The following is a 230,686-nucleotide window of genomic DNA, read 5'->3' as shown; positions in this document are numbered from 1 at the left end:
TCAAATCTACCTATTTGCCTTTTTAGGGGCTGTTGCAGCCGGCACATTAATAGGTGGTCCATTAGGTGATAGATTTGGCCGTAAGTACATTATCTGGATTTCAATTCTTGGTGCAGCGCCCTTTACACTATTGCTCCCATATGTTTCTTTGTTCTGGACAGGAGCCTTGTCTGTTCTTATCGGATTAATTATTTCTTCAGCATTTTCGGCAATACTTGTTTATGCTACTGAACTGGTACCGGGGAAGGTTGGTATGATAGCCGGATTATTTTTTGGCTTTGCCTTTGGTATGGGAGGGTTAGGCTCTGCTATTTTAGGCAAATTAGCTGATCAGACCAGTATTGAATATGTGTTTAAAATTTGTGCTTTTCTTCCTTTAATTGGGATTTTTACCGGATTTCTTCCAAATATAGAAGGTAGTAAAAAAAGATAATCTGTTTATTTATCCCACCATACCCTTGATGTTAAGGCATCGCCACCATTTAATCTTGCAACTGCTGCTTTATAGTTTTCAGGATTATTTAAAGCCTCGGAGGATAAATAAATTATTCTTCGGGGGATGGTTCCGTTAGTTACATTTCCAGTATAATTAACTGGTATAAGTTTAGGGTAATCGGATCTTTTCCAGTTTAGCCAGGACTCAATAAAGTTGAAATTAGTGCCAGTTGCTACCCAGTACTGAGTGTTAATTTGATTTAGAGCTATTTCCTGGTCAGATTGGTTTAGTGGGTGTTCAGCTACATATGTACTAATGATTTCAGGAGCTATCCTGGCTTGGATGTCCTGTTGTTCCATTGATTGTAAGGCACCTCTAAGGCCATTTGAATAATGCTGAGCTGCGGTGCCTGGAACAGACCATCCTTTCAGTTTTGCCTCAGAGAGCAAAAATTCTGTTTCGGCATATGTCAAAACAAATATAGGACCACCAAGTTTTAAATACACAGAAGTCCTTGGTCTGGAATATTTACCCAGAGGGGCAAAATCAGCACCTGAACCAGTTCCTCCGGGATATGACGGGTGTTTACTGATATCGCTTTTTCCTCCTAGCAGATCATATCCGTTAGGCAGTCCGATTTGAACCGAAGGGTCTGTATTTCCTGAAAGTGTTTGATTTATGTTTTTTGCAAGACCATCCTGAGGAATTTCACCTATTACAGCTAACCTTGGATCTCCTGTATCTCTTAGATAATCAATTAAGGTTTTACTCCATTTTACTTCAATATAGTCTGAAAATACACGTAGTGCAACTGAAGAGCTATTTTGAGTACCTGGAATAGAGGCATCCGTTATTAAAATGGCATTGTCACTTACGTCAGAAAAACCATTGGTTGAAGCTTTTTCAACCCATGTGCGAGCTATGTCTGGTCTAATTTTGCTTAGCCTCATTGCTACCCTTATCATTAATGAATAGCCAAATTTTCTCCATTTATTAATATCCCCTTTATAAAATAAGTCAGCAGTTGGTAATGGTTTGTCAGGATTCAGATTTGCAATGGCTTTTTCAAGATCAGACAACATGGAATTATATATGTCTTCCTGCTTATCATAAATCGGGTACTTTATTCCTTGCCTGGCCTTGGCTGCCTCACTATATGGTACATCGCCATAAGTATCTGTTATCCTTTGTAAAATTAGGACGAACATAATATCTCCTATACTGATCAGATTAGAATACTTAGCAGCATCCTTTTCAGTTGCAAGTCTCTGCATTTCCCTTATTGTAGAAGCTTCCGCATACCCTTCTTCAAAAATCCTCCCTTGATAATCTGTAAAGCTTCCTACATTTATATATTTGTCGCCATTATTGTAGTAATAATAGGTAGATGCAAGCAGCTGTATCATGGTGCTTTGATAAAGTAACTGATAGTAGCCTTTATTGGAGAATTTTAACTGTGCTGTCGAAAGCAGGTTATTGGGGTCGAAGTTTGAAGCATTGGATTTTGTAGGATCAGTATTTATATCATCCAGCTGTTTTTTGCTGCAGCTAAACAAAATTATCATTGCTAAAATTGAAAGAAGAATTGCTTTTTTCATGGCTTACTTTTACTTAAACTTCAGATTTAGATTTATACCAAATGTTCTGGTTGCAGGTAAGGATGCACCTTCTATTCCCGCATAAGCAAGACTGGGTGAAAACTGAGATTCGGGATCTATATTTTTAGTATACTTTAAAATAGTTAGTAAATTTCTGCTAATTAAATCAATTGAGATATTCCTAAATGGCGTTTTGTTTAATGCTTTAGACGAGAATGTGTAACCAAGCACAACCTGTCGCAATTTTATAAAACTGCCATTTAAAACGGAAAGTGCTGAAATATTAGTTGCCAATGCGGGATAGTAGTTATAAGCAGCAACATTTGTGGTATTTGTTTCTCCATTTTCATATACACCTTTTGCAACTATGCCTGTTTCTCGACCGTTGAGTGTTGCCTTATTAAGGCCAAGAGTGTAGGAGAAGTTTTCTGTGGCCGAGAGGATTTTGTTTCCAAATTTATAATCTATAAGAAAACTCAAATTGAAGTTTTTATAGTGAAAGTTATTACTAAACCCTCCGTAATATGACGGAAGTACACTACCCATTGGTTTCAACTCACCACGTTTTGGAACCCCATCTGAACCAATAATAATGTTCCCGTTCTTATCATACTGATAATCATAAGCCATAATCTGGGTTATCGACTTGCCAACAACAAGGGCTGTATTTGCATTTAACGGGCGGTAAGTACCTCCAAATGCATAACTACTGATGCCATCTATTGATATCAATAAATTATTTATGTGGCTGGCATTAATTCCGGCTTTCCAACTGAAATTCTCATTGGTAATTAAATTGGTTTGAATGGAAGTTTCAATACCTGTATTACGGGTTTTGCCTAAATTTACATAAGCAGATGTAAAGCCTGTAGTTACAGACTGGCCGGCATTAATAATTTCCTTATTGGTGATTCTGTAGAAGTATGTAAAGTCAAAATCTACTTTGTTTCCGAAAAGCCTTAAATTAATTCCTGTTTCAAACTCATTTAATGTAAATGGCTTTAAATTGTAGTTGGGTAAATCTCTTGAAAAATTCCCTAAGGGAACTCCGTTTATAGACCTATCAGAAGAATAATAAACTTGGGTAGTATAGGGTACCGCAGGCTCTCCACTTGTTTGAGCAAAACTCGTTCTGATTTTACCAAAATCAAGGCCTTTTAATTTTAAAAAATTAGAAAAGATAAAACTCCCTGAAACACTTGGCACAAAAATTCCCCGGTTATTGCGGGGAAGCGTAGAGTATACATCGTATCGTCCGGTAGATGATATGGTAAGGAATTTTTTGAAATCAAGGTCAACTGTATAATATGCAGACTGGGTAACAATTCTTGACAGTGTATTTCTTCTGTTAACTGCCGACAGATTATCAACCGTATAGAGATATGGTATGATAAATTGAGTTCCGGTTAATTCATGTAATTGTGTCCTTCCATTTCGAAAACTTGCACCGGCGGATACATCTATATTAAGATCTTTGGTAATATCTCTGTTCCCGGAAAAAAGAATATCAGTATTTAACTCAGAAGTTTTTGATTGATTTAACGCATTTATGCCACCCTGGCCATTGATGGAAAAGGCAGTTCCTGTTGGTATTATGCTTAGAATGTGGTCATTACTAATGTCATATCCAATCCTTCCTTGTAAGAATAACCAACTTTTCAAATTATATTTGATAAGCGCTGACGATATAAATCTGTCGCGTGTGGCATTATCTTCTTTCTTATTAATGGTGAAGTATGGATTGGTTTTATATTCATCAGCATTCCACCTGGTTTCAGCCCCTGTAATTGCATCATATCCAGGTGCTAACGAAGCCTGATCTGCGCTTGTTGCTATTGCATTGATACCATAATTCGCATTAATCGGACCATCACTAAGATATGATCTGTTTTTGCCCCGTTCATAAATGTAATTGCCATTTAAAGTAAGCGTGAGCTTTTTAGTGAGATCGTAGGAAGCAAATATGTTTGAAGTTTTTCTATTCAGGTAGCTGTTTTTTAAAATTGACTGATAGTCAAGAATCGAAGCAGAGGCATGATAAGTGCTTTTCCCCGATCCACCATTTACTGAAATGGTATTAGTAAATGCAGGTGCTGTTCTATAGAATTTTTTTATATTGTCTTTTACCGGCTGGTAAGGATGGCTTTCTCCATTAATTTGTACGCTAGGTTGTCCATCCATCTTTTCTCCCCAGCTAAGAATCCCTGTTGCAATTGCTCCTGCAATATTTTGCGGTCTTAAGTTTTGGTTGCCCTGACCATATATGTATTGATAATCTGTATTGTTAACAGGACTATCAAATGAGAAATTGGAATTGTATTCAATAGAGTTGCCTGATCTTTTTTTGCCACTCTTAATGGTAATTATGATTACACCGTTTGCTGCTCGCGCACCATATAAAGCAGAAGCAGAAGATCCTTTCAGTACTGTAATTGTCTCTACATCGTCAGGATTGATGTTACTAATTCCATCCCCATAATCTACACCTCCGTATTCATTTGCACTTCCACGCTGGGTATTATCAATAGGGATTCCATTAATTATAAAAAGAGGAGGCCCTGCATCCTTACTTGCTGCACCTCTTAGCAGAATTCTGGCCGATGAGCCCGGACCGCCATTTACACCACTAACATTTAGCCCTGCCACTAATCCTTCTAATGCCATAGCAAGATTCGATTCCCTTGCTTTTGTTAATAAGGGCCCATCAATAGTTGATACCGAATAACCAATTTTCCTGTTCTCTTTTTTAATATTCAAGGCAGTAACTATTACCTCATTTAAGGTCATAATTGAATCAATATCATCATCTTCTGTTAGCCTCGATTTTATAACAATCAGGTTATTTGAAAGTAATTTATAGTTGTAGTCAGTGTTCATGAAAATCTGATCAAGTACCTTAAAGGTCTCCTCATTTTTTACGTTGATGGTAATTTTCTTGCTGGGAATTTTACGTTCACTAAATACAAATCTATAAGAGGTCTGATTTTGTATTTCGTTAATAACCCGATCAAAACTTACTGATTCGAGTTTTAATGTCACTTTCGTTTGCGAATGCACATTAGTTGCTATCATAAGGAAGCAGAAAATCAATACGTATCGCATCGTCTTCATCATAAGCTTCGAACTCGGGTCTTGATGGTGATTTAGTTAGAGGGATTTTAATAAATATATATAATATTTCCCTCTTTTTTATAGTGGAAATTTTCAATATATCTTAAAGCATTTAATAATTCATCAATGCTTTCTTTCTCAAACTTTCCCGTAAAAGTATAGTTTTTCTTTTGCTCATCTCTAAACCTTATTTCAACTCCATACTTTCTTTCAGCATTTCGGGCAATAGAAGCGAACGTTTGATTTTTGAACACTAACTTATCATTTAGCCACGAAGTTTCCATTAAGTTATTGTTAGTGCTATCCAATGAATTATAGTAAGTTATTGGAGTTATTGTATAATTAACGTTGTTTTTGTCAGCAAGCGTAAACTTCTCTTTGGGTTTTAATATGATCTTTTCAGCAGGTTTATTATTCATTGTAATCTGAATAAGTCCCCTTACCAAAGTTGTCTCTATAAATGAATCATTTTCGTAAACCTTCACATCAAAAGCAGTTCCCAATACCTTTATACTCATATGTCGTGTATGGATGATAAAAGGATGTTCAGGATCTTTCTTAACGTCAAAAAAGGCTTCACCGGTCAAATACACTTCCCTGTTTTTTCCTTTAAAAGATGCCGGATATTTTAATTGAGTATTAGAGTTTAAGCTAATCTGAGTACCATCTTCAAGAAAGATCTTTGATTTATCCTTGCCTGGAGTTTGCAAAACTTTCCAGTCGCCAACGTGCTTGTTGTCAGCGTTGTTGTCTGAAAGAAAAAACTGATAAGCAGCAAAAGAGCAGATACAAAAAGCAATAACAGCCGCAATTCGGTACCAAATAGTAAAATTTCTTTTTATCGGTTCTTCAATATTTTGAACTGGCTTAGGTCCCGGTATAGTTATGCTACCTTTTATTTTTTCAAAAACTGAGTGGATATTATTAGATGTTGGGTTTTCGTCGTTAAAATAACTGGTTAGATTTTCGTACTCATTCCTATGATCTGCACTTTTTGAAAGTAGTTCTTTAAGCTCAATCAGCTCTTTAGGTGAAATTTCACCTGCTAATCTTTTGCCCAATAACTCCGTAAATCTTTGATCAGTCATTTGTGTTTTTTGTTGTGTTATTATATATAGTACTGTTTTTGTTTAAAAATGCCTACAAAGCTCTAAAAAATAGTTTGTTATACTTATTAAAAAAATAAGGCTTATAATTTTACCGCTCATATTTTGTTTATCATTATTGCCAGATTGATCCTTGCCTTCTTTGTATGTAAGCAGGGTAGCCCTAAGTTTATCAATAGCTCTAAAAAGCTGCGTTTGTACGGTTCTTGGAGATATGTTTAGTATTTCAGCGACCTCTTTGTATCTCAATCCATTTTCTTTTATCAATCTAAAAACCATTTTTGCCTGCAATGGGAGCTTTTCAATTGCGTTATCCAGTTTAATATGCAGCTCTTTACGTTCCAATTCTTTCTGAGGGTTATTATTGTCAGAGAATGGGTATTCGCCAGACATTTCTAATTCAGTGATATGTATTTCAGAAGATTTTTTGAGATACTTTAATGATTGATTTCTAACAGCAACAAACAGATATGTTTCAGGATTAATTACGTGCAGGTTTACTTTTCTGTTTTCCCAACACTTTACAAAAATTTCTGAAATGATATCTTCCGCAATCTCCTTCTGAGTTACATAGTAACAACAAAATTTAAAAAGCTTATTGAATAATGCATAATACAAAGCCTCGAAGGATTTAACATCATCTTCAATAGACATCCTGGTCCATAGACTAGATAAGTCGGGCTTTACTGTTTTCAATTGCTAAATAGATTGGTTTTTTTCCAATGCAATGTAGCGAATAAAAATAATTTCAGAAAAAATGAATTCGTTGTAGGCAATTTCGTTCAAAAACAGATCTCTTTTCTAAATACTGATCATTATGTGCTATCAATAGTAAACCGATTGACTGTACTAATGAATATTATTAACCTAAACTAAACTAATGTATGAAAATGAGGAAAGTTCATTCCACAACCAGTGCCCTAGAAATCACATTTTCTAGCACAAACAGAGGCTTGCGGAAGCTAGCGCTCCTAGCCGTTGCTGCGCTTGGTTTACAGAATACCGCTAATGCTGAAGGTATTGTACCAAACAAAAGCCTATTACCAAATCTCTCCAAGGTGGTAAAACATCCGATCAATGTAAAAACTGTTGCTAAGACAGTAACCGGATTGGTTATCGATGATAGCGGATTACCACTTCCTGGTGCAACTGTTGCCGCAAAAGGGACCAATGCAAAAACAGTTACTAACAGCGAAGGAAAGTTTACGTTAAATGTTCCTGACAATGCCACCACATTGGTAGTTTCCTATATTGGTATGGAATCTCAGGAAGTAAATATCAGCAATTTAACCAATGTAACTATTACGTTAAAAGCTTCCGGTAATGCAAATTTAACAGAGGTGGTTGTTACAGCCTTAGGTGTAAAACGCGAGAAAAGGGCACTGACCTTTGCTGCACAGCAACTTGTTGGTGCAGAACTTACAAAAGCCGGGAGTCCCAATTTTATGGAGGCTTTAAGTGGTAAAGCTGCCGGTATTGATATCGGTATCAGTAACTCTGGTGTTGGAGGTTCAACAAAAACGGTATTAAGGGGTTCAAAATCAATTGCAGGAAATAGTGAAGCACTTTTTGTAATTGATGGGGTACCTGTAGTAAATAACAAAGGCGGACAGCCTGGATCTTATGGTGGAACAGATGGCGGTGATGGTCTTTCTGCACTAAATCAGGATGATTTTGAGTCAGTAACTATTTTAAGGGGTGCCAATGGAGCTATCCTATATGGTAGCCAAGGTGCCAACGGTGTAATTTTAATCAACACCAAGAAAGGTCAGGCTGGCAAAGTTGCTATCGCCTTAAATTCTACGATAAATTTTAGCAATGCAGCAACATTACCTGAGTTTCAGTTTGATTATGGTGCAATAGGTGGCAGCGATTACAGTTGGTCAAAAACAAAGGGAGATTATCAACGTAACTATATTGATGATTTTTTTCAAACCGGCGTAAATACCATTAATTCACTATCAATATCAGGTGGCAATGAAAGAACAACTACTTATTTTTCTTATGGAAATAATCACGCATCGGGTATTGTGCCAACCAGCAGTTACAATAAGCATAATGTTACATTTAGTCAGGAAACAAAAATATTTGATGATAAACTTACTTTGAGTGGAAATGTGAGGTTCTCTAACGAAAAATCAAAAAATCGTTCTGGAGCCGGTTATTACAATAATCCGTTAACTGGGTTATATTTATTTGCCCGTGAAAGAGATTTTAATGAGTATAAAACCAATTATCAAGTTTTTAGTACTGAACGAAATCTGTATAAACAAAACTGGTATTCTACTGAAGAAAAACAAAACAACCCATTTTGGGAATTGTATAATGACCCAAAACTTTCTACCAGTAACAGGGTAATTGCTTCAGCAAAAGCGTCATACTCATTTTTACCACATTTTAAATTTGATGTACGTGGAAACATTGATTATAACGACAGATTATTAGACTACCGCTATGCTGCAGGAGGTAACTCGGTAAGTGTAAGTTCTAACGGAACATGGAATTACACCAAGTATAATGATAAGGCCCTATATGGCGATGCGATTTTAAGCTATGACAATACTTTTGGCAAATTCAGTTTGAATGGTGTATTGGGAGGAAGTATCCAGGATTATACCTTTAATGATGGGATGACTTTTGCCAATGGTACAACACCGCTTCAGTATCCGAACTTTTTCAGTTTCGCAAATCTACCTTATAACCTGGTTATAAATCAAACCTACAGCAGAGTTCAGAAACAAGGCTTATTTGCCAATGCCTCAGTAGGGTTCAAAGATATGCTTTATGTAGATCTGGCAGGACGTAACGACTACGCATCTACCTTGGCAACAACCGGAAACGATTCTTATTTTTATTATTCGGCAGGGGTGTCGGCTATAATCAGCCAGATGATAACCATGCCTAGAGAAATCAATTTCTTAAAACTTAGGGCATCTACTTCGCAAGTTGGAAATGAGGTGCCATATAATATCGTAAACCCAGGTAATGTTATCGGTGGTGCCGGTGGCCCGAACGGCATAGGGGGAATTACCAGAAATACACAGACACCTTTTGCGACATTGGTGCCTGAAAAAATAACTAGTAATGAGATTGGTTTGGAAAGTCGTTTTCTAGATGATAGATTAAGTCTTGATTTTACCTATTATAAAAACACCAGTACTAATCAATTTTTATCGTTACCAGCTCCTTCAGGTTCTGGTTATACTTTTTACTACGTGAATGCAGGTAAGGTATCTAACCAGGGTTTTGAGTTGACGTTAGGTGGAGACCCAATAAAAACAGATAATTTTAAGTGGAACACCTCAGTTAACCTATCGCGAAACACAAACAAGATTGTAGAATTGATTGCCGATAATCCAGGTTATCAGGTAGGTAGCGATAGCGAAGGTTTTAATTCAATAATCAAAGCTGGGGGGTCTTTTAACGACTTATATATTTTCAAATTTGCGCGCAATGCTTCAGGTCAGATTATATTGGACGATGCAGGAAAACCTAGTAAGGCTGCAACACAGGAATATGTTGGAAATTTAAATCCAAATTTAATAACCGGCTGGAATAACACATTTACCTATAAAAACTTAAGTTTAAGTACACTGGTAACAGCTAAGTTCGGTGGTGTTGCTTTCTCTAAAACCGAGGCTTTTCTTGATTCATATGGAGTAAGTAAAAGAACTGGCGAAGCACGAGATGCAGGAAGTATTCCAATTAATGCCATTAAGGGTACTACGCCTCAAACAACAATTGATCCGGCATTGTACTATTCAACAATCGGTGATAGAAATGGAATTATGGAACCTTATGTATTCTCCAGGACAAATGTTCGTTTGGCACAAGTATCACTAGCTTATAATTTACCAATTAAGGGTACTGCAATTAAATCAGCTTCTATTTCGCTAATCGGGCGTAACCTGTTTTTCTTCTATAAAAAAGCACCTTTCGATCCGGAGCAGGCAATGAGTACCAACAATAGTATGCAGGCCAATGATATTTTTGCTGTACCTGGTACACGTTCTTACGGGCTAAATCTTAAGTTAAATTTTTAATGTCTTAAAATAATGAAAAAAATATGTTTAATGGTGCTTGCTTTGATCGTACTCAACTCCTGCACCAAGAATTTCGAAGAGATAAATACAAATCCAAATCAGATCACAGATAAAATGTTAGAGCAAGACTTTAATCTGGTTGGATCTTCCTTCTCGGTTATGTTATTTAACCTGATGGGCCACCAAATTGAAGAAGATTTGTGTTATGATAACTGGATGGGATATATGGGCTCTCCAACCCCTTATGTTGCAGGTGTAAATAATACCACTTATTACCTGCGTTGGATCGATGCCTATTGGAACCGTATATATGGTAGTGTAATGTCTCCTTCAAAACAGGTAATACAGCTTGCAGAAGAAAAAAACTTACCATTATTTGGCGATTGGGCAAAATTGGTTAGAATATTAGCCATATCGAAATTAACGGCCATCTATGGTCCTGTGATCTATTCGAACTATGGTACTGCTGGTTTAGGTTCTATAAAATACGACAAGGAGTCGGATCTTTATAACAACCTGTTCACACAGTTAGATGAGATTGAAACAAATTTCAAAGCCAACACATCATACACCGGATTTACCAAATTCGACCCGAGCTATAAAGGCAACATCGCTTCATGGTTAAAACTACTTAATTCGGTACGTTTCCGTTTAGCTATGCGTTTGGTTAAGGTTAGCCCTACAGTTGCTAAAACACAAGGAGAAAAAGCCCTGGCTGACCCGGTTGGATTAATTACTACCAATGCCGAGAATTTCCTGATTTCGTTAAATGGAGAGGTTATGCCTGTTTCAATGATCTGTTTTGATTGGAACGATACTCGTATGGGTGCAACCATGGAATCTTTTATGGTAGGTTTAAAAGATGGACGTATGAACAAATATTTTGCTGAAGTAAGCGATGCCAGTTTAGTTACTGACCATCCTGCATACAAATTTAAAGGTATTCGTAGCGGAGCTTTCATCAATGCTAAAGATGACAGGGTTTCATATTCTACAATTAGTACAGATTTCAAATCAGTGCAAAATAGAAGAGGGTTTACTGCATCTGAAATAGCTTTTTTGAAAGCTGAAGCGGCATTAAGAGGATGGGCAAACGCAGGAGATGCTAAAACAAACTATGAAAATGGAGTACGCCTTTCTTTTGCAGATTGGGGAGCAGCAGGTGTTGATACCTATTTGGCTGATGCAACGAGTAAACCAATCAACTATATTGATCCAAAAGACAGTAAAAATAATTTTACAGCTCTTTCGGCTATTACCGTAGCCTGGAATGAAGGAGATGCTAATGAACTGAAACTGGAAAAAATTATCACACAAAAATACTTAGCTACTTTTACCAATACTTTAGAAGCATGGGTAGATTTTAGAAGGACAGGATATCCTAAAATACCGCATGTTGCTAAAAATGACAGTAGCCCTGATTGGGGAGTAATAACAGCCGATCAATGGATAAAAAGACTCGTATTTGTACCTGCAGAAAGAACCGGTAATGCTGCTGCCGTTTCAGAAGCTGCGACTTTTTTAACTTCTGGTAAAGACGATATCGCATCGCGCTTATGGTGGGATACAGGCACTCCAGGTAATTTCTAAACCAATTATAATTATGCTCTCAAATGGCTGCCTTAGGGCGGCCATTTTTGTAATAGCTCATAGCAACAATAACCAATTATCTAAAGCTCTTTACATAATGCTGACAGGTAAAATCCCTTAAAAAGGAGTTATCTGTTGATTTTATCTTACTTTTGTTCATTATACGTTATAAATGGATACTACTTCAAAACTAACTTTGATTTTAAACGATCCAGATCTGTCTGAGGCACTTAAAGCAATTGCACAAAAGGTACAAAATCAGGAAAGAATTACTTTTGACGAGGGTGTTTACCTTTATGAGCATGCTGAACTTGGTTATCTTGGTACTTTAGCTAATCACATAAGAGAACGAAAACATGGTGATAACACCTATTTTAATCGTAATTTTCATTTAGAACCAACTAACCTTTGTGTTTACGATTGTAAGTTCTGTTCATATTCCCGTTTGATAAAGCAGAAGGAAGAAGGTTGGGCACTAACAATGGAAGAAATGCTTGACGTTGTAAAAAAATACGACAATGAGCCGGTCACCGAAGTTCATATAGTTGGTGGGGTATTGCCACAATACGATGTTGCTTTTTATTCAGCACTGTTCAGTGCAATAAAAAAGCACCGCCCTGAGCTTCATGTTAAAGCATTAACGCCTGTAGAATATCATTATATTTTTAAAAAAGCTAAAATTGACTATGCCACAGGCATGAAGTTAATGAAGGAGGCAGGGCTCGAATCAATACCCGGAGGAGGAGCAGAGATCTTCCATCCCGAGGTAAGAGATCTTATTTCCAAAGATAAATGTACAGGCGAGCAGTGGCTTGCAATACACGAAGAATGGCATAAACTTGGAATGCGTTCTAATGCAACAATGTTATATGGTCATATTGAAAAATACGAACACCGTGTAGATCATATGGAGCAATTACGTCAGCTGCAAGATAAAACAGGTGGATTCCAAACTTTTATTCCGCTTAAATTTAGGAACCAGCATAATCAGATGAGTCATGTTCCGGAAGTATCCGTGATCGAAGACCTTCGGAACTACGCTATTGCCCGTATTTATATGGATAACTTTGATCATATCAAAGCTTACTGGGCAATGATTAGCAGGCAAACTGCCCAGCTTTCGTTGAACTTTGGGGTTGATGATATTGATGGTACACTTGATGATACCACAAAAATTTACTCTATGGCCGGTGCCGAAGAGCAAAATCCAGCAATGAGTACTCAGGATCTTGTAAATCTCATTAAACAGGTAAAACGCAAACCTATAGAAAGAGACACTTTATACAATGTTGTAACAGATTACACGGATTTCGTTTTTGAGGATGAAGTGAAACCTCAATACTACAAATTACCAGTAATTAACTAATGGATAAGGAAATATACATCATCAGGCACGGTGAAACAGAATTAAATAAACTAGGAATTGTACAGGGCAGGGGGATAAACAGTGATCTTAATGATACCGGACGAAACCAGGCTGCTTCGTTTTATGCCATGTATAAAGATGTGCCATTTGAAAAGGTCTATACCTCAACATTAAAACGAACCCATCAAACAGTTCAGGGATTTATTGATGCCGGAATTTCATGGGAACAGGTTGCAGGATTAGATGAGCTTGCCTGGGGTAAATGGGAAGGAAAGCCAAATGATGATAATGCAATTGCTGCATTTAAAGCAATAGTTAAAGCCTGGGATGAAGGAGATTATGATGCGCATTTTGAAGGCGGGGAAAGTCCTAATCAGGTTCTGGCCAGACTTAAAGAAGCAGTAGAGCTTATCAAGTCCAAAAAAGATGAAAAGCTAATCCTGGTTTGTATGCATGGTCGCGCAATGCGCTTGCTGCTTTGTTTGCTCATGAATAAACCATTATCTGAAATGGGAGATTTCCCTCACCAAAATACCACTCTCTATAAAGTTGAACTTAGTGGTGATGAATTTAGCATCATTGAGTTTAATAATACCGACCATTTAAAATAATTCCTTTGAGTAATATTAAAATATCTGCAGTTTCCTACACAAATACTAAGCCTTTCATTTACGGAATTGAACATTCGGGAATTTTAAATAAGATAGATCTAAGTTTAGATATCCCTTCAGATTGTGCGGCTAAATTAATTAATAATCAAGTTGATATCGGATTGATTCCTGTAGCAGCAATACCACATGTACCTAATGCCAATATAGTTGCAAATTACTGCATAGGATCTGTTGGGGCAGTAAATTCCGTGTTTATTTTTAGTGATGTAGAAGTCTCGAAAATAAAAACGGTAAGATTAGATAGCCACTCACGAACCTCAAATAACCTGGCAAGGGTACTATTGAAATTTTATTGGAAACTTGATGTAGAATTTACTACTGATACAGATGCAAAGACTGATGCTATTGTTTTAATAGGAGACAGGACCTTTGGTAAAAAGACAGATTATGCTTTTGCGTACGATATGGGGCAGGAGTGGATGAGCTTTACTGGTCTGCCATTTGTTTATGCTGCCTGGGTTGCCAATAAAACCATTCCTCAAAGCTTTATAGATGAATTTAATGATGCGCTGGCCTTTGGCCTGGGTCATAGGGCTGAGCTATTAAAAGACTTGCCTGTGCGCCATGACTTTGATTTGGACGATTATCTTTTCCATAAACTGGATTTCAATCTTACCGAAGCAAAAAGAGAAGCATTGGATTTGTTCCTTTCCTATATTGCAAGGCTTTAAACCTATAAACATTTTTTAAATTTTCAACAAATCATAAAGCCTACACCTCAAGATAGTATCTTTACGATTTTGTAAACAGAATCATTTTGGCTAAAGATAATACTAAAGAGACCCCATTAATGCAACAATACAATGCTATAAAGGCAAAGTATCCGGGAGCATTGTTATTATTTAGGGTTGGCGATTTCTATGAAACATTTGGCGAGGACGCTGTCAAAACTGCACAGATATTAGGTATTGTACTTACCAGAAGAGGTACCGGGCCAAATGGTGCATTAGAGTTAGCCGGATTTCCTCATCATTCATTAGATAATTATCTGTCAAAGTTGGTTAGGGCAGGCCAGAGGGTAGCTATTTGCGACCAACTGGAGGATCCGAAGACAACAAAAACAATTGTAAAAAGAGGTGTTACAGAACTGGTTACACCAGGGGTAGCCTATAATGACAATATATTAAGCCAAAAATCTAATAATTATCTGGCTGCGGTTTATTTCGATAAAAATTCGATAGGCGTATCGTTTGCTGATATTTCAACCGGCGAATTTCTTGTAGCTCAAGGCGATGCAGAATATGTTGATAAGCTTTTGCAGGGTTTTAAACCAAATGAGGTAGTTTTTCAGAAAAGTAAAAGGAAGGAGTTCCTGGAGAACTTTGGTGATAGGTTCTATACTTTTCATTTAGATGATTGGGCATTTACAAGCGATTATTCTAATGAGATTTTAACCAAGCACTTTGAAGTAACTTCCTTAAAAGGATTTGGAGTTGATAAACTACAAACAGGTACTGTTGCGGCAGGGGTAGTACTTCATTATTTAAATGAAACAGAACATCGCAACTTAAAGCACATTTCGTCAATATCCCGCTTAGAAGAAAGTAAGTATGTGTGGTTGGATCGTTTTACGATCAGAAATCTGGAGCTGGTAAGTTCTGCCAATGATAATGCCATTACGTTATTCGAAGTGCTTGATCAGACATCAACCCCAATGGGTGCACGTTTGCTGCATAAATGGATTATAATGCCATTAAAGGAGCTTAAGCCTATTGAAGAACGATTAGGTGTGGTAGAATTTCTGATTAAAAAGGAATCTCTTTTAGAGGAGTTTTTAACTCATATTAAGCAAATTGGTGATTTAGAAAGACTAATTTCTAAGGTAGGACTGCAAAAAGTGGGACCCAGAGAACTTTGCCAGCTAAAGAAAGCCTTACATCATATAGAATCTGTTAAAAAGATAGCCGAGGAGGTAAAGAATCCCTTCCTTTCAGTTCTTGCAGATCAATTGAATCCATGTTTAACCATTAGAGAAAAGTTGGAAAGGGAATTGCATCCCGATCCGCCTGCATTATTGATTAAAGGCAGTGTTATAGCCGATGGTATTGATGAGGATCTGGACAGACTTAGAAAAATAGCTTTTGGAGGTAAAGATTATCTGGTCGAAATACAGAAAAGGGAGGCTGCTGCTACTGGCATTCCATCTTTAAAAGTAGCCTTTAACAATGTTTTTGGTTATTATTTAGAGGTTACCCATACGCATAAAGATAAAGTACCTGCAGATTGGATTAGAAAACAAACACTCGTAAGTGCAGAGAGGTACATTACACCTGAATTAAAAGAATACGAAGAACAAATACTTGGTGCTGAAGAAAAAATACAGCAGATAGAGATTCGTTTATACAATGAGCTGGTATACCAGGTAGCAGCATATATTAAACAGATTCAGTTAAATGCTTTTCAAATAGCTCAATTAGATGTGTTGCTATGCTTTGCACAACTGGCTATTAAAAATCACTATGTAAAGCCTGAAGTGACTACAGGAAAGGCATTGGATATTAAAGGAGGAAGGCATCCTGTAATTGAAAAAAGGCTTCCTGTAGGCGAAGAATACATTACCAATGATGTGTTTTTGGACAACGATACGCAACAGATCATTATCATTACTGGTCCCAATATGTCGGGTAAATCGGCAATATTGAGGCAAACCGGCCTGATTGTATTAATGGCCCAAATGGGTTGTTTTGTGCCTGCAAAAGCTGCAAGCATAGGGTTGATAGATAAGATATTTACTCGTGTAGGTGCATCTGATAACCTTTCTTCGGGCGAAAGTACATTCATGGTAGAAATGAATGAAACCGCGAGTATCCTGAACAATATTTCTGATAACAGTCTTATCTTGCTGGATGAAATTGGCAGAGGAACAAGTACTTATGATGGTATTTCTATTGCATGGGCAATTGCAGAGTTTTTGCATACGCACCCAACCGCACGACCAAAAACATTATTTGCAACCCATTACCATGAATTAAATGAGCTTGCAAATACCATGAGCCGCATTAAAAACTTTAATGTATCTATCAAAGAGGCTTCAAATAAAGTTATTTTCCTCCGTAAATTAGTACCGGGTGGCAGCGAACATAGTTTTGGTATTCATGTGGCTAAAATGGCAGGTATGCCTCTTAAACTGATCAATAGAGCAAATGAGATTCTTAAAAAGCTTGAAATAGACAGAACCGAAGGGCAGAGTATTAAAGATAGCATTAAGAAGGTTCAAAATCAGGCTTATCAGTTACAGATGTTTGCCATTGATGATCCGGTTTTAGTTAAGATCAGAGATACCTTGAATAATTTGGATGTGAATATACTAACTCCGGTCGAAGCACTGTTAAAGCTAGATGAAATACAACGCATAATAAAACAATAAAAGCTATGATTTTGAATACGCAGAAAGGAAATATTAAGGCCCTACTATTTGTACTCATGATAATTGTATTGTCTTCCTGCGGTTCTAGAAAACCTACTGTAAAACCAAACCCAAATTCGGCATCTAAAATAGCTTATGCCATGTCTCATTTAAAAAGCAAGCAATTGTATCGCTTTATTAATGAATGGTCAGGTGTAAGGTACCGTTTAGGTGGCCTGGATAAAGGAGGAATTGATTGTTCCGGCTTTGCTTTTCTATTACAAAAGGATATATATGGTAATAGCTTGCCAAGGAGGTCCCGCGATCAGGCCGAAACAATTAAAGAAAAAAGCATAAGTCAATTAAAAGAAGGAGACCTTATCTTTTTTTCTTTTGGGGGCGGAGCTGTAGATCATGTTGGTATATATCTTAACGACACTTATTTTGTTCATGCATCTACAACCCGCGGGGTAGTGGTTGATGATTTAACTCTTCCCGCTTACCAAAAGGCAATGGTTAAAGCAGGTTCTTTTAAAAACTAAAATTATGCCATATCAAAAACAAGACTCTTTTTGGAATAAGTATAAACGCTTTGCAACTACCGAAATCCTTATGTATTTGATTATGGTAATTGGAATAGCATTAGGAATTATATTTCTAAGTTAATCTGCTTTAAAAATAACCTTACTGTTATCTGAACTACTTACATCGCTAAAAAACTGCATCAGGTTTTCGTATTTATCAGCGGCATAAGTTCCGTTATTTAAAACAAACTTTCTGTTATATATCAGCTTTTTACCATCCATTTTAACGCTTACCGTGTAACTGCCAAAAGGCGATTTAATTTCCCGGTCACTAGGCTTAGCCTCAATATTATATCCTTCAGGAAGGTTATAGACTATCTCATCCTCGTCTGTAAAACCTCTGTTTATATATACCGGTAATGTTCTGTTTCGAACTTCAGGAATAGAGTTGGTTTTGTTAAATGCATTAAGTACCATATAGATCCTATTGTTTGTTCTAGGCGCATATTTTTGAATAGTCAAATCCAGCGATTCAGAAGTTACAGGGTTACTATCTTTCCTCTGTACAAGTTTAAGATTGCTAAAATCAATGTTATCAATATCATATTCTTCTTTTAACAATTTCAATTGCTCAGTAGAAGGCTTGCTAATAATACGATGATAATTGTCGTATTGCGAACCACTAAAATCTGTGTGCAATTTGCCATTTATATTACCCTCCTTATCCAGATTTAGCTCCGCTTTCCGTTTAAGTAAGCTTGCAGCAGTTGTTAATGCCGGCGTTTTTAGTAGTTTGCCACCCTCTTCTGTGCAGGCAAGTACAACACGATCATCAGTAAAACTACCTAAATATCCAAAAGGGCTATCCTGACTAGTGCATTCCAGCCAGGTGGTATCACTTTTAAGTGGTACGCATAAAATGATATGATTTCCCTGATCCATACTGGCAAAATCAGGATCCATACTCTTTTTATTATTGTCGCCATAAACCACACAATATAGACTGTTAATACCAACGGCCTTTAATAAACTCTGAGTATAATTAACAAGAGCTTTACAATCGCCATAAGAAACACGATGTACTTCTGCCGCCTCAAACGGCTGAAAACCACCAATGCCAACCTGTACACTGATGTATCTTGTTTTCTTTTGAACATACTCGTAAATCTTTTTTGCCTTTTCTTTATCGCTGTCTAGTCCTTTTACCAGGTTATTCATTTCCTGTATAATATCCGGAGAAAGGGTTTGTCTTGTTTTTACAAGATCATCGTAAACCCATTTTCCCAGTTCCTGCCAATTGCTATAACTTCCTTTGTGGCCATAATAGGTAAACTGTTCAGGCGCTATTTTCACATAAGTAAGGTAATTGTCGGGATCAGGAGCATAAGGTTCACGCTTAATTGCACTTAGGTTAGTAACCTTCCATGTTCTGCTGGTAGCTTTATCAGATTTTACTATATCTGCAGTTCCTTTATAATTATACTCCTTAATACGTATTTTATCATCGGGTTTCGAAATAAAAGTATAGCTTGTTTTTTCAACAGATACGTCAGAATATGGTGTTGCATACCAATCCGGAATAATCAGGTTTTGTTTAAACCTGATTTCATATTCGTACGATATGGTATAGGGATAAGTTAAAACATTTGGACTATACCTTTTAATTCGGGCATCTTCAAATAAAGAAAAATCACTTACAGCACTTTCATCAAGAAAATTGCTTAATGAAAACTTTCCTGTTGGTTTTCCAAAAGAATCCATTATAATCCCCTTTACCCCCTTAATAGAAGTAGCTTTGTTATAAAAAAGGAAAAGGGCTGCTGCCTGCTCTCCATTTTTATTAAGCACTGTGATCACTTTTTTAATGTTTAGGATAACATTCTCGGGAGCACGCATATCAACAGTAGTCTCCATATTTCTGATTACAGCGCTGGCACGACTTTTTAATCCGGCTGAAATATTTTCTACGTTGTAATCTGGCTGTTCCTGGGCAAACCCTTTAAAGGAAACTACTATTAAAATAAGGAATAATAACCTTTTAGACATTATTTAGTTTTTTTAAATACGATATCAGTTTTTTGCGATTGTATAATCCGGCTGTAAAACTCTTTTAACGACAAATAATCATCAGAGCTATAAATAGGTTTATTAAACTGAAGCATCTGATTGAAAATAAATGAATTATCTTGCATACCTGTTGAAGCCAGATATTTACCCCCATTATCTGAAAGCCCCATCGACATATCCTTGGGTTTATCAACCACAGAAATATTTGCAGGTAGTTTAATCATCATAGTAATCCTTTCTTCACTTGCAGCTCCCATATCAACAGGATAGGTTCTTTCATTTAAATTGAATGGATTTTTACTTATTCGGTCAATAAAAAATGGATTAAAGTAAGATTGATCAGCATTTAAATTATCAAAAACCTTCATCTCAATCTCATACTTCTCAATCAGAGGATAATCCAGACTGTCAATGTTTTCAATTGAATGTTTTAAAATGCTTATTCCGGGCATTTGTTCATCTAATTTTTCTACATATTCATCTGCAGAATTAGCGGCTACAATACGCTGACGTTTTTTTAGTGCCGAATATCCTAATGAATAGGTGGTTAGCTTACCTTTTAGCTTTCCCTCTGTGGTCAATTCGGCGTCTAAAATATACTTTGTAGACTCTTTCTGACTCGCTTTTAAGTCATACCAATACGATGGTTTTTTTAGATTGATAACCCTGCCATTTCCATTTATACAATGCAACGGTAATAAACCGAATGGTAATAATGGTTGGGTTGCGTCTAATAAATAGCTATTATCACCAATGTTTACCTTCGCAACAACATAATTAAAATCACTGATCACAGGGTAGAGGTTATTTACCACTCCATTTGCCCTTGTAGATAAAATAACGGCTTCTGCATCCAGATTTGCGGCACTTAATGCTGCTATTAGTGCCAAATTTATGTCGCCCGTATTTCCAGAATGTTTTTCGAGAGCTGTTTTTATGTTGTTTTCACTATAAAACCCAATAAAACCATTCATTTTTATATTCTTGCCGATGTAAGTATAAATAGCTTTTGCTTTATTTAAATCGTCGGTTTCTTTGCCTAATATTTCAGGCATTATGTCTTTAAATACATCTTTTCGCTTCATTTGAGCACCAAAAGATTTATCGGAAGTTAATTCATAATCAACATCTTTCCAGGTTTTGGTGATGCTCTTTCTGCCGCCGTTGAGCATAACGTAATCAGAAAGTTCATAATAAATTGCCGACCTGAAATTTGTTGGGGCAGTCATATAGTCCTCTTCAATCAATGCCGGTACATTAGTCATTATGTAAGTCATTTTTGAACAATCAATCTTAGTTCCAGCAATGCTAAGGCAATCTTTGTTTATTTTTGCATCCTGCTTAGTTAGTTTTTGAGCTCCTCTTAATGAAGTATTGTAATTATATATTGCAGGAATATAGGCTATGTATTCACTATGTAGTTTTGGTATGTCCGACTGAAATTCCCATGTTTTAAAGTTGAAAATACTTGGCAGGTTTACTTTGTAACTATATTCAATAATACTCCCTTCCATAAGGTTAGGCATAGTGAATTTGGTAAGTGAAACATATTTGTTCTTTTTTTCGGTAAATACTTTTTTCTTATCCAGTTCAGTTTTAATTAATTGGCCATTTACAAAGTTTATTGTGGTAGCTTTTAGCTCTTTAAGTTCGTCTTCGCCATCGCGATATATATTTAGAGGTATTACGATATTGCCATGATCAAATCCTTGTTTATTGAATAATTTGATACGGGCATGATAATCAAAAACAATAAAAGTTTTGCCTGTAGCATTATCGAATTGTACAGATGCAGTACCAAATTCTCTGATAACCATAGCATTCGCATTGCTGTCCAGACTGGTGTTTTTTAAGTCAACATCATTTCCTGTAATTCTTCCATATTCAAAATCCTGAGCACGTGTAGAGACAATAGAAAAAATAGATAATAAAAGAGTAATGAAAAGAAGTTTCATATTAGAGCGGAATAATGTTTAAGATTGATACAACAAAGAAAATAAAAAAATAAGTTAAAACCATTTGTTTCTGAATTTAATGGATTGTCAAATAATTTAAGGTTTAATGGATGATTTTTACGACTTTTGGACAGCTACAAAATGTTAGAAATGAAATTAAATTTAAATCGTCCGCTTGCTTTTTTTGATTTGGAAACCACCGGGGTTAATGTTGGTGCCGATCGTATAGTAGAAATTGCCATATTAAAAGCTATGCCAGATGGCTCTGAACAGATTAAAACACTTCGCATAAACCCTGAAATGCCTATTCCATTACAATCATCATTGATTCATGGAATTTATGATAAGGATATTGCCAACGAGCCAACATTTAAAGGTGTAGCACAAGAGCTTTCTGATTTTATTGGAGATGCTGATTTAGCTGGATATAACTCAAATAGATTTGATATTCCGGTTTTACTTGAAGAATTTTTAAGGGCAGGAGTAGATTTTGATATGTCTGACAGGAAATTTGTAGATGTTCAGAATATATTTCATCAAATGGAGCAGCGTACTTTGCGTGCTGCATATAAATTTTACTGCGATAAAGATATTGTAAACGCACACTCTGCAGAAGCTGATATTACTGCAACTTACCACGTTTTATTAGCCCAGATTGAGCGTTACAAGGATACTGATTTTGAAGATAAACAAGGTAATTTATCAAAACCGGTACAGAACAATGTAGATGCACTACATACCTTTACAAACCTGAATAAGCCTGTTGATTTTGCTGGCCGCATGGTTTTTAATGAAAATGACGAAGAGACTTTTAACTTTGGAAAACATAAAGGTAAAACTGTTGAACAGGTTTTTGATACTGAGCCAAGTTATTATGCCTGGATGAAACAAGGCGATTTTCCATTATACACCAAGAAAAAGTTAAGCGAAATATGGGACAGATGGAACAAAAAGAAAGCAGCAAATAAGCCTGCCAATCCAAATAAACCCACCAATCCAAATCAGCCAAGACCTGTATTTAATAAACCCCAGCCTAAGAAAGAAAAACCTGCAGTTGAGGTTACCAACGATATGCTGGAACAGCTAAAAATGAAGTTCGGAAAATAAAAAAGAAACTGCCTCGATTAATTATCAGGCAGTTTTTTTATAAAGTCTATATTCCTCGTTAGACCTTTGAATTTGGTTCTTTTAACAGCTGAATTTTTAAATATACTTTTAAATACATCTTCAGTAATATCAAGCCAGTCTTCTCTTTTCATATTTAAGAGTTTTTCATTAGGCTGAAACTGTGGCTCAGAATGAGGTGCCGAAAATCTGTTCCACGGGCACACGTCCTGGCAAATATCACAACCGAACATCCAGTTGTCCATTTTATCATTAAAAGTGCTAGGTATTTCTTCTCTTAACTCAATAGTTAAATAAGAAATACACTTCTTGGCATCAATAATAAATGGTGATAGTATGGCTTCAGTAGGGCAGGCGTCAATACATTTGGTACAGGTTCCACAATGGTCAGTCTCAAAAGCATTATCATATTGCAGATCCAGGTCTACAATAAGTTCAGCCAAAAAAAAGAAGGAACCACTTTTCTTGCTAATCAGGTTACTGTTTTTCCCAATCCACCCAATACCCGCACGTTTAGCCCAGGCACGGTCCAGAACAGGAGCTGAATCTACAAAAGCCCTACCGCTCACTTCACCAATCTCCTCTGAAATAAAATTGAGTAACTGAAAAAGCTTGTCTTTAATTACCAGATGGTAATCTGTACCATAAGCATATTTAGATATTTTTGGAGCATCCGGGTCGGTCTGTTGTTCTTCAGGGAAGTAATTTAGTGTTAATGATATTACTGACTTTGAATCATCAACAAGTAATCTCGGGTCAAGGCGTTTATCAAAATGATTTTCCATGTAAGCCATCTCACCATGGTAATTATTGTTAAGCCATTTTTCCAGCCTGGGTGCTTCATCTTCAAGGAATTCAGCTTTAGCAATACCGCATTGCATGAAGCCTAACCTGATGGCTTCATCTTTAATCATTTTGCTATATTTTGCTGAATTGCTATTCATAAAATGCAAAGATAATCTTTGCTTATCAAACCTTTAAGTCCTTTAATTGTTTATTAGAAAACTAAAACTTACTGTTATGGATGATTTAGAAATTAAACACTCAGAGGATCCACACAAACCTCATAAGCCAATAGAGACGAATTATTCAAAACACCAGGATGATCCGGGACCATCACGTCAGGCTGTAGATGAATACGATAAAAATGGAGCTGCTCCGGTATTGAAATGGATAATTCCCATTTTGGTAGTCGCTTTACTAATCTATTGGCTGTTTTTTAAAGGCTAATGAGGCACAATGATCAGAATAACTTACCTGTTTGGCCAGGGAAATTTCTATTCAAATGCCTGTATGCTGCTTCGGTTGCTTCACGGCCACGTGAGGTACGCATTAAAAAGCCTTCTTGTATTAAAAAAGGCTCATAAACCTCCTCAATGGTTCCCTCATCATCTCCAACTGCGGTAGCAATCGTTTTTAAGCCAACAGGGCCACCTTTAAACTTATCTATAATGGTGGTAAGGATTTTATTGTCCATCTCGTCCAAGCCATGTTCATCAACATTTAAAGCATTAAGTGCATAGCGGGCAATCTCTGTATCAATTTTACCGTCGCCTTTAATCTGGGCAAAATCCCTTGTTCTTCTTAATAGTGCATTGGCAATACGTGGTGTACCACGGCTTCTGCGCGCTATTTCATAGGCACCCTCTTCAGTAATGGGTGTTTTTAAAATATGTGATGACCTTAAAACTATGGTTGTAAGTAGTTTGGCGTCGTAGTATGCCAGTCTTGAGTTAATTCCAAATCTTGCCCTTAAAGGAGCAGTTAGCAAACCAGAACGGGTAGTTGCACCAACCAAAGTAAATGGATTGAGGCTAATTTGTACAGAACGGGCATTAGGGCCACTTTCCAACATGATGTCAATCTTATAATCCTCCATTGCAGAATATAAATATTCTTCAACAAGAGGACTTAACCTATGAATTTCATCTATAAATAAAATGTCGCCAGTATCCAGATTTGTAAGTAAGCCTGCAAGGTCACCCGGTTTATCTAAAACAGGTCCCGAAGTTATTTTAATTCCCACTCCCATTTCATTGGCAATGATGTGAGAAAGTGTAGTTTTACCTAATCCCGGTGGGCCATGTAATAAAACATGGTCTAATGGTTCCCCTCTTAACTTTGCAGCTTTTACAAAGATTTTAAGGTTTTCCATAATTTTATCCTGACCTGTAAAATCTTCAAAAGCCTGCGGACGCAGCACTTTCTCTATATCACGTTCAATAGGAGATAAGTTTTCAGAAGAAGGATCAAGATTTTCGTTCATTTATTTTTAATATAGTATTTAGTACTTAGTATTTAGTACTTAGACATGGTGTTAAACATCCAAAAATACATTTAAAATCAGATATATTAAATTCTATTCTGTAGCTTTCCTTTAATCTAAATACTAAGTACTACCTACTAAATACTAACTATATACTAAACTTTGCTGCAACTTTTGCCTCTTTAACACCTCCGGCATAATTATAAAAACCTTCGCCAGATTTAATTCCTTTATTACCTGCCGCAACCATGTTTACCAGCAAAGGGCAGGGGGCATATTTAGGATTTCCAAATCCATCGTGCAGTACACGTAATATAGCCAAACAAACATCCAAACCTATAAAATCCGCAAGCTGCAATGGCCCCATCGGATGAGCCATTCCTAACTTCATTACTGTATCAATTTCTTCAACACCAGCAACATGCTCATAAAGCGTATAAATGGCCTCATTTATCATGGGCATTAATATTCTATTGGCAACAAAACCCGGGTAGTCATTTACTTCAACAGGTGCCTTTTCAAGCTTTTTGGAAAGTTCCATTACTGTGGTAGTGGTTTCATCACTGGTTGCATAACCACGAATTACCTCAACAAGTTTCATCACAGGTACCGGATTCATAAAATGCATTCCAATAACTTTATCGCCTCTATTAGTAACAGATGCTATTTTGGTGATAGAGATAGAAGATGTGTTGCTAGCTAAAATAGCTTCAGGATTAGCAAATGAATCCAGATCTCTAAATATTTTTAGTTTTAAATCAAGGTTCTCAGTGGCAGCTTCAACAACAAGCTCTGCATTAGCAACGCCCGATTGCATATCAGTAAATACAGTAATGTTTTTAAGCGTATCGGTCTTTTGTGTTTCAGTGATTGTACCCTTTGAAACCTGGCGGCCAAGGTTTTTTTCAATTGTATTAATAGCCCTTTCAAGCGCTTCATTGTTAATGTCAATCAGGTTTACCTGATAACCGAATTGTGCGAAAGTATGCGCAATTCCATTGCCCATAGTGCCAGAGCCAATTACTGAGATCCTTTTCATTTAAGTTTTTTTACGGCGCTAATCTATTTATAATCCATGAACCTTCCACAAAATCATAAATAATTCTGTCATGAAGCCTGCTAGGTCTGCCTTGCCAGAATTCTACGTGGGTAGGCTCAACCAAATAGCCACCCCAATGCAGTGGACGGGGAATTTCCTGTCCGGCATATTGGGTAGTAAGTTGCTCAACTTTACGCTCTAACAATTCCCTACCGATAATTACTTCACTTTGAGGAGAAGCCATAGCCCCAATTTGACTACCTACAGGGCGAGAATGAAAATATTCAGACGAGACCTCTTCACTAACTTTACTTACCATACCCTCAATCCTAACTTGTCGCTCTAGCTCAGGCCAAAAGAAAACAAGTGCAGCCTGTGGGTTTTCTACTATATCATGTCCTTTTTTGCTTTCGTAATTGGTGTAAAATACAAAACCATCCTCATCTATTCCTTTAAGCAACACTATCCTTGCGGTAGGTTTTCCAAATCTGTCAGAAGTAGCAAGCGTCATCACATTTGGTTCATACAGCTGTGAATTCACTGCGTCCTGAAACCATTTTTTAAATTGAAGAATCGGATTGCTGTCTACATCATTTTCAGAAAGGCTTGCCGAGCGATAATCTTGGCGTAGGTTTTGTATATTTTCTTTAGTAAGGTCCATACACAAAAATAGGGTTAGTTTAGTTAATTTTGTTTTAAATTTCTAAAATGTTAAGTCGCTTAGAACCATCTGCAGGTAAATTATTGATTTCCGAACCATTTTTAATGGATCCTAATTTTAAACGCTCTGTAGTATTAATTACCGAGCACGAGAATGAGGGAACTATTGGTTTTATATTGAACCAAAGAAGCGCCCTTGTATTAAGTGATTTAATTCCTGAACTCGAAAATGCCGACTATCCTGTATATATTGGCGGACCAGTAGGTACAGATACTGTTCATTTTTTGCATCGCTGTTATAATAAACTCAATGATGGAGAAGAAATAGCGAAAGGTATTTATTGGGGAGGTAATTTCGAGGCGTTAAAAATACTTGTCAATAATAAGTTAATTGATCCAAGCGAGATTAAGTTTTTTATAGGCTATTCTGGCTGGGGTGTAGAGCAGCTTAAAGATGAACTGAACGGGAATACCTGGATTGTATCAGATACTTACAATGCCGATGTGGTTTTCTCTGATGATGAAGAGGATTTATGGCGGGAGGTGATCATTAACTTAGGCCCAAAGTTTGCCCACGTTAGTAATTTTCCAAGCAATCCTAATTTGAATTAGTATATAGTCTTAGTACTTAGTATTTAGACATGTTGCGTGACTCGACTAATGTCTAAATACTAAGTACCAACTACTAAATACTTCTAAAGCTCCAAAGCACTTTCTTCTACCTTCTTTCTAAGCTCATCTTTATAAGCCTGCATTTTAACTGCAAGACTTGCATCAGCAGTAGAAAGTATTTGAACAGCAAGTAAGCCAGCATTTTTTGCGGCATTAAGTGCTACAGTTGCAACAGGGATACCGTTAGGCATTTGTAAAATGGAAAGGATAGAATCCCATCCATCAATAGAATTTGAAGATTTTACAGGAACTCCAATTACCGGTAACACGGTAATAGAAGCTACCATTCCAGGTAAGTGTGCTGCACCACCTGCACCGGCAATAATTACTTTTAAGCCACGTTCAGCAGCATTTTTTGCATAATCAAACATCCTTTCAGGAGTGCGGTGAGCAGAAACAACTGTCATTTCGAATTCAACACCGAATTCTTTAAAAACATCAGCAGCATCCTTCATAATATGAAGATCAGATTTGCTGCCCATTATAATGCCAACTTGTACGCTCATCAGGAAATAACTTTTAATGTATTTTTAATATAATTTGCTTTTTCTATTGCACTTTCACGGTTTTGATCAACAACAGTAATATGACCCATTTTACGGAAAGGCTTGGTATATTTTTTTCCATACAAATGTACATATACACCATCAATTGCCATGATTTTTTCTAATCCATGGTATTTTGCTACCCCATTGTGGTTCTTTTCGCCAAGCAGGTTAATCATCACCGCATTGTTTATTGCGCGGGTATCACCCAAAGGTAAGTTAAATATTGCCCTTAAATGTTGCTCAAACTGAGATACATAGTTGCCTTCTATGGTGTGGTGACCACTATTATGAGGACGAGGGGCAAGTTCATTTACTAAAATATTGCCATCTCTGGTAATGAACATTTCAACAGCCAGTAATCCGGTAATATTTAATGACGAAGCTATGTTTTTTGCAATAACTTCAGCTCGCTCCTGTATTGCTTCGGGGTATGTAGATGGCGAGATCAGAAACTCAACAAGGTTCGCTTCTGCATTGAATTCCATTTCAACCATAGGAAAAGTTTTTACATCTCCGTTAGGGTTTCTGGCTACAATAACTGCAATTTCTTTTTCAAAATCTACAAGTTCCTCAATTAAACAAGGCCCTTCAAACGCATTTTCAACATCTGCGGCATTATTTATTTTCATTACCCCTTTGCCATCGTATCCATCTTTACGCTGTTTAAGTATGTAAGGAAAAGGAATACTGCTGTTTAACATATCCTCCTGACTGTTTACCAATTGAAACGGTGCAGTAGGAATATCATTCTCTTTAAAAAACTGTTTTTGAACACCTTTATCCTGAATTAAACGAATTACCCTCGATTGAGGATAAACATGTTTACCTTCTTTTTCTAATTGCTCAAGTGCCTCAATATTTACTTTTTCTATTTCAATAGTAATGATGTCGGCTTTTTTACCAAAATTATAAACGGTATCGAAATCAGTAATTGAGCCGCATTCAAAATAGTTTGCTATATGTTTACAAGGAGCTTCGTTATCGGGATCTAAAATTAAAGTGGTTAAGTTATAATTGATAGCCTCTTGTATCAGCATTCTACCTAATTGTCCGCCTCCAAGTATGCCCAATTTTAAATCACTTATCTGTTTTGCCATATCTATATGAAAAAGTTATGCTTATTTTGCACAAAAATAACAATATAAACGGATTGATGGATGCAGATGCTATAATTATTGGAGCCGGAGCGTGTGGTTTGATGTGCGCTGTACAGGCAGGATACCTTGGTAAAAAGGTTATCTTGCTGGAAAAAAGCGATAAAGCAGGGGCTAAAATCCTGATATCGGGAGGCGGAAGGTGTAACTATACCAACCTGTTTGCTACCGATGAACAGTTTATATCTGATAATAAACACTTCAGCAAATCAGCATTTACGCAGTGGACTGTTAGTGATACCATCAGTTTCTTTGAAACTTATGGCATCACAGGAAAAGAAAAAACATTAGGTCAGCTTTTCCCCGATGGTAAAAATGCTAAAGATATTGTAGAGGTATTTACTACAGTATGTGCTGATTTTGACCAACAGATTATCTGCAATGCGCAGGTAGCTGATATAGAATTTATAAATGATTCTTCTTTTACCGTTAAATATGAAAAAGGGGGAAAGCAGCGGATATTAAAAGCCCCTAAACTTGTAATAACTACCGGTGGCTTGCCAATACCTAAAATGGGGGCAACAGATTTTGCACTTCGTTTTGCCAGAAAACATGCCTTAAACATTATAAAAACTGCACCTGCGCTGGTACCTTTAACCATAACGGGTAAGGATGAAGACTGGTATGCCCAACTATCAGGCAACAGTGTATTTTGCGAAGTAAGTAACCATCGCATCTCTTTTGAAGAGAATATTTTGTTTACACATTGGGGGCTTAGTGGCCCTGCCATTTTGCAGATCTCTTCGTATTGGAGAAGTGGCGAAGAGATAAATATAAACCTCTTACCTGGCGAAAATATTACCAACCTAATTGATCAGGAAAGAAAACAGAATGGTAAATCTTTGCTTTCGACCTTATTTAACCGCTTTTATCCTAAAAAACTGACAGATGCGATGAGTAAATTTTTGCCTATAGAAAAGCAGGTAGCATCGCTAACTAAAGCAGAAATTGAGCTTATCCATGCCACAATCCATTTATTTAAGGTAAAACCGGCAGGAGATAAGGGATACGACAAAGCCGAAGTAATGAGGGGCGGCATTGATACCAATGAACTTTCTTCTAAAACGCTTGAATGTAAGAATATACCAGGGCTTTACTTTGGTGGCGAATGCATAGACGTAACCGGATGGCTGGGTGGCTATAATTTTCAGTGGGCCTGGGCAAATGGTTATGTAATTGCCCAGAATTTGTAAAAATTGTTTAATATTTGTTAAAATGTTAACTCAGGCACTGTTCCTGAAAACTTAGTTGGGGTGGCTATTGCCTTCATTAAGCTAACTCTGAATTCATCTTTTTGAACATTAACCAATCCGTACTGAGTTAGCCACGAATTGGCGGCCCCGGTAAGGTGCAACACAAAGCCATCATTTTTAAGTTTAACCAGTAAATAATAGAAAGCAATTTTGCTGGCATTATCAACCGTATGAAACGAACTTAAACTAATAAAATACCCATTTATAGCGAACCCAATTACGCCACCAACAAGAATCCCGTTTTGATAGGCTTCTACACTATGTGCTATACCCATTTCATGAAGCTCTAATGCCGATTTAATAAAGTCGGGAGTTAACCATACTCTATTTTTCTTGCCATTAGTGCGAGAACATGCAGCTATGGTATCTTTAAAGTTGGTATTTATCTTTATCTCTAACTTTTGGGTAACATCAAGATTCTTTTCTTTTTTTAAGTAGCGTAATAAATTGCCTCGCAGCTCAAAACCATCAATTGGAATAATTCCTCTTAATTCAGGATCAACCCAAATAGAAAGATTGCCTCCGTTTAAATTAGGCAAAAGGTTGCTTCCGCTTAAAAAACCCTGAAAAATGATAAAAGGCGTAAGTTCAAAGTGGCCATAAGACAGGAGTAGCGCATTGCTTTTACCTCCGGATACCTTAGCTAATCCGAATTGAAAAAATGCCTGTAAAGATCGTTTAATGGCCTGTCTGATATTATCAGAAATAATAGTGGCTTTGCTTCTTGATTGTACCTCCATCACCTTTTTTATTATTAAATCTAATAAATAGATTCGATATAATAATATTGGGATTTGCAGTGATTTTACTTTCCGGTTGATAATATGTGCTAGGGTTCTGACAGGGCTTTGCTAGGGCCTTTAGCCCTACCAAGGCCCTAGCAAAGCTCTCTGAACGCCCTCTCAACGCCCCCGAACCAAAAGCTCTTGTAGCATCAATCTAAAAGTCCTGATAAACCAAAAATGTAAGCTGACTGTAGCGGAATAATAAATTTGTACGTATAGGGAAGTAAACCAAATCATTAGCCAAATGAAAAAGAAATACACATTATTTTTAATCATTGCTGCTTTCATTATCACAGCCACATCTTGCAAAAAGGATAACAAAACCTTAGACCAGGGAAAAGATTTAATATTAACTGCAAGGGAGCAGCAAAAGGTAGAAGCCGATAATGCTTTTACTTTTAAACTGTTTAAGGAAACCTTATCTAGCCCTATAGCCGGTAAAAACCTAATGTTATCGCCTTTAAGTGTAAGCATTGCATTGGGTATGACAAGTAACGGAAGTAATGGATCTACCCTGGAGGCCATAAGAAATACTATGGAATTTAAAGATTTTACAGAAGCTGAAGTAAATAGTTACTACCATAAAATAGTAACTGAACTGCCTCAGTTAGATCCAAAGGCGACATTAGAAATTGCCAATTCAATCTGGTATACAAACAACTTTACCGCATTACCTGCCTTTCTTAAAGTAAATACAGATAATTATAATGCCGAAGTTGCAGGACTGGATTTTAGCAGCCCGACAGCAAAAGATAAAATTAACAACTGGGTAAATAATAGAACACATGGAAAGATTCCAAGCATAATTGATCATATAAGTAGTGATATAGTAATGTTTCTGATTAATGCGGTTTACTTTAAAAGCGACTGGAAATATAAATTCGATAAGAGTAAAACTGCTAAATCAGATTTTAACCTGGATGCCAATAATAAGGTTCAAGCAGATTTTATGGTTGCAAAAGCTTCGGTTAATTACCAGAGTTTGCAAGAGGCAAGTATTTATGAACTTCCTTATGGAAATGAAAAATATAGTATGGTAATTGTATTACCAGGATCGGCTACTGCCAATATCAATGAATTTGCCGGATCCATCACTCCTGCAAAATGGAAAGGATGGATGACAGGTTTAATAAAAACCGGTATGGAAATAAAAATGCCTAAGTTTAAATTTAGCTATGAAATTAAGCTGAATGATCAATTAGAGCATCTGGGTATGGGGATTGCTTTTGGTAAAAATGGCTTTGCTGATTTTACAAGAATAAATGCCGCAGGTAAGTTGCAAATAGACGAGGTGAAACACAAAACTTTTATTGAAGTAAATGAAAGTGGTACCGAGGCTGCCGCTGTTACCTCTGTAGGAATTCAACTTACATCGGTGCAGCAACCATCTGCTGTTCTTATCAATCGTCCGTTTGTATATGCTATCCGCGAAATGAAAACCGGATTGATTTTGTTTACCGGTATTTTAAGTAACCCGCTACTAGATAAGTAACGGGTTATTTTTATTAATCACAATTAGGTGTGGTAAAGGTCCAGGTTTCGGCATTTCCTGTTGGAAAACTGTAAACCATACCTTTACCCATCTCAAACCATAGTTTGCCACGTAGTTTTTCGCGGCCACCAATTTCATTCATAGATAAACTGTCGTAAATACGGCCATTTACCATTACGTATTTAATTTTTTCTGAGTTTCTGATGTCGTCCAATGGGTTGGCATCCATAATTACCAGATCGGCAAGTTTTCCATTTTCCAATGAACCTATTTCTTTTTCCATGCCTAAATAGGAGGCACCATTTAATGTTGCCGACCTGATGGCTTGTATAGGTGTCATACCGCCCTGTACCAGCATCCATAGCTCCCAGTGGGCTCCAAGCCCCTGGATTTGTCCGTGTGCACCTAAGTTTACCTTGGTGCCACCGTCAGCAATTTGCTTAACTGCTTTTGAAACTTCAATATGGCCATAATCTCCATATTCAGAGGTTGTTCTTCTTCTTGAACGTGAATCGATGATTGGGCGGGGTGTAAATGCCATTAGCCTTTCATTTTCCCATACATTGGTTCTGTCGTACCAGTAATTCTCGCCCCATTGGCTGCCGTAACTAACAATTAGGGTAGGTGTGTAGGCCACTTTAGTATTGTTCCAAAATGAAACTACATCTTTATAAACCGGGGCAACCGGGATGCTGTGTTCAATGCCGGTATGACCATCAGAAATCATGTTCATGTTGGTAAAGAAGGTAGAACCGCCTTCTGGAACTACTTCCATTTTTAATTGGCGTGCGGCCTCTAAAATCTGCTGGCGCTGATCGCGGCGTGGCTGGTTGTACGATTTAACAGAGAAGGCGCCTACAGCTTTTAATCTTCTGAGATGAGATAAGGCATCGTCCAGACTGTTAATGACTACCTTGAAATCGCCATCGGCCCCGTATAATATCGAGCCGGTTGAGTATAGTCGAGGGCCTACCATACGGCCTGATCTGATCATTTCTGATTGGCTAAATACCATTTCAGTATTGCTCGATGGGTCGTGCGAGGTAGTTACCCCAAAGGCAAGGTTGGCAAGGTATGACCAATCTTGCTGCGGACTAATACCATCCGGACTGGTCCGTAAATGTGCATGTACATCTATAATGCCCGGCATTATTGTTTTGCCGGTTACATCAATTACTTTGGCGCCTTGCGGTATGCTTACCTCGGTTGCTTTGCCTACGGCAACAACCTTGTTGTGATCTACTATTATGGTTCCTTCTTCAATAACTTCGTCGCCTTTCATGGTAATTATCCTGGCACCTTTTAAGGCCGTTATGCCATCTGGTACGTCGGTTTTAAGGCGTAGCCCTATAGAAATACCTGTAGAATCTGGTGGCGGGATTGTTTGCGGGGCACCATCTACAAAATTAAAGCTGTTTTTAATTTCACGGCTAAAATATTGCTCTCCTAATGTCCACTGTAATTTGCTGCCATCGTTGCTCCAATGCAAATAAGTTCCTGCATCTTTAGTAACCCTGGTTAGCGGAATAGTTTTGTTTGCTGACGAAAGATCTAATGGTGAACCGGTAATTACCATTGGGGTAATGTATACATTAAACAATTCTGTAAATGCCATCCATTTGCCATCTGGACTTGGGCAAAATTGGGTAACATAGGTAGAGGTATAGTGCGTGCGGGGGTTGCCGCCGTTTAGGTCTACACTTTTAAAGGCCTTTTTACCATCTTCATTTCCCTGAAAAAAGATTCTGGTATCATCTTTATTGAATTGTGGTTTTATGCCATTTTCGGATATTAAGGTTTTTCCGGATCCATCTGCTGCCATGGTAAATATGCCTGTTCCACGGCCGTAAGCATAGCCTAATACATCATTTCCGACACCTTTGCGGTAAACGATTTTATCGCCTTTGGTAGAATATGAAGGTGAGTAATAAAGGCCCTTTTCCTCTGTAAGTGGTATTGTTTTACCAGATTTCAGATCAGCTTTTTTAATGGCGCCTTTAAACTCATCACTCCAGGTAGTGAAGATCACAGATTTTCCATCCGGACTAATGTCTGGCTCAAATTCAAAATCAATACCATTAGTCACTCTTTCAGGTGTGCCATTTGGCAGTTCCTTTTTATATAAAAAGCCTGCGGCATTAAATACTACAAACTTACCATCGGGAGAGGTAGTTAGTTGTCTGATCATTTTTGAACTAAACTCGGCACTAAATACCTGTTTAGGAAAATGAAGGGACTCTTGTACGGTTTGTGTGCTGGTAACTTTAAAGGGGATGTCGGAAATAACCAGCGAACTAAGCTCTATTTTTTTGATTTTGCCTTTAGAGTAAAAGATGATGTTTTTGGAATCTGGTGTCCATGCAAAATTAGGATAAACACCAAATATTGCCCATGTTTCCTGCTGGTCGTGAGTAAGATCTTCTGTTAGTGTCCATTCTTCGCCCGATTTGATATTCTGTACAATAAGCACCGATTTTAGCCTTACACGTTTTACGTATGCCATCATTTTGCCATCAGGAGAGATTTGAGGACGTGCAGAACCGCCAGGTTGTTCTATCAGATCTGTTAGTTTGCCCGTAACCATATCAAGCTGTCTGATAGCATAGATTACACCATTTGGATCTTTACTGTATTCGAAATTTGGACCTGGCGATACATCTTCGCTAAAATATAAATATCGGCCATCGGGCGATACATTTGGCTCGCCGGCATCTTGCTGGTCGTTTTTTCTTTTGGTTAATTGTACGCCTTCGCCACCATATATGCTGTACATCCACATTTCTCCGGCACCTAAAGAACGATAGCCTGTAAAGTGTTTGCGGGCAATCAGGTAATCGCTGTTTGGCATCCAGGTAGCATTGTTCAGCAGTCTGAATGTTTCTTTGGTAACTTGTCTTTTATTGGAACCATCGCGGTTCATAATCCAGATGTTATCTGCTCCGCTTTTATCACTTGTATAGGAAATGTATTTTCCGTTTGGGCTAAAACGAGGCTGAACTTCCCAGGCAATGCCTCCGCTTAACAATGTAGCAGTACCACCTGTAACGGGGATGGTGTAAATATCGCCTAAAAGATCAAACACTATATCTTTGCCGTCGGAACTTACGTCCAGGTTCATCCAGGTACCCTCATCTGTGCTGATATTAAACGTTTTAGTTGGACCCTGATATTTTTCGATATCCCATTTTTTTTCCTGCGCGTAGCTGAAATGAAGTCCGGTAAGGAAACATAATAATAGTAGTGGTGTTTTCATAAGCAGCGGGTGTTAATTAGCACGCAATTTAGTAATATCAGTTCATTTTTATAGTTTTGGACTTAACCTTTTTATGAGTGAAGCAGAGATATTAAAACGATACTGGGGATTTGATAGTTTCAGGCCATCGCAGGATGAAATTATTGCATCGGTTTTAAACGGAAATGACACCTTGGCATTATTACCAACAGGAGGGGGCAAATCGCTTTGCTTTCAGGTTCCTGCAATGGTTATGGATGGGATATGTATTGTTATTTCGCCCCTGGTGGCACTTATGAAAGATCAGGTTGAAGGGCTAAAAGAAAAGGGCATAAATGCGGTGGCTATTTATGCAGGCATGGGGAAAAGAGAAATAGATATCCTTTTAGATAATTGCATTTATGGTAATATTAAGTTTCTTTACCTTTCTCCGGAGCGTTTACTTTCGGAATTGGTTAGAGAAAGAATCTCTTACATGAATGTAAACCTTATTGCTGTTGATGAAGCGCATTGTGTTTCGCAGTGGGGCTACGATTTCAGGCCGCCATATCTGCTGGTTAGTGCAATCAGAGAGATTCATCCGGAGGTTCCTGTTCTGGCTTTAACGGCTACGGCTACCCAGTTCGTAAGGAATGATATTGCTGAGAAATTAGCGTTTAAAAATGCGAAGGTTTTTGTGCAGAGTTTTGCACGTAAAAATTTGAGTTACGTAGTTTTAAATGACGAGGATAAACACAGAAAACTGATAGATATTGTTAAAAATGTAAAGGGCAGTGGATTGGTATATGTGAGGAACCGGCGTGAAACTTCGGAAATAGCATTGTTTTTAAAAAGAAATGGCATTGCTGCAGATTTTTATCATGCCGGGGTTGAAAAGGATGACCGCTTTAAAAGGCAGGAAGACTGGAAGCGTAATGTTACCCGGGTAATGGTGGCAACCAATGCTTTTGGAATGGGGATAGATAAGCCAGATGTTCGTTTTGTGGTTCATTTGGATTTGCCAGAAAGTTTGGAAGCTTATTATCAGGAAGCGGGCAGGGCTGGCAGGGATGGTAAAAGATCATATGGTGTTTTGCTGTCAAATAAATCAGATCAAATGGCTTTGGAAGTTAAATATGCCAATAGTTTCCCTACGTTAGATGAGATTAAAAAGATCTATCATTATCTGGGTAATTACTTTCAATTGGCATTTGGCGCAGGCGAAGGGTTAAGCTTTAACTTTGATATTGCTGATTTTTGTAAACGGTTTAATATAGGTGTGATTAAGACAATAGCCGGCCTGAAGTTTTTGGAACGCGATGGGTATATTGTGTTATCCGAAAATATATTTTTACCGTCGAGGGTGTTATTTACAGTAGGAAATGAAGATGTTTATCGCTTTCAGATAGAAAATGCGGGTTACGATCCGCTTATTAAAGCTATTTTAAGGTCATACGGTGGTGCCTTTGACCAGTATGTGAAAATTCAGGAATCAGAGATTGCAAAGAAGGTAAGGATGTCGTTTAATGATGTGGTCAGGTTGCTAAACAATTTGCAGGATCAGGGCATATTGTCGTATTTACCTCAAACGGATCAGCCACAGCTGCAATATATACGTGCCCGGGTTGATTTGCTGCATATTGATATTGATGTTAAATATATTGAACTGAGAAAGAAGATTCAAACAGATCAGATCAATGCGGTACTTGCTTATGCTACTAAGGCTGAATGCCGGAGTATTCAATTGCTGAGGTATTTTGATGAGCCTGATGGTGAAAAATGCGGGGTTTGTGATGTCTGCCTTGCTGAGAAAAAAGCGGAAGATCTGGATCAGTTATCTGACAAAATAGACTTTGAGATTATTACATTATTACAGAGTCAGGGCCATACTTTAGATAACCTGGTAAACGCTATAAAGGTGGGCAATGAAAATGAAAAATTGGATAGGATAAGGGAGTTGCTTGACGCCGGTAAAATTAAAACAGATGGGAAAAATTATTACCTTTAATATTATGAGAAAAATTATCGCTATTGTTTGTGCTATTCCTGTTTTTTTGGCAGGGTGTTCATCTGAATGTATACAGGATTCGGGTAAACGCGTATTTAAAGGTACCGTTGAAAAGAATTTTGACCAGATAAAAGTTACCGGAGCTATTAAACTTGTTCTTAAACAGGATAGTTCTTATGCCATAAAAATTGGTGCGGATTCGAATGTTGTTAATTTGGTAAGAACCGATGTGAGCAGTGGGGAACTTAGGGTGAAACTGGATGATGGAATATATTGTGGTACAGACTCTGTAGTTGTTTCTGTAGGTATTGGTGAATTGAAAAAGCTGAATACAGTAGGGGCTGTTAAAGTTGTTGGGGATGGACGTATTTATGCAACTGATGTTGATTTGAAACTTGAAGGTGCATCGGATGTTTCTCTAGATCTGAGTGCTTCGAAATTGGTTACCAGGATTGATGGTGTAGGGAAACTTGCTTTGACAGGACAAACCGGTGTACACAATTTAACTGCTAAGGGAACATCGACTATTAATGCATTTGATTTTGTAGCAGGTATTTATGATATAAATATTGATGGAACCGGAAAGGCCAATATAAATGTATTGAATGATCTGAAAATTAGGACTTCGGGATCGAGTGAAGTATATTATAAGGGGAATCCAAAAAAAGTTGATGAGAAAAAATCGGGAGCAACCAAATTGGAAAAAGTAAATTAATACTGAATGCTGTTTTTTAGCTATTTTAGGCGTCTCATTTAATACATGGAAAAAAACGACAAAAAAGTCATTCGCTCCTGGGCGTTTTTTGACTGGGCCAATTCTTCATACAATTTAGTAATCACCTCTACCATTTTTCCTGCTTATTATACCATAATAACCACCACTCAGGAACATGGGGATAAGGTTTCTTTTTTTGGAAGAACTTTTACCAATACTGCATTATCAAATTATGCGCTTTCTGTGGCATACCTGATAATGGCCTTGTTGTTACCCATCCTTTCATCTATTGCTGATTACAGGGGTAACAAAAAGATTTTCATGAAAATCTTTACTTATTTAGGCAGTGTGGCCTGTATGGGTTTGTACTTTTTTAAGCTTGATACACTGGAGCTGGGTATTATCTGCTTTGCAATAGCAGCAATGGGATATATAGGTGGGGTGTTGTTTAATAACTCCTATTTGCCAGAAATAGCTACCATAGATCAGCAGGATAGGGTAAGCGCTAAGGGGTTTGCTTATGGTTATGTAGGTAGTGTTTTGCTACAGATCATTTGTTTTGTTTTTGTGCTGAAACACGAGCTATTTGGTATTACAGATTTATCATTTCCTCCAAGGCTATCATTTTTGCTTGTAGGTATCTGGTGGATAGCCTTTGCGCAGATTCCGTTTAAAAAACTTCCGGCTGGTAGCCCTAATTATTCATCAATTAATAAAAGTGTAGTACGTAGTGGTTTTCAGGAACTGTCTAAAGTATGGTCCCAATTGAGCCATATGAAAGTGCTTAAAATGTTTTTACTGGCATTTTTCTTTTATTCGATGGGTGTACAAACTATTATGCTGGCAGCTGCAGGTTTTGGAGAAAAGACTTTAAAACTTGGGACTTCTAAATTGATCATAACCATTTTAATTATACAATTGGTAGCCATATTGGGTGCCATGATGATGTCTCATTTTGCAAAGAAAATAGGAAATGTTCGCGTATTGATCTGTGTTGTACTCATCTGGATTGTATTTTGCATTTGTGCCTATTTTATTACAACTGAATATCAATTTTATGGTCTTGCTGCTGTAGCGGGTCTGATTATGGGTGGAATTCAGTCTTTGTCGCGATCAACATATTCAAAATATTTACCTGCAAATACTCCCGATACGGCCTCATTCTTTAGCTTTTACGATGTAACGGAGAAGATAGCAATTGTGATTGGTTTGTTTAGTTTTGCTTACATTGAGGAAGTAACAGGAAGTATGCGAAACTCCATAATAGCTTTGGCATCATTTTTTGTGATAGGTTTGGTATTTTTGGTGGTGTTAAGAAGTGTTGAAAGGAAGCACGTTTTATAAAATGATGACCTTTTAACTTAAATAATAGAGAAGATAATATTGATGAGAATAGAATTATTTGTACCCTGTTTTGTAGACCAACTGTATCCTGAAACTGCATTTAATACGATCAAGCTTCTGGAAAAGGCTGGCTGTGAGGTATTCTATAATTCTAGCCAGACCTGCTGCGGACAGCCTGCATATAATGCCGGTTATTGGGAGCAGGCTAAAGAGACAGGTAATAAGTTCCTTAGTGATTTTTCGGAAACAGATTATATTGTGGCTCCATCTGCATCGTGTGTAGGTATGGTTAAAAGTGGATATAGCGATCTGTTTACCAATACCATAGTGCACAATAAGTGTAGAAATATACAATCCAATATTTTTGAACTTTCAGATTTTCTGGTAAATGTTTTGAAAAGAGATTACTTTGGAGCAGAACTGGACGGCAAAGCTGTTTATCATGATTCGTGCAGTGGACTTAGAGAATGTAAAATAAAGGAAGAGCCAAGGTTACTTTTATCTAAGGTACATGGTTTGGAAATGGTAGAAATGAAGGATACTGATATGTGCTGCGGGTTTGGTGGTACTTTTGCCGTTAAATTTGATGCCATTTCATCGGCAATGGCTGAGCAGAAGGTGAACAATGCTTTGGAGCAAGGTGCTGAGTATGTTATTTCAACCGACTTGTCATGCCTTATGCATTTACAGGGTTACATAGATAAAAATAATATTCCACTTAAAACGATGCATTTAGCTGATGTATTGGCAAATGGATGGTTAGAAAGTACGGAATATTAATTAACTTTGTAATTCAGAATCACATTGTAGGTGATTTATAACACAAATTTTATTAATTTTTTAAATCATAGTTGTAGATGATTAACATTACACTGCCTGATGGCTCTAGCCGTCAGTACGAAAAGGGCACAACTGCCCATCAAATCGCATTATCAATTTCTGAGGGTTTAGCCCGCAATGTTTTAGCTGCCGAAGTAAACGGCGAAGTTTGGGATTCATCGAGACCAATAGAGTCTGATGCTTCTTTAAAACTTTTAACATGGAATGATACTGCAGGAAAAGCTACTTTCTGGCATTCATCGGCCCACCTTATGGCTGAGGCATTGGAAGCACTGTATCCGGGTACAAAGTTTGGTATTGGTCCGGCAATTGAAACAGGATTTTACTACGATGTAGATTTTGGCGACAGAGAGTTTTCATCAGATGATTTTAAGGCTATTGAAGCAAAAATTATTGAACTGGCTAAACAGAAAGAAGTTTTTGTTAGAGAGTCTGTTTCAAAATCTGATGCGGTTAAGTATTTTACTGAAAAAGGTGATGAATATAAGTTAGATCTTATTGATGGCCTTGAAGATGGTAAAATTACTTTTTATACTCAGGGGCAATTTACCGATCTGTGTCGTGGTCCGCATATTCCTAATACAGGATTTATCAAAGCTGTAAAGTTAATGAACGTTGCCGGTGCATACTGGCGTGGTGATGAGACTAAAAAACAGCTTACACGTATATATGGTGTTACTTTTCCTAAAGCTAGTGAGCTTACTGAATACCTTCATATGATTGAAGAGGCTAAGAAAAGAGATCACAGAAAGTTAGGTAAAGAACTTGAATTGTTTGCTTTTTCTGAAAAAGTAGGCATGGGGTTGCCATTGTGGTTACCTAAAGGTGCAGCATTACGCGAGCGTTTGGTACAGTTTTTAACCAAAGCGCAGGGTAAAGCAGGGTATGAACAGGTTGTAACCCCACATATTGGCCATAAGAATTTATACATTACTTCGGGCCACTACGAAAAATATGGTAAAGATGCATTTCAGCCAATAAAGACACCACAGGAGGGAGAGGAGTTTTTCCTTAAACCTATGAACTGTCCGCATCATTGCGAGATTTATAAGACCAAACCACGCTCATATAAGGATCTTCCTTTGCGTTTTGCTGAGTTTGGTACTGTATATCGTTATGAGCAAAGCGGAGAGTTGCACGGCTTAACAAGGGTGCGTGGGTTTACTCAGGATGATGCGCATTTGTTTTGTCGCCCTGATCAGGTGAAGGATGAGTTTAAAAAGGTAATTGATCTTGTACTATATGTCTTTAAATCATTGGGTTTCAATGATTATATTGCTCAGGTTTCTTTAAGGGATCCTGAAAATAAGACAAAATATATTGGTAGTGACGAGAACTGGCACCTGGCCGAAACTGCTATTATTGAAGCGGCTGCTGAAAAAGGATTACCAACAGTTGTGGAGTATGGTGAAGCTGCATTTTATGGCCCGAAATTAGATTTTATGGTTAAGGATGCTTTGGGTAGAAAATGGCAGCTTGGAACTATTCAGGTTGATTATAATTTGCCAGAGCGTTTTGAATTGGAATATACTGGCAGCGATAATCAAAAGCACAGACCAGTGATGATCCATAGGGCTCCATTTGGTTCCCTTGAGCGTTTTATTGCAGTTTTGATTGAACATTGCGCTGGTAATTTCCCATTATGGCTTTCTCCTGAACAATTTATTATCCTTCCTATCTCAGAAAAGTATGAAGAATATGCAAAAAAAGTTTCAGATGAATTAAATAATTCCGATATTCGCGGGCTGATTGACTTTCGTGATGAGAAGATTGGAAGGAAAATCAGAGACGCAGAGGTTAAAAAAATACCTTATATGTTGATTATTGGTGAGAAGGAAATGGCTGAAGGAAAGGTTTCTGTAAGGAAACATGGCGAAGGCGATTTAGGCGAAATGACCCTGCAAGAGTTTAGTGAATTATTAATTAAAGAAATAACAGTTTAAATAAGATACAAATTTGGCATTAGGCAGACCAGGATTTAATAGGGGACCACGTCCTCCTTTTAAGAAAAAAGAAGCAGAACATAATATTAATCAGTTTATCAGGGCACAAGAGGTAAGATTAGCTGGAGATAATGTTGAACCGGGGATCTATCCTTTGGCAAAAGCTTTGGCCCTTGCCGATGAGTTAGAATTGGATTTAGTGGAGATTTCTCCAAATGCAGTTCCACCAGTATGTAGAATAATCGATTACAGCAAGTTCGTTTACGAGCAAAAGAAAAAGCAGAAAGAGATTAAGGCTAACGCTAAACAAACTGTTATTAAGGAGATTAGATTCGGACCTAACACTAACGATCATGATTTTCAATTTAAACTAAAGCATGCTATTAGTTTCCTTGAAAATGGTGAGAAAGTAAGAGCTTATGTTCACTTTAAAGGTAGAGCAATTGTTTATAAAGAACAGGGAGAAATTCTTCTTCTTAAGTTTGCTCAGGCTCTTGAAGATATAGGTAAGGTAGAGTTACTACCTAAATTAGAGGGCAAGCGTATGTTTTTAACACTTGCTCCAAAAGTTGCTAAGAAATAAATAAATTACATAAATAAAAACAGGTTATGCCAAAAATGAAAACCAATTCCAGTGCTAAAAAGCGTTTTTCGCTTACTGGAACAGGTAAAATCGCAAGAAAGAACGCATACAAAAGTCACATCTTAACAAAGATGTCTACAAAACGTAAGCGTAACTTAGGTCAAACATCAATGGTGTCTGATGCTGATATGGGCAACGTTAAACGTATGCTTGCAATCGGTAAATAATTAAATTTTTAACCAGGTAACCGGTAGTAAGTTTGCTGTAATACGCAACACCGTTTATCAAAAACAACAAAAACATGCCACGTTCGGTAAACGCAGTAGCTTCGAGAAGAAGAAGGAAAAAAGTCCTAAATTTAGCCAAAGGCTATTGGGGATCAAGAAGCAAGGTTTTCACCATTGCTAAAAATACGGTAGAAAAAGGTTTGCAATATGCATACCGTGACCGTAAAGTTAAGAAAAGAGAATTTCGTGGATTGTGGATTCAACGTATCAACGCTGGAGCTCGTCAACACGGTATATCTTACTCTCAGTTAATTGGTAAATTAGCTGCTAAAAACATCGGTTTAAACCGTAAAGTTTTAGCTGACTTAGCTATGAACCATCCAGAAGCTTTTAAAGCTGTAATTGATGCAGTAAAATAGATATAACTTCAGGTTATAAAAAAAGGGAGCTATTTAGCTCCCTTTTTTTATGCGGTTTATTTTATAAATCAATATGCTGACCTGCGCTAACAATATGTTCCTTGTCTATTCTACTCATAAAAGGAACTTTGCCAATTATCCTTGCACCGCTATATTTCTGAATATAATCTTCTGTTTCGGGGTTTGCATGGCCATTGAATATGAGCCCTTCTACAGAGACTTTGTTTGCTTTAAGTACTTCAAGAGTAAGTAAGGTATGGTTAATGCTCCCAAGGTAATTCTGAGAAACAACAATGACCTTTGCTTCAAGAGATTTGATCAGGTCAAGTATCAGTTCCTTATCATTCAAAGGCACCATTAAGCCGCCAGCTCCTTCAATAATCAGGTTATTATCCGTTATTGGTTTTTTTATAGAATCTGTGGTAATATGAACCCCATCAATCTTAGCAGATAAATGCGGAGAAAGTGGCTGACCTAGCCTGTATCTTTCAGGATGTATAATTGTTTTGGTATTGCTGATCATGTTTCCAACAAATAAACTGTCGCTTATTTCCAGATCACCTGATTGGATGGGTTTCCAGTAATCGGCCTGGAGTTTTTCTGTTAATATTGAGCTTACAATTGTTTTGCCAATACCGGTTCCTATTCCGGTAACGAAATATGTATTATTCATGTTTTTTTAATAATGTGAGTTGGTTTACCAGCATTTCAATTTCTTCATCGGTATTAAACAGATGCAGACATATCCTTAACCGCTCTTTGCCTTCAGCAACTGTTGGGCTTAATATAGCGCGAACATCTATACCTTTGCTTTGTAATGTATGGGCAGCAAATTTAGCTTTTTGGTTGCTGTTATATATAATAGTTTGTATTGTACTTGGGCTTGGCTGAACGCCTTGAATACCTGAACTGTTTAATAAGCTTGAATACAAGCTGATTTTCTCTGCTATTAAAGAGGGATAATCTATTTTGGTGAGCATTTGATAAGCACTTCTGATTGCTGCAATAGCATGAATAGGAGCTGCTGTAGAGTAGATGAAAGAACGTGCAAAATTTATCAGATAGTTGCGCAATGCTGTACTTCCTAATACAATTGCCCCATGGCAGCCTAATGCTTTGCCAAAGGTTACAATGCGCGCAAATACTTTATGTTCCAGGCCTGCTTGCTGTACTAATCCTTGTCCGTAATTTCCAAAAACACCCAATGCATGAGCTTCATCAATAATCAGATTCGCTTCATACATTTCACAAAGGTTATTTATTTCATGTAAGGGTGCAAGGTCACCATCCATAGAATAAACACTTTCTATTGCTACGTAAACGGTTCCTTTAGCCACTTTTAGTTTGGCTTCAAGATCAGTAAGGTTATTATGTTTAAAGGAATAGCGATTGGCATGAGTTAATCGGGCGCCATCTATAAGACTTGCATGGATCAATTCATCAGAGATAATGGTGTCACCTCTCTGGGCTAAACTTGAAATAAGGCCTACATTTGCATCATAGCCTGAGTTAAAGATAAGGCCACTTTCTGCATGATGGAAGTCGGCAATTAATGCTTCAGTCTCTTCAGTAAATAGATGGTTGCCGCTAAGTAAGCGTGAGCCTGCAGAGCCATTCGCGTACCGGTGTACACCCAGTAAGGTCTCATTGATGGCATCTTTTAGTTGAGGTGACCTTGCAAAGCCCAGGTAATCATTAGAGCAAAAATCAATAGGGAAAGTCTTTACAGATAATTTCCTTAGTGAACCTTTTTCCGTTCTGTTGAGTAACCTGCTGTTTATGAATTGCTCAGCTTTGTTCATTTAATGCTGTTCTGTAGCTTATTAGTTTTTGTTTAACTGCGATATAGATTTCTGCATCTGAGACATCATATTTGTTAATGTTTCAATAGTAGGTTCAGGTGTAGGGTCGGGCAGGGTAGATGAGATATAAGCCTTTGCTTTCCAGATTTCGAGAATGTCTTCTGCGGCTATAGTGTAAGGATCGTACACTTTATTATCTGAAATTAACTTTAGTTCTTTATTTTCCTTGAAGCGATTGCCGGCCCTTTTATATACTACGCCTTCATTTTTGCTAATAATAACATATGTTTCGCCTGTTTTTACATCGTTCCAGTTATCGAGATATTCTCCTAGTATTACACTTCCAGACTGGATTGGCAGCATAGAGTCGCCAACAATTTCAAATGCTCTGAACGTTCCTTGTTTTAAAAAAGGTAATGGCAATTGAAACTTTGGAAGGTCTTTAATGTATTGAGGATCTGCAAAGCCATTTAAATATCCTGCACTTGCTTTTACAGGGACCATTTCAATATTCTCATTGTCGTCCTTGTCGACAGATATGCTTAATATCCTAAGATTTGATCCCTGACTTTTCGGTTTAGGTTTCCAGCTGTCATTAATATTTTCATTGATGAATTCATCGATGGTCAGTTCAAAATATTCTGCTATTTTTTTTAGTAAGTCATATTTTGGTTCAGCTCTGTCCTCTTCGTAAGCGCCAATTAATGATCTTTTAATTTCCATTGCATCAGCGAATTGCTGCTGTGTATGGCCCTTTTTCTTTCTTAGGTACTTAAGGTTGGATGAAATATTTGACATAAAATAAAAATTTAAAATTTATTTGTTTTTACTAAAATAGTTAGTATTATTGTGCCAATAAAGTTAGTATTATTTATTTGAATATCCAAAGAGAGTACTAATTAATTTAGTTAATAATAATTTAAGCTTAAGGCCATGAAAAAGTTCGTATACATTGTAACAGACAGAAACCGTACTAGTTTACACGTTGGAATGAGTTCTGATTTAATTAAAACTTTGGATTTCTACAAGCAAATGCCTTGCTTGTTTTTTGATAGCAGTCAACAACTTACCAGATTGGTGTACTTTGAAGAATTTAAAACAGAGGCACAGGCTTTAAGCAGATTTAAGATAATGAGTAGATTTACCAGAATGCAGAAGGAGCGGGTAGTTAGGTCATGTAATCCTGATTGGGTTGATTTAACTATAGGATTAGATTTTGAACATATCATTTCCAGCAAGAAGCTGATCAATCAGGTGAACCTGCCATTTAATATGTATTCCTGAAATTAAAAGGCCACATTGAAGATTCTCAATGTGGCCTTTTGTAATACTATCAGGTAACTTTTACCAACCAGGAGCAAATGTTAACCCAAATACGCCTGCTTTAACATCTTTACGTTGGAATGGAAAAGCATAGTAAGGTTCAAGTACAAAGTAACCAAATACGTTTACCCTAACAGATACACCCGCACTTAAGGCTGGTACTCTTTCAGCAGGTTTTCCATTTGGCAATAAAACGCCATTAGGCTGGCTTTTGAAAGATACTTTTGAATCCTCATCCCAAGCCAGGCCGGCATCAAAGAATACGTTTAGATCGGTAAATAAGAATTTAGAAGGTATCTGCGCCAGCTTTTTAGGGCCGGTAAATGGCAAGCGAATTTCGAAGTTCATTACTGCAATCTTACTTCCAGAAAGCTGATTAATATCGAAGTTGCCTCCTAAGTTATTGCTCTTATACATTGAATTTGCTTCGTAACCTCTTATTAAATATGGATATCCTGCATATAACGGATATAGATTTTCTCCATCTCTTCCGATTCTAATGTAGTTGTAAGTTCTGGCCGCAAATGTGAATGGTTTAACACGCACATACTTCCTTAAATCGACTGTTATGGCAGAGAAACTATAGTCGCCAAAATATTGTTCAGCCCCAACTCTATATCTAAAACCATCAAGAGGAGAGGTAACCCCCATAATGGAATTGTCACCAACAAAAGATGCATTAGCCTGGAAAATGGTAAAAGCATTAAATGGTATTCCTAATTCCTGAGAAGCCTGGGCCGTTGGTATTTTTTTCTTTTCAGAACCAAGATAATAGGATCCTGTTTCATCATAGTAGTTACTTATTCTATCAATGCGGTAGCTGTAACGTGAAAATGCACCACCTAGTTCGAATCTATGGACTTTATTAAACGGATAGGCTCCAAATAATTGCATCTGATCTTCAAATGTCCTTATCAGATTGGTTCTATCATTTATAACATTTAGTTTGCTACCATCATTCTGATCAATTTGTTCGGCTGCAATGTCTCTAAATCCTGTAATGTATGGGATGTGAGATAATGCGAAACCCCAGTTAATTCGGCTTTGCTGGTTAATATATCCTACCAGACCACCAAAATCATAGATTTCGCCATTTACAGATAAGTTAGCTACGATTTGGTTTTTGCCTAAAATATCACTGAACATACCCACAATACCGCCTTGAACACCTGTGCCAAACCTGCTGGTTGAAACACCCACGCCACTGTTAGCAAGATAGTCAAGCTTGAACTTTGGTTTGTAAGGGATCAGCCTCATAGAATCAGCCACTGTTTTTTCGAATTTTTCGAAGTTCCCAAGATTAGAGTTTACGATGTCGACACCTGTGTTTTCCATTGGAGGCAGGATCGCCGCATCGAAGTTAACCTCATTAACGTCAACCGGTTTTGATTTGAAATTGCTAACCGGGGAATTGTATAAAGTATACCTTTGATAACGGTAGTAGCTGTAAACAATATCGTCGTTTCTTGAAACTGAAATGGCTGGCGAAAACTCTGTAACCCCACTAATACCTGTAAAGTAGTCAGTAAGTTGTTTTGCGGTGTTTTCAGCAAGGTTGTATTCATATAGATTTCTGAAACCATCTCTGTTTGATAAGAAGAATAACCTTTTGCTATCGCCAGAAAACTGTGCGTTTAAATTGTTAGCTCCCGGGAAAACAGGAATGTCAGTTAATGATTTACTTTCAATATCATATATGGTAAGGTTAATAGGATGAACCGCATTGCTGCTGTTTTTTATCATAGAAGCCCTGTCTGATGAAAAAACAAGTTTCTTTCCATCGGGAGAATAGCTAGGAGCATAATCCGAATAAGAATCATTGGTAATTGCGGTAACAGCTTTTGTTTTGATATTGTATGTGAAAATATCACTCTGTCCTTCAACCATTCCGGAGAAAGCAATTTCGTCGCCACTTGGTGACCAGGTAAGGTTTCCAAATTGTTCAACGTTTGACATGTTTGCCCTTAAAGCAACGCTTCCGTTGTCCACATTAATGACCATCAACTGGTTTCGGCCTTTGCTGAAGATGCTAAAAGCAAACTGTTTACTGTCTGGGGACCATGCACCAGCAGATTCCAGGAAGTTAAAGTCGTCAATGTGTGAATTAGCTACCTGGCTACTTAGCTTTCTCATTATTTTTCCTGTCTTGGCATCGGCTAAAAAGAGATCAATGCCAAATAAATCCTTTTCTGAAAGGAAGCACAGGTATTTTCCATCAGGACTGATTGCAGGGGCTACATTCATATTTCCTGCATTCTTGTTGTCAATAATTTTTGTTCCGCTTATCTTAATTTGGGAACTATCAGATTTAAGCATTGGGCGGTAATGAGTCTCAATCGCATTTTTCCATAGTCCAGATAACGTATTGTCATCGTATCCAAAAGTATATTTTAAGCCATTCTCGTATCCAAATCTTGCGGTAGCTTTAAATAAAGGTACAATAGTAGTATCACCATAAACTGAGCCTACGAAAGTCCAGAACGCTTGTCCGTAGCGATAAGGGAAGTATTTATTAGAATTGGTAAGATCCTTTAAAGAAGGTATATCTCTGTTCAATAATGCATCTCTCATCCACATTGAAGTAAAAGCATCAGTTTTGCCTACAGAAAGATATTCGGCCATACCCTCAATCATCCACAGGGGAATCTGGCTAATGTTTTCCAAGCCAACAGAATCTTTTTCGAGCAGGATATGATACTGAAAGGCATGGACCAGCTCGTGACCGAGAACGTGTCTGGTTTGGTTATTCAGCTCCATTACCGGCATAATTACCCTATTTTTAAGTGCCTCGGTAACACCCCCCGTACCTACACCAATTTCACCTTGTAAGGCTGTAGTTTGTTGGAAGTCTGGATGGTTGTTATAAAGAATAATAGGGTTTTTATTAAGGAATGTATCTCTAAAAATCTCCTGATGCATTTTATACCAGGTCTCTGCATCCTGAGCAAATTTCTGAATCATCTTTTCATTTTTAAGATAATAATAGAGCTCGAAATGAGGAGTTTGAAGCACCTTAAACTTCTCATTTTTATACCGGACCTTATTCTGACCAAAGTATTGGGCCTGAACTGAAACAGCAGATATCATTATTAAGACTAGCAGTGGAATTAATCTTCTCAAAAATGTAGAGTTCATGATCATTGTATGGCTATTTTGTTATAATTTATTAAATATATGGGGCTACTGTTGTTCGTTTTTCTTTCTTTCTTTTTCCCTTTCCTTTTCTTCCTGACGTTGTTTTCTCTTTAACTGACGTTCTTCTTTTTTTGTTAGAGGGGCTTCAGCAGCTGGCTGAGGTTTAGCCGGCTCCGGCGTTTTATTTTCCTCAGGTTTAGGAACCACAATTTCTGGTTGAACAGGCTGTGTTTCTTCAACAGGAGGTACATCGAAGTTAGTTGAATCCACAGCCATACTATCTGTGCTGGTCGTGTCAACCGAATATCTTGGCGTAGGGCAGTCTATATCTCTTGTAATTTTGACTTTTGATTTAGGGAAGGGGCCCATTGTATATCCAGTACTTGGGTCTTTGTATACCTTTTCCATGAATTTTGCAAAGATAGGCAGGGCGGTTCTAGATCCCTCACCAGTTTCTCCATTCTTGAAGTGTGCGGTACGTTCATCACAACCAACCCAAACCCCGGTAACAAGGTCTTTTGTAACCCCCATGTACCATGCATCAACATAGTCAGATGAAGTTCCGGTTTTACCGCCAATCTGATTGTTGTTTTTCCAAAGATCCCATTCCCAAAGTGCTTGCGAAGTTCCTCCCGGTTCTTCCATACCACCTCTAAGCATGTACAGCATTAGCCATGCTATTTCTTCGGTAAGTGTTCTTTTTGTTTTTGGTTTAAATTCCTCAATGATATTGTCGTCCTGATCAGTAACCTTTTCTACAAGGATAGGCTCAGTTCTGATTCCTCCGTTTAAAAAGGTGCTGTATGCTTTAACCATTTCATATACAGTTACGTCATTCGGGCCAAGACTCACAGAAGGTACAGAAGCAAGATGGCTATCAATACCGCATTCATGAGCCCATTTTACCACATTTTCTGCACCTACTTTTTCAGTAACCTGAGCGGTAATTGTATTTACTGATTTAGCCATTGCCCAACGCAGAGACATTTCGCGATAGCTATTGCTCCAGTCTGCATTTCTAGGTTCCCAATATTCTGTTTTCCCATTTTCCTGGTAGGAGATGCGAACAGGTTTGTCGGTGAATTTATCGCAAGGACTCATTCCTGATTCTAAAGCAGCTAAATAAGCGAATGGCTTAAAGGTTGAGCCAGCCTGTCTCTTGGCTTGGTTTACGTGGTCGTACTTAAAAAACTTGTGGTCAATACCACCCACCCAAACTTTAATCTTTCCATTAAATGGATCCATGGTCATCATTCCGGTATTCATTATCTTACCATAATACCTAATAGAGTCCATGGTTGAAAAGAGAGTATCCCTGTCGCCCTTCCATGTAAAGATCTTCATCTTCTTTTTCTTATTGAAATAGGCTTCTATAGAATCGGGTGAATTGCTGAATTTCTTTTGAAGAAGCGCATATATAGGTAGGTTTTTCTTTGCGCGTTCTGGATAATCAACCTTTTTCTTTTCTGAATCTTCCCATGGATCTTCATTTCCCCAAACATTATAAAATCTTTTCTGAATGGTTTTCATTTGCTCTGAAACCGCTTCTTCGGCATATTTTTGAAGTTTGGAGTCTATTGTGGTATAAATTTTTAAACCGTCTTCGTAAAGGTCATATCCATTTTCTTCACACCATTTTTCAAGGTATTTATCAACTGCAGTTCTCAGGTAAGAATCACCATCGCTACCTTCATCAACACGGCCCTCTTTAAGCTTTATTGGTTTGTTTTTAAAACTGTCTAATTGCGCAGTATTGATATAGTTGTATTTATTCATCTGAGCAAGCGCAACATTACGTCTCTCTAATGCTCTTTCAGGGTTTTTTATAGGGTTATATAAACTAGTGCCTTTTAACATACCAATTAGCAAAGCTGATTCGGGTATATCAAGTTCATTTGCTTGCTTATCAAAGTATACACGTGCAGCTGTTTTAATTCCATAAGCATTATTACCAAAAGAAACCGTGTTCAGGTACATTGTAATAATGTCGTTTTTGGAGTAATTAGACTCCAGTTTTACAGCAGTAAGCCATTCTTTAAGTTTTGGTATAATTGTTCGCAATAGCGGGATATGACTTAAAAGTCCTTGTGATTTATTGTATCGTGTGCGATAAAGATTTTTTGCTAATTGCTGAGTAATTGTGCTGGCACCTCTTTTATCACCTGTTGCGGTGGAAATTCCGCTTGACAATAAGGAACGGAAATCGATACCCATATGGCTGTAAAAGCGTACGTCTTCAGTAGCTACAAGAGCGTTTATTACACTAGGTGCTATTTCGTTAAAGTTTACCGGGGTCCGGTTTTCTTTATAATAGCGGCCAATTAACTTGCCGTCGGCCGTGTATAGTTCAGAACCTACGCGAAGAGTAGGGGCTTTTATATCTTTATTAGAAGGAGAATAACCAAATAACCATAAAAAGTTAAGCTGCAGTGCACAAAAGAAGATAATGATACAAAAAAGAACTATGCTCGAATAACGAATATACTTATTGCGAATTTCTTTAAACATGTGATAAAGATGAAAAAAAACGTAAAACTGTTAATGTTAAATAGTGTTAAAACTTGCAGTGCAAATAAACACAATTAATTAATAAACTGGTTGATTTGATACTTGAAGTTGCTTTATTCTATTTAAAGTATAATTAAGTGTGTTAAAAGATTTATAAAACAATTGTTAATCAGGAAAATAAGAACATAAAAACAGTACTGGAAATGTATCGTTACTATGAATTTAGGCTTTATACGTCAAAAAACATAAACAAAGATAATAAATTGGAAATCCAAATTAATCATGACAATTCAGATTACCAGGTATAATTAAAGGTCAAATTATTTTATATTTAACAAAAACATGCGGCATTATGAAAGACGAAATAGAACAGTATTTTGCTACACCGGGAGTAAAAATTTCTCTTAAAAACTTTGATACCCGTTATAAGGGGAACCTTCAGAAAGAAGAGGGGAAGGAGAGACTGGAGGAAATTAAATTGAAACTGAGTGCTGCCCAGGAGACATTGTATGCAGAAAATACCCGCTCTGTGTTAATTATTTTTCAGGCGATGGATGCTGCCGGAAAAGATAGTGCCATACAGCATGTGATGTCTGGCTTAAATCCTCAGGGATGCCAGGTTTATAGTTTTAAGGCTCCAAACTCAGAGGAATATGATCACGATTTTTTATGGCGCCATTATAAGGCTTTGCCGGAAAAGGGAAGGGTAGGGATTCATAACCGGTCACATTATGAAAATGTATTGGTTTGTAAGGTGCATCCTGAATATGTACTTAACGAGAATATTCCAGGATATCAGGATGTGAAAAATATGAATGCTTCCTTCTGGAAAAAGCGTTATGAAAGCATCAGGAATTTTGAAAAACACTTAAATGAAAATGGAACTGCAATCATAAAAATTTTCCTGTATGTTTCTAAAGAAGAGCAAAAACAACGGTTTCTGGATAGAATAAATGATCCCGCTAAAAATTGGAAATTTTCTTCAGGTGATATTGAAGAGCGCAAATTATGGAAGCAATACATGACTGCTTATGAGGAAGCAATAACTGCTACTTCAACACAAGATGCTCCGTGGTATATTATTCCGGCAGATCAAAAGTGGTACGCCAGATTAGCAATTAGCCATATATTATCAGAAACATTTAAAAAGCTTAATCTTAAGTTCCCGGTTCTGGAAAAAGATGAAATGGAGAAACTGGACGAAATAAAAACGCAGCTGCTTAACGAAGCATAACTAATTATACTTCATCCTGAATTTTTTAAGATCGGGTGGCGTTTTATGTTTCTGTTCCAGTTCGTATTTATAGATGGTTTGGCCAAGGTTTTTCATAAATGGATAGCAAACGGAGTCGTATTCGTAATTGTTGTCGTTAAAAATACCATCATCATTAGATTGAACTACGGCTGTAAGAAAGAATTCGATATTGTTCTTAAAATCGACGAAATATGAGTTATCAATAATGAAACCATAAGAGTCGCCATATTTATTAAATATGCGGATGTTAGGATCAATTTGAGCGTTTTTGTCGCGGCCGTAATAGAGCATTTTTGAATAAGTTGGCCAAAATTCGTTAGCCTTATAGGCAGGATAATCACTTTCAGTGGGTAATTTACTCATATAAGTATAGATCAGCTTATAATTGTCTGCTGTTAAATTAAATCTTTCTTTTGCAGGGAAAGCTTCGGGATATATCAACTTTCGCATCATAGCCTGTTGATCGGAAATGCTAAAGGCATTTTTATTCTCCAAATTAAAAGGCTTATTCACCAGTTTATCTGTGCTGTCCAGGTAACCAACACCCATAAGGGTATTTGTTAATGATAAAGGATACTCTTTCGGATCATATTGTTCGGTCTGGCTGTATATTAATTTATCCTGATTGTAAAATTTAATAGGATTAGTATGTTTTGCAGTCTCACCTGCATCACCAATAGCCAGGCGGTTTAATATACGGCTATTGAAGAAACCGTATTTTTTTAGTTTGCTATTGATTTCAGCGCGACCAATAAATTCAAACAAACGGTTAAATGCATCGTTGTCGCTGGTAAGCAATATCTTTTTAATATAATGTTCAATAGAAGGTAGTCTATTTTTAGCTGTACTATCTGTTAGTACCTTTGTTTGCTTAACATAAGAGCTATCAGTAATCATCGCACTTTTAGCTGTTAACCCAGTTATTTTAAGCTCATTTATCTTTTCAAGTGCAAAAATTACCGCTGCCAGTTTAACCGTACTTGCAGGGTAAAAGTATCTATGGTCATCTAAGTTATAGCTATACGTTTTGAAAATGGGCTTATTCTTTGTGTTTCTGTTAATCTGAGTATAAAGGATCTGGATTTGATTTTTTTGAGGATGGTTTAATACTCCGGTAAAAAGTTCAGGGTTTTTATGCATCAATTGTGCTAATAGCATAGTGTCTGTTTTCTGGGCCATTGTATTCAGGCTAATCATTACTAGAAAAATAGAGGCAAACTTCATCATCTTAATAAGAATTGTAATGATAAATATAAGGATAAAAGAGGATTGAGAACGGTTTTTATCCAGAGTTAAATTTTATGCAAAATGATCTTAAAAAAACAATAAAAACAATACCTGTTTTTGGGTATTTTATTACCTTTATTATATTAATATGGCTTATATTTAACTTATAATTACAATCCCTATTATCGCTTTCGAAATATGAATCAAAACGCTCTTCTCCAAAATAAAATTAATGATGCTATAGCTAAAATTTCAGTAATATCAGATGAACTGCCGGGGGTTGTTATTGTGCACGACCTCAGAGACTGGTCGGTCGCCTGGATGTCTAAACGAGGATTGCAGCAACTGGGAGTTTCTCTTGAACACATTACCAGTATAACTGCAGAAGAATATTATGTTAGGTATTTTAATGGCGATGATGCTCAGGATTATGTGCCTAAGATACTTGGATTGATAGCACAAAATAACGATGAAGATTTATGTACTTTTTTTCAGCAGGTTCGTTTTTCTGATTCTAGTGACTGGCACTGGCATATGTCGAGCGTAAAGGTCTACTTAAGAGACGACGAAAATAAACCATTACTGGTAATAACGATAGCTTTGCCAATTGACTCGATGCATCATATGACTGTTAAGGCCTCGCGGTTACTCGATGAGAATAACTTTCTGCGTAATAACTATCATAATTTTACAAAATTAAGCTCCAGAGAGCGCGAAATACTTAGCTTAATGGCATTAGGGAAAACCTCTGCAGAAACTGCAGAGCAGCTTTTTATTTCCCCAAGTACTGTAGAAACCCACAGAAAAAACATCAAACAAAAATTAGATACAAACTCGTATTACGAAATCTGTCAGTATGCAAGGGCATTTGATTTAATATAGAAAAGCATTTAAGCTTGCTGAAAGCTATTTATTTAAGTACATTTGCATCGCTTTTGGTTCCCGATGCATTTTATTCGGGATTAAAAGGGAATACGGTGTAAATCCGTAACTGTCCCGCAGCTGTAAGCTTCATAACGGTGTTCAAATCAAGGCCACTTTTTCTGATCCTTTAAAAAAGGGGATTAAGGATTGGGAAGGCAGAATTACCGGAAGTAAGTCAGAAGACCTGCCATAAGTGGTAATATTTCATAGCTTTCGGGGATTGAAGCTTGGAGTGAGTGCTTATTTATTGTATTTCATTTCCTTGATCTAACTGTTTGCTGTGGGTAATAAACTCACAACAAAATGAGAAGAAGTAAAAACGCTGTTTTTGGCGTAAACTCTATTTTTTTTACTTTTCTAGCTATTATATGGCTGGGCATGTGTACTATGTCTCTTCAGTCGTTTGCCCAAACAGGCTCAACAAAACCAAATGAATCAGATTCTTTAAATCAGATTAATCAGCTTAGAGAGGTACAGATCAAGAAAATAAAGATCAGCAAAAGGCAAACTTCTTCAACTCCATTACAAATACTATCAGGAGCGGAGCTCGAAAAATTAAACAGCCTTTCTGTAGCAGATGCTGTTCGTTTTTTTTCAGGAGTACAGCTTAAAGACTATGGTGGCATTGGTGGTTTAAAAACAATTAATGTACGCAGCATGGGTACCAATCATACTGCCGTATTCTATGATGGTGTACAGTTGGGAAATGCACAAAACGGACAGGTAGACCTGGGTAAATTTTCATTAGATAATATTGAAGAGATAGAACTATACAACGGACAAAAGAGCTCTATTTTCCAATCTGCCAAAGGCTTCGCGTCAGCGAACTCATTGTATCTTAAATCGAAACAACCTGATTTTTCAGATGGAACTACCCAAAAAGTTCGTGCATCATTAAAAGGAGGGTCATTTGGCCTTATTGATCCATCGCTTTTATGGCAAAGTAAAATAAGTAATAATGTTTACAGCTCTTTAAGTGCAGAGTATAAAAATGCCAATGGCAAATATAAGTTCCGATCTACTAATGGCGTATATGATACTACTGCTGTAAGGAAGGATGGTGATATTGAAGCCATGCGATTAGAGTTGGGATTAAATGGAATGCTGTCTGACAGCAGTACATGGAAAGTAAAACTATATGGTTATAAAGACAATCAGGGGTTGCCTGGTGCAGTTGTGAACAATGTATTTTCATTTTCACAACGGATGTGGAATAAGAACTTTTTCGCACAATCTTCTTATGAAAAGAATGTAGGCAAATACAGTTTGCTGGCAACAGCCAAATACGCAAGTGATAACCTACGTTATCTAGATCCGGATAGGGTAACTGTTAATGGATTGCTTGAAAACAATTTTCATCTGCAAGAAATATATGTATCATTAGCCAATAAGTTAAAAATCACCAATTATTGGGATGTCGTATTGTCTACAGATTATCAGCGGAACGACTTAAACGCAGACCTTTATCGCTTTTCATATCCGGTAAGAAACACCATATTAACTGCTTTGGCTACCCAGTTTCATTTTGCAAAATTTGATATTCAGGCCAATTTATTAAGTACACTAAAATACGATAAAACGCAAAGCGGCCCTGCCGACGTAGATAGAAATGAGCTAACGCCTACAGTTATGGTATCGTGGCAACCCTTTGATCAGAAAGAGTTTAGGTTGCGATCATTCTATAAAAGCATTTTCAGGATGCCAACCTTCAACGATCTTTATTACACTTATTACGGGTTTATAGTTTTAAAACCAGAGTATACAAAACAATATGATTTGGGCTTTACCTATATAAAAGGATATGACAATAAAGTTTTAAGTCAGTTCTCTATACAAGCAGATGCATATTATAACAATGTGAAAAATAAGATAGTTGCAGTGCCTGGTAACAATCAGGCAAGGTGGAGTATGCAAAACCTTGGGCAGGTCGAAATCAAAGGTATAGATGTAAACATACAATCTGTATGGCAAATTACTAATACTATAAGTTTTACTTCAGGGCTTACTTACACCTACCAAAAAGCAATTGATTCCGATCATGCTTCACCAAGCTATAAGGATCTGATTCCGTATACGCCTATACATAGTGGATCATTTCTTGCGAGTGCAACCTACAAAAACCTTTCTATGAATTACAGTTTCATTTATATAGGAGAGCGTTACAATCAAAGTACAAATAGTATATATAACTACGTTCAACCTTGGTATACACACGATATGGCCTTGCATTATAATGTAAAAGTAAACAGAAAGGAAGTTCGTTTTACTGCCGAGGTTAACAATTTGCTGAACCAGGATTACGAAGTAATCACGAATTTCCCGATGCCTGGTCGCTATTATCGTTTTGGATTAAACTACAACTATTAGGCAGATGAAAACGAACAAATTGCTCAATATAATTAGTTTAGGAATACTAGTTGCTTTTTTAGGACTTACAGTATCGTGCCGGAAAGACCTTAAACCGGTTCCTGAACAGCGGGAGACCCTTTTACCTCCTGATCCGTCTGCACAGGTTAAAGGTTTTTATATTGTAAATGAGGGCAATATGAATATGAATAAGGCCTCTTTGGATTATTTGGACTATACTACCGGAATTTATAGGCGAAACATTTATAATGAAGTAAATCCGGAAATTGTAAAGGGATTAGGTGATGTTGGAAACGATATTGCCATTTATGGTTCTAAACTTTATGTGGTGGTAAATGTATCCAATAAAGTTGAAGTTCTGGATGTTAAAACCGGCAAGCGCATTAAGCAAGTTAACATTACCAATTGCCGGTACATTACATTTAGTAATGGCAAGGCTTACGTGAGCGCATACCTGGGTACAGTAGGGGATCCTAATGCGCCACAGGGAATTGTAGCTCAGATTGACACTGCAACATTAACAGAGGTAAAAAGAGTGGATGTAGGCCGACAACCTGAAGAAATGGCTGTAGTTGGCCAAAAGCTTTATGTTGCAAATTCAGGCGGGTATAGCCCGCAGAAATACGAAAGAACTGTTTCTGTTATAGATCTGAACTCATTTACTGTAACAAAACAAATTGACGTGGCTATTAACCTGCATAGGTTAAAGGCTGATAAATATGGTGATCTATACGTAACCTCAAGAGGGAATTATTACGATATACCTTCAAAAATGTTTGTAATAGATACTAAAACAGATCAGGTTAAAAAGACTTTTAACATTGCTGTAAATAACCTTGCTATTGATGGGGATATTGCTTATTACTATGGCTCTGAATGGAACTATAACGAAGCCAAATACACAATAACTTATGGGATGCTTAACGTTAAAGACGAGGTGTTGTTAGATAAGCAATTCATAACCGATGGTACAGATAAAGCAATAACCATTCCTTATGGTATAGCAGTTCATCCTATAACTAAAGATGTTTTAGTTACCGATGCCCGAAATTATGTATCGCCGGGTACACTTTACTGTTTTGATCCGGCGGGGAAAAAGAAATGGTCGGTTACTACCGGAGATATTCCGGCTCACTTTGCATTCGTATATAAATAACCATATTAAAAATGAGATTCAATCAAAAAAATGTTCTTGGTCTTTCATCGATTATCCTTTTTCAGCTTTGTTTAAGTTCATGTTCAAAGGAAAAAGCAGTTGATGAAGACATTTATATTCCGCGTCCCGTAACAAGTACCAGCAGTAAATTCATTAATAAAATATATGAATATCAGCCAGCTCCCGGTCAATTTATTAATGAGTCATTAGGAAGTCCGGATGGTGCACAGAAAATTATAGGTGATGTTAAAAATACCAGCCTTGTATCTTTAGGGGCTTTTGGAGGCTTCATTGTTTTTGGTTTTGATCATTCTATTCTTAATAATGAAGGCAATGACCTTGCTATTTACGGAAATCCTTTAGGACCAATACAACAATGGTCTGAACCAGGAATTGTTCAGGTTAGTCAGGATAAAAATGGAAATGGTTTGCCTGATGACGAATGGTATGAGCTTGCCGGAAGTGAGCATAGCTCTGTAAGTACTATTAAGAACTATGAAATCACTTATTATAACCCAAAGGCGACTGCAAATGTTACCTGGAAAGATAACCAAGGAAAGACAGGAAGTGTTGATGTGAACAGATTCCATAATCATAACTACTATCCGCTATTTGCTGAAAATCAGGATAGTGTCAAATTCAAAGGTACCTTACTGAAATCTACATGGGGTACCATAGGAAGCATTTTTGTAAACAGTGCATTTGAATGGGGTTATACAGATAGCTATTCAACTGGCGACGATTATGCCACTAAACGTTATAACTCGTTCGACTTGTCGAATGCAATTGATAAAAACGGTAAAGCAATAAGCCTTAATGCTGTTGATTTTATAAAAGTTTATACCGGTCAAAATGAAAAAGGCAATACTTTACTAGGCGAAATATCTACAGAAGTAGGGGGAGCAGCAGATTTAAATATAAAATAACCAACATATCAGAATAAAAAACTAATAATAACATAAAACACAATAAAAATCATGAATCAATCATTACTTAACTATAGAAAGCCAGCTTTTTTTGCAATTCTTGGCTGTGTATTAGGATTAGCATCCTGTAAAAAAGATAAACTTCCGGCAATAGATCCGCGACCAGTTTCTACAAATGGTTTGTATGTATTATGCGAGGGATCTTTTGGTCAGGCAAATAACAGCTCTATTACTTACTATGATATTGCCACAAAAGCTGTAACTCAGAATTATTTTGAACAGAAAAATGGAATTCCATTAGGTACTGATGCCAGCGATTTAAAACAATACGGTAGCAAAATGTATTGTGTTGTTACCGGAGCTAAGGATACAAATAAGGATTCTTATATAGAGGTTATTAATATTGCAACAGGAAAATCAATTAAAAGAATTCCTTTCTTTGATGATAGCAAAGATTTTATGCCACGTTATGTAGGGTTCTACAAAAACAAAGCATATGTTTCTGGTTATGATGGTTATATCAGTAAAATTGATACTGCAAGTTTAACTATTGAATCGAGAATTTCGGTTGGTGGCGCATTGGAAGGTTTAGCTATTGTAAACGGTAAGCTATACGTAACAAATTCTAATCATTTCTACTATCCTAGTCCTAACAATACATCAGTTTCTGTAGTAGATTTAAATACATTTACTAAGAAATTGGATATAAACGTTGGTTTTAATCCTACTAAAATTGGCGCAACTGAAAATGGCGATCTGTTTACTATTGTAAAAGGAAATTATTCAGATGTTCCAGCTCAGCTTGTTAAGTTAAGTAGCGTAACAGATACAAAAGTTAGTTCTAATGAAGTGAGTTTAGAATATTTAAATGTTACCGGAACAAAAGGCTTTGTAATTGGCGATTATCTGGATCCATATTTTAAAACATTTAACATATCTAATGGTACAATTAATGGGAATTTTGTTACAGATCAGACAGTGATTAAAACACCTTATGGTGTTACCGTTAATACACTAAACAATGATGTTTATGTTGGAGATGCAAATGGTTATGCCGCTACAGGTAAGTTCTTTTGCTTTGGTGCCGATGGTAAAATAAAGTTTGAGTTTGCTACAGGTGGTTCGCCTCAAAGTGCAGTATTTAATTATAGCTATAAATAACGATATTGTATTGCTTAAATAACCTTGTTATGAACATTAAATATTACTTGCTTTTCATTTTATTGAGCATTAGTGTTCTATCTGCATGTACAAAAGACGAGGATGCAGAGCAGGCACCAGTTGTTAAAATGAAAATAGAAGATAGCCCCATAAATGGGAGGGTTAACGAAAAGATTGCATTTTTAGCATTTAATGTAAATAACAAGGTTTATGATGAGGAGTGGAAATTAGATGGGGAAGTTACCAGTACTGGCTCATCGTACGATTTTACACCACTAAAAGCAGGTATATATAACGTAGAGTACACTGCTACCAATAGCAGTGGCTCTTTTAACTATAAGTATGTGGTTAATGTAGGCATACCAACTGTACCTTCAAATCCGGGAAGCAATAATTACGTAACCAAAGTATTTGAATATTTACCTGCTCCAGGACAGTTTACCAACAAATCTATAGGAACACTTGAAGGTGCAAAAAGCCTTGAAGGTAAAGAAGGTATAGTGTCGCTTGGTGCCTGGGGAGGCTATATTGTGCTAGGTTTTGACCACACTGTAATTAATGAAAATCAGAAAGACGATATCGTTATTTATGGTAATGCACAGGCTAACTGGGCAGAGCCGGGTGTGGTGTGGGTAATGCAGGATGAGAATGGAAATGGTAAACCGGATGATACCTGGTATGAACTAAAAGGAAGTGAGTTTGGTAATGAAGGATATATCCGCGATTATGAAGTAACTTATACAAAACCAGCCACAGGCGGTAATGTATTATGGAAAGACAATAAAGGAAAAACAGGGGTAGTTACTATTGCAGGTACTTCTCAGGCTTTTCCGTCATGGATAACAGGAAACGAATACACACTTAAAGGAGCATTGCTGCCTTCATCACATATAAATCCACAAACACCAACATATATTACAAGTAAACCTTTTGAATTTGGATATGCCGACAATAAAGTAGGCGGCGATAATATAGATATTGCCAATGCCATTGATAAAGATGGAAAAGTGGTACACCTTGCAGGTATAGATTTCATCAAAATTCAAACAGGTATCCAGGCAGATCTTGGTTGGTTAGGTGAGCTGTCAACAGAAATAATAGGTGTTGCTGATTTAAATCTGGCCAAATAAATCCCCCCAATTAATAATTTAATCAATTTTATAATAAGCCGCTCTCAAAAATCAAAACTCTTAAATGAATAACATTATTTTAAAAAAAACGCTTTTACTTACAGTATTAGCCGGAACACTATTTTCTTGTAAAAAGGATAACAAAGAAATTCAAGAACCAGAACAAGGAAAATTTGAAAATGGATTTTTTGTGATTAACGAAGGCTGGTATGGCCATGGTACAGGTTCAGTAAGCTTTTTTGACGCTGCTTCAGGCTCATTAAAAGACAGTGTTTTTCAGAAAGAAAACCCAGGAAAAGACTTTGAACCTAAAAGCTCAACTATGCAATTTGCAACCATATTTAACAAAAACCTATATGTTGTAAGTAAAATAGGTGGCCCCGTTGTAGTGGCTGATGCTAAGACACTTAAAGAAGTTGGTAGAATTCCTGCATCTCCTCAGAGTGATTGGCGTGCTTTTGTGGGGCTTGATGAAAATAATGGACTTTTAAGCAGCAGTAAAGGTATTTTTAAAGTTAACCTTAAAACTTACGATGCACCTACACAACTTGCTGGAACCAGCGGCCAGACAGGTGATATGTTAAAAGCCGGAAAATATGTTTATACACTTTCTCAATCAGAGGGAGCGGTAATTTACAATGCCGCAGACCTCACAGTAGCCAAAAAGATAAAGAATGTTTCACTGGGCTTTGCTCAAACTCCAAACAATAAGGTATGGTATACAAAAGGAAAATTCCTTTATAACTCCGATCCTTTAACCTTGGCTACCGATAGTGTAGAATTGCCTTTTACGCCTGCAAGCACATGGTTTGCCTGGTTTTCATCGCCAATAATAGCATCTACTAAAGAAAATACAGTTTTCCTTCTAAAGTCGCCTTCTTTTGGCGGTGGTAAAATGTTGTATAGGTATATAGAAGGAAATAAAGCTTCATTAGATCAGCCTTTTATAACTACTCCGGATAAGCAATCTTTTTATAAAAAGAACCTGGGTTATTACGCTAAAACAAATCAGATTGTTACAACAACTGTTCAGGACGGATATGGAGCTAACTACGCAGTAAACAATATTTATTTTTATGATGCTACTTCGGGTAAGTTGGCTAAACAGATTCCTTACGAAGGATATTATTTTCCGGCAATGTTTGTGTTTCATTAAAATATAAGGGAAATAATATAACTTTGCGTTATAATCTTAAAAATATGTCGGAATTTAAATTCAATCCACGTACTGCTATTCTTTTGTTAATTATTGTTGCGATCAGCCTGATTCGTGTTGCTGCCCCGCTTTCTGATAATTTCAAGGAAATTGCAAATTTCTCTGCCGTGGGGGCGATAGCCTTATTTGGAGGAGCATATTTTAATAACAATTACAAAGCATTTGGATTTCCATTGGTGCTTTTATTGTTAAGCGATATTTTTATTGCAAAAACATCTGGTTACGGCTTCTTTTATGCTGGCTGGTACTGGACATATATTGCGTTTGTGCTAATGGTTTTGGTTGCTAAACTTATCATTAAAAAAGTAACTGTATTAAGTTTTCTTGGTGCAGCTGTACTGGCAGTTCTTGTACACTGGATAGTTGCCGATATTGGAGTTATGTATTTCCCGGGATTGTACGAACCTACATTTGCCGGATATATTAAATGTTTAGGTGCGGCAATACCTTATGAAAGGCTATTTCTTTATGGAACTTTGGCATACGGTGCGATCATGTTTGGAGCATTTGAAGTTTTAAGGGCAAAGTATCCTAGTTTAAGCTTGTCAGCAAATACAGCAGTATAATTAATTGTCAGTAAAGTATTTATTATATTGAAGGCTGTTCTTTTGGAACAGCCTTCTTACGTTAATGAAGAATTAGAATATTTATGAAAAGGAAACTTGTGGTGCTAACAGGGGCAGGCATTAGCGCAGAAAGCGGTTTAAAAACCTTTAGAGATACCGATGGACTATGGGAAGGGTACAACGTGTATGATGTGGCCACCCCAGAGGCCTGGAAACGTAATCCTGCAATGGTACAGGACTTCTATAATCAAAGAAGAAAGCAAGTGCTGGAAGCCGAACCAAATGCGGCTCACAGGGCCCTTGCAGACCTAGAAGCATTTTTTGATGTACAGATTATTACCCAAAACATTGATGATTTGCATGAACGAGCAGGCTCGTCAAATGTTACCCATTTACACGGTGTAATTACCCGATCTCAATCAGACATAAATCCTGAACTAACCTATCCCATAAATGGATGGGAACTTAAAACAGGAACGTACTGTGAACTAGGTTCGCAATTAAGACCTCATGTTGTTTGGTTTGGAGAAGATGTACCTATGATAGGTCCCGCTACTAAAATTTGTTCAAAAGCACATGTTTTTATGTTGATTGGAACTTCTTTGGCTGTTTATCCGGCAGCAGGATTAATAAACTTTGTTCCCCGAACTACAGTTAAATATATAATTGATCCTAAAATACCTGAGGTAGACCGATATAAGAATATTGTTAAGATAGAAAAAGCAGCAACAGCAGGAGTTGCAGAAGTTGTAAAAATGTTAACTGCTACATAATTGTAATACCTACATTCCAACCAATCCAGCCTTTGGCTCTTTTGCTAATGTAATCATGCTTTGCGGGGGCAATATTTTGCTTGTAGCCTTTGCCGCTTGAACCTTCAGGTGCTTCTGAACGATAAATGGAATATATCGGTCCGCCAAATAATGCTATTCCTTTAACCAGCTGAATTTGGAGATTGGTTTGGAACCTGTGCAGGAAGTTTGAATAATCCCAATTACCCAGGTATAAATACTGAGAAGTTATCTCGGCAGCTACAGAGAACCTGTTGCTGATAATAAAATCATGGCCAAAGCCCAGGCCTGCAGTTTCGATGTTAGCAGAATCGGCAAAGTTTTTTCCAACCAATATGATATTGTACAATTTCGCATTGCCCATTTTAAATGATGCATTTGCATTAATAGTTTCGTTGGTAGAAAAACTAAGCTTATGATAGCCATGATGAACATAGTTGACCAGGCCTATGCTATAACCATCAGACTTTCCGGAAATATTTACAATACTAATCTGTAAACCATCCATTTCCTTTGCGTAATTAAAGAAACCCGCTATCTGAGTTCCTTTCATTCGTTGAGAGGTCATATTGCCAAAGCCGGCTATTTGCATTCCATTAAGGTTTTTAGAAGTAAGGTTTCCAAAACCGGCAATTTGTATACCCTTCATCTCTTTGGATACTACATTACCAAAACCTGCTATCTGAAAACCCTCGACCTTCTCTTTTACATGATTTAAGAATCCTGCCACCTGCACACCTTTAACATTTGTTCTTACATCATTAAGCAGACCGGCCACCTGCACACCATCTACAGAGCCACCAACACCATTAAATAACCCGGCTATCTGTAACTTTTTAACATTTCCTTTGGTTAAGTTAAACAGGCCAGCCACTTCAACACCGTCTGTTCCCGCAGTATAACCACCTAAAACATTCAGCGATACTTTATTTATCACCTGCGAACTCATTATGCCGTGTGTGCTTAAACCAGGGGTAAGGGAAGCCTGAAAGGGCGTATTTGCAAAGAAATCAGGTATGTTTAAACTCTGCATCCTTTGTTTTGAAGAAATAAAGAATCTGCTGATTCCTGAATTCTCAATGGAATTGAAAACTTCGCCACCTTGTTCAGAATCTTCATCTTTATAACCCTCCGGTTTAACTGTGATATCTGCTAAAAAAACTAGCGAAGTATCCCTATATGTGTCTTTACTGGCTGTAAGGGTTACATCAGTATGTTCGCCCTTAAAACGAAGCCTAAAATACCCCTCATTGTCTGTAAGTGTAGATTGCAGTAGTCGCTTTTCGTAAACACTTGCCTGTTTTATTTTTTTACCTGTTTCCGTATCAATAACATAACCGCTAATAATATATAATTTATCGGCGCTAGTAATATTTTCAGGCTCTATAGTAAGGTGATTGGCAGCGTAACGAAGAATAATGTATTTTCCGGTTTCCTTATAATCTACTTTTCCATTAAACAGGCGGTCAAGTATATCTCTAACCTGCATGTTTTTCACCTTCATGTTTACTATGCTGTCCTGTTTAAACAAAGACCCAGTGTAAGAGAAATAGAAGTCGCCTACCTTACTCATTTTATTGAGCACCTCAGAGATCGGTTGTTGCTTTATATCCAGATCAACCCTTCTATCCAAATTACGCATATAGTTGGATACAGAAAACTGGGCATTACAATATCCGGTTATAAATAATAGGGCTATGATTATTTTTAATCTCATTATTTAATTTTAGATAGTATTATCTGCCCTTCGTTACGATCTATTCTTAAATTTTGCATTGTTTGCAGGATTATATCAAGGTTATCATCTAATGATGCACTTGCTTTAAGTGTGGTGTTAAAGGTTTCATTGGCAATACTGGCATCTTTTACAACAACATTTACATTGTAGGCTTCATTTAAAACCTCTGCTACCTTCCAAAGCGGTGTTTTATAAAATACAAAGTTTCCGCTGCGGTAATAATCATATAACCGATCCGTATTTTCTTCTTTAATCAATTTGGGAGATGCCTCTTTGATCAAAACTTTTTCTCCTTTATGCAGTTCTATCACTTCATTGCCATTGCTCACTTTTACAATACCCGTTTCTACAATAACTTCAGTTTCACCTTTTATATGTTTCACATTAAATGAAGTGCCAACAACAGTTACGGATACTTTATTAATTTTTATTACAAACGGTTTTGATTTGTCGTGCGCTACATTAAAAAATACATCACCATTTTTTAGTTTAACACTGCGGTCGTCTTTAAAATCTGTAGCATAGCTGATTTCCGAATTTTTATTTAAGGTTACTTCCGATCCATCAGGTAAATGCTCAATAACTACCTTGTTACTTGCTATCAGGTCTGTATAATTTGCAGGGCCAAAAACATTGTACGTCATCCATGCTCCGGCAACCAAAACCAATACTGCGGCAATTTTTAACCACCAGTAGTTTTGCTTTATTGGCCTCACAATAGCCTCATTTGATCTGGAAGTTGTCTTCGCTTTAAATTTTATCCATGCCTGTTCTTCATCAACATTACTTGTGCTATTTAAACTTTTACTTGCAGTCCAGATTCTTTCAAGCCGGGCAAATTCGGCCCTGTTAGAGGTAGCTTCATCCAGCCATTTTTGCACAGCAATACTTTCTTCTTCACTTGTTTCTTTTAAAAGAAACTTTATCAATATTTCCTCGTTCATCTGTTCCTCTTAATTAAAAAAATCCTTGTAAAACATTATTATGCCTGGTAAAATTAGTGTAATGAAATCGGCTAGTTTCAAACGTAATATTTTTAAAGCTTTCCCCATCTGGTTCTCAACTGTTTTAATTGAAAGGTCCAGCTGTTCAGCTATCTCTCTATATTTTAATTCCTCAAACCTGCTCATCTGAAAAATAGTTCTGCAATGTTCAGGTAATTCATTTAATGCTTCTTGCAGCTTAAATTCAAGCTCATTAAGCTCTACTCTTGATGATGCTGCCTCATGATGATTGTTCATGGTGTGAATTGTAAAATCCTGATATTTTGTTTTAACTTTTTGATGCTTAAGGTAATTTAAGCTATCGTTATAAACACATTTGTAGAGATATGCTTTTATTGAAGTTTGTACGTTTAACAATTCTCTCTTTTCCCAGAATTTAAGAAACATAGATTGAACAATTTCTTCTGCAATGTCTTGATCTCTAAGCATTATATTAGCGTAGGAGTGAAGCTCTTTATAATGAGCTTTGAACATTTGTTCAAATGCCTTGTCATCATATTGATGCAGTGTGTCGGGTTGATTTATCACTGGTTTGTTTCTTAATCAAATATATTAGTTTTTCTTAGCCTGCCTAAATCTCTATTCGTTTTAAAAACTCTATGCCCGAAGCACTATTTACTGTTATCAAATCAATATACTCCACTTTCGGGAACCAGAATGAGCCGCCATTAACCCTAACAAAAACCCTTTTTAGCAATAAATCCTTTCCCTCATCTTTTATGTAAATCTTATATTTATTGTCTGTTTCAGATCTTTTAAGGTACAAGGGCAGCTTTTTGTAAGCAACCAATCTTATCTCAAATTCATCATTTTGTAATGCTTTACATTTAACTCCGTAAGCAAATCTGCGTTCAATGCCAGTTAGCTCCTTGTATTTACCTTGTTCTGTATATCTTATCCACGATCCTTTTACAGGGTTTTCAGGGTCAAGGACCCCAGTACTTTTAAAATTGAGTTCATAAATTACCGTATTTGCATCTGGGTTTCTCTGAAGAAAAAACAAGAGGTTCTCTCCTTTAGGGGTAGGCAGGGCCAGGGGTTCAGACTCATCAACCTTTTTTGAAGGCTGACTTAACGTATTTAACGACTGGCTTAACAATAAAATAATTACCAATAGCATGCCGGCAAACTTTAAAGCTTTTATTTTCTTGTTTTTAATGTGCGTTTTTTTATCTACAACAGGAGTTCCATTTGCCTTTTCAATATTGGTAAGTTTGTGTCTGTAAATTTTACCAGGACTTGCAAAAATGAAGAAAAGTATTTCTTTAATTCCATCACTTTGCCTAACATCCTTAATCATATCCCTGTACTCATGAAAATTTAAAATAAAGGGATTAGTTTTACTATCAACCGGGGTTGTAAGACCATAAACAGGCTTTTCTTCTTCGTATTGAAAAGTACCGAACAAATGGTCCCAGATCATAAAGGTAGCACCGAAGTTCTTGTCAAGATATTTATCCTGACTACCGTGATGAACCCTGTGGTTAGATGGAGTACCAAAGTACTTTTCAATAAAAGGATGTAATTTTCCAATGGCTTCGGTATGTACCCAAAATTGATATAATGTGCTCAATTGGCTGGCTACAAATAATATAACCGGATTAAATCCCATTGAAGCTACAGGTATAAAAAAGACGATTTTAAAATGCTGTACCCAGCTTTGTCTAAAAGCTACTGTTAAATTGTAATGCTCGGCAGAGTGGTGTACAACATGTGTTGCCCAAAAGAACCTGTTAAAGTGTGAAATGCGGTGCGACCAATAACTGCAGCAATCATAAACTATAAAACAAGGAATCAAAGTCCACCAGTTCAGACTCATACGCCATGGCAAAGCATTATATATCCAAATGGCTCCATAAAGCAATACTGCTTTCATTAATAGGTTTACAGCCAAATTGCCGAGGCCAATAAAAACTGATCCTATAGTTTCCTTCTTTTCATAGCTTTTATGCTCAGCGAAATGAGAAAATCCATATTCAAGAGCCGTACAGAAGAATACCACAGGCAAGGCATATACCATTAAATCAGGAGCACTTTTCTGTAACTGATTAAGATCATTAATTGGAAGTGGTGCTGCCCCGAACACAGAGATTAAATCTTGCCAAAATGATTGAAGCGATGCAATGACTGTTGTTCTCATAGTAGTTTGGTTTTTGTGTGTTATAAATTATGATTGTTAATTTCAATTAAAGGTTGCATGCCGTTAAAAGATTACCTGAATGCCACCCATATAGCCTACATATAGCCCCTGGAAATTCCTGCCCGATTTGTTGCCCCACTTAGATAGGTAGTGTTTATTTAAATCTTTACCTTCAACTGTATTGGTGTTTACATAGTTAAGAGATGGGCCGGCATAGATTTCCAGAAATCTGGCAATCTTTAAAGCAGGGAGGATACGAAATGAGGAGCTAAAGTATTCTCCATGTTTAAAGCTCTCCAGGCTCATTGATGTTAATTCTGTGTTTAACCTGAAGCTGTTTGAAGAAAAGAAATGAGCCCCTAAGCCAGCCTCAATGGCATACACCTCCTTATCGTTTTTAAAGTTGTATCCGACCCCTAAAATCCCATAAAGTACTTTGCCGCCCGATCTTAAAGTTAGCATTGTAGTTAGGTTATCATTGGTGCTTATCCCAATACTTTTCTCGCCGTTTTTTATAATATTTACAATACCTATTGGGAAGTCGCTGCTCTCGGCAATGTTAATGAACCCTGCAATTTGTGCACCTTTAACTCTTTTAGCGATGTTTATAAAGCCTGCAATCTGAGATCCCTTAACATCTTTAGCCGTATTAATAAAACCAGCTATCTGTGTTGCCGATACATCTTTGGCAATATTGGCAAAACCGGCAAACTGAGCACCGTTCATATCCTTAGTAATGTTTGCGAAACCGGCAAATTGCGCCCCTTTTACATTTCCTGATGATATATTGGCAAAGCCTGCAAACGAAACTCCCTCGCCGCCGCCATAAGTATTAAGGAAGCCTGCAAATTGTCCGCCGTCTGCATTTTTAACTACATGATTAGAAAATCCTGCAAACAGAAATCCTTTGGTATCTTTTAGTACTACATTTGAAAGTCCGGCAAATGCCAAACCACGTTCGGCTGCAGATACACCACCAAGTAAGTTAAATGAAAGATTATTAGTATCTAAAGGAGCGCGTGTTCCATTGGTACTTAAAGGGTATACAATGCCAATATGCATTTTACCCGGCATTTGATTTTGGGCATTGGCGCCCATGTAGGTAGCTAGTAATACTAAAGCTGTTATAGAAGATTTAATGTTCATTATTGTCTTGTTTTAGAGTAAGACAACATGATCAGCATATACCCCTACGCAGGGCCGCAAAAAAAATTAAGCCTCTTTTATATTTCTTCTTCCAATAACTAAAACAGCGAAAGCAATTACAGAAGTCACAGTCATAATTAATACCATTGGCACAGCCGATGTTTGTTCAAAAAAGCCAATACAAGCAGATGCAAGAGCTCCAAGTCCCATTTGCAGTGCACCCATTAAAGCAGATGCACTACCTGCGTTTTTAGAAAAAGGTGCTAGCGATAGGGCTAAAGCATTTGGATTTGCCACCCCTAAGCAGCATAAGAATAAGAACAGAAAACCAATGGTCTCGGCAAGGCCAAACCAACCGTTAATGCTGCCAATCAAAAACACAATAACTGTAACTACCTGCCCAATTAACGCAACAAATATCAATTGTTCACTTTTATATTTTCTTAACATAAGGGTATTAACCTGACTGGCCCCAATAAAGCCGACAGAAAGAAAGGCAAAGATCCACCCGTAAGTTTCTTCTTTTACTTTAAATAGCGACATGAAAAGGATAGGGGAACTGGTGATGTATACAAATAAGCCTGCAAATGCCATAGCTCCGGTAAACGCATAAGTATAAAATTTAGGTTCACGTAACACCGTTATAAAGTTGGTTATTATTGGTTTAGGCTTTAAAGACATGGTAGTGTCTGCCTTATAACTTTCGGGCAACCAAAGCCAGCTGGCGATTAAATTAAATAAGCCTAAACCCAGTAAAATGAAAAAAACCGTATGCCAACCAAAAGCAACAGTAACATAACCACCTACAGTAGGTGCAACCATTGGCGAAACACTAAGTACCAACATCAATAAGGCAAATACCTTGGCATTTTCGCTAACAGGAAACAAATCGCGAACCATAGCTACTGATGCTACAGTAGCAGCACAGCTTCCAATTGCCTGGATAAATCTCAATACAATAAACGAGTCAATATCTTTAATAAATGCGCATCCGGCAGATGCCAGAATGTATATAAGTAAGCCAATAAATAAAGGCTTTTTCCTGCCAAAACGATCTAACAGGGGGCCGTAAAGTAACTGACCAGCCGAGATACCTATAAAATAGCTTGATAATGACCATGCTACCCTGGCTTCGCTGGTATTCAGGTCTTTAGCTATTGCTTTAAAACCTGGCAGGTACATGTCGATAGAAAAGGGGCCGAGAGCGGTTAATGAACCAAGTATTAAAATTAAGAACAGGTATCTTTTTTGCGTCATGCAACAAAAGTAGTTATTTGATAACCGGTTTTTCGTCACGCCAATTCCAAATTATACAAATAAGCATATTAAATGCCGATACCGATACCTGCATTGGCAATACCATAATTTCCGGAAATACCATAAGAGGCATAAAGCCTTATCACAGGAAACTTAACCTGAAAACCCGCATCAACACGGAAATCTTTTAAGTAGGTTCTCTCAATCCTTACAGGATTAGAAAATGTTTTATAAGTAATCTGATCGCCGTTATAACCGTTTATTATCGGGTAGTTTCCGCTCAGTCCCATATCGGCGCTTGATACATTGTAACCTAAAGACAGATAGGGGGTAAGCACCGAAAACTGTTTGGATATCAATGCCTGGAACAAATAGTTGTTAAAGTTCCCAAAAATCTCTTGTCCGGAAAAGTCTGTAGACTGTTGGTTGTCTTGCGGCACCGAGTTTTCAATTGGCTGAAGGCTGAGTGCTTTCTTATATTTCAGATTATTGTAGCTAAAGGCCAATGCGAGATCAAACGGTACATATTTAGATAAATCGCGCATAAAATTATGTTTAATTCCAAAACCAATTAGAGAAACCGAACCTATTTTGCGGCCAATCTTGAACCTTGGTGCTGCCCGAATAGTTATATCGGTATTTGCCAACAGACCTACTGTTAACTGAACCTGCGGTGTAGGTACATAATTCTCCAGCATTCCACTGGGCAATTCAAAAGAAACCAATTTGTTGTTGTTCTCGTCATAAACATCCATTAACGGGCCGTTAGATCGGGTGTTGCCACTAAATGAAGGAGTAATAACATCATTAGGGTTGGCCGGACGCAAGTTGCTCGACAAACCGATCCTGGTAACGTTGAAGGACTTAGCCGAAGAAGGTACTATTACAGCAGTTCCAGTAACCCGTAGATCAAGATGGTACAGTCCAAGGGTCTGAGCACTGTTTGTCCACCCACTGTTCATACCTAATCCAAAGCCTTTAAAAAGAGACTTCGAATAAGCATCTACCAGTTTTGTGGCATCAGCAGGCCCTGCGTTTATCAGCTGTTCGAAACCGGTCTGGGCAAATAATGTATAGGAGCTAGAAATGGACAATAGTGTTATAATACCAAACAGTTTCTTCATAATAATTCAATAATACTATACTAGTAACGTCAGTAAATTGAATTTATCATGAATAAACTTTGTAAAGGGTAATATTAATCCTAAAAAACAATATCCCCAATTGCATTTCCAATCACCAACCCTGATGGAACGCCTGGGGGTGCTCAAACTTTTGTGGGATGCAGTAGCAGGTCATAAAGTGGGAAAAAAGAAGAATAGCTGATTTATCATCTGACCAATTAGGTAGTTTGTAATGCATAGTACAGTATAAAACACATATCCTTGTGTAACATATTACATGACTGATAATCTAATTTCAAAACATTATCGTTATGGAACGGAAAATTATACTCACTCTCATTATATTTTTTATCGGTTTCTTTGCTGCGGTTGCACAACCTGCAACCGGTATACATACCCTAAAAGGATCATTAATCGATTCCATTTCAGGCAAAGAAGCTGCATTTGTAACAGTTGCCGTAAAAAATGCCAATAAAGAAGTATTAAAAACTCAGCTCAGTAAAATAGATGGTTCATTCCTGATTGATCAACTCGTTGCTGGCAGGTTTTCGGTAACATTTGCTTCAGTTGAGTATAAAACAAAAACACTGGAGATTTCAATCGATCCAAATAATCCAATACTCGATCTAGGGAGAATCCATATCAGCCCTGCAAGCCATCAGCTTAAAGATGTTTCGATTGTAGCCGCACGACCCTTAATTAAGCAAGAAGCTGACCGTATTACCTATGACTTACAGGCAGACCCCGATAGCAAGTCGTATAGTGTGTTGGAAATGATGCGAAAAGTTCCGTTCCTAAGCGTTGATGCCGATGATAATGTTCAGCTGAATGGGAATTCTGCTTATAGGATTTTTATCAATGGTAAACCATCGAGCTTAATGGAGCGTAATCCGAAAGACGTGCTCAAAAGCATGCCAGCTTCTTCTATTCAAAAGATTGAAGTAATTACTACGCCATCTTCCAAATATGACGCAGAAGGTTTAGCAGGCATCATTAACATTATAACCAACAAAGCAGTAGAGAACGGCTATAACGGTAATGTAAATTTCAGTGAACGCTATCCATTGGGGGGACCATCTATAGGTGGTTCATTTACCACCAAATCCGGAAAGCTTGGAATATCTGCTTTTGGCGGGGCCAGTTTATCTAACACACCATCAACCGGTATTACGATCTCCAGAGTAAGTACTGATGCATCACCGTCAAACCTTTTCCAATCTGCAGACCGTGAAAGTGATGGTAAAAATGCTTATCTGGGCACTGAGCTGAGCTATGAGATTGATTCCTTAAACCTGCTTTCAGGTCAGCTAAACCTAAACGGCAGTAGTGGTTCCGGCAAGTTTTTCCAACGCTCACTTTTAGAAAACAACACAGAACTCCTGCAGCAATACAACTTGCTGACTAATAACGACAACTCTGGCAGGGGTGCAGATGCAGCCATAAATTATCAAAAGGGTTTCCGAAGAAACAAAAATCAACTATTAACCTTCTCTTATCGCTACTATGGTTTCACAAATGATGATACTTCGGATCAGCTTTTTTCTAACCGTACCAATTATGACCTTCCCGATTTTCAGCAGGTTAATGAAAGTATGATGAACGAACATACTGCTCAATTGGATTATGTTCACCCGGTTAAAAACCTTACAATTGAAGCAGGGATAAAGGGTATTTTTCGTACCAACGAAAGTGATTTCAAGTATTACTCGCGAACCCCTTCAGATGATTATGCCATAGATACTTCAAAAACCAACACTTTTAATAATACCCAAACCATTCTGGCGGCTTACAATACCTACCAGTATAACCTCAAAAACAACTGGTCATTTAAGGTAGGTATTCGTTTAGAACAGACAATAGTGGATGCAGATTTTGTAACTACTGAATCAAAGGTTAAACAGAATTATTTTAGTTTTGTCCCTTCAGTTTCCCTAAGTAAACGATTTAAAACCACAGGCATAAGTTTTGGATGGAATCAACGTATTCAGCGGCCTGGTATTAACCAGCTCAATCCTTTTGTTGACCGTACTAATCCAACCTTTGAAAATACAGGTAATCCCGATCTGCGACCAACTAAGGGTAATTCTATCCGTTTCGGATTCGACTGGAATAAAAAAGGCTCCTTAAACATGAATCTAATGTACAATTGGATCAGAGGGCTTATTTTTCAGGTATCTGAATATGATTCGCAAACAAATATCACCCGCACCAGATACGAAAATACTGGGGGAGCAAAAGCCCTTGGTGGAAACATAAACTTTAATTATCCAATGAGCAAGACCTGGAACCTTAGCCTTAATGGAAATCTGATGCATGGCTGGGCCGATGGTATCAGCAATGGAAAACCTATCCGAAACCAAGGTTTTATGTACAGATTTAATCTTACAACAGGCCTGCGTTTGGATAATGGATGGAGATTAAGTGGTAGTGCTTATCTTAATGGTGGAGAGCTGACCATTCAGCAGCAATCAAATACCTATCTGGGCACCGCATTTAACGTTAATAAAGATATTGTTAAAGATAAACTCACTTTTTCAGCTTTTACAAATAATCCATTCAACCGCTACCGTGTTAATGTGACCAATAGATTTGGTCCTAATTTTAATCAGGTAAACAATAGTCAGCAAAACTTCCGCACAGTAGGTGGTAGCTTAAGCTATAAGTTTGGAAAAATGAAAGAATCCATTAAAAAGAATAAGCGTGGCATCAGCAATGATGATGTGAGTAATTAAGTAGTTACCTTTTATGTTTCTGAATTATATAAATTAATCACAATATTATGTAACCCCCTCCGGCACTTTGCATGGTACCTTTGTCTTGTAAATAATAAAGATTATGAGTTTACAAGAAAATATAGAAACAATTTCCTTTCCCGTTCTAGGGATGACCTGTGCCAGCTGTGCGGTAAGTGTGGAGTCTATGATAGGTGCACAAAACGGAGTAAAACAAGCAGAGGTAAATTATGCCACACAAAAGGTAAAAGTAACTTATGATGCAGATGTAATACAACCAGAAGGGATGCAGAAAGTAGTTCAGTCAATAGGCTACGATTTAATTCTTGATGCAGAAAAAGGAAGCGAAAAACAGGAGCAAATACAGGCCGATAACTATAAATCGTTAAAAAAGAGAATAATTGCAGCAGGAATATTAACAATACCTGTAGTAATAATAGGTATGCTTTTTATGGATATGCCTTATGCCAATTACATTATGCTTGTTTTATCGGCCCCCATAGTTTTCTACTTTGGTAAAAACTTTTTTATAAATGCCTTTAAACAAGCAAAACATAGCAAGGCAAACATGGATACCTTGGTAGCCTTAAGTACTGGTATAGCTTTTATTTTCAGTGTGTTTAATACCTTTTACCCAGAGTTTTGGCATCAAAGAGGCTTACACCCGCATGTTTACTACGAAGCAGCGGCGGTAGTTATAGTGTTTATAATGTTAGGTAAACTGCTCGAGGAACGTGCTAAATCTAATACTTCATCTGCCATAAAGAAACTGATTGGTTTACAGCCTAAAACAGTAGTGCTAATTACTGATCAAGGTGAAAAAGAAATTGAAGTAGTTGATGTAAAAGCAGGTGATAGGCTATTGGTTAGATCAGGAGAAAAAATCCCTGTTGATGGTAAGGTTTATGATGGTAATTCATTTGTAGATGAAAGTATGATTACCGGAGAGCCTGTAGCTGTTTCCAAACAAAAAGACGACAATGTTTTTGCAGGTACCATCAATCAAAAAGGAAGCTTCAGATTTATAGCAGAAAAAGTAGGTAGTGAGACTATGCTGGCACATATTATTCAGCTGGTACAGGAAGCTCAGGGTTCTAAAGCTCCGGTTCAAAAACTGGTTGATAAGGTAGCCGGGATATTTGTACCTATTGTGATATTAATTGCCATAATTACACTGGGCGTGTGGTTGTTATTTGGCGGAGAACATGCCTTTACACAAGGATTGTTAGCTATGGTTACTGTACTGGTGATTGCCTGTCCTTGTGCGTTGGGGCTGGCAACACCAACAGCAATTATGGTTGGAATAGGTAAGGGTGCCGAGAGTGGTATTTTAATTAAAGATGCCGAAGCTCTTGAACTTGGTTATAAAGTAAATGCCATAGTTTTAGATAAAACAGGGACTATTACAGAAGGTAAACCAGAGGTAACTTCTATGCATTGGGCCAGCACTTTACCCGAAACTACAGATGTATTAAAACAGGTATTTGCTGCTATGGAACAAAGCTCTGAACACCCATTGGCCGAGGCAATTTTTAATCATCTTAAAAAGGATGATGTAAAGCCTGCTGCAATTACAGATTTCGATAGTTTAACAGGTAAAGGAGTATCAGTAGTTTACAATGGTAAGAAGTACTGGGCGGGCAGTCATAAAATATTATCTGATCATAATCAGGTAATATCCAGCGAGTTAAAAGAACAGGCTAAAGTGTTACAAAATCAAGCTCAAACCGTAATTTACTTTGCAAATGAAACAGAGGTACTGGCTGTAGTATCAATTGCTGACCAGATAAAAACAGGATCAAAAGAAGCGGTTTCAAAACTTATTAAGCAGGGTATTGAGGTTTATATGCTTACCGGCGATAACAAACAAACTGCTGCTGCGGTGGCTACAACGGCAGGGATAGACAACTTTGTTGCCGAAGTATTGCCTTCTGATAAGGCTGAATTTATTAAAAAACTACAAGCTGATGGTAAAGTTGTAGCAATGATAGGCGATGGGATAAACGACAGCCAGGCGTTAGCGCAATCTAATGTGTCAATAGCAATGGGCAGAGGTTCTGATATTGCCATAGATGTGGCAAAGATTACGCTTATCTCTTCAGATCTTTTACAGGTTCCAAAAGCGCTGCAACTGTCTAAAAAAACAGTACGAACTATTAAGCAGAACTTATTCTGGGCGTTTATTTATAACCTAATAGGAATTCCAATTGCCGCAGGGGTATTGTATCCGGTTAATGGGTTTTTATTAAATCCTATGATTGCCGGTGCTGCTATGGCATTAAGTTCAATATCGGTAGTAAGTAATAGCTTAAGGCTAAAATTTGCAAAGCTCTAGGGAGCTGATCATGAAGCGATCTCAAGTTAGCAATCTGCCTGCCATCGTCCGGTTAGCGACCTGCCGTCATCCTGAATTTATTTCAGGATCTTAATGCGATCGCCGTAAAAACATACTAAGGCGGAGATCCTGAAATAAATTCAGGATGACGGGCGTGTATTAATAGCAGAATGACAAGTGGCTTAACAGAGTAACGATAATAACAACAGATTAAAACATAACATTATAACAACAATTAAACTTTAAAAAAATGCAAACTTTAAGATTCAAAACAAATATTAAATGTGCAGGATGTATTGCAACAGTAACTCCTCATTTAAACAATTTAAATAAACTAGAAAATTGGGAAGTTGATATCGAAAATCCTGATAAAATATTGAAAGTGGACGCCGATGATGAGCTTAAAGCCTCAGAAATAATCGGTACCTTAGAAAAAGCCGGCTACAAGGCCGAACAAGTATAATTAGCTTAATAATTATGACATTATATGTAAAAAATATGGTTTGCGACCGCTGCATCATGATTGTAAATGAGCGGTTGCAAGGCCTTGGTTTTTCGGTTAAACAAATTACGTTAGGTAAAGTAGAGGTTGCTCCTGATCCGAATCCGGAACAACTGAAGGATATTGCTTTCGAGTTTCAGGCTTTAGGTTTTGAACTTATAGAAAAGGAAAAAAACCAACTGATAGAACAGATTAAAAATGAAGTAATCAATTTTGTTCACTACTCTGACCTGGGCGAGATCAACCAAAGCCTAATGCATCTGGTAGCCGATAAATTAAATAAAGACTATAATTACCTGAGCAGATTATTTTCAGAATCAGAGGGTTTAACCATCGAGAAGTTCATCATTCAACAAAAAATAGAAAAAGTAAAAGAACTATTAGAGTACGGTGAACTGAACCTGAACGAAATATCTTTTAAAATGGGATACAGCAGTAGCGCGCATTTGTCTGCACAATTCAAATCTTTAACGGGGCTGTCGCCAAGTAAATACAAAGCTTCAGCTGTTAAGAATAGGAAACCCATTGATAAATTAAACTAATAGCTAAGCAATTGCTTAGCTATTATATGTGTGCCAAATTAATTCAGCGTAATCCCAAACAGTATTCCTACCCATGGTTTTCCCTGATATATCCAGTTCGTCCTGTTTTTATCGGTTAGCATATCGAGGCCCAGGCTTGCAACTCTTGGTTCATCTTCTATAATCAGTATTTCCATAATAAACAGCAAGATAAAGGTAAATGAAATTTAGATCGTTTTAATGCGGTTTTAATCTGAGTATATTATTCTTGTGCCAGATTAATCTTATAAATTTTATAGCACATGTTACATAACACATTACTGGCCGCATTGGGTACACAGGAGATTCTGGTTATTTTAGTTGTAGTTCTTTTGCTTTTTGGTGGAAAGAAGATTCCGGAACTGATGAGTGGTCTGGGAAAGGGCATCAGAGAATTTAATAACGGAAAAGACGGTGTTGATGAGGCAGGGGGAAAATCCGAGGAGAATATTAATCATAAGGTATAAATTCAATTTTCTGAATTTTATTCCAAAATTTCACAAATTTATCCAAAAAATTAATTTAAAAGAAATCAACAATAGTTTAAGTGTTTTGTTATATTTGGTTTATTGTTAATTGAAAATTAAAATAGGTTAATGAAATTATAAAAACGATTATATAACCAGCTTCTTAAATGAGGTATTAATATAAGAGTCTCTACTTCCAAATTCTCACATACAAGCCCAGAGACAATAGCTTAATGCCCATAACAATATTAGTTGTACTTTTGAGGGTGCACTATGGCGTTATGGGCTCTATTGTAAATCCGTGGGCAAGGCCGTGAGAAGCCTGGTAGTGCGGTATTTAGGGCCCGCCATAGTGCATCCTTTTTTTATACCTCCAGAGACTCATTTAATTATTTAACAAAATAAAAAATGAGCATGAGCCAAGCCAAACAAATTTCTGAGTCGCTAAATACCTGCAAGCAATACATAGATCAATTTTTAAAGCACTCCAACACACTGGATGTAAGTAAGCTAAGCGCTAATCGGGGTTTAATGATCCTTGCTTTTTACGAAGAATTGCTGGCATTACTGTATGATAACTACAATCTTTTTGAAGCGGATCAGTCGGATATGATAGATTCTGAAAAAAATTAAGCAGGATGTCGAAGAAAACCATAAGAAACTATTGAGTAATATTTGAGAAATACTTGAGAAACACTTGATCTTAAGTATGTTATAGGTATGGTTGAAAGATCGTTGAGAGATGGTTGAAATATCATCATACATATTCCAACCATCTCTCAACGATGTTCCAATCATCTTTCAACCCAAGTATTTCTCAAGTATTTCTCAAATATTATTCAAGCTTTTCAACTTTTTCTGACAGATGTGTGTTAAGGTGCTCCTTAAATTAATCTGTATCGATTGATAATAACGTTTTTGTATCTGTATCCCTTTATAGCAGTTCCCTAATTTTGTGTAATAAGTTTTAAGTTATGGAACCAACAGAGATAAAAAAAGAGGATATAAAGCTCCGGGAAGTTTATTTACAAGATTTGAAATCGGTTATCACCCTTTACGGCAATAATTCGTTGGCTATTAAACATGAAAATGGTGTTGGTACGCGGCTAACTTCTGATTTTGGGCTGCCCATTGGAATTGCAGAAAAGAACGGCAAATTAATCGCTTATTCTCGCGTAAATATTGATGGTAAAGGAAAACCTGTTTTCCAGATTCATACCAATGAAACAGGTGGAACCGATACAGTTTGCAAAAACTTAAGCAATTTTTCGGAAGAACGTTTTGCAGCAATATGGGGCGATAGTAAGGAGCAAAGTTTATTGATGAATAAGCCGGTTCAAAGCGCAATAGACAAGTTAGTAGATTGGCTTAATCACTGCAGTTAAACGGTAGGTTTAAGAGAGGCTGCATCATAAATGTGATCGTCATCCTGAATTTATGATGCAGCCTCTAATTTATACAGATCGTTTAAGATTTGGGGAAATCTGCACCAACGGTGGTTTCTTCCCAAGCATCGAAATCATGTGCTAGTTCTTCAATTTTTTTGCGTGCATTTTTTAATGCTGCGGCACCCAGTAATAAACGCAATGGTGGATTTTCGGCTTCTACTGCTTTAATAATTGCCTTGGCAGCACGTACAGGATCGCCTGGTTGGTTGCCGCTGTAAGCCCTGATGTTATCTTTATTTGCCCCGGCAGTAGTTTTGTAATCTTCTATTTCGTTTTGAACTTCGTTGGCCGAACGGCCTGCCCAGTCAGTACGGAAACCACTTGGAGCAACAATGGTTACTTTTATACCTAGTGGTGCAGTTTCTTTAGCCAAAGCTTCAGAAAATCCATCAACAGCAAATTTAGTTGCATTATAATAAGCCAGTGCCGGAAAGGCCATTAAACCTCCAATAGAAGCTATGTTAATGATATGTCCACTTCTTTGCCTTCTCATATGTGGTAATACTGCCTTGGTCATGTTAGCCAATCCAAAGAAGTTAATGTCAAACATTTTTCTGGTTTCATGTTCATCACTGGCTTCTACCGAGCCAAAATAACCAACGCCTGCATTGTTTACCAACACATCAACCCGACCAAATATTTCGGTTAATTGTTTTGTTGCATTTGTAATATCATTGTGTTTGGTAACATCAAGTGTTATTGCTATTGATGTTTCGGGGTATTGTTTAACAATATCTTCTACATCGGCAATGTTTCGGGCGGCCACGCCGGCTTTATATCCAAGTTCCAGTACTTGCTTAGCTAATTCCCGGCCAAAGCCTGTTGAACAGCCTGTTATGAGCCATACTTTTTCCATAATATGATTTTATAATTTTATAACTAAGTAACATCATAATTAGAATATGGTTGTCAGTATTTAATCATTTTATAAGGTGTAGAAAATTTATTAACAGTGCTTAAAGCCGATCTTTTTTAGCATTTTAGCGGAGTTTCAAAAGAGAAGTAAAAGATGAGTAATAATTTAATTGATCACCCCGGGGTGATTATCGGATTCGGGGTTCTTGTTGTAGTAATGTTGCTTTTAGATTTGGGTGTATTTAACAAAAAAGTACACGCTGTTAGTAGCAAAGAAGCACTTGTGTGGTCTGTTGTTTGGATAAGTTTATCCATGATTTTTAGCGGGGTTATTTACCTTACTTCCGGTTTTGAGAAGTTTACGCAATTTCAATCTGCTTACTGGATAGAAAAGGCGCTCTCGGTTGATAATCTTTTTGTTTTTATTTTGGTATTCGGCTTTTTTAAAGTTCCAAAAGAATTGCATCATAAAGTATTGTTTTGGGGTATTATTGGTGCACTAGTGTTTCGTGCTATTTTCATTTTTGCAGGTGTTGGACTGATTAATTTAACCTATTTACCTGAGATGACTGTATTTGGTAAGTTGATAAAGATTAATATAGTTTTATTGATTTTTGGTTTATTTCTTATCTATGCGGGTATCAAATCAGGAATGTCTGATGACCATGAGGATGAAGATAAAGACTTTAGTAAAAGTCCTGGTGCACGCTTGATTTATAAGTTTTTTAAAGTGAGCAAAGAGTTTGATGGGGCTAAGTTTTTTACCGTACAAAATGGTGTAAAACTTGCAACTCCTTTGTTGGTTGTGGTAGCTGTTATTGAATTTACAGACTTATTGTTTGCAGTTGATTCTATCCCGGCTATTTTTGCAATAGCGCCAGATGATCCATTGATTCTATATACTTCTAATATTTTTGCAATACTTGGTTTAAGAGCGCTGTATTTTCTGCTGGCCAACTTTATTTATATGTTTAGCCTGTTAAAGTATGGTTTGGCTATTATTTTGGCATTTATTGGTGTTAAAATGGTAATTGCTCCTTTTTATCATATCTCATCGCCGCTGTCGCTATCTATAGTAGGAGGTGTATTGGTGTTGAGTGTGGTTGCCTCTTTGATTTTTTCGCCAAAGAAAGGGATTGAGGGGTAAGGGAGTATTTAGTAATTAGTATTTAGATTGAGCGCCTGTTGGAAGATTTTATAACAAAAAAAAGCCTGGTCAATTGACCAGGCTTTTTTTTGTTTATGAGATTGGTATTTATACTAGTGAGATACTAGTATAATGTAAACTCTACTCTACGGTTTTTCTGACGACCTTCGGCAGTTTTGTTAGATGCGATAGGTTGGTTTGGACCGTAACCTGTTGCTTCGATACGTGAAGCGTTTGCACCTTGCGATACCAAATATGTTTTGATAGATTCTGCTCTGTCTTTAGATAAACGTAGGTTTAAAGCCATTGAACCTGTGTTATCTGTGTGACCCGCTAATTTTAAGCTAAAGTTTTTCTGAATTAACAACTCAGCAACTTTGTTTAATGTAGCGTATGAAGTAGAACGGATAGTTGATTTACCTAAGTCAAACTCTAGGTTTTTGATGGCTTCATCAACAACTTTACGGTCAGCTTCTGTTACAACAACTTTAGTTTCTTTGATAACTTCACGTTGAACTTTAATTGGACATCCGGCACCATCTACTACTGTGTTTGCAGGAGTACCGGCACATTTATCGAATTTGTTAGCAACTCCATCTCCATCATCATCACCTAACTGAGCTTCTAAAGCTTCTTTATCTCTTCTTGCATTTTCTTCGGCAGTTGATAATGCTCTTCTTAATTCAGCACTTTCAGCAGCACTTTCTTCGCGGATAGCGGCAATAGGGCTGAAGTTTTGTAATTGAGAAGTTCCTTTTCTACCTAAAGCAATCTCGATACCTGCGTGGGCATAAGAGAATCTGTCGTTAGCACCACCTGTTACACCATCAAAGTTATTTGCTTTCATGAAGCTAACTGTGTAACCTAAATCGATGTTTACACCTTTTGAAACACCTAATTTAAAACCAGCTCCAATTGGAACAAACCAATTTTGATCGTACCCTGTGCTTGCTCCGGCAGGATGATTAGTTGTTGCCGCAGACGACATATAACCTGCTCCAATTGTAGCATAAGGAGAAAGGAAGTTACGTTTTTGGTTTAAACTCATGTTAGCGATAGTAAAGTTACCACTAATAGCTGCTGACCAGTCGATTCTTGATTCGAAAGTTGATTTAGCGCCACCAATAACGTTAGCACCTTTAACTTTACCTGCAAGGAAATCGGCCTGGATACCAAATCCCGGTACTACTTGCTTTTTGATGTAACCACCGTAACCCCAAGCCTCGTATGGCGTATTGAAGTTTCCATTAGTTCTGTTGTTGAACGGAGTGTAGTGTGTTAACATACCACCATTTAGTCCAACAGACCAGGTACGGAAATATTTCTTAGAGAATCTTTCTGATGATTGAGAGTCAGCCTCCTGTGCAAATAATTGCGTTGATAATCCCACCAGGGATAATATCATTGCTGCTTTTGTAATTTTTGATTTCATGTTTTTTATAAATTAGATATTTGAGTTCTTTTCAGCTTCATTTTAATTACTGAATGATAATCTGCTTGTAATAACCTTGCCAAAGCCGATTTTATCTAATTTTAAATTTGAAATATCTAATAGTCAGTTAATTAGTTTTTGGTACTATTTATACCAAAAAAAGCAAACTAACGTTTAAACGTTAAGAATTTTGTATAGTATTTAATACAGTTTGTGCTTGAACTGATATTTTATAACTCGAAAGTTTCACCTTTTTCAGGTAAATTAACTTTGTAGTTGAGTGCTGTTAATGCATCAGAAAGCATGGTCATGCTTTTAATTTCTCCATGAACAAGAAATACCGATTTTAGCTTTTCGGGATCTTGCTGTTTAATGGTATTAAGAAGATCATTATGATCGCCATGGCCACTTAACAAGTCTGTTTTTTGTATAGTGGCATAAACCATTAAATCGCGGTTTCTTAAACGAACTATTGGATCGCCTCTTAGTAATCTATCACCCAGAGTTCCTTTTGCACAATAGCCAATAAACAGGATAGTGCAGTAGTAGTTTTGAATGTTATAGTACAGATGATCCTGAATACGTCCACCTTCGAGCATACCGGCAGAAGAGATTATGATACAGGGTTCATGATAATTGGAAACTGATTGGCTTTCGCGCTTATCACTCACGTAAGAGAGTTCATCAAACTCAAATTCATCACCTTGTTTACTGTAAAAATCCTGAGATTCCTGATTTAACAAGTGGTGGTGTTTTCTATATATGTCTGTTGCAATGGTTGCCAGCGGGCTATCTACAAATATTTTTACCGGCGGAAGCAGCCCGCTACTAAAGATCTTATTTAAGGAATAAACCAATGCCTGGGTGCGGCCAATGCTGAAGGCCGGAATAATTAGCCTGCCCGGATATTTAATGCACGATTCGTTTATGGTTTCTATTAGCTTTTCTTGCAGGGTTAAATCGTGGCTGTGTAAACGGCCACCATATGTGGATTCGGATACAAGATAGTCTACCTGTGGTAATGGTTCCGGATCAACTAAAACAGGATAGTTGGCACGGCCTATATCGCCGGTAAAAGCGATCTTTTTTTCTATCCCTTTATCTATTACTGTTAAAACTATTGCAGCTGCACCAAGAAGATGGCCGATAGGTATAAAGGTTAATGATACATTGCCATTTAAACGAAACTCTTTGTGGAAAGCTATGGTAACAAACCTGTCTATGGTATCGTTTACATGTTTTTGAAGGTAGAGGGGCTGAGGACCCGATCTTCCTTTGCGACCTTTTGGACGTCTGTTTTGTTTTCCAATAAACACATTTACTGAATCGTGTAATAGTAGCTCAGTTAAATCTGCTGTTGGGGGTGTACTTAATATTTGGCCTTCAAATCCCATTCTAACCAGAGTTGGCAGATTCCCCGAATGGTCTATATGTGCATGGGTTAGTATCACTACATCTATGGAAGCTGGATCGAAAGGGAAATATTGATTTTCTTCCTGATAAGTGTCTTTTTCGTAGTCGAGACCACAATCTATTAATATATTATAATTTTCTAATTGCAAAAGGTGCATGCTTCCTGTTACCTGTTTAGCTGCTCCCCAAATGGTCAATTTCATATTTCGTGGTTATCCTAATAACGGCAAGTTATCATTTTAACAGTTAAGCGTAAACTAAATTATAATTTACCTTTTTGTAGCCATTGTACCCAATTGGTTATCTGGTAATTATATTTTAACGATACACATGATTTATTGGAGCTAACTATTTTCCAATTTGTAAGTTCATTTATAAACGTTGGTGGTTCTAAACCTGAGTTAGCAGTTGCTTGTGTATAAAACACTTGTTTTGCTGGGTGGTCTGGTGTGCAGGCATTAAATGTATGCCCAAAACTTTCAGTTTCTATTATATGTGTGCTAATACCAACGCAGTCTGTTAAGTGAATTAGATTTATAGGTGCCTGCCCGTTTGGCGCATTTATTTTACCGGCGAAGAACCTGCCAGGATCCCGGCCAGGACCAATAAGGCCACCAAACCTAAGTATTGTTGTTTTAAGGGAATGTTGCTGACGGAATATTTCTTCGGCAATTACCATGGCTTTGCCGGAGGGGGTATCAGGTTTTGGTTCATCAGTTTCTGATAATTCGATATTACAATCGCCATATACTGAAGTTGAGCTTATAAATAATATATTTTTGATTGTATTGTTGTTAGCAGCCTTACAGATTTCTTTTATTTTATCTGGAAAGCTTGCTTGTTCGGCACTGCTTCTTTTGGGTGGGATGCAAATAACTAACGTGTGGCTTTTAAAAAAAGCATCATCATAGGCTATGCTTTGTTCATGAAAGCTAACCAGGTATGGTTCAATTTCTTCTGCTTGGAGCTGTTGTAGTTTAGTGGGGCTAGTTGTTGAGCCTTTAACTTTGTAGCCTTTAGAAATGAGGTGTTTTGCTAATTCTAAGCCATACCAGCCACATCCGAGTATGCTGATTGTTTTTTGCATAGGTGTTATTAAGGGGTTTGAATAGCTATTCCGGGGTACTGAAATAAATTCAGGATGACGGGAGTAGTATTAAACGATTATGTTATTACGATTGTACTATTTATGGGTGTACTATTATGTTAAATGAAAAAAGCCTGATCAGGGTTTATGATACAGGCTTTTTTTGATTGAAAGAGGGTGATTAAAGAACTTTTACATTCTGAGCCTCAGGGCCTTTTTTTCCTTCGTTCAATTCGAATTCTACACTGTCGCCTTCATTTAGTTCTCTGAATGAATCTCCTGCTATAGCAGAAAAATGTACGAAAATATCTTTTCCTCCATCTTCTGGAGTTATAAATCCAAATCCTTTTGCAGAATTAAACCATTTAACTTTTCCTGTTGTACGCATAGTATTAATGTTATTTCGATGTGAAAGTAATCAATAGAATATTAATATCAAAATGTTGGATTTAGAGTTATTTTGTTTAACTAATGAAACTTAAAACTTCAATTTTTGTTATATTTAGTGGTTTAAAATGAATATTTATGACGGAGAAAATAAAAGATGATACAGATTTAAATCCTAAGAAAAATAGCGTGTATGATGATAATTTGGGTTTGGATGCTGATCATTCATCGGATGAGCCTACTTTGTTGACAAGATTAAACGACGATAATGACCGGATTTCTGGAAACCCGGATGGAGAAAATGATGTGAATGAAAATTATAATAGTTTAGTAAACAGTAGATTAGACGATAAATAGCGTTTTTGGCACTATTTTTTCTAATTGTGGGTATTAAACTAAAATTCTAAAGTCATGAAATACTTATTTTCAATATTAATAATAGGAACAATGCTAATGTCTGCATGTTCTAATAACGCAAAGGAACAAGCTTTGATAAAGCAACAAGCCATAGTAGCAGTAAAAGATAGTTTAAAATTAGATAGCTTTAAAAAAGCAGAAATTAAAAAACAAGAGGATGCAAAAATTGCTGCTCAGGTAAAGGAAGAAAAAAGAACTTTATTATTAGCTGAACAAAATGAAGCCGCATCTCATCCTTCGGCAAATCAAAATAGTGAAGCACCTACTCCTGCAAAGAAAAAAGGATGGAGTGATGCTGCTAAAGGAACTGTTATAGGTGCCGGTGCCGGAGCAATTGGTGGCGCATTGATTGATAAAAAACATGGAAGAGGAGCTATTATAGGTGGCGTTGTCGGTGCAGGAGCGGGATATCTTATTGGAAGGGATAAAGATAGAAAATCTGGAAGGGTACAACCTAAAAACTAGTTTTCCTTAAGATTTTATTATTTATTAAAAAAGACGGCTGTTAAACAAATAACAGCCGTCTTTTTTTGCCCTAATTTCTCGGTACTGATTTTTTAATTAACCACTGTGGAATATATTCTACAATAAGGGTGTTTTTGATTTGATTTATACTGTGTACACAAATGTGTGTAATAAGTGTGAAAGTTCTTAATATGTGTGTGTATGGCTTGTAGTGCCATTTAAATAGGTTTTTAGTGTTTAATATTTATTGCTGGCTTGATTTTTTCAATTACTTAAATAAATACAGAAAAAATGAGGTTTTATATTGGTTTATTTGCATTTGTTTTAATCGCTTTGAGTAGTTGTAAAAAAGACTCAACATTTAGTAATCCGGAAATAGTTGTAAGTAAAGAAGGAATACTGAGAATTGAATGTGAGAACTGTGATGTGAAATTTCACACTAGTGTTAAAGAATTTAATGGTAACATTTTAAACGGAAGTAAGGATATACCATTTTATTACACTAGTGATTTTAAGTTGAAAACTGAGGTAGTATCAAAGGAGAATCAAAATATAAGAGTGTTGGTTATTGATTCTTTTGGACGTGTAGTATCAAACGAATTAAGTAGTAAAGTAAAAGGAGAGGTTAGTAAAATGGAGTTTGCGATTACTACCAAGTAATATGGATTGAGAAATAGAGATAGAGAAATGATTGTGGAATAATTATAAGATTTAAGAAAGGAGATAAGATTATGGAAAATAGTACAACCGTTAGAAAACAAATTTTAGTTGTTGATGATGAACTAAGTATTCTTAGGCTATTGACATTTATATTGTCTGCAGATTATGATCTTGTAATTAAAAAGAGTGGAATTGAAGCTATAAGCTGGCTTGAAGAGGGGAACGATCCGAATTTAATTATATCTGATTTGATGATGCCTTATTTTGATGGGGGCACATTGATTAGAAATCTTAAAATAAGTGGCCTATATAGAGAGACTCCTGTTATTTTATTATCCGGTGCAGAGGATTTAGAAGACAAGGTGAGGAATATGCCTTTTAAAATAGATAGTTACCTGGAGAAACCATTTAATCCTGCTGTTTTGAAATCAAAAATAGCTCAATTAATAAACTGAAACCAAATAATAGAAGCCTAATAACCAAACTAGAATATGACATCCCCAACCATTGAATTTCATAAAGTAAGTGCCAAAATAGTATATTTTGGTAAATTACTAAAAGAAGTAATAGCTGAAGAACTTGATGGCGATATTACTTACCTTGAAGATCCTGATGATTTTAAAAGATACTTAGATAATCAGTCACTTTTAAGTGTACCGGATATCGTTTTGATTGAGGTAGATGAAAACAGCCAGTGTTTTGAGCAGGTAAAATACATAAAAAAGAACCCACTTTTACAAGGACTAATTATTGTACTTGTTGGCGTTAAAGACGATGTTAACTGGAGGAAAAAGGCTCTTGAACTGAAAGTTAACGACTACTATACTTATCCTTTTCCATACGAGGATTTCTGTGAGCGCTTGAATTTTTTGGTGAAGTTTAAGTTAATTAAGCCAAAGCTGATGGATATTGCCCAGCAAATGGAGGTTGAATACAAAACACCAAGAACGAAAAGAGTATTTGATATACTGGCATCTGGATTTGCTTTATTGTGCTTACTGCCATTGTTTATAATTGTTGCAATACTAATTAGACTGGAATCTAAAGGTAAAATTATATATAAGAGCAAAAGGGTAGGAGCTGGATATAAAATCTTTGATTTTTATAAATTCAGGTCTATGAGAAGTGATGCAGATAAAATGCTTGCATCGATGGCTAGCCTTAATCAATATGCGGGTTCTGAAGAGAATAAAGATAATAAAACGGCCTTTGTTAAATTTAAAAATGACCCGAGAATAACTAAGGTGGGCTCGTTTTTAAGGAAAACAAGTATTGATGAATTGCCTCAGTTGATAAATGTATTAATTGGCGACATGTCATTAGTGGGCAACAGACCATTACCTTTATACGAAGCAGAGCAACTGACCACAAATGAATGGTCAACAAGATTTCTGGGGCCTGCCGGTTTAACCGGATTATGGCAAATTAGTAAAAGAGGACAGGATGATATGTCGGAGCGCGAGCGTAAGGAACTTGATAACTATTATGCTTCGAACTATTCGATTTTCCTAGATTTAAAAATAATACTTAAAACTATACCTGCATTGATCCAAAAGGAGAATGTGTAGTTTTTATCATCCTTATTAATCATCTAAAATTAACTACGTAATATAAAATTAAATGAAAAATCTATCAAAATTCACTTTAATTGTCCTGATGTTTATAAGTCTGGATAGTTTTTCACAAGAGTCAATAATTGGCGAAATTAAATATTCTGATCTTGAAAAGTACATAGATCTGGCGGTAAAAAATTACCCTAAGGTGAAGATTACCGATGTGAATGTTGAAAAAGCGAAAACAGATATTTCTATGAATGCAATATCATATCTGGACATATTTAATGCTTCGTATTTTTACAGACCAAATAACAAAACCGCTATTGATGTGATTAATCCGTATGCAGTAAACGGTTTTCAACTTAGTGTAAATTTGAATCTTGGAAACTTTTTGCAAAAGCCTTATGCTGCAAAAAAAGCTAAAGCAGATTATAAAGTTGCGCAATTGCAAGCAGAAGATTTCAGATTAACACTTGCAACTGAAGTAAAGAAAAGATATTATGCGTACATTCAACAAATTAACCAATTGAAAATTTATACCCAAAGTGTACAGGATAACCAGAATGTGGCTGACAATTTAAAGAATAAGTTTGAAAAGGGAGAGGTAGCATTGGATACCTACAATCAATCGAGAATAAACCTGACGATTGCCAGTACCTCTAAAATTCAAACTGAAGTAAACTTGTTAAGTGCAAAAGATGCATTGGAAGAGATAATTGGAATGAAATTATCGGAGGTTAAGTAAGAAATATAATTTAACAGTTATAAATGGACATTAAATCATTTTTACGACTTCTTGGTAAATATAAATGGGTTTTGATATTGGTACCCCTGTTGACGGGGGGAATTACTTATTTCCTGGTAAAGAACCTTCCTCAACAATATAGTTCTGAGGCTCAGATTGCTACAGGTTTGATAGACCAGTCTAAGCAGGTTGTGGTTAATTCTAACCAGAATACGGATATTTTTAAGATCAACCAGCAGTTTTCGAACATTATAGAACGGATGAAAATGAGAAGGATTATGAGTATCCTTTCTTATCATCTGATCCTGCATGACCTTGAAGATCCGAAGGCTAGTTTCAGACCTTATAGCAAGCAGGTTTCTAAATTGGGGCAGGCCGGTATTGATGAGGTGATCAGGATTTACAAGGAAAGACTGTTAAATAAGCAGGTGATAGCGATTGGAGACAACGCTGGTAAATATCCCTTGTATGACATCATTAGCTCTATGGGTTATGATAATGATAATATTGCCAATAACCTGAAAATATACCGTCCGGATAACAGTGATTTTGTGAATGTTTATTACGTTTCTGAGAACCCATTGTTGTCGACGTTTTTAGTAAATACCTTATCTTCTGAATTTATTAATAACTACGGACAGGATGTTAATTTAAACCAGAACAACTCTATCGAACTGTTAGATTCATTGATGAAGAAGAAAGAGGCTGCAATGAATGAGAAGAATGCAGCTTTGAAGGATTTTAAGATGAAGAATGGGGTTTTGAACCTGGACAAGCAGTCGGAGATGGTTTATGCACAGATCTCACAAAATGAAGAGCGCAAGGCTCAGGCGATAAGGGATATTCAGGCCAACCAAAGGGCTATAGCAGATATTGATGCCACCCTTAAAGGCGGGATAGATAATTTAAGTTCAGGAAACTCTACAGCAGATAACCGAAGAATTATTAGCCTTAAGAACCAGTTGAAGATAGCTAATAGTGCATATATAGATGGAAATTTTACGGCAGCAGATAAAAATAAAGTTGACTCGCTGACTAGATTGATAAACGGTGTGAGTTCAAAGATTTCGGATGAGAATGTCACTAATCCACAGGCTTCCAGACAAGGGCTGATTGAAAGGAAGTTATCTCTTGAGACAACCATTAGCCAGGCCAAAGGGAGTTTAAAATCGATAGACAATGAGTTGTCGGTTTTGAAGGCGAAATACAACACGATGGTGCCTTTTGATGCCGGGATTCAAAACTATGAGCGTGATGCCGAGCTGGCTACCAAAGACTATATGAACTCTTTGGATACCTATAACCAAAACAGGACCGGTCAGAATGTGGCGCTGAAACTTCAGCTGGCCCAGTTAGGTTTACCAGGTTTACCGCTTGCCTCTAAAGGGATAATATATATTGCACTTTCGTATATAGCGAGTTTGTTTTTGTGCTTTACCTGGGTGTTAATGATGTTCCTTTTAGATCGGAGCATCAGGGATTCAAAGCAACTTGCCCAGGCCACCAAGTCTGTGGTTTTAGGTGCTGTACCTTATCTTTCTTATCCCGATATCAATATCAGGGAGTTGTGGAAGAGTAAAGAGAATGATCCTGAGTTTTTATCCTTTAAGAATTTGTTACGGTCATTACGATTTGAGATTTCAGATGCGTTGAAAAAGAACAATTCGAAGATTGTAGGGATTACCAGTCTGGATAGCAATGAGGGTAAATCCTTTTTATCCGGTAGTTTGGCTTATGCCTTTGCGATGATGGGTGAGAAGGTTCTGTTGATAGGAGGAGAGACCAAGAAGGTAATGTCAGACTCAAAAGAGCTGGCGCTAAGTCAGGATTTTGAGACTTTTTTGGTGAAGCGTGAAATCCAGACTGAGGACCTGATTACGATTTTGAATAAGAACGATGCAAATTCATCTTTGCTGGAGACACAGAGCAGTACAAGCTTAAGGAAAGGATTTGAAGTTTTAAAGGATGAGTTTGATGTGATCATTATAGATGTAGACGGGCTTAAGGATCTGAATAAAGCAAAAGAATGGTTACTTTTTACCGAGCTTAATGTTGCTGTTTTTGAATCTGGACGTTCTATATCAGAACCTCAGAAAGAGCTTTTAAGCTATATTAAAGGGCAACCTGGTTTTATTGGCTGGGTTCTTAATAAAGTGAAATAATAAATAGGCTATGTACCAGTTTTTATCCTCACTGTCACAAACGCGACGTATAATATTTCTGTCGGTTTTAGGGATAATAGTTTCTGTTGGGATTAGCTTACTAACATACCTTGGCCCGGTAGGGCCGGTATTAGTGATTGTGGCAGCACTGTTTGTTGTTTTTATGATCTTTCTTTTTAGGGAGCCCACTATAGGGCTTCTTGTATTAATAGTTTATTGCTTTTTGTTTGGGATTTTATCTCGCGAGGTGGGGGGCAGTATAGCTTATGGTATAGGGATTGAAATTTTTTTACTGCTTACGTGGATAACTGTAATTATACAGCATAAGCGATATGACTGGAAACGTTTAAATAACCCGCTGACAAAACTGATGCTAATGTGGTTTATCATCAGCGTGGTTGAAATTATAAATCCGGCAGGTGCTAGTGTAATGGGATGGTTGCAGGAAATTAGAAGTACTGCGCTATTTCCTATACTGACCATTCCATTGGTACTTCTATTGTTTGATTCTGAAAAGAAATTAAATACGGTATTAATACTGTTGATTGGGTTGTCGTTACTGGCAACTTTAAATGGTGTTAAACAGATACATATTGGCTTGTCGCCAGGTGAACAAAGGTTTTTAAATGAGGGGGGAGCAGTTACCCACTTGTTATGGGGAAGATTAAGAGCGTTTTCTTTTTATAGTGATTCTGGACAGTTTGGTGCCTCACAGGCTTCTTTTGTGCTAATTGCTATTGTTTTAGCGATAGCTCCTTTTAAGTCGTGGAAAAGGGTGCTAGCTTTAATTGCTGCAGGTCTATCTTTTTATGGAATGCTGATTTCGGGTACCAGGGGTGCTTTTTTTGCATTGGTTGTAGGGGTGTTGTTTCTGATTTTTCTGACAAAGAATGTGAAAGTACTAATGTATGGTTTGATTATTACTTTATTGTTTGTAGGGTTTTTAAAGTTTACCACCATAGGTAATGGGAGCTATGAAATTTACAGGTTACGGAGTGCTGTAAATCCTAAAGAAGCTTCATTAAATGTGAGGTTTAACAATCAAATGATCCTTGGCGAATACCTTAAGCATAATCCTTTTGGAGGAGGATTGGGAGTGATTGGTACCTGGGGTAGAGAATATAACAGGGATAAGTTTTTGTCGACAATTGCACCTGACAGCTACTGGGTTAAAGTTTGGGCCATGTATGGCATTGTTGGATTAACCATCTGGTTTTCGATGATGATGTATATCCTTGGGAAATGTTGTGGAATAATCTGGAAAATCCAAAATGTAAGGTTAAGGTATAAGTGTATAGCGATGCTTTCGGCAACAGCAGGAATTTTCTTCTGCAGTTATGGTAATGAAGTAATTAATTCAATGCCATCTGCCGTTGTGGCTTCTGTTTCATTAGCATTTATATTTCAGAGTGTATATTTTGATAAGAAAAAATCTGTACCATTAATAGATAATGAACCTAATTTAACTATAAGCTAATGCCATTTGAAATTTTCGTTATTCCGGGCGTAATATGTTTTATAATCGCCTTTTATTTAGAGATAAAAAACAAAGGATAAATCGATTTGATCCTATTACAAGTATGTAATAGGCACAATATTGTTTAGTGGGAAAGAATATTAATATATGATGAATATTTCTTATAATTAAGTAATGAAATTATCAGAAATTAAATAAGAATATAATTTAACAGTTTATAAATGGACATTAAATCATTTTTACGACTTCTTGGTAAATATAAATGGGTTTTGATATTGGTACCCCTGTTGACGGGAGGAATTACTTATTTCCTGGTAAAGAACCTTCCCCAACAATATAGTTCTGAGGCTCAGATTGCTACAGGTTTGATAGACCAGTCTAAGCAGGTTGTGGTTAATTCTAATCGGAATACGGATATTTTTAAGATCAACCAGCAGTTTTCGAACATTATAGAACGGATGAAAATGAGAAGGATTATGAGTATCCTTTCTTATCATCTGATCCTGCATGACCTTGAAGATCCGAAGGCTAGTTTCAGACCTTATAGCAAGCAGGTTTCTAAATTGGGGCAGGCCGGTATTGATGAGGTGATCAGGATTTACAAGGAAAGACTGTTAAATAAGCAGGTGATAGCGATTGGAGACAACGCTGGTAAATATCCCTTGTATGACATCATTAGCTCTATGGGTTATGATAATGATAATATTGCCAATAACCTGAAAATATACCGTCCGGATAACAGTGATTTTGTGAATGTTTATTACGTTTCTGAGAACCCATTGTTGTCGACGTTTTTAGTAAATACCTTATCTTCTGAATTTATTAATAACTACGGACAGGATGTTAATTTAAACCAGAACAACTCTATCGAACTGTTAGATTCATTGATGAAGAAGAAAGAGGCTGCAATGAATGAGAAGAATGCAGCTTTGAAGGATTTTAAGATGAAGAATGGGGTTTTGAACCTGGACAAGCAGTCGGAGATGGTTTATGCACAGATCTCACAAAATGAAGAGCGCAAGGCTCAGGCGATAAGGGATATTCAGGCCAACCAAAGGGCTATAGCAGATATTGATGCCACCCTTAAAGGCGGGATAGATAATTTAAGTTCAGGAAACTCTACAGCAGATAACCGAAGAATTATTAGCCTTAAGAACCAGTTGAAGATAGCTAATAGTGCATATATAGATGGAAATTTTACGGCAGCAGATAAAAATAAAGTTGACTCGCTGACTAGATTGATAAACGGTGTGAGTTCAAAGATTTCGGATGAGAATGTCACTAATCCACAGGCTTCCAGACAAGGGCTGATTGAAAGGAAGTTATCTCTTGAGACAACCATTAGCCAGGCCAAAGGGAGTTTAAAATCGATAGACAATGAGTTGTCGGTTTTGAAGGCGAAATACAACACGATGGTGCCTTTTGATGCCGGGATTCAAAACTATGAGCGTGATGCCGAGCTGGCTACCAAAGACTATATGAACTCTTTGGATACCTATAACCAAAACAGGACCGGTCAGAATGTGGCGCTGAAACTTCAGCTGGCCCAGTTAGGTTTACCAGGTTTACCGCTTGCCTCTAAAGGGATAATATATATTGCACTTTCGTATATAGCGAGTTTGTTTTTGTGCTTTACCTGGGTGTTAATGATGTTCCTTTTAGATCGGAGCATCAGGGATTCAAAGCAACTTGCCCAGGCCACCAAGTCTGTGGTTTTAGGTGCTGTACCTTATCTTTCTTATCCCGATATCAATATCAGGGAGTTATGGAAGAGTAAAGAGAATGATCCTGAGTTTTTATCCTTTAAGAATTTGTTACGGTCATTACGATTTGAGATTTCAGATGCGTTGAAAAAGAACAATTCGAAGATTGTAGGGATTACCAGTCTGGATAGCAATGAGGGTAAATCCTTTTTATCCGGTAGTTTGGCTTATGCCTTTGCGATGATGGGTGAGAAGGTTCTGTTGATAGGAGGAGAGACCAAGAAGGTAATGTCAGACTCAAAAGAGCTGGCGCTAAGTCAGGATTTTGAGACTTTTTTGGTGAAGCGTGAAATCCAGACTGAGGACCTGATTACGATTTTGAATAAGAACGATGCAAATTCATCTTTGCTGGAGACACAGAGCAGTACAAGCTTAAGGAAAGGATTTGAAGTTTTAAAGGATGAGTTTGATGTGATCATTATAGATGTAGACGGGCTTAAGGATCTGAATAAAGCAAAAGAATGGTTACTTTTTACCGAGCTTAATGTTGCTGTTTTTGAATCTGGACGTTCTATATCAGAACCTCAGAAAGAGCTTTTAAGCTATATTAAAGGGCAACCTGGTTTTATTGGCTGGGTTCTTAATAAAGTGAAATAATAAATAGGCTATGTACCAGTTTTTATCCTCATTGTCACACACACAGCGTACAATAATCCTGTCCGTTTTAGGGATAATGGTTTCTGTTGGAGTTAGTATATTAACTTATCTGAATCCGATGTGGGCAATACTTGTGATTATAGGAGTACTGTTTATTATCTTTCTGGTTTTTCTTTTTAAGGAGCCTTCTATAGGTCTTTTTGCTTTGGTTGCTTACTGTTTTTTATTTGGGATTTTGTCTCGTGAGGTGGGCGGTATAGCTTATGGCATAGGCATAGAAGGGCTACTGTTATTAACTTGGGTAGCGGCACTTACTCAGTACAAGCGATATGATTGGAAACGTTTAAATAACCCGCTAACAAAACTGATGCTGATGTGGTTTATCATCAGCGTGGTTGAAATTATAAATCCGGCAGGTGCTAGTGTGATAGGCTGGTTACAAGAAATAAGAAGTACCGCATTGTTCCCTGTGCTATTTACCCCGCTTGTATTTTTGCTATTTGATTCAGAAAAGAAGTTAAATCTGGTTTTAATACTGTTGATTGGATTGTCGTTACTGGCAACTATGAATGGTATTAAACAGCAACATATAGGATTATCATCAGGTGAGCAAAAATTTTTAGATGAGGTTGGAGCTATTACCCACTTGTTATGGGGAAGATTAAGGGTGTTCTCTTTTTATGGGGATTCAGGACAATTTGGTGTTTCGCAGGCATCTTTTGTAATGATTACTATTGTTTTGGCAATAGCACCTTTTAAATGGTGGAAAAGAATACTGGCTTTAATTGCAGCAGGTTTATCTTTTTATGGAATGCTGATTTCAGGTACCAGGGGTGCTTTTTTTGCATTGGCAATAGGGGCATTGTGTGTTTTCTTTCTTACCAAGAATATTAAGGTAATAATTCTTGGAGTGATTGCGGCGGCATTGTTTTTTGGTTTTTTAAAGTTTACCACCATAGGTAATGGCAATTATGGATTGTATAGATTACGAAGTGCGCTGAATTTTAAAGAAGCCTCATTAAATGTGAGGTTTAACAATCAAAAGGTTCTTAGAGAACGTTTGCAGAGTCAACCATTTGGAGGAGGTTTGGGAGTAATAGGTACTTGGGGTAAGCTCTATAATAAAGATAAATTTTTATCAACAATTGAACCTGATAGCTACTGGGTTAAAGTTTGGGCCATGTATGGCATTGTTGGATTAACCATCTGGTTTTCGATGATGATGTACATTATGGGGAAATGCTGTGGGATAATTTGGAAGATAAGGAGTATTGGGTTAAGGTATAAGTGTATAGCCTTGCTTTCGGCGACAGCAGGTATTTTTTTATGCAGTTATGGTAATGAAGTAATTAATTCAATGCCATCTGCTATTGTTGCGGCTTTATCATTCGCGATTATTTTTCAGAGTGTGAACTTTGATAAAAAGGATGCTTCATTACCTCAAAAGGATGATGAAAAAGATAAAAACGAACCAGGTAAGAATAATGGGGCAATTAATAGTGAAATTAAAATAATTTATAGCTAATGCCATTTGAAATTTTTGTTATTCCGGGTGTAATATGCTTTGTAATTGCCTTTTTTTTAGAGATTAAGAAGAAGAACTAACAGTATTAAATATTTATGTCGATAGTTAATAAAATAAAATCAAATCCGAGGCTAAAAAAGCTATTGCATAAGATGTTGATACCTAAAAATGATCATAAACCTCGTTTGTGGGTGAGACTTTTTGTTAATCCTTTTATACATAAAAAAGGATCTGGGAGTATCATCAGACGTAGAAATAGGATGGATGTTTTTCCTTTTAATGAGTTCAGTTTAGGGGAAAAATCTATTATTGAAGATTTTGTAACTATTAATAATGGAGTAGGTAATGTATTAATAGGAAATAACTCGATTATAGGTATTGGTAGTGTTGTGATTGGTCCTGTTGAAATAGGCAATAATGTAATGTTAGCTCAAAATATAGTTGTTTCTGGTCTGAACCATGGCTATGAAGACATTAATGTGCCACCAAGTAAGCAGAAAGAAATCAGAAAGAAAATCACTATTTCTGATGATGTTTGGATTGGAGCAAATAGTGTAATTACCGCAGGTGTAACAATAGGGAAACATGTTGTTATTGGAGCAGGTAGTGTAGTGACAAAGGATATACCAGATTATTGTGTAGCAGTAGGTAACCCGGCAAGAATAATAAAGAAGTATTCTGAAGATACTAAATCTTGGATGTCTGTTTAGTTTTCTAAATAGAAGCAAGTAATTAATTAAAGATGATCAATAGAAATGTAATTATTATTGGACAGCAACCTTGGGATACTGAAATAGGCAGTAATTGCAAAAATATTGCGCTAGAACTTTCAAAGAATAATACGGTATTATATGTGAATTCCCCCTGGATAGGATTACCCGATATAAAGATCACGCTAATTTAAAAGTGAAAAAGCGCTTGAGGGTAATTGAGGGGAAGGAAAAAGGGTTAGTATTGATCAAAGAAAATCTTTGGAATCTGTATCCGGATTGTATGGTGGAGTCTATAAATTGGATTTCGAATGCTTCTGTATTTAATTATTTGAATAAGAGAAATAATGTAAAGTTTTCTTATTCAATAAAAAAGGCTTTAGAGGAATTGGGATTTAAAGACTTTATATTGTTTAATGATAATGAATTATTAAAAGGATTTTATTTAAAGGAGCTACTTTTTCCGGCTTTAAGTATTTATTATTCCAGAGATTATATTCTTGCCGTTGATTACTGGAAAAAACATGGTAAAAGACTTGAGCCTTTAATTATTGCTAAGAATGACCTTTGTTTAGCCAATTCCTTATACCTAACGGATTACTGTAAAACTTACAATGACAATTCATATTATGTTGGTCAGGGCTGTGATATTGAGCTCTTTAAAGAGGCAATAGCAAGCGATAAGCCTGCAGAACTTAGAGGCATAAAAACACCTATTGTAGGGTATGTTGGTGCTTTAAACAGTATCAGGCTGAATATACCTTTAATACATTATATTGCAAATGCAAGGAAGGATTTAACCTTTGTTTTGGTAGGGCCCGAAGATAATGATTTTGCCATGAGCGGTTTACATCATTTAGAGAACGTGGTTTTTACGGGGATAAAGAAACCGGAAGAACTCCCGTTATATGTTGGTTTTTTTGATGTGTGTATTAATCCGCAGTTAGTTAATATGGTAACGATAGGCAATTACCCCAGAAAAATAGATGAATATTTAGCCATGGGCAAGCCAGTAGTTGCAACTCAAACAAGAGCAATGGAGATTTTCTCTTCATATGTGTACCTGGCAGAGGATAAAGAAAATTTTGCGTTGCTTATACAAACAGCGCTTGAAGAAAATACAGAAGAATTGCAGATAGGAAGAAGGGATTTCGCTGCAAGTCATAGTTGGGAAAATTGCACCAATGAAATTTATAAAGCTATTTTTAAATCTTTAAAAATGAAACAATCTTAATGGATATAATTTATACTCTTTTTATTATTATACAAGTTTTGATCGGAGTCCATTTATTTGGCCCGCTTTTTCTGTGCTTTTTTGGGTTATTTAATAAGAAAACAATAAATAAAGGGCTTGTTGAGGTTGAGTTTGATTATGCAGTTATTGTTACTGCATATCAGCAAACGAGTTTAATTCCAATGGTGGTTGATTCTATTTTGAAATCAAACTATTCTAATTACATTATCTATGTTGTTGCAGATAACTGTGATATAGGTGAATTAAATTTTACAGACAAGAACGTTGTTATTCTTAAACCTGATGAGGTATTGGCGAGTAATACCAAATCACATTTTTATGCAATAAACAGGTTTCAAAGAGAACACGAAATCATAACTATAATTGACAGTGATAATTTAGTTCATGCTGAATATTTTAATGAATTAAACAGATTTTTTGCAAAGGGCTATACATCCGTTCAAGGTGTAAGGGCTGCTAAAAACTTAAATACTCCTTATGCGTGCCTGGATGAGGCTGGAGATATATTTTATAGACTTATAGATAGGAAGCTTTTATTTGAGGCCGGTTCATCTGCAGCACTTTCTGGATCAGGAATGGCGTTTACTACAAAAGTTTATAAAGATTGCCTGGAGCATAATGAGATTATTGGGGCAGGATTTGATAAAATATTGCAGTATGAAATTTTAAGGAGAGGATTCACCATAGCATTTGCCGAAGGAGCAATTGTTTACGATGAGAAAACAAGTAAAACAGGTCAATTGGTTAATCAAAGATCAAGATGGTTAAATACCTGGTTTAAATATTTCTTTCTTGGCCTTAATCTATTTGCTAAATCTATTGTGAATTTTAATTTGAATCAAGGTTTATTTAGTTTGATGCTGCTTAGACCTCCATTATTTATATTATTGATTCTATCAACTGCTTTTTTTGTGTTGGATCTATTTTTTGCTCCACTATTTGCAATTTATTGGGTGCTTGGGATAATCATATTTATTGTTTCTGTTTTATCAGCCCTAAAATATTTTAAAGCCGATAGGCGGATTTATACTTCTTTAAAAAATGTACACAAATTCATGTATTACCAGGTTTTGGCACTTTTAAAGGTGCGGAAGGCTAATAAAATATCGGTAGCTACAGAACACTATTTTAAAGAAGAAATAAAGAAATAGACTATTAAGTAAAGAATTGACAAATGAAAAAGAAGTTGCGTATTGGGATAGAGGTACAGCGTATTTTTAGAGCAAAAAAACACGGAATGGAGGTGGTTGCTTTAGAACTGATAAATGAAATTCAGAAGTTAGATCAATACAATGAATATATCCTGTATGCAAGAAATGATGTTGATGATGCCTGTGTTAAAGAGCAAGCAAATTTTAAAATCAGAACGCTTTCTTCAAGCTCTTATCCAACTTGGGAACAATTGGCTTTACCAAAGGCTGTAAAGAAAGATAATCTTGATTTTCTTCATTCGACATGTAATACATCGGCACTAAATTTATCTGTTCCTTTAATGCTTACGCTGCACGATATTATTTATCTGGAGAAAACGGATTTTAAAGGAACTTCTTATCAAAATTTCGGTAACTTATACAGAAGGTTTATAGTGCCTAAAATTGTAGAAAAGAGTAAGTTGATTGTTACTGTTTCGAATTTTGAAAAGGATGTGATTCTGAATAAGCTGAATTTACCTGAAGATAAGGTTAAAGTGATCTATAATGCAGTTAATCCTAAGTTTAATGTTAATTATTCAAAGGAAAGGCTGCTTGATTTTAAAAATGTACATAGACTACCAGACGAATTTATCCTCTTTTTAGGCAACACTGCACCGAAAAAAAATACTTTAAATGTAATTAAAGCATATACTGAATACCGTTCTGTTGCTAGTGAGGGTTTGCCATTGGTTATTTTAGATTATGACCGAAAATTGGTTGAGGATACATTAAAGGAATTGGGTAAAGAGGAATTTATTGAAAACTTCATTTTCCCAGGGTATATTCCTTCGGATGAAATGCCTCTGCTTTATAATTGTTCAAGTTTGTTTTTATATCCTTCTTTGAGAGAAAGTTTTGGGTTACCAATTTTGGAAGCAATGGCTTGCGGGGTTCCAGTAATTACTTCTAATACTTCATCTATGCCTGAGATAGCTTCAAATGCTGCAATTTTTGTAAATCCATTTGATCATAATGAGATAAAGGATGCTATAGTACGTTTTTTTGCCGACGATAATTTAAGAGTGGAAATGAAACAACTGGGCTTGAAAAGGGCATCGGATTTTACATGGAAATCTGCAGCTGAACAATTACTCTCAATTTATAATTCATTTATCATTTAGGTTCTAATAAAGAAATATTGATGAATAGAAGACAGGTGATATATAGAATATTAGGTTTTTCGGCCGTAGCAATAAGTGGTGCAGGCTTTTGGAAGTACTGGAGTATTTACAAAAAACCTGATCTTTTATATTTAATGAATAAAAAGTCGCTGATAGCAGAAATAGCCGAAACGATTATACCTGCCACAGATACACCTGGAGCTAAAATGGCAAAGGTTGAAGATTTTATTATTAAAATGGTGAAGGATTGTACTGCTACAAAATCTCAAAATAATTTTATAAAAGGATTGATTGACCTGGAAGATTACACAAAACAGAATTATAATAAAACTTATATTTCATGTAATGCGAATGAAAGAGAGTCTATACTTACTCATTTTGAGAATGCGGAAGGATCTAACCACTTGATTCGTAAATTGAAACAGAAAATATTTGGTGATAATTTCTTTGATATGTTTAAGTCTTATACAGTTATTGGGTATTGTACTTCTGAGCAAGGTGCCACGAAAGGGCTATCTTACGACTATTTACCCTCAACTTTTGAGGCCTGTATCACAATTGGAAACAAACAAAAATCTTGGGCCACAAAATAATTTAATAAATGATAAACATTATTAAAGCGTCTGCTTCTTATGATGCCATAGTGATTGGATCGGGAATTACCGGTGGCTGGGCCGCTAAGGAGTTGTGTGAGAAGGGCCTTAAAACACTGCTGCTTGAACGGGGAAGAGACATACATCATATAAAAGATTATCCTACTGCTAATTTAAATCCGTGGGATTTTGAATATAGGCTAAATAATACGACTCAGGAGTTAACGGAAAACCCTATAAGGAGCAGGACATCGGACGAGAGTGACCGCATGTTTTTTGCAAGTGATGTTGATCATCCTTACATCCAACAAAAGCCTTTTAATTGGGTAAGAGGTTATCAGGTTGGTGGTAGATCTTTAATTTGGGGGAGGCAATGCTATCGGTTAAGTGACCTTGATTTTGAAGCAAATATTAAAGAGGGCATTTCAATTGATTGGCCAATAAGATATAAGGATATTTCAGGGTGGTATGATTATGTTGAAAGGTTTATAGGGGTTAGTGGTAAACATGAAAATCTTCCTCATTTACCCGATGGCTGCTATCAGCCACCAATGGAGCTTAATTGTATAGAAAAGCATCTTGCTTCTTCTATAAAAAAGAATGAGGAACATAGGTTACTCACCATTGCCCGTGTTGCAAACCTAACAAGAGGATGGAATGGCAGGGGACCTTGTCAGAACAGGAATTTGTGTACCAGAGGATGTCCGTATGGTGGATATTTTAGTAGCAATAGCGCTACAATTCCGGCTGCAGCTGCAACAGGAAATTTGACAATCAGGCCTTTTTCTATTGTTAGGGAAATTATTTATGATGAAAAACTTGAACGAGCTACAGGAGTAAGAGTGATTGATATGAATACTCATGAGGAACTTGAATTTAACTCCAGAATCATTTTTGTTAATGCTTCGACAATCAATACCGCCGCTATTTTATTAAATTCCAAATCATCTAGATTTCCGAATGGTATGGGGAACGATAGCGAGCAACTAGGGCATAACCTAATGGACCATCACTCTTCTTCAGGTGCTTCGGGAGTTTATGATGGTTATAGGGATGAATATTATAAGGGGAGGAGACCGTGTGGATTTCTTATTCCTAGATTTAGAAATATAGGAAATGGAACGCAAGCTAACTTTTTAAGAGGCTATAATTTTCAGGGAAGAGGAGAAAGAGAAGGATGGCAGGAGAGAAAAGATAGCTTAAAAGGAGTTGGATCGAAATTTAAAGAACAGCTAACTAAACCAGGTCAGTGGTCTGTATGGATGGGAGGATGGGGAGAGTGTCTCCCGTATTTTGATAATAAAATTGCACTTTCAGTAAATGATAAAGATAAGTGGGGATTGCCATTGGTGGAGGTAGACTTTTCGTTCAGAGAGAATGAACATTTAATGATGGAAGATATTAAGCAAACAGGAGCAAGTATGCTTGAAGAAGCAGGATTTAAAGGAGTAAATACCTTTTCTTATAATACCCCGGGCGGATCTACTGTTCATGAAATGGGAACTGCAAGAATGGGCAATGATCCTAAAACATCTGTGTTAAATAAATATAATCAAATGCATGCTGTTAAAAACTTATTTGTAACAGATGGAAGCTGCATGACTTCGTCTGCATGTCAGAATCCTTCATTAACCTATATGGCCTTAACTGCAAGAGCTTGCGATTATGCAGTGAGTGAAATGAAAAAAGGTAATCTCTAATTAAGCACAATGAAATCAAAAATTACCTTCTTATTAAGTTTAGCTAAAAGTAAACATGTTTTGTCTTTAACCAGTAATGGCATAAATGCAGTGATTGGTGTTGTGACTTTGTCTATACTTTTTAGACACTTAACAAGACAAGATATGGGTAATTGGGGGTTCTTTTTAACTATTTTATTATTGGTAGATACTTTTAGATCGGGTTTTTTGTCGACAGCTTTTGTGAAGTTCTATGCAGGCTCAACAGAAGAAAGAAAAAGGGAGATAATAGGTTCTACATGGTTTATTGCAATTATGATAACCCTCATTTTTGTAATACTGAATATACCAGGTTATTTTGTTTCGGGCTATATTTCAGATCCAAGTTTTAAACTGTTTCTTCAATTTTTTAGCATTAACTATGTGCTTTCTCTTCCATTTTTTGTTTCAAACTGTATTTTGCAAGGGAAACAAAGGTATGATAGTTTGTTGTTTTTAAACTTTGCTAATCAAGGATGCTTTTTGCTTCTGATCATTTTAAATTTGAAGGGAATAAATATCCACACTGTTTTATATTGTTATTTAGCAGCAAACTTTGTATCGAGTTCAATAGCTATATTTTTTAAGTGGACAGATATAAGCATGCTTAAATTTAAAACTAAAGCTGCAATGTTGGAAATTTATAATTTCGGAAAATACAGTGTTGGGACAAATTTGAGTGCAAATCTGTTAGGCTCTATTGATTCATTTATTATTAAGCTTTTTTTAGGTCCTTCCGTTTTAGCAGTGTATAATGCAGGTACTAAATTGGTGCAAATAATTGAGATTCCTTTAAGAAGTTTTGTTTATACGGCAATGCCAACTTTATCATCTTTCTTTAATTCAAATGAAAAGGAGAAAGTAATTTCAGTTATGAAGAAATATGTAGGGATGATAACAATAGCATTGATATCAGTAAGCCTTTTGGTAATTGTTTTTGCTGATCTGGCAATACTAATTTTTAGCGGGCCTAAATATGTGGCAACCGAGGCACCCAATATATTGAGGATATTTATGATAATTGCTTTCCTTTATCCTGCAGAGCGTTTTTTTGCTGTAACATTAGATGTAATACATATGCCAAAAGTAAATTTGCTAAAGATTATACTTATGGTTTTTGTAACAGTATTAACCGATTGGTTAGCAATAGTTGTTACTGGAAACGTTTATGTTGTTGCAGCGGCCTCAGTTTTCTCAACGCTTACCGGACTTATAGTTGGATATTTTGCTATAAATCATTATTATCAAAAATTTACTTTTTTTGATATGTTTATTAGTGGATATAAAGAGATTGTTTTATTGTTAAAAAGATATTATTATAGGTTTCTTAGTAAAAATTATCAAGTTAAATAAGACCTTCTTTTTTATTCTACTGCCCCAATTGACGGATTACTTAGTGATCTGGTTCTGCCATAATAATCTACATTTACCAACTTTGATAAAGCGGAGTCGAAATTTTGTACTGAAATTGCGGTTCCAGAATTCCTGGCAAGTGAGGTGGCGGCTAATCCGAATTTAACATTATCAGTTATACCTGCTTCGCCATAAGTTTTGAAGTACTTGTTAGTAAGTGAAGTAGGTATTGTACCTCCCAGCTGATTCCAAATGCTATTTGTGTTATTTTGACCAACAAGAGTGAATTGGTATCCAAGATTATTAAACACTTCGCATTTTCCACCCTCTTGCCCGTATAAGTCTAAAATCTGAGCAGGAAAGGTGCCTGATTTTGGTAGTAAATTCCCACATGTATTGTTAAAGACTTTTGCATTAACAAATGTGGTTTTTCCTGGCATGATATTTCTTTTAAAGGTTTGAAGTTCAAAAGCACTGTATTCTCTTGAATCAGAAACAATGTTGTTGAAAATTAAAACCTCTTTTGGGGTGTTACCTAAGCTAAAACACCAAGCCCGAATAGCATTACCTTGGTGATCTTTTACGTAATTGTTATAAAATTTACCATTGCCTATTAAATAGAAAATGCCGTTGTGATTGCTATTGTCTTGATTAATATCCTTAATAAAATTGTGATGAATGTTATAGGAATCTATATTTTCCAAGACAATTGCGCTACCTACTGTTCTGGCATTTTGGAATGTGACGTAGGCGATTTCAACATCCTTAATCAGTCCTTTTATAACATTGTCTTGAGCAGAACCTCTGAATCTGATTAGAGTGCCTGTGTTGTCGCAATCAATATTTAGAAACTTTAAATTTTTACTATAAGAACTTTCTGACCCATTATAAATACTTTGTGGGATATATTGGATGCAACCATATGTTTTCATATTTTGAAAAGATACATTTTGCAAAGTAAAGTTATTAATGTCGTTGTTTAATTGAACTGGTGCGCCATCCACAGTTCTGTCTTTAAAAAGAAATCCTCTTGAAATTCCAGGAGTTCCATTACCACTGATAGTTACATTATTCAAATTAGTAAGCTTTATTTGTTTGTTACCAACCAATTGAACAAGTCCATCATTTTGAATTATAACAGGTGCGCCCGAAGCGTTAATATTGCTTATTTGTATATCATTATATGAGCCACCTTTTATTTTGATTATTGTGTTTGCTGATATTCCCAATGTTTTTCCATCAATAGATAAATTCCCTGATCCAGTACCTAAATTTAAAATGGTTGGATTTACCGGGGTAGCAATAGTGTCTTTTGGAGGAGGAACAGGCTTTTCAGTTTCAGGAAGAGGGGGTTCCTCTGCATGAATTGTACTTTTTTTACAGGCTAATAAAATGATAATTGTAAATAAGAAAAGATAACTCCTTGTTTTTATTGTCATAATTTGCACGTAGAACAACTTTTTTGTTATTATTTATTTTCGTTCGAAATAAATAACATTTACCATTACTATATAGCCTAATCATAAATCCCTACCATATGATAAGTGGCGTAATATTTGTAATGGGGAATGTTTTTCTCAATAAAAATATGCTTTTTAATTGAAAAACAATACTTTTTTATTTTTTTATTGATTTATTGGTTTTTGAGTGGGTATTGCTTGAACTTGCAATTTGTAGTTCGTGTTTTGATTAAATTTTGTGGAGAATTTTCTACACTTTTTTAGTATTTCCTTACCCTCAATATTCGTTTACTTGAATGTATATTTATAATTAAATGGGTGAAATAATTAAGATTGATTTTACTTTTAGTTATTAATTGTAAAAGCTTTATCTCTTGGAAAGAATTGTAATATTACTTAGTTTAAGCTATCTTTAAGGGCTCTTGAAAATAAATGTCAAGGCGAAAGTGTATCTTATTCATCTACTAATTATTAAAATAGATATAAAAGCTTTACTTAATGAATTTTGTTTTTGTTAGTTTACAGCGAATAAATACGGATCGGGAATCAACCTCCACAAGCTTAGCTAAAGAATTGGCAAAAAAGCACACCGTATTATTTGTAAATCCTCCAATTGATAGAAAAACATTCTTGTCAAAGAACAATGATCATTATGTGGAAGAACATATAGTGCAAATAAAAAACGGGAGTACGGGAATTAAGAAGTTAGCCGAAAATCTATATATGTTAAATACAAGTAGTTTGTTAGAATCAATTAACTGGATTCCTTCGACAAAAGTATTTTCCCTTTTTAATTATATAAATAACAGACGGTTTGCCAGAGATATTAAAAACTCCTTACAGGAGCTAAACTTTGAATCTTTTATTCTTATCAACGATAAAGATATATTTAGAAGTTTTTACTTAAAAGAACTACTAAGGCCATCTCTATACATATACCTTGACAGAGATTATACTCTTGGTGTTGATTACTGGAAAAGACATGGAGCGAATTTAGAGCCTAGATTAATAAAAAAGTCAGATCTTGTGGTATGCAATTCTAACGACTTTGTAAAAAGCGCTAAAAAATATAATGCAAATAGTTTTTATATTGGAAATGGCGTTGATCTTAAGCTTTTTAATAGTGATGTTTCTCATGATATCCCTGAACAGCTAAAAACATTAAAACAACCAATAATAGGATATGTGGGGGCACTAAGTTCTTTAAGACTGGATCTGAATTTAATTGTTCAAGTAGCAACTGCTATGCCCGAATGTAGTTTTGTTTTAATTGGTAAAGAGGATAAAGAATTTAGTAAGAGTGTTCTGCATGAGATGGAAAATGTTCATTTCCTTGGTAAAATCGATAAGAAAAATATTCCTTCTTATGTGCAATATTTTACCGTTTGTATAAATCCTCAGTTACTTAATGAAATTACGATTGGTAATTTTCCTTTAAAAATAGTAGAATACCTTGCGATGGGGAAACCAGTAGTTGCAAAATCTACGAACACAATGAAGGAAGTATTTTCAGAGTATAGTTATCTTGCTGATGATGCCCAGGAGTTTACAAATTTGATAAAAAAAGCTTTGTCTGACGATAATTCTATTAAACATTCGGAACGAATTTCCTTTGCAAAGAGCTTCAGTTGGGATAAGGTAGTTTCATTATTAGATGAATCAATAAAATCTTCCGCCAATAATAATTCAACGCTGATCTGATGTTAGCATAATTATTGACTTAGTCTAATTTAATCAGCAACCCTAATCACCACGCTCATAAATGAACCGAGACAAACAGTATAATAAATGGCTAGAAACGTCGCACCTGACACAAGATCTAAAGTCGCATTCTATATCCGGAGGCTTTAATACCGTTGCTGGCCAGATATTGTCTTTTGGAATAAATATTTTGTCGACGGTTATATTAGCAAGGTTATTGGTGCCGGGAGATTATGGATTGGTTGCTATGGTAACCACAATAACCGGATTTATCACTGTATTTAAGGATCTAGGCTTATCTTCTGCTGTTATTCAAACAAAAGAGTTAAAAGATGATCAGGTAAATTCAATTTTTTGGATAAGTGTAGGAGTTAGTTTTGTTATTGCGCTAATCGTTTCTTTACTGGCACCACTCTTAGTCGCGTTCTATCAAGAAGATAGGCTTCTTAATATGACTCTTGTATTTGCAGCAAGTATTTTTGTTACTGGATTTTCGCTTCAACATAACGCTTTAATGAAAAGGCAGATGAGGTTTAAAACTTTATCTAGAATTCAAATTTTTAGCACAGTAGCAAGTTTGCTAACTGGTATGTTCTTGGCATGGAAAGGATTTGGCTATTGGTCAATTGTAGCTATTTCGGTTTCTAATCCAATATATTCAACAATCTCTCTTTGGTTTGTGTGTGATTGGCGACCTCGGCTTGGTTTTAATTCAAAGGGGATAAAGACATTAGTGTCTTTTGGTGCTGGTTTAACTGGTTTTGATCTGGTAAATTACTTTTCCAGAAACATGGACAATGTTTTAATCGGTAAATTCTCTGGCTCAAGTGCATTAGGTATGTACTCTAAAGCCTATCAGCTATTGCTTTTGCCAATTACTCAACTTCGTGATCCGCTAAATGCGGTTGCATTACCGGCTTTGAGTAATCTTCAAAATGATAAGTGGAAGTATAATCACTATTTCTGCAGGTATCTTTTTACTCTGGCTTTTTTCTCAATGCCTATTGTTATTTATTTCGCAATTTTTTCCAATGAGATTATCTTTATTGTTTTAGGGCAAAAATGGATTGCGGCATCTTCAATATTTAAATTGTTGGCGATCTCAGCTTTTATTCAGCCTGTTGCAAGTACTCAAGGACTTTTACTAATTACTACAGGGAAAGCAAGGAAATATTTTTATCTGGGTATTATTAATTCAACTTTAGTGGTGGCTGGATTTTGTGTTGGGATAAATTGGGGTACTACTGGCATTGCTATATCTTATGCAATTGTAACATATGCTTTGTTTATCCCTTTATTGCTTTATAGTCTAAAGGATTCTCATCTGTCAATTTTCCAATTTCTGGAAGAAATCTTATTGCCTGCGGTGTTTGCTTTGATTAGTGGAGCAGGTATGTTTTTTGTAAGAGCCAATTTAGAGGGGGGCAATTCATTTGTGATTTGTATTATCGGGTTTTTTGTTGGGGCCATTATATATATAGGATTATGGTTTCTGACAAATTTTACCAGGAAAAAGATAAACAGGATTCTTGAGATTGGTCAGTTCCTAATTAAAAAGAATAAATTAAAAGCTTAAATAATCTAAAAAATGAACTACAGATCAATTGAAGATTTAAACCGTACCATTACCACAAATCTATCTAAAGTACCTTTGGAGATAGATTTGATAGTTGGTGTTCCAAGAAGTGGATTGCTGGCGGCGAATTTGCTTGCTTTGCACTTAAATCTTCCCTTCACTGATGTTGAAGGATATATTAGTGGAAGAATTCTTCAATCTGGCGAGAGGATGAAATCTTATATCAAGCCTTTTAGCGAATATAAAAATATACTTATTGTTGAGGATAGTATTTGGTCTGGTAGCTCGATCATTAATGTTAAGAGTAAACTCAATGGACTTTATCCAGAAAAAAAGGTGCTGTATACAGCCATTTATGCCGTAACAGAGGCAACTAATAATATTGATTTTTATTTTGAAATATGCCCAGGACCAAGAATTTTTGAATGGAATATGATGCATCATGATCTGTTAGAGAAATGTTGTTTTGATATAGATGGGGTATTGTGCATAGATCCGACAGAAGATGAAAACGATGATGGACCTAAATATGAACATTTCTTAGAAAATGTAGAGCCATTTTTTAGACCGAGTAAGACCATTGGTTATTTAGTTACAAATAGATTAGAGAAATATAGAGCATTAACTGAGGATTGGTTATTAAGGCACAATGTAAAATATAATCATTTGATTATGCTGGATCTTCCCGACAAGGCAGCAAGGCTAAAGGCTAATAATCATGGTGGTTTTAAGGCCTCAGTATATATTAAAAATGACTGCTATTTATTTATTGAAAGTTCAATATGGCAATCAAAACAGATAGCAGATATTTCAGGCAAACCCGTTTATTGTACAGACGAAAGAAAAATGGTATTTCCCAATAGTATAGGTAAATCTAAATTTTTGTTGAGAAAAGTAGTTAAAAAGCTGATTGGGAAATAAAAATTAGCTTAATATCCAATATTTATACATTGAAATGCTGGATTTAAGAACCTGTTAAAATGATTATATTGTTAAATATTTTATGATAGAAAGATGAAAAAAACAAATCAAATTATTAATAGTATTTTAATAACATTTATCGTTTTTTTTGCTTGTTGTACTCCTGACAGAAAGGAGTATGTAGAGGTTGGGGCTTTGAGAGATAAGCAAGTCAAGATGAAGGATATGTTTGGTATTAATGGTTTTGAATGGGATTTCTACGATTTGCAATATAATTTTGATACCACAAAGTTTAATTTAGTAAGGAATTTTAGTGGTTTTAGACATTTTCTGGACTGGGAAAGAATTGAACCTGAAAAGGGTGTGTTTAGATTTAACCATAAGCCAGAGGGTGGTTGGAGTTATGATGAGGTTTATCAACGTTGTTTTAAAGATAGTATGCTTGTTGTAGTAGATCTGCAAGTTACACCTAGTTGGCTTATAAATACTTATCCTGAAAACAGACGGCAGAGAGACCTTATGCCGATCAGTTTTGGAGATAAAAGAGACGCACCATCGTCCTATATCGAGATTGCAAAAGCAGGCTTTCAATTTGCAGCCAGATACGGACAAAATAAGAAAATAAACAAAAACCTTATAAAAGTTCCAAAGGAAGCTCATGAGCCAATAATAGGTTTAGGCTATATAAAGTATATAGAAAGTAGCAATGAGCCTGATAAATGGTGGAAAGGTAAAGATTGTGAACAAAGCCCGGAAGAATATGCTGCTCAACTTTCGGCATTTTACGATGGTCATAAAGGTAAATTAGGCAAAGACGTTGGTGTTAAGACAGCCGATTCAACCATGAAAGTTGTGATGGGGGGGCTTGCAAAACCCAAAGTTGAATTTGTAGAGAGAATGGTTGAGTGGTGTAAAAAAAATAGAGGATACAAAAAGAATGGTGATGTTGATTTGTGTTTTGATATTATCAATTATCATATGTATTCTAATGATTATACGGGATGGTTTGCAAGGTTTAAAAGTAAAAAAAGAGGAGTTGCACCTGAGACAAATGAAATGAGCGAAATCGCAAAAGGTTTTGTAGATCTGTCTTCGAAATTAGGAGATATGCCTGTTTGGTCAACTGAGACCGGATATGATATAAGTGAGAAAAGTGTTCAGAGAGCTATTCCAATAGGTTCTAAATCTAACCTGATTACACAAGCAGATTGGTTACTTAGGTTAGGCTTATTGTATGCTAGATTAGGAATTGATAAGGTTTTCTACTATCAGCTATATGATAATAATGATCCTGGAACCGATCCTGGAACTTCTTTTGGTTATTCTGGTTTAGTAGAGAAAAGTAAGAAAAGAAGACCTGCTGCAGACTATATCTATCAGGTGACTAATTTGATGGGCGATTATTACTATTACAATTCTATCAATGATGATCCTATAGTTGATATTTATCAGAATGGGAAAAAGAGAATGTATGTGTTGGTTGTTCCTGATGAAATAGACAGAAGAGAGAAATATTTTTTAGACCTGAACCAAGCAAAAAAAGCGATTATACATCAGTTAAATCCAGGTTCTGATAATATGATAACTAAAGAAGTGGCAACTAAAAATGGAGTAGTGGAAGTTGAAGTAACTGAAACCCCAATTTTTATAGAGGCGAAATAGCTTGATTCTACAATCATAAATACTTTTAGTGCAAATGAGTCTAATTACCATAATTACTGTAAATTTTAATCAAATTAAGGTAACTGAGGATTTTTTAAAGTCTGTATTGCGTAATGCAGGAGATGAAGATATTGAGCTTATTTTGGTTGATAATGGGTGTAAAGTAGACAATGAAGCTTATTTTAAAAAGATATATCCCGAAATAGTTTATATAAGATCAGAGAAGAATTTGGGATTTGCAGGTGGCAATAATTTAGGGATACGGGTAGCTAAAGGTGAATATATATTGCTGTTAAATAATGATACAGAAATAACTGAAAATATGATTCCGGTTCTTTTAAATGAAATGGAGTTGAATCCGGATATTGGATTGATTTCGCCATTAATCTTGTATCATGAAGATCCACAAATTATACAATATGCTGGTTTTACTGAAATGAACTATTTAACAGGAAGAAATAGAGGGATAGGAAATAAGGAGGTTGATCACGGACAATATGATCTGGATAGCAGAGAGACAGGTTACTGTCATGGGGCAGCAATGATGTGTAGCAAGAAGGATCTTGAGGGCGCAGGTTTAATGGCTGAAGATTTTTTCCTTTATTATGAGGAATTAGACTGGTGTGATAAGTTTAAGAAAGCAGGAAAAAAAGTATGGTTTACCGGTAAAACAAGAATTTACCATAAGGAATCAATGAGTGTTGGTAAAGAAAGCATAATTAAGACGTATTTTATGACCCGGAATAGAATGCTTTACATAAGAAGAAATACGAGTTTATTGAATACAATTATTTTTAGTACTTATTACATCTGTTTTGCATGTCCAAAACAGATAATGTCTTATATCCTCAAGAAACGGTTGGACCTAATAAAATGGGTGTTTAAAGGGGTGCTTTGGAATCTTACGAATTCAAAAAACAGTGCTAAACTAGGATTTAAAATTTAAAGAGAAATGATAGTAGGTTTTTGGGTTTCTCTTCTTATTATTCTTTACACGTTTATTGGATATGGGTTTGTTTTATTCTTACTTATTAAAATAAAGAGACTATTTTATACTTCTGCTCCATTAGATGGTAATTTGGAATTTCCGAAGGTGACTATATTAATAGCTGCCTATAATGAAGAAGAAATTGTTGAGGCCAAGGTAGAAAATACTTTAGGGTTAGATTATCCGCATGAAAAAAAACAAATTATTTTTGTGACGGATGGCTCAACGGATAGTACTACAGATAAGCTTAACAGATTTAATGATATAGTTGTATTACACGAAGATTCAAGAGCGGGTAAAATGGCTGCCATTAAAAGGTCAATGCCATTTGTTGAGGGTGAAATACTAATTTTTACGGATGCGAATACATTTTTAAATAATGATGCGATTAAGGAATTGGTTAAACATTATCAGAATGATAAAGTTGGTGCGGTAGCCGGAGAAAAACGAATTTTTGTAGATGAGACTGCCGATGCAAGCTCCGCGGGTGAAGGATTTTATTGGAAATATGAATCGTTGTTGAAAAAATGGGATTATGAATTGTATTCAAATGTGGGGGCTGCCGGGGAATTGTTCAGTATAAGAACCACGCTCTATCAAAATGTTGAAGCAGATACTATTATCGACGATCATATGATTGCTATGAGGATAGCTGAAAAAGGCTACATTATAGCATATGAACCAAAAGCATATGCTATGGAGACAGCCTCAGCAAATACTGCGGAAGAACTAAAACGTAAAATAAGGATTGCAGCGGGAGGGATACAGTCAATTTTTCGTTTAAAAAAAGCAGCAAATCCTTTTAATAATCCAATTTTTACATTTCAGTATATTAGTCATCGAGTGTTGAGATGGACTATAACTCCATTTTTATTAATTATACTGCTTGTTGTAAATGGACTTATAGTATATTCGTATGATTCAATATTTTATAAAGTTATATTCATTTTACAAATCCTATTCTATACTTTAAGTATTCTTGGGTTCTTTTTTGAGAGTAAAAATATACGCATAAAGGCTCTTTTTGTGCCCTATTATTTTTGTTTGATGAATTATGCGGTGATTGCTGGAATAGTTAGGTATTTTAAAAAGAACCAAAGCGCTGCATGGGAGAAATCAAAGAGAAAATAGTTTTCATACTATTTGTAATCCCAATAATTTAAACTGATCTCTTGTGCTTCAAAAGCAATACAGCCTGCATATTCTTTATCAGGCTTAAAACTTTGCAGACTGTATCTTATTTTTTTTCTGGTAATTGAACTACTTAAACTGTTAAGCTCATTCATATTGTCTATAAGACCTTCTCCAGAAGCTTTGAGGATGGCCTCTTTTCTTGTCCATATAGAATAGAAGCCCGAACTTGTATTGTTTTTACTCATTTGCTTTAATTCCTCAGGACTAAAACAAGAGAAGGTAATATCTTTATAATTGAAATGATGATCTATGTGCTCAATATCGATACCTATTTTAAGTGGACTGATTCCAATAATGATATAGTTTTTACTATGGGTTACATTAAATTCAATACCACTAACTGTTGGCTTCTTATTCTCCGAGTTATAAAAGCATATTTTTGCTGGTGCTATTAAGAGAAATTCTGATAGAATATTTCTTAAAGCATATTTAGAGGCTATATATCTCTTTTTGTCATTTTCTTTGTGGAAACGAAATGCCTTTTCAATTTCAGTATAGGAGAGATTTGAGTTGTACACATTGCTGATCTGATTGAAATATTCATTTATGTTTATTCGGAATATATTAATTGCATTCTTGTCGAATGCTTCGTTTTTTGTAGCAATAATCCACTTTACCTTATCATCATTTATTAACTCCATAACTTAATAGCTTTTAAACCTTAGTGTTAATTACTCTTTGAAGAACTTTAGCCAGCTTTTGATCATTCGGAGAAAGTAAAAATGTTTTATGATCACCTGGAACCGAATGGATATCTATTCCTTTTTTACCATATCTACGCCAGCCTAAGTAAACGCGATCATCTAAAAAGTAAATCCGTTTTTCTACCCTGAACAAATCTATTAAAATGTCGACAGGTTTTAGCTGATATTTTCTATAAGCAGATTCATAGCTTTCGTAAATCTCTCTTTTATAGGTGAAAACCTCTTTGTCAGTTTCTTTGTTTTTTAAGAAAACAGGCTTTAATTTTCTTTTAGATATTTTTAGCTGATATGATAAGGTTTGCATTGGATTATCCAAAAACAGCTTTGCTATAAAAGGTCCCTTTTTTAATTGGCGAACTATTTTCTCTTTTACTTTTTCCATACCAGTTGCGGATGAACCGGCGTAAGTATCGAATATTCCTAGCATTTTTATTTCCTTTCCCATTTCTAGTAATTGCCTGGCCATCTCGTAAGCTATTTTGCCCCCCATAGAATATCCGGCTATTAAAAAGGGACCATCTGGATTTGCTCGTAAAATCTCCTCGTTATATTTAGCAGCAATATCCTCAATAGTTTCTGGTAATTCACTATCACCATTTAGCCCCAAACCTTGAAGTGCATAAACCGGCTGGTCTTCATCCATGAATTTAGATATGGATTTGAAGACGAAAACATTTAAACCACCGCCATGAACCAGATATACCGGAGGTTTACTTCCACTCGTTTTTAATGGAACTAAGGAATCCCAGTTTAATTTGTCTTCTGGAGTTAATAATTTAGCAAGTGTTTCGATAGTGGGGTTCTCAAATAAGCTTGATAGAGGAAGACGCAGGCCTGTTTTCTTTTCTATAGCTCCCATAACTTTAACAGCAATAAGAGAGTGGCCTCCAAGTTCAAAGAAATCATCAGTAATTCCTATTTGACTAATACCAAGGTTTGTAGTCCATATTTCTAAAAGCAAATCATGTTCTGGGGTATGAGGTTTTACATATTTGTTTTCAACCGCTTGATTTGTTGTTACTTTAGGGAGTGCTTTCCGATCTAATTTTCCATTAGCAGTTAAGGGAATTTTATCAAGCTCGATTAAAATTCTTGGTACCATAAATTCAGGAAGCATTATTTTTAAATGATTAATTATAGCTTCCTTATTAAAAGTTTCACTTGTTACAACATATGCCACTAATCTTTTTTCGTACTTGATATCTTCGTCAACAATTATAGCACTTTGTTTCACATCTTTATGCTTAAGCAAAGCATTTTGTATCTCACCCAGTTCTATTCTATTACCTCTGATTTTAACCTGATCATCTATACGTCCTAAGAATTCAATGGCCCCATCAGGTAGCCATCGTACTAAATCCCCTGTTTTGTAGAATCGAGCCCCTAATCGTTCTATGAACATTTTATTTGTCAGTTCATGGTTGTTTAAATAACCTCTTGCTACTCCAAAGCCCCCTATATACAATTCACCCGGAACACCAATTGCACAATAGTTTAGATCTTTATTAAGAATATGAGGAATATTATTTCCAAAAGGTTTGCCAATAGGAGCAGATGCCGGATAATCCTTATTTTTATCTACTATATGTATTAACTTGCCAATTGTAGTTTCGGTAGGACCATAATGGTTTACAACCAGACAGTGACTATCGGCTTTTAGAATTTCTTTAATATACTCGCCTGGCAATGATTCTCCACCAAACATTAGTAGTTTGTTAGGTAGTAGTAAATCGCCCTGATGCTTTAAGAACCTCCAGTGCGAAGGAACGATCTTTAAACAGTCGATGCTGTAATTACTAAAATATTGATGTATATACTCCGGATTATTAAATCTATCCTTGGCAAACAGATGTAATTCTCCTCCTGATATTAAAGAATTAAACAAAATTGTATTGCCCAAATCTGTTGCGATTGTAGATCCAAGAGCAAAGCTTTTACAATCTTTTAAAGTGCTTAATTTTGAATTCAATCCATAAAAGTAATCTATAATGGATCCATGCTCAATCATTACACCCTTTGGATTGCCTGTTGACCCGGAGGTGTAGATTACATATATCAGTTGTTTAGCTGATATATCAACAGATGGAGCCGTTGTTTCTGTTTGCCATATTTGGTTTTTATCGTCGTCCAGACAAATAAGTTCTCGATTTCCTGGTTCTTTGATTCGCTTTATCGTTTCAGAATCACATATTAATATGTTAGCTGTTGATTCAGAAATCATAAAGTTAATTCTTTGTTCAGGGAATTCAGGATCAATCGGAATGTAAGCAGCCCCTGCCTTTATGATTCCCATTATTCCTATTATTGCCTCTACAGATGGCGTTATGCATATTGAGACAAGTGTCTCAATTTTAACTCCCTTACTTATTAAGTAGTTGGCAAGTTGATTAGATTTTTCATTTAACTGGGCATAAGTCAGTTTTCTGCCCTCATATATTACAGCAGTGTTATTCGGATTGTCAAGAACTGTTTTATCAAACAGATCTAGAATTGTTCCAGGAGCAATTGGGGTATCATCTATTATGATAGGAAATGGGTTCTTGTTTATCAAAGAATCTTTGATAAGTACTTCGGGATTATCCGTTATGGCCTTTAATAAAGATTCAAATTCCGACATCATACTGTCAATAGTCTCGGATCTAAATAGATTGGTATTATAAGCCCATTCAAATGTCATGGCATTTTTAGAACCGGTAACATTTAAAGAAATTTCGAAGGTTTGAGCAACTCTTGCATTAGAAAAAAGTTTATGAGTTAAACCCTCAAATGATACTTTTTCATCCATACCCATGTCAATGTTAAAAACTATGGGTACCAGAGGTATGTGTGCCTTATCTCTTTTAATAGGTAGCTTTTTGAGCAGTTCACTAAAAGTTAATCTTTGGTAATCGTAAGCGTCATATACTTCACTTTTTCTTCTTTTTAAATAATCCAGAAAAGAAGATTCCGGATCTATTTTGCTATCAAGTGGCAATAGATTAACACAATGACCTACTAAACCAAAATTCCCTGTTGCAGCCTGACCAGATGATGGAAGGCCAATAACAATATCTTGCTGACCGGTTCTGTGATGTAACAAGATTTCAAACACACTTAAAAGTGTAATTACCACACTACTACCTGCTTTGGCTGATAAGAACTTTATTGGATCCAATAAATCATTTTTCAGGATATAATCATTTCTTTGGCCAGTATAAGTTCGAACAGAAGGCCTTACATAGTCTATAGGTAAGTTAAGTATTGGAACATTGTTTTTATACTTATCAACCCAGAAATTTTGGGTTTCAAGATATTCTACACTATTTGCAAAGTTTATCTGTTGCAAAGTATAATCACTTATTTGTTCAGCTGTTTCTAATTGTGGTAATGTATTATGCACGTATGAATTATACATTTTACTTAAGTCTTCCAGAATAATGCCGATTGACCAGCCATCACCTATAATATGGTGTATTATGAGAGTAAGGTAATGAACATTATCTTCAAACTTGTGAAGATATATTCTAAACAGCGGGCCTTCATAAAGATCGAAAGGCTTACCCATTTCATTACGAATAAACTCATGGTAACGATCAAGACTTTTAGCTGGATCAGTACTAGTTAAATCATCTGTAGTAACTGGAGATGAAATGTTTTTATATATTATTAAGTTTTCTCCATTTTTACTAACAGTAGATCTTAAGGCTTCATGCCTTTCAATTAAGTTAACAATAGCTTTTTGAAATGCTTCTGGAATGAATTCCCCTTTTAACTCAAGTGAAACTGATTCATTATATGCCAGACTAGCCTCATTGCCACCTAGAATGCAAGATAGCCATAGCTCTCTTTGTGGTTCATTTGTTATTGTTATTTTTTCAATCTCATTTTCACCAAATGGATTAAAATCTATTGCAACATATTCAAAATCCTTATTCATCAATCGCTGTTTTAGAAATGGATTTGTAAATATTGATCTTTATTCTGTTCATCTTTAATGAACCATGCCGGATTTCCTTCAATATCCTTTCCCAATCTGGCACCTAGAACAGGTGGGTTATCTGCATTGATGACGATTTCGCCTTTACCAAATTTTGAATACGTTTTTAAACTGGTTTCATTGGCAAGTGTGTTTGCAAAGAAGCCAGCCTTAATCATTTCATCCATGCTCTCTATAAAGCAATCAATTAACTGTTCAATGTCGTTATTTGATGTTGCTTCGGTTACAAAGCAAGGGAATCCATCAAGTATATGGATGCCCTTTTGCCTCATTAAGGTAAACATCAACTCGCTATAAGGAATCTCCTCATTAAATTTGACCTTCCATAATGACCCGTAATTTGCAACAAAGAAGGGAAGGTGTCTTTTTTCTATTTCCTTGTTAAGTGTTTTGGCAATGTGGTCTCCTTTCTCATTTAGCTCCAATTGTAATTTGGGACCTTTCTCTTTCATATATAGTAAGGATGCTTTTGCAGAAGCCAACGCTAAAGGGTGACGAACAAATGTTCCGGCGAAGTAAGTTACCCCAACCTCTGGGTATGAACTATCACCATAATTCCAGGTTCCACCATCAAGTGCGTCCATAAATTCCTTTTTACCTGCAATCACCCCAATTGGAATTCCTGCCCCAACCACCTTGCCATAAGAAGCGAGATCGGCTCGGACATCAAATAAGGCCTGTGCCCCTCCGGGATGCATCCTGAAACCAGTAATCACCTCATCAAATATTAAAGCTGAGCCACTTGCAGAGGTGATTTTTCTTACTTCTTTAATAAAATCTATTGGCACAAATTCAGGGCGCCTGCTCTGTACTGGTTCAATGAGCACTGCGGCAATTTCATCGGCTCTTTCTTTAATTATCGATAGTGCTTCATCTGTTCCATAATCGAGTACAAGGATGTTTTTAACAGCCTCAGGCATTATGCCGGCTGCTGCTGGAAACGATTTGAGTTTTTTTGTTCCTCTAACCAATACCTCATCAATAATGCCATGGTATGATCCTGTAAAGGCAACAATCAATGATCTCCCGGTAACTGTTCTGGCAATTCTTATACATCCTAATACTGCCTCAGAGCCAGTACTGCAAAGTGCCGATCTGTCAAATCCAGTAAACTCACATACTAATTTACTTACTTCAGCAGCAAGCTCATGCTGCGGACCCACCTCATATCCATTTTCAACTTGATCGTGCATGGCTTTTTTGATAACCTCTGGCTGGTAGCCAAGTAAGTTTGAGCCAAATCCATTTAATACATCAATATATTCATTGCCATCAAGGTCCCACATTTTGCTACCGCTTGATCTGTTTATCACAATAGGATAGGTAAGTTCTTTTGTTAAAGGTTTAAAGCCTGAAACAACTCTTGGGTCTGCCATATAATTCCGGCTCTCCTCAGCATATTTTTTACTTTTAAATGTTTTCTGATTGTAGCTCTCAATTAAGTTTTCAAGAAAGCTTAATTGATCTGTATTCAATTCGGTAGATTGACGCTCTATTCTAGGGGTTGCTCCAAATGGTTTTTGAATTTCTGATTTTTCCTGAATTGTTAGTTCGGGTTCCTCTTGTTGCTTTGGTAGTGTTGATGATACTGCAACAGTATTTACAGTAGGGTTATTCCCATTCATCAATAAAACCTGTTTAGATAAAATCTCTAGCTGTTGTGCAATTAAGCCTAAGGCTGAATTGTTGTACTCGTTTGTGTTCACAAATGAGACAGGAGAAATAACTTGTTGGTTATTTAGATTAGCAATAGGGATGTTGTTTTGAACCGGAACAGGTTCATCCTGAACGGTATTTCTATCTATATAATCTGTTAATAAATCAATTGTTGGATATTCTTCATTTAATTTCCTAAATGTAATAGGTAAATTAAACTCTCTTTTAAGGGAGATTGCTATTTGAGTAAGCAATAAAGAATCTAATCCTATTTCAACAAAGTTTTGATTAGGAGCAACATTTCGCATTTCAATTCCAGATGCATCTTCTAATACTTGTCTGATTTTTACTGCTAGATTATTCTTTTTCATTGCAAGCGTAGTATTGGTGTTTGGTTTAGTATTATTGTCAGGTATTATTTTGTTTATGTCTACGGAATCAATCCAGTGTCTCTTTCTATCAAACCTGTAAGTTGGAAGATCCAGAAAAGATCTTTGCTGATCTTTATAAAAATTATCCCAATTAGGTTGCAAGCCATAATTCCAAAGCTGACCTAAAGTATTTAGGATAATGCAATAATCGTTCTCGTTATTAGCGAGACTTTGCATTGCTCTTACGGAAATCGATTTTAGTGCAGCAATTTGCCTTACAAGGGTCGTGGTTACTGATCCGGGACCAACCTCTATAAAAATTGGAGAATTGTAAGTTAATACAGTATCAATGGCTGTAGAAAATTGTACCGTGTTTCTTAAGTGATTTGCCCAATACTGTGGATCTATTGCCTCCTCATCTGTTAGAATTGAACCTGTTACAGTAGAGATGATTGGTGTTTGAGGAGTTGAAAGTGAGATTCCAGAAACAACTTTTTGAAAATCATTAACTATCGGATCCATCATAGATGAATGAAAAGCATGGCTTGTAAAGAGCAATTTGTTAGGAATCTCTTTGTCATTAAGTAGCTGGCTGAATTTCAGAATATCTTCTTGTGGCCCTGCTATAACGCAAAGTTTAGGGCTGTTTACTGCTGCGATCGATAATCCTTCACTTAATAGGTTGGTTACTAGATTTGACTCGCTCCTTACAGATAACATAGAACCTGCGGGAAGGGCATTAACCATTGCTCCCCTAACGGCTATTAATTTTAACCCATCCTCTAAAGAGAATATGCCGGCAAGATGTGCTGCAACGTATTCTCCGATACTATGTCCACAAAACAAAGTAGGAGTAATGCCCCAATTCATCCACAGTTTTGCCAATGCATATTCAATTACAAATAATGCAGGTTGCGTGTATCTGGTTTGTTTTAATAACCGTTCTGCTTCAGCATTAGGCGAACTGGTAAATATAACTTCTCTGATGTCGAGGTCTATATATTGCTTAAGTATCTCAGCGCAACGATATATAGCTTCTCTAAATAGTGGTTCGTCTTTGTATAGATCAACTGCCATATTTAAATACTGAGCGCCTTGACCAGGAAATGTAAACACAACTTCTTCCGGTACTTCCTTAAGATTACTTATATTACCTTCTTTAGTTCTATTTTGATCGAGTTGGTTTATAAAAGATTCTTTGGTGTTCCCTACAGCGAATCTTCTATAAGAAAAGTCGTTTCTGGTTTGTTTTAGGGTGTAGGCAACATCAGCTATATTAACATTCTTATTCTTTATAATATAATCAGAGATTGAGGATGCATATTGGTCTCTGCTAATTTCTGATTTCGCCGACCAGGTAATCAGATCATATGGCCTTCCTGTTGATGATACTGATTCCAAATTTTCATATTCTTCAATAATCACATGTACATTTGTTCCCCCAACACCAAATGAGCTTACACCCGCAATTCTTTTAGTGTCAGAGTTCCAATCGGTCAGATTATTGTTAACATAAAAAGGACTATTTAGAAAGTCGATGTTTTTATTTCCTTGTTTGTACCCAAGAGAGGCAGGTAGTTTCTTGTAGTACAAGGACAAACAAGCTTTAATTAAACCAGTTACTCCTGCAGCTTGCGTTAAGTGACCAAAGTTGCTTTTAACTGATCCTATTGCACAAAATTGATTTCTATCCTGTTGACCAAAAGCTTTAACTAATCCATCAAATTCAATAGGATCACCAATAGGGGTGCCAGTGCCATGTGTTTCAATATAGCTGATTTCTGATGGGCTAATACCAGCGTCTGCTATAGCTTCTTTAATTGCATTTGCTTGTCCATCAGTATTCGGAGCAGTAAAGCTTCCTTTTTCTGCTCCATCGTTATTTAAACCAACTCCTTTGATTACACCATAAATAATATCGCCATCACATTTTGCATCTGTTAACCTTTTAAGTAAAACAACTCCAGCACCATCACTAAATACAGTTCCTGTTGCATCATTATCAAAAGGACAGCAATGGCCATCGACGCTTAACATGCTGCCTTCCTGGTAAATATGACCACTGTTAATAGGAGAAGTAATACTTGCAGCTCCTGCAATAGCTGCATCACATTGGCCTGATCGCAAACTGTTAACTGCTTCTGCTACTGCAAGTAATGATGTTGAACAAGCAGAGTTTACACTTACGGCTTGTCCTTTTAGGTTTAAATGGTAAGCCGTTCTCGAAGCAATGTAATCCTTTTCGTTAACAGTAAGTACCTGCAGGTTACCAACGTTTTCAATTAAATCAGGATATTGTAATAAGTTGTTTACATAATATGTGTTGCTGCCACTACCTGCATAAACGGCGATTTTTTTTGAATAAACTGGGAATAAATGCCCCGTTTTTTCCAATACTTCCCAAGCTATTTCTAGGAAAATTCTTTGTTGCGGATCCATTAAATCGGCAAGCTTAGGGTTGATTCCGAAAAAGGCAGAATCGAATTTCTCAGCATCGTTAATTACTCCTCTTGCTTTAACATACGCTTTATCATTCTTTATATGATCTGGAATGCTAATGTCAAGTTCTTCGTCGCTAAAGAATTTGGTTGTTTCTTTACCTTCTGTAAGTAAATCCCATAAATCATTGATAGTTTCTGCGCCTGGAAATCTACCCGCCATCCCTATTATCGCAATATCTTGCGAATCATTGCCAGGTTCACTTTGTTTAACGAAGGTGGACTGCTTAGGAACTTTATTTTCAAGAAATTCGGCTATCCCGGTTGCAGTCGGATATTGGTATAATCTGGTTATTGGTAAATGATAATTGAATTGATACTTTAGTTCGGCCACCGTTTTTTGAGCTAGAAGGGAATTGCCTCCAAGCTCAAAGAAATTGTCTTCAATTCCTATTTTATCATACTGAAATATATCTATAAACAAGCCTATAATATCCTTTTCAATCTTTGTTTTTGGACTTTTGTACAATACATTTAGTTGGGGTCTTTTAAGATCTGGTTTTGGTAATGCCTTCCTGTCTACTTTGCCACTTGTAGTTTTAGGAAGCTCGTTGAGCCAAATAAAGGCCGATGGGATCATATAATCAGGAAGGAGTTTGCTTATGTGGTACCTAAGTTTGTTACTGTCTCTCGGAGTTTTATTTCCTGTTAAGTAGGCTACCAGAGCTTTTCTGCCTGGATAATCTTCTCTTAATATTACTATAGCCTGATTAACGCTTTCTTCTTTCATTAGGGTAACCTCAATTTCACCTAATTCAACCCTGTTGCCCCTGATTTTAATTTGACTATCTATCCGGCCTTTAAACTCTATTTCTCCATTATCTAAAAGCCTGCCCAGATCTCCTGTTCTGTATACTTTAATTTGTCCAAGTTTTGGGTTGGAGAGTTCCACAAATTTCTCATTTGTGAGGTTTGGCTGATGAAAATATCCATTTGATAAGCAAGGTCCCGAAATACATATTTCTCCAGTTTGTCCATTTTCAAGGAAGCCTAATTTTTCATCAATAAAATGAATGGATGATTGTGCTATTGTTTCCCCAATTGTGGGTATTGATGCCCACTTATCAGGATTGCCTGTGAGTTTCAGCTCTGTTACCCAAATGGTTGTTTCGGTTGGTCCATATACATTTACCAGAGTAGAATTTTGTATAGATGAAAAGAATTCTCTTATGTTTGGTGTAATTTTAAGTAGTTCACCACCAGTTATCAACTCTTTTAAGTTAACAGGAAATCGTTTTTCTTTGGTGGCAGCTTCAGCTAAATATTGAAGCGTAACATAAGGTAAAAAAGCTTTGTTAATGTTGTTAGAAATAATAAAATCCAAAAGCTTTGTGCCGTCAAGCCTGTAATCATCATTAATAAGATACAAGGTGGCACCTGTAGTTAATGGGACAAAGATTTCTTGAAATGAGGCATCAAAACTGAGATGGCAAAACTGTAAGGCATTTATACCTTTACCATTAAGCGCATGGTCTTTTTGCCATTTTAAAAAATTACTCAAACTTTTATGACTAATACATACACCCTTAGGTTTACCTGTAGAGCCAGATGTATAAAGGATACATCCATTTTCGGATTGCAGAAAACCACTGTTTTTGCTAGTATCAGGATATAATTTATCAGAAACTATAACATTAAGCCCCAGACAAGTAAATACATTGAATTCATTTTGTAACGAGATGCATGTGCTTACTCCAGAATCTTCTTTAATTTGTAATAGCCTGCTTTCAGGATAGCTTGGGTCTAATGGTAAATAAGTTTTTCCAGCTTTCAAGATTGCCAATAATCCAACAATCATTTCTATTGATCGCGTCGCGCTTATTCCTATGACTTCCTGGTCAAGTGTTTGATTTAAAATAATATTGGATAAATGCTCTGCTCTTTCGTTTAATTCAGAATATGTAATTTTTTTTTCGTTAAAAACTACTGCTATGGTTTCAGGTAATTCCTGAGCTGTAGTATTAAATGATTGTTGAACTAATAGTTCATTCTGAGTGTTCGAAATTTGGTCTTTAAACATATGAGCGTGATTAAATGAGTTAATCTGATATATGTATCTTGCAAAAGTTGTTCCTTTTTATTAATTTTCATTTCCTGTCTGTTCGGTATATGTTTACTAAAGTAAGAGTAAGCACCTGAATTAAGCTATTTCCAGATCCTGGTACAAGGAAGAGTAATTATGAATTGTTGCTGCAAAAAAAAAGGATCCTTATTGAAACAATAAGAATCCTTTTGGAGATTTTAGCTTTTAAAGGCTAAATTATTTTTTCTCTGGTGGAGTGGATACAATTTCTCCCCATTCGTTAACATAGGCCATCATGCTTTCAAGATCACCACCAGACGAATTTTGCTGACGTTCAAGTTTGCGCTGCTCTTTATCTTCTTTTTTCTTTTGTCTGTTTTTTTCTAATTGCTTCTTCATGAAGGTAGCCTGAGATTTAGCCATAAATTTAATGTATTAGTTAAAAAAATAACTCTTCTCTGGTTTTACTGTTTGCCAATGTGTAAGTGTATTTTGCTTACTATTAATGCGGCTATTAATTAATTCTCGGGCGACAACGGATCAGCAGCCAGGAGGAATTGAAACCCAATCAAGAGATTTGATTGACAAGTAAATATTAAGAGAATAGTATAATGATACCCCGTTTACTGCAAATATACTAATTTCTCCTTAAAAATCAATAATTGATCCTTACAGGCCGACTGAAATAGTGTAGGTTACTGTAGCACGTGCTTTTAGCTCTTTGGTTGTAGCAGTTCTTAATTTAGCTGAAAGATTATAGCTAAATGAAGTGGAGGTAAGGAAGGCTCTGATATCTGAGTTTCCAGCCGTAATTGGAATGCTGAGTTTAGAGGTCACCACATTTGATGATGGGTTTGCTGTGGCAATTGATTGCACTGTTTGTCCAGATGCCTGAATTTTTACTATTATGTTCTCTATATTTTGAATGTTGTTTAAACTATCTGCATTTAAAAACTCTAAGTTGAATTCTTTAATTCGAATGGTTTTTACATTCTTCAGCCCAAATCTTGGTGAGGCATTATTAATTAAAGAATCAAGATTTAGATTTTTTACATTAAGGTCTCCAATCACTGCTCCGGATTCTGTACTTGAGATCTTTGGTATCGTAAAAGAAATCCCTCCGGTAGGGGTAATGAAAAGATCACGTTCGATGGACTCTTTAATATTATTACAAGATAAAAGTATAGTTGTAATTATTAAAGCTGACGCCAGTAAAGTCTTAATTTTAGTCCTCATATAAATTACTTTAATTTGATTTTTCATCTGAACAAAGATTCAAATTATTCTCCATACCATCAATTAAATCGTATGGAGAATACCGGGGTTAAAATTGATTTTTTTAATAAACTTCCTATTTATTTGGCAATTATAGTATGCAGAATATTGTATTGTTATGTTGTTTAATTATCTGTAATACAGTATTATTAATTGTTATTTACTTAAGTTTTTAATTATCTAAAGACCCATTTTAGTGTGCTTTATGAAGTAAATATTCAGAATATTATTCTGTATGTGGTGTAATGTTGTTGTTTTACAGTTATTTAAGTTTGTTTACATGCATTAGTACTGCTGCCTGTTGTATGCGGCAGAAAAATCACTTCTCATACTTTTAAAGCGTTCAACTACGGTAGTAATAAAAGCTTCATCGAGGATTTGAAAGATCTCGTTTGCTCCTCCTCCACTAAGGTCCAGTTCCGATAATTTATAGCTTTGCTCAAGTGTTCCCTGCTCAAATTTGATGATATATTTTTGGTTCATGTTAAACAAGGTGATCTTGCATTCTGGATGTGGAAGTTCTGCTATTACTCTCATGTTTTTTAGTTTTTATAATAATTTTTAGATTAAAATTTGACACCCATTTCTTTAATAAGAAAGTCAGCTTTGTCAATTTTTGAAGCTACCCACAATACATAACGTATGTCAACGCCAATTGACCTGCTGTAACTGTCGTTCCATGCATAGTCGTTTATTGTTGCTCCGTATGCGCGGTCAAAGTTTACGCCTATTAACTCACCGTAGGCATTCATTATAGGGGAGCCAGAATTTCCACCGGTTGTATCCATGTTGTAAAGGAAGGAGACGGGTACATCATTAAGATCTTTCTTTGCGTACGGTCCGAAATCTTTTGCATTCCAAAGTGTTTTGATTTGCTCTGGATATGCGAAATCAGGGTTTGCTGTTGCGCCTTTTTCGACTATTCCCTTTATTGTGGTATATGGTCTCATGTATGAGGCATCTGCCGGTGAGTATCCTTTTACGTAACCATAGGTTAATCTAAGGGTGCTGTTTGCATCAGGAATAAAATCTTTTTTTAAGAACTTCTCTTTGATGTTAACATAATCGCCCATAAGTTTGTTTAAAAGCCCATCTCTACGGTCTTTTTCAGGTTTTAGCTCATCAATCTGTTTTGCAATATCATCTTCAAACAGGAGTAATCCATCGTTATAGGCAGATATAGATTTTGGAGACTGTAGTAAAACATTTAAAACATAATTAACTTCTTTTAGCTTGGTTACTTCAAAAATACTCTCAGTATATTGATCAATAACGTCCAGACTGTTGGCTCCTTTACTGGTGACTTTGTTAACGGCAGTTACCTTTTGTATCGGACTAAACTGAGAGGCATCCTCAAGCATTCTTTTAAATATTTTTTTATCAGCATCTATATCGTACGATTCATAGGTGCTTGATAATGTTTGCTTAAGCTTTTGAATGTTTTGATCGAAGTACTCTTGTTTTTGAGCTGCCGGCTGAGCTTTAAGCGCAGTTTTGAATGCGTTTATGTTTTTAGCAACCGTTAAAAGGTTTGTTGAGTTATAAATCTGGGTAAGCCAAAGATCTCGTTGGGCATCTGAGTTGATGAGTTTATAAAGATTATCTATTTCGGTCATCAGATTTCCGTATTTTGCTTTGGTATTAACGTTATTGTTGATAAACTGAATTAAGGCTTCCTCTTCCTTTTTCTTTTTTGAAATTAAATCTATCCCTTTTAGCCCTTGTAGTTTTCCTCTGTAGTTTTTTAACACGTTGGCATTTCTTTTTATACGGGTAGCCAGCTTAATCTCAGTAGTTTTGTCTTTTTTGCCAACAGTTTCCATTGTTGAGTTTTGGAAGTCATAAAGGTTAGATACGTATGGCAGCAGGAATTTTTCCTGATATTCTATAAATGCAGATGGACGATGACGAAAAGTTTTGCCGGGATAACCTAAAATGAAAACGAAGTCATCTTCGTTGGTTCCTTTAGGATTTACTTTTAAAAACTTCTTTGGTGTGTAAGGTATGTTGTCTTTAGAGAATTTAGCTGGAGAGCCATCTGGTGCTACATAAGCACGCATAAAGGAAAAATCACCGGTGTGACGAGGCCATACCCAGTTATCTGTTTCACCACCAAATTCACCTATTTGCCTGTTAGGTACATATACAAGTCTAACGTCCTGGATGGTTTTGTAACGGAACAATACATATGTTTTTCCTATAAACATTTCCGATACCTCGGCTTTAATACCTGGGTCTTTCTTTTCTGCATCTATAACAATGTTTTTCATTACATCATTAATCATTTTTAATCGCGAAGCAGGGTCTTCTATTTGCGCTACAGCTCCCAAAACACGATCAGAAACGTCTTCATAACTATCAGTTATACGGCATGTTAGTCCTTTTGCTTCAATTTCCTGTTCACGTGATTTGGCTACAAACCCATTTGTTAGATAGTCATGTTCTGCAGTGCTGGCAAGTTGTACTGCGCTAAAAGCACAATGGTGGTTAGTGATGATTAAGCCTTCATTTGAAACAAACGATCCGGTGCATCCGCCAACATTAACAAGTGCATCTACCAGGCTGGTTCCTTTTGGATTGTATATGTTATTTTGATCTATTTTTAAACCTGCTTTTTTCAAATCAAGTTTATGGATTTCGCTTAAAGGAAACATTCCTTCTTCCCAAGGCTTGTAACCCGATTGGATTATTCCTAGTGTAAGAAGTGAAGTGATAATTAAGGTTTTCTTATTCATCTTTATGGTAACTATGTTAGTTAAAAATTGCAAATTTAGCGATTTTAATTCTGTTTTACTTATTGATAGCTGTATTGATCAGTGTAAGACATCAATTGGGATTTCTTTGGTATAAGTCCACAGTGAGTCCACGTTAAGTCCACCTTTTTCTTGAAATAACGTGGACTCATGGCGGATTGAAAGCCTACTAACAGCGGATTCATTAGTACTGATATAACAACTACAAGTCCAACAGTCAGCATTGATGTATATGGATGTCAGGGGAATATTGATCGTGATTTCGTATTTTTGCATTTCATTTACATAGATTAAAAATGGCAGAGGATTTACACATAGTAACCGACATTAGTAAAGAGGAGCAATACCTTTCTTTAATTCCCCAAATCAAAGCGCTGATAGTTGGCGAAGATGATCAGATTGCTAATCTGGCTAATATCGCGGCAGCTTTAAAAGAACAGTTTAGGTGGTTTTGGGTTGGTTTTTATCTGGTGAAAGGTGATGAATTGGTGCTTGGGCCTTTTCAAGGGCCTGTGGCCTGTACCAGGATCAAAAAAGGTAAAGGCGTTTGTGGTACTTCATGGCAGCAAGCCGAGATTTTGGTGGTACCTGATGTTGATGAATTTCCTGGCCATATTGCATGTGCCTCAGCTTCAAGATCAGAAATTGTTTTACCTATTTTTAAAGGTAATGAAGTTATAGGTGTATTAGATATTGATAGTGAATATCTTTCTCATTTTGATAATGTTGATGCTAAATATCTAAAGGAAATAATTAGTTTTATAAATGTCTAAGTTGCCTTACTCTTTTTATCAAAGCCATGATGTAAACGATCTTGCTATTCAGTTACTTGGTAAATTGTTATTTACTAAGCTTAATGGTGAATTGACCGGGGGAATCATTGTTGAAACAGAAGCTTATAAAGGAGTGGAAGATAAGGCTTCTCATGCATATGGAGGACGCTTTACAAATCGTACTCAGGTTATATACGAAGAGGGTGGTTTGTCCTATGTTTACCTGTGCTATGGTATTCATCATCTTTTTAATGTTGTTACAGCTCCAAAAGGAACTCCTCACGCTGTTTTAATTAGGGGTATTGAACCAGTACACGGAATAGATATAATGCTACGCAGGAGGAATATGGTGCTATTAAAGCCAAATATTACTGCAGGTCCTGGAGCGCTATCAAAAGCAATGGGGATAGATAAAAGCTTAAATGCAAAAGATCTGTTAGGTGATGAGATATGGATTGAAGATAAGGGAGGTGTTTTTCCAGATGACCAGATTGTTTCGTCAGCGAGAGTTGGTGTTGATTATGCCGGAGATCATGCTTTGTTTCCATGGAGATACTACATTCGGGGAAATAAATTTGTAAGCAAGCCAAACAAATAAAATATTTAGAGTATATATAATAGCTATTGTTGATAACAAATAAGGCAGGTGATTTAATTATCTGCCTTTTTTATTGATATTTGAATCGATGAATTTTGAGAACAATTTAGCCTTTGCTCAACGCCTGGATCAGGCAGATCCGCTTAGTAGTTTTAGGCATGATTTCTTATTTCCGCAACAAAATGGAAAACCATTTATTTATCTGTGTGGTAATTCTTTAGGTTTACAACCTAAAGTAGTACGTAAAGTAGTTGATGAACAATTAAGTAGCTGGCATAACCTGGCTGTAGAGGGGTGGTTTCAAGGGGATAATCCGTGGATGTTCTATCACAAGGAGTTAAAAAAACTGATGGGTCCACTGGTTGGAGCAAGTGCTAAAGAAGTTTGCCCTATGAATACTTTGACTGTTAATTTGCATTTGCTGATGGTCAGTTTTTATAAGCCTCTTAAAGGTAGGTTTAAGATTATTATGGAGGCAGGTGCCTTTCCGTCAGACCAGTATGCAGTTGAGAGTCAGGTTCGTTTTCACGGCTACAGTCCGGAAGAAGCGATTATTGAGGTAGCACCAAGATTAGGTGAACATACGTTAAGAACGGAAGATGTTCAAGCTCAGATTGCACAATATGGCGATGAAGTAGCTTTAGTGTTGTTTGGAGGGGTAAATTATTTTACCGGTCAGTGGTTCGATATGGAAGCCATAACAAAAGCAGGACATGCCGTTGGAGCTATTGTGGGGTTTGATTTGGCTCATGCTGCAGGGAATGTTCCCTTGGAGCTACATGATTGGGATATAGATTTTGCTTGCTGGTGTTCTTATAAATATCAAAATTCAGGGCCAGGAGGAATAAGTGGTATTTTCGTTCACGAGAAGCATTTTAAAGATACTACACTGAACCGTTTTGCCGGTTGGTGGGGCTATAACGAAGAGCAAAGATTTAAAATGGAAAAGGGCTTTTTGCCAGAAATTGGCGCTGATGGATGGCAAGTAAGTTGCACTCAGGTGATGCCTATGGCGTTATACCTTGCATCATTGCAAGTGTTCGAAAAAGCAGGGTTTGTAGAGCCGTTAAGGGTTAAAAGTATATTTTTAACTTCTTATATGTTTTATATTATAGATCAGATAAATAAAAAATTAAATAATGAACAGTTTGAGATTATAACTCCTTTTAATGAAAACGAACGTGGTGCTCAGGTTTCTATTATTGCAAAGCAGAAAGGTAAGGAGATTTTTGAGGGATTGGTAGCAAATAATGTTCTTGGAGACTGGAGAGAACCAAATGTGATTAGGTTGAGTCCCGTTCCTTTGTATAATTCATTTGAAGATGTGTTTCGCACAGGCGAACTTTTATTACAGATTACCAAAAGTATTGTTTAATACTATTTAAGAGATTTTATTATGATAAATTATAATCCAAAAGACTGGTTCACTTTTATCTTTCATGCACACAAGTCTGATACAATCAGGAAATTGTGGCCATTAATGATTAGCGTAGCGATATTTTCAGGCATAATTGCATTTCTGGAGTTAAACTACCTGAAATTGGCTGAAACTACTTATGTTAAAAATATTGGAATGATGCACAATTTACTTGGTTTTGTAATTTCCATGTTGTTGGTGTTTAGAACAAATACTTCATACGATAGATGGTGGGAAGGTAGAAGGTTTTTAGGTGCTTTAACAAATGTAAGCCGTAATTTTGCAATAAAGATTAAAGCACTAAAATTAAATAAAGAGCATTTAGAGTTTTTTGAATATGGAATTCCAAAATATGCCTTTGCTTTAAAGGAACATTTGAGAGAGAAGCAATATTTTGGTAAAAACAGTTTTCTTATTGAAGTTGATGGAGGCAAGCACATTCCAAATCAGGTAGCCGCTAGTATTTCGTCAAGGGTTTTTGACTTGCAAGCAGCTGGGGTAATTAGCCAGGAACAGTTAATTATACTTAATGCAGATGTTCAGCAGTTTACTGATATATGTGGTGGTTGTGAGCGAATTAAGAATACACCTATTCCATATTCTTATAGTGCTTTTATTAAGAAATTCATTTTCATATATGTTATTACCTTGCCTTTTGGCTGGGTTTTTAGCTTAGGTTACTTTGTGGTTCCTATTGTGCCATTTATATTATACGTACTAGCTAGTTTGGAGTTAATTGCGGAAGAGATTGAAAACCCTTTTGGATCTGATGCTAATGATTTGCCGGTTGATGAGATTTGTAATAACATTGAAAAACACGTAGAGCAGATATTACGTTAAGATGGTTAAGATTGCATGGCATCCTTTATTTGCATATCCTTTACCAGAGGGGCATCGTTTTCCAATGCTTAAGTATGAGCTAATCCCCGAACAATTGCTGCATCAGGGGTTTATTAGCAGGAGGAACTTATTTGCTCCGGATAAATTATGTGAGGATGTAATTTTGCTGACTCATGAGAACGAGTATTGGCAGCAATTAAAAAATCTAACGCTTCCTGCAAAAGAACAAAGAAGGATTGGCTTTCCATTAACAGAACAATTGGTAGAGCGTGAGATTAGGATTGCACAGGGAACCATTGATGGAGCTATTTATGCAAAGCAGTTTGGGATAGCTTTTAATGTTGCAGGAGGAACGCATCATGCAGGAAGTAATTGGGGTGAAGGATTTTGTTTGTTAAACGATCAGGCTATAGCCGCCAATTACTTGCTGAATAATGGTTTTGCCAGCCGTATCTTAATTATAGATTTAGATGTTCATCAAGGAAATGGTACTGCAGAAATTTTTAATGGTGAGCCGCGAGTATTTACATTTTCCATGCATGGAGATAAGAACTTTCCTTTCAGAAAAGAGCAATCTGATTTGGATATAGCATTGCAGGATGGAACAGAAGATGAAATGTATTTAAATAAATTAAATTCATGTTTTCCTCTTCTTCTAAAGCATAATCCTGACTTTGTGTTTTACTTGTCAGGAGTTGATGTCCTTAAAAGTGATAACCTTGGGAAGCTGGGATTATCAAAATCGGCTTGTCTGGAAAGAGATAGAATGGTGTTACAATTTTGCAAGAATAACAGTTTGCCTGTTCAGGTAAGTATGGGCGGAGGATATTCGCCAGATATAAAAGATATAGTGGATGCGCATTGCAACACATTTAAAGTGGGTATAGATATTTTTGAATAATTATGAAGATTGTTATTGCAGAAAAGCCTTCAGTGGCGCGTGAGTTGGCTAAAGTCTTCGGTGCTACAGCAAAAAAAGATGGTTATATAGAGGGTAAGGGATATTCTTTTACATGGGCATTTGGACATTTGCTTCAATTGGCTCCACCACAAGAGTATGGATTTATAGGATGGAGAAGGCAACACTTACCGATGCTGCCTAAAAAATTTAAGTTAGGGATTAGGAAAATAAAAACTAAGGATGGCTTAGTTGAAGATCCTGGTGTTAGAAAACAGCTCGATATCATTAAAAAATTGTTTGATGAGGCTACTGAGATAATTGTAGCAACGGATGCTGGGCGGGAAGGTGAACTTATTTTCCGCTACATTTACTATTTTTTGAAATGCAAAAAACCTTTTAAAAGGCTATGGATTTCGTCGCAAACTGATGAGGCAATAAAGGAAGGCTTTAGAAATCTGAAACCAGGAACAGATTATGATACGCTTTTTAATTCGGCACATTGTAGATCTGAATCGGACTGGTTGGTGGGGATGAATGCAACACAGGCGCTTAGTATATCGGCTGGTGCGCGATCGGTCCTTTCATTAGGACGGGTTCAAACACCTACTTTGGCAATGATTTGTTCGCGTTTTCTGGAAATTAAGAACTTTGTGCCTCAATTATATTATCAGCTTGCAATACAGTTAGATAAGGATGGTCAACTGTTTAAAGCAATATCTGTAAATAACTTTGACAAAAAAGAAGAAGCAGAAGAATTGTTTGCAAAAATTAAAGATACTACATCTGGTTTTTCAAATGGTGGTAAAATTTTAACCGTTGAAGCAAAACCAAGAAAGGAACCACCACCTTTATTGCATGATTTGAGTAGCTTGCAACAAGAAGCTAATAAACGTAAGGGATTTACTGCCGACCAGACTTTAAATTTGTTACAAGGCTTATATGAAAGTAAATTGGTTACTTATCCGCGTACAGGTAGCAGATACATTGGCGATGATGTGTACGCGAATGTTCCAAACCTAATAGATAAGTTGAAGGTACATAAGGATTTTGGAAAGCAGGCTGAATTTCTGCTAACAGTGCCATTAAATAAGAGAAGCGTAAATGCCAAGAAGGTAACCGATCACCATGCAATTTTACCTACAGGCGAGTCTCCTTATCAGTTAAGCGGTGATAAGCAAGCAATTTATGACATGGTAGTGGGAAGGATGCTTGAAGCTTTTCATCAGGAATGTGTAAAGGAAATCACAAAGATAACAATTGAATCAGGCTCAGTTTTTATGGCAAATGGAACGGTAATTCGTTCTGCAGGATGGAGATCTGTATTTAATGAATCAGATGATGATAAGAAGGATGAAGAAAATCCATCTTTACCGAAGGTAAAGGTAGGCGAGGAGCTTCCGGTTGTAAATAAAGCTTTGTTAGAAAAACAAACTAAGCCTAAACCTTTGTATAACGAGGCATCTTTATTAAAGGCACTTGAAACCTCTGGAAAAGATATAGAAGATGAAGAGTTGAGGTATGCAATGAAAGACAGTGGATTAGGTACACCTGCTACCAGGGCAGCAATTATTGAAACTTTGATTAACAGAGATTACATTGTAAGGGAAAAAAGGAATTTAGTGCCTACTACTAAAGGTTTGGCGGTTTATGACGTGGTAAAGGATCAGAAAATTGCGCAGGCAGAGCTTACTGGACAATGGGAAAAAAGGCTGGAAGAAATTCGCTCAGGAGCCTCTGTTGCCGATTTTAAAGCTGAGATTACTGACTATACCAGAACCATTACTAATGAGTTATTACAATCGGGAACGGGATTGGCAGAGAAGTTTGCAAAGGAGGAGAAACCTGTTGAGAAAGTAAGTTAATAGATTGTATTTTTGTAAGTATATTCACTAGCATCAAGTTATTCTGAAAAAGAAGATTATGTATTCTTTATTAATTTTTGCTGTAGCATTTACACTCCTAACAGTTTGGGTGCTTAGCTTTCCTATTTTTGGACGTGTGCCTGAAGGCAATCGTTTAGAACGCATAAAAAAGTTGCCAAATTATAAAGATGGAGCACTTGAGAACTTATCGCCGACACCCATGAAGCCAGATAATGTAAGTTATTGGGATATGATAAGGGGAATGTTGAAAGGAAATGATAAGGGTAGTCCGAAAGGTTCTGTACCTACTGTTAAGCCTAATTTTGAACAGGATGATTCCAATGTTAAGGTTATTTGGTTTGGCCACTCTTCTTATCTTGTACAAACAGATGGACAGAACATACTTGTTGATCCGGTTTTAAGTGAAAGACCTTCTCCAATTTCTTTTATTGGTACTAAAAGATTCCAGGGAACGGATTTTATAAAGGCAGAGGATTTTCCAGAACTAGATGTTGTACTGATCACACACGATCATTATGATCATCTGGATTATGAAGCTATTTTAAAGTTAAAGGATAAAACAAAGAGATTTATCGTTTCGTTAGGTGTAGGCTCACATTTGGAGCATTGGGGAGTACCTGCAAATAAAATTACTGAACTGTCGTGGGGAGAGGAAACAACTCAAAATACGCTCAAGTTTATTGCACTTCCTGCTCGTCATTTTACCGGAAGGTTGTTTAAAAGAAACCAGACAGCATGGTCTGCCTTTATTTTACAAACATCAAAAAATAAATTGTATTTAGGTGGTGACTCAGGATATGATACACATTTTAAAAATGCAGGTGAACAATATGGACCCTTTGATATTGCAATATTAGAGTGTGGGCAGTACAATGCTTATTGGCCTTTAATCCATATGTTTCCTGAACAAACAGTACAGGCCGCCATTGATTTGAAAGCTCAGGTTCTATTACCTGTCCATTGGGGAAAATTCAAATTAGCTATGCACGATTGGAATGAGCCGATAATAAGAGTCGTAAATAAGGCTGATGAAGAAAACTTGAAAACTACCACGCCATTAATGGGGGAATCTGTGATTTTGGATAAGTACTACCCTGCAACAAAATGGTGGCTGGCCGATAACTTATAATAGTAAACAATATTGATAGATAGCTGTTGTTTAATTGATACTCATCAATAACTTAAATCAATGAAAACTGATTTTGTAGAAATTTTTCAAACCATTAGAGCATCACTGCAGCCATTTGCTACTGTGGGTTTTAGTAATAGAATAAATAGCGAAACTTCTTTTGATCTTTGGAGTGATAGGAATGTTGTGATTGATGGAAAGAAAAGAAATGAAGTTTTCTTTGCAAGCGTTATTATACAAAAGGGACATGTAGGGTTTTATTATATGCCCGTTTATACAGAGCCTGAGATGAAGAAGATTTTTAATCCCGAATTGCTTAAATTGTTGAAAGGTAAATCATGTTTTCATATTAAAAAGCTGGATGATACATTGATGTTGCAAATAGAAGATGCACTGGCTGCAGGGTTTAAACTTTATAAAGAAAAAGGTTGGGTATAGAACCAGTTTGGAAACAAGATGTAATAACCAGTTTTGAAGATCTTGGTATTGCAATTCATGATATTGAATCGAAGGAATATAGTTTACTGTCCATTGGGACAGGAGAAGTAATAGTTAATCTTATTTCAATTAAAAATAGCTATCGACCTGAAGACCTGCTTTTACTACAAGATCAATATCAAATAAAAAATATTTCTTTATTGCACCTATGGGAAGATATATGGCTAACAAGAAAAGTTCAGGTTATAGGGCGGATTTCATCCATTATTGGGCTGAATAAGCGTATTCATGCCCGCAAAACTAAAGTTATTCAAATTACTCAGAAGCAGGTTGATGATTTTTTAGATCATAATCATTTGCTCGGATCCGCTAAATCTAATTACAAATTTGCATTGAGTTTAAATGAACAGATTATTGCTGTTGTTTGTTTCAGTAATCTTAGATATATGAAAGGATTAGCACCTGGTTATAGATCAGCAGAATTGATACGGTTTGCAAGTTTAAGTGGTTATACCATAATTGGAGGCTTTACAAAGCTGCTACAGTATTTTATTAGGAATTATAAACCTGATGATATTATGAGCTATGCAGATAGAGACTGGTCGCTGGGAAAGGCTTATGAACAGTCGGGTTTTAAGCTGACCGATATTACACCCCCTGCAGAAATCTGGCTAAAACTGGACACTTTGGTTAGGCGTTTCCCACATCGATTAGCAATCGAATTTGTTAACGGAAAGCCAGATGTAGCTGCTGAAGAGTATGTAAAGGTTTATAATACAGGTAATTTGAAATATATTTTATACTTATAATGCGCCAAAACCCTTTATTAATCATTTTAGGCCCAACTGCATCTGGTAAAACTAAACTTGCCGTAAAAGTGGCTGACGCACTGAATGGAGAAATAATTAGTGCCGATAGCAGGCAAATATTTAAGGGAATGGATATTGGTACCGGTAAAGATCTTGATGAGTATATGCTGAATGGAAAAGCTATTCCGTATCATTTAATTGATATTAAGAAAGCCGGTGAAAGGTATAATGTAAATGAATTTAAAGAAGATTTTTTCTCAATTTTTCAGAAAATATCTGAAAAGGGTGCAATACCAATTCTTTGTGGTGGCACTGGGATGTATGTTCATAGCATTCTTCAAAATCATGAGTACACCGCTATACCTGTAAACAATGAGTTAAGAGATTCTTTAAAAAACTTTGATAAAGAATTGTTACGCAGAAAATTGTTTGATTACCCAGCAGAATTGATAAAACAAGCAGATCAATCATCTCACAAAAGATTGATTAGAGCAATTGAGATTGCAGAATACCTTATGCATAACAATTTACAATCAATTGAAAGACCTGAGTTTAATTCGCTTGTTATAGGTTTAAGCTCTGATATTGAACTTCGAAGACATAAAATCATTAGTCGGCTTGAGCTTAGGTTTAAAGAAGGGATGATTGATGAAGTGAAAAAATTGATTGCCGATGGCGTTACCAAAGAGGATCTTGTATTTTATGGCTTGGAATATAAATTTATTGCAGCTTACTTATTCGATGAGCTTAGTTATCCTGAATTAAAAGAAAGGCTTGCTATAGCAATTTGTCAGTTTGCTAAGCGCCAAATGACATTTTTTAGAAAAATGGAGAAAGATGGAGTTGAAATAAACTGGTTTAATATAGAATTGAATGCTGATGAGTTATTTGATGAAGTTATAAATACCTTCAAACTGAAATTTGGCTGCCAAAGTTAAATAGTATGATAATAATTTTCTTTTTAATGTGTGGCATGCAATTTGTAAATAGTGAGATGTATAGGGAAAACTTATACACTAAATTTAAATGAACGATCAAATGAAAAAATCTACAAAATTCTTTGCTACTGCAGTAGCTGCGGTGGCGTTGTTCTTTACAACTAATGCCAGTGCTCAAAAACTAGGTATTGGGGTCAATCTTGGAGTCCCAACTAAGGATGCTTATAGCTTTACAATTGGAGCTGATGCCAGACTTCAATTTGATGTTTCAAAACAAATATCCATTCCCGTAACTACAGGCTATACTCATTTCCTTGGAAAAGAAGTTGGGGGAGTTGATGTTCCTGATTTTGGTTATATCCCACTAAAAGCGGGGGTAAAAGTATTCTTTGATGAATCAGGGTCAGGACTTTATGGATTAGGTGAGCTTGGGGCAGCGTTTGGAGTAACTAATGGTTCTGGAACTTCATTTCTTTATTCTCCTGCATTAGGTTATTCATGGAGTAACGGACTTGACTTGGGGGTAAAATATGAAGGCCTTTCAAAAGGAGGTGGAAATTTAGGACAGGTTGCTTTGCGAATAGCTTACGGGTTTAAATTATAACAACTGAATATAGAATAAAGAGCCCTGCCTGTATTTTCAGGCAGGGCTCTTTATTTGCAGTACATTATGTACAGCTTGAGTGTTGAACCTGCTAAGGTTAACCGAGGCAAATTATCACCCTGAAATTGAATATTTTATTAAAAGGCTGATATTTTTTCACATATTTTTTTAGTTATTTATAATAAAAATGGGTATTTTAACCACAAAACGAAGTAATGGGTCTATTTTAGAGCTATGCAAGCATGATTTTGCTAATTTAGATCTGCTTTTAGATTCATTGATTCATAAAAATATAGATAAAGTATGAAAAAATATCTTGCGGCCGGGGTCATTTTGATGGCTCTGTCTTGTACAAACACAGATAAAAAAAATACACAAGCTTCAACAGATAGCGTATCCGAAAATAAAGTAGTAGCCGCCCCAGCTGTTGTTGAATTAACCGACAGTAAAGTTCAAAATATTTATGATGGTTATATCTATTTAAAAGATGCTTTGGTTGAATCAAAATTTGAAGATGCTCAAAAAGCAGCAACACAACTAAAAAGCAGTCTTACAAATTTTCCAGGATGTGAGAATACTGCTGTAATTGCAGAAAAAATAGCTTCGGCAAAAGATATTGCCAATCAAAGAAAGGAATTTACATATTTGAGTTTAGATGTAATTGCGATGTTTAAACATGCAGACCTAAAAAAGGGTTCTATTTATGTTCAACATTGCCCTATGGCCAATAATGGTGATGGAGGAGATTGGCTTGCTTCCGAAAAACAGATTCAGAATCCGTATTATGGAGATGCGATGATGGATTGTGGGGCAGTTTTGGAAGAAATTAAAGCCAGTAAGTAGTTATTAATCTTACTTGATTTTGACCCACATTTAATAATTATTTAACAGCTTTGTTATAGTTGATTAAATTCTAATAGAAAAGGATTAGTTAGTTTTGTTTATTATAAATTTAAGATATATATATGTCAGATATTGCAGAAATTAAGATTGGTGGGAAGGTGTACGAATTCCCGGTTATAACAGGTTCCGAAGGAGAGAAGGCCATTGATATTTCCAAACTAAGAGACTTAACAGGTCATATTACGTTAGATTTTGGTTATAAAAACACAGGGTCAACAAAAAGTGCTATTACATTTCTTGATGGTGAAAAAGGAATTTTAAAATATCGTGGTTATTCAATTGAAGAACTAGCTGAAAAATCTACATTTCTTGAAGTAGCATATTTGCTTATATATGGAGATTTACCGTCACAAAATGAGGTAAGCGAATTTCAATCTCAAATTAGCAGACATACCTTAATCCACGAGGATATGAAGAAATTCCTTGACGGATATCCTTCAAAATCTCATCCAATGGCGCAATTGTCTTCATTGGTTTGTTCATTGTCAACTTTTTATCCTGAATCATTAAATGCAAATTCATCACCAGAAACGATGGATTTAACAATGATTAAATTGCTGGCTAAATTCCCTACAATTGTATCTTTCATTTATAAAAAATCATTAGGTCACCCGCTTATTTATCCTAAAAATAAGTTTGATTACGTTAGTAATTTCCTAAATATGATTTTTGGGCAACGTACTGAGGAGATAGAAATAGATCCAGTGGTTGTGAGCGCAATGAATACTTTATTAATTCTGCATGCTGATCATGAGCAAAATTGTTCTGCATCAACAGTGAGAATGGTAGGCTCGTCTGACTGTAACTTGTATGCATCGGTATCTGCAGGTATCGACGCACTTTGGGGTCCATTGCATGGTGGTGCTAACCAAGCTGTAATTGAAATGTTAGAGCGTATTAAAGAAGATGGCGGAGACACAGAGAAATGGATTAACAAAGCAAAGGATAAAAATGACCCTTTCCGTATGATGGGCTTTGGTCATAGAGTTTACAAAAACTTTGATCCAAGAGCTAAAATCATTAAAAAAGCATGTGATGATATTTTAGAGAAATTAGGTATTGATGATCCTGTTTTAGAAATTGCCAAGAAACTTGAAGAAGCTGCCTTAAGTGATCCTTACTTCGTAGAACGTAAACTTTATCCTAATGTTGATTTCTATTCAGGTATAATCTACAGAGCACTTGGTTTCCCAACAGATATGTTTACTGTTCTTTTTGCTCTTGGTCGTTTACCAGGATGGATTGCTCAATGGAAAGAAATGCACGAAAATAAAGAACCTATTGGTCGTCCTCGTCAAATATATGTAGGTCATACCAACAGAGAATTTGTTAGTATAGAAAACAGAAAATAGATTAAACGACATATCTTAAATAAAAAAACCTTAGCTGTTTAGCTAAGGTTTTTTTATTTACGCAAAGTAATATATAAAACGTTCTATTACCCATTCAGAAATAAATGCCGCCATCATATACAGGAAACTGAGCGTAATCATCTTCTTAATAGTCACTTTCCTGGAACGCTGATAAAATACGGTTAAAGCTTTGTATAGATACCATATAATTCCAATAGTTACGGCCCATTTAATTAAATCACCAAAGGTAGATTCAGTGCCAAACAAATCTCTCCTTAAAGGAACTGTAACTATCTGAGTAATAAAAAATGCAGTTGTTCCGTGTATTGTAAATATAAGATGGTCTAAATAATAGATGTGGTTTCTTCTAAAATTCCACATAATAAATAGGGCAAGCAATGGCATCAATAAGAAGTATTGCTTTGGTCTGTAATGCTCCAATTCTTCCTTTACAGACCAGTTTCCTGAGGCCGATTTTTGGTTTATTGTAATTTCCCGTTTCTTAAATAGTCTATCGATCCAGGAATCGCGATCTGCCTCATTTAATTTTTGCTGCCTCAGCAAATATGAACTATAAGTACTGTCTTGTTTAATGATGTGATATTTCTGATAGGACCTTAGCAAATTATCGTATTCATCGGTCTTTAAGCTATCAATTGTATGTTTAAGTGCATTAATTTTCTTTTGCTGATCAGCGAAACTTAGCGATTTAAAATCAACTAAGTCCAATTTTCTTTGTACATAGGTTGCTGATTTTCCAATAAAAGAATCCTCATCAATGTCTTCATCTTCTAAAGTTTTTTTTATTGCTTCTACTTTTGATTTTCCTGAATCCTTACTTGCCGAAGAATGGATCTCTATTGCATCACTTTTATGTTCCAGTTTATTTGGAACTACAATGAAATAAACAATGGAGACAAAGATGTACATGCTAACAGGGTTGATGTACCTGGCCCTTTTACCAGCTAAATAATCTAATGTAACTTGTCCTGGCTTAGTAAGCAGAGGCGATAAAGTCTGAAAAAATTTATTATCGAAATGGAAATAATGAGCAATGCTATGGCTAATGAACTGCCAGAAGTTTTCTTTGAGCTCTAGGTTTGCCTGACCGCAATTGCTGCAATAATGTTTTTCTACAGTTTGCCCGCAATTAAGGCAGTTGTGTTCTTTTCTATATTTACCGGTTGACATAAATCTATTAAAACAGGTTACTAAAAAATCTTAAAACAATTGAGTTAATGGCTCATTGCCTTTATAGCTGATGCCTCCGCACGGTTATGTTTATACTTGAAAATAAATGGAAAAATAACAGCAAGTAATAGTGCATATGATGCAAATGTAATCCAGATTCCTTGCCAATCCTTACTATGGTCAGCATAAGTAAAAAACTTATCAATAATTACTCCGCTTGTAAAACTTCCAAAAAGAGCCCCAAAACCATTAACCATCATCATAAATAAGCCCTGTGCACTACCTCTTATTGAGGCATCTATTTGAGTTTCCATAAACAAGGAACCTGAGATATTGAAAAAATCGAAAGCCATACCATATACTATACAAGACAAGATGATCATCCATAATCCTCCTGCTGGATCAGCAAATGCGAATAACCCAAATCGAAGTACCCACGCTAGCATACTCAGCAGCATAACGTACTTAATTCCAAATTTTCTTAAAAAAAAGGGTATGGCAAGAATAAAGAGAGTCTCAGATATCTGAGAAATAGACATAATAATAGCTGGATATTTAACTGCAAGTAAATTTTCATATTCAGGAATATTTTTAAAGTCGTGCAAAAAAGTATCACCATAAGCATTTGTAAGTTGCAAGGCAGCCCCCAGAAACATAGAGAAAAAGAAAAATACAGCAAACTTCTTTTGCTTAAACAAAGTAAAAGCTCTTAAGCCCAGGGCATCAACAAATGATTTTGAATCAATTTTGGTAGCAAGTGGGGGAGCCTTTGGTAATGTGAAGGCATAGAGGCCTAAAAATAACGAAACGCCAGATGCAATATAAAATTGATTAGAGGAAGCCTCATTTCCTGAAAGGCTTACCACCCATAAAGCAGCTATAAACCCAATAGTCCCCCAGATTCTTATAGGTGGATAATCTTTAACTACATCTTTTTGAGCACTTTTTAGAGCCGAATAAGCCACAGTTATAGATAGCGATAACGTCGGCATGTAAAATAACATGTTAATCAGGATAACCCAGAAAAAAGTTGCAGGGTTATCTACCAGTGGTAAAGAGAACAAACTAATAGCTCCGAGAATGTGTAAAATGCCATACAGTTTCTCTGCATTGATAAAGCGATCTGAAATAATCCCCATTAGTGCAGGCATAAAAATAGCAGAAATACCCATGGTAGAGAAAATAGCCCCAAACTCCGATCCGGACCACTTTTTATTTTGAAACCAATAAACTCCGATAGTAATGAGCCAGGAACCCCATATAAAGAATTGCAAAAAATTCATTAGAGTTAAGCGAAACTTAACATTCATAAATAATAGTTTAGTCGGTTTTGAAAGTTATGGATGAATATATAACTATTTTAAATTGTTATGCTGAATTTCTTTTATTTATTTCATCACGAATTCTTGCCGCTTTTTCATAGGCTTCTTCTGCAATGGCATCCTGAAGCTTTTGCTGAAGTTCTTCCATACTTAAGGACTTGTAATTACTTCCTGGAATAGAAGTACTAATATCTTCTGAACCTTGTTCTTTAGGAATGGCATCTATATTTTCAAGAAAAAGAAAATCATTTCCTTCAATTACAATCCCGGCAGAGGATAGAATAAATTCATAGGTGTAAATTGCTGCATTAAAGCGGACAGCTAAAGCTATGGCATCTGATGTGCGGGCATCTATTTCATGGGTGGTTTCACCATCCGTGCAGATCAGCTTTGCAAAGAAAACACCCTCTACCAGATTGTAAATTAAAACTTCCTGTATTTCAATGTTATAAGTCTGCGCAAATGTTTTGAACAGGTCATGTGTCAGCGGCCTGCTTGGAGTCATTTTTTCAATTTCTATTGCAATAGCCTGTGCTTCAAATGCACCAATAATTATGGGTAAACGTCTTCTTCCGTTTACTTCACCAAGAACAAGAGCATAAGCTCCTGATTGAGTTTGGCTATATGATAAACCAACAATATCGAGTTTTACTTTTTTCATATTAAATAACACCATGCAAAGTCAATTTGGCTTTGCATGGTGTTTAATAATTAACCTTTATGTGCTTTTAATGCTTCAATTAATTTCGGAACAACTTCAAACGCATCACCAACAATTCCATAATCGGCAACTTTAAAGAAAGGTGCCTCAGGATCTTTGTTGATTACAACAATAACTTTCGATGAACTAACACCAGCCAAATGTTGTATAGCACCTGATATACCTATAGCAATATACAAATTTGGACTGATAGCTATACCAGTTTGTCCAACGTGTTCTGAGTGTGGTCTCCAGTCAGCATCTGAAACAGGTTTAGAACAAGCAGTTGCTGCACCTAAAAGGTCAGCTAATTCTTCAATCATTCCCCAGTTTTCAGGCCCTTTTAATCCTCTTCCTGCCGATACAACAAGTTCTGCATCAGGCAAAGAAACTTTATTGGTGGCTCTTACTATTTCTTTAACAATAGCGGTAAGATCAGTTGCTTTAATTTCCGGACTAAACGCTTCAATAGTTGCATCAACTCCTGATTCTTTAACGCCAAAGGCATTAGGATTTAAAGCAATAATTTTAACTGAAGAAGTTAATTCTGTAACTGCAAAAGCTTTGCCCGAGAAAGCATTCTTTTTAACAAGAAATTTTCCGCTATCGGTTTGAGGTAATTCTATAGCCCCATCAACTAATCCTGCCTTAAGCTTTACAGCTATACGAGGAGCTAATCCTTTTCCTGAAAAGGAGTTAGACAAAACAACTACATCTGCATTCTCGTTCTTAGCTGCTTCAGCAATAATTGAGGCATAGGCCTGATTTATGAAATTCTTAAGTTGATCATTAGAAACATTCAAAATTTTTGATGCTCCGTATTTACCTAATGCTTTAAGTTCATTCTCATCAACATTACCAATAGATATAGCGGTTAAACCACCACCTTGTTTATCTGCAATGGCTTTTGCATAAGATACTGCTTCAAAAACAGATTTCTTAAATTTGCCATCTACTTGTTCTACATATACTAAAACTGACATACGATCTTTATTAAATAATTTTTAAACTCTGAAATAGAACTTCAGTTAGATAACTTTAGCCTCCTGATGTAATAAGTCGATTAATTTAGCGGTCTCTTCAGCAGGAATCAGTTTAACTGCACCACGAGGAGCAGGGGTTTCAAATTGCTGCACTTTAGCAACCTGTTCAATTTCCTTAGCTTCAACAACTACCAGAGGTTTAGTCCTTGCAGACATAATACCTCTCATATTAGGTATTTTAGGCTCTGCTGTTCCCTCTGCACAGCTTGCAATGAATTTTCCGGTTACAGAAATAACTTCTTTACCACCTTCAATTTCTCTGTCAATTGTTGCAGTAGTTCCATCATAATCTAATTTTTTAATGATAGAGATAGACGGGATGTCAAGGAATTCGCCAATCATTGCTGCAACCTGAGAACCATTATAATCTATAGATTCGCGACCGCAAAGAATCATATCAAATTCAGTAGTTTTAGCATATTCTGCTATCTGATAAGCTGTAAAATAAGCGTCTCTTGGACTAGCATTAATTCTTACGGCGTCATCAGCACCAATAGCAAGGGCTTTTCGTATGGTAGGTTCTGTCTGGCTTTCTCCAACATTTATTACGGTTACCGTACCCTTACCACCTTCACAAAGTTCAATAGCTCTTGATAAGGCGATCTCATCATAAGGGTTAACAATAAATTGTACACCTGTAGTATTGAATTGTGTATTATCGTTGGTAAAAGTTATTTTTGTTGTTGTGTCGGGCACATTACTGATACAAACTAATATTTTCATATGTATAAATTTGTTTTAAAGGTAATGAAGCTGTTTTAGCTAAAATTGTCTTTTTGCAAATCTAATTAAAAAAGCAGGGATAAAAAATGCAAAGTACCCGATTAGCCAAACTATTAAACTTTTTAGAGAGCGATCCTAATGATCCGTTCATTTTATATGCCCTTGCTACAGAATATAATTCAGCAAACGATACCGAAAAAGCATTTGAGTATTATTTGAAACTTGTAGCTGAGCACCCGGATTACGTTGGAACGTACTATCATTTAGGTAAACTTTATGAAAAATCGGGGAAAACCGACGAAGGGATAGAGATATATCAAAAAGGAATGCTTGCGGCCAGAAATAAAAGAGATATGCATGCTTTTTCTGAGCTACAGGGTGCATATAATTCTGCAGCAGGGCTTGATTATGAAGATGATTAATTAATAGCACATTGAGCAGTAAGAGGCAACTTTTGTTTATCAGAAATGTGATATTGTTCACATTCACTGCTTTTGGAGGTGCACAGGCACATCTTGCTTTATTGTTGCGGTATTTTGTAAGGGATGTTAAATACATAACAGAAGAGGAATTGCTTGAACTAAATGCCCTTGCTCAGGTATTGCCTGGTCCTGCATCTACTCAAACATTGGTTGGTATTGCTTATAAAGTAGGAGGGTTAAAACTTTCTTTAATAACGTTTATAATCTGGATTTTCCCTTCTGCAGCAGTTATGACCTTTGCAGCTATCAGTTATGCAAAGATTGATCATAAAGAAAAATTCGTAGAGATACTCGAATACATACAGCCGATAGCTTTGGGGATAGTTGCGTTTGGGGCATATAACCTTTCAAAAAGAGTACTTGTTTCTCAATTGTCCGTATTTCTTGCTATTTCGGCTATAATTTCAACTTTAGTATTACGAAATGCTTACGTTTTTCCTATGGCAATTTTAATAGGAGGCATGATTTCATCTGCTTTAGATGCCCCGAAAGAAGAAAGTGAGATTCGGGTAAAATTGTTTTCAAATATAAATCGTAAAAAACTGGTCTATTTTGTTGGTCTATTGTTGTTTTTGGCTCTATTGGGTGCTATTATTAACCGTACATCGCCATTTAGCTTACCTATTAGGCTGTTTGAGAACTTTTACCGTAACGGCATCTTTATTTTTGGTGGTGGGCAAGTACTTGTCCCACTTATGTTTACTGAATTTGTGCAGATGAAACATTATCTGCATTCTTCAGGCTTTCTATCCGGCTTTGCATTGCAGCAAGCTTTACCAGGGCCTACATTCTCATTTACAAGTTATGTTGGAGCGTTAAGTATGAGAAACTTTGGCTATGGAATAACAGGACAGATAACAGGAGGCATAGTTGCTGTTTTAGGGATCAACCTACCAGGATTGATTCTGGTATTATTTATTGTTCCGTTTTGGGAAGATCTTAAAAAGATAGCACGCATTAAATATTCACTGTCAGGTATAAATGCGGTAAGTGTGGGCTTTATTATTGCTGCATTTATTCTGCTTGTACAACCAATAGGATTGGATTTTACTTCAATAACAGTATTAATAGTAACATTTCTTATTCTGAATTTTACCAAAATAAGTCCTCCATTTATTGTTCTTGCCGGTATATTGTTAGGCTACTTTCTATAGCTAAAAGAATAGCTGTTTAAAACGGAGCATCTTCATCATGCATGTCGTCCATACGTGATGGCTTAATGATCACATTCCCTGCAGGCCTGTCAAAATCTTGTGATGGATGCATACCAGCACTTGGACTTTCCATAGAGAATGAACTAGGAGCTGAGAAGCTCTCTTCCAAATCCGCAAATTTCACATACTTACCAATAAAACGAAGTGGTACAATTCCGGTTTCACCGTTACGGTGTTTTGCAATAATTACTTCACCAATACCTGCTTGAGAACGCCCTTGTTCATCTTCAGTAATACCATAATATTCTGGTCTATATAAAAATAGTACCATATCGGCATCCTGCTCAATAGACCCAGATTCACGCAAATCTGATAGCATTGGTCGTTTCCCGTTAACACCTGGACGACTCTCTACCGCACGACTCAATTGTGATAAGGCAAGTACAGGTACATTTAGTTCCTTGGCAACTGATTTAAGAGCCCTTGATATACTACCAATTTCCTGCTCACGGTTACCGCCACCACCTTGTCCTTCTCCTTTACCATGCATCAACTGTAAATAATCGATGATGATAAGTTGTAGGTCGTATTGAGATTTAAGCCTTCTGCATTTTGCTCTGAATTCGAAGATGTTAAGAGCAGGAGTATCATCTATTAATAAAGGAGCTTCTGTTAAAGTTCCTATCTTGCTGTGCAGCTGTTGCCATTCCCATTCTGCTAAATTCCCTTTCCTTATTTTTTCCTGTTCTATCTCAGTTTCCCCTGATATCAAACGATTTACCAACTGAACTGACGACATCTCTAATGAGAATACAACAACAGGTCTTTTAAATTCTACAGATGCATTACGAGCACAGGTTAGCACGAATGCTGTTTTACCCATTGCCGGGCGAGCCGCAATAATCACTAAATCTGAAGGTTGCCATCCACCTGTAATACGATCTAGATCAGTAAAACCGGATGGAACACCCGTTAGTCCATCGCTCTTACCACGAAGTGCTTCCAGAGTAGCTAAAGATTGTTTTACAATCTCATCCATCTTTTGAGTATCTCTTCTTAAGTTGTTTTGAGCGATATCAAATAAGTTCTTTTCAGCATGATCCAGCAAATCAAATATATCGGTAGTATCCTCATAGGCATTTTGAATAATCTCTGATGATATTCTGATCAGTTCCCTTTGAATATATTTTTGGGAAATAATACGTGCATGGAACTCTATATTAGCGGCCGAAGCTACTCTGTTTGTAAGGTTAGTAATGTAATAAGCACCGCCAATCATTTCTAATTGTCCCAGTGATCTCATTTCAGAGGTAACAGTTAAAATATCTACAGGCTTAGATTTTTGGAAAAGCCCCTGAATTGCTTCAAAGATTTTTTTATGCCCTTCATGGTAAAACACTTCTGGCTTTAAAATATCAATTACGGTAGATAGTGCATCTTTTTCGAGCATCAATGCACCAAGAACAGCTTCTTCAAGGTCTATAGCCTGTGGCGGAATCTTCCCCATAGCAGTCATAGAGTTGTTTAGTCTATTTTTTCGTGCTGTAAAGTTCGCCTTGTCTTGTCCTTGTGTTCCGTTATCGCTGCTCATGGATACAAAAATAGACAAAAATTAGGTCCCTTCTTAAAATCTTTATGAACATTCCCACAAGTAAAATACATTCATCTTTATATTAGTTTCATGAATTCGAAAAAATTCCTAACAGTAATATGTTGATAAGCAAAACAATCGATCTTACAAATTAGGTTAAATTAATCGCAATTTTTGAGCTATTTTTGCGCTTCAATTTAAAAGAAATGGAAAACTCAAGAAGGTCAGCCAGACCTAAAGAAAATAATGAGTTCGTATTTGGTATACGTGCAGTAATAGAGGCTATTAAGGCTGGTAAGGATATAGAGAGCATTTATATACAACGTGGTTTAACTGGCGAGATTATTTTGGAGTTAAAGCAATTACTAAAAGAGGTTGATGCCCCTGTACATAATGTTCCAGTAGAAAAATTGAACCGGATGACGAAGAAAAATCATCAGGGAGTGATTGCTGTAATTTCGTCTATTACATTTCAGAAAATAGAAGATATCATTCCATTAATTTATGAAAAAGGAGAAACACCATTGGTATTAATCCTTGATGGAATAACAGATGTAAGAAATATGGGGGCAATTGCCAGAACTGCTGCCTGCGCAGGTGTTCATGCTATAATTGTACCTACTAAAAATTCGGCTCAGATTAATGCAGATGCAATTAAAACGTCAGCCGGAGCTTTGTTTAGTATACCTGTATGCCGACACGCTAGTTTGCAAAAAACAGCATTGTTTTTACAGGAATGCGGATTACAAGTTGTTGCATGTACTGAAAAAACAGACGATTTAATATATGTTCCGGATTATACAGTTCCAACTGCTATAGTAATGGGAGCTGAGGATGAAGGGATTTCAAATGAAATTATGAGAATGGCCAATCACTTGGCTAAAATCCCGATGATGGGTGAAATCAGTTCATTAAACGTATCAGTTTCGGCAGGTATTATTTTATACGAGGCAATAAGACAACGCTCACTTTAGGCTTAAAGTTCAGGTATTGAATTCTTAGTGCCGGTGAAAGTCCTGCACTAAGAATATCTTCTTTAAATGGGTTAAATATATTTTGTCCCGAATTTCGACTTTACATCAGCAACAATTTGCTTTATGCTTTGTTCAGCTGATCTTGGGCAAATTAATAAGGTATCGTTTGATTCTACAACAATATAGTCATGCAGATCCTGTAAAATCACAAGTTTATTATTTGGTACATTTACCATGCAGTTAGATGAGTTAAACATCATCACTTTTTCTGAAGGGATTACCGCATTACCAACATAATCATGTTCGGCAATATCATATATAGAAGCCCACGTTCCAAGGTCAGACCAACCAAAATCTGCAGGAAGCACATAAACATTGTCTGCTTTTTCCATAATCCCGAAATCAATAGAAATGTTGGTGCATTGTAAATACGCATTTCCTATAAATTCAATTTCACTTGGTGTATTATATAAATCATTTCCCTGATGAAATATCTCGTACATATCCGGTAAATGTTTAGAAAAAGCATTGTTAATTGATTTTGCAGACCATATAAAAATCCCGGCATTCCATAAAAAGTCGCCACTTTGAATAAAGGATTTTGCCAGATCTAAATTTGGCTTTTCAGTAAAGATTTTCACTTTATGAATCTGTTCGTCCGTTTTTAAAGTACCAGATGTATATTGAATATAGCCGTAGCCGGTATCAGGTCTGCTAGGTTTTATGCCTAGGGTAATCAGGCAATCATTTTCCGCTGCTGCATTTAATGATTGTTCAATAGCCGCAATAAAAGCATCCTGATTAGTAATTGTATGATCAGAAGGTGCTACTACTATTGTTGCATTTGGATTAATCTGAGCAATTTTCATTGATCCATAAGAAACACAAGGCGCTGTATTTCTCATTATAGGTTCTGCCAGTATTTGATTTTCATTTAAATCTGGCAGTTGTTCTTTAACGATATGTGTATATATCTCGTTAGTTACTACAAATATATTCTCTGGCGGGCAGATCTTTAAAAAACGATCGTAGGTGCTTTGTATAAGTGTTTTTCCAACACCAAAAAAATCAATAAATTGCTTAGGGTATTCTGTTCTGCTAACGGGCCAAAAACGGCTTCCAACCCCACCAGCCATTATTAAGGCATAATTGTTATTATTCATATCTGATATTAGCGTCTCGTTAAATTATACCTTCCTGTAAAAGGTCGTGAAAATGTATCATGCCAAAATAGGTTCCATTATCTGTAACCAGTAACTGGGTAATGTTATTATCTTTTATCATATCCAAAGCATTCATTGCTAAAACCTCTCTGTCTACTTTTTTCGGATTTGGGTTCATTAAGTCACTAGCTTTAATGTCGGCTAAATTAGAATGTTTTTCCAACATTCTACGAATATCACCATCAGTAATTATCCCCAAAATCACATTGCCTTCAATAACAACAACAGCACCCAAACGGTTTTGACTAATTTCTATTATAACATCTTTAACTGATGCCGAAGGATGAATACTTGGTTTTTCGTTCTTTAGCGCAATATCTCCGGCTTTTAAGTATAACTTTTTACCAAGGGCTCCACCTGGGTGGTAGCGTGCAAAATCCTCTTCATTAAAATTACGTGCATTTAACAATGCAATAGCTAAAGCATCTCCCATAGCTAACTGGGCAGTGGTACTGGTAGTAGGTGCCAGGTTATGCGGGCATGCTTCTTTTGTAACTGATGTATTTAAAATAAAATCGGCCTGCAATGCTAAATCAGAATTCGACTGGCCAACCATCCCAATCATAACATTACCAGCCTGCTTAAGGAGTGGCGTTAATACCTTAATTTCTGGAGTATTACCACTTTTAGAAATGCAGATAACAACATCATTTTTTTGGATCATTCCAAGGTCTCCGTGTACAGCATCTGCAGCATGCATAAAGATTGCCGGAGTACCGGTTGAGTTAAAAGTTGCTACAATTTTTTGAGCAATAATGGCGCTCTTTCCAATTCCAGTAACAATTACCCGCCCCTCACTTGCAATAATCAGGTCAATAATCTTAACAAAATCATCATTTATGTTTTCAATTAAGCCTAAAATAGCCTGAGCTTCTAACTGTAAAGTGCTAACAGCGTCCTCGATAATAGATTTTTTACTTTTCAAACAGAATTATTTAGTATATTGATGCTTTGAATTTGTGCAAAATTATGTTATTTTGAAGTAAAAATAGCACTGAATATTTTATACACGAAATGGATGTGAAAAAGTCGTTGTTTGACAACTTACAAACCTTTTTTGGTTTTGATAATTTTAAAGGTGATCAGGAGTCTATCATCACCAATATTCTTGAAAAAAGAAATACGTTTGTTATAATGCCTACAGGTGGGGGGAAGTCCATTTGCTACCAGTTGCCTGCTTTAATGGAAGAAGGAACTGCCATAGTAATATCGCCATTAATTGCATTGATGAAAAATCAGGTTGATCAGTTAAGGGCATTTGGAGGGAGTGATAGTATTGCACACTTTCTAAATTCTTCTTTAAATAAAACCGAAATTACCCAAGTTAAAAGTGATCTGCTTAATGGACAAACAAAATTGTTATACGTTGCCCCCGAATCACTTTCTAAGCAAGATAATATTGATTTCTTAAAATTAATTAAGATTTCTTTTGTGGCGGTTGATGAAGCTCACTGTATATCGGAGTGGGGACATGATTTTAGACCAGAGTACAGGAAAATCAGGCAGGTTATACAAGGTCTGGGCGAAGAAATTCCAATTATAGCATTAACAGCAACCGCAACTCCTAAGGTTCAGCAAGATATTATAAAGAACCTGCAAATGTCTGATGCTACCTTATTTAAGTCATCATTTAACAGACCTAATTTGTTTTATGAAATCAGACCTAAAAGAGATGTTATTAAGGAGATTATCAGGTATATAAAATACAATACCGGAAAATCAGGTATCATTTATTGTCTGAGCCGCAAAAAGGTAGAAGAAGTTGCCGAAACCTTAAATCTTAATGGTATTAAGGCATTACCTTATCATGCTGGTCTTGAACCTAAGGTTAGGGCCGAAACTCAGGATAAATTCCTTATGGAAGACGTAGAGGTTATTGTAGCAACTATAGCTTTTGGTATGGGAATAGATAAACCCGATGTTCGTTTTGTTATCCACCACGATATTCCTAAAAGTATGGAAGGGTACTATCAGGAAACTGGAAGGGCTGGCCGCGATGGCGGAGAGGGTGTTTGTATTGCTTTCTACGCTCAGAAGGATGTAGATAAGCTTGCAAAGTTTATGAAAGATAAGCCTGTATCTGAACGTGAAATAGGTACCCAGATATTAAAGGAAGTTATTGATTATGCCGAATCAGGGGTATGCCGAAGAAAACAGATTCTTCATTACTTTGGCGAAAACTTTAATGAGACCGGTTGTAATTGCATGTGCGATAATTGTAAGAAGCCTAAAAAACTATTTGAAGCAGAAGAATCTCTGCTTGTTCTGTTAAAGTTAATTAAGAAAATAGGAGAGAAGTTTGATGACGCCCATATACTAAGCGTTATTTTGGGAAATGAAACTGCTCAAACAATTGCTTATGAGCATAGTAAACTTCCAGAATTTGGTTTAGGAGTTGTTGAAGGTGAAAATCATTGGAAATCACTTATCCGACAGGCTGTGTTGAATAATTTCTTATCAAAGGATATAGATAATTATGGCCTGCTTAGGTTAACCAATAGCGGATTAAGCTTTATTGAAAATCCATATGCTCTTAAATTTGTTCTGAATGAACCAATAGAAAATGCTGCTGACGATGACGAGGATGATGTGAAGCATGGTACCGGAGCAGTGGATGCCCAGTTACTACAATTACTGAAAGATCTAAGAAAGAAAATAGCTAAACAAAAAAATGTACCTCCTTTTGTAGTGTTTCAGGACCCATCTTTAGAAGAGATGTGTACTCATTACCCAATTACAATGGACGAATTGAAGCAAATTTCTGGAGTTGGGCATGGAAAAGCACTTAAATTCGGGAGCTCTTTCCTTGAACTTATCAAAAAATATGTAGAGGATAATGATGTTGAGCGTCCTATTGACCTTATAATTAAAACTCAGGCCAATAAATCCCAGCTTAAAGTATCTATAATTCAAAATATAGATAGAAAAATTGGATTAGAAGATATTGCAAAATCAAAAGGTATCACATACGATGATATCCTGAAAGAAGTAGAAGCAATTGTAAACTCAGGTACTAAACTAAATCTTAGCTATTTTGTTGACGAAGTAATAGACGAAGATCGCCAGGATGAGGTATTTGATTATTTTCAATCAGCAGAAAACGACTCAATTGACGATGCATTAAAAGAATTAGGAGAATCAGATTATTCTCGTGAAGAAATACAGCTTATGCGTATTAAGTTCATGTCAGAACTTGGTAACTAACAATAAAAAACAACAATGATCAATTTCCCTTTAGATAATTTCAAAAATCAAGAATCAGGTAATTTCTTTTTAATGGCTGGCCCTTGTGCTATTGAAGGTGAAGAAATAGCCTTACGCATAGCCGAAAAAATAGTCACTATAACAGATAAACTACAAATACCATATATTTTTAAGGGTTCTTACCGTAAAGCTAACCGCTCTAAAGGCAGTTCTTTTACCGGAATTGGCGACGAGAAAGCGCTTAAAATTTTAGAGAAAGTAAGTAAAACCTTTGGCGTGCCAACGGTTACAGATATTCATGAAAGCGAAGAGGCTGCAATGGCTGCTGCTTATGTTGATGTCTTGCAGATTCCTGCTTTTTTATGCCGACAAACTGATTTGCTAATTGCTGCGGCTCAAACCAATAAGGTTGTTAATGTTAAAAAAGGACAATTTTTATCTGCGGGATCAATGAAATTCGCTGTAGAAAAAATTGTAGAGGCCGGAAATAACAAGGTTATCCTTACCGATAGAGGTAATACTTTTGGATATCAGGATCTTATTGTAGATTATCGTGGATTGCCAGAAATGCAATCTTTTGGTGTACCTGTAGTTATGGATTGTACACATTCTTTACAACAGCCAAATCAAAGCACTGGTGTAACTGGAGGTAAACCTGCATTAATAGAAACAATTGCTAAAGCTGCAATTGCTGTTGGAGCTGATGGTTTATTTATTGAAACGCATCCTGATCCCGCAAATGCAAAATCAGATGGAGCCAATATGCTGCATCTAGATTTGCTTGAGGATCTTTTGGTTAAACTAATAAGATTAAGAAAAGCGGTTATTTAACCGCTTTTTTCTATTGATTAGAGCTTGTTTATAACAAAAGAAGTTCTCCTGTTCAACTTTCTATTTTCTTCAGTATTATTTAAAGCAATTGGCTTTGTTTCGCCATATCCTTTGTAAGTCAAGCGATCGGCGGCTATTTTATTTTCTAAAAGATAATCATAAACAGCTTTGGCACGCTGCATAGATAGCTTTTCATTATCCTTTACGTTCCCAACATTATCAGTATGGCCCTGTATTTCAATTCTAATATTTGCATTATTCCTTAAAAGATCAGCAAGGGTATTTAATTCGGTAACCGATGCAGGTAACAAGTTGTATTGGTTAGTATTAAAGAATATGTTTTTGAGTATTACATTGGTGCCCACTTTAAGTTTTTCCAATAAAATCTCCAATAAAAAGGGTTTGTTGGTATAAGAGTTATTCAACTCATAATTTTCAGAATAAAATAGATAGCCATCAGCGCTGGCATTAAAGGCATAATTTCCTCCAATTGGCATTACAGCAAGGAAATCACCGGTTTCTTTAGAAGTATAGTCATTATATTCAGTTTTCTTATTTTTCAGATTTACAACCTGCACTCTTGCCTCTATAAATGCACCTGTTTCTTTATCTTTAACAATACCTTTTACGTAAGTAATGGGAAGTGGTTTTTTATTTTCAGGCATTTTAAACCTATAAATGTCCATATCGCCAAATCCCCCTTTTAAATTAGAAGAAAATAGGCCTTCTGTGCCGTCAGGAGTTACAATTAAGCCGGTTTCTTCATTAAATGTATTAATAGGATAGCCCATATTTTCTGGCTTTCCCCAATGGCCTGAGTCCTCTAGTCTGCTCAAAAATATATCCTTATTTCCTAATCCGGGCCAACCGTCCGACGAAAAGTAGAGTGTTTTACCATCAGGATGAATAAATGGAGTATGTTCGTCATAGGCTGTATTAATTTCAGGGCCAAGATTTTTCGGAACATCCCAGTAACCATCATCTTTTAAGGTGCTTTTCCAGATGTCGTATCCCCCCAAGCCTCCGGGCCTGTTGCTTACAAAATACAATGTGGTGCCATCAGGACTAATTGCAGGTTGTGAATCCCAAAAAGGTGAGTTTAAAGGTGATCCAAGATTAAAGGGGTCGCCCCAGGTGTTGCCTTCTTTATGGCTCACATAAATATCACACCTGCCTAAACCATCGGGTCTGTTACAGCCTGTAAAAAATAAATAGGATCCGTCAGGCGAGATAGACTGCGCCCCTTCATTAAATTTTGCAGTATTAATTTTATCACTTAAAGGAGTGGGTGTATTCCACTCATTATTAACTTTATTAGAAATATAAAAATCCTCATTTCCATCTATATTTCTGCTAAAAATTAACTTCTCTCCATCTGCAGTAATAGAAGGGAAGTAGTCTCTATAACTGGAATTTATCTCTTTACCAAGGTTAACCGGTTCATATTTCTGAGGTGATTTTATTGCTGAAATAGAAAATTCACAATCTTTAAGGTATTTATTAGCTTTGTTGATGAACTCTTTATCAGTTCCTTTATAGTTTTTAATAAAAAGTTGAATGTGAATTAATGCATTAGGGTAGTCACCGGTATTTAATTCAGATTCAGCTAAACCATAAAACAGGCGTGGATCATCATTGCTTGCGCCAATATTTAATGCACTTACATATGCAGCTTTAGCTGCCTCAAAATTCTTTGTTCTGCGATTAATGTCCCCAAGCTGTATAAAAGCAAATTGAAAGGAAGGATCCTCCTTTACAGCATCCAATAAAGCGGTAACAGCAAGATCATAATTGTCCTGCTTTAAATAGTTCTGAGCTTTATCAAAATTGGTTTGCGCTTTCTTAATATTGGTGGTTTGAGCACCAGTATGCAAAGCAACAATGAATAAGAAGAATAGGAACAATGTTTTCTTCATTGACGCTATATTATCGAAAGTATTAAATATAGCGAATTAGATAGAAAACCTATGGGATATTTAAAAATTTATGTGTCTGTAAAGAAATTTCCCATTTTGGGTTGGCCATTACATAATCAATGATCATGGGAGTAATCTCTTTTGATTTCGACCATTCTGGCTGCAGATAAAGCTTACAATTTTCAGAAACTGTCTCAGCATATTTCTCTGCCCATTCAAAATCACTTTTATTAAATACAATTACCTTTAGTTCATTTGCAAAAGGTGTAATGTCAGGTCTTGGAGCCTTAAATTTCTTTGGCGATAAGCAAATCCAATCCCATTCGCCCGACAGGGGGTATGCACCAGAAGTTTCAATAAAGGTTAATATTTTTCTTTCACGAAGCTTTTGAGTAAGGTAATCCAGATTGTAAATCAAAGGCTCGCCACCGGTAATAACCACTGCCTTACCAGGAAAAGTATCTGCTTTAGTAACAATATCATCAGCTAGCGTAAGCGGGTGTAATTCGGCATCCCAGCTCTCTTTTACATCGCACCAGTGGCAACCAACATCACAACCTCCTAAACGAATAAAATAAGCTGCTTTACCAGTATTAAATCCTTCTCCCTGTATGGTATAAAATTCTTCCATTAAAGGAAGTAGTGTGCCGTCTGCTGGTATTTGATGTGCCATATATAAGGTTGCAAAGTTAAATAAATATCCGAGGGAAATTAGATTATATGTATATTGAGCAACATAAATGACCTATTTGTGAAGAAAAGACAATCTTTTAGTCATTGATTTTAAAATAGTTGTTTAAAATTTAATTAGAGTTCCGATTTTGAAGTGGCATAAAATAGAGACAGAAATACCCGACGAAGAATTTGTAAAGCAAATTAACGTTGATGGTAAAAAGCTCTGTCTGATAAAGCATCAGCAAAAACTTTTTGTAGTACAAAACACCTGTCCGCATGCCGGAGGTATTTTAAGTGGCGGATGGTGTAAAAATGGCAATCTAATTTGCCCTATTCATCGCTGGGAGTATAATCTTGAAAACGGAAGAGGAGCAGAAGGGCAGGGCGATTACATTGATATTTACCCATTAGAAACAAGATCAGATGGGATATATGTAGGCTTTAAAGAAAGCTGGATTAAAAAGCTTTTTGGATAATAACAGCCTTAATAAAGGCTGTTATCATTTAACCATAAATTTCTTTTTTCGCCGAGGCTAGTGTGTTTTTTAGCAAGCCAACAATGGTCATTAAGCCAACACCACCAGGAACAGGTGTTATCCATGAAGATATAGGAGCAACGTTATCAAAATCTACATCTCCGTAAAGTTTGTATCCCGATTTGGTAGTAGTTGAAGTTTCTCTGTTCATACCCACATCAATAACTATAGCACCAGGCTTAACCATATCGGCAGTGATGAAGTTTTTCTTGCCAATTGCGGCAATAATAATATCCCCTTGTAAACACATTTCCTTTAGGTTTGTAGTTCTGCTATGGGTAAGACTTACAGTACAGTTACCAGGATTCGCATTGCGGGCCATAAGTATACTCATAGGGCTGCCTACAATATTGCTTCTGCCTACAACTACACAATGTTTACCAACTGTATCTATTTGATAAGATTGCAGCATTAGCATAATACCATATGGCGTAGCAGGAATAAAGCATGGTAAATTACGCATCATGCGTCCTAAATTGATTGGATGAAAACCATCTACATCCTTACGATGATCAATAGCCTCAGTTACTTTTTCCGGATCAATATGCTTAGGTAATGGAAGTTGAACAATCAAACCATCTACACCAGCATCCTGATTAATTTCTTTAACTTTTTGAAGTAATTCCTCCTCAGTAACATTAACGTCGTATCTGATCAGAGAAGACTTAAAGCCAACTTTTTCGCAGTTTTTCATTTTGCTGGCAACATAAGTTTCACTGCCACCATCATTACCAACAAGAATAGCCACCAAATGAGGCTTTCTGCCGCTGGTTGCTAAAAAATCTGCAGCTTCAACTGCTATTTCCTGTTTAATTTTCTCTGATACAAATTTTCCGTCTAGTAATTTCATTCTGGTTTTTATAGGAGTTGTTATTTAGTACTAACTACTAAATACTAGTTCAAAAGTTAATCTAATTTCAATACCGCCATAAATGCAGTTTGCGGAATTTCCACGTTTCCTACCTGGCGCATACGTTTTTTACCTTGTTTCTGTTTTTCCAATAGCTTACGTTTGCGGGAAATATCACCACCGTAACACTTAGCAGTAACATCTTTACGTAAAGCGCTTAGCGTTTCGCGGGCGATAACTTTTGCTCCAATAGATGCCTGTATCTTAATTTCAAATTGTTGACGTGGAATTAATTCTCTAAGTTTTTCACAGATTTTCTTTCCAAAATCGTATGCATTACTGCGGTGAATCAATGACGATAACGCATCAACCGGTTCTTCATTAAGCAACATATCTAGTCTCACTAAGTCCGATTTGCGATAACCAACCTGATGGTAGTCAAACGAAGCATAGCCTTTTGAAATCGTTTTTAGCTTATCATAAAAGTCAAAAACAATTTCTCCCATAGGCATTTCAAAAACAAGCTCTACACGATCAGAAGTCAGGTAAGATTGATTTACAATAGTCCCTCTTTTCTGAATACAAAGTGACATTACAGGGCCAACAAATTCAGCCTTGGTAATAATGTTCGCTTTAATAAAAGGCTCTTCAACAGAATCCAATTTGCTTGGATCTGGTAAGTCCGAAGGGTTATTTACAATAACTTCCTCGCCTTTTGTAGTATAAGCAATATACGATACGTTGGGAACAGTTGTAATAACTGTCATTCCAAATTCACGCTCTAAACGCTCCTGTATAATTTCCATGTGTAGCATTCCTAAGAAACCACAACGGAAACCAAAACCTAAAGCTGCAGAACTTTCCGGCTCAAACACAATAGATGCATCATTAAGCTGCAATTTGTGCATAGCCTCACGTAATTCTTCAAACTCATCAGTATCAACAGGATAGATTCCAGCAAAAACCATTGGTTTAACCTCTTCAAAGCCTTGAATAGATTCTAAAGATGGTCTGTCTACAGTAGTAATTGTATCACCAACTTTTACTTCACGGGCCTCTTTAATCCCTGAAATAATATAACCAACGTCACCGGTTTTAACTACATTACGCGGGGCCATATCCAGTTTCAGGATACCAACTTCGTCTGCTATATATTGTTTACCTGTGTTAATGAATTTAACTTTATCACCTTTTTTAATTTCACCGTTTACTACTTTGTAATAAGCAATAATTCCTCTGAACGGATTAAAAACCGAGTCAAAAATCAATGCCTGTAAAGGTGCTTCAGGGTCGCCAACAGGGGCAGGAACACGGTCTACAATCGCCTGAATGATATCAGGGATACCCATACCAGTTTTTCCTGATGCAGGGATAATCTCTTCACGCTTGCAACCAATCAAATCAATAATCTGGTCTTTTACTTCCTCAGGCATTGCACCTGGTAAGTCCATCTTATTTAGGATCGGGATAATTTCAAGATCGTGCTCTAAAGCTAAGTATAGATTTGAAATGGTTTGTGCCTGAATTCCCTGAGATGCATCAACAATAAGCAGTGCGCCTTCGCAAGCTGCTATAGAACGCGAAACTTCGTAAGAAAAATCCACGTGTCCGGGCGTATCAATCAGGTTAAAATTATATTCAATATCACCAACCTTATAATTCATTTGTATGGCATGACTTTTAATAGTTATGCCTCGCTCACGCTCAAGGTCCATGTTATCCAATAACTGGGCCTGCGATTCACGTTGAGTAATCGTCGCGGTGTACTCCAATAAACGGTCAGCCAAGGTGCTTTTCCCGTGGTCAATATGTGCAATTATGCAAAAATTACGTATATGCTTCATCAGTGGCGCAAAGATAAGATTTTGAGCGGATTATTATGCAGGTTTGTTAGCTAGCGAGATTAAATTTTTTACTGTCTCACTATCAGTAAGATCGTAACTAAATTCATCAGCCACACTTCCCATGCTCAATCTTGGGTTTCTAAACTGCATTTCACTCTTTACTGCATGCCTTGCAGAAGCATGAAATTCTTTGGCACCTGTTAGTTTAATAATATCGGCAATATTTGCTGCCGAAACCCCTGCACCTGGCATAATAATGATTCTTCCATCAGCCTGTTTAATTAATCTGGCAAGCATATCTGCTCCCTTAATTGCCGAGGCTTCACCGCCAGAAGTAAGAATTCGCTCACATCCAAGTTCAATAATATCCTCTAAAGCCTTTTCCATGTCATTACTCATATCAAACGCTCTGTGAAATGTTACAGGCATAGGTTTAGCTTCAGCAATAAGCTCAGCACATCTTTCCTTATCCACACTTCCATCTGCCTTTAAAATGCCAATAACAACACCGTCGCAGTTTAATGATTTACAGATTTTTATATCATCTTTCATTAAATTAAACTCCAAATCAGAGTATAAAAAATCACCGCCACGTGGCCGTATAATAGGATATACCTTTATTGACAACATCTTTTTTGCCAAAGCGATTGTTGAATAACTTGGTGTTGTACCACCTTCAGGTAAATTATCGCATAACTCAACCCTAATTGCACCACCTTCCTGAGCTGCAAGAGCAGATCTTACAGAATTGGCGCAAACCTCCATATTTACCATATGCTAATAATAACTTTTTCCAGGAATTAAAAGGTCGTTTTTCTGCTCAGTACAAACGGCATAACTAAAGCCCTGCTGAATTGCATAAGCACCATATTCTCCTTTTTTATTGATGGCAAGGAAGCCTACCTGTATATTTTTTGCAGTTTCAGGTTTCTTTTTAATGATTCTCATTACCGCTTCTTTGCAGGCATCTTCTGGTGAATAGCCCTGTCGCATTAGCTCTACAACAAGAAAACTTCCAACATTACGGATCACTTCTTCGCCAACTCCGGTAGAAGTAGCACCACCAATTTCATTGTCTACATATAAACCAGCACCAATTATAGGGCTGTCGCCTACACGTCCATGCAGTTTATAAGCCATTCCACTGGTTGTGCAAGCGCCAGAAATATTTCCTTTTGCATCAATAGCAAGCATACCTATAGTATCGTGATTGTACTGATTTCCGGGTAATTTAGTTGGAGCAGCTTTTTTATAAAGCTTGTTCTCTATGTTCATTACCGGAGCATATTTTGCCGTTTTAAGCCATTCTTTCCAAGCCTTCTCACTTTCTTTGGTAAGTAGGTTTTCTTTTTTAAAACCGTTTTCTAAAGCAAATTGAAGGGCACCATCGCCAACCAGCATTACATGCGGGGTTTTTTCCATAACCAACCTTGCAACAGATATAGGGTGCATAATATGCTCCAAACCAGCTACAGAACCACAGTTACCCATTTCGTCCATAATACAGGCATCAAGAGTAACGTGTCCGTCTCTGTCGGGCAAGCCACCATAACCTACTGATTGATTTTTTGGATCAGCTTCGGGTACATGCACACCCTGTTCAACTGCATCTAAAGCCCTGCCACCGGATGATAGAACTTTCCATGCTGCCTGATTGGCTGCAATTCCAAAATCCCAGGTAGAGATTACGATAGGTTTAACATCAACCGAGGCCGATTTAGCCGGAACTATTTCAGCTATACTACTTTTATTTACCGCAAGAAGGGAGGCCGATATTGCAGTTGTTTTTATGAATTTTCTACGATTAAACATTGTAGGGTTAAAGTAACTAAATAATTTTAAAATTATCAGCATCCCTTAAAAAAGGAAAGCTACGGCGGGTTTTAACCAATTCTTCGTAACCTATACTAAAGGTATATAAGTCTTCATCTTCGGGTTTGTAATAAACAGTTTTTCCCATCGGGTCAATACATTGCGAGTGGCCGCTGTGGTAAACTTCTTTTCCATCATGTCCAACCCTGTTTGCGCCAATCACATAACTTTGGTTTTCAATGGCACGGGCAGGAATAAGTGCATTCCAATGGCTCGATCTTTTATCAGGCCAGCTGGCAATTAATAATAATATATCATATTCGGCATTCTGGTTGCGCAACCATACAGGGAAACGAAGATCATAGCAAATTGCCAAACGTATTTTCCAGCCTTTCAGATCAACAATTACCTTGTCGCTCCCAGCTGTATAATTTTCATCTTCATCGCCTAAGCCAAAAAGGTGGCGCTTATCGTAATGGCTAAAAGTACCATCTGGCAGCATCCATATTAAACGGTTATAATATTTATTATTTTCTTTTATAATTAAACTTCCTGTTACAACACATTCATATTTTTCGGCAGTTTGGGCCATCCACTGCATTGTTTTTCCGTTCATCTCTTCGGCAAGCGCAGGAGCATTCATGCTAAAACCTGTATTAAACATCTCGGGAAGTATGATCAGATCAGTTTTTTCTTTTATCCCCATTGATAACCGGAGGGCAAGATTCTGCAAGTTTTTATCTATGTTTTCCCAAAATAGATATGCCTGATAAATTGTAATTTTGAGATTGCTAATGTTCAGGTAATTTGGTTGATCCATTATTCTAATTTAAAGGGATGTAAATTATAATTTCATTAGTCCTTCAACGGCTTTTTCCAATGTTTCGTGTTTTTTAGCAAAACAAAAACGTAATACCTTATGATCTGTTTTTTTAACATAGAAGGCTGAAACTGGTATGCTTGCTACTCCATTTTCCCTCACAAGCTGTTGTGCCATATCCGTATCTTTTTCGTCATTCAAGTGCGCATAGCTAACACATTGAAAATAAGAGCCATGACAAGGTAATAATTTAAATTTAGTTTCTCCAAGTAATGAACGGAAGAAATCCCGCTTTTCCTGGAAAAAATCAGATAAGCCTATGTATGTTTCAGGGGCTTTAAGGTAATTTGCAACACCAACCTGCATAGGCGTATTTACACTAAAAACATTGAATTGGTGTACTTTTCTAAATTCCTTTGTTAAATTTGCAGGAGCAAGGCAGTAGCCTAATTTCCAGCCGGTTGTATGCAGTAATTTACCAAAAGACGCCACAATAAAACTTCTGTCTCTTAGTTCAGGATACAGTGCAATACTATGATGTTTTTTGCCATCAAATATGATATGCTCATATACCTCATCACTTAAAATAAGTATATCAGTATTCTTTGTTAATTTAATGAGTGCTTTAATGTCCTTTTCTTTTAAAATGCTACCCGTAGGGTTTTGAGGACTATTTAAAATGATCATTTTTGTATTAGCAGTAAAGAGTTTCTTTACCATTTCCCAATCAATATCATAATCAGGCGGTGCCATCTCGTAAGGTTTTACCAGTCCGCCCAATAATTTAATTGCAGGAGCATAAGAGTCATAAGCCGGTTCAAAAATAATCACTTCATCGCCAGCGGTAATGCACGAAGATAATGCTGTAAAAATGGCCTGTGTACCACCAGCGGTAACAGTAACCTCAGTATCCGGGTTATAATCAGCATTATAAAGCGTGTTTGCTTTTTCTGCGATAAGTTCCCTTAGAGATTGTAATCCGGGCATTGGTGCATATTGATTAAAGCCCTTCTTCATTGCATCAGTTACAAAATCTATCAGTTTAGGGTCGCATTCGTAATCGGGAAATCCTTGCGATAGATTTATAGCATTGTGTTCTTCAGCTAGTTTAGACATCACTGTAAAAATAGTGGTGCCAACTGTTGGTAATTTGGAATGTATTGAGATCATGTTTAAGCGAAAATAGAAATAATATTTATCCCGTTATATCAGAATTATTTAATAATTTCAACCTGCTATGACTTTTAAAACAAAAGAGAGCAGGTTACTGCTTATTTTAGGAAGCTTCTTTGTGGCAAATGCCATACTCTCAGAGTTTATTGGGGTAAAGATATTTACAGTAGAAGGTACACTTGGTATCGAAAAGTTTAATATTAATTTACTGGGCGTACCCAATCTTTCGTATAATATGTCGGCAGGAGTTCTAACCTGGCCCATTATATTTATCATGACAGATATTATTAATGAGTATTTCGGGGTAAAGCAAGTTCGTTATTTGTCAATTTTAACAGCCATTTTAATAGCATATGCGTTTATTGTTGTGGGTGGGGCTATGCATCTGCAACCATCCGATTTTTGGGTTACCCAAAACATTAACGGCCAGCCCTTAAATATGAACAATGCCTTTGCCGGTATATTTGGGCAAGGTATGTGGATCATAGTAGGGTCTATAGTTGCTTTTCTTGTAGGGCAGATTGCTGATGTGCTTATTTTTCATAAAATTAAGAAAATTACCGGCGACAAAGCCTTGTGGTTACGTGCCACCGGTTCAACATTAGTGTCGCAATGTATTGATAGTTTTGTAGTTATCTTTATTGCCTTTTACCTTAATCCTCAGTACCACTGGAGCTGGCAAATGGTTGCAGCCATAGGTCTTGTAAATTACACCTATAAGTTTGTAGTAGCTATTTTAATGACCCCAATACTATATGTTGTTCATGGTATTATAGACAGGTTTCTTGGAAAAGATCTGGCTCATAGGATGATAACAATGGCAGGCAGAGGGTAGTTAACTACATCCTGTTTACTGATAGTATTTTAAATTCCTGTAAGCCGTCGGGCATTTCCCAGGTTATAATGTCATTTGTTCTGTAACCGAATAATGCAATTCCTATTGGTGCAAATACAGATACTTTTTGAACTTTAATGTTAGCCTCTTCTGGCATTACAAGTTTAAAGGTAAATTCCTGACCAGTTTTAGTGTTTGCTATACGAGCTTCAGATTTTAAACAAACTACATCCGAAGGAAGTTCTTCTTCTGAATATATAGTGGCTTCTTTTAATTCGTTGCTTAGCTTTTCTTTGTTGTAAGCACTCATATTTGATTTTTCTAAATGTTCTTTTAGTAATTTAAAGTCGCTTTTTGATAATGATAATGATTTAGTTTCCATGATCTTAAATGTGTTGTGAATTAATATTTGTTGTTTTTTTTTCAAAAAGTTAAATACGCAATTCAGGCTGCTGCTGAAAAGGCATTAAAATTGAAAAATGAGAAAAAGCAGATTTGTAACAGGTGCTTTTAACCCCCGCATCGAAAAAAGAAAATCGAAATGATACGGGGCTTAATTAATAAAGTCCTTGCTTGTGGTTTGAAAACTAAAACCGAAAGGATAGTTTTCTCTAAAAAACCTCTTAAAAAGCGCATACGCATGCAATTGGTGCCTGTTGTAGGCATCAATAATAGCTTTTTGTATGTTCTTTTTGTAATTCATGAATCGCTAATGTCGACACCTTTTTCCTCATTTCAAAAGAAAATCGGTTTTTACATTAAAAAATGATCCTGAATTTACTTACTACTTTGATGCAATAGGGTAAGACAGACACTTTCGGGTGCCGGGGCATTGGCAGAGCGTTAGTAGGGCTTTCGTAGGGCCTTGGTAGGGCTAAAGCCTAATCAACGCCCTATCAAGGCTTTACTAATTGACAGGCAATTTACTGTAACCATAAAGACAGCTTAGCATCAGTTATTAGCTTTTTATTCTTCTGTCAAAAACAAAAGGTTCCGATTTTAATAATTTTATTGATTTAAAATCCTGATGATTGGGGTTTATCAGGTAATTGTATTCTGCTATGATGATAGAAGAGGGGACTTTTAAAATGGCGGATTTGCATTCGCTGATCCAGTCTTCTCCAATTTTTTGAGTTAAAGGGATGTTGTGGTATTCAATCCAGTTAGCAGGTAGTTTTTTAATATCTACGGTTATAATTCTTATGTCGTCTGGAATTTCTATAGTCATTACCTGAAACGATTGGTTTAGCCCTATCTGATTTCTGTGGACAACATTTTCCAGGCAGGCAAGTGAGCGGGAGCCTGCGCTGTATATTACTTCTACATCATTAGGATTCCAGCGGGCGGCTCTGCCCGAAGCAAATAATTTAGATGCATATTTAGCTAATGCAATTCGAAATACGTGCATAATTAAGCTAAATCACCGTATTCAATTCTTATCAGTTCTTCTTCAATTAGGGTAATGCCGGTAATGGTATCCATAAGATCAAAAGGGGTTTGGTTGCCAAGGCCGTACGAAGGAGTGTTTAGCCACTGATGAAAAAGCTTGGCAGACCCAAAAATTTCAATGCCTTTATCAAAAAGAGAAAACGATTTTAAAAGCTTTTCACTTAAAGCAGCATCTAATTTTGATGAGTTTGAAACGTAGTTTTGTATAGTTTTTACATTAGTTTTAAAAGTATCCTGAAATTCTTCTTTGGTAAAACCTGAAAGATTAAGAAAATCAAGAGCGGCTTTTGCCGATAATCCGTTTTTAGAATTGGTAAGTACGCTTATTGGATTGCCATACAGCGACTGATAAGACGCAATAACCGCGCTCTCTGAAACAACAGGTACTTTTGATTTTGTTTTATATGGTTTTGGAGTAGTTGCCATAATGCTTTTATCTAATACAAAACAAATATAGGAATTTTTTCTATTATTTATGGAATTTTTTCCAGTTTGTTTTTGCTGCTATTCATCACGGTTGTTTAAAACCTGTTTAACGAAGCTGAGCATGTGGTCCAGATCAAAAGGTTTACTGATAAAACCATCGGCACAGGCTTCTTCTAAAACCGCTCTTTCGGCAGCATGGGACGACATAATTATGATAGAAATATGCCCGGTTCTTGTATCTGATTTTAGAGTTCTGCAAATATTTATACCATTGCCATCGGGCAACATTACATCTAAAAGTATCAATTCAGGTAGCTGAATGGCTATTTTTTCAAAAAAATCTTTTGCACTGCCCGAAGTAGTAACCTCATAACCTGCTTCTGTCAATAGGTATTCAACTATAAAACGGATATCTTCGTCATCCTCAACAACATGTATAAGTTTGGTCATAGCATAATCATTTGTGTAAGCTCCCTTAAAAAATAACCTGTAAGCTTATAAAAGGTTTTAAAAAAAAGAAGGCCGGGTACAAAAAGTGCAATAGAAGTGAAGTTATGCGCGTTTATTTCCAAAATAATATATATTTGGCTTATAAATTAAAAAAACGAAACATGGAAAAATTTTCAAAAGTTAAAGAATTGTTAGCTTCTGTTGAGGCTGATGCTGAGAAATTTTATAACTCTGGTAACAATGCAGCTGGTACAAGAGTACGTAAAGCTATGCAAGATTTAAAAGTTCTTGCTCAGGAAATCCGTACTGAAATTACAGAGAAAAAAAACGCTAAATAAGTACTAATTTATTTAAATATCAGTAGCGGTTTTTGCCGCTACTGAATATTTTATCTATTATATGCCATACACACCCAATTCCAGCCGATATACTCAAATGCAATACCGCCGCTGTGGTAACAGTGGTTTAAAGCTTCCAGCAATTTCATTAGGCCTATGGCATAACTTTGGTCATGTTGATCAATTAGAAAATTGCAGTAACATATTAAAACTAGCTTTTGATAATGGTATCACTCACTTTGATCTTGCCAATAACTACGGCCCGCCTCCAGGTTCAGCCGAAGAGAATTTTGGTAAATTATTAAAGAGAGATTTTGCCGGTTACAGAGATGAAATGATTATTTCGAGTAAGGCCGGCTATACCATGTGGGATGGTCCTTATGGCGATTGGGGCTCTAAAAAGTATCTGGTATCGAGTTTAGATCAGAGCTTAAAAAGAATGGGATTAGATTATGTTGATATTTTTTATCATCATCGTCCGGATCCTGAAACTCCGCTAGAAGAAACCATGGCAGCGTTAGATCTTATTGTTCGTCAGGGTAAGGCATTATATGTAGGTATATCTAATTACAAGCCGGAAGAGGCTGCGCGTGCTATTCAAATTTTAAAAGAATTGGGTACTCCATGTATTATTCATCAGCCTAAATACTCTATGTATGAGCGTTGGATAGAAGATGGTTTGTTAGATCTTTTAGGTAACGAAGGGGTAGGCTGTATTCCATTTTCGCCACTGGCGCAAGGGTTGCTTACTGATAAATATTTAAAAGGCATCCCTGAAGATTCAAGAGCTGCAAAATCTCATGGATTTTTACAGCGTGATCAAATTACTGAGGAGAAACTAAATCAGCTGAATAAGCTGAATGCGATAGCTCAGGAAAGAGGGCAGAAGCTGGCTCATATGGCATTGTCGTGGATTTTGCGCGACCCAAGAATTACTTCTGTATTGGTAGGTGCAAGCAGACCTGAACAACTTGCTGATTCATTAAAGTGCCTTGAAAATACCAGCTTTACTGAAGATGAATTAAACAGGATTAATCTAATTTTATCAAATTCTTAAAGCTTAATGGATTCACCTCAAACCCTGCCGGTTTTAAATGCTGAAGAACTTCGTGTTTTAGGTGTATTAATGGAGAAATCCAAGACCACGCCTGAATATTATCCGATGACAATCAATGCTATTACAGCGGCCTGCAATCAAAAAACCTCACGTAAGCCAGTTGTACAATATGATGAGCAGACTGTAATGTTGACTCTGGATACTTTAAAAAGAAAGAGTTTAATTTCTACTGCAACAGGTGGTGCAAGTAGAAGCATTAAGTATAAACACAATTTTGCTATCGTTTTTCCGGTAACCCCTCAGGAAGTGGCTATAATTTGTTTGCTGATGCTAAGAGGAGCGCAAACCCCGGGCGAATTAAATACCAATTCTGGCAGATTATATGAGTTTGAATCGTTAGAAGAAGTACAATCTGTACTTGAAAGGTTATCGGATCCGGAAATGCCTTATGTTTTGCAGCTGCCTAAGCGTGCCGGACAAAAGGAAATGCGTTATGTACATTTATTGAGCGGAACGCCTGATTTAACACAAGATGATTCGCCTGATGATAATTACAGTAAACCGGCAAGTGATTTGGAGCAGCGATTGGCAAAAGTAGAAGAAGAGCTTGCAATAATGAAAGCCGACTTTGATAAGCTTATGAAAGAATTAATGGGGTAAAGGAGTTTTGGCTGAATCAGTTTTTGTGCTGTCTTTAGCTATAACTGCGATGCTATCTGTTTTTGCTTCAGCAACCTGAGGCTCAGGGGCTCTTAGTTGCATTTTCTCTGTATTACCGCAAGCACTTAGCAGCAATAAAAGACCAAAGAGAGGTAAAATACTTTTCATAAGTTTTGACTAAATAGTTAATTTAGTCAAAAGTATATACTAATATTTAAAAGTAAATACTTTTAAAAGTATATGACATATCTATGGCTAAATGTTGTTCGGTTTTTCTGGATGTACAACGCCAACTCTTAATGCCTTTAAGCCGCTTAGCCCCTGTAAATCCTCCAAATCAAGTTCTTCAAGCCCCAGATCCAGCACTCCTGTTTCCTGTAAATAGGTAATAAATGGAAGATAATCATCAATATCACGTTTATTAAAATAGATCAGCGCTATCTTATCTGGTTGTGTTAAACGTTCATTAGTACCTCTGATGTGAACTTTATCAATTCGTTTTTTTATCATTTGGTACCTGATGTTATATGCACCCTCTACATCAAATTTACGCTCATCGGCTCTGAAACTAATGTCTATTGTATGATTATGGATAAACAAAAGCTGAGTAGTGTAAAGCTTAGTTGGCATGGCAGGCAGTAAGGCATGGGTAAGCCTAACTACATTGGCCATAGATGAAAGTTGCCACAGCCTTAGGTTTTTTAGGTGAAAATGATTAAATATTTTATCAGGAGAGATGGATTGGCCTATGTAAATATCATATTCAACCCCATCGGTTCTGAATTTTTCGAAATAACAAGGATATGATTGCTGTAATTTCTCTTTTTCTGCTTCAAAAAAGTTATTAATTGCGGTATTTATCATCTGCATGGAAACTTCAAGGGCATATCTGTTTTTATGAACATCGCCATCTGCAATTCCGGTTAGCAGTAAATAATCATCAATTAATTTTTTGAGCTTAGGTTCCTGCTGTGATAAATGGAACAGATAATCACTAGATTCTTCCTTCAAAAAGCTATTCAGATTGGTTTCGTCCTGGGTGTTTAATACTTCTTGTAAAAGTACCTGTTGCCATTTTCTTGAATTGAAAATCATCTCTTCCATTAAAGAAGAGTAATGATGATCTTTTAGTTGATCAAGTATTTGAGATAGTATGTTTAAATGATGGCTCAGATCGGCCTTACTGGCCATATTTCTTTCAACGGTAGAGTTTCTGATGTCAATAGCACCATAAAAAGGATATACCTCTTTAAAGCTAATGTCTTCATTTCTGATTGGCAAATGCTTCTTTTTGTCGTGCATATGATGCCACGCCACTTCATTAAATTTCCATTGAACAGAAGGCTGGATGGAGGTGAACTTCTCTTTTATTATATTCTCTAGTTCCAGGTTAAATTCATCAATATAAATCTGTAATAGCTGCGCTATTGGTGCTATGGCAGGCTCAAGTAGCGCAAGTATTTTTTCATCAAAAGTTTCACCTTCCCAGGTGTGTACGGCTAATACACCAACAATTGAATGGTCGTAAAAAACGGGAGTGAGGGCAAGTGATTTAACCCCTAGTTTTACAAAGTGATGAAGCCAGTGAAATACAACTGGATCTTCGGCCAGAATATCAGGAGAAAAGAATGAGTCGGGGTTAGCAGAATAGCCCTCTGCATACTGCTGAAAAGTTTCAGGATCTAAATTGTCTTCGCCCCAAACGGAGAATAGTATACCCGTTCCTCCTTTTACATTGCCATAAACAGGTTTGTTGTTAACTTTTACGAAGGGAAACAGATCAAACTCAATTTTATTATTTTGGACTATTGTTTTTAGTGATTGGATAACGTCGCTGTAAGTAGCCTCCTGGTCGCCAGGAGTACGTGTTAGCCGTATGTTTTTTATATTTTCTACCGCCTGAATAGCAGTTACATCTGATACTGTAATTACAGAGATGCCTCTAAAACGGAAAAGATTAAGCGGTAATATTTTTTCAAGTATTTCGTAGCTGGAACCTTCTCCTATATATTGTTGAAGCTCCCTGAAATTAAGCGGCGGTAATTCGCCTTTAGGGGTAACTTCTATAAAATCTGTATTAAGGTTTACATGAAAATAGCCTAAAAGGCCTGTATCGGATTTTATACCTGCATGGTATTGGTGCATTTTTACAGGTACATGAAAATTATAAAGTTCCTTTAAAATGAAAGAATAAACCAGTTGCAACCGCTCTTTATGATATTCGGCTGGAGTTTTGGAAACCACATATGAATCCTGATCATTCTTTTTGTTTTCTAGCAATTGGTACATCAGTTCTGTACCGTAAAATGTTACGGGCTGTAAAGGAAAACATAAGCCCCAGGCTAGCTTTTCTTCTGTTGCAAGTGCTGGAGTAAGGCAGGCATACATGTTTTCGAGCAGGCTTTCGTAATTATGTATGTTTTCAAGTGGAATATCTGTGTCATCAACATCATATTTCTTAAATTCTTTAAGGGCTGTTTTATATAATGCACCTTTAACGGTTTTTTCGCCTTTTACCCTTTCTTTAAGGTATTGTATAAATGGCCTGAAGGAGATTGCAGAATCAACTTCAAGTGAATGTGCTTTGTTTCCAGAAACGTCTAGGACAATTGTTTTCATTTCGGATATTTTACTTCATTAGGATGAAGGTACTGACTTTAGATGTATGCAAAGTCAATATGTAACATTCTGATTCAAATTTATTTAAAAATATTCATTTTCAGCAGAATAATATGTTGAAATCTATGCTGTTTTATGTAAAACATACTGTGGATCATGGTGTTATTGTTAATTAATTATATTAAGTGAACAAACATTATTTGATTAGATTTATTAAGATTTAAACCATTAAAAATTATTAGCTGTTATGAAAAATACTTCTGGAAATTTCTTTGAAAAAGCATCTACAAAAATCACAAACTGGACAGGAAGCCCTATGGCTTTTTGTGTGGCATTTTTAATTGTCATTGCATGGATACTTTCGGGTCCCATTTTTAATTATTCTGATACCTGGCAGCTTGTTATCAATACAGGTACCACAATAATTACGTTTTTAATGGTTTTCCTTATTCAGAAATCTCAAAATAAAGATTCAAAAGCTATTCAGCTTAAACTAAATGAATTGATAGCGGCAAGCAGGCATGCCAGCAACAGGATGGTTGATATTGAGGATTTAACAGAATCTGAACTGGATGTTCTTCATAAATACTATCAGAAACTTTCAGATATATCTGAAGCCGATAATGATATACATACCTCGCATTCTATAGATGCAGCTGTAAATTTGCATAAAATGAAAAAAGAAAAAAGAGCTCTTTGATTGTTTCAAGAGCTCTTCTTTGAAGTATTGTTTATAAAATAAGAACTACAGTTTTGCCAGTTCCTTATTAATAAATTCCAATTCATCATTATTAATTGAAATGTTAATTGCTTTTGCATTATCTATTGCCTGGGTGGCATTTCTGGCACCTGCTAGTACTATTGTTATACCAGGTTGCAAGGTTGTCCACCTTAAAACCAACTGAGATAAGGAAGCATTTTTACTGATTGCCAAAGGCTCTATTGCATTTAGAAATGATTTTACCTTTTCAGGATCGAACTGGCCAAAGTAACCATTTCTATGATCGTCTGATTTTAAGGTGGCATCTTTAAAATATTTACCGGTAAGTAAACCTCTTTCTAAAGGGCTATAGGCTATAATTCCAATATTGTTTTCTATAGTATAAGGGATCACATCTTTTTCTATTGCTCTGTTAAGCATACTGTAAGAGAGTTGATTAGAAGCAAGGCTGATTGATTTTTCGGCTTCTTTTAACTGATCCAAACTATAATTACTTACCCCTGCAGCTCTGATTTTTCCTTGTTGGATGAGGCTTTCAAGTGCTTCCATAGTTTCGCTTATTGGAGTTGTAGCATCCGGCCAGTGCAACTGTAATAAATCAAGATAGTCTGTGCCTAATCTTTTTAAGCTTTCTTCAACTTCTTTAATAATGTTGGCTTTGGCAGTGTATTTATATACTGGTAAGGTTTTTCCGTTGTCGTTAGCATCAAAAAAGAACTCGCCTTTTCCGTTATTGCTACCATCCCAAACTAAACCGAATTTACTTAATAGCTGTATTTTGGTTCTGTCTTTACCTTTAATTGCCTGGCCAATAAGTTCTTCGCTTAGGCCAAATCCATAGAAAGGAGCAGTATCTAAGCTTGTAACACCATGATCTAAAGATGCATGAACAGCATCAATAGAGTCTTGTTGCTCATTTCCACCCCACATATTGCCACCTATTGCAAAGGCGCCGTAAGTAATTGCAGATAGGTTTAAATCTGTTTTTCCTAAATTTCTGTATTCCATTTTTTTCTTTTTATGATACACATCTGCTATCTCTATTAAAAAAAGACAGCGGATGCTTTAATGCCACTTTAGGCAAGTTTTTCTGTTATATGTATGGTTACATTGCCATCAATTATATCAACAGAATCTTTTATGAATTTTGCAATATGAGCTGTTTGGTTATGCAACTCAAGTGCCTCTTTGCTTGCCCATTCTTCATGAAAAATGAACAATGCAGGATTATCAGTTGATTGATGAAGATCGTATTGGATGCATGCTTCTTCTTTTCTGGATTCTACTACCAGTGTTAGCAGAAGTGCTTTAAACTGATCAACATGCTGTGGCTTGGCTTTGGAAATTGCTGTTAAGTAAATGCTCATGTGCTTTATTAATAAAAATGTTGTTTAAATGTGTTGTGTATCTTTCAAGATCAACTGCAATATTAGCATTCTTTTCTACATCATGAAAGTGCAGGCCAGGTAATGGTTTCATTCCGGTAAAAGCATTCATTCGATGAAAACCGAATAATACACCATCGTCAACACTGGTCTCGTTAAAGAATTCTCCAGGTAAAGTAAAAGCTTCTTTTGGGGCATTCCACGATGAGGTAACCATGTATTTTTTACCGTGTAGCATACCGCCGGTACCATAATTTATAGTCGGGTTTTGAGATGAACGGCCATCACTATGATAAATGCCACTTTGGTGGCCTTCGGTAAATACCACATCAATGTATTTTTTTAATCCGTTGGGCACCTGAAACCACCAGATAGGGGTATGGTAAATCACAATATCTGCCCATACGTAATTTTCAACTTCCTGTTTTGGATCGTAGTTGTCATTGATATCTGTAGATCTGATTTCAAATCCTTCTTTGTTCTTGAAAAACTGAAGTGTGGCATCAAAAATTGTTTTATTAAAACGGCCTCCAGAATGTCCAAAAACCTGTCCTCCGTTAATTACAAATATTTTTTTCGTTTCCATTTTAATAGAATTCATTTTATTTTCTAAATGTTATGACAAAATTACGGCTAGTTATTCTACTATTAAAATAATATAAATCATACCTTTGTATTATAATTATGATAGAATGGTATGGTTAATTTAGAATGGTTCAGAACCTTTAAAGCTATTTATGAAACAGGTACGCTAACCGGGGCAGCCGAAGCATTGTATGTTTCGCAACCGGGTGTAAGTTTACATTTAAGTTCATTGGAATCGTACGTAGGGTACAAGCTTTTTGACAGGACATCGCGAAAAATGGTGTCGACCGAACGGGGTAAAATTCTTTACAATTACATACAGGAATCACTTTGTAAATTAGAAGAAGCCGAGCGCCACTTCCATAAAACGGCGGAAAAAGAAAAACCAACTATAAGTATTGGTATGTGCTTTGAAACGTTTCAGTTCACGCTTGAATCTTATCTGCCTACTCTGGATTTTAATGTAATTATTAAATTTGGAGATTATCCTCAAATGCTAAGTGATCTTGATAATGGTATTCTTGATCTGATCATTACACCCCAAAAAGGCGATTACAAAGGTCTGGTTTATACTCCCTTTTTTAAAGAAAGAATAGTTGTTATTGGTGGGGCAAAAACATCAACAGATGACCTGGAACCTTTGTTGAAAAGCAAAGATCTGAATGCAATACAGGATTGGTTAAAACGACAAACATGGTATGGTACAGCAGGTGATATGGAGCATTTAAGAAGGTTTTGGCATGTGAACTTTGGTAAGCGGCCAGATTTTAAACCCAACTATATAGTACCTAACATGAGTTCAATTATCCGTTGTTTAAGCGGCGGTAATGGAATTGCCGTTATTCCTGATTTTCTTTCTAAAAATGAATTGGATTCTGGTAACGTTAAGCAAATATGGGAGGGTTATAATGTAATAGAGAACACATTATATTTTGGCACAAGAAGAAAAACAATGTACTTAGATGAGGTTAATCAAATTCAGGAGATCTTTTTGAAAGAAATGGTTAATGAGCATCAGGATAAGCAAGCTGTAATTTTTAATTAAGTGATATACTTATGATGGTATATTCAGAAACTAACTGTTATTTTGACTTGTTTTTAAAATAGTAGATATGTGCATATTTATTAAAGTAACCTAATAGCGGAGGATAAAGCATTGAAAATAAAATACTTTAAATACTTACTGATCATTCAAATTGGTTTAATGTCTGTTTTACCGGTGAGTAGTTTTGCTCAAAACAGATTGCAACGGTTAGATGATCAGATTCTTATTGATCTTTCGAAAACCAGGACTCCTGAAAAAACTGGTTTCTTTATGTTCTTATCTAAAAACAATGATTTGGTTAATGTTGGTGTTCCTGTTGGCTTATTTGCAGCTGGTGTAATTGGTAAGGATAAAGAGATGAGGCAGAATGCTTTATATGTAGTTAGCAGCTCAGCTGTTAATGCGCTTGTAACTATGCTGATTAAAAAGGCAGTTAAACGCCCAAGACCATTTCTTGCTAATGTTAAAATAAATGCTGTTTATCAGCCTTCACATTATTCATTTCCTTCTGGACATACTTCAACATCCTTTACAACGGCTACTGCTTTATCTCAGGCTTATCCTAAATGGTATGTAATTGCACCTGCATATTTATGGGCTAGTTCTGTTAGTTTTTCACGTTTATACCTAGGTGTCCATTACCCAACAGATGTGGCTGCTGGTGCTGTGTTGGGTACGGGAACAGCCTTGTCGTTCAAGTTTATGAGGCCAAATTAGCTTTAAGCAACTTTTTTGCTTGCTTTATTTTGAAGGTACAGTTTTGCAGATTCGCTCATGGTAATAATGGCTCCGCCAAGGATTACAATATCTTTAATAACCAGTCGGCCACGGCCAGACAAATAAGGGAATCCCCATTGCTCATCCGTAAGGTGAGGTACCCAGCTTTCGGGAGTTGTAATTAAAAATGATAGTGTACCAAGCGACATCAGAAATATAAATCCACTGCCAATCATACTAGCTAATGGAGCTACCTTATGTAAGGCAACTAATAAACCAAGTGTAATTAGAAATACGCCTAAGCCTGCCGAAAAGCCATAAGTATTGTTAGCGATATGCCATTGATGATTGGCCGGAATCAAATCACCCTCTTTATTCATATGGTCTTTATACTCATCTGGATGGTTATAAAAGAAGGACATAAAAGGACTGTTTGCTACGAATGGAACAACGCCATCGGCTTCGTAAGTGAAAAATTTTAAACCGCCTATCCATAGAAAGACAACAACGATTCCAAAGCGGATTGCATTTTTGCCTAATTGGTCTAGATTGGCTATTGTATTTATAATTGAACTTTTCATGCTATTGATTTTTATACAAATCTATAGCAATCCCGATAGGCATAACATGGACAAATGGGGCTAATCCTTGGACATATCCGCAACAATTGAAATTCCTGTTTTATCTCTAAAGGCTTGCGGCGAAACTTTAGTGAATTTTTTAAAGACACGGCTAAAATAGAACTCGTCCTGAAATTGTAAGTTATAGGCAATTTCCTTAATGGTTTGCCTGGTTAAATGAAGTTGCTTTTTTGCCTCGAGTATTAGTTTTTCCTGAATTAATTGCGAAGGTGACTTTCTGAAATAGCGTGTACAGCGACGGGTGAAATTATCTCTTGACATAGAAAGCAAGTCGGCATAATCTGATGGTTTGCGCAAAGTAAGGTAGTGCTGGTCTAATAATTGGCTAAACTGTTCCATCAGTTCATCACGCTCTCTATCGGCGTTTATATTAAACGGACCATTCATTTTAATGCTGCTCGATTTTGCTAAAAAAAGCTGCAAATATGCTCTTGGAACTATATCAGAAAGGGTTGGATGGCTCAGTTCTTCTCTTAAATCATCTACAAGTTTGCTAAATACTTTTGCTTCTTTGTCAGATAGTGCGACAATTGGATCTACATAGATGTTGTTAAACAGTAGACCGTTGCAGCGTACCTCGGTACGGTGAAATTCAATGCAATAGAAATCGCCATGAAACTGTAGCTGGGTGCATTTTACAGATTCTGCTTTTTGCAGATGAATTACCTGCAGCGGGGTAGAGAATAGTAGGGCAGGAGCAGCAAAAGGAAAAATACCGAAGTCGGCATGGTATAAGCCTTTTCCTTCTTTAATAAATAACACGGTATACATTGCAGACTGAGCAGGTGTGCTGAGGTCTTTGTATGTGGTTTCTTTTACACTTAACAGTTGTTCTCCGGACTTCGAAATGAGCTCCTGGATTACAACTTCTTTACTTGCCATCATATGTTCTATAAAATTATTAATATTTTCTATACTGAACAACAGATAAAAATGTAACCCTTTTTAATCAGGCAATCTCTAATATATAAATGAACAAATAAATCTTAGAAACATGAAAATGATTAAAACGTTAGCATCTTCCAGTATTATTACAATGGCATTATCAGTAGTGTTTACAGCAACATTACTAGCTCAGACCCCTAAACTCAATGATGCCGAAGTGGCTTCTGTTGCAGTTACTGCCAACCAGATCGATATTAACTATGCAACGGTAGCTAAAGCAAAATCAAAGAATGTTGATATTCTTAAGTTTGCTGAAACCATGTCAAATGATCACAAAGCAGTTATTGCACAGGCTGTGGCATTAGTTACTAAGCTAAAAGTTACACCTAAAGACAATGCCGTAAGTAAAAAGCTAATGGCTGATGCCGAAGTAACAAAAAAAACTTTGCTTTCAAAATCAGGAAAAGCATTTGATAAGGCCTATATAGACAATGAAGTAGCTTATCATAAAGCGGTTATTGGCGCAGTTGAGGGTTTGTTAATCCCATCATCTAAAAACGCAGAACTAAAAGCTTTGCTGGAAAAGGTGGTTCCGGCATTAAAAGTACATTTAAGCCACGCTGAGATGGTACAAATGAAATTTAAATAAATTATCATGAGCAAGTATTATATCTGTTTTGCGTTTGTTGTTTTTTTGTTTGCCAGCTGTTTTTCAGTTAAGGAAAAGCCTAAGGCATACACTGTTGAGATCAAAAACATGAAATTTGTTCCTGATGATATTACTGTTAAGCAGGGCGACACCATAATTTGGGTAAATCATGATATGATGGCTCATGATGTAACTGAAGAAGGCTCGAAACAATGGACTTCTTCTATAATACCATCAGGCGGTTCCTGGAAAATGGGCGTAACTGCAGCTGCTAATTATTATTGTAGTATTCATGTAGTAATGAAAGGCAAGATCCGGTTACAATAGTGCTTGCTCATTTTAATAAAATTATCTTTTTTATATTTACCACCTATTATTACTAAAAACCGATACGGATAAAATTAGTCGCAATAATTTATGAAACAGAATAGAACTGCCTTGAATACAACGGATAATAATCTTTCTTTAGCTGAACTGGAAGATTTATTAGGCGAACAACATATTGGTACTTCGTATGATACTCCGTTAAGAAGTGATGCTTTTGAGCTTGGAGATCATGAAAAAATAAAGATTATTGCAGGGCATTTTCGCGAAATTATGCAAACCTTAGGACTGGACCTTACAGATGATAGTTTGAATGGAACACCCGGACGTGTAGCGAAAATGTTTGTTAAAGAAGTATTTTCTGGCCTTAATCCGGCTAATAAGCCCAATATTACCTTGTTTGATAATAAATATCAGTATAACCAAATGCTGGTAGAGAAAAATATAACACTCTATTCAAATTGTGAACATCACTTTGTGCCAATTATTGGGAAAGCGCATATTGCTTATATCTCGTCGGGAAAGGTTATTGGTTTATCTAAATTAAACCGGATAGTTCAGTATTATGCTCAACGACCTCAGGTACAGGAACGCTTAACCATTCAGATTGCCAATGAATTAAAAACCATTTTGGAAACGGATGATGTTGCTGTTGTAATTGATGCTGTTCATTTATGTGTATCATCAAGAGGTATTAAAGACATTAACAGCAGTACGGTGACTGCTGAATATTCGGGCGCATTTTTAGATAAGGCAACAAAAGAAGAGTTTTTGCAATATATCCGTCCAATGTAAGATTCAATAATAAAAGATAAAAATATCTTTTATTATTGAATCTTATGTTTTACATTTGTCGTGCAGATGGGAATTTTTTCAAAAACATGCGAATACGCAATGCGTTCAGTCTTCTTTATTGCGCATCGTACTGCTTCTGGCAGTAGGGTAGGTATAAAAGAAATATCTTCAGGTATTGATTCGCCAGAGCATTTCCTCGCTAAGATTTTGCAGGAGCTAAGCAAGAAAGGTATTGTTCAATCTGCCAAGGGGCCAAATGGAGGGTTTTATATGGATTCATCAACACTCGGGCGGCCTTTGTCGGATGTTGTTGAGGCCATTGATGGAAATAGTCTGTTTACAGGTTGTGGCCTGGGATTGGAACATTGTTCAGAAAGTAACCCTTGTCCGTTACATCATGAATTTAAGGCCATTCGAAACAAAATACAACAGATGCTACAAGATACATCAATAGCAGACTTTAATGAAGACTTAAATCTTGGGATTACTAAATTAAAAAAATAAAAAAAATTAACTAAATAAAAGATAAAAAGGTATTAATATATTTTATATGACTAGTGAACAAAAACAATGGATTAGTGCAACAGTTCCCGTATTAAAAGAAAACGGGATATTATTAACTAAGTATTTCTACAACAGGATGTTTACTCATAATCCTGAATTGAAGAATCTCTTTAACATGGGGAATCAGCAAAGTGGAAAACAGCAAACTGCTTTGGCAATGGCAGTTTTGGCTTATGCCGAAAACATAGCCAATCCCGGAGTATTGATGCCGGTTGTGGATAGGATAGGGCATAAACATGTTAGTTTAGATATCAGACCTGAACAATATCAAATTGTAGGCCGTCATTTAATTGCATCAATTCAGGAAGTTTTGGGAGATGCAGCAACGCCGGAAATTGTAGATGCCTGGACTGCTGCTTACCAGCAATTGGCCAATCTGATGTCAGGCCATGAAGCAAAACTGTACGAACAAAAAACAGTACAGCCGCATGGATGGACTGGTTGGAGACCTTTTAAAGTGGGTAAAATAAATGTAGAATCAACTGAAATTACCTCCTTTTACCTTTTTCCATCAGATGGTGGAAAAGTGGCAGCTCACGTGCCAGGTCAATACATTAGTGTTAAAGTATTTTTGCCAGAAATGAATTTATACCAGGCACGCCAATACAGTATTTCAAGCACTCCAGCTCAAGAGTATTATAGAATTTCAGTGAAGGCCGAAAAAGGGATAGATTTAGATACCAATGGCCTTATCAGCAACCATTTCCATGATATTGTTAAGGAAGGAGATATTGTAGATATTACCGCTCCGGCCGGCGATTTTAAATTACCTGAAGATTTAGCAGCACCAATAGTATTAATTAGTGGGGAGTTGGATTAACCCCTATGATTAGTATGCTACAGAACCTGGTAGAACAAAAGTTCTCTTATCCTATTACATGGTTACATGGTTGCAGGAACCGTTCGGTACATGCCTTTAAAGATCAACTGGATCAGATCGTTACAACAAATGAATCAGTAGAGCAGCACGTGTTTTATGATGCACCAACAGAATCGGACAAGCAGGCTGGTATATTAGAGGGGTTTTTGGACATCAATAAAATAGAGTCTTTACCGCAATATCCGGGGGCTAAGTATTATGTTTGTGGTCCAGCTCCATTTATACGTAAGCAATATCAGGATCTGATTGCAAAAGGAATTGAAAAAGAATCGATCTTGTTCGAGGAATTTGGCCCTGCTTTACTTCAGTTGAACTAGCCTCATTTAGCAATATTATGGCTTATTATTTGGCAGCCTAATCATCAGTAAAACTTTTTATATGAAAGCAGACATTAGTAATTTCGAAGATATTGTATTATTTGTAGATAGTTTTTACAGCAAGGTTAAAGAAGATGAATTGATTGGTCCTATTTTCGATGCGGTGATTACAGACTGGAATCCTCATTTGGCAAAGATGTATGATTTCTGGAATGCAGTACTTTTTGGAATAGCTGGATTTAAAGGGAACCCTTTTGCCAGGCATGCTCCCTTGCCATTGGAAAAGCCCCATTTTGAACGATGGTTAATTCTGTTTAATCAAACCATTGACGAACATTTTTCAGGTGAAATGGCTGATGAAACCAAGAAAAAGGCGGGTATGATGGCCGAGATGTTTTTAAGCAAACTCTCCCATATGAAAGGCGGTTCAGATAGAGTTATTGTGTAATAAAAAGGTGATTGCAAATTTTAAAATTGCAATCACCTTTACTGCGAAGAAAGCCTATTTTAAAGCTTTAAATTCAAATTCAATGTTTTTAAAAGCCGAATTTGTAGGCTTAGCTACAAAAAGCTCTTTAACATATTTCTCAATTTTTTCCTTGGTACTTAAAGACTGATATTGAAACCAATCAGAAATCGGACCTCCTAGATATTCAAATTCCGTTATAGGCATTTCAAATTTTTCTCTTAATTCAGCCGCATTTTTTTCGTTGCCATTTAAAACAGCATTTAAATATGCTTTTAAATAGGGAATAAGTTTATTGGGGTCTTGATAAGTAGATATTTGAAATTTAGACTGCAGACCAAAACCAATTCTTGATAAATAAGCTCCGGATTGTTTTATCTCATCTATTTTTAAATTTGAATAAATTCTAAAACTCTCTTGCTTTGGCTCACTTAAAACCAGATAATAATAAATTGCTTTGACAACTAAAGTAATCTCGGTTTTATTTATATGATCCAAATCTTTTGTTGCATGTATCTGATAACTAATTTTAGGAGTGAACACATAATTACTGCTTTTTAGCATTTCATTATAAGACTCTCTATAGTTACTTAATACAGCCTCATCTAATTTATACCTTTCTATAACTTTAGAATTTATATCAGTTAATGAGTATTCATTGTTAATCAGAACGACATTATTAAAAGGGTTAAACTGTTTGCTTCTTACACTCATTGTGTCTGTTAAGAAACCTAAAAAAGCAATGTCGGTTTGGCGATACATGATGGCATTACTTGATTTTTGATATTCCATCTGAATTACGTTTTCAAGTGGATTTGACATATCGACTTCAATTTCTGGCTTTTTTGGTTCAATTTCTGGCTTTTCTAATGTTTTTGTTTTTTTACAAGATAGAATAAGTAATAATGGAATAAATAATAAGATCGCTTTGCGCATGTAGATAATAATTTTAAGGGCTATTAATTTTTTCGCAAAAATATAAAAATAAAGTAATTCTAGTATTTTTATCTCTATTTAAAAAAGTCGACCTAAATAGACTGATTGGATACGAAGTTGTGACAGACTTTCGTGCTTTTTCACTTGGTTTTAATTTTAATAATCATATTTTTGATTAACTCACATATCTAACCAAGTAAACACGTAAAAAGAACCACAATGAAACACTTTAGGGGCATTATATGTCTAATCGCTACAAGCATATTGCTGTTCAACACTCTCCATTCCGTTGGTCAAAACAAAAAACAAAAATCGAAAAAGCCGTTAGTTGTATTTGTAACAGGCGATCATGAATATAGTAGTGAAGCTACTATGCCTCTTATTGCGGCAGAATTGGAGAAGAACTACGGAATGCGTACAATCGTTCTTAAATCATCACCTGATTATAAGTCTGAAGAAAACATTCCAGGATTAGAAGCTTTAAAAGATGCAGATCTTGCTGTCTTTTTTCTTCGCTGGAGACGCCTGCCTGAAGACCAGTTAAAATACATTGACGATTATTTAAAGTCGGGCAAGCCAGTAATGGGTTTCAGGACCTCTACACATGCATTTAATTATCCGGCCGGGCATCCTCTTGAAAAGTGGAATGCCTTTGGTGAATTCGCATTGGGGGCGCCTCCGGGATGGGGAAAGGGCGGACACACCCATTATGGTCATAATTCTACCACCGATGTTTCGGTTATTCCTGCACAATCAAAACATCCTGTTTTAATTGGTGTACCAAATAATTTTCATGCTGCTTCATGGTTATACCATGTATTACCTCATTACCCCGTAAAAGGATCTACCTGGTTATTAATGGGGAAATCTGTAAATCCTGATAAAGCTGCTATTGATAACCCTGTTGCCTGGACATGGAAAACAGCAGCTGGTGGAAAAGTTTTTATGACTACTCTTGGTCATCCGGCAGACTTTAATGAAGAAGGTTTCCAGAGACTTGTCATTAATGCTGTTCAATGGACGTTGGATAGACCAGTTCAGAAAAAATGGGCTGGAAAAATTGAAATGAATGTGCCATATAGGGATTAATAATCCTAATCATATATCTACTTCTTAACCAAATATTATATTATCTGATACTTTATGGAACTTTCGATACATAACTGGATGCGATCAGAAACGATTGAAACAACAATTCGCAGAGCATCTGGTCTTGGCTATACTAAACTTGAAATTGCAGGGAGTCCTGAGCACTATGATACCAATGTAGTGCGGAAATTATTAAAAGAATATGGTTTAACTTGCTGGGGTTCAGTAACCCTTATGCTCGAAGACCGTAATTTACTGGCTAAAGATGAGGCTCAACGGGCAAAATCAGTTCAATACGTAAAAGATGTGGTGAGGATGGTAAAAGAACTTGATGGGCATATGGTTTCAGTAGTACCGGGAACTGTAGGAAAAATAGTGCCTGATGGAAGACCGGAGGAAGAGTGGCAATGGGCCGTAGATTCTCTAAAAGAAATTTATGATTATACAGAACAATCCGGCATATTGATTGGTATAGAACCGATAAACAGGTTCGAAACCTATTTCGTAAATCGGGGCGACCAGGCCTTGGCTTTGGCTAAGGCTGTTGGACCAAACTGTGGGGTTTGTCTGGATACTTTTCATATGAATATTGAAGAGGTAGATATGTTCGAAACCATAAGAAGGGCAAAAGGAAAATTAGTAGGCTTTCATGTTGCAGATAACAATAGAATGGCACCTGGGATGGGTAATCTGAATTGGAGTAAAATAATTGACACACTTCACGAAATAGGTTATAATGAAGTGCTTTCTGTAGAGTTTTGTTCGCCGTTAGATCGCACACCTGCTAATCCTTATCCAAATTCTATTGATGAAAACCCAATAGATTTATCTCCTGAACAAAAGAAATTTCTTGAAGATCATGGCAGTACTTCAGTTTCCGAAGAATTCTATACCATGCTTACACGCAAATCTTTTGATACTTTATCTAACCTTATCAACAACACAAACTAAACCACATAGATGAAAATAACAAATGTAGAAGCGTTTTGGTTACGCTGCCCCATTCCTAAAGAAAAGCAACACTTTTCTGATTACGGTTTGCTTACCAATTTTGATATGACCCTTGTTGTAATTACGACAGAAGATGGCTTACAGGGCTTTGGTGAGGCAAAAGCGGCCGTAGGATCGTCGGGTGTATGTGCCTCAATTGTGAGTTGCATAGAAAATGAACTTAAACCTATTTTAATAGGTAAAGACGCAAAAAATATAAACAGAATCTGGGAAGAAATGTATAATGGTACACGTGATCATTACGCGCTTACCAGAGGACGTCGCTTTCCGATACTTGGACGCAGAGGTCTTACCGTATCAGCAATGAGTGGTGTAGATACTGCTTTATGGGATTTAAAAGGTAAGGCTCTTGGTATTCCTGTAATGGATTTACTTGGTGGTGCTTGTCGCGATCAGATGCCTGCTTATGCAAGTGGTGGTTGGGCAGATGCTGAAAATATTGGTGCCCAATTAAATGGCTATGTAGCTAAAGGATTTAATGCGGTAAAAATGCGTGTTGGGATTATGGACCAAACAGTGCAGAACAGTATTGATAGGGTAAGAGCTGCAAGAAAAGCATTAGGTCCAAATATTAAACTTATGGCCGATGCACACGGGACCTTTAGTGTGCCAGAGGCCAAGCAGTTTTGCAGAGGGGTAGAAGATTGTAATTTGTATTGGTTTGAAGAACCAATTAGTCCTGATAACAGGCATGGAACAGCAGAAGTAAGAGCTTCTACTTCCATTCCAATTGCGGCTGGTGAGAGTGAATATACCAGTTTCGATATCCGTGATTTGCTTGAAGTAAGAGCACTTGATGTACTGCAGCCTGATGCGGCTATTATTGGCGGCATTTCAGAAACCATGCGTGTTGGTCATCTGGCAAGTGTTAATCAGCTTGAGCTGGCTCCGCATTGCTGGGGCTCGGCATTTTCTTTTATGGCAGGCTTAAATGTGGCCTTTGCATCGCAGGCAGCAACAATAATTGAGTTTTCTTTAGGTGGAAACCCAATGATGTATGACCTGGTAAAGGAGCAGATTGAAGTTAAAGATGGTGTAATTGGAGCTCCAACGGCTCCCGGTTTAGGGTTGACCCCAAATTGGGATTTCGTAAACGAATTCAAACAAAAGATTTAAAAAGGTAATTAAATTGTATTTATAAATTTTTACATATGGCACGTGCAATAAAAATTAATCACGTTACTCTTATTGTAGATAACCTGGAAAAAGCAGGCGAATTCTATCAAAATGAACTGGGTCTGGAACCACTAGCAGCATTTAGGTTCGATTACCCTGTAATGTTTTTCAAGTTCAATGATGAACAGCAGTTACATCTTTCGGAATGGGAAGACACTACGTCCTTCCGCGGACATATCTGTGTACAGGTAGATGATTTTAACAGCATTTTCTTTCGAATGAAAGAACTTAATGTTATTGATGTAAAACCTTGGGGAAAGGTAAGGCAATTACCTGATGGTGCTATGCAAATGTTTGTACGTGACCCGGCGGGTAATTTAGTGGAAATTTCATCAACCCCTGGTGGTGATGTTGATCCATCAATATTTAAGGATGAGTTTTACGAAGAAGGTTTGTACGTTTCAAACAGAAATGATTTTAGAGGATTCAGATCTGATGATGCTACTTTATATCACAAATAGCCAATGAAAAAGAGCGTTTTATTGCTTGAAACCATTGATGATGAAGCGCTCACTATTCTTGAGGAGCATGTAAATGTATTTACAGGATATGATGATGCCTCATTAAAAAATATATTAGAGAATCAGGATGTTCATGCGGTTATTACTCGTGGTAAAGGCCAGATAAATAAAGCATTAATGGAAGCCATTCCAACCTTGCAGGTTGCTGCAAGGTGTGGAGTGGGACTGGACAATGTTGATGTGCAGGAAGCTACAGCAAGAAAAATTATGGTGATTAATGCACCAGGTTCAAATGCTGCAACAATTGCCGAACATACTTTGTCGCTTATGTTGATGTTGATGCGCAATATGTACGAATCTGTTGCTCAAGTTAAACAAGATAACTGGAACTGGAGAAATCAATATTCAGGTGACGAGTTGAATGGGAAAACGCTTGGCATTTTGGGAATGGGGAATATAGGGAAAAGGGTAGCCAAACTCGGCGAAGCTTTTGGAATGAATATTTTGTATTGGAGCAGGTCAAGTCAGGATCTTCCATATACTTATTTATCTATGGATGAGGTGCTTGAGCAATCAGATGTGGTTAGTCTTCATTTACCGTTCACTAAAGAAACCGGCACGCTGATAAAGGAAGAACAACTGGCCTTAATGAAACCAGGTGCTTTATTGGTTAATACAGCGAGGGGAGCGCTTATAGATCATGAAGCACTTTTAAATGCGCTGAACGAGCAAAGAATTTCAGGATTTGCAGCTGATGTATTGCCAGAAGAACCTCCTGTTCATGGCTTTCCGATATTACATCATTCACGTTCACTTATTACACCACATTCTGGAAGCCTTACGGCTTCTACATACAGACAAATGTGTGTGCTAACCGTAAAAAATGTAGTAGCGGTACTTACAGGCGAAGAGCCTGATAACAGAAGTATATTTAATTTTAGCGAGTTGTAATCTCCACTTGCTTTAACTCCTCTCTGTCTTCTCGAGGAAGCGAGAAGACAGAGAGGAGTTAAAGCCTCAGTGTTATTTTTCTAACGGATGTTGCTTTAACAGCTCCGCCGGACTATAAAATCCTGTTTTGGCCTTGGTAGCATTTCGGACTACTTTTACTTTAGCGGCAGAAACAGCCGAAGCCTTATTTCCAAATGAGTTCCTTACATATGTAAGTACTGCAGCCACTTCTTCATCCTTCAATAAACCTCCAAAAGGAGTCATTGGTACCTGACCACTATATTTTTTCCCATTAACTTCAATTGGGCCCTGTAAACCTTTTAATACCAGCTTAATTAATCGGTCTTCACTTCCTGTAACCCATTTAGAACCGGCAATTGGAGGGAAGCCAGATGATGGCAAACCTTTACCATCTCCCTGATGGCAAGTAATACAATATCCTTCTTTAGCAAATATTGCACGTCCTTTCACGTAAAGCTTACGTTCTTCGCCACTAAGTGCAGTAGTTACTTTCTCTTCTTTTTTCTCGTCAACAGATCTGCCATTTAAATGAGCAACAGCAGTTTCATAAGGTGCTTTCATCCAATCGTCAAGTGGCTTTTTAGCAACCTGCATTTCAATAGGCAATGCTTTTTCTTTAGGTAACCAAGATGCAGCTGCAATTACTTCCAAACGAACCCTGCCATTTTCATCATTGGCAGCCTGCATTAATAATTCAGGTTGATCTGCTATCTGATGTCCGGTGTACCTTAATACCCTTACAGCTGCCGCCCTTGCATGAAAATCCTTAGCTTTTAATAATTGTCTTAGTAATTGATCATCTACCTTATTTGCTCCCCAGGTTACCCAAAGTGCTTCTAAAAGATTATGCTCGTATCTTGAATCATTTTTATCCAATCTGGCAACCCACGATTTTACTTCAGTAAGCACATCCGAAACATTCCGTCCACGCAATTCAGATCTTGTGCGCGATCTTGTTCTGTCCTCAGGCAATTTAAGATTTTCTAAAAGCTCTGGTATACTTGCGTCAACAATTTTTGCAGGTTTTATCAAAGGACGGGAAGGATAGGTGATTCTGTAAATTCGACCATGTACATGGTCTCTAAGCGGGTCTCGGGCATTATGTTGCATATGACCTATTAGAATATTGTGCCAATCCGCAACATACAGAGAACCATCAGGCGCAAATTCCAGATCTACCGGTCTGAAATTTTTATCTGAAGCTATTAATAAATCTTGTCTGTGGCGACTTTTATATCCCGTGCCCTCATCTACAAGCGTATGTTCTTTAGTACCCAGAAAACCTATGGTATTGTTTATCAGGAAATCTCCCTGCAGTTCATCGGGGAAGTGTCGACTGGAAACAAACTCCAGCCCAGAAGTAGGGCGAACACGATGCTCTGGTTGCAGCAAATCTCTTGATTTTGGAGTAAACACACCATATCTTGGTTTTACTGAAACCGGCAGCATCCAGCAAACATCGGGGCTCGAAGTCTCGGCATAAAAATTTTGCCCCCACTGATCAAATGCAATACCCCATGGATTAGGCACATAAGGCTGTGCGGTACGTTCTAATTTATGAAGTTGGGGACTGTAGCGGTAAAAACCACCATTTGTGGCTCTAACTGGTCCATAGGAGGTTTCTACGTTTGTGTGCAAAAATACACCCTCACCCATATATATTGCTCCCGAAGGATCGGTAGTAAAAGCATGTATATTGTGATGGGTATCATGATCATCAAAGCCACTCAGTAGAATTTCCTTTTTATCTGCCTTACCATCGCCATCAGTATCTTTTAAAAGCACAAAGTTAGTACCCTGCGAAAGGTAAACTCCTTCGGCAGTAATTTCAAATCCTAATGGAAGATGCAAGCCATCCGCAAAAACGGTTTGCTTATCTGCCTTACCATCGTTATCCGTATCTTCCAGAATAATCAGTTTATCATTTGGTTTGGCATCACCGGGTTTATAATGTGGGTAGCTTGGCATAGTTGCTACCCATAACCTACCTTTATTATCAAAGGTTATCTGGCAGGGTTTTGCCAAATCAGGAAATTCTTTTTCTGAGGCAAAAAGATCTATTTTAAAGCCTGGGGCAACTTTTAATTTACTTAGTGCCTCCTGACCTGTTAAATACCTTAAGCTTCCGTTTCTCTCGGCATTGTAATTTGTTTTTACAACTGGGGGCGGGGTCGTGTTTTTATCTGCCGCAACAAGATCCATTTTTTCGCCAAGTACGGCTTTCCAGATAGCTGTATCTCTTATAGCAGTCATCTCACGCAGTCTCTTAATTTCCGCGGGATAATTATCAGGTCCAAAGGGATCATATCTTCGGCCATATGCATGTACACCATTTGGTATCTTAAAGTCGTTATGCCATGTCCAGTTTTTTTCTAATACCGCTGCATGTACTAAGTCTTTGTTCGTTTCTGTTTTTATCGGCTGTTTGCCAAAAACCTGATCAGCCAATAGAGGTGCAAAGCGAGCATAACCATCGTCGCTAAGCTGCGATCCATCAATAGTTAAGTATTTTTCAGCACGCTCAAACCATTTTTTTGTAGGTGAATAAGCATCAACAAAGTGTACATCATTTTTAGATGCAATCTCTTTCATGGCCTCTGCATACAACGACAAGTTAATATTTTCCTGTTTCCCGTTTGGAAGGTCAAATTGCTTAGACAGATCTTCAAATGCAATAGGTGAAACAATTGCTAGCTGTGGTGTTGTAACTCCATTGTACTGTTGTTTTAGGGTGTGTTTAATAAAGGCATCTAATTCAGCTTTATAATTTTCAAGACCTTTTGGACCTTCAAAAGATTCATTGTATCCAAAAAAAGCGATAATTATATCAGCTTTTAATCTGGACAGCCACTGATCTTCAGTCTCAAAATGCCCCTCACTATCAGAATTGTTAGCAAGCTCTGTCTGAAATTTTTCTGCTCCTGGAAATGCCCAAGGTGAGACTCTGCTGGCATGTGGCCTAAAACCAGGTGTATTTCCACCGTCGCACATATTTCGTATGTACAAGTTGAACTCTGGGTAGCGCAAATGCATTTCTGTTTCAAAATGTCCATAGTTCATCATCCTTGATCCTAAATTATTACCAATAAGAACAATGTGAGCTCCCTTTTTTAACTGGAGTGGAGTGGTGTTTGAAGGTGTGAATTGCAGGGTAAAGAGCGCAATTATCACACCCGCCAAAATAGTAAGAGTAACCTTGGTTCTCCTTTTTGCGAATCTGATCATCTGATATTATATAGTACCTAACAAATACTAATATAACTGTTTATCTAATATGATTTAGTATGCTCTGTAACTTCTTTGCTATCTAGAATTTAAATGGATGTCATAATCTACCCCTTTTATTGTCGGTTCTGCCCATCATTAAATGCGTTTAAGTGTAGTACCTTAGTACAACTAAATATTAAACCTTAAAGACTATGAAAAATTTAATTTATCCTTGTTTAACTATCAGAGGTAAAATAGGAGAGGCTTCAGATTTTTACATCCAGACCTTTGGAGACGGGAAAATCAGTGAGACTTCACCAATAGTGATACAAATTGAATTAAGTGGGCAAAAATTTATGCTGCTTAACGATGGCCCTGCATCATCACCTAACCCTTCAATTTCTTTTATGGTTCTTTGCGAAAGCGCGCAGGAAGCAGAAAAATATTGGAATAAACTTGTAGCGGGAGGCAGTGTGTTGATGCCGCTGGATAGTTATGACTGGAGCCCTAAATATGGTTGGGTACAAGATAAGTATGGAGTATCGTGGCAGATATACACTGGTGATAAGCCTGATTCGCAACAGCAGAAGTTTAGTCCAACACTAATGTTTACAGGAGGTGAAGCAGGTAAAGCTGAGAGCGCTGTTCATTACTATACAGATTTATTTCCTCAATCGAATGTGGAAGGTGTATTAAAATATAGCAAAGAGGATGAAGACAAAGAGGAATTTGTAAAGCATGCACAATTTAAGATTAAAGATTATGTTCTTATGGCTATGGATAGTTCTGCTGACCACGGTTTCGGTTTTACTGATGCAATATCTTTAGTTGTAGAATGTGAAAATCAGGAAGAAATTGATAAGTATTGGGATGAATTAACAGGAAATGGGGGGCAAGAAATTGCCTGCGGCTGGTTAGTTGATAAGTATGGCGTAAGCTGGCAAATTATACCCAAAGATATAGTTAAATTGGTTACCGATCCTGTGCGCGGTGAAAAGGCAATGGGAGCACTAATGAAAATGAAAAAACTGATCATTGCAGATTTGGAAAATGCATAACAAATTAAATGCTGTTTCATAAGCTTTAGCATTTTGTGAAACAGCATTTTTAACCCATCATTAAGACCTGTTATTTTATCTGGTACAAAGTCTCCGACATCAGTTTTATTCCCTCTCTGTAACTAGTTGGTTTTAGGTTAAATGTATTCTCAAATTTTGAAGAATTGAAATTATAGTCATGATCATACTGATAGTACATTTCTACCGTTCCTGCTACAACTTTTTTAAACAAGCCAACCAATTGAAGCATAAACTTATTAATGGTAGTATATGAAGGTTTTACTCCATAAATATCTGCAGCCAATGTTATAAAATCCTTCCCTGTTATTGGTGCAGCTGTAGGTAAATGCCATATCTGATTACCTGAATCAGGCGTTTGCCCCAAAAGGTACATCGCTTTTCCAGTGTCAGGTATATAAGTAAAATTGTGCAGCACTTTTGGATCACCGATCCATTGTGCTGTTGTTTTTTTAGCGTATTTATCTAAAACCATCATGTCAAGGAAACTATTCATAGAATCAGTACCGTAAAAGTCGGCAGCCCTGGCAATGGTGGCCTGTACATTTCCTGCTTTTACCTCGTCCATCAATTGTGTGGCAATACGGGCTCTAACCTCGCCCTTTACACTAACAGGATTGTACGGGGTGGTTTCAAACATTGGTCCCTTAACCAGCCCATACATATATACATTGTCAAAAAATATTAATCTTGCCCGTGTCTCTTTTGTCGCATTAATCAGGTTTTGCATAATAACTGGCCATTGTTGTTGCCATATGGCCTTATCGTAAATCAGACCTGCACACATGTAAACTACAGCAGAACCTTTTACAGCAGCCAGCACTTCTGCATAATTTAGCAAATCGGCCTTTTGCCAGGTAACATTACTGCCCGTAACTTTTAAGGGTTTGCGGCTTACCAGTCGTATGGTCTCATTGAGATCATGTTTTAATAACTCTTTTGTAAGTGCGTTTGCTGTTGGTCCGCCGGCTCCCAATATAGTATGCATGTCTTTTCTGTTTGTATGATACAAATGTAATTGGAGCTTGTGAACCAAAACGTTAACAAAAGATAAGAAATTAATTAAGTAGCCGGTAGTTAGGCGTAGATTAAAGTTCTTTTTCTTATTCGGGAAAGCGATACAGCAGTAATGCCTAAAAAATTTGCAACATAATGTTGTGGTATACGCAGCATTATTTCTGGCTCAGTTTCAAGCATTTTAAGATAGCGCTCTTCAGGCGTTTTAGTAATAAATGATGTAATTCGGTCTTCATAACAGCAGATGTAATGTTCTGCAACCAGCCGGCCAAAACGTTCCATCTTATAGCCCAATAATGGGTGGTTAAGCATTAAGTCCATGTTTTTACTGGAAATAAGTATCATTTCCGTTTGCTCGAGCGCTTGTATATAACCGGTACAGGGTTGTCTGGTAAGATAGCTTTTGTAAGAACTTACAAATTCATTTTCAAAGCTGAAATATCCGGTTAATTCTGTTCCATCCTTAATATGGTAGTATCGAACAGAACCACTTATAATAAAGCCAATGTCATCGCAAACTTTATCTTTAACCGAAAAATGGTCTTTCTTTTTAATAACTATATTGTCAAGATGCCTGATGAATTCAATCCATTCTGCTTCATCAAAAGTGATGAAACGCGCTAACCCTTTCCGAAAAATCCCCAGAGCTTCATTTGAAATATTAGAATTAATCATAAAGGACAAATTAGAGATTAAATGAAATGATTTGGAGCATAAAAATAAGCTTTTCTTTCTTTATATTAATCATGGTAATGGCTGATTGTGTACTTATTCGAACGGTAAATGTTCATTTTTGAACACTAAGAACTGTTTAGTGCTTTAATAAATGGGAAATATTTATTGGCATAGCCCTTGAATAATAGAGAGAAATAGAACATATGAAAAGTCCAAAATTCTTAATTATCGCCTTGTTATCCACTTTTACGGTCACCGTAAAAGTATCAGCTCAGAAAACAACAACGGTAGACATTACAAAGGTTAGACATACTGTAAATCGAACTATAAATATGACCGATGCAGCCCTAAGCCCCATTCTACACATAAATGCCAATGCTGGTCCGGGTTTGGCTATTATAAAACATCGTGACTTTAAAAATGGTGAAATAGAGTTTGAAGTGAAGGGGGAAGATGTTTTTCAAAAAAGCTTTGTCGGATTTGCCTTTCATATACAAAACGATTCTACCTATCAGGCAATTTATTTTAGACCATTTAATTTTAAGGCAGATGATGCTCTTCGTAAAAAGCATGCAGTTCAATACATCTCAGTTCCAGACAATGATTGGCCGAAACTAAGATCATCTTTTCCGTTAAAATATGAGCAGCCACTTGGAGCAGATGTAAATCCGGCAGACTGGTTTAAGGTTCGAATTAAAGTTGCCGAAAAATTGATCAGTGTTTACGTGAACGGAAATTCTAAACCTTGTTTAGAGGTAGTTCCTTTAGGTAATTTAAATTCCGGAAAAATAGCTTTCTGGGCTGGGCATGAATCTGCTGGAGATTTCAGAAACTTAAAAATCAAAGGAAATTAATCCTTGTTTTGGTGTTCTTGTAAAAGAATTTTTTTAACTAATGCAATCTGTCCCAAATGGTAATGGGTATGTTCAATAATTCCCTGGATATTTCTGTAATAACTTCCATATTTTTCGTCTGCAAAGTTTTCCCAAAGCTTATGCTCTGGCAGGTGTTCTATTAATAAAGTGAAGGTTTCAGCATCGGCAAAAGCTTTATCCCGTAAATTATTCCAGTCTTTTTCAGACTGGATTGGTGGAAGGTCAAAACTATATTTATCGCTTGCATCAAGTGGTGCCCCCTGAAATACCTTTAGTACAGCGCTTATGTAATAGTTTACATGATAAACTAATGTAGCAATGGTATTTAAAGAATGAACTTGGCTTGTAGCCTGTTGCCAGGTTACATTTGCCAAATTATCCTTGAGGTTTGAGGATGTCCAGTTTCCGCCAAAATGGACATCTCTTAAATGCTTTGCTAATTGTGCTGTTAAACTCATGTTGTTTAAAATTTAATCAGATTAGGGTCGTTAACTACCATTTCTGGCCTTCCTTTAAATGTACTTACTGTACCTTGGATAGTAATAGTTTTTCCATTCATTTTATTTGCCAGTTCTTTTGCTTTTCCTTTTAAGGCAAGTGTAAGCAATTGGTTAGGGTGAGCTGCCCCAACATTTACCAATACCATGCTTTTAATATCTTTCAGGCTGTATACTTTGCCTGTAACTATTACATTCTTGCCAATTGAACTTTTTAGATCTGATAGTTTTATTGAAATTGCTTTGGTGGCTACAGGTTTATTAATTGGTTTATTTGGCGCAACATTAGCAGAAATTGGTGTTGTAACTTTTTCAGCAGGATTGAATTTCTGATCATTCAATAATTTATTGAGTTCTCCGGCCAGGCGTACACCAGCCTGAGCAACACGCAAGTGGATAATTGCAATTGATTTTTTGTAAGTAGCCTCATCAATATTGCCCCCAGGTTGTATTTCGTCATATATCTGGGTGCTAACCTGGTAACTTTCCCATAGCCATTGCATAGGGCTATCGGCTTGCCATTTTTTTACTTGGTCAGGATTTGCCCAGTCATATTTTTTTGCCATTTCAGCATAATTGAACCCCTCGTGGTCAATAAGTTTTCCATCCCATAGGGCGTGTAAATTGGTCCCTTTTCCATTAAATCTAACCTGTACGTTGTTGCCACCTTTATCTTCTGCACGGCTAACATGCATAGGCTGATGTGCATCACCTACCAAGTGAATCAGGAATTTTAAAGCTTCATTTTTTTGTTCTAAACTAAGTGTTTTGTCCTTTAGGTTTGCTTCTGCTTTTAAAATTGCAGTATAAACATTGTCCTTATCCTGTTTGATAATGTAGTCTGTGAATTGATCTTTTGTTAATCCAAGTGGCAGGTTAACATAATGCCATGAAGCTGTATTTTTATACTTAGAATCGTTACTAATCTCATCAGCCCAGGTACTTGCTTCGCTCATGGTCTCACCCTTCAAGTAGTTGTTTACTATGTTTTTAGTATTTGTGGTTAAGTGTTTTTCTGCGATTGTTGCAATGGCTTTATGACCTTTCTGTCCCCATGATACCAGGGCAATAGTCAATACGATTAAGGAAGCGGTTAAGGTATATTGTCTCATATCTCAAAGTTAATAAGGAGTAAAACAATTAAGAATTTAAGTTGCCAACATTCGGTTTGCTGCCAGTCTCAACTTCCTTTTTGTTGCTGCACTTTGCACTATAATCCAATTTATTGGTCATAAAGTCCAATTTTTTCCCTTTGTAGACGGCTAGATTTGCAGTCTGATAATTTATATTTTAAAAATCTAAAATCCGATTAACTATGATACCCAAAAGAATTAAAGTCTTAGTTTTAAGTGTGGCAATGACATCTTCAGTAGGAGTAATGGCCCAAAATAATAATAGCACTGATCTTAAACAAAAGGATAAAGCTATTGCAGAAGTAATTATAAACGACTCTTATCAAAAAACTTATAAAGATCTGCTTGAAAAACAATGATATTGATGAAAAGTAGAAATTTGTTATTTTCCTTTTTAGTATTTGCTGTTCTTAGTATGCCATTTACAATAGTAGCACAGGTAAAAAAGGAACGTTTACTTGCGCTTAACCCTCAGGTAAAAACCGGGAAACTTAAAAATGGTTTTAGTTATTACATTCAAAAAAATGTAGAACCAAAAAACAGGGCTATTTTATATCTGGTTGTAAAAGCTGGTTCTATTTTAGAAAATGAAAATCAGCGTGGCCTGGCTCATTTTATGGAACATATGAGTTTTAATGGAACCAAACATTTTCCGAAGAATGAATTAATTGAATACCTGCAAAAATCGGGAATCCGTTTTGGAGCTGATCTTAATGCTTACACAGGCTTTGATGAAACAGTATATCAGTTACCTATCCCCACCGATAACCAACAGATACTGAAAAACGGGATGCTGATTTTGCGTGACTGGGCACAGGACGCTTGCCTGGATCCCGAAGAAATAGAACGTGAACGAGGAGTAGTTTTGGAAGAAAAGCGCTTGCGTGCTGGTGCCCGCCAAAGAGTACAGGATCAAACCTTGCCATCTTTGCTAAACTACTCTAAATATGTAAAGCGCCTTCCGATTGGCACCGAAGAAGTACTGAAAAACTTTACACCCGAGGTAATCCGTTCTTTTTACAAAGACTGGTACCGACCGGATTTGCAAGCAGTGATTGTGGTTGGAGATGTGGATGTTCAGGCTATTGAGGCAGAAATTAAACGTTTGTTTGCTAACCTTAAAATGCCTGCACAAGCTAAAAAGCAGCAGAGTTATAATATTGCGCTGGATGGTAAAAACAAGTTTAAAACAGTTACTGATCCTGAATTGTCAGAAACCACTATTGAGATTCTGGTTAAACACAAAGAACAGGTTATCAGGAGGGAAATTGATTTTAAAGAAAACCTGATCAGAAATCTTTTTTCAGGAATGTTTGCCGCACGATTGGCAGAGGCCTCAAAAAGATCCAATGCCCCCTTTATGAAGCTAAATGGAGGGTTTGGTGCATTGATGGGCGGATTGAATGTGCTTTCTATAAGCCTGACACCCCGTAAAGATGAGTTTGAATCTGGGTTTAAGGCGGCATGGACCGAAGTAGAGGGTATTAACAGGAATGGTTTTACTGAATCAGAACTGCTTAGAATGAAACAACAGGTAGTAGCTCAGATGGAGGCTTCATTAAGAGAAAAAGATAAACAGACTTCTACAGCACTTGCAGATCAGTATAAAGTCCATTTTTTGAAAGGAGAGGCTGTGCCTGGGATTGAAAGGGAGTTTAATTTAGTGAAAAGGATGCTTCCTGAAATCACTTTAGCAAAAGTAAATGGTGTGGCCAAGACATTAATGAAAGCTATAAACAGGGATGTCATTATTACTGCTCCGACTGCTGAAAAGGTAAACTTACCTGATGAGAATACTGTATATACCTGGATGAATACGGTTCAACGTTCGGTAATTAAACCTTATGTAGAAGCTAAGACAGGTAGAGGATTATTATCAAAACGTCCTGTAAATGGAAGTATTGTTGGAGAACGTCAAATTCCTGAACTGGGTTTGACAGAATGGACTCTGAGTAATGGTGCTAGGGTAGTATTAAAACCAACAGATTATAAGAACGATGAAATAGTGTTTTTGGCGTTAAGTAAAGGAGGGACTTCGTTATATCGCGATGCAGATTATGAATCGGCAGCAAATGCAGCGGGCATTATAGCAAGCTTCGGACTTGGTGATCATGACAACATTAGCCTTCCTAAAGTACTCAATGGAAAACAAGCTTCTGTTAAGCCTTTTATTGGTGATAGGGTTGAAGGGTTGCAGGGCGGGGCATCAGTAAAGGATATGGGAGTGGCAATGGAATTGATTCACCTGTATTTCACAGAACCGAGAAAGGATACAGCACTGTTTCACACCATTATCAGGAACTCTGCCCAGCAGATTAATATGCGTTATACAGATCCAAATAATATTTTTGCAGATACTGTTGCTACCGTGTTGGGTAATTATCATCCACGAAAGTCAGGGCCAACTCTAGATAAACTGAGAAGTATTACACTAGATAAAGCTTTCAATATTTATCAGGAGCGTTTTTCTGATGCAGGCGACTTTACTTTCTTCTTTGTAGGTAGCTTTAATATCGATACACTACGGCTGCAAGCAGAGCAATATCTGGCTTCATTGCCGGCTAAGGGCTTAAAGGAGCAGGCTAATGATCTCGGCATACGTACGCCTACCGGTAAAATTTCTAAAACAGTTCTGTCGGGTAAGGAAGATAAAGCAACTGTGAAACTGGTATTTACTGGCGATTATGAATTTAATGCGCAGAATAACCTATCGCTGATAGCTTTGCAGGAAATCCTTCAGTTTCGACTTACTGAAAGATTGAGAGAGACTGAGGCAGGTGTGTATACGCCAAGTGTTCAGATAGCCCGCACTAAGTATCCCGCAAACCGTTACAGTTTTACAGTAAATTTTGGCTGTGCACCGGCGAATGTAGAGAAGCTGATTGCTGCTACATTGGAAGAATTAAAGAAATTAAGAGAGAAAGGTGTATTAGCAACTGACCTGCAAAAGTTTAAGGCTGAGCAGATCAGGCAAAATGAACTGATGGAAAACAACAATGGGTTTTGGCTGAACTATTTGTCGTTGCAATATCTTGATGATGAAGACCCTAAAGCCTTTTTAAAGGCCAATGAAACAATTGAACAACTAGATACTGCAACCTTGCATGCTGCTGCGAAAGCCTATCTGAAAGAAGACAATTTTATAAGGTTTGTATTATTGCCTGATTTATAATGACATTAACAATCTTTTTTTTATGAATGCAAGTGCCGCTTAGGCGGCCTTGTTTTATGATATACTTGTTAGAGTATATTTACATCTAAATCCATTTTCTCGCTCATAATTTTGATCATGGATCAACCAAATAATCGTTTTTTTTGAGATATGATTTCATTAGGCTTTGATTGATAAATGCATTATATTAACATGATGAAATCAAAGAGACTCTCCTTAATGATTGTATTTGCACTGTTAAGTGCGATTACAGAAGTTAAATCACAAGCTAGTTTGTCACCTGTAAAGGTTAATCTTCAACTCGTTTCTGATCAGCTATTATATCCCACAGCCTTTGCAGCACCAAACGATGAGTCTGGTAGCTTATTTATCTGTGAACAAAAAGGTAAGATAAGGATAATCAAAAATGGTAAACTGCTTGCAAAGCCTTTTTTGGATTTTACAGACGAAGTATTGATGATGAATAGTAGTGATGAAATGGGATTGCTTGGGCTGGCCTTTCATCCTAAATATGCTAAAAATGGTAAGTTCTATGTGTATTTTAGTAAGCGTATTCCTAAAACACCTGGCATAGATCACCAAAGTGTTATTCGCGAATATAAGGTGTCAGCAGGAAATGGTGATCTTGCTGATAAAACCAAGTCCAGGGATGTTCTGGTTATTAATGAACCAGAATCTAATCATAATGGTGGTGACCTAAAGTTTGGTCCAGATGGTTTTCTGTATATAAGCATAGGGGATGGGGGTGCTTATAATGACAGACATGGTACCTATGGCAATGGGCAAAATTTAAACACATTGCTCGGTAAAATACTGAGGATAGATGTGAACTCAACTCCTTATGCTATTCCGAAAGACAATCCATTTATAAAAGTGGAAAATGCAAAACCTGAAATTTATGCTTACGGTTTCAGAAACCCATGGCGGATTAGCTTTGATAGGGTCGACGGAAGGTTGTTTGCAGGAGATGTAGGGCAGAATAATTGGGAGGAAGTTGATATTGTGACCAAAGGTGGCAATTTTGGCTGGCGTGTAAGAGAGGGTACACATGTGAAATTTCCTAATGATCCTGATCCAAAGAACTGGATAAATCCTATTACAGATTATGGTCGTAGTGAAGGTATTAGTGTTACAGGTGGCTTTCTTTACCGCGGCAAGCAGCTTCCTGAACTTTCAGGTAAATACATATTTGGAGATTTGATGGGAACTGTGTGGACTTTAACCGACGTTAACCAGGAGCTATGGAAAAGAGAGAAACTTTCTATTTCCAGGGAACCTGGATATTTGCAGATATACAGTTTTGGTGAAGATCAGTACGGCGAGGTTTACATGCTTGTTAACTTGATTGAAGAAGAAAAGGGTGCAATTTATAAGATTGTGCCGGGTAAATAGTTTTAAGCTAGTTCTTCTTGATTTTGTTAGAAAACTGACGTTGTAAGTCTTTTAGTGCAGCGTCATATCCAGCCTTGTCGATAAAAACAGAAGGATTATACTTGTCGCCTGGTTTATGTTTTTTATGAAGGTTGAATTGGCTGGCATGAGAGGCAAGCCATATATCAAATGACAATTTCTTCATTTCACGTAGCGTATAGGCATAGTCACTCGCAATTTGCTTGTATGTGGGTACCTCTGAAAACTTCTTTTCTGTAACAATTGTAGGCATATTTGCTATTAGAACACGATAAGATCTTTGCTTATCCCTAACATCAAACAGAAAACTGCAGGAACCTTTAGTATGACCTGGATGATTGAGCATAACCAAACGCGCAGCTCCTAATTTAATAGTATCTCTGTTATTTAGAACCCGGTCAATTTTAACAGGTTCAAAAGTAGATAAGAGGGCATAATCAGACTTTCCTCCATCTGCTACTACTGATGAGTCTCCTCTGTTAACCATCATTTTTGCGCCAGTGAGACGTTGAATTGCTGCCATTCCGGCCATATGGTCAAAATGTGCCTGCGTTGTTAATAATATGCGCGTATCGGTGGGCTTAAAACCTAAAGTCTCAATATTTTTATTTATCCTATCAGCCGAGGCAGCAAGGCCTGTATTGATAAGTATATTTCCTTCTGATGTTGTGATCAGATAACATGCGAGATCATAAGTGCCTACGTAATACAGATTACCTGCTATTCGAAATGGTTGGTAAGGAGCTGACCACTCTGAAGGCGTGTTTTCAGGAGTTGATACAGCTTGGGCATTTGCAAATTGACAGGCAAATAATATAATGGCTATTAATGCAGCTTTCTTAAAATTAGGTCCGGGCATGACTATGAATAATGAAAAACAAAGATATCATCTTAGCAGAAAAAATTATGCCAATTGACAATAACAATATTTGCAATGTTGTTTAATAACTTTTATATGCTGTGCCCGGACCTGGTTAAAGCTGAAGATTAATGTGTTTATTTAACGTAGAAATGCTAGTGTTTGGCCTTTAGGGAGTTCTTTGGCACTATATTGCAAGCTCAGGTCATGACCTGCATTGTCTTTTTCAAGTTTCAATAGCTCTTTAACTGATATTACCATACTTAAATCAGAACCTGTAGCATCGGCAAATATCCAATTTTTAAGAACATTCCCTTTTTCATCTTTTAATACAATGTTTCTGTCAGTACCGGCTCCTTTTACGGTGCAATGTATGTATTTGATGCGTAACTGATCTTTGTCATTTGCTTTTTCTAGTTTCAATACTCTTAGGCTCAAGGGTTGGTTTACAGATTGCTTTAAGATGAGTGCGTTGTTCAGGTAAATTTCGTAACTGTCCAGTCCAAATTTTGTAGTGAAACCAAATGTGGTAAAGGACAATGTAATCAGCGTAAATATCTTAATAAACGCGTGATTGAATGTTGTAATTTTCATGGTGCAATTTTTTAGATTAAAATACTTGACTTTTTGTGATAACAATATTAATAGAAAAGGACAACCAGTTAAAAAATAGTAGACCAGTAAACAAAAAAGTAGACGAACATCTACTTTTTAGACCGTTCGTCGAAATAATTTTGCAGGCTTAACACTTTTAAGTTCCTTTAATATATAATATGTAATTATGGACTTTCTGGATAAGCAGATTAAATTGCCATTTTCGAAAAGGACACTCACTGTAAAATATGTCCTGATACATAGTGCCTATTGGCTACTGATTACGGGATTCTTTATATATGAGAAAAGATATCTTATATACAAGGCCAGTATGCCTTACTTTGTAGCTTGTGTAACTGTGCGGATTGCTTTGCTAATTGTAATAGCTTATCTTAATCTCCATTATTTTTTGCCAAAATATCTGTTAAAGAAACGTTATTTTACTTATTCTATAGCAGTTGTAACATCAGTAATTGGTTATTTAATTGCCCAAAGCCTGTTCGATTTTTATCTCTATGGGTACGTTATTGGCCCCATGCGCAATAGCCGTTTAATTGAAAGTTTATCCTATAACTTTTTTAGTACGCTTTGGTATCTGGGCTTGATGCTGGCGCTTAAATTAAGTATGGACTGGTATAGCCAGCAGCTCATAATTCAGAAAATTACGGTTGAAAAGCTGAATGCCGAAGTTAATTTTCTTCGGACCCAGGTAAACCCACATTTCCTATTTAATATATTAAACAATTTGTATGCATTAACGCTTAAAAAATCGGAACAGGCGCCAGATGTGGTGCTTAAGCTATCGGAAATGATGGAGTACATGTTGTATGATAGCACTGATGCCAAGGTGCTATTAGAAAAAGAGGTTGATTATTTAAGTAATTACATTGAACTGGAACGGCTTAGATTTAGTGCTGAATCTGCAATTTCATTAAATGTTAACATAAATGCAAAGAGGCATGAAATTGCACCCTTGCTATTATTGCCTTTAGTAGAAAATGCTTTTAAACATGGACTTGGCAGGCAAACAGGAGATGGATGGCTCAATGTCTATATTTCACTAAACAATGCAATATTAACTGTTGTTATTGAGAATTCGAAACCTGAATTTTCAATTAGTAAAAGTAAAGGCGGGATAGGACTTGATAATTTAAGGAAACGTCTGGATCTGCTTTATCCGGCCAAATATGACCTGAAGCTTGAAGATAAGAAAGAAGTTTATAGTGCCAGACTGGAAATTGAGTTGTAACTAAATTGACTGAAGTTGGAAACAATGCTTAAAATTGTTGTAGTAGATGATGAGCCACTTGCGCTCGAAATATTGGATGGATATCTAAAACGCTTCAATAATGTACATCCAGCATCTCTGTTTACCAATACGCGTAGTGCATTGCAATTTTTACAAAATAACCAGGCTGATATACTATTGCTTGATATTGAAATGCCGGAAATGACTGGTATTGAGTTTTTAAAAGAATTACAAGATCCACCACTTACTATTTTTACAACTGCATACCGTGATTACGCTTTTGAGGGTTATGAAATGGGGGTGATTGATTTTTTATTGAAACCAATATCCTTTAACAGGTTTAAGCAGGCAATTGAAAAGATAACTGAGCTCCTGGCTTTAAAGGCCCATAATGTAAATATTGAGGATAATCCTATATCCGAAGAAACTGATTTTATTTTTGTTAAAAGTGGTGTACAGCGTATAAAGCTCTATTTTGATGACGTTACGCACATTCAAGGACTAAAGGATTATGCAATAATTTATACTCATTCAGGAAAAATTTTATTGAAAGGTTCAATTAAAGCTATGCTCGATATTTTTCCAGACAATCGCTTTATTAGGGTGCATAAATCCTTCATCGTGTCCATTAAGAAAATTACACGTTTAGCAAGAAACCGTATTGTATTGGATGATCATCAAATTCCTATAGGGCGAAGCTTTAAAGATAATCTGCCCTTAAACCTTCCCAAAATATTTGGAAGTTAATTTTATGTTATATATATTGTAGATACATTTATAGCGAAGTAATCAATCGCTAGTTGTGTCTAAACCAAGTATAACTGTAAAAAATAGCTTTTCAGTATGAAACGACCAATATCCTTATTGTATAGTATGTATTTACATGTATATAATAATGCCCCTCTAATATCCCTTAAATCCCTATATTATGCATTATTATTTAAATCACCTGAGGTTAAAACTAATCTTTGTGGAGGTCAATTATTTGCCTCCATGACTAAATTGTTTTAGCTATCCAACTATTCCAGGGTTACCTGGGCATTCTAACAACTAAAACTAAATTCTAAAACTACAATTATGATGAAAAGAATAATTTATTCGGTCATATTTTCCATGCTGTCCTTTCATGCGATGGCGCAGCTAAAAATTATTGGCAAAGTTAGTGACGCTAAGGACAATAGTCCACTGCCGGGTGTGAGTATACAGGTAAAAGGAACTACACTTGCTACCTCTGCTGATGCCAGCGGGAATTACGGCATTGAAGTAAAAGGAGAGAATGATATTTTGATATTTTCCTATACTGGTTACACTACTCAGGAAGTTAAAGTAGGTGCCAGAAAAACAATCAATATTCAATTAACTGAATCCTCCAGTGGCCTAAATGAGGTTGTGGTAATTGGCTATGGTACTGTTAAGAAATCGGACCTTACAGGTGCCGTAGTTACAGTTAAGGGCGAGCAATTAATGGATAAGCCAGTTGCCAATATATCCCAGGCTTTACAGGGTAAAGTTACCGGTGTTGAAGTTAGCGTAAACAGTACTGCTCCAGGTGCCGCAGCAAAGGTAAGGATAAGGGGTATTGGTTCAATTAACTCAAATATAGATCCGTTGTATGTAATTGATGGGGTAGTGGGTGTAGATCCAAACTCTGTTAACCCTCTGGATGTAGCCTCGCTTGAGGTATTAAAAGATGCTTCATCAACTGCTATTTATGGATCAAGAGGTGCAAATGGTGTAATCATGATTACCACAAAGCGTGGGAAAAAGGGTGATGCTACAATCTCGTATGAAAATAACATGAACATAAGTGAGCTTTCCAGGCATTTACCTACATTAAACTCTGAACAGTTTGTTAAAGTATATAATGAGTCATTTGCAAATGGCCAGAAATTTGATCCCTTAGGTGCAGTCTGGACACCTCCTGTAGCATTAAATCATGCAAATTTTCCATTGTTATTTGATACAAATGACAAACCTATTTATGATACAAACTGGGAGAAAGAGACTTATAAACCTGCTTTCTCGCAAAGTCATCAATTAAACATTCAGGGAGGTAACGAAAAATCAGTTTACAGTTTGTCTTTGGGCTATCTGGACCAGAATGGTCTGGCGCCAACCTCAGCTTTTAAGCGTTATTCTGTTAAAATGACAATGGATAACGACCTTAAAGACTGGCTAAAAGTAGGCGGAAATATAAATCTGATCAGAAGTTCACAGCGCTTGGTAACTGATGGAAATGGAAGCTTAAACGTACCACGTGCAGTAACAGAGGAAGTTCCAATTGTTCCTGTAAAATATCCTGATGGAACATGGGCAGGGAATTTTGACATTGCTGGATTAGAAGGTGCGCCAAATCCGGTTCATATTGCTAATGAGCGGTATACTATTAATAATAACATGCAGATGTTGGGAAATGTGTATGCCGTATTACATTTTACCAAGGACCTCGATTTTAAAACTGATTTTGGATATAATTTAAGCGGGCAGAAGAATAACTTTTATTCTTCATTGAATTTACCGCATTTATCACAAGATCAGGGTGGGGTAGCTAATATTAATTCTTACTTGAACTATTACTGGCAAACTGAAAATTACTTAACCTGGAATAAGCAGATAAATGACAAGCAAAGGCTAACTGCATTACTTGGGGTATCTTTTCAGCGAACAGGTTATGAGAGAGTTAGGTCAGAAACTCAATCATTTATTGACGATATATTCCAATGGCATTATCAACAAGCCGGATCAGTTAAAAGTGCCAATGAATCTCAGGATGATCAGTCATCTTTGGCTTCTTTCTACGCACGTCTTACTTATAACATAGATGAGAAGTATTTATTTACTGCAACGGGTCGTTATGATGGGTCTTCGCGATTTGGGAAAAACAATAAATATGCATTTTTCCCCTCTGTAGGCGCTGCATGGCGTATTTCGCAAGAAGATTTTTTAAAGGATAATAAGTCAATTTCTAATTTAAAAATCAGGGCAAGTTATGGTACGTCAGGTAACCAGGAAATAGGACAAGGTCGTTCTCTTGCGCAAATTCAGCCAAATACAACTGTTTTAAATAGTGCAGCTCAATCTACATTGCTTCCAAGCTATATTGGTAACGCGGATCTAAAATGGGAAAGATCAATCCAGGCAGATGGAGGGTTGGAGTTAGGATTATTTGATGATCGTATTAATCTAACTGCCGATTATTACAATAGGGTAACCAAAGATCTTTTACTTCAAACCCCAATACCATGGTCGGCCGGACAAGTAAATGCCAATGTTTACAAAAACGTCGGTTCAGTAAGAAACTCAGGAATTGAGTTAAGCTTAAATACGGTCAATGTTAGAAATGAAGACTTTGAGTGGTCAACAACTTTTCTGTTCACAGCCAATAAGAATAAAGTGTTAAAACTGAATGATGGTAATGCTGATATCTTCCCCGGACCGAACTTTCTGGGACAAAATTTTGTAATCAGAGTAGGTGAACCTATCGGATCTTTTTATGGAATGACACGTTTAGGTACATATAGCGAATCTGAAAGTGCGGAAGCAGCAAAACATAATTTAAAGCCTGGTGATAGAAAATACATCTATAATCCGGATGGTAGTAATTATTACAGTATTATAGGTCAGGCTTATCCAAAATGGACAGGGAATTTCAGCAGTAATTTTAAGTATAAGAACTGGGATTTTGCATTTGATATCCGAGTTGTTCAAGGCGTAAATACAGCGGCTAACTTTAAACACTCTGTTGAAGACAGACAAACACTTTCTAATAGTTTGGCAACTGTTTTAAATGCATGGACACCAACAAATCAAAATACCTCTGTTTCGCAGGTTCGTAATTACAGATTTGCTCAGGATTCTCATTTTGATACCTGGTGGGTTGAAGATGGTTCATTTATACGCGGCCAAAACTTTATGTTAGGCTATAGTTTACCGGCAGCAACAGTAAGTAAATTACACCTTAGTCGTTTACGGGTTTATGCAAGTGTTCAGAACCTATTTCTCATTACAAAGTATACAGGATATGACCCTGAGGTTGACACGTTTAATTCAGGTTATGGCTCTAATTCAGCATTTTCTCAAAATTTAGATTTCTTTTCTAATCCTCGTCCGCGTATATGGAATCTTGGCTTACAGGTATCATTCTAAAATTTACTCATATGAAAACGATAAAAAATATAATATTGGTAGCATGTATACTGCTTACATGCTCGTGCAAAAAGTTTCTGGAAGAAAAACCGACGTATTTTCTTACACCTGAATCAGATTTATCTAGCGAAAAGGTAGCCCGGGGGTTTGCAAATGCAGGTTATCAAAATTTACAGGGATTGTTGGCTGGCCAACCGTCGTCTTATGGGGGCAATACATGGAACCTGATGGAGTTTGTGACTGGCAAAGCAAATAGTGATCTGGGACAAACCGGCTTCATTAATTTTTCCAATCTGTCTTACAATGCAACCTCATTTTATTTTGATACCTGGTGGAGACAACTTTACCTTGGTGTTGGTGCTTGTAATCTGGCGCTTGAAAAAATACCAGCCATTAATGCTCCTGGTTTAACTGATGAAGAGAAAACTAATATGCTGGCCGAAGTACGTACACTAAGGGCATTGTACTATTTTTACCTGGTACGCATGTATGGTGCTGTTCCAAAAGTAACGGAAACACCCAAAGACCTTAACCTGAATTTCCCGCGTACAGCAGCAAAGGAGATATACGACAGTATTATTATTCCCGATTTGCTGGAAGCAGAGAAATCGACACTTGCATGGAAAGATGCGACAGGATTGGTATCTATGGGGGCGGTAAAATCAATCCTTGCCGATGTATATTTAACTTATGCTGGTGCAGCCATAAACGGTGGAAACCAATTTTATGCTGAATCGGCCAAACGTTCCTTAGACGTTATAGAAAAAGGTGGTTATACTTTATTTCCGGAGTATACAGATATGATTAAACCTGCAAATAAAAATACAGGGGAATTTATTTTTCAGGTACAATATGCTGCATCAGTCCCTTCAAATAATCCGCTTACACCATTAACCATTCCTAATTTTTCGAACATTTCTAAATATTCTGATGAATACGGCTCTGTTTACCCAACACCTCAATTCATTCAATCGTTCCCGGCAGGTGATAAAAGGGTTGCTGAAAGACAGTTTTTTTACAGGAGTTATCCAAATATAAAAACAGGTGCAACGGTTACTTTCAGACAAGCTTATATTTATAAATGGTTCGACACCGATGCAGTATTGAACACGGTAAAATCAGATCTTAACTTTACGATATACCGTTTGGCGGATGTAGAATTAATGTATGCGGAAGCCTCTAACAGGGCCGATGGAGGACCAAATTCCAAAGCCATTGGCTATGTAAACGCCATTAGGGCCAGGGCAAAACTTGCTCCTATAGGGTCATTGCCTCAAGCGGCATTTGAACAAGAAGTTTGGCTGCAACGAAATTTTGAGCTTTGCTTTGAAAATAAAATGTGGTTTGATATGGTCAGAACAAGGAAAGTACATAATGATGTAACAGGAAACTGGGATAATTTTGTTGGCCACAAAACTACTTTTGGGGCTACCTTTGCAGAAAAACAATTGTTATTTCCGGTACCTCAGCAGGAAATTAATGTTAATCCTAATTTACTGCCAAATAATACTGGTTTTTAAAGTAATATAACTAGTGAGGCTGTCCTTTTGGACAGCCTCACTATATTACATATGTGGAATTGTAATCTGAATTACAGTGCCCTCTCCAGGTCTGCTGTTAATCTCAAATTCACCCTTATAATATTTTATTCTTTTTTCTATGTTCTCCAGTCCAAATCCTTTAGATATATGATTTAAATCAAACCCTTTACCATTATCACTAAACTGAAAAACATAGACGTCGGGGTATCCATAAAGTTCTAAAATAACCGAACTGGCATTTCCGTGTTTCAATGCATTATTTATAATCTCTAAAGCAATCAGGTAAAGATCATAGATCCAGACATTTTCTATTTTCTCAGGAAAATCATAAGTAAATAAATCAATTTTTGCACCAATAAGACCCGTATTTAAGCTAACAACCTGGCTGTTTAAACTCGAAATCAAGGCGCCTTCATCTAAAGATTTAGGTAAGATCTGGTGGGATATTTCTCTGATATCACTTGCCAATACTTTAATGTTTTTCTCCGCCAATGCTATGTTCTTTAGCTGTATCATTTGAAGAATATAAGCAAGCTTACTTCCAAAGTTATCATGAATGATATTTGCAATAGACCTTCGTTCTCTGATCTGTACCTGAGTAATTGCCTGCAGAGATCTCTCTTTTTCAATCGTAATCTCTTTAACAAGTTTATTGTTTGTCTGAAAAGTATCTATATAGTTTTTGGTTAATATATAACCAAAAAACAGGGTCTCATATAATGAGATATATACCAGCCAGTCGGTGTTAATGCTAACTGGTATCAGTCCGAAGAAATTTAAGATAACACAAGTACCCCACACCATTTGTGGTAAAAAGGAAAGGAGAATATAGATGGCAATAGGTCTGTTTATCCTTAAATGCAATATTGTACTCCACAATATGACAACTAACCCAATCAGGAAATTCAAATAGCCGAGCAACATTGGGAGCTTTAAGCCATCATACTTACCCAGGTATAGTTGTATTATAGTAACCACAATTAAACAAAGATTTAATGAATACACCCCTAGAATAATCCGGTATTTTACAGGCTCAAACTTTCTAAGGTTTAAGTAATGCGAAAGAAAGGAAGTTAATGCCATAATCCAAAAGCAGGATGAGTAGATTCTGCCTTCGCTATAATATAGAAACTCTGGAAACAGGAGTTGTTTTGCGTAATTGGTAGAAATTAAAATATAGATTATGCTTAAAATTGAATAAAGGATATAAAACAGGAACAGCTTTTTCTTTGAGATAAGCAGCAAGATCGTATTGAAAAGAATAAGTAAAAAAACAATGCCGATAAAGAATGAAACTACAGAGATCATTAAATTTGATTTTTCGGACAGCTCATTACTGTCGGCAAGATGATAAGAGAAATCCAGTTTCGAAATTTGCTTTTTTATCTTTACGTAGAATATTCTTTCCTTACCGCGGTCTAAACTGATAGGGAATGCAAGCGTGTGCAGGAAGGCACTCCTATAAGAGGTCCGGTCGCCCAATATTTTCAATACTTTTTCCCCTTCATAAATTACCAGGCTGTCTAAATGGTAATTATCAAAGCATAACCAACTATTTGTAATTACAACAGGGCCCGTATTTCTTATTTTAAAATAGCACCAAACCGATGCATTTTTGTTATAACCGATATCAATTTCCTGATTGGCAACAAATGATTTAAAGCTTTTTGATTTAATCGTTTTTATGTTGCAGGTAGAAGAACTGTCGATAACATACTTCGAATCTATTTCTAATTTACCCTGACCAAGGGCAAATGTACTGGCAGTAACAAATAGTAAACTAAGAAAACAAGTTATTTTCATTTGCAAACTTAATCAAAGAAGCACTATTGCCAATCTCCAGTTTCCTGTGTATGTTTCGTCGGTGGGTGTCTACAGTAGTTTTACTGATAAATAATTCACCGGCAATTTCTTTACTGCTTTTTCCTGCAATAATTAACCTGATAATGTGCTTTTCCTGGGCAGAAAGCTTAAATTTACCGGCAACAGTTACATCTATTTCCTGAAATAAATTGTTGAATCTTTTAACTGCTTTGTTAGTATAGAACGGTGCATTTACTGGCATTTCTATTACTTCAATAAGTTCTTTGGCCTCAGTTTCCTTTTTTAAAAAAGCATTAATGCCTGCTTTTTCAGCTTTCTGTATCAGGAAATCTTCATAATACGCAGTTAGAATTATGATCTTTGTATTGTTCAGATCCTTTTTAAGCTCATAGATTAACACAAATCCATCTATATTATCGATGTTAAGGTCGCATATGAAAATATCTGCATCATGTTTTTGTAAATGACTTTTACAGGATTCTGAATCCTTAAAGCTTATAATATCATATTCATTTGCAGATTTTTTTAACAACTCAGTTAATCCACTCGAAAACAGAATATGATCATCACATATAACAATCTTTTTCACCAGCGATAGCATTAATTTCAATGCTAATATAATAAAAATCTATGGCCGGCCACGGTCATCAATTTTTATTGATAATCCTGCGTTTAAGATAAGGCTTTTTGAATTATTATAGAATTAGCGCATTAATGCATGATCTTTCTAGCTATCAGTTGAGTTTTTATCCTGATTTGTTTTGATGAGATATGTACGCTAGATTTCAATTGATAAATATATTATAATTATCAGTGTTACTATTTGGACTTAATCTAAATAAGTCTATATTTGCAGCATAAAAAATGCCACACGGTTCGGACCCGTGTGGCTAACCGGTCAAGCCGGCTCACCTTTAATCGTAGTTAAAAGTCATGCAAATTAAGAAATTTTTGCTATTGGGTATACTCTGTACCTATGTTATTTTTTCGAAAGCCCAAACAACATCTTCGAGTGTTAGCGGGCAACTCAAAAGCAGCTCAGGAGAACCTGTATATGCTGCTACCATAAAGCTTCTAAAATCCTCTTATGGAGCTATATCAGACCAAAACGGATTTTATAAAGTCACTAACGTTAAACCTGGAGATTATATTGTTGAGATTCGTGCAGTTGGTTTTAAGTCTCAAAAAAAATCAATTAAAATAGGCAATGGCGAAGATGTAAAGTTGAATTTGAGTATTGATGAAGACGTGAATGAGATGGAGACCGTCAATGTAATTGGTCGGACCAAGGCTCAGGAAGTAAACAGACAGGCTTTTAACGTTACTGCCATCGATGCTAAAAAGCTTTATAATACAACACTTGATATTTCAGGTGCACTTGATAGAGTTGCAGGTGTAAGGGTACGCGAAACAGGAGGAGTTGGCTCGAATTTTAATTTATCTATCAATGGTTTTTCAGGAAGCCATATCCGTTATTTCATTGATGGGATTCCGATGGATAATTTTGGATCGTCTTTTCAGATCAATAACATTCCAATAAATATTGCCGACCGCGTAGAGGTATATAAAGGCGTTGTGCCTATGTGGCTGGGATCGGATGCTTTAGGGGGTGCGGTGAACATTGTGACCAGCGACCGTCAAAAAAATTACCTGGATGCTTCTTATTCTTACGGAAGCTTTAATACACACCGGACTGTTATTAATACTGCAGCTACTACCAAAAGTGGCTTAACTGTACAATTGAGCACGTTCCAAAACTATTCTGATAATGATTATAAAATGAAATTAGGTACCCGCAACACCGGGGTAATAGGTAAAGATGTTTGGCTAAAAAGATTTAACGATACATACCATAATGAAACTGTGATTGCTAATGTTGGGCTAGTAGATAAATCTTTTGCTGATAAGTTGTTATTTGGGATTACCCTTGGACAAAATTACAAGGAGATACAGACGGGTGCGCGTCCGGAAGCCAAATTCGGGCAGTTACACAGACGTGGAAACATTATCATGCCTACCTTGAAGTACAAGAAAACTGATTTAATTAAAGGACTTGACGTAACGATTAACGCGAACTATAATCTTGGTTATGAGAAAACAATAGATACCGCAAAGGCTACTTACGATTGGTATGGTGTGCGTACACCTAAGGCAACTATTGGTGAAAGAGAGGGACAACTTTCAAAATTCAAAAATAACAATGGTCTTGCAACTACAATGTTAAGCTACAAAATCAGTGATCACCAGTCGATTGCAGTAAACAATGTGTTTTCTACATTCGATCGTAAGACCAATAATTTGCTAAACCCTGCCAATGATGTCAATGATCCACCTAAAAAAACGAATAAAAATATATTGGGCTTAGGATATAGCTATGATGTACATGACAGATGGAGTGCCAATTTTTTTGGAAAGTACATTACCCAGAATAATGTGATTGGAAAATCGGCAAATGCTGAGGCCACTATAAATAAATTGGGTTACGGACTTGCCTTAGCTTACTATTTTACCCCAAATCTGCAAATAAAGAGCTCTTATGAATTGACAAACCGGATGCCGGAGGCCAATGAAATATTTGGAGACCTGGAAAATCAGGAGGCGAATCCGGCACTGAAACCGGAGCGCAGTGATAACATGAACCTTGGAGTGATATATGGCTTCAATCTAAACAAAGTGCATAATTTCTCGATTTCTGCCAATGGGGTATACAGATATTCGGCTGATTTTATCTATAACCGCCTAAATAATAATCAAACTAAAACTGTTGCCGACAACCGGGAAGGTGTAAACACCTGGGGTGGTGATGCAGATATCAGATACTCTTACAAAAATTGGTTAAGTGCAGGAACTACAGTTACTTATCAATTGCTTAGGAATCAGGAAAAATACGCCACTGATCCGCAAACCGGAAAGAAATTTACTAAGGTAAGTGATGTTTATCTGGATCAAATGCCAAATATCCCTTATTTATTCGGAAATGCAGATGTATCAGTTTCATTAAAAAATGTAGGAGCAAAGGGTAATAACCTTACTATAGGTTACAACTTGCTTTATGTTCATTCATTTTGGTTGTATTGGCCTTCGTATGGAAACAGCAGTAGTACCACCAGTGGAGATAAATACGTGGTTCCTGAGCAGCTTGCGCACGATTTAAACTTTGTTTACAGTATGAAAAATGGAAGGTATAATGTTTCGTTTGAAGCTAGAAACATCACTGATAAACCATTGTTCGACAACTTCAGCTTACAAAAACCAGGTCGTGGTTTTTATATGAACCTCAGATATTTCATTAATAAAACACAATAATCAATAATAATTTAATAATAACAACAGATATGAAAACAACAATTACCAAAACGCTTTCAGTATTGGCGTTTGCTGCAGTCCTAAGTTCTTGTTCTAAAAAAGATAAAGAGGTAGTTCCTGAAAACCCGGGCAATTTTGTTATTGCTGTAACTCCGGTTGCATCTACCGGTGTGGCCGATTACCTGGTTACTTCTAGCAGTTTAGATACCGGAAAAGTTTCTATTCTTGGTAACGGTACGGAACAAGATGGTACCTATCGTTATTACGTAACTTCTAATAACAAGTTTTTCAGTATGCTATATGGTCAGGGAAATCCTGGTGCCGTAACTACATACAATATTGTAGGCGGAAAACTGAATAAGGTAAACGATTTTGTATCTGCAACTGTTCAGGCTTTTGCACCGGTAAATGATGATATCCTTATGGCTAAATTACCAAGAACAATTGCTGCAACTGGCACTACATTAGGCAGCTGGTATATAGTAAATACCAATTCTGCCAAACAGACATCTGAAGGTACTTTTGACGCTGTTCAGCCTACTGGCAATGGCGAAATTGCTCACTTTAGCTGGATTAAACAAGTTGGAAATAAGGTTTGGGCGCCTTTCTTCGGAATCAAAAACAATTCTTTCAGTACTGAATATCCGGATTATGCAGGTATTGCAGTGTATTCTTATCCTGAAATGAAGTATGAAAAGACCATTAAAGATACCAGAACCAGTTTTATAGGAAGATATTTTACTGATGGTTTGGGCGTGGTAGAAAATGGTGATGTTTATGCTTTCTCTTCTTCTGTAGCGGTTAACAGCGGTACTCTGACGTCTACCAAACCGTCTGCTATTACTCGTATTAAAGCTGGTGCTACTGAATTTGATCAGTCTTATTTTCTGAATTTTGAGGAGGCATCAAATGGTAATGTAATCACTAACTGGTTATATATCGGAGGAAATAAGTTTATAGCACATGTTGAACCCAAAGCCACCAGAGGAGCATATAAAGCAGGTATTCGTTTAGCGATAGTAAATGTGGTTGATAAGACAGTAACTGCCGTAACCGGTCTTCCTGAGGTTTCTACCATTGTAGGCCTTACTACCAATAACTATACACCTAAAGACGGAAGATATGGTTATTTCGGTGTGAACTTATTAGATGGTTCTACATGGGTATATAAAGTAGATGCTAACAACGCCACTGCTACCAAAGGTTTGGAAGTAAAAGGCGGAAAAATTACCGCTATTCAGCATTTACAATAATTAGAGTTTTTCTTAATACCAATAAACACAATTAAAGACCTTGCAATTAAAACAATGATAACCGGAAATAGAACCTCAACCCCCAAAAAGAAGAACAAGGATTCTCTTTTTAACAGGATTAATAAATGGCTGCATTTATGGCTTGGCCTTGTTTCGGGAATTATTGTTTTAATTGTTTGTGTTACAGCATGTATCTGGGTATTTAATGAAGAGATTACCGGACTGCTTGAACCTGAAACTAAAGTTGAAAAGCAAGACAGGCCAGTAATTACGCCTTCGCAACTTAGTGCAATTGCAGCAAATCTGTATCCTGATAAGGTGCCTGCTTATGCTACCTATCAACAGGGAAGGGCAATTAATTTAAATCTAAAGTCGCCTAAAGAAGAAGGTAGAAGAGGTGGAGGCACTTCTCTTAAAATAAATCCATATACAGGTGAGGTAATTAGCAAAAAGGTTCATAAAAAAGGAGAAACAGATTTTTTTCGATTTATCCTTAATGGTCACCGTTTTCTATGGATGCCATACGAAATTGGCCGACCAATTGTAAACTATGGTACAATGGTGTTTGTTGTATTGCTCATCACCGGATTGATTTGGTGGTATCCAAAGAAATGGAACAAATCTACCCGCGACAAGAGTTTTAAAATAAAATGGGGTGCATCGTTTAAAAGGGTAAACCTTGACCTGCATAATGTACTTGGGTTTTATTCCCTGTTGTTCCTTTTGGCTATTGCGCTTACCGGGATGGTATATGGAATTCAATGGTATAGTAATGGTTTGTATTGGGTTACGTCTGGTGGTGATAAGTTAAAGGAATTTAAGAGGTTGGAATCGGATTCTTTACAGGTAAACAAGCATTATACCCCTCAGCAGGCAATGGATATTGCATGGAATAAAGTTCTTGCCAAGCATCCTAAATCGGAGGGTTTTTATTATAATTTTCCAGATACATCAAAGGCTAAGGCAACAATAGGCATTACTGTATATCCAAATAAAGGTCAATTTTACAATAGTCAGGGATATACCTTTGATCAGCATACTTTAAAAGAACTGAAACGGGAAGATGTTTATGCAACCTCGTATGCATCATCGTCATTTGGGGGAAAACTTCGTAAAATGAATTATGATATTCACGTGGGTAGTATTTTAGGCTTTCCGGGTAAAGTGCTGGCATTTCTTTCTTCTTTAATTGGTGCAAGTTTACCAATTACAGGGTTCCTGATCTGGTACGGCCGCAAGTTCAAAAAGAAAAAGGGGAAAACTGATGCCGGGTCAACAGATGCCTCAAAGTTTACGGATAAACCAGTGATGAAGCCCAGGTTAAAGGTAATTAGTAAAGACCAAGAGCCGGTATTGGCAGCCAATTCTGCTTTGCCTCAATAAAATATTCCCTTAAATCTTAATATTAAAAATAATGAAAAAATTAACTTTTTTAGCGCTGACTTTAGTATTCAGCTTTGTAACGACTAGTATTTTTGCTCATGCCCTGTGGATAGAAACAGCCGCATCTGGTAAAGTAGGACAGAAACAATCTGTAAAGGTATTTTACGGCGAGTACGTAGCCAATGAGCGTGATAGTGTGAGCAAATGGTATTCTGATGTTAAGGAATTTTCGTTATGGGTGATAGGGCCAGATCAAAAGAAAACCCAATTGACACTAAACCCCGGAACAAATCATTTTGAGGCTGTTTTTACTCCTGATCAGAATGGTGCGTATACTGTGTTGGTAAGTCATGAAGCAAGGGAACTTGGTGGAACCACTAAGTATCATTTCTTATCTAGTGCGGATGTTATTGTAGGAAAAGCATCAGTAGCAGCAACTCAAAATTCAAATGTATTAAAATTGCATGTTGATGGTGTTTTGCTCGCAAAACCTAATAAATCACTACAATTGAAGGCTTTTCTTAATGATGCTGCAGCAAAAGGAAAGACGATATCAGTATTTTCTCCTAATGGTTGGGCAAAAGAACTAACCACTGATGATAATGGCGTAGCAGAATTTACGCCGCTATGGAAAGGTCGGTACGTAGTTGAAGTGAGTGATGTGGATAAGAATCCTGGTCAGCACCATGGCAAGGACTACAAAGCAACCTGGAAAGGTGCAACTTACAGCTTCGAGATTAATTAAAATCTATTTATATTTTTTTTCAGCCTGTTAATGTAAAATCAAAGTTTTTACATTAACAGGCTGTTTTTGTTTGTTCAAAATATCATTTTTAGGGGTATATTTTTTATTTAAAAACAAAATCAGAGAAGCACTCCTGATGCAGACCCACCTTTTAAACAGGCAGCAGGTATTAACATAGAGTTTGCGAAATAATACAACTTTACTGCTTATTAAAGCTGTAAACAATGCAATCAATCCTAAAGTCCCAATCTGCAGTTGCAGAATCGGAAACTCTTAATTTTAATGCGCTCCCTAATTTCTGTACAACCGCACTACATAAAGGGCAATCCCGAAAATTCAGGATAAAGGAAGGAGAAGTTCTCCTTCAATCTATAAGTCACTATTTAGCGCATATTGAGTTGTTTGAGTATTCGCTAAAACAGGATGCTAATATTCAGTTTTTAATAAAAGAAGATTCTTTTATTATGTACGTTGTGCAACATAAAAATGCATGCTTCTTATGCTATCGTCCCGCTGGTGAGTACTATGAAATTGTGCCTTGTGGAGTACATAAGATTTTAGTAATTACTTTCAAACCTAATTGGTTGATGTATAAGGCTAAAAAGCTGACCACAATAAAACCTCTCATAAACTATTACAATCAGTCAGATAGCAGATATGTCAATCTGCCATGCGTCGGTATATCCGAGAGCATTTTTAATTTGCTTATCAAGATGGATGATAAAACCAATGACTTGGATGATGAAATCTATGCTTTTATAAATGGTTGTATTAACAAATATTATAAGCGACTTATTGCCGGAAACAATACACATATTTATTATCAGAAAAAAGCTGATGCAATTGCTGAATTTGTGAAAAAGAATTTTGCCACTGAACTGGTAGATAACCTATCAGACCTTGCAGCAAGGTTTATGATGTCCGAACGGAATTTTACGCGCTTAGCAAAAATGGCATTTGGCATACCGCTACATGCACAGATCATTAAAATCAGGATGTATTATGGGGTAAACTATCTTCTTACTACTAACAAGCCCATTCATGAAATAGCTGAACTGGTTGGTTACAGAGATCCGCATTATTTTAGCAGTGCTTTTAAAAAATGCTTTGGCGTATCACCTAAATTTTTGGTTAATGTGTGAATTTCGGCCATGCAATCTCTTGGTTATTTTGGCAGTTTTTTATATTTTTTTTAAAATATAGGAACCTCATTTTTGGATCATTAAAACTGCTATTATTTATCATACAATGGAAACGAAATTTTATTTATCGCCCAAAATGCGAATTATCATGGCTGATGTGATTGCTTATTTAATTCTTGCCTTATTTATGTATACTGCAGCGAGCAAATTATTTGGCATCAAGTCATTCTCGTCAACATTGGCTAAATCTCCATTAATTGGAGGATACAGCAAATTGGTTGCATGGGGAATTCCAATAACTGAAATGGTTATAGGGATTTTGCTGATCCTGGCTCCACTTAGAAAATTGGGTTTATATGCTTCATTTGGACTTATGATTCTATTTACAGTGTATCTTTTGTATATGGTTTATTCAGGTAATAAATTACCCTGCCATTGTGGGGGAGTGATCAGTACAATGACCTGGCAACAGCATATCTGGTTTAATCTAGGCTTTGTGTTACTGGCTTTTACAGGAATTTACATTTATAAAAAATAAAGATTTTACGCGCGTGAAACAGGTAATTGCTGTAACCTGTTAAAATAAATACAGCTTCATTTCAATTAAAATTTTAAAAATGAATAACATTAAAAAAGCGGCACTGGGTGTATTGGTTGCCGGTATTGCATTTGGTTTCAGTGCATTTACTACAATTAAAAGTGGTCCGATTATTACATATTATAAGGTAGGCACAACATATCCTCTTCCTACTGATCCCAGAGGATATATTTATTATTCCGGCGATAGGTGTGAAGTTGGCGGTGAGGTGTGTTCAGCACAATGGGATATTGGAACCAATGCACCCCCAACTGGTGACGGAACACTATTGCCAACTACTGGCATATCATTTGTCGCTGGGTCTGTAACTACAGGTCGTTTCGAATAGTAAATAAGTTATGGGGGTGCTACCTACCCCTGTTAACTATTTTATCATCTATCATTTTGCTGAATTCCACTTAGCTTCAATTCCATTTCGTCTATTGGAAAAACATATTTTTTATCGTTTGGAGGAAGTGTGTATATCTGATTGTTTAATGTTCTTGTCAAGGTGGTAGCAAACCTGTTATCCTTATTTAATCGTCTGAGATCTTGCCATCTAAGTCCACGGAATATTAATTCTTTTCTTCTCTCTTTTAATATAAAAGTTAGAACCTGTTCAGCATTGTCTGCATTAAGTTCCTTGTAGCTAAAGTTCCATCTGGTTTTTAAAAGATGGTTCAAATCTGCCAGTGCAGTAGTAATATTGCCAATTCTGGCATTGCATTCTGCACGGATTAGGTAAAGCTCATCCGTAGCTAAACCGCCAAATAAGTTCTTGTCATTGGCATAGCTACCTTTGTAGGTTGTTCTGCCATTAGGATTGTCTTTAAAGAAAACCTTACGGCGATAATCTCCCTGGGAATATGAATCAAGCAATGCTGGTTCAACAATTAATCTGGAAGCATTAAAAATCCCGTAACTAAAAGTGCTATGGAATATTACTTCCGGATTAAATCTTTGGATCGGGTAGGAGACATCCGGGTTCAAAGCTGAATAGTCCATAAGTTCGGATTGGATTTGAAGAGCCGAGTCAGTATAAAGTTTTGCCTGGCTGTAATTTTCCATAGCCAGATAAGTTCTGGCCAACAAAGCAAAAACCGCCTGTTTAGATGGTCTGGTTTTAAACAAAGGCTTGGTGCCCAACAGAGGTGCAGCTGATTTTAAATCAACAATAATCTGGTCATAAGTTTGCTGAAGCGTAGCGCGTTGCAGTTGTATATTCACATTGTAATCCAGTCTTAAGGGTAAACCTAATTCTGATCTTGCAGTATTTTGTTCATAGCTTTTACAATATTCCTGAGCAAGATTAAAAAAATCAAATGAGCGAAAAAACAACGCACTCCCTGTTATATTGTTCCATTCATTTTGTTTTGTAGAAGGAACCCTTATCTTTCTAATGCCATTTAGAATAACATTAGAGTTTAATATTCTTCTATAAGAATTTACCCAATCGAAACTCGGTTCGTTATTATAAAACTTAGGTGTTTCCTCCCAGATGTAAGCTGCTTTTTCCTGAGTGTTAAAGAGCGATTGCCAGGAAGTATAGAGAATATAGAAATCGCCAGAAGCAATTTCAGCTAAACCACCGGTTTGGGAATTATTAAAAGTCTGACCGGTATTGTCAAGTAGGGCCTGATAATCTTGAAGGGTATTTGGAACAATTAATGAATCATCGGGATTCGCTTCCAACCACCCTTTTTTACACGAAGCTAAAGAAGCTATCAAAATTATAGTAATAGGCAGAATTATTTTCTTTGTTTTCATCTCAATTAAAAACTGGCTTTAAATCCAAAAGCAAAACTTTTTGTTATCGGGTAGGAAAAATTATTACCCGATAGTACCAGGTCAGGATCTAAGCCAAAGTCATTTGCCTTCCAGATAACTCCCAAATTATTTGCATAAAAATATAGTTGTAATTGCTTAATAGGAATTCCTTTCCAGTTAATAATATTAAAATCATAACTGAAATTTACATCCTGCAATCGAATATGATCTCCACGGGCTACTGTTGCAGAAGAACCATTGTAGAATCTGTCACGAGAATTATCCTCACCAAATATTCCTTGTGAAGGTACATTGGTAATGGCTTCATCACCACTTTTTTTCCAGCGATTTTCAAAATCACTATTCATATAATAATTAATATTAACATTATACATGTCATAATAATTTACAGAAGGTTTTCTGAAATAATAGCCTAATTTATAACTAAGATTAAAAGATAATGTGAATTTTTTAAGGGTAAAAGTATTACTTAAGCCTCCAAAAATGGTAGGTCGTGCCGGGCCATTGTATTCCAAATCAGCAGCATCCTTTTTAAGGATAGTAAAATAATCCTTACTAACCTGTCCGTTTACATAACCTCTTGGATCTCCATTTATTGGATCTAATCCTGCCCATTTGTAACTATAAATTCCATATACAGGTTTATTTAGAGCAGGTGAATAACTGTAATCTCCAACATAGCGAACACTGGAAGGTTCAGTAACATCATAATCCGAAACCCAATCGTGTACTGCAGAGAGCATAAATGAGGTTGTCCATCTCAGTTTTCCATTTAAGTTTTCCGAAATTAAAGAAATATCAAATCCTTTAGCCTTCATTTTGGAATAGTTTCCTCTTAAAACTGTAATGCCGGTATTGGATGGGAAAGCTTTATCCCCTAGTATATCAGAACCATTTTTAATGTAATATTCTACCTTTCCTCTAAGTGCAGGTTTTTTAAATCCAAATTCTAATCCTACATTGGCAATTGCAACCTTTTCCCATTTTAGCTCAGGGTTGCCAATATTTACAATTACTCCATAAGGGAGGTTGGTCAAGGCAGCTCCGTCTGGGCTATATATAAAGGTGGTAATTCCTGTATATGATTTGTTTAAATTACCATTATAACCATATGATGCTCTAAGTTTTAAGATAGGTAGCCAGTTTAACGCATAAAAGCTTTCCCCGTCAATATTCCATAATACCCCTGCAGACCATAATGGAACATATTTTTGATTCGTTTTTACTCCAAAATAATTAGAACCATCAACCCTGGCACTCCCGGATATGGTATATCTGCCATCATAAGAGTAGGTAGCATTCAAATAAGAGGAACGCATTCTGTCTGTTTTCCTAAAAAACCTATAATGGGTTCCTATTTGGCCTAACCCCTTTGGGTTTAGCTCAAAAGAGCTCGTTGTATCTACCGCAACAGATTTGCCTGAATTCTGATCATATCCATATTTAGTTGTTCGGTTTAAACCGGCTAAAGATTCTGAAATTTCATAGCCAATAATAGCAGAAATAGCATTTCTATGCCAATTTTTCTTATAATTTAACTGAGTACGCAAGCTATTAGAAGTGAATTTTCCAACCGTAGTATTAAGAATACCTCCAAGAGGAATATTATAGCCACTAACTGTGCCGGAAGTTAAAATGGAATATTGATTAATTAGGCTCCTGACATGGTAAGTGTCAATATTTTCATAAATCGATCTCTTACTATCAATGAGCTGATACTGATATTTAATAGTGGCACTTAGTTCAGGAATTATGTTATAAGTTAGCCCTCCATTTAATCGAAAATCATTGTTGTTTATCCTATCTTGAGATTTCCCTAATTCATTTAAAGGTACATATTGCCAATCTAAAAAACCTTTGTTAATTGCCTCATTCTTAAAATGGGAATTAAAGTCTCGTTCAAGTATTGCATTTTGACCATTTTCATCTTTGAACTGATAATAAGGAGTAATAAGTGATGTTAAATTGGCTATTGTGCTATCTATTTTTGAACTTGATTTTATATAATACAACCCAACTTCGAGTTCAAGATTTTTAACCGGCCGAATGCTATTTTGACTATTTATAGTAATCCTGTTATTGTTATTTCCTACAATTGTAGTATTGGTTTTATCGTAACCTGCTGAAAAATAATGGTTTGACTGATTGGTTCCTCCGCTTAATGATGCAGCATATTGCTGGCTAACCGGCTTTCTGTAAAAATATTTTAGTTCATCATTACGTACATCTTTAGCTCTTAAAATATTTAGCTGTTTATTTGTCTCATCTGAAGATTGCCCCATTCGCTGTTTGTTCAGGATTTGTATTACAGGAGAAACTATTAAGTTGCTTTGAGGATCATTTAATATTTCGTCGTATTTTCCATTATTGAACAGGTATGTTTCTATATCTATATAGTCAGACGAAGACAAGTAGTTTGGATTATAGGTAAGATCTGGCTTGCCAGAAATGGTAAGATTAGAATTTACAAAGGCCCTTAATGGCTGTTTATTCCTGCCTCTTTTGGTAGTAATTACTATAACTCCATTTCCCGCTCTTACTCCCCAAATAGATGCAGCTGCTGCATCTTTTAATACTGAAATTGAAGCAATATCATTTGGGTTTATAGAATTCAATTCTCCGTTAAATGGGAAATTATCCAGAATAATAAGGGGCTGGTCGTTTGCAAAAATGGTACTTCGGCCACGAACCGATAAATCTAAAGCTCCTTGATTTGAAATTAATGTGTTTTTATTAAATAATAAACCACTTGTAATGCCTTCTAGCCTGGAAAATACATCTTTACTTACCCTACGGGTATATTGCGCACTATCTACCAGTGCAAAACTTCCTGTTGCCCTTTCCCTTGCTATTTTTTGATAACCTGTACTTACTATTTCTATTTCCTTTAAATCATCAGTTTTTAAGGATAGAGTTACATTTCCTGTATTTAATGCCCAGGATTCTTTGTTTTGATAACCTATATAAGAAATGATCAGCACGGCTCCGGTATCTATTTGCTTTAATAGATATTTACCCTTTAAATCTGTAATAGCGGATTTGTCTTGCCCTTTTACTTTGATAGTTGCACCCTGCAATAATTCACCTTCCTCATTTGTTACCGTACCATTTATGTCAATAGTAGAGGATGCTTTTATAACGATCATTTTTTTTGAGATGACATAGGTAAGAGGCAGACCAGATAAAATACGATTCATAACCTCGGGCAACGGGGTAGTAACAAAATCAGCGTCAATCCTTTTATCAGCATTTAGTTTCTGTTCATTCCAGATTACCTGATAATCAGTTTGCCGTGTTATTTCTTTGAAAACCTGAACAAGCTTAATCCTTTTTTGGACAAGATTTAATTTCTGACCTATTGCCGACGAACTAAGTAAGAGCAATATTGAGCATGCTAGCAGCGAATTTACTTTCATTATTTTGCCACTACAACCTTTTTGCCTTGTATTTTGAAGTGCACATCTCCCGTAAGCTCAAGCGTTGTTAATACACTGGATATCTCTTCGGATCTGGTAAAGGAACCCCCTAAAATCTGTTTGCTTATCTCAGGATCTTGGTATACAATTTCAACATCATACCATCTGGCCAGTTTACGCATAATACTTTCTAAAGGCTCTTTTCTGAATGCGAATTTTCCATCTTTCCAGGCAATAGCATCATCAGCATCAATTTGGTCAATCTCTATTGGCTTATCAACAATAAAAGTAGATTGTTGGCCGGGTTTAAGGATTACCCCATTATCATGCTGGTTGGGTTGAACCGCTAATGAACTAACTTTAATACTACCCTCTGATAATGTAGTTTTTATACCTCTTTCATCAGCATAACTACTAATATTAAAATGAGTACCTAATACCTCTGTCTGCTGTTTGCTGGCTATTACAATGAAAGGTTGCCTAGCATTTTTTGTTACTTCAAAATAGGCCTCTCCATTTAATTCCACTTTACGCTGAGCTGAATTGGCAAAACTTAAGTTGAATTTTAAACTTGATTTTGCATTTAACCAAACTTTAGTGCCATCTGCCAATGTAGCTTGGTATTGACCTCCGGAGGGGGTACTTAACTTCAGGTCATTAAACTGCGAAGTCGAAGAATTGTGTTCGTTTCCTGCCTCAATGCGAGTGCCATCAGAATAAGTTATATTACTTCCATTAATCACAATTCCGGTTTGTGATCCACTTAAGCTTATAGTTTCACCATTAGCAAGCGTTAATGTTGCCTTGTTAGAACCTGGAACAATACTCTTTGAATTTACAACCTTGGTTTCATTCCTGAAAGCAGCTGGCCACTCAATCTTATTGTTATTAAAAGAGAACCAGGCAAACCCTAAAATTGTAAAAGCTATTACAGCCACACGTACAAGTATGGTTGATATCTTTTTAGGCTTAAGTTTCTTATCTCTGGTTTTTATTAGAACCGTTCCCAGGTCAAAATTTAACTTATGGAAATATATGTTTTTACCATTATCCAGTTGATTTAAAAAATCTATAAGATCCTCATAAGAAATGTTGGCAATAAAACTATTGCCTTCATACACGGGCAAGGTATCTGCATTGCTTTCACGCAGAATAGCCATTGCCTCAAAAACCAATTGTTTCGAATCTAGTTTAATAATATATCGTTTTAATTTGTTTATCCTTCTTTAATAAGTCTGTAGTTTAATACTAAACAAAGTAATGTTTAATATCA

At 36.4% G+C, this 230,686-nt stretch carries 198 protein-coding genes and 1 riboswitch (1 of these 199 only partly in view); of the genes, 117 read left to right on the top strand and 81 right to left on the bottom strand.

What is annotated here, in order from left to right; all coding sequences use genetic code 11:
* Positions 1–433: the 3' end of an MFS transporter gene (locus CPT03_RS09505; protein ID WP_099438631.1), read on the top strand. Its footprint begins 800 nt before the window's first position; only the last 433 of its 1,233 coding nucleotides appear in the window; the start codon falls outside the window, past its left edge; its stop codon occupies positions 431–433.
* Between the two features lie 5 nt (positions 434–438).
* On the opposite strand, the gene CPT03_RS09500 is transcribed toward CPT03_RS09505, so the two are convergent.
* From CPT03_RS09500 to CPT03_RS09485, 4 genes are all read right to left on the bottom strand, one after another.
* Complete coding sequence (locus CPT03_RS09500) at positions 439–2,034, bottom strand: SusD/RagB family nutrient-binding outer membrane lipoprotein (protein ID WP_099438630.1); 1,596 nt, start codon at positions 2,032–2,034, stop codon at positions 439–441.
* Between the two features lie 9 nt (positions 2,035–2,043).
* The gene (locus CPT03_RS09495; RefSeq protein WP_172954157.1) at positions 2,044–5,106 is read right to left on the bottom strand and encodes a SusC/RagA family TonB-linked outer membrane protein; all 3,063 of its coding nucleotides are present in this window, start codon (positions 5,104–5,106) and stop codon (positions 2,044–2,046) included.
* An 86-nt stretch (positions 5,107–5,192) separates the two neighbouring features.
* Positions 5,193–6,233 (bottom strand): FecR family protein, encoded by a 1,041-nt coding sequence (locus CPT03_RS09490; RefSeq protein WP_099438628.1) that lies wholly within the window; start codon positions 6,231–6,233, stop codon positions 5,193–5,195.
* Between the two features lie 42 nt (positions 6,234–6,275).
* The gene (locus CPT03_RS09485; RefSeq protein WP_157766393.1) at positions 6,276–6,947 is read right to left on the bottom strand and encodes an RNA polymerase sigma-70 factor; all 672 of its coding nucleotides are present in this window, start codon (positions 6,945–6,947) and stop codon (positions 6,276–6,278) included.
* A 188-nt stretch (positions 6,948–7,135) separates the two neighbouring features.
* On the opposite strand from CPT03_RS09485, the gene CPT03_RS09480 reads away from it, so the two are divergent.
* The 7 genes from CPT03_RS09480 (at position 7,136) to CPT03_RS09450 (ending at position 17,809) form a co-directional block, all read left to right on the top strand.
* Positions 7,136–10,294 carry a SusC/RagA family TonB-linked outer membrane protein gene (locus tag CPT03_RS09480; protein WP_216641626.1) on the top strand — a complete coding sequence of 1,053 codons (3,159 nt, stop codon included), beginning with the start codon at positions 7,136–7,138 and terminating at the stop codon, positions 10,292–10,294.
* 12 nt (positions 10,295–10,306) lie between these two features.
* Positions 10,307–11,884: a SusD/RagB family nutrient-binding outer membrane lipoprotein gene (locus tag CPT03_RS09475; protein ID WP_099438626.1), complete on the top strand. Its 1,578-nt coding sequence runs from the start codon at positions 10,307–10,309 to the stop codon at positions 11,882–11,884.
* Positions 11,885–12,056: 172 nt separating this feature from the next.
* On the top strand, positions 12,057–13,250 hold the full coding sequence (gene mqnE, locus CPT03_RS09470; RefSeq protein ID WP_099438625.1) for an aminofutalosine synthase MqnE: 1,194 nt from the start codon (positions 12,057–12,059) through the stop codon (positions 13,248–13,250).
* On the top strand, positions 13,250–13,861 hold the full coding sequence (locus CPT03_RS09465) for a histidine phosphatase family protein (RefSeq protein ID WP_099438624.1): 612 nt from the start codon (positions 13,250–13,252) through the stop codon (positions 13,859–13,861). Before mqnE ends, CPT03_RS09465 begins: the two co-directional genes overlap by 1 nt.
* A gap of 5 nt (positions 13,862–13,866) precedes the next feature.
* The gene (locus tag CPT03_RS09460) at positions 13,867–14,592 is read left to right on the top strand and encodes a menaquinone biosynthetic enzyme MqnA/MqnD family protein (protein ID WP_099438623.1); all 726 of its coding nucleotides are present in this window, start codon (positions 13,867–13,869) and stop codon (positions 14,590–14,592) included.
* An 86-nt stretch (positions 14,593–14,678) separates the two neighbouring features.
* Positions 14,679–17,288, top strand: a complete 2,610-nt coding sequence (gene mutS, locus CPT03_RS09455) for a DNA mismatch repair protein MutS (protein ID WP_099438622.1) — start codon at positions 14,679–14,681, stop codon at positions 17,286–17,288.
* 5 nt (positions 17,289–17,293) lie between these two features.
* On the top strand, positions 17,294–17,809 hold the full coding sequence (locus tag CPT03_RS09450; RefSeq protein WP_099438621.1) for a C40 family peptidase: 516 nt from the start codon (positions 17,294–17,296) through the stop codon (positions 17,807–17,809).
* A 120-nt stretch (positions 17,810–17,929) separates the two neighbouring features.
* Here CPT03_RS09450 and CPT03_RS09445 read toward each other — a convergent pair whose 3' ends face one another.
* Together CPT03_RS09445 and CPT03_RS09440 are read right to left on the bottom strand one after the other, a co-directional pair.
* A complete protein-coding gene (locus CPT03_RS09445; RefSeq protein WP_172954156.1) occupies positions 17,930–19,837 on the bottom strand; it encodes a DUF3857 domain-containing protein in 1,908 nt (635 codons plus the stop codon).
* Positions 19,837–21,813 (bottom strand): DUF3857 domain-containing protein, encoded by a 1,977-nt coding sequence (locus CPT03_RS09440; RefSeq protein ID WP_099438619.1) that lies wholly within the window; start codon positions 21,811–21,813, stop codon positions 19,837–19,839. Before CPT03_RS09440 ends, CPT03_RS09445 begins: the two co-directional genes overlap by 1 nt.
* A gap of 150 nt (positions 21,814–21,963) precedes the next feature.
* Between CPT03_RS09440 and CPT03_RS09435 the strand changes: the two genes are divergently transcribed.
* Positions 21,964–22,920, top strand: coding sequence for a 3'-5' exonuclease (locus CPT03_RS09435; protein WP_099441063.1), 957 nt, complete (start codon positions 21,964–21,966; stop codon positions 22,918–22,920).
* A gap of 17 nt (positions 22,921–22,937) precedes the next feature.
* Here the strand turns inward: CPT03_RS09435 and queG are convergent, their stop codons facing one another.
* Complete coding sequence (queG, locus tag CPT03_RS09430) at positions 22,938–23,882, bottom strand: tRNA epoxyqueuosine(34) reductase QueG (RefSeq protein WP_099438618.1); 945 nt, start codon at positions 23,880–23,882, stop codon at positions 22,938–22,940.
* Positions 23,883–23,958: 76 nt separating this feature from the next.
* Between queG and CPT03_RS09425 the strand changes: the two genes are divergently transcribed.
* Positions 23,959–24,168 carry a hypothetical protein gene (locus CPT03_RS09425; RefSeq protein WP_099438617.1) on the top strand — a complete coding sequence of 70 codons (210 nt, stop codon included), beginning with the start codon at positions 23,959–23,961 and terminating at the stop codon, positions 24,166–24,168.
* Positions 24,169–24,181: 13 nt separating this feature from the next.
* Here CPT03_RS09425 and ruvB read toward each other — a convergent pair whose 3' ends face one another.
* The 3 genes from ruvB to pdxH all read right to left on the bottom strand — a co-directional run bounded on the left by ruvB (position 24,182) and on the right by pdxH (position 26,904).
* Positions 24,182–25,204, bottom strand: a complete 1,023-nt coding sequence (gene ruvB, locus CPT03_RS09420; protein WP_099438616.1) for a Holliday junction branch migration DNA helicase RuvB — start codon at positions 25,202–25,204, stop codon at positions 24,182–24,184.
* Between the two features lie 148 nt (positions 25,205–25,352).
* Complete coding sequence (locus CPT03_RS09415) at positions 25,353–26,243, bottom strand: 3-hydroxybutyryl-CoA dehydrogenase (RefSeq protein WP_099438615.1); 891 nt, start codon at positions 26,241–26,243, stop codon at positions 25,353–25,355.
* A 10-nt stretch (positions 26,244–26,253) separates the two neighbouring features.
* Positions 26,254–26,904, bottom strand: a complete 651-nt coding sequence (gene pdxH / locus CPT03_RS09410) for a pyridoxamine 5'-phosphate oxidase (protein WP_099438614.1) — start codon at positions 26,902–26,904, stop codon at positions 26,254–26,256.
* A 47-nt stretch (positions 26,905–26,951) separates the two neighbouring features.
* Between pdxH and CPT03_RS09405 the strand changes: the two genes are divergently transcribed.
* Entirely contained in the window at positions 26,952–27,515 is a 564-nt protein-coding gene (locus tag CPT03_RS09405) for a YqgE/AlgH family protein (protein WP_099438613.1), read from the top strand.
* Between the two features lie 83 nt (positions 27,516–27,598).
* Here CPT03_RS09405 and purE read toward each other — a convergent pair whose 3' ends face one another.
* A complete protein-coding gene (gene purE, locus CPT03_RS09400) occupies positions 27,599–28,081 on the bottom strand; it encodes a 5-(carboxyamino)imidazole ribonucleotide mutase (protein ID WP_099438612.1) in 483 nt (160 codons plus the stop codon).
* Positions 28,081–29,220, bottom strand: coding sequence for a 5-(carboxyamino)imidazole ribonucleotide synthase (locus CPT03_RS09395; protein ID WP_099438611.1), 1,140 nt, complete (start codon positions 29,218–29,220; stop codon positions 28,081–28,083). Before CPT03_RS09395 ends, purE begins: the two co-directional genes overlap by 1 nt.
* Positions 29,221–29,237: 17 nt before the next feature.
* Here CPT03_RS09395 and CPT03_RS09390 point away from each other — a divergent pair, with 17 nt between their 5' ends.
* Complete coding sequence (locus tag CPT03_RS09390) at positions 29,238–30,470, top strand: NAD(P)/FAD-dependent oxidoreductase (protein WP_245870016.1); 1,233 nt, start codon at positions 29,238–29,240, stop codon at positions 30,468–30,470.
* A gap of 17 nt (positions 30,471–30,487) precedes the next feature.
* On the opposite strand, the gene CPT03_RS09385 is transcribed toward CPT03_RS09390, so the two are convergent.
* Positions 30,488–31,270 carry a leucyl/phenylalanyl-tRNA--protein transferase gene (locus CPT03_RS09385; protein WP_099438610.1) on the bottom strand — a complete coding sequence of 261 codons (783 nt, stop codon included), beginning with the start codon at positions 31,268–31,270 and terminating at the stop codon, positions 30,488–30,490.
* A 289-nt stretch (positions 31,271–31,559) separates the two neighbouring features.
* Here CPT03_RS09385 and CPT03_RS09380 point away from each other — a divergent pair, with 289 nt between their 5' ends.
* Positions 31,560–32,807: a serpin family protein gene (locus CPT03_RS09380; RefSeq protein WP_099438609.1), complete on the top strand. Its 1,248-nt coding sequence runs from the start codon at positions 31,560–31,562 to the stop codon at positions 32,805–32,807.
* Between the two features lie 13 nt (positions 32,808–32,820).
* On the opposite strand, the gene CPT03_RS09375 is transcribed toward CPT03_RS09380, so the two are convergent.
* Positions 32,821–36,060: an amidohydrolase family protein gene (locus tag CPT03_RS09375; protein ID WP_099438608.1), complete on the bottom strand. Its 3,240-nt coding sequence runs from the start codon at positions 36,058–36,060 to the stop codon at positions 32,821–32,823.
* Between the two features lie 73 nt (positions 36,061–36,133).
* Here CPT03_RS09375 and CPT03_RS09370 point away from each other — a divergent pair, with 73 nt between their 5' ends.
* The 8 genes from CPT03_RS09370 (at position 36,134) to rplT (ending at position 44,097) form a co-directional block, all read left to right on the top strand.
* Complete coding sequence (locus tag CPT03_RS09370; RefSeq protein WP_099438607.1) at positions 36,134–38,026, top strand: ATP-dependent DNA helicase RecQ; 1,893 nt, start codon at positions 36,134–36,136, stop codon at positions 38,024–38,026.
* 4 nt (positions 38,027–38,030) lie between these two features.
* Complete coding sequence (locus CPT03_RS09365; protein ID WP_245870015.1) at positions 38,031–38,741, top strand: head GIN domain-containing protein; 711 nt, start codon at positions 38,031–38,033, stop codon at positions 38,739–38,741.
* 45 nt (positions 38,742–38,786) lie between these two features.
* Entirely contained in the window at positions 38,787–40,085 is a 1,299-nt protein-coding gene (locus CPT03_RS09360) for an MFS transporter (RefSeq protein ID WP_099438606.1), read from the top strand.
* Between the two features lie 42 nt (positions 40,086–40,127).
* Entirely contained in the window at positions 40,128–40,865 is a 738-nt protein-coding gene (locus CPT03_RS09355; RefSeq protein WP_099438605.1) for a (Fe-S)-binding protein, read from the top strand.
* 77 nt (positions 40,866–40,942) lie between these two features.
* Positions 40,943–42,868 (top strand): threonine--tRNA ligase, encoded by a 1,926-nt coding sequence (thrS, locus tag CPT03_RS09350; protein ID WP_099438604.1) that lies wholly within the window; start codon positions 40,943–40,945, stop codon positions 42,866–42,868.
* 13 nt (positions 42,869–42,881) lie between these two features.
* On the top strand, positions 42,882–43,451 hold the full coding sequence (infC, locus tag CPT03_RS09345; protein ID WP_015807729.1) for a translation initiation factor IF-3: 570 nt from the start codon (positions 42,882–42,884) through the stop codon (positions 43,449–43,451).
* A 26-nt stretch (positions 43,452–43,477) separates the two neighbouring features.
* A complete protein-coding gene (gene rpmI, locus CPT03_RS09340; protein WP_048905002.1) occupies positions 43,478–43,678 on the top strand; it encodes a 50S ribosomal protein L35 in 201 nt (66 codons plus the stop codon).
* Between the two features lie 74 nt (positions 43,679–43,752).
* The gene (gene rplT, locus CPT03_RS09335) at positions 43,753–44,097 is read left to right on the top strand and encodes a 50S ribosomal protein L20 (RefSeq protein WP_099438603.1); all 345 of its coding nucleotides are present in this window, start codon (positions 43,753–43,755) and stop codon (positions 44,095–44,097) included.
* A gap of 61 nt (positions 44,098–44,158) precedes the next feature.
* Here the strand turns inward: rplT and bioD are convergent, their stop codons facing one another.
* From bioD to CPT03_RS09320, 3 genes are read right to left on the bottom strand one after another with little or no spacing between them, the layout of a single operon-like run.
* Positions 44,159–44,770: a dethiobiotin synthase gene (bioD, locus tag CPT03_RS09330; protein WP_099438602.1), complete on the bottom strand. Its 612-nt coding sequence runs from the start codon at positions 44,768–44,770 to the stop codon at positions 44,159–44,161.
* Complete coding sequence (locus CPT03_RS09325; RefSeq protein WP_099438601.1) at positions 44,763–45,899, bottom strand: aminotransferase class I/II-fold pyridoxal phosphate-dependent enzyme; 1,137 nt, start codon at positions 45,897–45,899, stop codon at positions 44,763–44,765. The genes bioD and CPT03_RS09325 overlap by 8 nt, the downstream gene beginning before the upstream one ends.
* 21 nt (positions 45,900–45,920) lie before the next feature.
* Entirely contained in the window at positions 45,921–46,697 is a 777-nt protein-coding gene (locus CPT03_RS09320) for an XRE family transcriptional regulator (RefSeq protein WP_099438600.1), read from the bottom strand.
* 135 nt (positions 46,698–46,832) lie between these two features.
* Between CPT03_RS09320 and CPT03_RS09315 the strand changes: the two genes are divergently transcribed.
* The gene (locus CPT03_RS09315) at positions 46,833–47,183 is read left to right on the top strand and encodes a GIY-YIG nuclease family protein (RefSeq protein WP_048905007.1); all 351 of its coding nucleotides are present in this window, start codon (positions 46,833–46,835) and stop codon (positions 47,181–47,183) included.
* Positions 47,184–47,243: 60 nt separating this feature from the next.
* On the opposite strand, the gene CPT03_RS09310 is transcribed toward CPT03_RS09315, so the two are convergent.
* Both CPT03_RS09310 and CPT03_RS09305 read right to left on the bottom strand, forming a co-directional pair.
* Positions 47,244–50,309, bottom strand: coding sequence for a basic secretory protein-like protein (locus CPT03_RS09310; RefSeq protein ID WP_245870014.1), 3,066 nt, complete (start codon positions 50,307–50,309; stop codon positions 47,244–47,246).
* A gap of 93 nt (positions 50,310–50,402) precedes the next feature.
* On the bottom strand, positions 50,403–52,865 hold the full coding sequence (locus CPT03_RS09305) for a penicillin-binding protein 1A (RefSeq protein WP_099438598.1): 2,463 nt from the start codon (positions 52,863–52,865) through the stop codon (positions 50,403–50,405).
* A 352-nt stretch (positions 52,866–53,217) separates the two neighbouring features.
* Between CPT03_RS09305 and CPT03_RS09300 the strand changes: the two genes are divergently transcribed.
* Positions 53,218–54,099, top strand: a complete 882-nt coding sequence (locus CPT03_RS09300) for a polyphosphate kinase 2 family protein (protein ID WP_099438597.1) — start codon at positions 53,218–53,220, stop codon at positions 54,097–54,099.
* Here the strand turns inward: CPT03_RS09300 and CPT03_RS09295 are convergent, their stop codons facing one another.
* Positions 54,100–55,347: a serine hydrolase gene (locus CPT03_RS09295; protein ID WP_245870013.1), complete on the bottom strand. Its 1,248-nt coding sequence runs from the start codon at positions 55,345–55,347 to the stop codon at positions 54,100–54,102.
* 198 nt (positions 55,348–55,545) lie between these two features.
* On the opposite strand from CPT03_RS09295, the gene CPT03_RS09290 reads away from it, so the two are divergent.
* From CPT03_RS09290 to CPT03_RS09250, 9 genes are all read left to right on the top strand, one after another.
* Entirely contained in the window at positions 55,546–56,229 is a 684-nt protein-coding gene (locus tag CPT03_RS09290; protein WP_099438596.1) for a response regulator transcription factor, read from the top strand.
* Between the two features lie 37 nt (positions 56,230–56,266).
* Positions 56,267–56,478, top strand: a riboswitch (cobalamin riboswitch).
* A gap of 96 nt (positions 56,479–56,574) precedes the next feature.
* Complete coding sequence (locus tag CPT03_RS09285) at positions 56,575–58,638, top strand: TonB-dependent receptor (RefSeq protein WP_099438595.1); 2,064 nt, start codon at positions 56,575–56,577, stop codon at positions 58,636–58,638.
* Positions 58,639–58,642: 4 nt separating this feature from the next.
* The gene (locus CPT03_RS09280) at positions 58,643–59,794 is read left to right on the top strand and encodes a YncE family protein (RefSeq protein WP_099438594.1); all 1,152 of its coding nucleotides are present in this window, start codon (positions 58,643–58,645) and stop codon (positions 59,792–59,794) included.
* A gap of 11 nt (positions 59,795–59,805) precedes the next feature.
* Complete coding sequence (locus CPT03_RS09275; protein WP_099438593.1) at positions 59,806–60,720, top strand: PKD domain-containing protein; 915 nt, start codon at positions 59,806–59,808, stop codon at positions 60,718–60,720.
* A gap of 51 nt (positions 60,721–60,771) precedes the next feature.
* Complete coding sequence (locus CPT03_RS09270; protein WP_099438592.1) at positions 60,772–61,881, top strand: YncE family protein; 1,110 nt, start codon at positions 60,772–60,774, stop codon at positions 61,879–61,881.
* Positions 61,882–61,910: 29 nt separating this feature from the next.
* Positions 61,911–63,011 (top strand): cell surface protein, encoded by a 1,101-nt coding sequence (locus CPT03_RS09265; RefSeq protein ID WP_099438591.1) that lies wholly within the window; start codon positions 61,911–61,913, stop codon positions 63,009–63,011.
* A gap of 64 nt (positions 63,012–63,075) precedes the next feature.
* The gene (locus CPT03_RS09260) at positions 63,076–64,167 is read left to right on the top strand and encodes a DUF5074 domain-containing protein (RefSeq protein ID WP_099438590.1); all 1,092 of its coding nucleotides are present in this window, start codon (positions 63,076–63,078) and stop codon (positions 64,165–64,167) included.
* 44 nt (positions 64,168–64,211) lie between these two features.
* A complete protein-coding gene (locus CPT03_RS09255; protein ID WP_099438589.1) occupies positions 64,212–64,793 on the top strand; it encodes a DUF6580 family putative transport protein in 582 nt (193 codons plus the stop codon).
* Positions 64,794–64,876: 83 nt separating this feature from the next.
* Positions 64,877–65,566, top strand: coding sequence for an SIR2 family NAD-dependent protein deacylase (locus tag CPT03_RS09250; protein ID WP_099438588.1), 690 nt, complete (start codon positions 64,877–64,879; stop codon positions 65,564–65,566).
* On the opposite strand, the gene CPT03_RS09245 is transcribed toward CPT03_RS09250, so the two are convergent.
* From CPT03_RS09245 to CPT03_RS09215, 7 genes are all read right to left on the bottom strand, one after another.
* The gene (locus CPT03_RS09245; protein ID WP_099438587.1) at positions 65,559–67,301 is read right to left on the bottom strand and encodes an STN and carboxypeptidase regulatory-like domain-containing protein; all 1,743 of its coding nucleotides are present in this window, start codon (positions 67,299–67,301) and stop codon (positions 65,559–65,561) included. The genes CPT03_RS09250 and CPT03_RS09245 overlap by 8 nt on opposite strands.
* A complete protein-coding gene (locus CPT03_RS09240) occupies positions 67,301–68,266 on the bottom strand; it encodes a FecR family protein (protein WP_099438586.1) in 966 nt (321 codons plus the stop codon). Before CPT03_RS09240 ends, CPT03_RS09245 begins: the two co-directional genes overlap by 1 nt.
* A 9-nt stretch (positions 68,267–68,275) precedes the next feature.
* Positions 68,276–68,854, bottom strand: a complete 579-nt coding sequence (locus CPT03_RS09235) for an RNA polymerase sigma-70 factor (RefSeq protein ID WP_245870012.1) — start codon at positions 68,852–68,854, stop codon at positions 68,276–68,278.
* 43 nt (positions 68,855–68,897) lie between these two features.
* The gene (locus CPT03_RS22790; RefSeq protein ID WP_157766392.1) at positions 68,898–70,466 is read right to left on the bottom strand and encodes a DUF4833 domain-containing protein; all 1,569 of its coding nucleotides are present in this window, start codon (positions 70,464–70,466) and stop codon (positions 68,898–68,900) included.
* A 63-nt stretch (positions 70,467–70,529) separates the two neighbouring features.
* Positions 70,530–71,612, bottom strand: a complete 1,083-nt coding sequence (locus tag CPT03_RS09225; protein ID WP_099438584.1) for a hypothetical protein — start codon at positions 71,610–71,612, stop codon at positions 70,530–70,532.
* 66 nt (positions 71,613–71,678) lie between these two features.
* Positions 71,679–72,869 (bottom strand): multidrug effflux MFS transporter, encoded by a 1,191-nt coding sequence (locus tag CPT03_RS09220; protein ID WP_099438583.1) that lies wholly within the window; start codon positions 72,867–72,869, stop codon positions 71,679–71,681.
* A 68-nt stretch (positions 72,870–72,937) separates the two neighbouring features.
* Positions 72,938–73,993 carry a DUF6588 family protein gene (locus CPT03_RS09215; RefSeq protein ID WP_099438582.1) on the bottom strand — a complete coding sequence of 352 codons (1,056 nt, stop codon included), beginning with the start codon at positions 73,991–73,993 and terminating at the stop codon, positions 72,938–72,940.
* A 311-nt stretch (positions 73,994–74,304) separates the two neighbouring features.
* On the opposite strand from CPT03_RS09215, the gene CPT03_RS09210 reads away from it, so the two are divergent.
* The 4 genes from CPT03_RS09210 (at position 74,305) to CPT03_RS09195 (ending at position 80,104) form a co-directional block, all read left to right on the top strand.
* Complete coding sequence (locus tag CPT03_RS09210) at positions 74,305–76,725, top strand: TonB-dependent receptor domain-containing protein (RefSeq protein ID WP_099438581.1); 2,421 nt, start codon at positions 74,305–74,307, stop codon at positions 76,723–76,725.
* A gap of 103 nt (positions 76,726–76,828) precedes the next feature.
* Entirely contained in the window at positions 76,829–79,060 is a 2,232-nt protein-coding gene (locus CPT03_RS09205; protein WP_099438580.1) for a heavy metal translocating P-type ATPase, read from the top strand.
* 250 nt (positions 79,061–79,310) lie between these two features.
* A complete protein-coding gene (locus CPT03_RS09200; protein ID WP_099438579.1) occupies positions 79,311–79,523 on the top strand; it encodes a heavy-metal-associated domain-containing protein in 213 nt (70 codons plus the stop codon).
* A gap of 14 nt (positions 79,524–79,537) precedes the next feature.
* Complete coding sequence (locus CPT03_RS09195) at positions 79,538–80,104, top strand: helix-turn-helix domain-containing protein (protein ID WP_099438578.1); 567 nt, start codon at positions 79,538–79,540, stop codon at positions 80,102–80,104.
* 38 nt (positions 80,105–80,142) lie between these two features.
* Here the strand turns inward: CPT03_RS09195 and CPT03_RS22785 are convergent, their stop codons facing one another.
* Positions 80,143–80,280 carry a hypothetical protein gene (locus tag CPT03_RS22785; protein ID WP_157766391.1) on the bottom strand — a complete coding sequence of 46 codons (138 nt, stop codon included), beginning with the start codon at positions 80,278–80,280 and terminating at the stop codon, positions 80,143–80,145.
* A gap of 105 nt (positions 80,281–80,385) precedes the next feature.
* On the opposite strand from CPT03_RS22785, the gene tatA reads away from it, so the two are divergent.
* From tatA to CPT03_RS09180, 3 genes are all read left to right on the top strand, one after another.
* The gene (gene tatA, locus CPT03_RS09190; protein WP_172954155.1) at positions 80,386–80,589 is read left to right on the top strand and encodes a twin-arginine translocase TatA/TatE family subunit; all 204 of its coding nucleotides are present in this window, start codon (positions 80,386–80,388) and stop codon (positions 80,587–80,589) included.
* 408 nt (positions 80,590–80,997) lie between these two features.
* Positions 80,998–81,222, top strand: a complete 225-nt coding sequence (locus CPT03_RS09185; RefSeq protein ID WP_157766390.1) for a hypothetical protein — start codon at positions 80,998–81,000, stop codon at positions 81,220–81,222.
* Between the two features lie 341 nt (positions 81,223–81,563).
* Positions 81,564–81,974: a hypothetical protein gene (locus CPT03_RS09180; RefSeq protein WP_099438576.1), complete on the top strand. Its 411-nt coding sequence runs from the start codon at positions 81,564–81,566 to the stop codon at positions 81,972–81,974.
* 82 nt (positions 81,975–82,056) lie between these two features.
* Here CPT03_RS09180 and CPT03_RS09175 read toward each other — a convergent pair whose 3' ends face one another.
* Positions 82,057–82,893, bottom strand: coding sequence for an oxidoreductase (locus tag CPT03_RS09175; protein WP_099438575.1), 837 nt, complete (start codon positions 82,891–82,893; stop codon positions 82,057–82,059).
* Between the two features lie 153 nt (positions 82,894–83,046).
* On the opposite strand from CPT03_RS09175, the gene CPT03_RS09170 reads away from it, so the two are divergent.
* A complete protein-coding gene (locus CPT03_RS09170) occupies positions 83,047–84,039 on the top strand; it encodes a TerC/Alx family metal homeostasis membrane protein (RefSeq protein ID WP_099438574.1) in 993 nt (330 codons plus the stop codon).
* 124 nt (positions 84,040–84,163) lie between these two features.
* On the opposite strand, the gene CPT03_RS09165 is transcribed toward CPT03_RS09170, so the two are convergent.
* The 4 genes from CPT03_RS09165 to CPT03_RS09150 all read right to left on the bottom strand — a co-directional run bounded on the left by CPT03_RS09165 (position 84,164) and on the right by CPT03_RS09150 (position 88,359).
* Positions 84,164–85,471, bottom strand: a complete 1,308-nt coding sequence (locus CPT03_RS09165) for an OmpA family protein (RefSeq protein ID WP_099438573.1) — start codon at positions 85,469–85,471, stop codon at positions 84,164–84,166.
* 230 nt (positions 85,472–85,701) lie between these two features.
* Positions 85,702–87,087 carry an MBL fold metallo-hydrolase gene (locus CPT03_RS09160; protein ID WP_099438572.1) on the bottom strand — a complete coding sequence of 462 codons (1,386 nt, stop codon included), beginning with the start codon at positions 87,085–87,087 and terminating at the stop codon, positions 85,702–85,704.
* 59 nt (positions 87,088–87,146) lie between these two features.
* On the bottom strand, positions 87,147–87,971 hold the full coding sequence (locus CPT03_RS09155) for an SDR family oxidoreductase (protein WP_099438571.1): 825 nt from the start codon (positions 87,969–87,971) through the stop codon (positions 87,147–87,149).
* Positions 87,972–88,152: 181 nt separating this feature from the next.
* Positions 88,153–88,359 carry a cold-shock protein gene (locus CPT03_RS09150; RefSeq protein WP_048905079.1) on the bottom strand — a complete coding sequence of 69 codons (207 nt, stop codon included), beginning with the start codon at positions 88,357–88,359 and terminating at the stop codon, positions 88,153–88,155.
* Positions 88,360–88,496: 137 nt separating this feature from the next.
* Here CPT03_RS09150 and CPT03_RS09145 point away from each other — a divergent pair, with 137 nt between their 5' ends.
* From CPT03_RS09145 to CPT03_RS09065, 17 genes are all read left to right on the top strand, one after another.
* Positions 88,497–88,715 (top strand): hypothetical protein, encoded by a 219-nt coding sequence (locus CPT03_RS09145; RefSeq protein ID WP_099438570.1) that lies wholly within the window; start codon positions 88,497–88,499, stop codon positions 88,713–88,715.
* A 54-nt stretch (positions 88,716–88,769) separates the two neighbouring features.
* On the top strand, positions 88,770–89,240 hold the full coding sequence (locus tag CPT03_RS09140) for a YMGG-like glycine zipper-containing protein (RefSeq protein WP_099438569.1): 471 nt from the start codon (positions 88,770–88,772) through the stop codon (positions 89,238–89,240).
* 291 nt (positions 89,241–89,531) lie between these two features.
* Positions 89,532–89,900 (top strand): hypothetical protein, encoded by a 369-nt coding sequence (locus CPT03_RS09135; protein ID WP_099438568.1) that lies wholly within the window; start codon positions 89,532–89,534, stop codon positions 89,898–89,900.
* Positions 89,901–89,971: 71 nt separating this feature from the next.
* Positions 89,972–90,355, top strand: coding sequence for a two-component system response regulator (locus tag CPT03_RS09130; RefSeq protein WP_099438567.1), 384 nt, complete (start codon positions 89,972–89,974; stop codon positions 90,353–90,355).
* Between the two features lie 36 nt (positions 90,356–90,391).
* A complete protein-coding gene (locus tag CPT03_RS09125; protein WP_099438566.1) occupies positions 90,392–91,468 on the top strand; it encodes a sugar transferase in 1,077 nt (358 codons plus the stop codon).
* A gap of 52 nt (positions 91,469–91,520) precedes the next feature.
* Positions 91,521–92,201 (top strand): TolC family protein, encoded by a 681-nt coding sequence (locus tag CPT03_RS09120; RefSeq protein WP_099438565.1) that lies wholly within the window; start codon positions 91,521–91,523, stop codon positions 92,199–92,201.
* 23 nt (positions 92,202–92,224) lie between these two features.
* The gene (locus tag CPT03_RS09115) at positions 92,225–94,363 is read left to right on the top strand and encodes a GumC family protein (RefSeq protein WP_099438564.1); all 2,139 of its coding nucleotides are present in this window, start codon (positions 92,225–92,227) and stop codon (positions 94,361–94,363) included.
* 10 nt (positions 94,364–94,373) lie between these two features.
* Positions 94,374–95,840, top strand: a complete 1,467-nt coding sequence (locus CPT03_RS09110; protein ID WP_099438563.1) for an O-antigen ligase family protein — start codon at positions 94,374–94,376, stop codon at positions 95,838–95,840.
* Between the two features lie 221 nt (positions 95,841–96,061).
* Complete coding sequence (locus tag CPT03_RS09105) at positions 96,062–98,200, top strand: GumC family protein (protein WP_099438562.1); 2,139 nt, start codon at positions 96,062–96,064, stop codon at positions 98,198–98,200.
* A gap of 10 nt (positions 98,201–98,210) precedes the next feature.
* Positions 98,211–99,725 carry an O-antigen ligase family protein gene (locus CPT03_RS09100; RefSeq protein ID WP_157766389.1) on the top strand — a complete coding sequence of 505 codons (1,515 nt, stop codon included), beginning with the start codon at positions 98,211–98,213 and terminating at the stop codon, positions 99,723–99,725.
* Positions 99,726–99,820: 95 nt separating this feature from the next.
* Positions 99,821–100,435, top strand: a complete 615-nt coding sequence (locus CPT03_RS09095) for an acyltransferase (RefSeq protein ID WP_099438561.1) — start codon at positions 99,821–99,823, stop codon at positions 100,433–100,435.
* Positions 100,436–100,631: 196 nt separating this feature from the next.
* The gene (locus tag CPT03_RS09090; protein WP_245870011.1) at positions 100,632–101,669 is read left to right on the top strand and encodes a glycosyltransferase; all 1,038 of its coding nucleotides are present in this window, start codon (positions 100,632–100,634) and stop codon (positions 101,667–101,669) included.
* The gene (locus CPT03_RS09085; RefSeq protein ID WP_099438560.1) at positions 101,669–102,841 is read left to right on the top strand and encodes a glycosyltransferase; all 1,173 of its coding nucleotides are present in this window, start codon (positions 101,669–101,671) and stop codon (positions 102,839–102,841) included. Before CPT03_RS09090 ends, CPT03_RS09085 begins: the two co-directional genes overlap by 1 nt.
* A 23-nt stretch (positions 102,842–102,864) precedes the next feature.
* Positions 102,865–104,004, top strand: a complete 1,140-nt coding sequence (locus CPT03_RS09080; protein ID WP_099438559.1) for a glycosyltransferase family 4 protein — start codon at positions 102,865–102,867, stop codon at positions 104,002–104,004.
* Between the two features lie 20 nt (positions 104,005–104,024).
* Positions 104,025–104,597: a gluconate 2-dehydrogenase subunit 3 family protein gene (locus CPT03_RS09075; RefSeq protein WP_099438558.1), complete on the top strand. Its 573-nt coding sequence runs from the start codon at positions 104,025–104,027 to the stop codon at positions 104,595–104,597.
* Between the two features lie 8 nt (positions 104,598–104,605).
* On the top strand, positions 104,606–106,297 hold the full coding sequence (locus tag CPT03_RS09070; protein ID WP_099438557.1) for a GMC oxidoreductase: 1,692 nt from the start codon (positions 104,606–104,608) through the stop codon (positions 106,295–106,297).
* Positions 106,298–106,306: 9 nt separating this feature from the next.
* Positions 106,307–107,668: a lipopolysaccharide biosynthesis protein gene (locus CPT03_RS09065; protein ID WP_099438556.1), complete on the top strand. Its 1,362-nt coding sequence runs from the start codon at positions 106,307–106,309 to the stop codon at positions 107,666–107,668.
* Between the two features lie 11 nt (positions 107,669–107,679).
* Here the strand turns inward: CPT03_RS09065 and CPT03_RS09060 are convergent, their stop codons facing one another.
* The gene (locus tag CPT03_RS09060) at positions 107,680–109,107 is read right to left on the bottom strand and encodes a hypothetical protein (RefSeq protein ID WP_099438555.1); all 1,428 of its coding nucleotides are present in this window, start codon (positions 109,105–109,107) and stop codon (positions 107,680–107,682) included.
* 519 nt (positions 109,108–109,626) lie between these two features.
* Here CPT03_RS09060 and CPT03_RS09055 point away from each other — a divergent pair.
* From CPT03_RS09055 to CPT03_RS09030, 6 genes are all read left to right on the top strand, one after another.
* The gene (locus CPT03_RS09055; protein WP_099438554.1) at positions 109,627–110,829 is read left to right on the top strand and encodes a glycosyltransferase; all 1,203 of its coding nucleotides are present in this window, start codon (positions 109,627–109,629) and stop codon (positions 110,827–110,829) included.
* A 61-nt stretch (positions 110,830–110,890) separates the two neighbouring features.
* Positions 110,891–112,405, top strand: coding sequence for a lipopolysaccharide biosynthesis protein (locus CPT03_RS09050; RefSeq protein WP_099438553.1), 1,515 nt, complete (start codon positions 110,891–110,893; stop codon positions 112,403–112,405).
* 12 nt (positions 112,406–112,417) lie between these two features.
* The gene (locus CPT03_RS09045) at positions 112,418–113,326 is read left to right on the top strand and encodes a phosphoribosyltransferase (RefSeq protein WP_099438552.1); all 909 of its coding nucleotides are present in this window, start codon (positions 112,418–112,420) and stop codon (positions 113,324–113,326) included.
* A gap of 93 nt (positions 113,327–113,419) precedes the next feature.
* Positions 113,420–114,988, top strand: coding sequence for a hypothetical protein (locus CPT03_RS09040; protein WP_099438551.1), 1,569 nt, complete (start codon positions 113,420–113,422; stop codon positions 114,986–114,988).
* A 34-nt stretch (positions 114,989–115,022) separates the two neighbouring features.
* Positions 115,023–115,934, top strand: coding sequence for a glycosyltransferase family 2 protein (locus tag CPT03_RS09035; RefSeq protein ID WP_099438550.1), 912 nt, complete (start codon positions 115,023–115,025; stop codon positions 115,932–115,934).
* A gap of 6 nt (positions 115,935–115,940) precedes the next feature.
* Entirely contained in the window at positions 115,941–117,107 is a 1,167-nt protein-coding gene (locus tag CPT03_RS09030; RefSeq protein WP_099438549.1) for a glycosyltransferase family 2 protein, read from the top strand.
* A gap of 8 nt (positions 117,108–117,115) precedes the next feature.
* On the opposite strand, the gene CPT03_RS09025 is transcribed toward CPT03_RS09030, so the two are convergent.
* The 7 genes from CPT03_RS09025 to CPT03_RS08995 all read right to left on the bottom strand — a co-directional run bounded on the left by CPT03_RS09025 (position 117,116) and on the right by CPT03_RS08995 (position 132,408).
* Positions 117,116–117,811: a 4'-phosphopantetheinyl transferase family protein gene (locus CPT03_RS09025; protein WP_099438548.1), complete on the bottom strand. Its 696-nt coding sequence runs from the start codon at positions 117,809–117,811 to the stop codon at positions 117,116–117,118.
* A 13-nt stretch (positions 117,812–117,824) separates the two neighbouring features.
* Entirely contained in the window at positions 117,825–121,790 is a 3,966-nt protein-coding gene (locus tag CPT03_RS09020; protein WP_099438547.1) for a non-ribosomal peptide synthetase, read from the bottom strand.
* 11 nt (positions 121,791–121,801) lie between these two features.
* On the bottom strand, positions 121,802–128,395 hold the full coding sequence (locus CPT03_RS09015) for a type I polyketide synthase (RefSeq protein WP_099438546.1): 6,594 nt from the start codon (positions 128,393–128,395) through the stop codon (positions 121,802–121,804).
* Between the two features lie 240 nt (positions 128,396–128,635).
* Positions 128,636–128,821 (bottom strand): hypothetical protein, encoded by a 186-nt coding sequence (locus CPT03_RS09010; protein ID WP_048905110.1) that lies wholly within the window; start codon positions 128,819–128,821, stop codon positions 128,636–128,638.
* Positions 128,822–129,067: 246 nt separating this feature from the next.
* Positions 129,068–129,634, bottom strand: coding sequence for a hypothetical protein (locus CPT03_RS09005; protein WP_157766388.1), 567 nt, complete (start codon positions 129,632–129,634; stop codon positions 129,068–129,070).
* 324 nt (positions 129,635–129,958) lie between these two features.
* Positions 129,959–130,210 (bottom strand): hypothetical protein, encoded by a 252-nt coding sequence (locus tag CPT03_RS09000; RefSeq protein ID WP_099438544.1) that lies wholly within the window; start codon positions 130,208–130,210, stop codon positions 129,959–129,961.
* Positions 130,211–130,239: 29 nt separating this feature from the next.
* Positions 130,240–132,408: a S46 family peptidase gene (locus CPT03_RS08995; RefSeq protein ID WP_099438543.1), complete on the bottom strand. Its 2,169-nt coding sequence runs from the start codon at positions 132,406–132,408 to the stop codon at positions 130,240–130,242.
* Positions 132,409–132,722: 314 nt separating this feature from the next.
* Between CPT03_RS08995 and CPT03_RS08990 the strand changes: the two genes are divergently transcribed.
* The 13 genes from CPT03_RS08990 (at position 132,723) to CPT03_RS08930 (ending at position 145,011) form a co-directional block, all read left to right on the top strand.
* Positions 132,723–133,199, top strand: a complete 477-nt coding sequence (locus tag CPT03_RS08990; RefSeq protein WP_099438542.1) for a GAF domain-containing protein — start codon at positions 132,723–132,725, stop codon at positions 133,197–133,199.
* Positions 133,192–133,797 carry a DNA-3-methyladenine glycosylase gene (locus CPT03_RS08985; protein ID WP_099438541.1) on the top strand — a complete coding sequence of 202 codons (606 nt, stop codon included), beginning with the start codon at positions 133,192–133,194 and terminating at the stop codon, positions 133,795–133,797. Before CPT03_RS08990 ends, CPT03_RS08985 begins: the two co-directional genes overlap by 8 nt.
* Before the next feature lie 88 nt (positions 133,798–133,885).
* A complete protein-coding gene (kynU, locus tag CPT03_RS08980) occupies positions 133,886–135,172 on the top strand; it encodes a kynureninase (RefSeq protein ID WP_099438540.1) in 1,287 nt (428 codons plus the stop codon).
* A gap of 21 nt (positions 135,173–135,193) precedes the next feature.
* Positions 135,194–136,054 carry a bestrophin family protein gene (locus tag CPT03_RS08975; protein WP_099438539.1) on the top strand — a complete coding sequence of 287 codons (861 nt, stop codon included), beginning with the start codon at positions 135,194–135,196 and terminating at the stop codon, positions 136,052–136,054.
* 1 nt (position 136,055) lies between these two features.
* Positions 136,056–136,955: a histone deacetylase gene (locus CPT03_RS08970; RefSeq protein WP_099438538.1), complete on the top strand. Its 900-nt coding sequence runs from the start codon at positions 136,056–136,058 to the stop codon at positions 136,953–136,955.
* A 2-nt stretch (positions 136,956–136,957) separates the two neighbouring features.
* On the top strand, positions 136,958–138,817 hold the full coding sequence (gene topB, locus CPT03_RS08965; RefSeq protein WP_099438537.1) for a DNA topoisomerase III: 1,860 nt from the start codon (positions 136,958–136,960) through the stop codon (positions 138,815–138,817).
* Positions 138,818–138,875: 58 nt separating this feature from the next.
* The gene (locus CPT03_RS08960; RefSeq protein ID WP_099438536.1) at positions 138,876–139,967 is read left to right on the top strand and encodes an MBL fold metallo-hydrolase; all 1,092 of its coding nucleotides are present in this window, start codon (positions 138,876–138,878) and stop codon (positions 139,965–139,967) included.
* A 60-nt stretch (positions 139,968–140,027) separates the two neighbouring features.
* Positions 140,028–140,405, top strand: coding sequence for a hypothetical protein (locus tag CPT03_RS08955; protein WP_099438535.1), 378 nt, complete (start codon positions 140,028–140,030; stop codon positions 140,403–140,405).
* Positions 140,396–141,214: a hypothetical protein gene (locus CPT03_RS08950; protein ID WP_099438534.1), complete on the top strand. Its 819-nt coding sequence runs from the start codon at positions 140,396–140,398 to the stop codon at positions 141,212–141,214. The genes CPT03_RS08955 and CPT03_RS08950 overlap by 10 nt, the downstream gene beginning before the upstream one ends.
* Positions 141,214–142,152 (top strand): tRNA (adenosine(37)-N6)-dimethylallyltransferase MiaA, encoded by a 939-nt coding sequence (gene miaA / locus CPT03_RS08945; protein WP_099438533.1) that lies wholly within the window; start codon positions 141,214–141,216, stop codon positions 142,150–142,152. The genes CPT03_RS08950 and miaA overlap by 1 nt, the downstream gene beginning before the upstream one ends.
* Before the next feature lie 100 nt (positions 142,153–142,252).
* Entirely contained in the window at positions 142,253–142,756 is a 504-nt protein-coding gene (locus tag CPT03_RS08940; protein ID WP_099438532.1) for a hypothetical protein, read from the top strand.
* A 303-nt stretch (positions 142,757–143,059) separates the two neighbouring features.
* The gene (locus CPT03_RS08935; RefSeq protein ID WP_099438531.1) at positions 143,060–143,599 is read left to right on the top strand and encodes a DUF3347 domain-containing protein; all 540 of its coding nucleotides are present in this window, start codon (positions 143,060–143,062) and stop codon (positions 143,597–143,599) included.
* A gap of 122 nt (positions 143,600–143,721) precedes the next feature.
* Complete coding sequence (locus tag CPT03_RS08930) at positions 143,722–145,011, top strand: citrate synthase (protein ID WP_099438530.1); 1,290 nt, start codon at positions 143,722–143,724, stop codon at positions 145,009–145,011.
* A 57-nt stretch (positions 145,012–145,068) separates the two neighbouring features.
* On the opposite strand, the gene CPT03_RS08925 is transcribed toward CPT03_RS08930, so the two are convergent.
* Genes CPT03_RS08925 through CPT03_RS08905 form a run of 5 tightly spaced genes read right to left on the bottom strand, consistent with a single transcriptional unit; the run spans position 145,069 to position 149,990 of the window.
* The gene (locus CPT03_RS08925) at positions 145,069–146,202 is read right to left on the bottom strand and encodes a DUF3667 domain-containing protein (RefSeq protein WP_099438529.1); all 1,134 of its coding nucleotides are present in this window, start codon (positions 146,200–146,202) and stop codon (positions 145,069–145,071) included.
* Positions 146,203–146,246: 44 nt separating this feature from the next.
* Positions 146,247–147,512 carry a nucleoside permease gene (locus CPT03_RS08920; RefSeq protein ID WP_099438528.1) on the bottom strand — a complete coding sequence of 422 codons (1,266 nt, stop codon included), beginning with the start codon at positions 147,510–147,512 and terminating at the stop codon, positions 146,247–146,249.
* 58 nt (positions 147,513–147,570) lie between these two features.
* Positions 147,571–148,185, bottom strand: a complete 615-nt coding sequence (locus CPT03_RS08915; RefSeq protein ID WP_099438527.1) for a bifunctional nuclease family protein — start codon at positions 148,183–148,185, stop codon at positions 147,571–147,573.
* A gap of 50 nt (positions 148,186–148,235) precedes the next feature.
* Complete coding sequence (locus CPT03_RS08910) at positions 148,236–149,207, bottom strand: electron transfer flavoprotein subunit alpha/FixB family protein (RefSeq protein WP_099438526.1); 972 nt, start codon at positions 149,205–149,207, stop codon at positions 148,236–148,238.
* 45 nt (positions 149,208–149,252) lie between these two features.
* Complete coding sequence (locus CPT03_RS08905) at positions 149,253–149,990, bottom strand: electron transfer flavoprotein subunit beta/FixA family protein (protein WP_099438525.1); 738 nt, start codon at positions 149,988–149,990, stop codon at positions 149,253–149,255.
* A gap of 86 nt (positions 149,991–150,076) precedes the next feature.
* Here CPT03_RS08905 and CPT03_RS08900 point away from each other — a divergent pair, with 86 nt between their 5' ends.
* Both CPT03_RS08900 and chrA read left to right on the top strand, forming a co-directional pair.
* Positions 150,077–150,412 (top strand): tetratricopeptide repeat protein, encoded by a 336-nt coding sequence (locus CPT03_RS08900; RefSeq protein ID WP_099438524.1) that lies wholly within the window; start codon positions 150,077–150,079, stop codon positions 150,410–150,412.
* Positions 150,413–150,423: 11 nt separating this feature from the next.
* On the top strand, positions 150,424–151,626 hold the full coding sequence (gene chrA / locus CPT03_RS08895; RefSeq protein WP_245870010.1) for a chromate efflux transporter: 1,203 nt from the start codon (positions 150,424–150,426) through the stop codon (positions 151,624–151,626).
* A gap of 16 nt (positions 151,627–151,642) precedes the next feature.
* Here chrA and dnaB read toward each other — a convergent pair whose 3' ends face one another.
* Positions 151,643–153,217: a replicative DNA helicase gene (gene dnaB / locus CPT03_RS08890; protein ID WP_099438523.1), complete on the bottom strand. Its 1,575-nt coding sequence runs from the start codon at positions 153,215–153,217 to the stop codon at positions 151,643–151,645.
* A gap of 206 nt (positions 153,218–153,423) precedes the next feature.
* Between dnaB and rlmB the strand changes: the two genes are divergently transcribed.
* Complete coding sequence (gene rlmB / locus CPT03_RS08885; protein WP_099438522.1) at positions 153,424–154,191, top strand: 23S rRNA (guanosine(2251)-2'-O)-methyltransferase RlmB; 768 nt, start codon at positions 153,424–153,426, stop codon at positions 154,189–154,191.
* Positions 154,192–154,262: 71 nt separating this feature from the next.
* Here the strand turns inward: rlmB and CPT03_RS08880 are convergent, their stop codons facing one another.
* Together CPT03_RS08880 and CPT03_RS08875 are read right to left on the bottom strand one after the other, a co-directional pair.
* Positions 154,263–155,354 (bottom strand): mannose-1-phosphate guanylyltransferase, encoded by a 1,092-nt coding sequence (locus CPT03_RS08880; RefSeq protein WP_099438521.1) that lies wholly within the window; start codon positions 155,352–155,354, stop codon positions 154,263–154,265.
* Positions 155,355–155,373: 19 nt separating this feature from the next.
* Positions 155,374–156,339, bottom strand: a complete 966-nt coding sequence (locus CPT03_RS08875) for an SIS domain-containing protein (RefSeq protein ID WP_099438520.1) — start codon at positions 156,337–156,339, stop codon at positions 155,374–155,376.
* 89 nt (positions 156,340–156,428) lie between these two features.
* Here CPT03_RS08875 and recQ point away from each other — a divergent pair, with 89 nt between their 5' ends.
* Positions 156,429–158,618: a DNA helicase RecQ gene (gene recQ, locus CPT03_RS08870; RefSeq protein WP_099438519.1), complete on the top strand. Its 2,190-nt coding sequence runs from the start codon at positions 156,429–156,431 to the stop codon at positions 158,616–158,618.
* A 15-nt stretch (positions 158,619–158,633) separates the two neighbouring features.
* Complete coding sequence (gene kdsA / locus CPT03_RS08865) at positions 158,634–159,449, top strand: 3-deoxy-8-phosphooctulonate synthase (protein ID WP_099438518.1); 816 nt, start codon at positions 158,634–158,636, stop codon at positions 159,447–159,449.
* A gap of 17 nt (positions 159,450–159,466) precedes the next feature.
* On the opposite strand, the gene CPT03_RS08860 is transcribed toward kdsA, so the two are convergent.
* Together CPT03_RS08860 and CPT03_RS08855 are read right to left on the bottom strand one after the other, a co-directional pair.
* Positions 159,467–161,365, bottom strand: coding sequence for an OmpA family protein (locus tag CPT03_RS08860; protein WP_099438517.1), 1,899 nt, complete (start codon positions 161,363–161,365; stop codon positions 159,467–159,469).
* A gap of 49 nt (positions 161,366–161,414) precedes the next feature.
* Positions 161,415–162,038 (bottom strand): 7-carboxy-7-deazaguanine synthase QueE, encoded by a 624-nt coding sequence (locus CPT03_RS08855; RefSeq protein WP_099438516.1) that lies wholly within the window; start codon positions 162,036–162,038, stop codon positions 161,415–161,417.
* 148 nt (positions 162,039–162,186) lie between these two features.
* Between CPT03_RS08855 and CPT03_RS08850 the strand changes: the two genes are divergently transcribed.
* On the top strand, positions 162,187–162,516 hold the full coding sequence (locus CPT03_RS08850) for a Rieske (2Fe-2S) protein (RefSeq protein WP_245870009.1): 330 nt from the start codon (positions 162,187–162,189) through the stop codon (positions 162,514–162,516).
* A gap of 28 nt (positions 162,517–162,544) precedes the next feature.
* Here the strand turns inward: CPT03_RS08850 and CPT03_RS08845 are convergent, their stop codons facing one another.
* The 6 genes from CPT03_RS08845 to CPT03_RS08820 are packed head-to-tail and all read right to left on the bottom strand — an operon-like array spanning position 162,545 to position 169,072.
* Positions 162,545–163,426: a bifunctional 5,10-methylenetetrahydrofolate dehydrogenase/5,10-methenyltetrahydrofolate cyclohydrolase gene (locus CPT03_RS08845; protein WP_099438514.1), complete on the bottom strand. Its 882-nt coding sequence runs from the start codon at positions 163,424–163,426 to the stop codon at positions 162,545–162,547.
* A 56-nt stretch (positions 163,427–163,482) separates the two neighbouring features.
* Positions 163,483–165,270 carry a translation elongation factor 4 gene (gene lepA / locus CPT03_RS08840; RefSeq protein ID WP_099438513.1) on the bottom strand — a complete coding sequence of 596 codons (1,788 nt, stop codon included), beginning with the start codon at positions 165,268–165,270 and terminating at the stop codon, positions 163,483–163,485.
* A gap of 33 nt (positions 165,271–165,303) precedes the next feature.
* Positions 165,304–166,044 (bottom strand): copper homeostasis protein CutC, encoded by a 741-nt coding sequence (locus CPT03_RS08835; protein WP_099438512.1) that lies wholly within the window; start codon positions 166,042–166,044, stop codon positions 165,304–165,306.
* Positions 166,045–166,047: 3 nt separating this feature from the next.
* Positions 166,048–167,082: a N(4)-(beta-N-acetylglucosaminyl)-L-asparaginase gene (locus tag CPT03_RS08830; protein WP_099441057.1), complete on the bottom strand. Its 1,035-nt coding sequence runs from the start codon at positions 167,080–167,082 to the stop codon at positions 166,048–166,050.
* A gap of 16 nt (positions 167,083–167,098) precedes the next feature.
* Entirely contained in the window at positions 167,099–167,902 is an 804-nt protein-coding gene (locus CPT03_RS08825; protein WP_172954154.1) for a nitrilase family protein, read from the bottom strand.
* 24 nt (positions 167,903–167,926) lie between these two features.
* Positions 167,927–169,072 (bottom strand): methionine aminotransferase, encoded by a 1,146-nt coding sequence (locus CPT03_RS08820; protein WP_099438511.1) that lies wholly within the window; start codon positions 169,070–169,072, stop codon positions 167,927–167,929.
* 67 nt (positions 169,073–169,139) lie between these two features.
* Here CPT03_RS08820 and CPT03_RS08815 point away from each other — a divergent pair, with 67 nt between their 5' ends.
* Positions 169,140–169,910 carry a queuosine precursor transporter gene (locus CPT03_RS08815; protein WP_099438510.1) on the top strand — a complete coding sequence of 257 codons (771 nt, stop codon included), beginning with the start codon at positions 169,140–169,142 and terminating at the stop codon, positions 169,908–169,910.
* 4 nt (positions 169,911–169,914) lie between these two features.
* Here the strand turns inward: CPT03_RS08815 and CPT03_RS08810 are convergent, their stop codons facing one another.
* The 4 genes from CPT03_RS08810 to CPT03_RS08795 all read right to left on the bottom strand — a co-directional run bounded on the left by CPT03_RS08810 (position 169,915) and on the right by CPT03_RS08795 (position 172,235).
* A complete protein-coding gene (locus CPT03_RS08810; protein ID WP_099438509.1) occupies positions 169,915–170,292 on the bottom strand; it encodes a GreA/GreB family elongation factor in 378 nt (125 codons plus the stop codon).
* Between the two features lie 576 nt (positions 170,293–170,868).
* A complete protein-coding gene (locus CPT03_RS08805) occupies positions 170,869–171,318 on the bottom strand; it encodes an RES family NAD+ phosphorylase (protein ID WP_099438508.1) in 450 nt (149 codons plus the stop codon).
* A 2-nt stretch (positions 171,319–171,320) separates the two neighbouring features.
* Positions 171,321–171,785 (bottom strand): antitoxin Xre/MbcA/ParS toxin-binding domain-containing protein, encoded by a 465-nt coding sequence (locus tag CPT03_RS08800; protein WP_099438507.1) that lies wholly within the window; start codon positions 171,783–171,785, stop codon positions 171,321–171,323.
* 78 nt (positions 171,786–171,863) lie between these two features.
* Complete coding sequence (locus tag CPT03_RS08795) at positions 171,864–172,235, bottom strand: response regulator transcription factor (RefSeq protein WP_099438506.1); 372 nt, start codon at positions 172,233–172,235, stop codon at positions 171,864–171,866.
* A 161-nt stretch (positions 172,236–172,396) separates the two neighbouring features.
* On the opposite strand from CPT03_RS08795, the gene CPT03_RS08790 reads away from it, so the two are divergent.
* From CPT03_RS08790 to CPT03_RS08780, 3 genes are all read left to right on the top strand, one after another.
* Positions 172,397–172,573 (top strand): histone H1, encoded by a 177-nt coding sequence (locus CPT03_RS08790; protein ID WP_099438505.1) that lies wholly within the window; start codon positions 172,397–172,399, stop codon positions 172,571–172,573.
* Between the two features lie 61 nt (positions 172,574–172,634).
* Entirely contained in the window at positions 172,635–173,630 is a 996-nt protein-coding gene (mgrA, locus tag CPT03_RS08785) for an L-glyceraldehyde 3-phosphate reductase (protein ID WP_099438504.1), read from the top strand.
* Positions 173,631–173,636: 6 nt separating this feature from the next.
* Positions 173,637–174,290 carry a YceH family protein gene (locus CPT03_RS08780; RefSeq protein ID WP_099438503.1) on the top strand — a complete coding sequence of 218 codons (654 nt, stop codon included), beginning with the start codon at positions 173,637–173,639 and terminating at the stop codon, positions 174,288–174,290.
* Here the strand turns inward: CPT03_RS08780 and CPT03_RS08775 are convergent.
* Together CPT03_RS08775 and CPT03_RS08770 are read right to left on the bottom strand one after the other, a co-directional pair.
* The gene (locus CPT03_RS08775; protein WP_099438502.1) at positions 174,279–174,458 is read right to left on the bottom strand and encodes a hypothetical protein; all 180 of its coding nucleotides are present in this window, start codon (positions 174,456–174,458) and stop codon (positions 174,279–174,281) included. The two genes, CPT03_RS08780 and CPT03_RS08775, sit on opposite strands and share 12 nt — an antisense overlap.
* 87 nt (positions 174,459–174,545) lie before the next feature.
* Positions 174,546–176,909 carry a GAF domain-containing protein gene (locus CPT03_RS08770; protein WP_099438501.1) on the bottom strand — a complete coding sequence of 788 codons (2,364 nt, stop codon included), beginning with the start codon at positions 176,907–176,909 and terminating at the stop codon, positions 174,546–174,548.
* Between the two features lie 247 nt (positions 176,910–177,156).
* On the opposite strand from CPT03_RS08770, the gene CPT03_RS08765 reads away from it, so the two are divergent.
* On the top strand, positions 177,157–177,609 hold the full coding sequence (locus CPT03_RS08765) for a low affinity iron permease family protein (protein WP_099438500.1): 453 nt from the start codon (positions 177,157–177,159) through the stop codon (positions 177,607–177,609).
* A gap of 45 nt (positions 177,610–177,654) precedes the next feature.
* Here CPT03_RS08765 and CPT03_RS08760 read toward each other — a convergent pair whose 3' ends face one another.
* The 3 genes from CPT03_RS08760 to CPT03_RS08750 all read right to left on the bottom strand — a co-directional run bounded on the left by CPT03_RS08760 (position 177,655) and on the right by CPT03_RS08750 (position 179,601).
* A complete protein-coding gene (locus CPT03_RS08760) occupies positions 177,655–178,638 on the bottom strand; it encodes an aldo/keto reductase (protein ID WP_099438499.1) in 984 nt (327 codons plus the stop codon).
* 68 nt (positions 178,639–178,706) lie between these two features.
* Positions 178,707–178,997, bottom strand: a complete 291-nt coding sequence (locus CPT03_RS08755) for a putative quinol monooxygenase (RefSeq protein ID WP_099438498.1) — start codon at positions 178,995–178,997, stop codon at positions 178,707–178,709.
* The gene (locus CPT03_RS08750) at positions 178,948–179,601 is read right to left on the bottom strand and encodes an NAD(P)H-dependent oxidoreductase (RefSeq protein WP_099441055.1); all 654 of its coding nucleotides are present in this window, start codon (positions 179,599–179,601) and stop codon (positions 178,948–178,950) included. Before CPT03_RS08750 ends, CPT03_RS08755 begins: the two co-directional genes overlap by 50 nt.
* Positions 179,602–179,712: 111 nt before the next feature.
* Between CPT03_RS08750 and CPT03_RS08745 the strand changes: the two genes are divergently transcribed.
* Together CPT03_RS08745 and CPT03_RS08740 are read left to right on the top strand one after the other, a co-directional pair.
* Entirely contained in the window at positions 179,713–180,645 is a 933-nt protein-coding gene (locus tag CPT03_RS08745) for a LysR family transcriptional regulator (RefSeq protein WP_099438497.1), read from the top strand.
* A 159-nt stretch (positions 180,646–180,804) separates the two neighbouring features.
* A complete protein-coding gene (locus CPT03_RS08740; RefSeq protein WP_099438496.1) occupies positions 180,805–181,362 on the top strand; it encodes a phosphatase PAP2 family protein in 558 nt (185 codons plus the stop codon).
* 2 nt (positions 181,363–181,364) lie between these two features.
* Here the strand turns inward: CPT03_RS08740 and CPT03_RS08735 are convergent, their stop codons facing one another.
* Both CPT03_RS08735 and CPT03_RS08730 read right to left on the bottom strand, forming a co-directional pair.
* The gene (locus tag CPT03_RS08735; RefSeq protein ID WP_099438495.1) at positions 181,365–181,943 is read right to left on the bottom strand and encodes a DUF417 family protein; all 579 of its coding nucleotides are present in this window, start codon (positions 181,941–181,943) and stop codon (positions 181,365–181,367) included.
* Between the two features lie 60 nt (positions 181,944–182,003).
* Positions 182,004–182,888: a helix-turn-helix domain-containing protein gene (locus tag CPT03_RS08730; RefSeq protein WP_216641625.1), complete on the bottom strand. Its 885-nt coding sequence runs from the start codon at positions 182,886–182,888 to the stop codon at positions 182,004–182,006.
* Positions 182,889–182,997: 109 nt separating this feature from the next.
* Between CPT03_RS08730 and CPT03_RS08725 the strand changes: the two genes are divergently transcribed.
* From CPT03_RS08725 to CPT03_RS08700, 7 genes are all read left to right on the top strand, one after another.
* Positions 182,998–183,537 carry a DUF4142 domain-containing protein gene (locus CPT03_RS08725; RefSeq protein ID WP_099438494.1) on the top strand — a complete coding sequence of 180 codons (540 nt, stop codon included), beginning with the start codon at positions 182,998–183,000 and terminating at the stop codon, positions 183,535–183,537.
* 6 nt (positions 183,538–183,543) lie between these two features.
* Positions 183,544–183,864 carry a plastocyanin/azurin family copper-binding protein gene (locus CPT03_RS08720; protein ID WP_099438493.1) on the top strand — a complete coding sequence of 107 codons (321 nt, stop codon included), beginning with the start codon at positions 183,544–183,546 and terminating at the stop codon, positions 183,862–183,864.
* A gap of 90 nt (positions 183,865–183,954) precedes the next feature.
* On the top strand, positions 183,955–184,656 hold the full coding sequence (gene folE / locus CPT03_RS08715) for a GTP cyclohydrolase I FolE (protein WP_099438492.1): 702 nt from the start codon (positions 183,955–183,957) through the stop codon (positions 184,654–184,656).
* A gap of 66 nt (positions 184,657–184,722) precedes the next feature.
* A complete protein-coding gene (locus tag CPT03_RS08710) occupies positions 184,723–185,160 on the top strand; it encodes an RrF2 family transcriptional regulator (RefSeq protein ID WP_172954153.1) in 438 nt (145 codons plus the stop codon).
* A gap of 46 nt (positions 185,161–185,206) precedes the next feature.
* A complete protein-coding gene (locus tag CPT03_RS08705) occupies positions 185,207–186,040 on the top strand; it encodes a globin domain-containing protein (protein WP_216641624.1) in 834 nt (277 codons plus the stop codon).
* A 5-nt stretch (positions 186,041–186,045) separates the two neighbouring features.
* On the top strand, positions 186,046–186,417 hold the full coding sequence (locus CPT03_RS22950; protein ID WP_216641623.1) for a hypothetical protein: 372 nt from the start codon (positions 186,046–186,048) through the stop codon (positions 186,415–186,417).
* Positions 186,418–186,478: 61 nt separating this feature from the next.
* A complete protein-coding gene (locus CPT03_RS08700; RefSeq protein ID WP_099438491.1) occupies positions 186,479–186,865 on the top strand; it encodes a group III truncated hemoglobin in 387 nt (128 codons plus the stop codon).
* Between the two features lie 54 nt (positions 186,866–186,919).
* On the opposite strand, the gene CPT03_RS08695 is transcribed toward CPT03_RS08700, so the two are convergent.
* Positions 186,920–187,819 carry a hypothetical protein gene (locus tag CPT03_RS08695; protein ID WP_099438490.1) on the bottom strand — a complete coding sequence of 300 codons (900 nt, stop codon included), beginning with the start codon at positions 187,817–187,819 and terminating at the stop codon, positions 186,920–186,922.
* A gap of 219 nt (positions 187,820–188,038) precedes the next feature.
* Here CPT03_RS08695 and CPT03_RS08690 point away from each other — a divergent pair, with 219 nt between their 5' ends.
* From CPT03_RS08690 to CPT03_RS08670, 5 genes are read left to right on the top strand one after another with little or no spacing between them, the layout of a single operon-like run.
* Positions 188,039–188,908, top strand: a complete 870-nt coding sequence (locus tag CPT03_RS08690) for a ThuA domain-containing protein (RefSeq protein ID WP_099438489.1) — start codon at positions 188,039–188,041, stop codon at positions 188,906–188,908.
* A gap of 54 nt (positions 188,909–188,962) precedes the next feature.
* Positions 188,963–189,859, top strand: coding sequence for a sugar phosphate isomerase/epimerase family protein (locus CPT03_RS08685; RefSeq protein WP_099438488.1), 897 nt, complete (start codon positions 188,963–188,965; stop codon positions 189,857–189,859).
* A 9-nt stretch (positions 189,860–189,868) separates the two neighbouring features.
* Positions 189,869–191,035, top strand: coding sequence for a mandelate racemase/muconate lactonizing enzyme family protein (locus CPT03_RS08680; protein ID WP_099438487.1), 1,167 nt, complete (start codon positions 189,869–189,871; stop codon positions 191,033–191,035).
* A 35-nt stretch (positions 191,036–191,070) separates the two neighbouring features.
* Positions 191,071–191,556, top strand: a complete 486-nt coding sequence (locus CPT03_RS08675; RefSeq protein ID WP_099438486.1) for a VOC family protein — start codon at positions 191,071–191,073, stop codon at positions 191,554–191,556.
* A 3-nt stretch (positions 191,557–191,559) separates the two neighbouring features.
* Positions 191,560–192,507: a 2-hydroxyacid dehydrogenase gene (locus CPT03_RS08670; RefSeq protein WP_099438485.1), complete on the top strand. Its 948-nt coding sequence runs from the start codon at positions 191,560–191,562 to the stop codon at positions 192,505–192,507.
* Positions 192,508–192,579: 72 nt separating this feature from the next.
* Here CPT03_RS08670 and CPT03_RS08665 read toward each other — a convergent pair whose 3' ends face one another.
* A complete protein-coding gene (locus CPT03_RS08665; RefSeq protein ID WP_099438484.1) occupies positions 192,580–195,753 on the bottom strand; it encodes a PVC-type heme-binding CxxCH protein in 3,174 nt (1,057 codons plus the stop codon).
* Between the two features lie 194 nt (positions 195,754–195,947).
* Between CPT03_RS08665 and CPT03_RS08660 the strand changes: the two genes are divergently transcribed.
* Positions 195,948–196,793, top strand: a complete 846-nt coding sequence (locus tag CPT03_RS08660; protein WP_099438483.1) for a VOC family protein — start codon at positions 195,948–195,950, stop codon at positions 196,791–196,793.
* A gap of 70 nt (positions 196,794–196,863) precedes the next feature.
* Here the strand turns inward: CPT03_RS08660 and CPT03_RS08655 are convergent, their stop codons facing one another.
* Entirely contained in the window at positions 196,864–197,799 is a 936-nt protein-coding gene (locus CPT03_RS08655) for an NAD-dependent epimerase/dehydratase family protein (protein ID WP_099438482.1), read from the bottom strand.
* A gap of 89 nt (positions 197,800–197,888) precedes the next feature.
* Entirely contained in the window at positions 197,889–198,503 is a 615-nt protein-coding gene (locus CPT03_RS08650) for a Crp/Fnr family transcriptional regulator (protein WP_099438481.1), read from the bottom strand.
* A gap of 203 nt (positions 198,504–198,706) precedes the next feature.
* Between CPT03_RS08650 and CPT03_RS08645 the strand changes: the two genes are divergently transcribed.
* The gene (locus CPT03_RS08645; protein ID WP_099438480.1) at positions 198,707–199,357 is read left to right on the top strand and encodes a family 16 glycoside hydrolase; all 651 of its coding nucleotides are present in this window, start codon (positions 198,707–198,709) and stop codon (positions 199,355–199,357) included.
* Here CPT03_RS08645 and CPT03_RS08640 read toward each other — a convergent pair.
* A complete protein-coding gene (locus tag CPT03_RS08640; protein WP_099438479.1) occupies positions 199,354–199,836 on the bottom strand; it encodes a DUF1572 domain-containing protein in 483 nt (160 codons plus the stop codon). The two genes, CPT03_RS08645 and CPT03_RS08640, sit on opposite strands and share 4 nt — an antisense overlap.
* A gap of 5 nt (positions 199,837–199,841) precedes the next feature.
* The gene (locus tag CPT03_RS08635; protein WP_099438478.1) at positions 199,842–200,987 is read right to left on the bottom strand and encodes a S1/P1 nuclease; all 1,146 of its coding nucleotides are present in this window, start codon (positions 200,985–200,987) and stop codon (positions 199,842–199,844) included.
* Positions 200,988–201,190: 203 nt separating this feature from the next.
* Here CPT03_RS08635 and CPT03_RS22780 point away from each other — a divergent pair, with 203 nt between their 5' ends.
* The 3 genes from CPT03_RS22780 (at position 201,191) to CPT03_RS08625 (ending at position 205,572) form a co-directional block, all read left to right on the top strand.
* Positions 201,191–201,367 (top strand): hypothetical protein, encoded by a 177-nt coding sequence (locus tag CPT03_RS22780; RefSeq protein WP_157766387.1) that lies wholly within the window; start codon positions 201,191–201,193, stop codon positions 201,365–201,367.
* A gap of 5 nt (positions 201,368–201,372) precedes the next feature.
* Positions 201,373–204,180 (top strand): M16 family metallopeptidase, encoded by a 2,808-nt coding sequence (locus tag CPT03_RS08630; RefSeq protein ID WP_245870008.1) that lies wholly within the window; start codon positions 201,373–201,375, stop codon positions 204,178–204,180.
* Positions 204,181–204,372: 192 nt separating this feature from the next.
* Entirely contained in the window at positions 204,373–205,572 is a 1,200-nt protein-coding gene (locus tag CPT03_RS08625) for a PQQ-dependent sugar dehydrogenase (protein ID WP_157766386.1), read from the top strand.
* 7 nt (positions 205,573–205,579) lie between these two features.
* Here CPT03_RS08625 and bla read toward each other — a convergent pair whose 3' ends face one another.
* Both bla and CPT03_RS08615 read right to left on the bottom strand, forming a co-directional pair.
* A complete protein-coding gene (gene bla, locus CPT03_RS08620; RefSeq protein WP_099438475.1) occupies positions 205,580–206,449 on the bottom strand; it encodes a subclass B3 metallo-beta-lactamase in 870 nt (289 codons plus the stop codon).
* 141 nt (positions 206,450–206,590) lie between these two features.
* Entirely contained in the window at positions 206,591–207,043 is a 453-nt protein-coding gene (locus tag CPT03_RS08615; protein ID WP_099438474.1) for a hypothetical protein, read from the bottom strand.
* Positions 207,044–207,230: 187 nt separating this feature from the next.
* Here CPT03_RS08615 and CPT03_RS08610 point away from each other — a divergent pair, with 187 nt between their 5' ends.
* From CPT03_RS08610 to CPT03_RS08595, 4 genes are all read left to right on the top strand, one after another.
* Entirely contained in the window at positions 207,231–208,292 is a 1,062-nt protein-coding gene (locus CPT03_RS08610; protein WP_099438473.1) for a sensor histidine kinase, read from the top strand.
* 24 nt (positions 208,293–208,316) lie between these two features.
* The gene (locus tag CPT03_RS08605) at positions 208,317–209,039 is read left to right on the top strand and encodes a LytR/AlgR family response regulator transcription factor (RefSeq protein WP_099438472.1); all 723 of its coding nucleotides are present in this window, start codon (positions 208,317–208,319) and stop codon (positions 209,037–209,039) included.
* A 330-nt stretch (positions 209,040–209,369) separates the two neighbouring features.
* On the top strand, positions 209,370–212,438 hold the full coding sequence (locus tag CPT03_RS08600) for a SusC/RagA family TonB-linked outer membrane protein (RefSeq protein WP_099438471.1): 3,069 nt from the start codon (positions 209,370–209,372) through the stop codon (positions 212,436–212,438).
* An 11-nt stretch (positions 212,439–212,449) separates the two neighbouring features.
* Positions 212,450–213,958: a RagB/SusD family nutrient uptake outer membrane protein gene (locus CPT03_RS08595; protein ID WP_099441052.1), complete on the top strand. Its 1,509-nt coding sequence runs from the start codon at positions 212,450–212,452 to the stop codon at positions 213,956–213,958.
* 45 nt (positions 213,959–214,003) lie between these two features.
* Here CPT03_RS08595 and CPT03_RS08590 read toward each other — a convergent pair whose 3' ends face one another.
* Positions 214,004–215,782, bottom strand: coding sequence for a 7TM diverse intracellular signaling domain-containing protein (locus tag CPT03_RS08590; RefSeq protein WP_099438470.1), 1,779 nt, complete (start codon positions 215,780–215,782; stop codon positions 214,004–214,006).
* Positions 215,760–216,392: a response regulator gene (locus tag CPT03_RS08585; protein ID WP_172954152.1), complete on the bottom strand. Its 633-nt coding sequence runs from the start codon at positions 216,390–216,392 to the stop codon at positions 215,760–215,762. Before CPT03_RS08585 ends, CPT03_RS08590 begins: the two co-directional genes overlap by 23 nt.
* 344 nt (positions 216,393–216,736) lie before the next feature.
* Here CPT03_RS08585 and CPT03_RS08580 point away from each other — a divergent pair, with 344 nt between their 5' ends.
* The 7 genes from CPT03_RS08580 (at position 216,737) to CPT03_RS08545 (ending at position 224,558) form a co-directional block, all read left to right on the top strand.
* A complete protein-coding gene (locus tag CPT03_RS08580; RefSeq protein ID WP_099438468.1) occupies positions 216,737–219,109 on the top strand; it encodes a TonB-dependent receptor in 2,373 nt (790 codons plus the stop codon).
* A gap of 29 nt (positions 219,110–219,138) precedes the next feature.
* Entirely contained in the window at positions 219,139–220,362 is a 1,224-nt protein-coding gene (locus CPT03_RS08575; RefSeq protein WP_099438467.1) for a DUF4374 domain-containing protein, read from the top strand.
* 54 nt (positions 220,363–220,416) lie between these two features.
* Positions 220,417–221,745 carry a PepSY-associated TM helix domain-containing protein gene (locus CPT03_RS08570; protein ID WP_099438466.1) on the top strand — a complete coding sequence of 443 codons (1,329 nt, stop codon included), beginning with the start codon at positions 220,417–220,419 and terminating at the stop codon, positions 221,743–221,745.
* A gap of 31 nt (positions 221,746–221,776) precedes the next feature.
* Positions 221,777–222,490, top strand: a complete 714-nt coding sequence (locus CPT03_RS08565) for a DUF4198 domain-containing protein (protein ID WP_099438465.1) — start codon at positions 221,777–221,779, stop codon at positions 222,488–222,490.
* 224 nt (positions 222,491–222,714) lie between these two features.
* The gene (locus CPT03_RS08555) at positions 222,715–223,632 is read left to right on the top strand and encodes an AraC family transcriptional regulator (RefSeq protein WP_099438463.1); all 918 of its coding nucleotides are present in this window, start codon (positions 222,715–222,717) and stop codon (positions 223,630–223,632) included.
* Positions 223,633–223,738: 106 nt separating this feature from the next.
* Positions 223,739–224,170 (top strand): MauE/DoxX family redox-associated membrane protein, encoded by a 432-nt coding sequence (locus CPT03_RS08550; RefSeq protein WP_099438462.1) that lies wholly within the window; start codon positions 223,739–223,741, stop codon positions 224,168–224,170.
* A 79-nt stretch (positions 224,171–224,249) separates the two neighbouring features.
* The gene (locus tag CPT03_RS08545) at positions 224,250–224,558 is read left to right on the top strand and encodes a hypothetical protein (protein ID WP_099438461.1); all 309 of its coding nucleotides are present in this window, start codon (positions 224,250–224,252) and stop codon (positions 224,556–224,558) included.
* A 44-nt stretch (positions 224,559–224,602) separates the two neighbouring features.
* Here CPT03_RS08545 and CPT03_RS08540 read toward each other — a convergent pair whose 3' ends face one another.
* Genes CPT03_RS08540 through CPT03_RS08530 form a run of 3 tightly spaced genes read right to left on the bottom strand, consistent with a single transcriptional unit; the run spans position 224,603 to position 230,573 of the window.
* On the bottom strand, positions 224,603–225,976 hold the full coding sequence (locus CPT03_RS08540; protein ID WP_099438460.1) for a RagB/SusD family nutrient uptake outer membrane protein: 1,374 nt from the start codon (positions 225,974–225,976) through the stop codon (positions 224,603–224,605).
* A gap of 5 nt (positions 225,977–225,981) precedes the next feature.
* Entirely contained in the window at positions 225,982–229,413 is a 3,432-nt protein-coding gene (locus CPT03_RS08535; protein ID WP_099438459.1) for a SusC/RagA family TonB-linked outer membrane protein, read from the bottom strand.
* Positions 229,413–230,573: a FecR family protein gene (locus tag CPT03_RS08530; RefSeq protein ID WP_099438458.1), complete on the bottom strand. Its 1,161-nt coding sequence runs from the start codon at positions 230,571–230,573 to the stop codon at positions 229,413–229,415. Before CPT03_RS08530 ends, CPT03_RS08535 begins: the two co-directional genes overlap by 1 nt.
* Between the last annotated feature and the right edge of the window lie 113 nt (positions 230,574–230,686).

The sequence above is a fragment of the Pedobacter ginsengisoli genome, assembly GCF_002736205.1.
GTDB classification, from domain to species: Bacteria; Bacteroidota; Bacteroidia; order Sphingobacteriales; family Sphingobacteriaceae; genus Pedobacter; species Pedobacter ginsengisoli_A.
The sequence above is the reverse complement of the archived record's forward strand: the minus strand, read 5'-3'. Positions and strand labels throughout refer to the sequence as shown.

Excerpts from the sequence above, each read along its gene's own strand:
- CPT03_RS09500 (WP_099438630.1), bottom strand. The coding sequence starts at position 2,034 with ATGAAAAAAGCAATTCTTCTTTCAATTTTAGCAATGATAATTTTGTTT.
- CPT03_RS09495 (WP_172954157.1), bottom strand. The coding sequence starts at position 5,106 with ATGATAGCAACTAATGTGCATTCGCAAACGAAAGTGACATTAAAACTC.
- CPT03_RS09490 (WP_099438628.1), bottom strand. The coding sequence starts at position 6,233 with ATGACTGATCAAAGATTTACGGAGTTATTGGGCAAAAGATTAGCAGGT.
- CPT03_RS09480 (WP_216641626.1), top strand. The coding sequence starts at position 7,136 with ATGAAAATGAGGAAAGTTCATTCCACAACCAGTGCCCTAGAAATCACA.
- CPT03_RS09475 (WP_099438626.1), top strand. The coding sequence starts at position 10,307 with ATGAAAAAAATATGTTTAATGGTGCTTGCTTTGATCGTACTCAACTCC.
- mqnE (WP_099438625.1), top strand. The coding sequence starts at position 12,057 with ATGGATACTACTTCAAAACTAACTTTGATTTTAAACGATCCAGATCTG.
- CPT03_RS09465 (WP_099438624.1), top strand. The coding sequence starts at position 13,250 with ATGGATAAGGAAATATACATCATCAGGCACGGTGAAACAGAATTAAAT.
- CPT03_RS09450 (WP_099438621.1), top strand. The coding sequence starts at position 17,294 with ATGATTTTGAATACGCAGAAAGGAAATATTAAGGCCCTACTATTTGTA.
- CPT03_RS09445 (WP_172954156.1), bottom strand. The coding sequence starts at position 19,837 with ATGTCTAAAAGGTTATTATTCCTTATTTTAATAGTAGTTTCCTTTAAA.
- CPT03_RS09440 (WP_099438619.1), bottom strand. The coding sequence starts at position 21,813 with ATGAAACTTCTTTTCATTACTCTTTTATTATCTATTTTTTCTATTGTC.
- CPT03_RS09435 (WP_099441063.1), top strand. The coding sequence starts at position 21,964 with ATGAAATTAAATTTAAATCGTCCGCTTGCTTTTTTTGATTTGGAAACC.
- queG (WP_099438618.1), bottom strand. The coding sequence starts at position 23,882 with ATGAATAGCAATTCAGCAAAATATAGCAAAATGATTAAAGATGAAGCC.
- CPT03_RS09425 (WP_099438617.1), top strand. The coding sequence starts at position 23,959 with ATGGATGATTTAGAAATTAAACACTCAGAGGATCCACACAAACCTCAT.
- ruvB (WP_099438616.1), bottom strand. The coding sequence starts at position 25,204 with ATGAACGAAAATCTTGATCCTTCTTCTGAAAACTTATCTCCTATTGAA.
- CPT03_RS09415 (WP_099438615.1), bottom strand. The coding sequence starts at position 26,243 with ATGAAAAGGATCTCAGTAATTGGCTCTGGCACTATGGGCAATGGAATT.
- pdxH (WP_099438614.1), bottom strand. The coding sequence starts at position 26,904 with ATGGACCTTACTAAAGAAAATATACAAAACCTACGCCAAGATTATCGC.
- CPT03_RS09405 (WP_099438613.1), top strand. The coding sequence starts at position 26,952 with ATGTTAAGTCGCTTAGAACCATCTGCAGGTAAATTATTGATTTCCGAA.
- purE (WP_099438612.1), bottom strand. The coding sequence starts at position 28,081 with ATGAGCGTACAAGTTGGCATTATAATGGGCAGCAAATCTGATCTTCAT.
- CPT03_RS09395 (WP_099438611.1), bottom strand. The coding sequence starts at position 29,220 with ATGGCAAAACAGATAAGTGATTTAAAATTGGGCATACTTGGAGGCGGA.
- CPT03_RS09390 (WP_245870016.1), top strand. The coding sequence starts at position 29,238 with ATGCTTATTTTGCACAAAAATAACAATATAAACGGATTGATGGATGCA.
- CPT03_RS09385 (WP_099438610.1), bottom strand. The coding sequence starts at position 31,270 with ATGGAGGTACAATCAAGAAGCAAAGCCACTATTATTTCTGATAATATC.
- CPT03_RS09380 (WP_099438609.1), top strand. The coding sequence starts at position 31,560 with ATGAAAAAGAAATACACATTATTTTTAATCATTGCTGCTTTCATTATC.
- CPT03_RS09375 (WP_099438608.1), bottom strand. The coding sequence starts at position 36,060 with ATGAAAACACCACTACTATTATTATGTTTCCTTACCGGACTTCATTTC.
- CPT03_RS09370 (WP_099438607.1), top strand. The coding sequence starts at position 36,134 with ATGAGTGAAGCAGAGATATTAAAACGATACTGGGGATTTGATAGTTTC.
- CPT03_RS09365 (WP_245870015.1), top strand. The coding sequence starts at position 38,031 with ATGAGAAAAATTATCGCTATTGTTTGTGCTATTCCTGTTTTTTTGGCA.
- CPT03_RS09360 (WP_099438606.1), top strand. The coding sequence starts at position 38,787 with ATGGAAAAAAACGACAAAAAAGTCATTCGCTCCTGGGCGTTTTTTGAC.
- CPT03_RS09355 (WP_099438605.1), top strand. The coding sequence starts at position 40,128 with ATGAGAATAGAATTATTTGTACCCTGTTTTGTAGACCAACTGTATCCT.
- thrS (WP_099438604.1), top strand. The coding sequence starts at position 40,943 with ATGATTAACATTACACTGCCTGATGGCTCTAGCCGTCAGTACGAAAAG.
- rpmI (WP_048905002.1), top strand. The coding sequence starts at position 43,478 with ATGCCAAAAATGAAAACCAATTCCAGTGCTAAAAAGCGTTTTTCGCTT.
- rplT (WP_099438603.1), top strand. The coding sequence starts at position 43,753 with ATGCCACGTTCGGTAAACGCAGTAGCTTCGAGAAGAAGAAGGAAAAAA.
- bioD (WP_099438602.1), bottom strand. The coding sequence starts at position 44,770 with ATGAATAATACATATTTCGTTACCGGAATAGGAACCGGTATTGGCAAA.
- CPT03_RS09325 (WP_099438601.1), bottom strand. The coding sequence starts at position 45,899 with ATGAACAAAGCTGAGCAATTCATAAACAGCAGGTTACTCAACAGAACG.
- CPT03_RS09320 (WP_099438600.1), bottom strand. The coding sequence starts at position 46,697 with ATGTCAAATATTTCATCCAACCTTAAGTACCTAAGAAAGAAAAAGGGC.
- CPT03_RS09315 (WP_048905007.1), top strand. The coding sequence starts at position 46,833 with ATGAAAAAGTTCGTATACATTGTAACAGACAGAAACCGTACTAGTTTA.
- CPT03_RS09310 (WP_245870014.1), bottom strand. The coding sequence starts at position 50,309 with ATGATATCTGCTGTTTCAGTTCAGGCCCAATACTTTGGTCAGAATAAG.
- CPT03_RS09305 (WP_099438598.1), bottom strand. The coding sequence starts at position 52,865 with ATGTTTAAAGAAATTCGCAATAAGTATATTCGTTATTCGAGCATAGTT.
- CPT03_RS09300 (WP_099438597.1), top strand. The coding sequence starts at position 53,218 with ATGAAAGACGAAATAGAACAGTATTTTGCTACACCGGGAGTAAAAATT.
- CPT03_RS09295 (WP_245870013.1), bottom strand. The coding sequence starts at position 55,347 with ATGATGAAGTTTGCCTCTATTTTTCTAGTAATGATTAGCCTGAATACA.
- CPT03_RS09290 (WP_099438596.1), top strand. The coding sequence starts at position 55,546 with ATGAATCAAAACGCTCTTCTCCAAAATAAAATTAATGATGCTATAGCT.
- CPT03_RS09285 (WP_099438595.1), top strand. The coding sequence starts at position 56,575 with ATGAGAAGAAGTAAAAACGCTGTTTTTGGCGTAAACTCTATTTTTTTT.
- CPT03_RS09280 (WP_099438594.1), top strand. The coding sequence starts at position 58,643 with ATGAAAACGAACAAATTGCTCAATATAATTAGTTTAGGAATACTAGTT.
- CPT03_RS09275 (WP_099438593.1), top strand. The coding sequence starts at position 59,806 with ATGAGATTCAATCAAAAAAATGTTCTTGGTCTTTCATCGATTATCCTT.
- CPT03_RS09270 (WP_099438592.1), top strand. The coding sequence starts at position 60,772 with ATGAATCAATCATTACTTAACTATAGAAAGCCAGCTTTTTTTGCAATT.
- CPT03_RS09265 (WP_099438591.1), top strand. The coding sequence starts at position 61,911 with ATGAACATTAAATATTACTTGCTTTTCATTTTATTGAGCATTAGTGTT.
- CPT03_RS09260 (WP_099438590.1), top strand. The coding sequence starts at position 63,076 with ATGAATAACATTATTTTAAAAAAAACGCTTTTACTTACAGTATTAGCC.
- CPT03_RS09255 (WP_099438589.1), top strand. The coding sequence starts at position 64,212 with ATGTCGGAATTTAAATTCAATCCACGTACTGCTATTCTTTTGTTAATT.
- CPT03_RS09250 (WP_099438588.1), top strand. The coding sequence starts at position 64,877 with ATGAAAAGGAAACTTGTGGTGCTAACAGGGGCAGGCATTAGCGCAGAA.
- CPT03_RS09245 (WP_099438587.1), bottom strand. The coding sequence starts at position 67,301 with ATGAGATTAAAAATAATCATAGCCCTATTATTTATAACCGGATATTGT.
- CPT03_RS09240 (WP_099438586.1), bottom strand. The coding sequence starts at position 68,266 with ATGAACGAGGAAATATTGATAAAGTTTCTTTTAAAAGAAACAAGTGAA.
- CPT03_RS22790 (WP_157766392.1), bottom strand. The coding sequence starts at position 70,466 with ATGAGAACAACAGTCATTGCATCGCTTCAATCATTTTGGCAAGATTTA.
- CPT03_RS09225 (WP_099438584.1), bottom strand. The coding sequence starts at position 71,612 with ATGAACATTAAATCTTCTATAACAGCTTTAGTATTACTAGCTACCTAC.
- CPT03_RS09220 (WP_099438583.1), bottom strand. The coding sequence starts at position 72,869 with ATGACGCAAAAAAGATACCTGTTCTTAATTTTAATACTTGGTTCATTA.
- CPT03_RS09215 (WP_099438582.1), bottom strand. The coding sequence starts at position 73,993 with ATGAAGAAACTGTTTGGTATTATAACACTATTGTCCATTTCTAGCTCC.
- CPT03_RS09210 (WP_099438581.1), top strand. The coding sequence starts at position 74,305 with ATGGAACGGAAAATTATACTCACTCTCATTATATTTTTTATCGGTTTC.
- CPT03_RS09205 (WP_099438580.1), top strand. The coding sequence starts at position 76,829 with ATGAGTTTACAAGAAAATATAGAAACAATTTCCTTTCCCGTTCTAGGG.
- CPT03_RS09200 (WP_099438579.1), top strand. The coding sequence starts at position 79,311 with ATGCAAACTTTAAGATTCAAAACAAATATTAAATGTGCAGGATGTATT.
- CPT03_RS09195 (WP_099438578.1), top strand. The coding sequence starts at position 79,538 with ATGACATTATATGTAAAAAATATGGTTTGCGACCGCTGCATCATGATT.
- CPT03_RS22785 (WP_157766391.1), bottom strand. The coding sequence starts at position 80,280 with ATGGAAATACTGATTATAGAAGATGAACCAAGAGTTGCAAGCCTGGGC.
- tatA (WP_172954155.1), top strand. The coding sequence starts at position 80,386 with ATGTTACATAACACATTACTGGCCGCATTGGGTACACAGGAGATTCTG.
- CPT03_RS09185 (WP_157766390.1), top strand. The coding sequence starts at position 80,998 with ATGAGCATGAGCCAAGCCAAACAAATTTCTGAGTCGCTAAATACCTGC.
- CPT03_RS09180 (WP_099438576.1), top strand. The coding sequence starts at position 81,564 with ATGGAACCAACAGAGATAAAAAAAGAGGATATAAAGCTCCGGGAAGTT.
- CPT03_RS09175 (WP_099438575.1), bottom strand. The coding sequence starts at position 82,893 with ATGGAAAAAGTATGGCTCATAACAGGCTGTTCAACAGGCTTTGGCCGG.
- CPT03_RS09170 (WP_099438574.1), top strand. The coding sequence starts at position 83,047 with ATGAGTAATAATTTAATTGATCACCCCGGGGTGATTATCGGATTCGGG.
- CPT03_RS09165 (WP_099438573.1), bottom strand. The coding sequence starts at position 85,471 with ATGAAATCAAAAATTACAAAAGCAGCAATGATATTATCCCTGGTGGGA.
- CPT03_RS09160 (WP_099438572.1), bottom strand. The coding sequence starts at position 87,087 with ATGAAATTGACCATTTGGGGAGCAGCTAAACAGGTAACAGGAAGCATG.
- CPT03_RS09155 (WP_099438571.1), bottom strand. The coding sequence starts at position 87,971 with ATGCAAAAAACAATCAGCATACTCGGATGTGGCTGGTATGGCTTAGAA.
- CPT03_RS09150 (WP_048905079.1), bottom strand. The coding sequence starts at position 88,359 with ATGCGTACAACAGGAAAAGTTAAATGGTTTAATTCTGCAAAAGGATTT.
- CPT03_RS09145 (WP_099438570.1), top strand. The coding sequence starts at position 88,497 with ATGACGGAGAAAATAAAAGATGATACAGATTTAAATCCTAAGAAAAAT.
- CPT03_RS09140 (WP_099438569.1), top strand. The coding sequence starts at position 88,770 with ATGAAATACTTATTTTCAATATTAATAATAGGAACAATGCTAATGTCT.
- CPT03_RS09135 (WP_099438568.1), top strand. The coding sequence starts at position 89,532 with ATGAGGTTTTATATTGGTTTATTTGCATTTGTTTTAATCGCTTTGAGT.
- CPT03_RS09130 (WP_099438567.1), top strand. The coding sequence starts at position 89,972 with ATGGAAAATAGTACAACCGTTAGAAAACAAATTTTAGTTGTTGATGAT.
- CPT03_RS09125 (WP_099438566.1), top strand. The coding sequence starts at position 90,392 with ATGACATCCCCAACCATTGAATTTCATAAAGTAAGTGCCAAAATAGTA.
- CPT03_RS09120 (WP_099438565.1), top strand. The coding sequence starts at position 91,521 with ATGAAAAATCTATCAAAATTCACTTTAATTGTCCTGATGTTTATAAGT.
- CPT03_RS09115 (WP_099438564.1), top strand. The coding sequence starts at position 92,225 with ATGGACATTAAATCATTTTTACGACTTCTTGGTAAATATAAATGGGTT.
- CPT03_RS09110 (WP_099438563.1), top strand. The coding sequence starts at position 94,374 with ATGTACCAGTTTTTATCCTCACTGTCACAAACGCGACGTATAATATTT.
- CPT03_RS09105 (WP_099438562.1), top strand. The coding sequence starts at position 96,062 with ATGGACATTAAATCATTTTTACGACTTCTTGGTAAATATAAATGGGTT.
- CPT03_RS09100 (WP_157766389.1), top strand. The coding sequence starts at position 98,211 with ATGTACCAGTTTTTATCCTCATTGTCACACACACAGCGTACAATAATC.
- CPT03_RS09095 (WP_099438561.1), top strand. The coding sequence starts at position 99,821 with ATGTCGATAGTTAATAAAATAAAATCAAATCCGAGGCTAAAAAAGCTA.
- CPT03_RS09085 (WP_099438560.1), top strand. The coding sequence starts at position 101,669 with ATGGATATAATTTATACTCTTTTTATTATTATACAAGTTTTGATCGGA.
- CPT03_RS09080 (WP_099438559.1), top strand. The coding sequence starts at position 102,865 with ATGAAAAAGAAGTTGCGTATTGGGATAGAGGTACAGCGTATTTTTAGA.
- CPT03_RS09075 (WP_099438558.1), top strand. The coding sequence starts at position 104,025 with ATGAATAGAAGACAGGTGATATATAGAATATTAGGTTTTTCGGCCGTA.
- CPT03_RS09070 (WP_099438557.1), top strand. The coding sequence starts at position 104,606 with ATGATAAACATTATTAAAGCGTCTGCTTCTTATGATGCCATAGTGATT.
- CPT03_RS09065 (WP_099438556.1), top strand. The coding sequence starts at position 106,307 with ATGAAATCAAAAATTACCTTCTTATTAAGTTTAGCTAAAAGTAAACAT.
- CPT03_RS09060 (WP_099438555.1), bottom strand. The coding sequence starts at position 109,107 with ATGACAATAAAAACAAGGAGTTATCTTTTCTTATTTACAATTATCATT.
- CPT03_RS09055 (WP_099438554.1), top strand. The coding sequence starts at position 109,627 with ATGAATTTTGTTTTTGTTAGTTTACAGCGAATAAATACGGATCGGGAA.
- CPT03_RS09050 (WP_099438553.1), top strand. The coding sequence starts at position 110,891 with ATGAACCGAGACAAACAGTATAATAAATGGCTAGAAACGTCGCACCTG.
- CPT03_RS09045 (WP_099438552.1), top strand. The coding sequence starts at position 112,418 with ATGAACTACAGATCAATTGAAGATTTAAACCGTACCATTACCACAAAT.
- CPT03_RS09040 (WP_099438551.1), top strand. The coding sequence starts at position 113,420 with ATGAAAAAAACAAATCAAATTATTAATAGTATTTTAATAACATTTATC.
- CPT03_RS09035 (WP_099438550.1), top strand. The coding sequence starts at position 115,023 with ATGAGTCTAATTACCATAATTACTGTAAATTTTAATCAAATTAAGGTA.
- CPT03_RS09030 (WP_099438549.1), top strand. The coding sequence starts at position 115,941 with ATGATAGTAGGTTTTTGGGTTTCTCTTCTTATTATTCTTTACACGTTT.
- CPT03_RS09025 (WP_099438548.1), bottom strand. The coding sequence starts at position 117,811 with ATGGAGTTAATAAATGATGATAAGGTAAAGTGGATTATTGCTACAAAA.
- CPT03_RS09020 (WP_099438547.1), bottom strand. The coding sequence starts at position 121,790 with ATGAATAAGGATTTTGAATATGTTGCAATAGATTTTAATCCATTTGGT.
- CPT03_RS09015 (WP_099438546.1), bottom strand. The coding sequence starts at position 128,395 with ATGTTTAAAGACCAAATTTCGAACACTCAGAATGAACTATTAGTTCAA.
- CPT03_RS09010 (WP_048905110.1), bottom strand. The coding sequence starts at position 128,821 with ATGGCTAAATCTCAGGCTACCTTCATGAAGAAGCAATTAGAAAAAAAC.
- CPT03_RS09005 (WP_157766388.1), bottom strand. The coding sequence starts at position 129,634 with ATGAGGACTAAAATTAAGACTTTACTGGCGTCAGCTTTAATAATTACA.
- CPT03_RS09000 (WP_099438544.1), bottom strand. The coding sequence starts at position 130,210 with ATGAGAGTAATAGCAGAACTTCCACATCCAGAATGCAAGATCACCTTG.
- CPT03_RS08995 (WP_099438543.1), bottom strand. The coding sequence starts at position 132,408 with ATGAATAAGAAAACCTTAATTATCACTTCACTTCTTACACTAGGAATA.
- CPT03_RS08990 (WP_099438542.1), top strand. The coding sequence starts at position 132,723 with ATGGCAGAGGATTTACACATAGTAACCGACATTAGTAAAGAGGAGCAA.
- CPT03_RS08985 (WP_099438541.1), top strand. The coding sequence starts at position 133,192 with ATGTCTAAGTTGCCTTACTCTTTTTATCAAAGCCATGATGTAAACGAT.
- kynU (WP_099438540.1), top strand. The coding sequence starts at position 133,886 with ATGAATTTTGAGAACAATTTAGCCTTTGCTCAACGCCTGGATCAGGCA.
- CPT03_RS08975 (WP_099438539.1), top strand. The coding sequence starts at position 135,194 with ATGATAAATTATAATCCAAAAGACTGGTTCACTTTTATCTTTCATGCA.
- CPT03_RS08970 (WP_099438538.1), top strand. The coding sequence starts at position 136,056 with ATGGTTAAGATTGCATGGCATCCTTTATTTGCATATCCTTTACCAGAG.
- topB (WP_099438537.1), top strand. The coding sequence starts at position 136,958 with ATGAAGATTGTTATTGCAGAAAAGCCTTCAGTGGCGCGTGAGTTGGCT.
- CPT03_RS08960 (WP_099438536.1), top strand. The coding sequence starts at position 138,876 with ATGTATTCTTTATTAATTTTTGCTGTAGCATTTACACTCCTAACAGTT.
- CPT03_RS08955 (WP_099438535.1), top strand. The coding sequence starts at position 140,028 with ATGAAAACTGATTTTGTAGAAATTTTTCAAACCATTAGAGCATCACTG.
- miaA (WP_099438533.1), top strand. The coding sequence starts at position 141,214 with ATGCGCCAAAACCCTTTATTAATCATTTTAGGCCCAACTGCATCTGGT.
- CPT03_RS08940 (WP_099438532.1), top strand. The coding sequence starts at position 142,253 with ATGAAAAAATCTACAAAATTCTTTGCTACTGCAGTAGCTGCGGTGGCG.
- CPT03_RS08935 (WP_099438531.1), top strand. The coding sequence starts at position 143,060 with ATGAAAAAATATCTTGCGGCCGGGGTCATTTTGATGGCTCTGTCTTGT.
- CPT03_RS08930 (WP_099438530.1), top strand. The coding sequence starts at position 143,722 with ATGTCAGATATTGCAGAAATTAAGATTGGTGGGAAGGTGTACGAATTC.
- CPT03_RS08925 (WP_099438529.1), bottom strand. The coding sequence starts at position 146,202 with ATGTCAACCGGTAAATATAGAAAAGAACACAACTGCCTTAATTGCGGG.
- CPT03_RS08920 (WP_099438528.1), bottom strand. The coding sequence starts at position 147,512 with ATGAATGTTAAGTTTCGCTTAACTCTAATGAATTTTTTGCAATTCTTT.
- CPT03_RS08915 (WP_099438527.1), bottom strand. The coding sequence starts at position 148,185 with ATGAAAAAAGTAAAACTCGATATTGTTGGTTTATCATATAGCCAAACT.
- CPT03_RS08910 (WP_099438526.1), bottom strand. The coding sequence starts at position 149,207 with ATGTCAGTTTTAGTATATGTAGAACAAGTAGATGGCAAATTTAAGAAA.
- CPT03_RS08905 (WP_099438525.1), bottom strand. The coding sequence starts at position 149,990 with ATGAAAATATTAGTTTGTATCAGTAATGTGCCCGACACAACAACAAAA.
- CPT03_RS08900 (WP_099438524.1), top strand. The coding sequence starts at position 150,077 with ATGCAAAGTACCCGATTAGCCAAACTATTAAACTTTTTAGAGAGCGAT.
- dnaB (WP_099438523.1), bottom strand. The coding sequence starts at position 153,217 with ATGAGCAGCGATAACGGAACACAAGGACAAGACAAGGCGAACTTTACA.
- rlmB (WP_099438522.1), top strand. The coding sequence starts at position 153,424 with ATGGAAAACTCAAGAAGGTCAGCCAGACCTAAAGAAAATAATGAGTTC.
- CPT03_RS08880 (WP_099438521.1), bottom strand. The coding sequence starts at position 155,354 with ATGAATAATAACAATTATGCCTTAATAATGGCTGGTGGGGTTGGAAGC.
- recQ (WP_099438519.1), top strand. The coding sequence starts at position 156,429 with ATGGATGTGAAAAAGTCGTTGTTTGACAACTTACAAACCTTTTTTGGT.
- kdsA (WP_099438518.1), top strand. The coding sequence starts at position 158,634 with ATGATCAATTTCCCTTTAGATAATTTCAAAAATCAAGAATCAGGTAAT.
- CPT03_RS08860 (WP_099438517.1), bottom strand. The coding sequence starts at position 161,365 with ATGAAGAAAACATTGTTCCTATTCTTCTTATTCATTGTTGCTTTGCAT.
- CPT03_RS08855 (WP_099438516.1), bottom strand. The coding sequence starts at position 162,038 with ATGGCACATCAAATACCAGCAGACGGCACACTACTTCCTTTAATGGAA.
- CPT03_RS08845 (WP_099438514.1), bottom strand. The coding sequence starts at position 163,426 with ATGAAATTACTAGACGGAAAATTTGTATCAGAGAAAATTAAACAGGAA.
- lepA (WP_099438513.1), bottom strand. The coding sequence starts at position 165,270 with ATGAAGCATATACGTAATTTTTGCATAATTGCACATATTGACCACGGG.
- CPT03_RS08835 (WP_099438512.1), bottom strand. The coding sequence starts at position 166,044 with ATGGTAAATATGGAGGTTTGCGCCAATTCTGTAAGATCTGCTCTTGCA.
- CPT03_RS08830 (WP_099441057.1), bottom strand. The coding sequence starts at position 167,082 with ATGTTTAATCGTAGAAAATTCATAAAAACAACTGCAATATCGGCCTCC.
- CPT03_RS08825 (WP_172954154.1), bottom strand. The coding sequence starts at position 167,902 with ATGGATCAACCAAATTACCTGAACATTAGCAATCTCAAAATTACAATT.
- CPT03_RS08820 (WP_099438511.1), bottom strand. The coding sequence starts at position 169,072 with ATGATCTCAATACATTCCAAATTACCAACAGTTGGCACCACTATTTTT.
- CPT03_RS08815 (WP_099438510.1), top strand. The coding sequence starts at position 169,140 with ATGACTTTTAAAACAAAAGAGAGCAGGTTACTGCTTATTTTAGGAAGC.
- CPT03_RS08810 (WP_099438509.1), bottom strand. The coding sequence starts at position 170,292 with ATGGAAACTAAATCATTATCATTATCAAAAAGCGACTTTAAATTACTA.
- CPT03_RS08805 (WP_099438508.1), bottom strand. The coding sequence starts at position 171,318 with ATGCACGTATTTCGAATTGCATTAGCTAAATATGCATCTAAATTATTT.
- CPT03_RS08800 (WP_099438507.1), bottom strand. The coding sequence starts at position 171,785 with ATGGCAACTACTCCAAAACCATATAAAACAAAATCAAAAGTACCTGTT.
- CPT03_RS08795 (WP_099438506.1), bottom strand. The coding sequence starts at position 172,235 with ATGACCAAACTTATACATGTTGTTGAGGATGACGAAGATATCCGTTTT.
- CPT03_RS08790 (WP_099438505.1), top strand. The coding sequence starts at position 172,397 with ATGGAAAAATTTTCAAAAGTTAAAGAATTGTTAGCTTCTGTTGAGGCT.
- mgrA (WP_099438504.1), top strand. The coding sequence starts at position 172,635 with ATGCCATACACACCCAATTCCAGCCGATATACTCAAATGCAATACCGC.
- CPT03_RS08780 (WP_099438503.1), top strand. The coding sequence starts at position 173,637 with ATGGATTCACCTCAAACCCTGCCGGTTTTAAATGCTGAAGAACTTCGT.
- CPT03_RS08775 (WP_099438502.1), bottom strand. The coding sequence starts at position 174,458 with ATGAAAAGTATTTTACCTCTCTTTGGTCTTTTATTGCTGCTAAGTGCT.
- CPT03_RS08770 (WP_099438501.1), bottom strand. The coding sequence starts at position 176,909 with ATGAAAACAATTGTCCTAGACGTTTCTGGAAACAAAGCACATTCACTT.
- CPT03_RS08765 (WP_099438500.1), top strand. The coding sequence starts at position 177,157 with ATGAAAAATACTTCTGGAAATTTCTTTGAAAAAGCATCTACAAAAATC.
- CPT03_RS08760 (WP_099438499.1), bottom strand. The coding sequence starts at position 178,638 with ATGGAATACAGAAATTTAGGAAAAACAGATTTAAACCTATCTGCAATT.
- CPT03_RS08755 (WP_099438498.1), bottom strand. The coding sequence starts at position 178,997 with ATGAGCATTTACTTAACAGCAATTTCCAAAGCCAAGCCACAGCATGTT.
- CPT03_RS08750 (WP_099441055.1), bottom strand. The coding sequence starts at position 179,601 with ATGGAAACGAAAAAAATATTTGTAATTAACGGAGGACAGGTTTTTGGA.
- CPT03_RS08745 (WP_099438497.1), top strand. The coding sequence starts at position 179,713 with ATGGTTAATTTAGAATGGTTCAGAACCTTTAAAGCTATTTATGAAACA.
- CPT03_RS08740 (WP_099438496.1), top strand. The coding sequence starts at position 180,805 with ATGTCTGTTTTACCGGTGAGTAGTTTTGCTCAAAACAGATTGCAACGG.
- CPT03_RS08735 (WP_099438495.1), bottom strand. The coding sequence starts at position 181,943 with ATGAAAAGTTCAATTATAAATACAATAGCCAATCTAGACCAATTAGGC.
- CPT03_RS08730 (WP_216641625.1), bottom strand. The coding sequence starts at position 182,888 with ATGATGGCAAGTAAAGAAGTTGTAATCCAGGAGCTCATTTCGAAGTCC.
- CPT03_RS08725 (WP_099438494.1), top strand. The coding sequence starts at position 182,998 with ATGAAAATGATTAAAACGTTAGCATCTTCCAGTATTATTACAATGGCA.
- CPT03_RS08720 (WP_099438493.1), top strand. The coding sequence starts at position 183,544 with ATGAGCAAGTATTATATCTGTTTTGCGTTTGTTGTTTTTTTGTTTGCC.
- folE (WP_099438492.1), top strand. The coding sequence starts at position 183,955 with ATGAAACAGAATAGAACTGCCTTGAATACAACGGATAATAATCTTTCT.
- CPT03_RS08710 (WP_172954153.1), top strand. The coding sequence starts at position 184,723 with ATGGGAATTTTTTCAAAAACATGCGAATACGCAATGCGTTCAGTCTTC.
- CPT03_RS08705 (WP_216641624.1), top strand. The coding sequence starts at position 185,207 with ATGACTAGTGAACAAAAACAATGGATTAGTGCAACAGTTCCCGTATTA.
- CPT03_RS22950 (WP_216641623.1), top strand. The coding sequence starts at position 186,046 with ATGATTAGTATGCTACAGAACCTGGTAGAACAAAAGTTCTCTTATCCT.
- CPT03_RS08700 (WP_099438491.1), top strand. The coding sequence starts at position 186,479 with ATGAAAGCAGACATTAGTAATTTCGAAGATATTGTATTATTTGTAGAT.
- CPT03_RS08695 (WP_099438490.1), bottom strand. The coding sequence starts at position 187,819 with ATGCGCAAAGCGATCTTATTATTTATTCCATTATTACTTATTCTATCT.
- CPT03_RS08690 (WP_099438489.1), top strand. The coding sequence starts at position 188,039 with ATGAAACACTTTAGGGGCATTATATGTCTAATCGCTACAAGCATATTG.
- CPT03_RS08685 (WP_099438488.1), top strand. The coding sequence starts at position 188,963 with ATGGAACTTTCGATACATAACTGGATGCGATCAGAAACGATTGAAACA.
- CPT03_RS08680 (WP_099438487.1), top strand. The coding sequence starts at position 189,869 with ATGAAAATAACAAATGTAGAAGCGTTTTGGTTACGCTGCCCCATTCCT.
- CPT03_RS08675 (WP_099438486.1), top strand. The coding sequence starts at position 191,071 with ATGGCACGTGCAATAAAAATTAATCACGTTACTCTTATTGTAGATAAC.
- CPT03_RS08670 (WP_099438485.1), top strand. The coding sequence starts at position 191,560 with ATGAAAAAGAGCGTTTTATTGCTTGAAACCATTGATGATGAAGCGCTC.
- CPT03_RS08665 (WP_099438484.1), bottom strand. The coding sequence starts at position 195,753 with ATGATCAGATTCGCAAAAAGGAGAACCAAGGTTACTCTTACTATTTTG.
- CPT03_RS08660 (WP_099438483.1), top strand. The coding sequence starts at position 195,948 with ATGAAAAATTTAATTTATCCTTGTTTAACTATCAGAGGTAAAATAGGA.
- CPT03_RS08655 (WP_099438482.1), bottom strand. The coding sequence starts at position 197,799 with ATGCATACTATATTGGGAGCCGGCGGACCAACAGCAAACGCACTTACA.
- CPT03_RS08650 (WP_099438481.1), bottom strand. The coding sequence starts at position 198,503 with ATGATTAATTCTAATATTTCAAATGAAGCTCTGGGGATTTTTCGGAAA.
- CPT03_RS08645 (WP_099438480.1), top strand. The coding sequence starts at position 198,707 with ATGAAAAGTCCAAAATTCTTAATTATCGCCTTGTTATCCACTTTTACG.
- CPT03_RS08640 (WP_099438479.1), bottom strand. The coding sequence starts at position 199,836 with ATGAGTTTAACAGCACAATTAGCAAAGCATTTAAGAGATGTCCATTTT.
- CPT03_RS08635 (WP_099438478.1), bottom strand. The coding sequence starts at position 200,987 with ATGAGACAATATACCTTAACCGCTTCCTTAATCGTATTGACTATTGCC.
- CPT03_RS22780 (WP_157766387.1), top strand. The coding sequence starts at position 201,191 with ATGATACCCAAAAGAATTAAAGTCTTAGTTTTAAGTGTGGCAATGACA.
- CPT03_RS08630 (WP_245870008.1), top strand. The coding sequence starts at position 201,373 with ATGAAAAGTAGAAATTTGTTATTTTCCTTTTTAGTATTTGCTGTTCTT.
- CPT03_RS08625 (WP_157766386.1), top strand. The coding sequence starts at position 204,373 with ATGATGAAATCAAAGAGACTCTCCTTAATGATTGTATTTGCACTGTTA.
- bla (WP_099438475.1), bottom strand. The coding sequence starts at position 206,449 with ATGCCCGGACCTAATTTTAAGAAAGCTGCATTAATAGCCATTATATTA.
- CPT03_RS08615 (WP_099438474.1), bottom strand. The coding sequence starts at position 207,043 with ATGAAAATTACAACATTCAATCACGCGTTTATTAAGATATTTACGCTG.
- CPT03_RS08610 (WP_099438473.1), top strand. The coding sequence starts at position 207,231 with ATGGACTTTCTGGATAAGCAGATTAAATTGCCATTTTCGAAAAGGACA.
- CPT03_RS08605 (WP_099438472.1), top strand. The coding sequence starts at position 208,317 with ATGCTTAAAATTGTTGTAGTAGATGATGAGCCACTTGCGCTCGAAATA.
- CPT03_RS08600 (WP_099438471.1), top strand. The coding sequence starts at position 209,370 with ATGATGAAAAGAATAATTTATTCGGTCATATTTTCCATGCTGTCCTTT.
- CPT03_RS08595 (WP_099441052.1), top strand. The coding sequence starts at position 212,450 with ATGAAAACGATAAAAAATATAATATTGGTAGCATGTATACTGCTTACA.
- CPT03_RS08590 (WP_099438470.1), bottom strand. The coding sequence starts at position 215,782 with ATGAAAATAACTTGTTTTCTTAGTTTACTATTTGTTACTGCCAGTACA.
- CPT03_RS08580 (WP_099438468.1), top strand. The coding sequence starts at position 216,737 with ATGCAAATTAAGAAATTTTTGCTATTGGGTATACTCTGTACCTATGTT.
- CPT03_RS08575 (WP_099438467.1), top strand. The coding sequence starts at position 219,139 with ATGAAAACAACAATTACCAAAACGCTTTCAGTATTGGCGTTTGCTGCA.
- CPT03_RS08570 (WP_099438466.1), top strand. The coding sequence starts at position 220,417 with ATGATAACCGGAAATAGAACCTCAACCCCCAAAAAGAAGAACAAGGAT.
- CPT03_RS08565 (WP_099438465.1), top strand. The coding sequence starts at position 221,777 with ATGAAAAAATTAACTTTTTTAGCGCTGACTTTAGTATTCAGCTTTGTA.
- CPT03_RS08555 (WP_099438463.1), top strand. The coding sequence starts at position 222,715 with ATGCAATCAATCCTAAAGTCCCAATCTGCAGTTGCAGAATCGGAAACT.
- CPT03_RS08550 (WP_099438462.1), top strand. The coding sequence starts at position 223,739 with ATGGAAACGAAATTTTATTTATCGCCCAAAATGCGAATTATCATGGCT.
- CPT03_RS08545 (WP_099438461.1), top strand. The coding sequence starts at position 224,250 with ATGAATAACATTAAAAAAGCGGCACTGGGTGTATTGGTTGCCGGTATT.
- CPT03_RS08540 (WP_099438460.1), bottom strand. The coding sequence starts at position 225,976 with ATGAAAACAAAGAAAATAATTCTGCCTATTACTATAATTTTGATAGCT.
- CPT03_RS08535 (WP_099438459.1), bottom strand. The coding sequence starts at position 229,413 with ATGAAAGTAAATTCGCTGCTAGCATGCTCAATATTGCTCTTACTTAGT.
- CPT03_RS08530 (WP_099438458.1), bottom strand. The coding sequence starts at position 230,573 with ATGGCTATTCTGCGTGAAAGCAATGCAGATACCTTGCCCGTGTATGAA.